192 protein-coding genes and 2 pseudogenes are annotated in these 230,686 nt (G+C 64.7%); 94 read left to right on the forward strand and 100 right to left on the reverse strand.

Features of this window, described 5'->3' with window-relative positions; all coding sequences use genetic code 11:
* Nucleotides 1-167 precede the first annotated feature (167 nt).
* Nucleotides 168-368: a ParD-like family protein gene (locus AC07R1_RS05250; RefSeq protein WP_011061386.1), complete on the forward strand. Its 201-nt coding sequence runs from the start codon at nt 168-170 to the stop codon at nt 366-368.
* On the forward strand, nt 365-1,129 hold the full coding sequence (gene map / locus AC07R1_RS05255; protein WP_011061387.1) for a type I methionyl aminopeptidase: 765 nt from the start codon (nt 365-367) through the stop codon (nt 1,127-1,129). The genes AC07R1_RS05250 and map overlap by 4 nt, the downstream gene beginning before the upstream one ends.
* 6 nt (nt 1,130-1,135) lie before the next feature.
* On the opposite strand, the gene AC07R1_RS05260 is transcribed toward map, so the two are convergent.
* Nucleotides 1,136-2,722 carry a RimK family alpha-L-glutamate ligase gene (locus tag AC07R1_RS05260; RefSeq protein WP_015635682.1) on the reverse strand — a complete coding sequence of 529 codons (1,587 nt, stop codon included), beginning with the start codon at nt 2,720-2,722 and terminating at the stop codon, nt 1,136-1,138.
* Nucleotides 2,723-2,815: 93 nt separating this feature from the next.
* On the opposite strand from AC07R1_RS05260, the gene AC07R1_RS05265 reads away from it, so the two are divergent.
* A complete protein-coding gene (locus AC07R1_RS05265) occupies nt 2,816-3,922 on the forward strand; it encodes a GNAT family N-acetyltransferase/peptidase C39 family protein (RefSeq protein ID WP_015635683.1) in 1,107 nt (368 codons plus the stop codon).
* A gap of 71 nt (nt 3,923-3,993) precedes the next feature.
* Here the strand turns inward: AC07R1_RS05265 and AC07R1_RS05270 are convergent, their stop codons facing one another.
* The 3 genes from AC07R1_RS05270 to lpxO form a co-directional block, all read right to left on the reverse strand.
* Complete coding sequence (locus tag AC07R1_RS05270) at nt 3,994-5,145, reverse strand: PQQ-dependent sugar dehydrogenase (RefSeq protein WP_065364102.1); 1,152 nt, start codon at nt 5,143-5,145, stop codon at nt 3,994-3,996.
* Nucleotides 5,146-5,222: 77 nt separating this feature from the next.
* On the reverse strand, nt 5,223-5,591 hold the full coding sequence (locus tag AC07R1_RS05275) for a hypothetical protein (RefSeq protein ID WP_053158643.1): 369 nt from the start codon (nt 5,589-5,591) through the stop codon (nt 5,223-5,225).
* A 222-nt stretch (nt 5,592-5,813) separates the two neighbouring features.
* Complete coding sequence (gene lpxO, locus AC07R1_RS05280; protein WP_011061392.1) at nt 5,814-6,713, reverse strand: lipid A hydroxylase LpxO; 900 nt, start codon at nt 6,711-6,713, stop codon at nt 5,814-5,816.
* Between the two features lie 359 nt (nt 6,714-7,072).
* On the opposite strand from lpxO, the gene AC07R1_RS05285 reads away from it, so the two are divergent.
* The 3 genes from AC07R1_RS05285 (at nt 7,073) to AC07R1_RS05295 (ending at nt 11,162) form a co-directional block, all read left to right on the forward strand.
* Nucleotides 7,073-7,807 (forward strand): alpha/beta fold hydrolase, encoded by a 735-nt coding sequence (locus AC07R1_RS05285; RefSeq protein ID WP_495110234.1) that lies wholly within the window; start codon nt 7,073-7,075, stop codon nt 7,805-7,807.
* A 249-nt stretch (nt 7,808-8,056) separates the two neighbouring features.
* Nucleotides 8,057-9,643 carry an ABC-F family ATPase gene (locus AC07R1_RS05290; protein WP_011061394.1) on the forward strand — a complete coding sequence of 529 codons (1,587 nt, stop codon included), beginning with the start codon at nt 8,057-8,059 and terminating at the stop codon, nt 9,641-9,643.
* A 331-nt stretch (nt 9,644-9,974) separates the two neighbouring features.
* The gene (locus AC07R1_RS05295; protein ID WP_368994738.1) at nt 9,975-11,162 is read left to right on the forward strand and encodes an MFS transporter; all 1,188 of its coding nucleotides are present in this window, start codon (nt 9,975-9,977) and stop codon (nt 11,160-11,162) included.
* 1 nt (nt 11,163) lies between these two features.
* Here AC07R1_RS05295 and AC07R1_RS05300 read toward each other — a convergent pair whose 3' ends face one another.
* Both AC07R1_RS05300 and AC07R1_RS05305 read right to left on the reverse strand, forming a co-directional pair.
* Complete coding sequence (locus AC07R1_RS05300; protein ID WP_236203739.1) at nt 11,164-12,201, reverse strand: alpha/beta hydrolase family protein; 1,038 nt, start codon at nt 12,199-12,201, stop codon at nt 11,164-11,166.
* A 254-nt stretch (nt 12,202-12,455) separates the two neighbouring features.
* Nucleotides 12,456-13,067, reverse strand: coding sequence for an FMN-dependent NADH-azoreductase (locus AC07R1_RS05305; protein WP_011061397.1), 612 nt, complete (start codon nt 13,065-13,067; stop codon nt 12,456-12,458).
* Nucleotides 13,068-13,200: 133 nt separating this feature from the next.
* Here AC07R1_RS05305 and AC07R1_RS05310 point away from each other — a divergent pair, with 133 nt between their 5' ends.
* Entirely contained in the window at nt 13,201-14,109 is a 909-nt protein-coding gene (locus AC07R1_RS05310) for a LysR substrate-binding domain-containing protein (RefSeq protein WP_495110235.1), read from the forward strand.
* 11 nt (nt 14,110-14,120) lie between these two features.
* Nucleotides 14,121-14,465 carry an MmcQ/YjbR family DNA-binding protein gene (locus AC07R1_RS05315; protein ID WP_169891849.1) on the forward strand — a complete coding sequence of 115 codons (345 nt, stop codon included), beginning with the start codon at nt 14,121-14,123 and terminating at the stop codon, nt 14,463-14,465.
* On the opposite strand, the gene AC07R1_RS05320 is transcribed toward AC07R1_RS05315, so the two are convergent.
* Nucleotides 14,462-14,884 carry a DUF1294 domain-containing protein gene (locus tag AC07R1_RS05320; protein WP_262214360.1) on the reverse strand — a complete coding sequence of 141 codons (423 nt, stop codon included), beginning with the start codon at nt 14,882-14,884 and terminating at the stop codon, nt 14,462-14,464. The two genes, AC07R1_RS05315 and AC07R1_RS05320, sit on opposite strands and share 4 nt — an antisense overlap.
* The gene (locus tag AC07R1_RS05325) at nt 14,881-15,711 is read right to left on the reverse strand and encodes an undecaprenyl-diphosphate phosphatase (RefSeq protein ID WP_011061401.1); all 831 of its coding nucleotides are present in this window, start codon (nt 15,709-15,711) and stop codon (nt 14,881-14,883) included. The genes AC07R1_RS05320 and AC07R1_RS05325 overlap by 4 nt, the downstream gene beginning before the upstream one ends.
* 384 nt (nt 15,712-16,095) lie before the next feature.
* Here AC07R1_RS05325 and AC07R1_RS05330 point away from each other — a divergent pair.
* The 10 genes and pseudogenes from AC07R1_RS05330 to fapF all read left to right on the forward strand — a co-directional run.
* A pseudogene (locus AC07R1_RS05330) lies at nt 16,096-16,782 on the forward strand (cache domain-containing protein); the annotation flags it as partial.
* 123 nt (nt 16,783-16,905) lie between these two features.
* Nucleotides 16,906-17,640, forward strand: a complete 735-nt coding sequence (locus tag AC07R1_RS05335) for a methyl-accepting chemotaxis protein (RefSeq protein WP_495110285.1) — start codon at nt 16,906-16,908, stop codon at nt 17,638-17,640.
* A gap of 90 nt (nt 17,641-17,730) precedes the next feature.
* Nucleotides 17,731-18,294 carry a nicotinamide riboside transporter PnuC gene (pnuC, locus tag AC07R1_RS05340; protein ID WP_011061403.1) on the forward strand — a complete coding sequence of 188 codons (564 nt, stop codon included), beginning with the start codon at nt 17,731-17,733 and terminating at the stop codon, nt 18,292-18,294.
* Nucleotides 18,291-18,815 (forward strand): AAA family ATPase, encoded by a 525-nt coding sequence (locus tag AC07R1_RS05345; RefSeq protein ID WP_041752268.1) that lies wholly within the window; start codon nt 18,291-18,293, stop codon nt 18,813-18,815. Before pnuC ends, AC07R1_RS05345 begins: the two co-directional genes overlap by 4 nt.
* 328 nt (nt 18,816-19,143) lie before the next feature.
* Entirely contained in the window at nt 19,144-19,587 is a 444-nt protein-coding gene (gene fapA, locus AC07R1_RS05350; protein WP_183000220.1) for a functional amyloid chaperone FapA, read from the forward strand.
* Between the two features lies 1 nt (nt 19,588).
* Nucleotides 19,589-20,167, forward strand: coding sequence for a fibril amyloid subunit FapB (gene fapB, locus AC07R1_RS05355; RefSeq protein ID WP_047286697.1), 579 nt, complete (start codon nt 19,589-19,591; stop codon nt 20,165-20,167).
* A gap of 63 nt (nt 20,168-20,230) precedes the next feature.
* The gene (gene fapC / locus AC07R1_RS05360; RefSeq protein WP_342402199.1) at nt 20,231-21,223 is read left to right on the forward strand and encodes an amyloid-like fimbrin subunit FapC; all 993 of its coding nucleotides are present in this window, start codon (nt 20,231-20,233) and stop codon (nt 21,221-21,223) included.
* Between the two features lie 63 nt (nt 21,224-21,286).
* The gene (gene fapD / locus AC07R1_RS05365) at nt 21,287-21,967 is read left to right on the forward strand and encodes a fibril amyloid maturation endopeptidase FapD (RefSeq protein ID WP_183000222.1); all 681 of its coding nucleotides are present in this window, start codon (nt 21,287-21,289) and stop codon (nt 21,965-21,967) included.
* A gap of 46 nt (nt 21,968-22,013) precedes the next feature.
* On the forward strand, nt 22,014-22,754 hold the full coding sequence (gene fapE, locus AC07R1_RS05370) for a fibril amyloid subunit FapE (protein ID WP_183000223.1): 741 nt from the start codon (nt 22,014-22,016) through the stop codon (nt 22,752-22,754).
* Nucleotides 22,755-22,801: 47 nt separating this feature from the next.
* Nucleotides 22,802-24,097, forward strand: a complete 1,296-nt coding sequence (fapF, locus tag AC07R1_RS05375) for a fibril amyloid transporter FapF (protein WP_183000224.1) — start codon at nt 22,802-22,804, stop codon at nt 24,095-24,097.
* Between the two features lie 70 nt (nt 24,098-24,167).
* Here fapF and AC07R1_RS05380 read toward each other — a convergent pair whose 3' ends face one another.
* On the reverse strand, nt 24,168-25,493 hold the full coding sequence (locus AC07R1_RS05380; protein WP_053151755.1) for a sigma-54 dependent transcriptional regulator: 1,326 nt from the start codon (nt 25,491-25,493) through the stop codon (nt 24,168-24,170).
* Between the two features lie 353 nt (nt 25,494-25,846).
* On the opposite strand from AC07R1_RS05380, the gene AC07R1_RS05385 reads away from it, so the two are divergent.
* Entirely contained in the window at nt 25,847-26,113 is a 267-nt protein-coding gene (locus AC07R1_RS05385) for a DUF1652 domain-containing protein (protein WP_015635695.1), read from the forward strand.
* A 178-nt stretch (nt 26,114-26,291) separates the two neighbouring features.
* On the opposite strand, the gene AC07R1_RS05390 is transcribed toward AC07R1_RS05385, so the two are convergent.
* The 4 genes from AC07R1_RS05390 to paaY form a co-directional block, all read right to left on the reverse strand.
* Entirely contained in the window at nt 26,292-28,439 is a 2,148-nt protein-coding gene (locus AC07R1_RS05390; RefSeq protein ID WP_011061413.1) for a phosphocholine-specific phospholipase C, read from the reverse strand.
* Nucleotides 28,440-28,770: 331 nt separating this feature from the next.
* The gene (locus tag AC07R1_RS05395; protein WP_011061414.1) at nt 28,771-29,781 is read right to left on the reverse strand and encodes a poly(ethylene terephthalate) hydrolase family protein; all 1,011 of its coding nucleotides are present in this window, start codon (nt 29,779-29,781) and stop codon (nt 28,771-28,773) included.
* A 280-nt stretch (nt 29,782-30,061) separates the two neighbouring features.
* Nucleotides 30,062-30,985 carry a phenylacetic acid degradation operon negative regulatory protein PaaX gene (paaX, locus tag AC07R1_RS05400; RefSeq protein WP_011061415.1) on the reverse strand — a complete coding sequence of 308 codons (924 nt, stop codon included), beginning with the start codon at nt 30,983-30,985 and terminating at the stop codon, nt 30,062-30,064.
* Nucleotides 30,986-31,049: 64 nt separating this feature from the next.
* Nucleotides 31,050-31,643 (reverse strand): phenylacetic acid degradation protein PaaY, encoded by a 594-nt coding sequence (gene paaY, locus AC07R1_RS05405; RefSeq protein ID WP_011061416.1) that lies wholly within the window; start codon nt 31,641-31,643, stop codon nt 31,050-31,052.
* A gap of 426 nt (nt 31,644-32,069) precedes the next feature.
* Between paaY and paaG the strand changes: the two genes are divergently transcribed.
* The 12 genes from paaG to nhaB all read left to right on the forward strand — a co-directional run bounded on the left by paaG (nt 32,070) and on the right by nhaB (nt 44,758).
* Nucleotides 32,070-32,861: a 2-(1,2-epoxy-1,2-dihydrophenyl)acetyl-CoA isomerase PaaG gene (gene paaG / locus AC07R1_RS05410; RefSeq protein ID WP_011061417.1), complete on the forward strand. Its 792-nt coding sequence runs from the start codon at nt 32,070-32,072 to the stop codon at nt 32,859-32,861.
* 27 nt (nt 32,862-32,888) lie between these two features.
* Complete coding sequence (gene paaI, locus AC07R1_RS05415) at nt 32,889-33,338, forward strand: hydroxyphenylacetyl-CoA thioesterase PaaI (protein WP_011061418.1); 450 nt, start codon at nt 32,889-32,891, stop codon at nt 33,336-33,338.
* Nucleotides 33,339-33,557: 219 nt separating this feature from the next.
* A complete protein-coding gene (paaK, locus tag AC07R1_RS05420; RefSeq protein ID WP_011061419.1) occupies nt 33,558-34,880 on the forward strand; it encodes a phenylacetate--CoA ligase PaaK in 1,323 nt (440 codons plus the stop codon).
* A gap of 176 nt (nt 34,881-35,056) precedes the next feature.
* Nucleotides 35,057-36,046 (forward strand): 1,2-phenylacetyl-CoA epoxidase subunit PaaA, encoded by a 990-nt coding sequence (paaA, locus tag AC07R1_RS05425; protein WP_495110236.1) that lies wholly within the window; start codon nt 35,057-35,059, stop codon nt 36,044-36,046.
* A 69-nt stretch (nt 36,047-36,115) separates the two neighbouring features.
* The gene (paaB, locus tag AC07R1_RS05430; RefSeq protein WP_011061421.1) at nt 36,116-36,397 is read left to right on the forward strand and encodes a 1,2-phenylacetyl-CoA epoxidase subunit PaaB; all 282 of its coding nucleotides are present in this window, start codon (nt 36,116-36,118) and stop codon (nt 36,395-36,397) included.
* Between the two features lie 8 nt (nt 36,398-36,405).
* The gene (paaC, locus tag AC07R1_RS05435) at nt 36,406-37,167 is read left to right on the forward strand and encodes a 1,2-phenylacetyl-CoA epoxidase subunit PaaC (RefSeq protein ID WP_011061422.1); all 762 of its coding nucleotides are present in this window, start codon (nt 36,406-36,408) and stop codon (nt 37,165-37,167) included.
* Nucleotides 37,154-37,684 (forward strand): 1,2-phenylacetyl-CoA epoxidase subunit PaaD, encoded by a 531-nt coding sequence (gene paaD / locus AC07R1_RS05440; RefSeq protein WP_011061423.1) that lies wholly within the window; start codon nt 37,154-37,156, stop codon nt 37,682-37,684. Before paaC ends, paaD begins: the two co-directional genes overlap by 14 nt.
* 29 nt (nt 37,685-37,713) lie before the next feature.
* Entirely contained in the window at nt 37,714-38,790 is a 1,077-nt protein-coding gene (paaE, locus tag AC07R1_RS05445) for a 1,2-phenylacetyl-CoA epoxidase subunit PaaE (RefSeq protein ID WP_103290159.1), read from the forward strand.
* A 110-nt stretch (nt 38,791-38,900) separates the two neighbouring features.
* Complete coding sequence (locus AC07R1_RS05450) at nt 38,901-39,209, forward strand: DUF485 domain-containing protein (protein WP_072441763.1); 309 nt, start codon at nt 38,901-38,903, stop codon at nt 39,207-39,209.
* Entirely contained in the window at nt 39,206-40,852 is a 1,647-nt protein-coding gene (locus tag AC07R1_RS05455; RefSeq protein WP_495110237.1) for a cation acetate symporter, read from the forward strand. The genes AC07R1_RS05450 and AC07R1_RS05455 overlap by 4 nt, the downstream gene beginning before the upstream one ends.
* Before the next feature lie 60 nt (nt 40,853-40,912).
* Nucleotides 40,913-42,967 (forward strand): phenylacetic acid degradation bifunctional protein PaaZ, encoded by a 2,055-nt coding sequence (gene paaZ, locus AC07R1_RS05460; RefSeq protein ID WP_495110238.1) that lies wholly within the window; start codon nt 40,913-40,915, stop codon nt 42,965-42,967.
* Nucleotides 42,968-43,255: 288 nt separating this feature from the next.
* Nucleotides 43,256-44,758 carry a sodium/proton antiporter NhaB gene (gene nhaB, locus AC07R1_RS05465; RefSeq protein WP_065364118.1) on the forward strand — a complete coding sequence of 501 codons (1,503 nt, stop codon included), beginning with the start codon at nt 43,256-43,258 and terminating at the stop codon, nt 44,756-44,758.
* Nucleotides 44,759-44,919: 161 nt separating this feature from the next.
* On the opposite strand, the gene AC07R1_RS05470 is transcribed toward nhaB, so the two are convergent.
* The 3 genes from AC07R1_RS05470 to gnd are packed head-to-tail and all read right to left on the reverse strand — an operon-like array spanning nt 44,920 to nt 48,232.
* Nucleotides 44,920-45,756, reverse strand: coding sequence for a Cof-type HAD-IIB family hydrolase (locus AC07R1_RS05470; RefSeq protein ID WP_495110239.1), 837 nt, complete (start codon nt 45,754-45,756; stop codon nt 44,920-44,922).
* On the reverse strand, nt 45,738-47,255 hold the full coding sequence (zwf, locus tag AC07R1_RS05475; protein WP_495110240.1) for a glucose-6-phosphate dehydrogenase: 1,518 nt from the start codon (nt 47,253-47,255) through the stop codon (nt 45,738-45,740). The genes AC07R1_RS05470 and zwf overlap by 19 nt, the downstream gene beginning before the upstream one ends.
* Nucleotides 47,252-48,232, reverse strand: a complete 981-nt coding sequence (gnd, locus tag AC07R1_RS05480; protein ID WP_015635708.1) for a phosphogluconate dehydrogenase (NAD(+)-dependent, decarboxylating) — start codon at nt 48,230-48,232, stop codon at nt 47,252-47,254. Before gnd ends, zwf begins: the two co-directional genes overlap by 4 nt.
* A 408-nt stretch (nt 48,233-48,640) precedes the next feature.
* On the opposite strand from gnd, the gene AC07R1_RS05485 reads away from it, so the two are divergent.
* The 5 genes from AC07R1_RS05485 (at nt 48,641) to AC07R1_RS05505 (ending at nt 53,737) form a co-directional block, all read left to right on the forward strand.
* Nucleotides 48,641-48,817 carry a DUF6026 family protein gene (locus tag AC07R1_RS05485; protein WP_015635709.1) on the forward strand — a complete coding sequence of 59 codons (177 nt, stop codon included), beginning with the start codon at nt 48,641-48,643 and terminating at the stop codon, nt 48,815-48,817.
* 246 nt (nt 48,818-49,063) lie between these two features.
* Nucleotides 49,064-50,806, forward strand: a complete 1,743-nt coding sequence (locus tag AC07R1_RS05490) for a phosphoethanolamine transferase CptA (protein WP_495110241.1) — start codon at nt 49,064-49,066, stop codon at nt 50,804-50,806.
* 292 nt (nt 50,807-51,098) lie between these two features.
* Nucleotides 51,099-51,323, forward strand: a complete 225-nt coding sequence (locus AC07R1_RS05495; RefSeq protein WP_015635710.1) for a hypothetical protein — start codon at nt 51,099-51,101, stop codon at nt 51,321-51,323.
* Nucleotides 51,324-51,641: 318 nt separating this feature from the next.
* The gene (locus tag AC07R1_RS05500) at nt 51,642-52,316 is read left to right on the forward strand and encodes a heavy metal response regulator transcription factor (RefSeq protein ID WP_011061434.1); all 675 of its coding nucleotides are present in this window, start codon (nt 51,642-51,644) and stop codon (nt 52,314-52,316) included.
* Nucleotides 52,313-53,737 (forward strand): heavy metal sensor histidine kinase, encoded by a 1,425-nt coding sequence (locus tag AC07R1_RS05505; protein WP_077934169.1) that lies wholly within the window; start codon nt 52,313-52,315, stop codon nt 53,735-53,737. Before AC07R1_RS05500 ends, AC07R1_RS05505 begins: the two co-directional genes overlap by 4 nt.
* Here the strand turns inward: AC07R1_RS05505 and chrA are convergent.
* The 8 genes and pseudogenes from chrA to AC07R1_RS05545 form a co-directional block, all read right to left on the reverse strand.
* Complete coding sequence (gene chrA, locus AC07R1_RS05510) at nt 53,734-54,921, reverse strand: chromate efflux transporter (protein ID WP_495110242.1); 1,188 nt, start codon at nt 54,919-54,921, stop codon at nt 53,734-53,736. The genes AC07R1_RS05505 and chrA overlap by 4 nt on opposite strands.
* A complete protein-coding gene (locus AC07R1_RS05515) occupies nt 54,921-55,412 on the reverse strand; it encodes a GNAT family N-acetyltransferase (protein WP_065364722.1) in 492 nt (163 codons plus the stop codon). Before AC07R1_RS05515 ends, chrA begins: the two co-directional genes overlap by 1 nt.
* 158 nt (nt 55,413-55,570) lie before the next feature.
* Entirely contained in the window at nt 55,571-56,698 is a 1,128-nt protein-coding gene (gene zapE, locus AC07R1_RS05520) for a cell division protein ZapE (RefSeq protein WP_220222697.1), read from the reverse strand.
* A 176-nt stretch (nt 56,699-56,874) separates the two neighbouring features.
* A complete protein-coding gene (locus AC07R1_RS05525; protein WP_011061439.1) occupies nt 56,875-57,204 on the reverse strand; it encodes a nuclear transport factor 2 family protein in 330 nt (109 codons plus the stop codon).
* Nucleotides 57,205-57,256: 52 nt separating this feature from the next.
* Nucleotides 57,257-57,973: a helix-turn-helix transcriptional regulator gene (locus AC07R1_RS05530; protein ID WP_015635716.1), complete on the reverse strand. Its 717-nt coding sequence runs from the start codon at nt 57,971-57,973 to the stop codon at nt 57,257-57,259.
* A gap of 250 nt (nt 57,974-58,223) precedes the next feature.
* The gene (locus AC07R1_RS05535; RefSeq protein ID WP_015635717.1) at nt 58,224-60,701 is read right to left on the reverse strand and encodes a TonB-dependent receptor; all 2,478 of its coding nucleotides are present in this window, start codon (nt 60,699-60,701) and stop codon (nt 58,224-58,226) included.
* Between the two features lie 122 nt (nt 60,702-60,823).
* Nucleotides 60,824-61,783, reverse strand: a complete 960-nt coding sequence (locus AC07R1_RS05540) for a FecR family protein (protein ID WP_401018491.1) — start codon at nt 61,781-61,783, stop codon at nt 60,824-60,826.
* Nucleotides 61,784-61,790: 7 nt separating this feature from the next.
* Nucleotides 61,791-62,288: pseudogene (locus AC07R1_RS05545) on the reverse strand (RNA polymerase sigma factor); the annotation flags it as partial.
* A gap of 258 nt (nt 62,289-62,546) precedes the next feature.
* On the opposite strand from AC07R1_RS05545, the gene AC07R1_RS05550 reads away from it, so the two are divergent.
* Both AC07R1_RS05550 and AC07R1_RS05555 read left to right on the forward strand, forming a co-directional pair.
* Nucleotides 62,547-63,986, forward strand: coding sequence for a nucleobase:cation symporter-2 family protein (locus AC07R1_RS05550; RefSeq protein WP_011061444.1), 1,440 nt, complete (start codon nt 62,547-62,549; stop codon nt 63,984-63,986).
* 168 nt (nt 63,987-64,154) lie between these two features.
* Nucleotides 64,155-64,616 carry an LEA/WHy family protein gene (locus AC07R1_RS05555; protein WP_495110243.1) on the forward strand — a complete coding sequence of 154 codons (462 nt, stop codon included), beginning with the start codon at nt 64,155-64,157 and terminating at the stop codon, nt 64,614-64,616.
* Here AC07R1_RS05555 and glsB read toward each other — a convergent pair whose 3' ends face one another.
* From glsB to AC07R1_RS05595, 8 genes are all read right to left on the reverse strand, one after another.
* On the reverse strand, nt 64,617-65,525 hold the full coding sequence (glsB, locus tag AC07R1_RS05560) for a glutaminase B (protein WP_011061446.1): 909 nt from the start codon (nt 65,523-65,525) through the stop codon (nt 64,617-64,619).
* A 141-nt stretch (nt 65,526-65,666) separates the two neighbouring features.
* Nucleotides 65,667-67,457 (reverse strand): dipeptide ABC transporter ATP-binding protein, encoded by a 1,791-nt coding sequence (locus AC07R1_RS05565; protein ID WP_495110244.1) that lies wholly within the window; start codon nt 67,455-67,457, stop codon nt 65,667-65,669.
* Nucleotides 67,454-68,299, reverse strand: coding sequence for an ABC transporter permease (locus AC07R1_RS05570; RefSeq protein WP_169891568.1), 846 nt, complete (start codon nt 68,297-68,299; stop codon nt 67,454-67,456). Before AC07R1_RS05570 ends, AC07R1_RS05565 begins: the two co-directional genes overlap by 4 nt.
* Nucleotides 68,300-68,322: 23 nt before the next feature.
* Nucleotides 68,323-69,384, reverse strand: coding sequence for an ABC transporter permease (locus AC07R1_RS05575; RefSeq protein ID WP_495110245.1), 1,062 nt, complete (start codon nt 69,382-69,384; stop codon nt 68,323-68,325).
* A complete protein-coding gene (locus AC07R1_RS05580) occupies nt 69,377-70,948 on the reverse strand; it encodes an ABC transporter substrate-binding protein (RefSeq protein ID WP_495110246.1) in 1,572 nt (523 codons plus the stop codon). The genes AC07R1_RS05575 and AC07R1_RS05580 overlap by 8 nt, the downstream gene beginning before the upstream one ends.
* A gap of 10 nt (nt 70,949-70,958) precedes the next feature.
* Complete coding sequence (locus tag AC07R1_RS05585) at nt 70,959-72,158, reverse strand: LLM class flavin-dependent oxidoreductase (protein ID WP_065364129.1); 1,200 nt, start codon at nt 72,156-72,158, stop codon at nt 70,959-70,961.
* Nucleotides 72,159-72,345: 187 nt separating this feature from the next.
* Nucleotides 72,346-73,077: a class II aldolase/adducin family protein gene (locus AC07R1_RS05590; RefSeq protein ID WP_041118341.1), complete on the reverse strand. Its 732-nt coding sequence runs from the start codon at nt 73,075-73,077 to the stop codon at nt 72,346-72,348.
* Between the two features lie 15 nt (nt 73,078-73,092).
* Entirely contained in the window at nt 73,093-74,148 is a 1,056-nt protein-coding gene (locus AC07R1_RS05595) for an ABC transporter substrate-binding protein (RefSeq protein ID WP_019094953.1), read from the reverse strand.
* 572 nt (nt 74,149-74,720) lie between these two features.
* Between AC07R1_RS05595 and AC07R1_RS05600 the strand changes: the two genes are divergently transcribed.
* The 11 genes from AC07R1_RS05600 to AC07R1_RS05650 all read left to right on the forward strand — a co-directional run bounded on the left by AC07R1_RS05600 (nt 74,721) and on the right by AC07R1_RS05650 (nt 91,649).
* Complete coding sequence (locus AC07R1_RS05600; protein ID WP_011061455.1) at nt 74,721-75,968, forward strand: acyl-CoA dehydrogenase family protein; 1,248 nt, start codon at nt 74,721-74,723, stop codon at nt 75,966-75,968.
* A gap of 241 nt (nt 75,969-76,209) precedes the next feature.
* The gene (locus AC07R1_RS05605) at nt 76,210-77,991 is read left to right on the forward strand and encodes an ABC transporter ATP-binding protein (RefSeq protein WP_495110247.1); all 1,782 of its coding nucleotides are present in this window, start codon (nt 76,210-76,212) and stop codon (nt 77,989-77,991) included.
* Nucleotides 77,984-79,891: an ABC transporter ATP-binding protein gene (locus tag AC07R1_RS05610; RefSeq protein WP_123473434.1), complete on the forward strand. Its 1,908-nt coding sequence runs from the start codon at nt 77,984-77,986 to the stop codon at nt 79,889-79,891. The genes AC07R1_RS05605 and AC07R1_RS05610 overlap by 8 nt, the downstream gene beginning before the upstream one ends.
* A gap of 271 nt (nt 79,892-80,162) precedes the next feature.
* On the forward strand, nt 80,163-81,320 hold the full coding sequence (locus AC07R1_RS05615) for an LLM class flavin-dependent oxidoreductase (protein ID WP_041118346.1): 1,158 nt from the start codon (nt 80,163-80,165) through the stop codon (nt 81,318-81,320).
* A 19-nt stretch (nt 81,321-81,339) separates the two neighbouring features.
* On the forward strand, nt 81,340-82,392 hold the full coding sequence (locus tag AC07R1_RS05620; protein ID WP_495110248.1) for an ABC transporter substrate-binding protein: 1,053 nt from the start codon (nt 81,340-81,342) through the stop codon (nt 82,390-82,392).
* A 37-nt stretch (nt 82,393-82,429) separates the two neighbouring features.
* Entirely contained in the window at nt 82,430-83,488 is a 1,059-nt protein-coding gene (locus AC07R1_RS05625; protein ID WP_011061460.1) for an ABC transporter substrate-binding protein, read from the forward strand.
* 397 nt (nt 83,489-83,885) lie between these two features.
* Nucleotides 83,886-86,156 (forward strand): TonB-dependent receptor, encoded by a 2,271-nt coding sequence (locus AC07R1_RS05630; RefSeq protein WP_404672656.1) that lies wholly within the window; start codon nt 83,886-83,888, stop codon nt 86,154-86,156.
* Nucleotides 86,157-86,346: 190 nt separating this feature from the next.
* Nucleotides 86,347-88,818: a TonB-dependent receptor plug domain-containing protein gene (locus AC07R1_RS05635; protein ID WP_072441736.1), complete on the forward strand. Its 2,472-nt coding sequence runs from the start codon at nt 86,347-86,349 to the stop codon at nt 88,816-88,818.
* A 484-nt stretch (nt 88,819-89,302) separates the two neighbouring features.
* The gene (locus AC07R1_RS05640) at nt 89,303-90,070 is read left to right on the forward strand and encodes an ABC transporter permease (protein WP_019094960.1); all 768 of its coding nucleotides are present in this window, start codon (nt 89,303-89,305) and stop codon (nt 90,068-90,070) included.
* Between the two features lie 10 nt (nt 90,071-90,080).
* Nucleotides 90,081-90,842 (forward strand): ABC transporter permease, encoded by a 762-nt coding sequence (locus AC07R1_RS05645; RefSeq protein ID WP_015635737.1) that lies wholly within the window; start codon nt 90,081-90,083, stop codon nt 90,840-90,842.
* Between the two features lie 9 nt (nt 90,843-90,851).
* On the forward strand, nt 90,852-91,649 hold the full coding sequence (locus tag AC07R1_RS05650; RefSeq protein WP_445495360.1) for an ABC transporter ATP-binding protein: 798 nt from the start codon (nt 90,852-90,854) through the stop codon (nt 91,647-91,649).
* A 186-nt stretch (nt 91,650-91,835) separates the two neighbouring features.
* Here AC07R1_RS05650 and AC07R1_RS05655 read toward each other — a convergent pair whose 3' ends face one another.
* From AC07R1_RS05655 to AC07R1_RS05675, 5 genes are read right to left on the reverse strand one after another with little or no spacing between them, the layout of a single operon-like run.
* Nucleotides 91,836-92,600, reverse strand: coding sequence for an ABC transporter permease (locus AC07R1_RS05655; protein WP_011061467.1), 765 nt, complete (start codon nt 92,598-92,600; stop codon nt 91,836-91,838).
* Entirely contained in the window at nt 92,600-93,799 is a 1,200-nt protein-coding gene (locus AC07R1_RS05660; RefSeq protein ID WP_053158720.1) for an ABC transporter substrate-binding protein, read from the reverse strand. Before AC07R1_RS05660 ends, AC07R1_RS05655 begins: the two co-directional genes overlap by 1 nt.
* Entirely contained in the window at nt 93,765-94,604 is an 840-nt protein-coding gene (locus AC07R1_RS05665; RefSeq protein WP_011061469.1) for an ABC transporter ATP-binding protein, read from the reverse strand. The genes AC07R1_RS05660 and AC07R1_RS05665 overlap by 35 nt, the downstream gene beginning before the upstream one ends.
* The gene (locus AC07R1_RS05670) at nt 94,601-95,671 is read right to left on the reverse strand and encodes an acyl-CoA dehydrogenase family protein (RefSeq protein WP_011061470.1); all 1,071 of its coding nucleotides are present in this window, start codon (nt 95,669-95,671) and stop codon (nt 94,601-94,603) included. The genes AC07R1_RS05665 and AC07R1_RS05670 overlap by 4 nt, the downstream gene beginning before the upstream one ends.
* Before the next feature lie 49 nt (nt 95,672-95,720).
* Entirely contained in the window at nt 95,721-96,281 is a 561-nt protein-coding gene (locus AC07R1_RS05675; RefSeq protein WP_015635738.1) for a carboxymuconolactone decarboxylase family protein, read from the reverse strand.
* Nucleotides 96,282-96,385: 104 nt separating this feature from the next.
* Here AC07R1_RS05675 and AC07R1_RS05680 point away from each other — a divergent pair, with 104 nt between their 5' ends.
* Nucleotides 96,386-97,297, forward strand: a complete 912-nt coding sequence (locus AC07R1_RS05680; RefSeq protein WP_011061472.1) for an AraC family transcriptional regulator — start codon at nt 96,386-96,388, stop codon at nt 97,295-97,297.
* An 18-nt stretch (nt 97,298-97,315) separates the two neighbouring features.
* Here the strand turns inward: AC07R1_RS05680 and AC07R1_RS05685 are convergent, their stop codons facing one another.
* The 5 genes from AC07R1_RS05685 to AC07R1_RS05705 all read right to left on the reverse strand — a co-directional run bounded on the left by AC07R1_RS05685 (nt 97,316) and on the right by AC07R1_RS05705 (nt 101,090).
* Complete coding sequence (locus AC07R1_RS05685; protein ID WP_169891845.1) at nt 97,316-97,918, reverse strand: methionine ABC transporter permease; 603 nt, start codon at nt 97,916-97,918, stop codon at nt 97,316-97,318.
* Between the two features lie 65 nt (nt 97,919-97,983).
* Nucleotides 97,984-98,961, reverse strand: a complete 978-nt coding sequence (locus AC07R1_RS05690) for a methionine ABC transporter ATP-binding protein (RefSeq protein WP_011061473.1) — start codon at nt 98,959-98,961, stop codon at nt 97,984-97,986.
* Nucleotides 98,958-99,767, reverse strand: coding sequence for a MetQ/NlpA family ABC transporter substrate-binding protein (locus AC07R1_RS05695; protein WP_011061474.1), 810 nt, complete (start codon nt 99,765-99,767; stop codon nt 98,958-98,960). The genes AC07R1_RS05690 and AC07R1_RS05695 overlap by 4 nt, the downstream gene beginning before the upstream one ends.
* Before the next feature lie 28 nt (nt 99,768-99,795).
* Complete coding sequence (locus tag AC07R1_RS05700; RefSeq protein WP_011061475.1) at nt 99,796-100,833, reverse strand: isopenicillin N synthase family dioxygenase; 1,038 nt, start codon at nt 100,831-100,833, stop codon at nt 99,796-99,798.
* A 41-nt stretch (nt 100,834-100,874) separates the two neighbouring features.
* The gene (locus tag AC07R1_RS05705) at nt 100,875-101,090 is read right to left on the reverse strand and encodes a TOBE domain-containing protein (protein ID WP_011061476.1); all 216 of its coding nucleotides are present in this window, start codon (nt 101,088-101,090) and stop codon (nt 100,875-100,877) included.
* A 222-nt stretch (nt 101,091-101,312) separates the two neighbouring features.
* Between AC07R1_RS05705 and AC07R1_RS05710 the strand changes: the two genes are divergently transcribed.
* The 6 genes from AC07R1_RS05710 to AC07R1_RS05735 all read left to right on the forward strand — a co-directional run bounded on the left by AC07R1_RS05710 (nt 101,313) and on the right by AC07R1_RS05735 (nt 110,798).
* A complete protein-coding gene (locus AC07R1_RS05710) occupies nt 101,313-102,134 on the forward strand; it encodes an aldo/keto reductase (protein WP_011061477.1) in 822 nt (273 codons plus the stop codon).
* A gap of 201 nt (nt 102,135-102,335) precedes the next feature.
* Complete coding sequence (locus tag AC07R1_RS05715; protein WP_495110249.1) at nt 102,336-105,173, forward strand: ATP-binding protein; 2,838 nt, start codon at nt 102,336-102,338, stop codon at nt 105,171-105,173.
* On the forward strand, nt 105,160-106,350 hold the full coding sequence (pvrR, locus tag AC07R1_RS05720) for a response regulator cyclic di-GMP phosphodiesterase PvrR (protein ID WP_011061479.1): 1,191 nt from the start codon (nt 105,160-105,162) through the stop codon (nt 106,348-106,350). Before AC07R1_RS05715 ends, pvrR begins: the two co-directional genes overlap by 14 nt.
* Before the next feature lie 106 nt (nt 106,351-106,456).
* Nucleotides 106,457-109,642, forward strand: a complete 3,186-nt coding sequence (locus AC07R1_RS05725) for a hybrid sensor histidine kinase/response regulator (protein WP_495110250.1) — start codon at nt 106,457-106,459, stop codon at nt 109,640-109,642.
* Between the two features lie 74 nt (nt 109,643-109,716).
* Nucleotides 109,717-110,364: a response regulator gene (locus tag AC07R1_RS05730; protein ID WP_065364724.1), complete on the forward strand. Its 648-nt coding sequence runs from the start codon at nt 109,717-109,719 to the stop codon at nt 110,362-110,364.
* Nucleotides 110,365-110,390: 26 nt separating this feature from the next.
* Nucleotides 110,391-110,798 carry a TIGR03067 domain-containing protein gene (locus tag AC07R1_RS05735; RefSeq protein ID WP_015635749.1) on the forward strand — a complete coding sequence of 136 codons (408 nt, stop codon included), beginning with the start codon at nt 110,391-110,393 and terminating at the stop codon, nt 110,796-110,798.
* A 24-nt stretch (nt 110,799-110,822) separates the two neighbouring features.
* Here AC07R1_RS05735 and AC07R1_RS05740 read toward each other — a convergent pair whose 3' ends face one another.
* Together AC07R1_RS05740 and AC07R1_RS05745 are read right to left on the reverse strand one after the other, a co-directional pair.
* Nucleotides 110,823-113,099, reverse strand: a complete 2,277-nt coding sequence (locus AC07R1_RS05740) for an ATP-dependent DNA helicase (protein ID WP_495110251.1) — start codon at nt 113,097-113,099, stop codon at nt 110,823-110,825.
* Entirely contained in the window at nt 113,096-114,742 is a 1,647-nt protein-coding gene (locus AC07R1_RS05745; RefSeq protein ID WP_495110252.1) for a VRR-NUC domain-containing protein, read from the reverse strand. Before AC07R1_RS05745 ends, AC07R1_RS05740 begins: the two co-directional genes overlap by 4 nt.
* A gap of 206 nt (nt 114,743-114,948) precedes the next feature.
* On the opposite strand from AC07R1_RS05745, the gene AC07R1_RS05750 reads away from it, so the two are divergent.
* A complete protein-coding gene (locus AC07R1_RS05750; protein ID WP_011061484.1) occupies nt 114,949-115,173 on the forward strand; it encodes a YgdI/YgdR family lipoprotein in 225 nt (74 codons plus the stop codon).
* Between the two features lie 16 nt (nt 115,174-115,189).
* Here the strand turns inward: AC07R1_RS05750 and AC07R1_RS05755 are convergent, their stop codons facing one another.
* From AC07R1_RS05755 to AC07R1_RS05810, 12 genes are all read right to left on the reverse strand, one after another.
* Complete coding sequence (locus AC07R1_RS05755) at nt 115,190-115,570, reverse strand: hypothetical protein (RefSeq protein ID WP_019095821.1); 381 nt, start codon at nt 115,568-115,570, stop codon at nt 115,190-115,192.
* A gap of 160 nt (nt 115,571-115,730) precedes the next feature.
* Nucleotides 115,731-117,584 carry a polyurethane esterase A gene (gene pueA / locus AC07R1_RS05760; protein ID WP_495110253.1) on the reverse strand — a complete coding sequence of 618 codons (1,854 nt, stop codon included), beginning with the start codon at nt 117,582-117,584 and terminating at the stop codon, nt 115,731-115,733.
* A gap of 113 nt (nt 117,585-117,697) precedes the next feature.
* Nucleotides 117,698-120,814, reverse strand: a complete 3,117-nt coding sequence (locus AC07R1_RS05765) for an autotransporter domain-containing protein (RefSeq protein ID WP_495110254.1) — start codon at nt 120,812-120,814, stop codon at nt 117,698-117,700.
* 65 nt (nt 120,815-120,879) lie between these two features.
* Nucleotides 120,880-123,858, reverse strand: a complete 2,979-nt coding sequence (gene eprS, locus AC07R1_RS05770) for an autotransporter serine peptidase EprS (protein WP_495110255.1) — start codon at nt 123,856-123,858, stop codon at nt 120,880-120,882.
* A 193-nt stretch (nt 123,859-124,051) separates the two neighbouring features.
* The gene (gene pueB, locus AC07R1_RS05775; RefSeq protein ID WP_072441716.1) at nt 124,052-125,737 is read right to left on the reverse strand and encodes a polyurethane esterase B; all 1,686 of its coding nucleotides are present in this window, start codon (nt 125,735-125,737) and stop codon (nt 124,052-124,054) included.
* A 49-nt stretch (nt 125,738-125,786) separates the two neighbouring features.
* Complete coding sequence (locus AC07R1_RS05780; protein WP_495110256.1) at nt 125,787-127,136, reverse strand: TolC family outer membrane protein; 1,350 nt, start codon at nt 127,134-127,136, stop codon at nt 125,787-125,789.
* Nucleotides 127,137-127,150: 14 nt separating this feature from the next.
* Nucleotides 127,151-128,467: an HlyD family type I secretion periplasmic adaptor subunit gene (locus AC07R1_RS05785; protein ID WP_370059505.1), complete on the reverse strand. Its 1,317-nt coding sequence runs from the start codon at nt 128,465-128,467 to the stop codon at nt 127,151-127,153.
* A gap of 14 nt (nt 128,468-128,481) precedes the next feature.
* Nucleotides 128,482-130,263, reverse strand: coding sequence for a type I secretion system permease/ATPase (locus AC07R1_RS05790; RefSeq protein ID WP_011061492.1), 1,782 nt, complete (start codon nt 130,261-130,263; stop codon nt 128,482-128,484).
* 209 nt (nt 130,264-130,472) lie between these two features.
* A complete protein-coding gene (locus tag AC07R1_RS05795; RefSeq protein ID WP_011061493.1) occupies nt 130,473-130,859 on the reverse strand; it encodes an AprI/Inh family metalloprotease inhibitor in 387 nt (128 codons plus the stop codon).
* Between the two features lie 93 nt (nt 130,860-130,952).
* The gene (locus AC07R1_RS05800; protein ID WP_011061494.1) at nt 130,953-132,401 is read right to left on the reverse strand and encodes a serralysin family metalloprotease; all 1,449 of its coding nucleotides are present in this window, start codon (nt 132,399-132,401) and stop codon (nt 130,953-130,955) included.
* A 299-nt stretch (nt 132,402-132,700) separates the two neighbouring features.
* Entirely contained in the window at nt 132,701-133,801 is a 1,101-nt protein-coding gene (locus AC07R1_RS05805) for a DmpA family aminopeptidase (protein ID WP_495110257.1), read from the reverse strand.
* 9 nt (nt 133,802-133,810) lie between these two features.
* Complete coding sequence (locus tag AC07R1_RS05810) at nt 133,811-135,175, reverse strand: APC family permease (RefSeq protein WP_011061496.1); 1,365 nt, start codon at nt 135,173-135,175, stop codon at nt 133,811-133,813.
* 204 nt (nt 135,176-135,379) lie between these two features.
* Here AC07R1_RS05810 and AC07R1_RS05815 point away from each other — a divergent pair, with 204 nt between their 5' ends.
* Nucleotides 135,380-136,183, forward strand: a complete 804-nt coding sequence (locus AC07R1_RS05815) for a helix-turn-helix transcriptional regulator (RefSeq protein ID WP_015635760.1) — start codon at nt 135,380-135,382, stop codon at nt 136,181-136,183.
* Between the two features lie 380 nt (nt 136,184-136,563).
* On the opposite strand, the gene feaR is transcribed toward AC07R1_RS05815, so the two are convergent.
* The 4 genes from feaR to AC07R1_RS05835 form a co-directional block, all read right to left on the reverse strand.
* A complete protein-coding gene (feaR, locus tag AC07R1_RS05820) occupies nt 136,564-137,502 on the reverse strand; it encodes a transcriptional regulator FeaR (RefSeq protein WP_019095317.1) in 939 nt (312 codons plus the stop codon).
* Nucleotides 137,503-137,651: 149 nt separating this feature from the next.
* Complete coding sequence (locus AC07R1_RS05825) at nt 137,652-138,245, reverse strand: DUF3156 family protein (protein WP_401400216.1); 594 nt, start codon at nt 138,243-138,245, stop codon at nt 137,652-137,654.
* The gene (locus tag AC07R1_RS05830) at nt 138,211-139,731 is read right to left on the reverse strand and encodes an APC family permease (RefSeq protein ID WP_015635763.1); all 1,521 of its coding nucleotides are present in this window, start codon (nt 139,729-139,731) and stop codon (nt 138,211-138,213) included. The genes AC07R1_RS05825 and AC07R1_RS05830 overlap by 35 nt, the downstream gene beginning before the upstream one ends.
* 251 nt (nt 139,732-139,982) lie before the next feature.
* Entirely contained in the window at nt 139,983-141,470 is a 1,488-nt protein-coding gene (locus AC07R1_RS05835; protein ID WP_320334946.1) for an aldehyde dehydrogenase family protein, read from the reverse strand.
* A 284-nt stretch (nt 141,471-141,754) separates the two neighbouring features.
* On the opposite strand from AC07R1_RS05835, the gene AC07R1_RS05840 reads away from it, so the two are divergent.
* The 5 genes from AC07R1_RS05840 (at nt 141,755) to AC07R1_RS05860 (ending at nt 147,061) form a co-directional block, all read left to right on the forward strand.
* Nucleotides 141,755-143,089, forward strand: a complete 1,335-nt coding sequence (locus AC07R1_RS05840) for an aspartate aminotransferase family protein (protein ID WP_019095320.1) — start codon at nt 141,755-141,757, stop codon at nt 143,087-143,089.
* A 175-nt stretch (nt 143,090-143,264) separates the two neighbouring features.
* On the forward strand, nt 143,265-143,939 hold the full coding sequence (locus AC07R1_RS05845; protein WP_011061504.1) for a helix-turn-helix transcriptional regulator: 675 nt from the start codon (nt 143,265-143,267) through the stop codon (nt 143,937-143,939).
* A gap of 87 nt (nt 143,940-144,026) precedes the next feature.
* Nucleotides 144,027-144,842 carry a molybdenum cofactor biosynthesis F family protein gene (locus AC07R1_RS05850; RefSeq protein WP_053151844.1) on the forward strand — a complete coding sequence of 272 codons (816 nt, stop codon included), beginning with the start codon at nt 144,027-144,029 and terminating at the stop codon, nt 144,840-144,842.
* Between the two features lie 78 nt (nt 144,843-144,920).
* A complete protein-coding gene (locus AC07R1_RS05855; protein WP_495110258.1) occupies nt 144,921-146,303 on the forward strand; it encodes an aspartate aminotransferase family protein in 1,383 nt (460 codons plus the stop codon).
* Nucleotides 146,300-147,061 (forward strand): SDR family oxidoreductase, encoded by a 762-nt coding sequence (locus tag AC07R1_RS05860; RefSeq protein ID WP_019095324.1) that lies wholly within the window; start codon nt 146,300-146,302, stop codon nt 147,059-147,061. Before AC07R1_RS05855 ends, AC07R1_RS05860 begins: the two co-directional genes overlap by 4 nt.
* A 163-nt stretch (nt 147,062-147,224) precedes the next feature.
* Here the strand turns inward: AC07R1_RS05860 and AC07R1_RS05865 are convergent, their stop codons facing one another.
* The 4 genes from AC07R1_RS05865 to AC07R1_RS05880 are packed head-to-tail and all read right to left on the reverse strand — an operon-like array spanning nt 147,225 to nt 151,036.
* Nucleotides 147,225-148,316, reverse strand: a complete 1,092-nt coding sequence (locus tag AC07R1_RS05865) for a polyamine ABC transporter substrate-binding protein (RefSeq protein ID WP_011061508.1) — start codon at nt 148,314-148,316, stop codon at nt 147,225-147,227.
* Between the two features lie 47 nt (nt 148,317-148,363).
* Entirely contained in the window at nt 148,364-148,705 is a 342-nt protein-coding gene (locus tag AC07R1_RS05870; RefSeq protein ID WP_019095326.1) for a cupin domain-containing protein, read from the reverse strand.
* Nucleotides 148,706-148,762: 57 nt separating this feature from the next.
* On the reverse strand, nt 148,763-150,169 hold the full coding sequence (locus tag AC07R1_RS05875) for an NAD(P)/FAD-dependent oxidoreductase (RefSeq protein ID WP_015635771.1): 1,407 nt from the start codon (nt 150,167-150,169) through the stop codon (nt 148,763-148,765).
* A 51-nt stretch (nt 150,170-150,220) separates the two neighbouring features.
* Nucleotides 150,221-151,036 carry a helix-turn-helix domain-containing protein gene (locus tag AC07R1_RS05880; RefSeq protein ID WP_011061511.1) on the reverse strand — a complete coding sequence of 272 codons (816 nt, stop codon included), beginning with the start codon at nt 151,034-151,036 and terminating at the stop codon, nt 150,221-150,223.
* A gap of 277 nt (nt 151,037-151,313) precedes the next feature.
* On the opposite strand from AC07R1_RS05880, the gene AC07R1_RS05885 reads away from it, so the two are divergent.
* Complete coding sequence (locus AC07R1_RS05885) at nt 151,314-151,583, forward strand: DUF1652 domain-containing protein (RefSeq protein ID WP_011061512.1); 270 nt, start codon at nt 151,314-151,316, stop codon at nt 151,581-151,583.
* A gap of 45 nt (nt 151,584-151,628) precedes the next feature.
* Here AC07R1_RS05885 and AC07R1_RS05890 read toward each other — a convergent pair whose 3' ends face one another.
* The gene (locus tag AC07R1_RS05890; RefSeq protein WP_495110259.1) at nt 151,629-154,094 is read right to left on the reverse strand and encodes a UvrD-helicase domain-containing protein; all 2,466 of its coding nucleotides are present in this window, start codon (nt 154,092-154,094) and stop codon (nt 151,629-151,631) included.
* Nucleotides 154,095-154,369: 275 nt separating this feature from the next.
* Here AC07R1_RS05890 and AC07R1_RS05895 point away from each other — a divergent pair, with 275 nt between their 5' ends.
* Nucleotides 154,370-155,065: a pirin family protein gene (locus tag AC07R1_RS05895; protein ID WP_011061514.1), complete on the forward strand. Its 696-nt coding sequence runs from the start codon at nt 154,370-154,372 to the stop codon at nt 155,063-155,065.
* 74 nt (nt 155,066-155,139) lie between these two features.
* Here the strand turns inward: AC07R1_RS05895 and pgm are convergent, their stop codons facing one another.
* Nucleotides 155,140-156,786, reverse strand: coding sequence for a phosphoglucomutase (alpha-D-glucose-1,6-bisphosphate-dependent) (pgm, locus tag AC07R1_RS05900; RefSeq protein ID WP_495110260.1), 1,647 nt, complete (start codon nt 156,784-156,786; stop codon nt 155,140-155,142).
* Between the two features lie 211 nt (nt 156,787-156,997).
* Nucleotides 156,998-158,020 (reverse strand): zinc-dependent alcohol dehydrogenase family protein, encoded by a 1,023-nt coding sequence (locus AC07R1_RS05905; protein WP_072441700.1) that lies wholly within the window; start codon nt 158,018-158,020, stop codon nt 156,998-157,000.
* Between the two features lie 269 nt (nt 158,021-158,289).
* Between AC07R1_RS05905 and AC07R1_RS05910 the strand changes: the two genes are divergently transcribed.
* Entirely contained in the window at nt 158,290-159,204 is a 915-nt protein-coding gene (locus tag AC07R1_RS05910) for a LysR family transcriptional regulator (RefSeq protein WP_011061517.1), read from the forward strand.
* Nucleotides 159,205-159,370: 166 nt separating this feature from the next.
* Here AC07R1_RS05910 and AC07R1_RS05915 read toward each other — a convergent pair whose 3' ends face one another.
* Nucleotides 159,371-160,441: an SDR family oxidoreductase gene (locus AC07R1_RS05915; protein WP_258610809.1), complete on the reverse strand. Its 1,071-nt coding sequence runs from the start codon at nt 160,439-160,441 to the stop codon at nt 159,371-159,373.
* Nucleotides 160,442-160,515: 74 nt separating this feature from the next.
* On the opposite strand from AC07R1_RS05915, the gene AC07R1_RS05920 reads away from it, so the two are divergent.
* The 8 genes from AC07R1_RS05920 to AC07R1_RS05955 all read left to right on the forward strand — a co-directional run bounded on the left by AC07R1_RS05920 (nt 160,516) and on the right by AC07R1_RS05955 (nt 172,923).
* Nucleotides 160,516-160,905 carry a MerR family transcriptional regulator gene (locus AC07R1_RS05920; RefSeq protein ID WP_019095332.1) on the forward strand — a complete coding sequence of 130 codons (390 nt, stop codon included), beginning with the start codon at nt 160,516-160,518 and terminating at the stop codon, nt 160,903-160,905.
* A gap of 282 nt (nt 160,906-161,187) precedes the next feature.
* A complete protein-coding gene (gene mexE / locus AC07R1_RS05925) occupies nt 161,188-162,435 on the forward strand; it encodes a multidrug efflux RND transporter periplasmic adaptor subunit MexE (RefSeq protein ID WP_011061523.1) in 1,248 nt (415 codons plus the stop codon).
* A gap of 15 nt (nt 162,436-162,450) precedes the next feature.
* Nucleotides 162,451-165,630, forward strand: coding sequence for an efflux RND transporter permease subunit (locus AC07R1_RS05930; protein ID WP_011061524.1), 3,180 nt, complete (start codon nt 162,451-162,453; stop codon nt 165,628-165,630).
* Entirely contained in the window at nt 165,627-167,048 is a 1,422-nt protein-coding gene (locus AC07R1_RS05935; protein ID WP_495110261.1) for an efflux transporter outer membrane subunit, read from the forward strand. The genes AC07R1_RS05930 and AC07R1_RS05935 overlap by 4 nt, the downstream gene beginning before the upstream one ends.
* 309 nt (nt 167,049-167,357) lie before the next feature.
* Entirely contained in the window at nt 167,358-168,257 is a 900-nt protein-coding gene (locus AC07R1_RS05940; protein ID WP_123473602.1) for a bestrophin family protein, read from the forward strand.
* A gap of 74 nt (nt 168,258-168,331) precedes the next feature.
* Nucleotides 168,332-169,387 carry a tetratricopeptide repeat protein gene (locus AC07R1_RS05945; protein WP_011061527.1) on the forward strand — a complete coding sequence of 352 codons (1,056 nt, stop codon included), beginning with the start codon at nt 168,332-168,334 and terminating at the stop codon, nt 169,385-169,387.
* A gap of 366 nt (nt 169,388-169,753) precedes the next feature.
* The gene (locus AC07R1_RS05950) at nt 169,754-171,256 is read left to right on the forward strand and encodes an ATPase domain-containing protein (RefSeq protein ID WP_145711957.1); all 1,503 of its coding nucleotides are present in this window, start codon (nt 169,754-169,756) and stop codon (nt 171,254-171,256) included.
* Nucleotides 171,253-172,923 carry an ATP-binding protein gene (locus tag AC07R1_RS05955; protein ID WP_492617434.1) on the forward strand — a complete coding sequence of 557 codons (1,671 nt, stop codon included), beginning with the start codon at nt 171,253-171,255 and terminating at the stop codon, nt 172,921-172,923. Before AC07R1_RS05950 ends, AC07R1_RS05955 begins: the two co-directional genes overlap by 4 nt.
* 10 nt (nt 172,924-172,933) lie before the next feature.
* Here the strand turns inward: AC07R1_RS05955 and AC07R1_RS05960 are convergent, their stop codons facing one another.
* The 5 genes from AC07R1_RS05960 to AC07R1_RS05980 form a co-directional block, all read right to left on the reverse strand.
* Nucleotides 172,934-173,311 carry a response regulator gene (locus AC07R1_RS05960; RefSeq protein ID WP_011061530.1) on the reverse strand — a complete coding sequence of 126 codons (378 nt, stop codon included), beginning with the start codon at nt 173,309-173,311 and terminating at the stop codon, nt 172,934-172,936.
* A 100-nt stretch (nt 173,312-173,411) separates the two neighbouring features.
* Complete coding sequence (locus AC07R1_RS05965; RefSeq protein WP_169891509.1) at nt 173,412-174,593, reverse strand: hybrid sensor histidine kinase/response regulator; 1,182 nt, start codon at nt 174,591-174,593, stop codon at nt 173,412-173,414.
* The gene (locus AC07R1_RS05970) at nt 174,583-175,191 is read right to left on the reverse strand and encodes a chemotaxis protein CheB (protein ID WP_011061532.1); all 609 of its coding nucleotides are present in this window, start codon (nt 175,189-175,191) and stop codon (nt 174,583-174,585) included. The genes AC07R1_RS05965 and AC07R1_RS05970 overlap by 11 nt, the downstream gene beginning before the upstream one ends.
* Entirely contained in the window at nt 175,188-176,003 is an 816-nt protein-coding gene (locus AC07R1_RS05975; RefSeq protein ID WP_011061533.1) for a CheR family methyltransferase, read from the reverse strand. Before AC07R1_RS05975 ends, AC07R1_RS05970 begins: the two co-directional genes overlap by 4 nt.
* A complete protein-coding gene (locus AC07R1_RS05980) occupies nt 176,003-179,497 on the reverse strand; it encodes a response regulator (RefSeq protein ID WP_123482878.1) in 3,495 nt (1,164 codons plus the stop codon). Before AC07R1_RS05980 ends, AC07R1_RS05975 begins: the two co-directional genes overlap by 1 nt.
* A 256-nt stretch (nt 179,498-179,753) precedes the next feature.
* On the opposite strand from AC07R1_RS05980, the gene AC07R1_RS05985 reads away from it, so the two are divergent.
* The 8 genes from AC07R1_RS05985 to AC07R1_RS06020 all read left to right on the forward strand — a co-directional run bounded on the left by AC07R1_RS05985 (nt 179,754) and on the right by AC07R1_RS06020 (nt 188,774).
* On the forward strand, nt 179,754-180,113 hold the full coding sequence (locus tag AC07R1_RS05985) for a response regulator (protein WP_011061535.1): 360 nt from the start codon (nt 179,754-179,756) through the stop codon (nt 180,111-180,113).
* An 83-nt stretch (nt 180,114-180,196) separates the two neighbouring features.
* A complete protein-coding gene (locus AC07R1_RS05990; RefSeq protein ID WP_495110262.1) occupies nt 180,197-181,495 on the forward strand; it encodes a glycosyltransferase in 1,299 nt (432 codons plus the stop codon).
* Nucleotides 181,496-181,738: 243 nt separating this feature from the next.
* Nucleotides 181,739-182,644 carry an AraC family transcriptional regulator gene (locus AC07R1_RS05995; protein ID WP_011061537.1) on the forward strand — a complete coding sequence of 302 codons (906 nt, stop codon included), beginning with the start codon at nt 181,739-181,741 and terminating at the stop codon, nt 182,642-182,644.
* Between the two features lie 279 nt (nt 182,645-182,923).
* Nucleotides 182,924-183,772, forward strand: a complete 849-nt coding sequence (gene efeU, locus AC07R1_RS06000) for an iron uptake transporter permease EfeU (RefSeq protein WP_161466291.1) — start codon at nt 182,924-182,926, stop codon at nt 183,770-183,772.
* An 8-nt stretch (nt 183,773-183,780) separates the two neighbouring features.
* On the forward strand, nt 183,781-184,980 hold the full coding sequence (gene efeO, locus AC07R1_RS06005) for an iron uptake system protein EfeO (protein ID WP_019095342.1): 1,200 nt from the start codon (nt 183,781-183,783) through the stop codon (nt 184,978-184,980).
* A gap of 15 nt (nt 184,981-184,995) precedes the next feature.
* The gene (gene efeB / locus AC07R1_RS06010; RefSeq protein WP_495110263.1) at nt 184,996-186,306 is read left to right on the forward strand and encodes an iron uptake transporter deferrochelatase/peroxidase subunit; all 1,311 of its coding nucleotides are present in this window, start codon (nt 184,996-184,998) and stop codon (nt 186,304-186,306) included.
* A 35-nt stretch (nt 186,307-186,341) separates the two neighbouring features.
* Entirely contained in the window at nt 186,342-187,166 is an 825-nt protein-coding gene (efeO, locus tag AC07R1_RS06015) for an iron uptake system protein EfeO (protein WP_011061541.1), read from the forward strand.
* Nucleotides 187,167-187,568: 402 nt separating this feature from the next.
* On the forward strand, nt 187,569-188,774 hold the full coding sequence (locus AC07R1_RS06020) for an MFS transporter (RefSeq protein ID WP_011061542.1): 1,206 nt from the start codon (nt 187,569-187,571) through the stop codon (nt 188,772-188,774).
* A gap of 209 nt (nt 188,775-188,983) precedes the next feature.
* Here AC07R1_RS06020 and pssA read toward each other — a convergent pair whose 3' ends face one another.
* Nucleotides 188,984-190,327, reverse strand: a complete 1,344-nt coding sequence (gene pssA / locus AC07R1_RS06025) for a CDP-diacylglycerol--serine O-phosphatidyltransferase (protein WP_015635793.1) — start codon at nt 190,325-190,327, stop codon at nt 188,984-188,986.
* 274 nt (nt 190,328-190,601) lie between these two features.
* On the opposite strand from pssA, the gene AC07R1_RS06030 reads away from it, so the two are divergent.
* Together AC07R1_RS06030 and AC07R1_RS06035 are read left to right on the forward strand one after the other, a co-directional pair.
* Complete coding sequence (locus AC07R1_RS06030) at nt 190,602-191,165, forward strand: TetR/AcrR family transcriptional regulator (protein ID WP_053151874.1); 564 nt, start codon at nt 190,602-190,604, stop codon at nt 191,163-191,165.
* A gap of 58 nt (nt 191,166-191,223) precedes the next feature.
* On the forward strand, nt 191,224-191,703 hold the full coding sequence (locus AC07R1_RS06035; RefSeq protein ID WP_011061545.1) for a nuclear transport factor 2 family protein: 480 nt from the start codon (nt 191,224-191,226) through the stop codon (nt 191,701-191,703).
* A gap of 205 nt (nt 191,704-191,908) precedes the next feature.
* Here the strand turns inward: AC07R1_RS06035 and sfnG are convergent, their stop codons facing one another.
* Entirely contained in the window at nt 191,909-193,003 is a 1,095-nt protein-coding gene (gene sfnG / locus AC07R1_RS06040) for a dimethylsulfone monooxygenase SfnG (RefSeq protein WP_495110264.1), read from the reverse strand.
* A 334-nt stretch (nt 193,004-193,337) separates the two neighbouring features.
* On the opposite strand from sfnG, the gene AC07R1_RS06045 reads away from it, so the two are divergent.
* Together AC07R1_RS06045 and AC07R1_RS06050 are read left to right on the forward strand one after the other, a co-directional pair.
* A complete protein-coding gene (locus AC07R1_RS06045) occupies nt 193,338-194,573 on the forward strand; it encodes an acyl-CoA dehydrogenase family protein (RefSeq protein WP_011061547.1) in 1,236 nt (411 codons plus the stop codon).
* 288 nt (nt 194,574-194,861) lie between these two features.
* A complete protein-coding gene (locus AC07R1_RS06050) occupies nt 194,862-195,641 on the forward strand; it encodes a TSUP family transporter (RefSeq protein ID WP_011061548.1) in 780 nt (259 codons plus the stop codon).
* On the opposite strand, the gene nudC is transcribed toward AC07R1_RS06050, so the two are convergent.
* The 5 genes from nudC to AC07R1_RS06075 all read right to left on the reverse strand — a co-directional run bounded on the left by nudC (nt 195,609) and on the right by AC07R1_RS06075 (nt 200,536).
* Nucleotides 195,609-196,439, reverse strand: a complete 831-nt coding sequence (gene nudC / locus AC07R1_RS06055; protein ID WP_495110265.1) for an NAD(+) diphosphatase — start codon at nt 196,437-196,439, stop codon at nt 195,609-195,611. The two genes, AC07R1_RS06050 and nudC, sit on opposite strands and share 33 nt — an antisense overlap.
* A 6-nt stretch (nt 196,440-196,445) precedes the next feature.
* Nucleotides 196,446-197,258 carry a crotonase/enoyl-CoA hydratase family protein gene (locus tag AC07R1_RS06060; protein WP_015635797.1) on the reverse strand — a complete coding sequence of 271 codons (813 nt, stop codon included), beginning with the start codon at nt 197,256-197,258 and terminating at the stop codon, nt 196,446-196,448.
* Between the two features lie 214 nt (nt 197,259-197,472).
* The gene (locus tag AC07R1_RS06065) at nt 197,473-198,249 is read right to left on the reverse strand and encodes a class I SAM-dependent methyltransferase (protein ID WP_495110266.1); all 777 of its coding nucleotides are present in this window, start codon (nt 198,247-198,249) and stop codon (nt 197,473-197,475) included.
* A 276-nt stretch (nt 198,250-198,525) separates the two neighbouring features.
* Nucleotides 198,526-199,830 carry an ATP-binding protein gene (locus AC07R1_RS06070; RefSeq protein WP_011061551.1) on the reverse strand — a complete coding sequence of 435 codons (1,305 nt, stop codon included), beginning with the start codon at nt 199,828-199,830 and terminating at the stop codon, nt 198,526-198,528.
* A gap of 4 nt (nt 199,831-199,834) precedes the next feature.
* Nucleotides 199,835-200,536, reverse strand: a complete 702-nt coding sequence (locus AC07R1_RS06075) for a response regulator (RefSeq protein ID WP_011061552.1) — start codon at nt 200,534-200,536, stop codon at nt 199,835-199,837.
* Between the two features lie 202 nt (nt 200,537-200,738).
* On the opposite strand from AC07R1_RS06075, the gene AC07R1_RS06080 reads away from it, so the two are divergent.
* Both AC07R1_RS06080 and AC07R1_RS06085 read left to right on the forward strand, forming a co-directional pair.
* Nucleotides 200,739-201,893 (forward strand): efflux RND transporter periplasmic adaptor subunit, encoded by a 1,155-nt coding sequence (locus tag AC07R1_RS06080; RefSeq protein WP_011061553.1) that lies wholly within the window; start codon nt 200,739-200,741, stop codon nt 201,891-201,893.
* A 9-nt stretch (nt 201,894-201,902) separates the two neighbouring features.
* Complete coding sequence (locus tag AC07R1_RS06085; protein WP_495110267.1) at nt 201,903-205,001, forward strand: multidrug efflux RND transporter permease subunit; 3,099 nt, start codon at nt 201,903-201,905, stop codon at nt 204,999-205,001.
* A gap of 59 nt (nt 205,002-205,060) precedes the next feature.
* Here the strand turns inward: AC07R1_RS06085 and AC07R1_RS06090 are convergent, their stop codons facing one another.
* From AC07R1_RS06090 to AC07R1_RS06125, 8 genes are all read right to left on the reverse strand, one after another.
* The gene (locus AC07R1_RS06090) at nt 205,061-205,321 is read right to left on the reverse strand and encodes a hypothetical protein (protein ID WP_495110268.1); all 261 of its coding nucleotides are present in this window, start codon (nt 205,319-205,321) and stop codon (nt 205,061-205,063) included.
* On the reverse strand, nt 205,318-205,497 hold the full coding sequence (locus AC07R1_RS06095; protein WP_041118455.1) for a hypothetical protein: 180 nt from the start codon (nt 205,495-205,497) through the stop codon (nt 205,318-205,320). The genes AC07R1_RS06090 and AC07R1_RS06095 overlap by 4 nt, the downstream gene beginning before the upstream one ends.
* Nucleotides 205,498-205,609: 112 nt before the next feature.
* Nucleotides 205,610-205,735, reverse strand: coding sequence for a hypothetical protein (locus tag AC07R1_RS06100; protein ID WP_015635802.1), 126 nt, complete (start codon nt 205,733-205,735; stop codon nt 205,610-205,612).
* Nucleotides 205,736-205,931: 196 nt separating this feature from the next.
* Nucleotides 205,932-206,111 carry a hypothetical protein gene (locus tag AC07R1_RS06105; RefSeq protein WP_342402257.1) on the reverse strand — a complete coding sequence of 60 codons (180 nt, stop codon included), beginning with the start codon at nt 206,109-206,111 and terminating at the stop codon, nt 205,932-205,934.
* A gap of 155 nt (nt 206,112-206,266) precedes the next feature.
* Complete coding sequence (locus AC07R1_RS06110) at nt 206,267-207,445, reverse strand: lactonase family protein (protein ID WP_019094608.1); 1,179 nt, start codon at nt 207,443-207,445, stop codon at nt 206,267-206,269.
* The gene (locus AC07R1_RS06115) at nt 207,432-207,725 is read right to left on the reverse strand and encodes a DUF5629 family protein (RefSeq protein WP_015635805.1); all 294 of its coding nucleotides are present in this window, start codon (nt 207,723-207,725) and stop codon (nt 207,432-207,434) included. The genes AC07R1_RS06110 and AC07R1_RS06115 overlap by 14 nt, the downstream gene beginning before the upstream one ends.
* Before the next feature lie 214 nt (nt 207,726-207,939).
* Nucleotides 207,940-210,315, reverse strand: coding sequence for an efflux RND transporter permease subunit (locus AC07R1_RS06120; protein WP_495110269.1), 2,376 nt, complete (start codon nt 210,313-210,315; stop codon nt 207,940-207,942).
* A 32-nt stretch (nt 210,316-210,347) separates the two neighbouring features.
* Complete coding sequence (locus AC07R1_RS06125; RefSeq protein WP_065364170.1) at nt 210,348-211,397, reverse strand: WD40/YVTN/BNR-like repeat-containing protein; 1,050 nt, start codon at nt 211,395-211,397, stop codon at nt 210,348-210,350.
* A 346-nt stretch (nt 211,398-211,743) separates the two neighbouring features.
* Between AC07R1_RS06125 and AC07R1_RS06130 the strand changes: the two genes are divergently transcribed.
* Nucleotides 211,744-213,405 (forward strand): SulP family inorganic anion transporter, encoded by a 1,662-nt coding sequence (locus AC07R1_RS06130; protein WP_207239261.1) that lies wholly within the window; start codon nt 211,744-211,746, stop codon nt 213,403-213,405.
* 152 nt (nt 213,406-213,557) lie between these two features.
* Here the strand turns inward: AC07R1_RS06130 and pepN are convergent, their stop codons facing one another.
* The 6 genes from pepN to AC07R1_RS06160 are packed head-to-tail and all read right to left on the reverse strand — an operon-like array spanning nt 213,558 to nt 220,055.
* Nucleotides 213,558-216,215, reverse strand: a complete 2,658-nt coding sequence (pepN, locus tag AC07R1_RS06135) for an aminopeptidase N (protein WP_495110270.1) — start codon at nt 216,213-216,215, stop codon at nt 213,558-213,560.
* Between the two features lie 12 nt (nt 216,216-216,227).
* Complete coding sequence (locus AC07R1_RS06140; RefSeq protein WP_019092921.1) at nt 216,228-217,058, reverse strand: DUF2797 domain-containing protein; 831 nt, start codon at nt 217,056-217,058, stop codon at nt 216,228-216,230.
* Nucleotides 217,055-217,315, reverse strand: coding sequence for a YeaC family protein (locus AC07R1_RS06145; RefSeq protein WP_011061566.1), 261 nt, complete (start codon nt 217,313-217,315; stop codon nt 217,055-217,057). The genes AC07R1_RS06140 and AC07R1_RS06145 overlap by 4 nt, the downstream gene beginning before the upstream one ends.
* Before the next feature lie 15 nt (nt 217,316-217,330).
* Nucleotides 217,331-218,197, reverse strand: a complete 867-nt coding sequence (locus AC07R1_RS06150) for a rhomboid family intramembrane serine protease (RefSeq protein WP_041118467.1) — start codon at nt 218,195-218,197, stop codon at nt 217,331-217,333.
* Entirely contained in the window at nt 218,194-219,168 is a 975-nt protein-coding gene (locus AC07R1_RS06155) for a metallophosphoesterase (RefSeq protein ID WP_169891843.1), read from the reverse strand. Before AC07R1_RS06155 ends, AC07R1_RS06150 begins: the two co-directional genes overlap by 4 nt.
* Nucleotides 219,165-220,055: an NAD(+) kinase gene (locus AC07R1_RS06160; protein WP_007920913.1), complete on the reverse strand. Its 891-nt coding sequence runs from the start codon at nt 220,053-220,055 to the stop codon at nt 219,165-219,167. Before AC07R1_RS06160 ends, AC07R1_RS06155 begins: the two co-directional genes overlap by 4 nt.
* A 162-nt stretch (nt 220,056-220,217) precedes the next feature.
* Between AC07R1_RS06160 and AC07R1_RS06165 the strand changes: the two genes are divergently transcribed.
* A complete protein-coding gene (locus AC07R1_RS06165; RefSeq protein ID WP_015635810.1) occupies nt 220,218-221,171 on the forward strand; it encodes a DUF1853 family protein in 954 nt (317 codons plus the stop codon).
* Between the two features lie 58 nt (nt 221,172-221,229).
* On the opposite strand, the gene AC07R1_RS06170 is transcribed toward AC07R1_RS06165, so the two are convergent.
* The gene (locus AC07R1_RS06170) at nt 221,230-222,516 is read right to left on the reverse strand and encodes an arsenic transporter (RefSeq protein ID WP_072441676.1); all 1,287 of its coding nucleotides are present in this window, start codon (nt 222,514-222,516) and stop codon (nt 221,230-221,232) included.
* Between the two features lie 116 nt (nt 222,517-222,632).
* Entirely contained in the window at nt 222,633-223,190 is a 558-nt protein-coding gene (locus tag AC07R1_RS06175; protein ID WP_011061571.1) for an NADPH-dependent FMN reductase, read from the reverse strand.
* Nucleotides 223,191-223,418: 228 nt separating this feature from the next.
* On the opposite strand from AC07R1_RS06175, the gene AC07R1_RS06180 reads away from it, so the two are divergent.
* Both AC07R1_RS06180 and AC07R1_RS06185 read left to right on the forward strand, forming a co-directional pair.
* The gene (locus AC07R1_RS06180; RefSeq protein WP_011061572.1) at nt 223,419-223,655 is read left to right on the forward strand and encodes a hypothetical protein; all 237 of its coding nucleotides are present in this window, start codon (nt 223,419-223,421) and stop codon (nt 223,653-223,655) included.
* A 93-nt stretch (nt 223,656-223,748) separates the two neighbouring features.
* Nucleotides 223,749-224,642 carry a LysR family transcriptional regulator gene (locus tag AC07R1_RS06185; protein ID WP_495110271.1) on the forward strand — a complete coding sequence of 298 codons (894 nt, stop codon included), beginning with the start codon at nt 223,749-223,751 and terminating at the stop codon, nt 224,640-224,642.
* Here the strand turns inward: AC07R1_RS06185 and AC07R1_RS06190 are convergent.
* From AC07R1_RS06190 to dnaQ, 3 genes are all read right to left on the reverse strand, one after another.
* Entirely contained in the window at nt 224,639-225,226 is a 588-nt protein-coding gene (locus tag AC07R1_RS06190; RefSeq protein WP_015635812.1) for a GNAT family N-acetyltransferase, read from the reverse strand. The genes AC07R1_RS06185 and AC07R1_RS06190 overlap by 4 nt on opposite strands.
* 14 nt (nt 225,227-225,240) lie before the next feature.
* Nucleotides 225,241-227,496 (reverse strand): Orn/Lys/Arg family decarboxylase, encoded by a 2,256-nt coding sequence (locus tag AC07R1_RS06195; RefSeq protein ID WP_495110272.1) that lies wholly within the window; start codon nt 227,494-227,496, stop codon nt 225,241-225,243.
* Between the two features lie 299 nt (nt 227,497-227,795).
* Nucleotides 227,796-228,545, reverse strand: a complete 750-nt coding sequence (dnaQ, locus tag AC07R1_RS06200; RefSeq protein ID WP_015635815.1) for a DNA polymerase III subunit epsilon — start codon at nt 228,543-228,545, stop codon at nt 227,796-227,798.
* A gap of 196 nt (nt 228,546-228,741) precedes the next feature.
* On the opposite strand from dnaQ, the gene AC07R1_RS06205 reads away from it, so the two are divergent.
* Both AC07R1_RS06205 and AC07R1_RS06210 read left to right on the forward strand, forming a co-directional pair.
* Complete coding sequence (locus AC07R1_RS06205) at nt 228,742-229,065, forward strand: DUF2388 domain-containing protein (RefSeq protein ID WP_495110273.1); 324 nt, start codon at nt 228,742-228,744, stop codon at nt 229,063-229,065.
* Between the two features lie 146 nt (nt 229,066-229,211).
* Nucleotides 229,212-230,162, forward strand: a complete 951-nt coding sequence (locus tag AC07R1_RS06210) for a glycerophosphodiester phosphodiesterase family protein (protein WP_495110274.1) — start codon at nt 229,212-229,214, stop codon at nt 230,160-230,162.
* A 16-nt stretch (nt 230,163-230,178) separates the two neighbouring features.
* On the opposite strand, the gene rnhA is transcribed toward AC07R1_RS06210, so the two are convergent.
* A complete protein-coding gene (rnhA, locus tag AC07R1_RS06215; RefSeq protein ID WP_019092917.1) occupies nt 230,179-230,631 on the reverse strand; it encodes a ribonuclease HI in 453 nt (150 codons plus the stop codon).
* Nucleotides 230,632-230,686: the final 55 nt, after the last annotated feature.

Consider the following 230,686-nt stretch of genomic DNA (forward strand, 5'->3'; position numbering starts at 1 on the left):
CGATATGCAGGGAAAGTCATGGGCTGGAAATTACTCGCGCCAGCAGGGTCCGGTCAACGCTTTTTTCCCGGCCTCCTTGAACGGCGACGTCTGTCATTGGGCACCGTGGCTTGAAGCTCAATATACGAAACATATATGATTCGTATATTTCCTCAAGGGAGGCCCCCATGGGCATCGTCAAGATCTCCGATGAACTGCACGAGCAGATCCGCGTGGCCAGCGCCGCCATGGACCGCTCGATCAATGCCCAGGCCGAGTTCTGGATGAAGATCGGCCTGCTGGCCGAACTCAACCCTCACCTGGCCTACAACGACCTGATCAACAAGCTGTTGCTGAACAAGCCCGACCTGCTCAGGGGGCGCGCATGACCCAGGCCCTGATCAAGACCCCGGAACAACTGGCGCTGATGCGCGAAGCCGGGCGGCTGCTGGCCCAGGTGTTCACCTATCTCGACGGTTTTGTCGCCCCCGGCCTTTCCACCCTGGAGCTGGACGCCGCGGTGGAACACCTGATCCGCCATGAACTCAAGGCGCGCCCGGCCAGCAAGGGCCAGTACAACTACCCCTACTGCATCAACACCTCGATCAACGAGGTGGTGTGCCACGGCATGCCCCACCCCAAGGCCGTGCTCAAGGACGGTGACATCATCAATATCGACATCACCCTGGAGAAGAACGGCTACATCGCCGACTCCAGCAAGATGTACCTGATCGGCACCGTCGGGCCCAAGGCCCGGCGCCTGGTGGACACCACCTTCGAGGCCATGTGGGCGGCGATCAAGGTGGTGCGCCCCGGCGCCCGGCTGGGCGATATCGGCCATGCCATCCAGGCCCATGCCGAAGCCAAGGGCTACAGCGTGGTCCGTGAATACTGCGGCCATGGCATCGGCCGGCAGATGCACGAAGAGCCGCAAATCCTCCACTTCGGTCGTCCCGGTACCGGCCTGGAGCTGCGCGAGGGCATGGTCTTCACCATCGAGCCGATGCTCAACCAGGGCAGCGCCCGGGTCCGCGGGCTCAAGGATGGCTGGACCGTGGTCACCCGCGACAACGGCCTCTCGGCCCAGTGGGAACACACGGTGGCGGTGACCCGGGACGGCTTCGAGGTGCTGACCCTGCAACCGCAATGAAGGCCCCTACCAGGCCTGGCCGCGCCGCTTGAGCTCCAGGCGGCGGACAAACTCCTCCAGCACCAGGGCATAGAGATCGTCCTGCAGGTAGGCATCCTCGATGCCGGCGTCGAGGTTGGGGTTGTCGTTGACCTCGATCACCACCACCTTGTCGCCGGACTGCTTGAGATCGACGCCGTACAGGCCGTCGCCGATCAGGTTGGCGGTCTTCACCGCCAGATCCACCACCGCCCGGGGCGCTTCGTGGATCGCCAGGGTGCGGCACTCGCCGTTGATGTCCTGGCCCTTGGCCTTGTGGTTGTAGATCTGCCAATGGCCCTTGGACATGAAGTACTGGCAGGCAAAGATCGGTTTGCGGTTGAGCACGCCGATGCGCCAGTCGTACTCGGTGTAGAAGAACTCCTGGGCCAGCAGCAGTACCGAGTGCTCGAACAGCTCGGCGGTGGCTTCCATCAAGGCCTGCTGGCTCTCGACCTTGATCACTCCGCGGGAAAAACAGCCGTCGGGGATCTTCAGCACCAGGGGAAAACCCAGGCGCTCGCCGACCCGTTCGAAATCCTGCGGTCGCTCCTTGTAGAGAATCTCGGTGGCGGGCATGCCCAGTTGATGGCCCTTGAGCAGGTCGCTGAGGTAGACCTTGTTGGTGCAGCGCAGGATCGACGCCGGGTCGTCCATCACCACCAGCCCTTCGCTCTCGGCCTTCTTGGCAAAACGATAGGTGTGGTTGTCGACGCTGGTGGTCTCGCGGATCAGCAGCGCGTCATATTCGGCCAGCCGCGAATAGTCCTTCTTCTCGATCAGTTCCACATCGATGCCCAGGCCCTTGCCCACGCGAATGAAACTCTCCAGCGCCCGAGGGTTGGAAGGCGGCAGCAGTTCCTGGGGATCATGGAGAATGGCCAAGTCATAACGGGCCACTTGCCGGGAGCGCGGAACCCGCCAGACCTTGCGGCTGAAACTGTCCAGGGAGTTGGCGAACTGATCTTCCTGATCTTCGCGCAACTTATGCAGCGCCCCCGACTTGACGCCTTCGATGTGCCAACTGTTAGTTCGCTTGAAATCAACTAACAGGATCGGACAAGGGAAGAGTTCAAACAATTGCCGAGCCAATTCCTGCAAGGGCTCTATATGAGTTCGACCGAAGTACAGGGTCAGCGTAAAGCCTTCGGTATCGCGGTAAAGATGATTGCTCAGGGCCTTTTCCAGGCTCTTGTCGAGATCATCCAGGGCCAACCCGTAAAGCGCCTTGCGGGTCAGTTCGCTGATGGTGCGTACCGAGGGAATCACCCGGTGGCCGCGGGCTTCAGCCAATAGCGAGCAATAGTAGCCATGCCCCAGGTACTTGTAGCTGCGGCACAGGTTGATCACCTGGACGCGCTTGCCGGGCGCGCTTTCGCGACTGTGCTCGAGGTACTCCTGGGCCGTGAGGATGTCGTCGCTGGGAAAGTACGAGGCCCAGTCTTCCTTGCGTTCGACAATAATGATTACCTGGCTTGAGGTTTTGTCCAGCCGGGCAATATTAGTTGAGGAAGTGATTGTCGCCGGCAAACTTTGCCCGGATACTTCTCGCCAATGACCTTGTACCGCTGACATAAAGTTCGCTCTCGCTGAAGAACCTGACCCTTTCTATTAAGCACGAACTTTTTTTGAAGTCTCGTTTCATTACGCAACTTTTACGGCGGTCATATGGATCTTGTCTTTCGCACTGCAACCCTTGAGGACTTGCCGGCGCTGGTGGCGCTGGAAGAACAATGTTTCACCAGCGACCGGCTGACCCCGCGCAGCTTCCAGTGGATGATCAGCCGCGCCCATGGGCAGCTGCTGGTGGCCGAACAGCAGGCGCAGGTGCTGGGGTATGCCCTGGTGCTGTTTCATCGCGGCACCTCCCTGGCGCGCCTGTATTCCCTGGCCATCGCCGAAAGCGCCCGGGGCCTGGGGCTGGGCAAGCGCCTGCTGCAACGCATGGAGGCCTGTGCCCTGGCCCATGATTGCGCCTACCTGCGCCTGGAGGTACGCACCGACAACCCTGCGGCCATCGCCTTGTACGAGCGCAACGGCTACCGACGTTTCGCCCTGGTCCCCGACTATTACCAGGACCACGCCGACGCCCTGCGCCTGGAAAAACGCATTCTCCAGCACCGCGAGACCCGCAGCATCCGCGTGCCCTATTACCAACAGACCACCGACTTCACCTGCGGCCCCGCCTGCCTGCTGATGGCCATGGGCGCCCTGCAACCTTCACGGCCCCTGGAGCGTCGGGAGGAACTGCAGATCTGGCGTGAAGCCACCACCGTCTTCATGACCTCGGGCCATGGTGGCTGCAGCCCCCAGGGCCTGGCCCTGGCGGCCTGGCGCCGCGGTTTTGCCGTGCGCTTGCAGGTCAACAGCAGCGGGCCGCTGTTTCTCAACGGCGTGCGCGACGAACATAAAAAGGACGTCATGCGCCTGGTCCACGATGAGTTCTGCAAGGAACTGGATGCCAGCGAAGTGCAGCAGGTGCTCGGCGGGCCGCTGGACCTGCCCGGCCTGTTGCGTGAAGGCGGCCAGCCCCTGGTGCTGATCAGCAGCTATCGCCTGACCCGCTCCAAGGCGCCGCACTGGGTGATAGTCACCGACTGCGACCAGGACTTCGTCTACCTCCACGACCCGGATGTCGACCACAGCCAGCACCGCCAGCCCCTGGACTGCCAGCACCTGCCGGTGAGTCACGGCGAGTTCGCCAAGATGTGCAGCTTCGGCAGCAGCAAACTGCGCGCCGCGGTGATCCTCTTCCCCGCGCGCGCCCACCCGTAGGAGCCGGCTTGCCGGCGAAAAGGCCCGCAGCCTTGCGCGGCCCCTGCCAGCGCCTGCAAGGGAGCCCGGGGCTATTGCAGGCCGACTTTGTACAGCGTGCCCTGGTCCTCGTCGGTGAGGATGTAGAGGTAGCCGTCCGGGCCCTGGCGCACATCACGAATACGCGCCTTGAGCCCGCCCAGCAGGCGTTCCTCGTGCTCGACCCGATCACCGTTGAACTGCAGCCGGATCAGCTCCTGGCTGGCCAGGGCGCCAATGAACACGTTGTGCTGCCAGGGCTTGAAGCGGTCGCTGTCATAGAAGGCCATGCCGCTGATGCCGGGGGACTTCTCCCACACATGGTGCGGCGCCACGGTGCCGGGCGCGGTCTGGCCCACGGCCTCGGGGATCGGCTGGCCGGAATAGTTGATGCCGTGGGTCGCCAGAGGCCAGCCGTAGTTCTTGCCGCGCTCGATGATATTGATCTCGTCGCCACCCTTGGGCCCGTGTTCGTTCTCCCAGAGGGTGCCGCTCCAGGGGTTGAGCGCCGCCCCCTGGGGGTTGCGGTGGCCGTAGCTCCAGATCTCCGGGCGCACCCCGGCCTGGCCGACGAAAGGGTTGTCATCCGGCACCCGACCATCCGGGTACAGGCGCACGATCTTGCCCTGGAGCTTGTCCAGGTCCTGGGCGGTGGGCCGGTCGTTGTTTTCACCCAGGGTCACGAACAGGTAGCCGTCGCGGTCGAACACCAGCCGCGAACCGAAGTGATTGCCCGTGGACAGCTTGGGTTCCTGCCGGAAGATCACCTGGAAATCCTTGAGCCCGCTCAGGTCATCGCTCAAACGGCCACGGCCCACGGCGGTGCCGGCAGTCCCGCCCGCGCCGCCACCTTCGGCATAGGACAGATACACCATGCGGTCCTGCTTGAAGTCCGGCGACAGCGCCACATCCAGCAAGCCGCCCTGGCCCTTGGCCCAGACCTTGGGCACCCCGCTCAGGGGCGCCGAAAGCTTGCCGTCCGCGCCGACCAGCCGCAGGTTGCCCGGGCGCTCGGTCACCAGAATGCCCTGGCGGTCCGGCAGGAATGCCAGGGCCCAGGGATGGTCAAGGCCGGCAGCCACCGGAGTCAGGTTCAGCGTGCCCTGTTCACTGGGAAAAGCCTGGGGTGTGGCGGCCATGGCGGGCACGGCACTGCCCAGCAAGACGCTGGAGCACAAGGTGGCGATAAGGGTTTTACGCAACATGCTCGCTTCCTTTTGTCGATCGAGAAAATCCTCGGTAGCAGGTTTCGCACCTGCCGCCGGGGTGGCAGGACAGTGCTTCAGCGCCGGTTGCCGGGATCGCTGTCGCGGGGGCTTTGCACCCGGGGATCAGGGTTGGGTCGCTGCACCCCGCCACGCGGGTAGCCATTGCCGATGCCACCGTTCTCAAGGGTTGGCGGGCGACCGGTCGGAGCGGTGCTGGGGCCGCGCACGGGCGGGCTGCTGGGCTGGGTGCCCTGCATGCTGTTGGGGTTGGCGCGACGGATGGGGTTGCTGTAGGGGTCGTTGTTGCCGCTGCTGGGCAGGTTCTGCGCCAATTGCAGAGGGTGTTGATGGGTGGGAGGTGCTTCAGGGGCGCCAGCCCAGGCGGCGCCGCTGGTCCAGACCAGCGCGATGAGTGCGGCAAACCCGCGAGCCAGACCGTTCATGAAAAGCCTCCTGAGGAGCGACAAGGTATCGAATTCGATTCCACGCTACGCCCAGGGTTCGGCTTTGTTAACTAAATAATCCTTCAGAACATGTAACACCCGGTATCCACGGTGCCTTCATCTGCAAGCGCTGGCTGGCCTGCGAACGGGCCCTTTGGCCATGCCTCTGGCTCAAGGATACGTTCGCCGGCAAGCCCGCTCCTACACCGCGGGGGTGCAACGTCAGATATAGATGAACAGCAACAGCAGTGCAGCGAAGATCGCCCACTTTTCCAGGTAGTAGCGCGTGCGGTTGCGCTTTTTCAGTTCTTTGCCCCGCAGGCGGATCTTGTACAGCTTGTTGAAGGCACGGTTCAGGCCACCCGTCTTGTCACCGGCATCGTTGGGCGCGCCGGCGGCGGACATCACGGTACGGCTGAACCAGCCATTGAACGCAGCGGCCCAGCGGTACTTCATCGGCCGCTCGACATCGCAGAACAGAATGATGCGGTTCTGCTCGGTGGTGTTTTCCGCGTAGTGAATGTAGGTCTCGTCGAACATCACCGCTTCGCCGTCGCGCCAGTGATAACGCTCACCGTCGACCTCGATGAAGCAGCCTTCGTTGTTCGGCGTGGAAAGACCCAAGTGGTAGCGATAGGAACCGGCATAAGGGTCGCGGTGACGAACCAGGCGCGAACCAGGCGGCAGCTCGGCGAACATCGCAGCCTTGATCGAACCGATACTCTGCACCAGCTCGGTGGTGCGTGGGCACAGCTTCATCGCCGAAGGGTGGCTGTCGCCGTACCACTTCAGGTAGAAGCGTTTCCAGCCGGTCTTGAAGAAGGAGTTGAAACCCACATCGTTGTACTGGTCCGAGCGCTTGATCTCGCCGGCCTGCAGCAGGCTCTGGCCTTCGGCACGGATCTCTTCCCAGTGTTCCTGCAGCTTGTTCATCTCCGGGAAGTCGGCCGGGTCCAGGTACGGCCGGTTGGGGTACTTGGAGAATAGATAGAGGAAGCAGTTGATGGGCGCCAGGAAGGTCGAGTGATCACTGAGCTGGCGGCCCAGTTTATGGCGCACGCGCCCCCGCAGGTGTACGTACGCAATGGATAAAACGTATACAGCGGCAATGATGAGTTTCACGGAAATCGTCACACGTCAGAAGAGAACATGCTGCGCCTCTGAAAGCCCGGAAGGCCAAAGGCAAATTGCAGCGTCTGAGTTGAAAAAAGCGTAACCGGCGACACTCTTCGTCGCAGGTTCGACCCTCGGCATCTGGCCGTCGGCTGGCATTTTAGCCACAGTTTGTAACCAATGGTTAACTCATATTTGTTAAAAGCTGCGCTCCTTTCGTTGAAAGATGCGGGTATTGCGCCGGCTGTTGATTCAGCTCAACAAAAGCCGCTCGGTGCCGGTAGCGACCCGCAAGGGACTGTGTTGCCGGGCCTTGCCGAGGTATCCTGCGCGCCGCTGCCCTCTCCTCTTCGGCAAGGATTCCCGACTTGATCGACCCCAATCTCCCGCCAACCCTGGTGCTGCTGCCGGGCATGGATGGCACCGGCACCCTGTTCGAACCGCTGCTCCAGGCCTTGGACCAGCATTGGCCGGTACAGGTCTTGCATTATCCCGGCGATCAGCCCCTGGGCTACCCGGCCCTAGTGGAGCGGGTGATGGCGCAATTGCCGGCGAACCGGCGATTCATCCTGTTGGGCGAGTCCTTTTCCGGCCCGGTGGCGGTGAGCGTGGCCGCCCGCAATCCCGAAGGGCTGATGGGCCTGGTGCTGTGCAGCAGCTTTGTACGCAATCCGCGCCCGCGCCTTGCGCCTTTGCAGCCCCTGCTCAAGGTACTGCCGGTGCAGCGCCTGCCGTTCTGGCCCATGGATGCCCTGCTGCTGGGCGGTTTTTCCACCCCGGCACTGCGTCAGGCACTGGCGGCGGCGATCGCCCAGGTGGCGCCGCAGGTACTGCAGGCCCGGTTGCAGGCGGTGATCGCCGTGGATGTACGCCAGGCCCTGGCTGCCAGCCGGGTGCCGCTGCTGTACCTGCGGGCCCGCCAGGATCGCTTGGTGCCCCCATCGGCTTCGGCCATGGTCCGGCAACTGCGCAGCGACGCCCGGCTGGTGGAGATCGAGGCGCCCCACTGCCTGCTCCAGGCCGCGCCGGCCGCGGCAGCGGCGCAATTGCAGCACTTCCTGAACGACCTGCTGGAAGCGGCTGCCATGCCCGGCAGGGGTTGAGCATCGGCTGCCCGCGCTAAAATCCCTGCCCCTGTGTCATACAACTGCTCGTTTACATATGCGACAATGCGCGCAAATTTCAACATGCACCCCGCACTCTTCGCTCAGCAACCTGGCCTCTTGGCCGGAATGTTGCGCTCGACGTACGCCCGCTGGCTCAGTTCCACACCCATGCCGGTCCGACCTGGAAGGCTCCAGATCGCGCCCTGTGGATTTAAGGTCGGCGCTAAAACATTGGTAGGTAAGTAATTGATCTCCACAGCTAACATCACCATGCAGTTCGGCGCCAAGCCGCTGTTCGAGAACGTTTCGGTCAAGTTCAACGGCGGCAACCGCTACGGTCTGATCGGCGCCAACGGTTGCGGCAAGTCGACCTTCATGAAAATCCTCGGTGGCGACCTCGAGCCGTCCGGCGGCCAGGTCATGCTGGAACCGAACGTGCGCCTGGGCAAGCTGCGCCAGGACCAGTTCGCCTACGAAGAATTCACCGTGATCGACACCGTGATCATGGGCCACGAGGAGCTGTGGAAGGTCAAGGCCGAGCGCGATCGCATCTACTCGCTGCCGGAAATGACCGAAGAAGACGGCATGGCCGTGGCCGAGCTGGAAACCGAATTCGCCGAGATGGACGGCTACACCGCCGAGTCCCGCGCCGGTGAGCTGCTGCTGGGCCTGGGCATTCCCCTGGAACAGCATTTCGGCCCGATGACCGAAGTCGCGCCAGGCTGGAAACTGCGAGTTCTGCTGGCCCAGGCGCTGTTCTCCGATCCGGAAGTGCTGCTGCTGGACGAACCGACCAACCACCTGGACATCAACACCATCCGCTGGCTGGAAAACATCCTCACGGCGCGTAACAGCACCATGATCATCATTTCCCACGACCGGCACTTCCTCAACAGTGTCTGCACCCACATGGCCGACCTGGACTACGGCGAGCTGCGCCTGTTCCCGGGCAACTACGACGAATACATGATCGCCGCGACCCAGTCCCGCGAGCAGCTGCTGTCGGACAACGCCAAGAAGAAAGCCCAGATCGCCGAACTGCAGACCTTCGTCAGCCGCTTCTCGGCCAACGCCTCGAAAGCCAAGCAGGCCACGTCCCGGGCCAAGCAGATCGACAAGATCCAGCTGGCCGAAGTCAAGCCGTCGAGCCGCGTCAGCCCGTTCATCCGCTTCGAACAGACCAAGAAACTGCACCGCCAGGCGGTGACCCTGGAGCGCATGTCCAAGGGTTTCGACGGCAAGACCCTGTTCCAGAACTTCAGCTTCACCGTCGAGGCCGGCGAGCGCGTAGCGATCATCGGCCCCAACGGCATCGGCAAGACCACTCTGCTGCGCACCCTGGTGGGCGAGCTGACCCCGGACGCCGGCACAGTGAAGTGGACCGAAAGCGCGGAGCTGGGCTACTACGCCCAGGACCACGCCCATGACTTCGAAGACGACGTCAGCCTGTTCGACTGGATGGGCCAGTGGACCCAGGGCGAACAGATGATCCGCGGCACCCTGGGCCGGATGCTGTTCTCCAACGACGAGATCCTCAAGTCGGTGAAGGTGATTTCCGGTGGTGAGCAAGGCCGCATGCTGTTCGGCAAGCTGATCCTGCAAAAGCCCAACGTGCTGGTGATGGACGAACCGACCAACCACCTGGACATGGAATCCATCGAGGCGCTGAACCTGGCCCTGGAGAACTACCCGGGCACCCTGATCTTCGTCAGCCACGACCGTGAGTTCGTATCGTCCCTGGCCACCCGCATCATCGAGTTGAGCCCAAGCGGCGTGACCGACTTCAGCGGCACCTACGACGACTACCTGCGCAGCCAGGGCGTGATGTTCTAAAGACAGCGGCAAGCGGTAAGCGACAACAAAAAAGCCCCGTCCAGTGTGACGGGGCTTTTTTGTATGCCCCCTCGCTCGCAGGTGCCGGCTTGCCGACGAAAAGGCCCGCCAGCCTTGCATCGCCCAGCGGGCGCCTTCGCTGGCAAGCCAGTTCCGGCACGAACCCACAGGCCTCTGTAGGAGCCGGCTTGCCGGCGAACAGGCCCGCAAGACTTGCACCGCTCCTGCCAGCACCTACCGGGTGCGGGGAATAGATAGTTAGCCTGCTTTCTTTTATGTTCACGGCACGCGATGATGCAGGCCTCTAACCGCCGCCCGCGAACGAGCCTTCATGCCCGAGCCACAAACGCCCGCTCAAAGCTCCATGGCGATCACCCTGCAGATCGTCTCCATCGTCTTCTATACCTTTATCGCCTTCCTTTGCATCGGCCTGCCGATCGCGGTGTTGCCAGGTTATGTCCACGAACAGCTGGGCTTCAGCGCGGTGGTCGCCGGGCTGACCATTGGCGCGCAATACCTGGCCACCCTGCTCAGCCGGCCCATGGCCGGGCGCATGTCGGACACCGTGGGCACCAAGCGTTCGATCATCTACGGCTTGCTGGGGATTCTGCTCAGCGGGGTGCTGACCCTGGTTTCGGTGCTGCTCGTCCAGTGGCCGCTGCTGAGCCTTGCCGTGCTGCTGGGCGGGCGCCTGCTGCTGGGGGTGGCCCAGGGCCTGATCGGGGTCGGCACCATCAGTTGGTGCATGGGCCAGGTCGGCGCGGAGCACACCGCGCGGTCTATCTCCTGGAATGGCATTGCCTCCTACGGCGCTATCGCCATTGGTGCACCGTTGGGGGTGGTGATGGTCCAGCAATACGGTTTCGCCAGCCTCGGCATCGCCTTGTCGAGCCTGGCGATCCTGGCGTTGCTGCTGATCCGCAACAAACCCTCGGTGCCGGTGATTCGCGGTGAGCGCCTGCCGTTCTGGGCCGTGTTCGGGCGCATTGCGCCCTTTGGCGCCAGCCTGAGCCTGGCCTCCATCGGCTACGGCACCCTGACCACCTTCATCACCTTGTTCTACCTCAGCCGCGGCTGGACCGGCGCGGCCTATTGCCTGACGGTGTTCGGCGTGTGCTTTATCTTTTCGCGGCTGCTGTTCATCTCCTGCATCAGCCGTTTCGGCGGCTTTCGTTCGGCCATCGCCTGCATGTGCGTCGAAACCCTGGGCCTGGCCCTGCTGTGGCTGGCGCCCTCCACCGGCTGGGCCCTGGTGGGGGCCGGGTTGACCGGCTTCGGCCTGTCGCTGGTGTACCCGGCCCTGGGAGTGGAGGCCATCAAGCAAGTGCCCAACAGCAGCCGTGGCGCAGGTTTGAGCGCCTATGCGGTGTTTTTTGACCTGGCACTGGCCATCGCCGGGCCGTTGATGGGCGCGGTGGCGTTGAACCTGGGGTATTCGTGGATTTTCTTCTGCGCCGCCCTGCTCTCGCTGACCGGCCTGGGCCTGACCCTGATGCTCAAGCGCCGGGCCGGCGCCTGAGTCATTGATCGGCGGTCTGCATCCCGGCCCGGCTTGGCCGGCCCAGGGTATGGGCGAAGAAGTTGCCGGCTTCGAGAATCAGGTTGCGGTGGATGTCTTCACGGTCGACGCCGTCGGCATCGGTGCACAGCGCCGGCATCGCGGCCATCTGCTGTGCGGAACAAGGCGCCATGAACACGAAATGCCCGGCGCCGGCCAGCAGCTTGAAGTCCGGGGCCACCGGCAGTTTGCGCGCCAGGGCCGCGGCGTTCTTGTCCAGCGCCACCAACTGATCGCCATCACCACTGTAGAGCAGCACCGGCACATGCACCCCGGCCAGGGTCTGGCGGCCGAACTTGAGACTCAGGGGGGCCAGCAGCATCAAGGCATGCACCCGGGGGTCGGCCACCGGTTGCAGGTCGTCGCGGTCGACGATCAGTTCGCCCTGGGTGTTGCAGGCATCCCGGTCATTGGGGCGCTCCTGGCAGTAGCGCCGCAAGCGGTCCAGGTCCGGCGTGGCGCCGGAGAGAATCAACGCAGTCTCGCCACCGGCGGAATAGCCGATCACCCCCACCTGGTCGGCATTGACGAAGGGCGACAGCATCGGGTCGCCGAGGGTTGCGGTGATGGCTTCGGAAATCTGGATCGGCCGTCCGTACAGATTGCTCAGGGTACCCAGACGGCTGTGGTCCTTGGAGTTGTCGCCGGGGTGAATCACCGCCACCACGACAAAGCCCTTGCGTGCCAGAGAGGTGGCCAGGTCATGCAGGGCCAGAGGGGTGCCGGTGTTACCGTGGGACAGCATCAGCATCGGGAAGCGGCCGATGGCGATCTTGGCATCCCGCGAAGCCGCGATCTGATAGCCCTCAAGCTGGCTGCCGTGCTCGATACCGGTGGATGGGTAGAAGGCGATGGCGCGCATCGGTTGCCGGTCCAGGGGGTCGAGAAAACTCATCTCGTGAAAGCCCACGCTCCAGTGCGGATGCGGCCCAGGGGCGGCCTGCACCGAAAACAGGCTGCTGAGCAGGCAGATCAGTAACATTGCACAAAGACGTTTCATCGCACGCCCACCTTTGCCGCCGGATCGAGAAAGCCGTTCTCCCCTGCCATCCCTTGCCGCCAAGGCCTTGCAGCTGTACCACGCCGTAGCCAGGGATGCACAAGCCGGGAGCCTTGCTCCGTGTCTTGCATAACCCGGGCCAGAAACCCTGAACACCACAATAAAAAAACTCCGCACCCTGCCCACTTCATGCGGTGAGCAGAATACAGAGTTTAGTGGCCCTTGCCGTGCAGCAAAGGCTCTTTACACAAGCCTTACGCGGCAGCGAAGAGTTGCTGGCTGATCTGCGCCTGGGCGTCGCTCATGGCTTTGCTGCGTACTTCCTCGCCGTAGGCCAGGCCATGGGCGCGAACGAATTCGACATCGGTGATGCCGAAGAAGCCGAACAGCACTTTCAGGTAGTCCTCGTGAGCCACCCCAGTGGCCTGGCCCACGTGCAGGCCGCCGGAAGTGGAGACCACAATCACTTTCTTGCCGCCGCACAGGCCTTGCGGGCCGGCTTCGGTGTAGCGAAAGGTCTCGCCAGCCACGGCGATGCGGTCGATCCAGGCCTTGAGTTGGGTGGGAATGGTGAAGTTGTACATCGGCGCGGCGACTACCACGGTATCGGCAGCCTTGAATTCGGCCAGGGCCTGAGCGCTGAGCTGGGCCTCATGCTTCTGCGCGGCGTCACGCAGCTCCGCGGCGGTACCGGCAGCCACCAGGGTGGCGGCGGAGAAGTGGCTGATGGCGTCATTGGCCAGGTCGCGGTAGGTCACCACGGTGGCCGGATGAGCGGCTTTCCAGGCCTCGACCACACTGTGGCTGAGCTGACGGGAGGCCGAGTTGTCACCAAGAATGCTGGAATCGATATGCAAGAGTTTCATCTGGGATCTCCAAGTGAGGACCGCCACTGGGCGATCGGATGTGGGCAATCCTACAGATGAAACCAATAGCTGATTAGCTGGCATAAATGCGATAGTTCGTCCCATCAGCAGGACAATCGAGCGAAAAATCATCATGCAAGACCTCAACGACCTCTATTACTTCGCCAAGGTGGTGGAAGCCGGTGGCTTCGCCGCCGCCGGACGCCTGCTGGGCATTCCCAAATCGCGGCTGTCACGGCGTATCGCCGAGCTTGAAGAACGCCTCAACGCCCGGCTGCTGCAACGCACCACCCGGCAACTGAGCCTGACTGCCGTGGGCGAGCGTTACCTGCGGCACTGCCAGGCCATGCTGCTGGAAGCGGAGATGGCCGACGAAGCCGTGGCCAGCATGGCCAGCGAACCCCGGGGGCGCCTGCGGGTGTCGAGCCCGGTGGGCCTGGCCCACGAACTGCTGACACCGCTGGTCAGCAGCTTTCTGGAGAAGTACCCCCAGGTGCAGCTGGAAATGCTCCTGCTCAACCGCCGTGTCGACCTGATCAACGAGGGTGTGGACATCGCCCTGCGGGTGCGCGAGCTGGGCGACGAAGACCCGCTGCTGGTGACCCGGCGCCTGCGCCGGGCCCAGACGGCGATCGTGGCGACCCCAGACTTCCTCCGGCAGTACCCGGTGGAGCATCCGGAAGACCTGCGGCGCGTGCCGATTCTCGGCGCCCTGGAGGCCGACCGCCTGGTGCACCTGCGCCTGCTGGACCAGCAAGGCCAGGCCTGCGACCTGGCCCTGGAGGCACGCCTGGGCATCGACGACTTCATCGTGCGCCGTGCCTGTGCCCTCGCTGGCCAGGGCTGCACTGTGCTGCCCATGCTGTATTGCGAGGAGGAACTGGCCAGCGGCCAGTTGGTGCAGATGCTGCCGCAATGGTCATTGCCCGGCGGCTGGCTGCAGGCCGTGTATCCTCACCGCCGGGGTGTGATGCCGGCCGTGCGCGCCTGGATCGAGCACCTGAGTGAATCCTTCGAACGCTGCGGAGAACGACTGCTGTGAAAGCCCGAACCTTGAATGAAGAGCAAGTGGCGCAATTCTGCCTGGGCCTGCCGGGTGCGCGGGAAGACTACAAGTGGGGCGGTGTGCGGGTGTTCTCGATTGCCGGCAACAAGATGTTCGCCGTGCAGCACCTGCGGGGCGACTCGCTGGCCTTCAAGGTCGATCAGGAGCTGTTTCTCGGCCATGTCGACCGCCCGGGCATTGCGCCGGCGCCCTACCTGGCCCGGGCGCACTGGATCATCATGAACACCCCCTACCCCCTGGGCGCCTCGGAGCTCGAGGCGCTGCTGCAGCGCTCTCACCAGTTGGTGGTGAGCAAGCTGCCCAAGCGGGTTCAGGTGGGTTTGCTGCTCTAGAACAGGCTCAGCAGGCTGCTGTCCAGGAACAGCCGGTCGATCCAGAACACCTGGTGCAAGGCCACGATCAGCCAGAACACCAACTGGTAGGAGACCTTGCGGGTCTTGTGGCGCAACAGCTGCTGGGCCAGCAAGGCCCCGGGCCAGCCACCGGCCAGTTCCAGGGCATGCAGGACGTTCTCCGGGGTACGCCGGCCCTCGGCCTGGGCCCGGCGCTTGTCGTGCCAGTAGACCAGGAAGGCCAGCAGGCTGACCGCGCCATAGGCGATCAGGGGAATGAGCGAAATCCCCTTCCACCACAGCGACAGCGAACCGAACAGCGGCAACCCGCACAGCAGTACGAACGCCAGCAGCTTGGCCCGGGGATGCTGGAGCCGCGCAGCACTGGCCGAGGACGCCGGGCGCCGGGCCGTACTCATGGCTTGGCCGCCGTCCAGTCGACCCAGCCGAACTGCCAGGTCGCCAGGATCAACAGGCCGAAGGCAATGCGATACCAGGCGAAGGCCGCGTAGCTGTGGCTGGCGATGAACTTCAGCAGGCCCTTGACCGCGATCATGGCGAAGACAAAGGCGGTGACGAAGCCGATGGCGAACACCGGGAAGTCATCGGGCTGGAACAGATGGCGGTATTTGTAGCCGGAATACACTGCGGCGCCGACCATGGTGGGCATGGCCAGGAAGAACGAAAACTCGGTGGCGGTCTTGCGCGACAGGCCGAACAGCAGACCGCCGATGATGGTGGAGCCCGAGCGCGAGGTGCCCGGGATCATCGCCAGGCACTGGGCGCAGCCGACCTTGAGCGCGTCCTTCCAGGTGATGTCGTCCACTGTCTCGGCATGCACCTGGTGCTGCCGGCGCTCGGCCCACAGCATGATGAGGCCGCCGACCACCAGGGCCGTGGCCACGGTAATGGGGTTGAACAGGTAGGCATGGATCAGGTCGGCGAAGATCACCCCCAGCACCACCGCCGGCAGGAAGGCGATCAACAGGTTGATCGTGAAGCGCTGGGCCTTGGGCTGGGTCGGCAGGCCGATCACCACATCGAGGATCTTGCGGCGAAATTCCCAGACAACCGCAAGGATCGCCCCCAACTGGATAATGATGTTGAAGGCCATCGCCCGCTCGCCGCCAAAGTCGAGCAAGTCGGCCACAATGATCTGGTGTCCGGTGCTGCTGATGGGTAAAAACTCGGTCAGGCCTTCGACAATCCCGAGTATCAATGCCTGTGCGGCGGTCCAAAGATCCATCAATTCCCCCATGAGGCGATGCTCGTGGCATGCCTCTTTTTAATTGGTCAAAGCATTTGCTGCGTCGAGCGTAGCCGAGAAATCGGCGCTCGTAAGATCAACACAAGCCCATGAAAATTATGTGAAAAGTTCAGAAAGGTTCAGGTTTTCGGCAAAGGCGCCGAAATCCTAACAGACAGGCGCAAAACACGCCGCGATGTTATTGGACTTCCGTAGGGTTGGCGCTGGAAGGCCAGCGTGCTTGGATGCTCCGGGCCTTTTATGACAAGAACAAGAATCTGGAGTGACCGGATGATGAATAGCTTACGCAAGATGTCCATCAGTCAGCGCCTGTGGCTGATCCTGATCGTGGCGGTGCTGACCCTGGTGACCCTGGGCGTGATGATGCTCAAGCAGATTCATGGGGACCTGTACCTGGCCAAGGCGCAGAAGACCCAGCACGTGGTGCAGACCGCCGCCGGCGTACTGAATTACTACCAGGGCCTGGAAGCCGCCGGCAGCCTGACCCGCGAGCAGGCGCAGAAGCAGGCGCTGCAGGTGATTCGCGGGCTGCGCTACAACCAGAATGACTACTTCTGGATCAACGACCTGACGCCGGTGATGATCATGCACCCGGCCAACCCCAAGCTCGACGGGCAGAACCTGGCCGCGGTCAAGGACCCGGACGGTTTCGAGGTGTTCAACGAGATGGTGACCCTGGCCAAGGCCAAGGGCGGCGGCATGGTGGACTACCGCTGGCCCAAGCCCGGCGCCGAGCAACCGGTCCAGAAGACCTCCTACATCCAGCTGTTCCAGCCCTGGGGCTGGATCATCGGCTCCGGAGTCTATATCGACGACCTGCAGGACGAGTTCTACGCCCAGGTACTGCGCGCCTCCTCCATCGGCCTGGTGATTGCCCTGCTGATGGCCGCCCTGGTGGTGCTGATCGTGCGCAGCATTGTCAGCCCGCTGCGCGAAACGGTGCACGCCATGGCCAACATCGCCAGCGGCGAAAGCGACCTGACCCGCAGCCTCGACACCCACGGCCAGGACGAGGTCACCGAACTGGCCCGGCACTTCAACGGCTTTACCGCCAAGTTGCGCGGTGTGGTGATGCAACTGCAATCCAGCGCCGCAGCCCTGGAACAGTCCTCCAGCGAACTGGGTAGCAACGCCAACGACGCCCAGGAGCGCAGCCAGCAGCAATCCCAGCAGATGGAACAGGTGGCGGCCGCCATCAGCCAGGTCACCAGCGCAGTCCAGGATGTGGCGCGCAACGCCGAGCATGCCGCCACCGAGGTGCGCGAGGCCGAGGCCCAGGCCCAGCAGGGCCAGGTCAACATCGACGGCAGCTTGCAGCAGATCGACCAGCTTTCGGTGACCATCGACCAGGCGGTGGAAGTGATCCGCACCCTGGCGGCGGAAAGCACCCAGATCGGCACGGTGCTGGAGGTGATCCGCTCGATTGCCGAACAGACCAACCTGCTGGCCCTGAACGCTGCCATCGAGGCGGCCCGGGCTGGGGAGCAAGGGCGCGGCTTTGCCGTGGTGGCCGACGAAGTGCGCCTGCTGGCCCAGCGTACCCAGCAGTCCACCGCGGAAATCCAGGACATGATCGAGCGCCTGCAAAACCACTCCGAAGCGGCGGTCAAGGTCATCGGCGATAGCAGCCGGGCCTCGCAACTGACCATCGAGCAGGCCGGGCTGGCCGGCGCCAGCCTCAACGCCATCGGCCAGGCACTGCGCAACCTCAACGGCCTGAACGCGACGATTGCCAGCGCCACCCTGGAACAGGCCCATGTGGTGGAAGACATCAACCACAACGTCGGCCAGGCAGCCGGCCTGTCCCAGGGCACGGCCCTGGCGGCCCAGCACTCCAGCGCCGCCAGCCGCCACCTCAAGGAGCTGTCGGAGCAGCTCAACGGCCTGTTGCGCCAGTTCCGCGTCTGACCCCTCGCTGAACCCAAGGCCCCGGACTGACGCCCGGGGCCGACTCTGGGTACAATCGCCCCCCCTCCTCCATTTCCCCAAGGAACCGCCATGTCCGGGCTTGAACTGTTTGCCGCCGCCCTCGGCGTGATCGCCGTCTGGCTGACGGTCAAACAGAACCCCTGGTGCTGGCCCATCGGCCTGGTCATGGTGCTGCTGTACAGCTGGATCTTCTACGAGGTCAAGCTCTATTCCGACATGCTCCTGCAGGTGGTCTACGCGGTGCTGCAGCTCTATGGCTGGTGGCAGTGGACCCGGGGCGGCGAACAGCACCAGGGGCGGCCAGTCAGCCAGTTGCAGTCCAGCGGCCTGCTACAGGGGCTGGCCCTGGGCGCAATGGGCAGCCTGCTGCTGGGGGCTGCCATGGCCCACTGGACCGACGCCGCGCAGCCCTGGCTGGACGCCGCCTTGACCGCCTTCAGCCTGGTGGCGCAGTGGTGGATGGCGCAGAAGCGCGTGCAATGCTGGCCGCTGTGGATTGCCGTGGATGTGATTTTCGTCGGGCTGTTCGTCTACAAGGAGCTCTACCTGACGGCGGCGCTGTATGCCCTGTTCACCCTGCTGGCCGTCCAGGGCTGGCGAGCCTGGCGCGCCGACCCGGCCCTGCAGTCGTGAAGGTCCTGGTACTGACCGGCCCCGAATCCAGCGGCAAGAGCTGGCTGGCGAGCGAGCTGCAAGCCCACTTCGGTGGCATCCAGGTGGGCGAATACGTGCGCCACTTCATCGAGCAGCAGGGCCGCGACACCTGCCTGGCGGACATTCCCGAGATCGCCCGGGGCCAGCTCGCCTGGGAAGATCAGGCCCGCGCCCAGCAACCTGGACTGCTGATTCTCGATACCCACCTGTTAAGCAACCAACTCTGGAGCCAGACCCTGTTCGGCGACTGCCCGCCGTGGCTGGAACCCCAACTGCTGGCCCGCCACTACGACCTGCACCTGCTGCTGTCGCCGGAAGATGTGGCCTGGAGCGACGACGGCCAGCGCTGCCAGCCACAACTGGCAGAACGCCTGGCCTTCTTCGAGGCTACCCGCCATTGGCTGGAGCAACACCGCCAGCCGTACCGCATCATTGGCGGCGACTGGCAAGCCCGCCGGCAACAGGCCTTCGAGCAGGTCCGGCAACTGCTGCAAGCGTGATCGGTACAGTGCCGCAGGGCCACAAGTGTCCATCCCTGAAACACCTGCCTGGCCATCAGGCCGCCATTTTCCGCGGTGGCGCCCACGGCCGGGCAAACTGTTAAGCCCCTGATACACCCCCGCAGCAACCCCTGTTCCAGAGCGTTGCCCCGGTTATGGCCAATGGCCGTCGGGGGTAGGTGTCTCATCCCTGAAACAGTCCCGAAAGCCGACGCCCCGCAGCGTTCGCAAGCCGTTGAATCTTAAAAAGAAACAAAAAGCGGCACGGCTTCTGCTCTCTTCCTCCCAACGCCGGCTAGGGCCAGCACTGAGAAGAAGGAATACCGCCGTGGGGACGCTGAATAAAAGTTTCACCCGCCTACTGCTGATCGGCTGCGCCGTCAGCGCGGTGTACAGCCTTCCGGTGATGGCTGCGGGGAATGGCGAAATCGTTCTTGAACGCCAGGTGCACCCCACGCCCATTGGTCGTGCCCTGAATCGCGACCCCAACCCCACCACGGTCAACGCCAATCCTTCCGCTCTAGTCACCGGGACGCTCGATAACGAAATGAGCGACAGCGAATTCGCCGGGATCAACAGCGGTTCGCTGGTCCGCGGTGCAGTGATGCCCAACGGCACTGGCGTCGCCGGCCTCAACGTCGTGACCAATCCCGATGGCCTGCCAGGCATGACCACCGGCCACGGTGGCGGCTCGGGCGCGTCGATCTCCAACTCCATCAATCGCTCCATCAGTTCCGGCATGGCGCCCTTGAACAACATCGGAGGCCGTTGAGATGAAGCATTCATTGCTCTTTCTTGGCCTGCTCGCATGCACGTCGGCCATGGCCGATAACGCCAGCCAGGTCCAGGACACAGCAACACTGGTCAATTCCGGCTCCAGCTATAACGGCAACCTCAACATCAACCAGGCCGCAGGCGATCAACAGCAGCAAACCAACGTACGGGCCATCGCCATCGGCACCAACGCCAAGGCCAGTACCAGCGTGACCCAGAAACTCACCACGCCCGCCGACCGCTCGGTCAATGCCAGCAGCACGATCGGCGGCAACTCGTTCAGCAATGGCAGCGGCGCACTGGGCGTGAACCAGTCGTCCGGGGCCAACAACCAGATGGTCAATGCCCTGCGGATCAGCATCAGTGCCAACCCGCAAAGCATCGACGACAGCGCCCTGTCGCAGCAGAACGTGGCGCTGTTACCAAGCTCGGGAGCATCCGACGCTCAACAAGGCAGCCGCCAGGTCGTTACCAGCGACCAGGCCTTCACCGGCAGCCGTGGAGTGATTCAGGTGAACCAGAGTGCCGGGGTGGGGAACCGAATGGCTAACACCCTGAGCATCCGGGTCGCAGATTGACCCCTCGTAGTGCAATTAGAAAGTACCAACACTTAACCAACTAATAAGCACCGGAGAAACACCATGAAACCTACAATGGCTCTCAAACCACTGGTTTTCGCACTGGCCGCCGTCATGGCAATGGCTGCTCAGGCAGGTGGTAACGATCATGGTAACAACGGCGGTCATGGCAACGGCCATGGCGATCACGATCAAGGTCCGGACCTCAGCACTCTGCTGCAAATCACCGCTGGAGCCGGTGCCGCAGTCATCGATGTGCAGAACAGCAACACCAACGTAGTGAAAAACCAGGGCACCAACAACAACGCCAAGGCCGACAACTCCCTGAACAACTCCAACGGCAACATGGGTGCCAACGTCGCCGCCGGCGACGGCAACCAACAAGACAATGCCGCTGCCCTGGCAACCGCTGACGAAAGCTTCATCTTCGGCAGTGCCGTGGCCGCTTCCAGCGCCACCCAGGTCAACAACAACAACTACGTGAAAAACTCCTCGACTCAGAACAACGCCGTGCTCAACAACTCCGGCAACAACGGTTCCGGCAACATCGGCATGAACGTCACTTCCGGCGACTTCAACCAACAGAAAAACAACCTGGCCATTGCCGTATCCGGTGGCCGCGTAGCCACTGCCGCTGCTTCAGCCAACCAGCAGTCGACCAATCTGGTCGTGGATAACAAAGGTGTCCAGGCCTACAAAAAAGACACCCTCTCTGGCGGCTTCGTTGCCTCCGGCACCTACAAAGGCACCGGCAGCGGCAAAATCGAAGGTGGCGACGATCATGGCAGCGGCCATGGCTATGGCGACAACAAAGGCCACGGCAACGACGATCAGAAACTCACCTTCAAAGAACAAGGCACTATCGAACTGGCTGGCTACTGGACCCAGCAAGTGCTGACCAAAGACGGCTGGAAAAACCCAGTGGTCAACAACGCCAGCATGACCAACTCGATGAACGGCTTCTCCGGCAACGGCGGCGCCAACGTCTCGGCCGGTGTGGGCAACCAACAAAGCAACTCGCTGTCCATCGCCGCTGGCTGCAAAGCCTGCATGTAGTCGCGATCGTAACGAAAGCCCCGGAAACGGGGCTTTTCCACAGTCCTGCCAGGCGTAACGATCATGCGTACTGCGATCATCCTTCTACTGCTGAGCCTTTGCGGCCCCGTGCACGCAGCACAGATGGCAGTCGCCGGGCTTCCCGGTGGCGGCCTGATCTTCAAGAAAGTGCAGAGTGTGCGTGAGCGCAGATTCAGCGACATCGTCGAACAAAAGACCGACTTCAGCTGCGGCGCCGCCGCCCTGGCGACCATTCTGCGCCAGGCCTACTGGCTGGACGTCGATGAGGAACAGGTCATCAAGGGCATGTTGATGAACTCGGACCAGAAGCTGGTCCAGACCCAGGGTTTCTCGATGCTCGACATGAAACGCTACGCGGAAAGCATCGGCATGCGCGCCAGGGGCTACCGGATTCCTCCGGAAAAGCTCGAGGCGGTGACCATTCCGGTGGTCGTACTGATGGAAATTCGCGGCTACAAGCACTTCGTGGTGATGCAGCGGGCCCAGAAAGACTGGGTCTACATCGGTGATCCGGTGCTAGGCCACAAGCGCTACACCCATGAGGACTTCGTCAAGGGGTGGAATGGCATCGTCTTCGCCATCATCGGCCCCGGCTACGACAAGGCCAATGCCTTGCTTGACCCACCTGCCCCGCTGACCGCGAAAAACAAGCTCGACAACTTCTACCCGGTCAAAGACGCGGAACTGATGGATTTCGGTTTCATCCAAAGCGACTTCTTCTAGAAGCCTCCACACGATAAAGGGGAGCAGGACGCTCCGGGAGCAGCAGATGAAGACTCCATACTGGCTGGCTGTCGCCTGCCTGGCAGCAGCTCTTCCAGCCCATGCTGGTTTCAAACCCATAGAAGTTCAGGACCAGGAATTATCACAGATGCGGGGCCGTTATGTGATGCCAGGACGGATCATCAGCTTCGGCATCGTCATGAGCAGTACCTGGCGTAATGCCAGCGGTGACCTGATCGGCGCCACCAGTACCCTGCAGATCCAGCAGTCCACGGTCACGCCACAGTTCTACGTCACCACCATCAACCAGAGCGGCAACGGAAGCTCCCCTTCACAAGGTACGGGCAACGTGATCGGCGGTGCCGGGCTCGGTACCGGCCAGGGCGTGACCCAGGTCGTTCGGGCCGCAGGCGACGGCAACAGCGCCTATAACAACGTCAGTATCAATGTCAGCGAAGCCAACCAGGCACCCGGCCTGAGCAACAGCCCCGGCCAGGCCCTGCTGAGTGGCCAGACCATCACCGGAAGCAATGCTGCAGGCAGTGTGGCGGTATCGGCGGTCAATGGCGGAATCCAGATGGCTATTCTGGCCAATGGCAATCAGGGCAACACCTTGCAGCAAGTGGCACAGGGCAATGTCATGCAAAACACCCGACTGCTGGGCAACAGCAACCTGGTCAACAACCTGACCCAGCTCAACGTAGTACTGAAAAACAACGGCCCCAGCAGCGGTGCGCTGGACTGCAACCTGACTACGCTCAATGGACTACGCAGTTTGAAATTCTGAACTACGCTCCTTTCGACCATTGGGGTTCACAAGGGACGGTTTATTTCATGTATCGATCGGTTTCACTGCGCGCTGTGGTTTGTTTAAGCACTCTATTTCCGATGGCATTGCAAGCCGCGCCTGACGCGGACGTAGAGACCTTGAAACGGGAACTCCTGGAACTGAAGCAACGTTACGAAGTGCAGCAGAAGGCTCTCGCGGTTCTGGAACAGCGGGTTCGCCAGGTCGAGGACCAGCCCGTGGCACCACCGCCCAAGCGCCTGGCGAAGTCGCCGGCCGACTTGAAAGGCAACCAGCAGGTCGCCGGTAGAGGGGCCGCTACAGCGTCCGGGGGCGCTGCAGGTGGTGCGAGCTATGGCCAGTCACTCAAGGATGATTCGACGCCGGCACAAAGTGTGACCAACCTCTATGACGAAGCCAGCGGTTTCTTTGGCGGCGGCAAGTTCAGCGTGGAAACAGGCATCACTTACGCCCGCTACGACACTCGCCAACTGACCCTCAACGGGTTCCTGGCCCTGGATTCGATCCTGCTGGGCAATGTCAACCTGGATCGGATCAAGTCCGATACCTGGACCCTGGACCTGACGGCCCGCTACAACCTCAATAACCGCTGGCAATTCGATATAAACGCACCAGTGATCTACCGCGAGTCAACTTATCAGTCAGGGGGCGGCAATGGCGGCAGCGCCCAGGCAACCGTCGAAGAATCAGTCACTCGTGACCCTACGCTGGGTGATGTGAACTTTGGAGTTGCCTACAAGTTCCTGGACGAATCGGACAGCCTGCCTGATGCGGTGGTCAGCCTGCGAGTCAAGGCTCCCACGGGCAAGGACCCGTTCGGTATCAAGTTCGTCCAGTCCCCCAAGAGCAACAGCCTGGTGGTGCCTGAAAGCCTGCCAACCGGTAATGGCGTCTGGTCGATCACCCCCGGCATCTCCCTGGTCAAGACTTTCGACCCGGCAGTGTTGTTCGGCAGCCTGTCCTACACCCACAACCTGGAAGAGTCGTTCGGCGATATCAGCTCCAATGCCGGCGAGAAAGTCCCCGGCAAGGTGCAACTGGGTGACAGTTTCCAGGTCGGCGCCGGTGTAGCCTTTGCCCTGAACGAAAAGATGAGTATGGCCTTCTCGGTGTCTGATCAGATTCAACGCAAGAGCAAGCTCAAGTACAGCGGTCAGGACTGGCAATCGGTGACATCCAGCGATGCCAACGCAGCCTATTTCAACGTCGGCATGACCATCGCCGCCACCGACCACCTGACCATCGTGCCCAACCTGTCCCTGGGCATGACCCAGGACGCACCGGACTTCACCTTCAGCCTGAAATTCCCCTACTACTTCTGACCCACCGGCAAAAACGCCAAGGCCCGCTGCGATTCCCCAATCGCAGCGGGCCTTGGCGTTTCTCCCCGCCCTAGCGGATCTGGTGCTTGTGCAGCAAACGGTAGAAGGTCGGGCGCGAGATCCCCAGGACCCGCGCCGCCACGCTGAGGTTGTCGCTGTGCCGGTTCAACACGTCGCACAGGGCCTGGCGCTCGGCGCGGTGCTTGTAGTCTTCGAGGGTGCCCATGGGCAGGTCCTGGGCCTGCAGGCTGAGCAGGCCCAGGTCGCTGGCCTGGATCTGCCGCCCCTCGGCCAGCACCAGGCCGCGCCGCACCCGGTTGGCCAGTTCGCGGACATTGCCCGGCCAATCATGCTTGCCCATGGCCACCAGGGCATCCTCGCTGAAACTGCGGGGCCGGCGCCCGGTTTCCTGGCTATAGAAGTGGGCAAAATGGCTGGCCAGCATGCCCAGGTCGCCATGGCGCTCGCGCAACGGCGCGGTGATCACTTGCAGCACATTCAGGCGGTAGTAGAGGTCCTCACGGAAGCGCCCGCTGGTAATGGCCGCTTCCAGGTCGACGTGGGTGGCCGCCAGAACCCGAACATCCACCGGAATCGGCTGGCTGCCCCCTACCCGTTCGATGTGCTTTTCCTGCAGGAAGCGCAGCAGATTGGCCTGCAGCTCCAGCGGCAGGTCGCCGATCTCGTCAAGAAACAAGGTGCCGCCATGGGCCGCCTCGATGCGCCCGACCTTGCGTTGATGGGCGCCGGTAAAGGCGCCCTTCTCGTGCCCGAACAGTTCGGACTGGATCAGGTGTTCGGGAATCGCCCCGCAATTGATGGCGACAAAGGGCTTGTCGTGGCGCTGGGACTGACGATGCAGGGTACGCGCCACCAGCTCCTTGCCGGTGCCGCTTTCGCCTCGGATCAGCACGGGCGACTCGGTGGGCGCCAGCTTGCCCAGCAGCTTGCGCAAGTCGCGGATCGGCCGGCTATCGCCCAGCAACTCATGCTCGGGCTGGTCCACATGGATCGAGCCCTGGCCCCGCAGGCGCGCCATGCCGAACGCCCGGCCGAGGGTCACCTGGACCCGCGACACGTCGAACGGCAGGGTGTGGAAGTCGAAAAACCACTCGCAGACGAAATCCCCGACCTTCTGCAGGCGCAGCACTTCCTGGCTCAATACTGCGATCCACTCGGTGCCGCTGCGGCTGATCAGGTCCTTGACCGCCTCCGGGCGCTCCAGGTGAAAAGGCTGCAGGCGCAGCAGGCCGACATCGCAGGAGCGTTCGCGGGCGGACTCCAGGTCACAGCTGTCGACATCCCAGCCAATGGTGCGCAAACCGGGTAACAGGCGATGGCAATCGTCACAGGGATCGACCACCAGCAAACGGCGCTGCACAGGGGCTTCGAGCATGACTGTTCCTTGGCGCCAGGGTATGGAAAAGTTATTAGAAACAGTGATTTGGAAAACCTGGCTGTAACATTAGCAAGAACTTGACGGTGGAATGTATCAATTGCTTATAGCGCTGATTACCAAAGGAACTAACGTGGGACTCCAAGCTGTTCACGAGCGACTGATTGTCGCAGTTGTTTTATCCAGCCCCCGCAACTAAGGGCCCGGCCACAAGGCCTATGCACGAAAGTTGTAAAAACTTGTTTTTCAGTGTGACCCGAGTGCTACCTCGGTGCATCAGTACAAATGACCAGCCGAACGGTAAGCCCAACCGACGGCACATCATTTGATTGGGCACACAGAGAGAAGACCCCATGAACGCCCCGCTCCGTATCAACGAAGCACTTTTGATCGCCGACCGCGCATTCCAGCCTTTTCAATGCGTGGCCTGGGCTCCACAGGACGGTAATGGCGAACTCAGCCTGACCGTCATCGACCGCACCAGCACCCGTATTGGCCACACCCAGATTCCCAGCAGTGCCTACTCCGATCCAGCCCAGCTGGAAGACCTGCTCAAACAGGCCCGCGCCGAACTGAGCCAGGACGGTTATACCTTGCAGTCCTGGGCCATGCCCAAGTAAGCGATGCTGTTAACGGATCACCCGAAGGGGTGATCCGTTATTTAAAGCAAACAACTAAGCACCCTATCTATCCTGCCCTCCTCTACAACTTCTACCTTCCGGGTATTAGTTGCTCTTGTCGTTATCCAGCCCGGCTTCCGGTTTCACTTCGAAAGCGCCCTCATTTTTGCCAAGGTCTTCATGCCCGGCCCATCAAGGGGTCGCTGATGCTGTGTGCTCCGGTTTCCAAGCGCCCGGCGATCCGGCGCAGCCAGCCGCCGTCGCTGCGCAGCGTCAGGTCGTACCAGCCGCCACTGCCCTCGCAGGCAAACACCTGGCGCACCTCGCCCCGGGCCGGTACCGCCAAGGTCCATGGGCCCTGCTGGGTGTAGGGGCAGCGATCGATACTGATGACCACCCCGTGTTCCCCCGGATTGCTCAGGGTCAGTTGCAACTGGCTGTTGCTGGTGGTCACCAGCAGTTCGGGCTGCAGGGTTTTCAGGTCGCCGTGGAAACTGCGGTGAAACCCGTTGGGGCCCAGGACCCAGAGCTGATAGCGCTCCACCACCGGCCAGCTGTCCTGCAGGGCCTTGCCGGCTTCCACGGTATAACGGCGGGGAATCTCGCTCAGGTGCAGGCCATCGTAGACATGCAATACCGCCCCTTGCTCCCCAGTGTTCTGCAGGCTCAGCGACAAGGTGCGAGCCTTGGGATCGGCCTGGCTGTCCACATGCAGCCGATAGGGCAAGGCCCGGGAAGGCCGGGCCAGGCGCTGCTGCTGCGGCGCCAGTTGCTGGCCGGCCGAGGGCAGCGGTACCGGCAGCAGTTTCTCCTGGCGCTGGCGCAGGCTGTCGGCGGCCTGGCGGGTGGTGGTCTGCAGCGCGGGAAGGGTTTCGTGGTTGGGGTCGGCAAAGTTGAACGCCGAGGTCAGGTCGCCGCAGACTGCCCGCCGCCAGGCGCTGATGTTCGGCTCTCGCACGCCAAAGCGTTTCTCGAGAAATTGCAGCACCGAGGTATGGTCGAACACTTGCGAGTTGACCCAGCCACCACGGCTCCAGGGCGACAGCACCAGCATCGGCACTCGCGGCCCCGGCCCGTATACGCCGCCATCGGGCAAGGGTTGCTGGGTCGAGCCCGCCGGGGCCGGGTGGGTGAACAGTTCGCTGTCGAAACCCAGGGTGGACTTGCCGGCAAAGCTGCCGTCCTTGCGCCGCGAAGGCGCCGAGGGCGACGGCATATGGTCGAAGAAGCCGTCGTTTTCATCGTAGGTCACCAGCAGTACCGTCTTGCTCCAGACCTCGGGGTTGCTGGTCAAGGCCAGGAGAATTTCTTGGGTGAACCAGCCGCCCTGCACCGGGCTCGAAGGCCCGGGATGCTCGGAATAGGCTGCCGGCGCGACAATCCAGCTGACCTGGGGCAGCTTGCCGGCCTGCACGTCGTTGCGAAACCCGCCAATGATGGTCTCCAGGTTGCTGCCGCTGCTGGCCGGCAGGGTGTTGCCATTGCCCTTGTACAGCGGCGCCACGGCGTTGAGCCCGTCGCTGTAGGGCACGAAGGCATTGAAATCCTTCGGCGGCTGGGCCGGGTTGCCGACCTGCACGCTGGCGGCCCGGTACTGCCGGAACCCCGCCAGCGGGTTGTCGCCGAAGTTGTCCGGCAGGTGCTGGTACACCTTCCAGCTCACGCCCTGCTCTTCCAGGCGCTCGGGGTAGGTCTTCCAGCTGTAGCCGACATTCACCGGCCCCGGGCCGTCCCATTCGTTGACCACCGCCGCCACCTTGGCTGCGCTCGCGCCATTGCTGCCAGTCCAGAGGAACAGCCGGTTGGGGTTGGTGCCGGCGTGCACCGAACAGTGGTAGGCGTCACACAGGGTGAAGGTGTTGGCCAGGGCGAACTGGAAAGGCAGTTCCTGCTCGCGGTAGTAGCCCATGGAGGTATTGGTCTTATAGGTCGGCCAGGCGCTGATACGCCCCTCGCCCCAGGCCGAGTGGGCGTCCGCCCAGGAATGCGGGGTGCCGCTGACGCGCTGGGCGTTGCCCTTGCTGCTGTCCAGGTGATAAGGCATCACCAGCCGGCCCTTGCCCTGTTGCTCCCACACTTCCCGTTGACCGGTCTGGGGGATGGTGAAGCGGTCACTGAAGCCGCGTACCCCGGGAAAGGTGCCGAAGTAGTGGTCGAACGAACGGTTTTCCTGCATCAGGATCACCACGTGCTCGACGTCCTTGATGGTCCCGGTCCGGTTGTTCGCCGGTATCGCCAGGGCCTGGCGGATGGATGCCGGCAATGAGGAAAAGAAAGTACCGATGGCGGCCGCTTGCAAGAGCTTCCTGCGTGTAAGACTGGGCATGGGTTATTGAGTCCTTATGGTTGCAGCGCGATATATAACGCTGCCCCCAAGGTATTGGGCGCAAATAACAATGCAGTGACATTGCCATTGCAGTTGGTTCATGAAGCGTACAACTACCCGCCACTGCCCTACCTTGCCAGTTCGGCAATAACGCATTGCCAGGTAACGCAGGAAGAATATTTCATGAATAAAACACCCGAGTTCAAGAAACGCCCGGTACATTTCGCCGGCGCCTTAACTTTGCGCTGGCGAAATGCACTATTGAATGGGCCAGAAAACAGGCTTCGCACACTCCCTGGGCTGTATCCGTTTTACCGGAGAAAGCACAGTGCTATTGAAGGCTATCGGCTACTTCATTGCGCTGGACCCGCAGCGGGTTGAATAGCAGGCGAATGAACTGCGGATCTCGGGCCAGTTTGTAATCTTCACCGACAAAGTATTCTTTGGCGGCCGGGTCATTCTTGCCGATATATAAGATCCAGGCCGTGGTAATACCGGCAAACTCATCTTCCCTGACGCTTCTGACCGGGCTGAAATGGGTGGCGTTATGGGCGGTTGCGCTCCAGCCCGGCACGGCCTTGATCAGCCCGCCCTGCCACAGCCTTGGCCAGGCCCAGGCCGGGACCACTACGTCCGCTGCGCCGGTGAGCACCAGGGTCGGTGTCTTCACCGTGGAGCCAAGGCCGATCGGCCCGGGTTCGATCGGCAGCGAGCCGATATAACGCAACTGCGGGTCGATGCCCTTCAAGGTCTCTGGCAAGAGGCTTGCCGATAGAATCGATGCGCCTCCTCCTGCCGAATGCCCCGCCACAATGGTGCGCGACAGGTCGACCTTGCCGAACAGTGGCGAGGTCGGGTCCTGGTTGAGCTTGCTCAGTTCCAGGGCGCCGAGCACATGCATGGTGGGGGCGGTGTTGATGAAGTCCGAGGAGATGATCACGATGAAGCCGTAGCTCGCCCACAGCCGCAGCAGATCTGTGTACTGCCCCTGGTTGGAAAGAATGCCGCCGACGAAGTTGACCACTGGCAACTTGTCCAATTGCTTGATATTGGACGGGTAATAGACACTGGTGGAGATCGGATTGGAGAATCCGTAAGGAAAGGACTGATTGCATTGCAGGCTGTTATCCAACAGCATGATCCGCGCCAATACCCCCAATAACCCACGGCAATCACTTAGAACAGCATTGGTGCTGACTGCATAGGGCCCCGGAGACTTGGCATATTGATCATTGGCCAGCCCAAATGCCGGAACCAGTTGCGAAGCAATAGCCAACTTGCCCCAAATAACCAACATCATGGCCAGGCCGAACTTTGTAGCCAGGTTGCGAATCCACTTCATCGATAATTCCTTTATCTGTCTGCTTTCCCTGCAGGACCGAATACCTGTACCTGGCCATGCTCCCTATATTGCAAATATCTTCAAACTTGCAGTGCACGTCACTCAACTGCAATAGCGCTGAAACATTCTCTGCTTAGTTGCATTGAATGCGTTCGCGACCCTAGATCAGGACAAATTCGCAGGTCAATGACTATTTAACATCCGGGCCGTGATAAACCCGGGCTGCAACGCCCGGGGCCTCTCCTCGGGCATCACAGCTGGCACCCCGTGGATGGGCGGGCTAGACCAGCCCGCCAAAACGCCGGTAGTAGCTTTCGCCGACATCCGGCAACGGGCCATCGGCGTTCTCCAGGGCAGTGGCCAGCCATTCTTCGGCTCGGGCCTGGATCAGGCGATAGATGTTGCGACACAACTGGCGCGCCGCGCGGCCTTCCCAATCCCCGGGCAGAAGTTCGTCGGGCAGTTGCGGATCGCGCAGCAGCAGCTTGCGGTACTCATGAATCAGCAGCAGCCGGGCCAGGAAGCAATCCTGGGGCTGCAACTGCTCCTGCTCGCGCAGGGCCTGCCAGAGCGGGCGGAACAGCTGGATGAACTCGCTGTAGTGGGCTGCCAGTTCATCGATGTTCCAGCTTTCCCGCACTTGCAGGCGCAGGGCCCTGGAACCCAGGACATCCTGGGGCGTGGTCTCGAAGACGATGGTGTCTTCCTGGGCACCAAGCTCCGCCAGGGTGGCGTTGATATCGGCCCGATCACTGCGCGGGCAGGCCAGCAGTACCGGCGACATGGCGCCGAACCCCTGCCATTCCAGCTCTTCGCGCACCTGCTTGCGCAACTCGACAGACAGTTGCGAGAGCATCACCAGGCACCAGGCGCCGTCCCAGGCCGGCACTCCGGCGCTGTACACGCGCTTGAAGGCTTTGTCGAAGCGCCGGCGCCCGGTCAGGGTCAGGCTGTAGTAACTGCGCCGGCCGACCTTTTCAGCGCTCAGCCAGCCCTCTTTGCTCAGGCGGAAGATCGAGGTGCGGATCAAGCGCTCGTTGATCCCCATGGGCTCCAGCAACTGAATCAGGCTGCCCAGCCACACCGTGCCGCCGTGGGGCTCGATGGCATCGCCGTACAGGGTGATGATCAGCGAACTGGCGCGGATCGGAGTCTGCTCCTGGAAACGTTTGATCAGGTGGTTCAGTGGCGCTAGGGACGACATGGATGTACCGGTAAAAAAGGAAGGAATATAGCGGGTTTCAGGCAGCTATAGCGCCCGGGCAGGTTCATGGGCGAGCCTTGGGGCGCAGCGCACTGTTGCCGATTCGCGGGCGTCCGGGCTCTGCCTCCCGCAGCGGCTCGCAAGGCCGCATCTGCTCCAGGCAACGCCTGGCCAGCTGTTGGTATTCGCGGGTCCCCGCCTGCTTCCAGGCCAGCTCCGCATCACTGAGCGGGCGGCTGACCCGGGCCGGCGTACCCATGATCAGCGACTGTGGCGCACACTCGAAGCCGGCCTTGACGAAGGCTGCCGCGGAAACGATGCAACGGGGCGCGATATGCGCGTTGTCCATCACCACCGCATTCATGCCCACCAGGGCGTCGGCGCCAATTCGACAGCCATGCAGGACAGCGCCATGACCTATATGGCCGTTGCGCTCGACCACCGTATCGCTGTCGGGAAAACCATGCATCACACACGTATCCTGCAGGTTTGCCCCCTCCTCCAGAACGATCCGCCCAAAATCGCCCCGCAAGCTGGCCAACGGGCCGACGTAACAATGGGCGCCGACAATCACATCACCAATCAGCACCGCTGAAGGGTGCACATAAGCGCTGGGGTCGACCACCGGGGTCAATCCATCGAGGCTGTAACAGGTCATGGAGAGGTTCCTTGAAGAACACGTCATCTGAAAGCAGGAAATACGATGAACTGCGGATGGCAGTTTGTATCAGATTATTGGCCACGCACAAGACCGGCGCCGCCGCAATCAGCCAGCCTGGCTGCTCCACAAAGACTTGTCAGTCCCGTATTTATCAAAGCCTTAGGCAGCCTGGAGGCTTTTGTCGTGAGCCTGGGGCTACAAAAAAAGCTGGACCGACACTCAAAATCAAGACACATTAAATTCACGTCGCTATTGTTTTTATGTATCGCATTGGCGATATACTCGACGAAAACCGGCCAACCAGCCGACCCGACAATCGAGCCGACCACCGGCCACCCCGAGGACATTCACCATGCCTCAACGCCTTGCCTCCACGCCTGTCGGTGGTGTTCGCCTGATCGCCCAGCACAGAGCGCCCCGCCCATGAACTTCACCACCATCCTGTTCTCCATCAGCGAGGGCGTGGCCCTTCTCAGCCTCAACCGCCCCGAACAGCTCAACAGCTTCAACCCGACGATGCACCGCGAGGTTCAGGCAGCCCTGGACCTGGTGCGCAATGACCCGCAGGTGCGGGTCCTGCTGCTGACCGGGGAAGGCCGGGGCTTCTGTGCCGGGCAGGACCTGGGCGAGCGCACCGTGGCACCCGGCGGCGCCGCGCCGGACCTGGGGGCCTCCATCGAAACCTTCTACAACCCCCTGGTGCGGGCCCTGCGGGACCTGCCGCTGCCGGTGATCTGCGCGGTCAACGGGGTGGCCGCCGGGGCCGGGGCCAACCTGCCCCTGGCCTGCGATCTGGTACTGGCCGCACGCTCGGCAAGCTTTATCCAGGCCTTCTGCAAGCTCGGGCTGGTTCCCGATTCCGGCGGTACCTGGCTGCTGCCGCGCCTGGTGGGCATGGCCCGGGCCAAGGCCCTGGCCCTGCTCGGCAACCGCCTGAGTGCAGAACAGGCCGAGCAGTGGGGCCTGATCTACCAGTGCGTGGATGATGCCCAACTGCGGGACCAGGCCCTGAGCCTGGCCCGGCACCTGGCCACCCAACCCACCTACGGCCTGGGCCTGATCAAGCGCAGCCTCAATGCCAGCCTGCACAACAGCTTCGATGAGCAACTGGACCTGGAGCGCGACCTGCAACGCCTGGCCGGTTGCAGCGAGGACTACCGCGAAGGCGTCAGCGCCTTCATGGAAAAACGCAGCCCCGTGTTCAAGGGCTGCTGACCACGGCGACTCCAAGGAGGCCCCTGCATGACTGAACATGACGCCATGGAACTGGCCCGGCGCTGCGCCCGGACCCTGTTCGAACGTGACCCGGCAAGCAACGCCCTGGGCATGCGCCTGTTGTCGGTGGCGCCCGGTGCGGCGCGCCTGGGCATGAGCGTGCGGGCCGACATGCTGCAGGGCCACGGCACCTGCCACGGCGGCCTGATCTTCACCCTCGCCGATTCGGCCTTCGCCATTGCCTGCAACAGCCATGACCGGGCCACGGTGGCCCTGGGTTGCAGCATCGAGTACATCGCCCCGGCGCAGTTGGGCGACACCCTGACCGCCGACTGCCATGAACAGAACCGCGGCGGCCGCACCGGCCACTACGCGGTGCGCGTGGAAAACCAGCAGGGCCGGCTCATCGCCCTGCTCCAAGGCAAATCCTACCAAGTGCACGGCCCGGTGCTGACACAGGAGACCTCCCATGAATGACCCACTGCTCATCGATGCCGTCCGTATCCTCATTGGCAGCGCCCGGGCCGCTACGCGCTGTGCACCATGTGCATCGGTGTCGACCCGGGCATCGCGCTGATCAGCGAGCGGCTGCAAGCACAGTAAAAAGACTCCCCCGGGGCTCGCCTGCGCCCCGGGGCATGCACTCAGAGCCCGCCCGCCGGCGGGCTACAAGACAACAACAATTCGAGTGACACCATGAACATGCCGATTGCCGGAACCGTGCCCGACGCGCTGCTGGACCCGATGGAAACCGCCAGCATCGACCACCTGCGCCAGCACCAGCTGGAACGCCTGCGCTGGAGCCTGAACCACGCCTACGACAGGGTCCCGCTGTACCGCCAGCGCTTCGACCAGCTCGGGGTGCACCCCCAGGACATCAAGCGCCTGGAAGACCTGGCGCACCTGCCCTTCACGACCAAGGCCGATCTGCGCGACCACTACCCCTATGGCATGTTCGCCGTGCCCATGGACCAGGTGGTACGCCTGCACGCCTCCAGCGGCACCACCGGCAAGCCCACGGTGGTCGGCTACACCCGCAACGACATCGACACCTGGGCGCAGGTGGTGGCGCGCTCGATCCGCGCCGCCGGCGGCCGCCCCGGGGACAAGGTGCATATTTCCTATGGCTACGGCCTGTTCACCGGCGGCCTGGGGGCGCACTACGGCGCCGAACGCCTGGGCTGCACGGTGATCCCCATGTCCGGCGGCCAGACCGAGAAGCAGGTGCAACTGATCAAGGATTTCCAGCCGGACATCATCATGGTCACCCCCTCCTACATGCTCAACATCGCCGACGAGATCGAGCGCCAGGGCCTGGACCCGCACCAGCTGGCGCTGCGTCTGGGAATCTTCGGTGCCGAACCCTGGACCGACGAACTGCGCAGTGCCATCGAACAGCGCCTGGGCATCACTGCCCTGGACATCTACGGGCTGTCGGAAATCATCGGCCCCGGGGTGGCCATGGAATGCGCGCAGACCCGCGACGGCCCTACCCTCTGGGAGGATCACTTCTACCCGGAAATCATCGACCCGATCACCGGCCAGGTACTGGCCGATGGCGAACTGGGCGAGCTGGTGCTCACCTCCCTGACCAAGGAAGCGCTGCCGATGATCCGCTATCGCACCCGCGACCTGACCCGGCTGTTGCCGGGCACGGCGCGGCCCATGCGGCGCATCGACAAGATCACGGGGCGCAGCGACGACATGCTGATCATCCGCGGGGTCAACGTGTTCCCCACCCAGGTCGAAGAACAGGTGCTGAAGGTCGGGCAACTGGCCCCCTGCTACGAGATCCACCTGTACCGCCACGGCAACCTCGACAGCGTTGACATCCACGTCGAGCTCAAGCCTGAGCACCAGCAACTGGGGGACGAGCAGCAGCGGGCCCTCTGCGGCGATCTCAGCCGCCACATAAAGACCCATATCGGTATCAGCTCACGTATCGTTTTGCAGCCGGCATTCAGCATCAAGCGCTCCGAAGGCAAGGCCTGCCGGGTAATCGACAAACGCAACCGCTAATCCATCCTTCCTGGAAGCCCCGCTGATGCGGGGCTTTTTTTGCCTTGGCAAAGGCCCAGGGGCGCAATGCGATACCAAAATCAAACATGACACGCTATTTTATGTTTGAAATTAATTTGCGTATCACATATAAACACTCCCATGCCCAGCCACACCTTCACACCGGGAGACGCCACATGTACGCACAGCTGGTAGAAACGGGGGTCAAGCGCGTCACGCCACTGGCCGAGATGTCCGAACAGGAACGCAGCTTCCAGCAAAGGATCGACGGCGAGATCAAGATCGAAGCCAAGAACTGGATGCCCGAGGCCTACCGCCAGACCCTGATCCGGCAGATCTCCCAGCACGCCCATTCGGAAATCGTCGGCATGCTGCCCGAAGGCAACTGGGTCACCCGTGCCCCGACCTTCAAGCGCAAGCTGCAACTGATGGCCAAGATCCAGGACGAAGCCGGCCACGGCCTGTACCTGTACAGCGCCATGGAAACCCTGGGGGCCGACCGCGACGAAGAAGTGGCCCGGCTGCACAGCGGCAAGGCCAAGTATTCGAGCATCTTCAACTACCCGACCCTGAACTGGGCCGACATGGGCGCCGTGGGCTGGCTGGTGGATGGCGCGGCCATCGTCAACCAGGTGGTGCTGCAACGCACCTCCTACGGCCCCTACTCCCGGGCCATGGTGCGCATCTGCAAGGAAGAGAGCTTCCACCAGCGCCAGGGCTACGAAATCCTCCTGACCATGATGCGCGAGGGCAACCAGGCGCAGCGGGACATGGTCCAGGACGCCATCAACCGTCTCTGGTGGCCGGCCCTGATGATGTTCGGCCCCAGCGACGAACACTCCCCCAATAGTGCCCAGTCCATGGCCTGGAAGATCAAGCGCCAGAGCAACGACGAACTGCGCCAGCGCTTCATCGACCAGACCATCCCGCAACTGGAGCTGCTGGGCTGCACCTGCCCCGACCCGGAGCTGAAGTGGAACGCCGAGCGCGGCCATTACGACTTCGGCGAAATCCAGTGGGAAGAATTCTACGAAGTGCTCAAGGGCAACGGCCCGTGCAACCAGGAACGCCTGGACACCCGCCGCCAGGCCATCGAGGACGGCGCCTGGGTGCGGGCTGCCGCCGTGGCCCACGCCGCCCGGAAGGCCGCCCGCAACGCCGCCTGAGAGCCCGTTCACCCCCGGCCACTGCCCCCAGGGGCAATGGCCCTCCAGCCCTGATGTGGAGTCACTGCAATGTCTGAATGGACCCTCTACGAGGTTTTCGTGCGCAGCAAGCACGGCCTCAACCACAAGCATGTCGGCAGCGTGCACGCCGCCGATGCCCCGATGGCCATGGCCAACGCCCGCGACCTCTACACCCGGCGCAGCGAAGGCGTGAGCCTGTGGGTGGTGCCGTCGGCGCAGATCGTCGCCTCCTCGCCGGACGAAAAGGAGCCGCTGTTCGACCCGGCGGACGACAAGGTCTACCGCCACGCCAGCTTCTACCAGTTGCCCCCCGAAGTCGGACACATGTGAGGCCGGCCATGAACCCTGCAAACGATCTGCTCAACCATCTGCTGCGCCTGGGCGACAGTGCCCTGGTCCAGGGCCAGCGCCTGTGCGAATGGTGCGGCCGGGCCCCGGCCCTGGAAGAAGAACTGGCACTGATGAACGTCGGTCTCGACCTGGTGGGCCAGGCCCGCAACTGGCTGGACTATGCCGCCGAACTGCTGGCGGACGGGCGGGATGCCGACCATCTGGCCTTTCGCCGCGACGAACGCGCCTACCGCAACCTGCTGCTGGTGGAACAACCCAATGGCGACTTCGCGGTGACCATGCTCAAGCAGTTCTTCTACGACGCCTGGCACCTGGAAACCCTCCGTGGCCTGTGCCTGTCCAGCGATCCACGCATCGCCGGGGTCGCCGCCAAGGCGTTCAAGGAAGTCACCTACCACCTGCGTCGCTCCAGCGAATGGGTCGAGCGCCTGGGGGATGGCACCGAGGAAAGCCACCGGCGCATGCTCCAGGCCCTGCCGCGGCTGTGGCGCTTTACCGGGGAACTGATCGCCACCGATCCTGCGGAGAACGCGTTGCACCAGGCCGGGCTGCTGGCAGACCCGGCTCAGGTCGCCACCGCCTGGCAGGACAGGGTCGCCGCGGTGTTCGCCCGGGCCACCCTGCCTGTGCCCGAAGCGCCCAGCCACTTCTACCTGGATGCGCGCAAAGGCCTGCATACCGAACACCTGGGCCTGCTGCTGGCCCAGATGCAATCACTGCCGCGAGCCTATCCCGATGCGGTCTGGTGAGCTGATCGGCAGCGACCTGGGGGCACGCGACCCGTTGCCCGGGGACCTGGACACCGCCTGGGCCACCCTCGACCGGGTCATGGACCCGGAAGTGCCAGTGGTCAGCGTGCTCGACCTGGGCATCGTGCGCCACCTCGACTGGCACCAGGGGCACCTGCAGGTGGCGGTCACCCCGACCTACTCCGGCTGCCCGGCCACCGAGGTGATCGAAAGCGACATCCGCCAGGCCCTGGAGCGCGCCGGCTTCAAGGCCCCCAGGCTGCTGCGCCAGCTGACCCCGGCCTGGACCACCGACTGGATCACCGAGCGCGGGCGCCAGCGCCTGCAGGCCTACGGCATTGCACCGCCCTCGGGCAGCAGCAAGCGCAGCCTGCTGGGAGAAACGCCCCAGGTGCTCTGCCCGCAATGCGGCAGCGCCCACAGCGAGCGCCTCAGCGAGTTCGGCTCCACCGCCTGCAAGGCCCTGTATCGCTGCCGTGATTGCCTGGAACCCTTCGACTACTTCAAGTGCATCTGAGCGGCCCGGCGCCGCAGTGGAGAACCACCATGAGCCAGTTCCACCGCCTGACCATCAAGGACCTGCGCAATGAAACCCGCGACGCGGTGTCCATCGCCTTCGAGGTTCCCCCGCACCTGCAACAGCAGTTCCACTTCACCCAGGGTCAGCACCTGGTGCTGCGCACCGAGCTTGAAGGCGAGGAAGTGCGCCGCTCCTATTCGATCTGCACCGGGGTCAACGACGGTGAACTGCGCATCGCGGTCAAGCGCGTGGCCGGCGGGCGTTTCTCGGCCTTCGCCAATGAACGATTGCAGCCCGGCCACAGCCTGGACGTGATGCCCCCGGCCGGGCGTTTCCATGTGGAGCTGGACCCGGCGCGGCGCGGCCATTACCTGGCGGTGGCGGCCGGCAGCGGCATCACGCCGATCCTGTCGATCATCAAGAGCACCCTGCAAACCGAGCCCCACAGCCGGGTCACCCTGCTCTACGGCAACCGCTCCAGCAACTCGGCGCTGTTTCGCGAACAGCTTGAGGACCTGAAGAACCGCTACCTGCAGCGGCTGAACCTGATGTTCGTGTTCAGCCGCGAACGGCAGGACATCGACCTGTACAACGGGCGCATCGACCAGGACAAGTGCCAGCAGCTGTTTTCCCGCTGGCTCGACGTCCAGCAACTGGAGGCCGCGTTCATCTGCGGCCCCCAGGCCATGACCGAAACCGTGCGCGACAGCCTCAAGGCTGCCGGCATGCCGGCCGAGCGCATCCACTTCGAGCTGTTCCACGCCGGCAGCGACGGGCACAAGCGCCAGGCCCGGGAAACCGCCAGCGCCCTGGATGCCCGGCACAGCCGGGTCACCGTCATCAGCGACGGCCGCGCCCTGGCCTTCGACCTGCCGCGCAACAGCCAGAGCATTCTCGACGCCGGCAACGCCCAGGGCGCCGAACTGCCCTACTCGTGCAAGGCCGGAGTCTGCTCCACCTGCAAATGCAAGGTCATCGAAGGCGAAGTGGAAATGGACAGCAACCACGCCCTGGAAGACTACGAAGTCGCGGCCGGCTACGTCCTCTCCTGCCAATCGTTCCCGCTCAGCGACAAGGTGGTACTGGACTTCGACCAACTCTGACTCCGGCGCTCCCCGCAGCCGCCCGTAGCCGCTGCCGAGCCCCAGCGAAGCTGCGAAAGGCCGTGCAGCGCCTTCACGTGCCACCAACAACAAAAACAAGAGAACGCGCCATGACCCCACAACAGATCGCCCGCATCACCCGCCATCCGGACTTCATCCAGCTGGTGCGGTGCAAGCAGCGCCTCTACTGGTCGCTGACCCTGATCATGCTCCTGGCCTACTACGGCTTCGTACTGCTGGTGGCTTTCCGCCCCGGGCTGCTGGGGCGCTCGTTGGCCGGCGGAGCCACCAGCGTCGGCATGCCGGTGGGCGTGGCTATGATCGGCCTGGCCTTTGCCCTCACCGGCTTCTACGTCTACCGCAGCAACCGCCTGCTGGACCCGCTGAACGACAAGCTCAAGCGCGAGTGCCAGCCATGAAGCGCCTGCTCGCTCTATTCCTGCTGCCCTGCCTGCTGGCCACCGATCTGGCCCTGGCGGCCGACACGCCGGCGCGGCCATTGAACTGGAACGCCATCGGCATGTTCCTGGTGTTTGTCCTGATGACCCTCGGCATCACCCGCTGGGCCGCCCGGCGCACCCGCTCCGCCAGCGACTTCTATACCGCCGGTGGCGGCATGAGCGGCTTGCAGAATGGCCTGGCGATCGCCGGCGACATGATTTCCGCAGCGTCCTTCCTCGGCATCTCGGCAATGATGTTCCTCAATGGCTACGACGGTCTGTTGTACGCCCTGGGGGTGCTGGCCGGCTGGCCGATCATCCTGTTCCTGATCGCCGAACGCCTGCGCAACCTGGGCAAGTACACCTTCGCCGACGTGGTGTCCTATCGCCTGGCCCAGACGCCGGTGCGCCTGACCTCAGCCTTCGGCACCCTGAGCGTGGCGCTGATGTACCTGGTGGCGCAGATGGTCGGCGCCGGCAAGCTGATCGAGCTGCTGTTCGGCATCAGCTACCTCTATGCGGTGATGCTGGTGGGCCTGCTGATGGTCTGCTACGTGACCTTCGGCGGCATGCTGGCCACCACCTGGGTACAGATCATCAAGGCGCTGATGCTGCTCTCGGGCACCAGCTTCATGGCCTTCATGGTGCTCAAGCACTTCGGCTTCAGCAGCGAGGCGCTGTTCGCCCAGGCCAGCGCGGTGCACGCCAAGGGCAGCGCGATCATGGCCCCGGGTGGGTTGCTGTCGAACCCCATCGATGCCATTTCCCTGGGGCTGGGCATGATGTTCGGCACCGCCGGCCTGCCGCACATCCTCATGCGCTTCTTCACCGTCAGCGATGCCCGGGAAGCGCGCAAGAGCGTGTTCTACGCCACCGGTTTCATCGGCTACTTCTACCTGCTGCTGATCATTGTCGGCTTCGGCGCCATCGTCATGGTCGGTACCGAGCCCCAGTACCGCGATGCCGGCGGCGCGATCATCGGCGGCGCCAACATGGTTGCCGTGCACCTGGCCCAGGCGGTGGGCGGCAACCTGTTCCTGGGCTTCATCTCGGCCGTGGCCTTCGCCACCATCCTGGCGGTGGTGGCCGGGCTGGCGCTGTCCGGCGCCTCGGCGGTCTCCCACGACCTGTACGCCTGCGTGCTGCGCAAGGGCCAGGCCAGCACCCGGCAGGAAATGCGCGTCTCGCGGATCGCCACCCTGTGCATCGGGGTGCTGGCGGTGCTGCTGGGGCTGTTGTTCGAATCGCAGAACATTGCCTTTCTCTCGGGACTGGTGCTGGCCATCGCCGCTTCGGTGAATTTCCCGGTGCTGTTTCTTTCCATGTTCTGGAAAGGCCTCACCACTCGCGGCGCGGTGGGCGGCAGCCTGGCTGGCCTGGTCTCGGCGATTGTGCTGCTGATGCTCAGCCCGGCGGTCTGGGTCAATGTGCTGCATCACCCCCAGGCGCTGTTTCCCTATGCCAACCCGGCGCTGTTTTCCATGAGCCTGGCGTTCTTCTGTGCCTGGGCCCTCTCCGTCAGCGACCGCTCGCCCCGGGCCGAACTGGAGCGCGGGCGCTACCTGGCGCAGTTCATCCGTTCCATGACCGGCATTGGCGCATCCGGCGCCACTCATCACTGACCCCATCCATGAGCGCGGGCTGCCGCGCTCGAACCCGGTTCACCCTCTGGAGGAATCCCCATGCCACAGGCTCCTACCCTGCAAAGCTTCATCGCCGGCCGCTGGTTCGGCCAGCATCCGGCCCAGTCACTGCGCAGCGCCATCGATGGGCATGAAGTGGCGCACACCCACGAGGAGGCCCCGGACTTCGCCGAGGCCCTGGCCTTTGGTCGCCATCAGGGCGGCAAGGCCTTGCTGGCCCTGGATTTCCAGCAGCGGGCCCAGCGCCTCAAGGCCCTGGCGCTGTATCTGAGCGAGCGCAAGGAGCAGCTCTATGCCCTGTCCCATCACAGCGGCGCGACGCGGGCCGACAGCTGGATCGATATCGAGGGCGGCAACAGCACCCTGTTCAGCTACGCCGGCCTCGGCGGCCGGGAACTGCCGTCGGGCAACCTGTTGCACGAAGGCCCGGCGCAATCCCTGAGCAAGCTCGGCAGCTTTGCCGGCAGCCACATCCTGGTGCCCCGGGGTGGCGTGGCGGTGCACATCAATGCCTTCAACTTTCCGATCTGGGGCATGCTGGAAAAATTCGCCCCGTGCTTCCTCGCCGGCATGCCCTGCATCGTCAAGCCGGCCAGCGCCACCAGTTACCTGACCGAGGCCGCGGTGCGGCTGATGCATGAATCGGGGCTGCTGCCCGAAGGCAGCCTGCAATTGGTGATAGGCGCTACCGGCGACCTGCTGGACCGCCTGCAAGGCCAGGACCTGGTGACCTTCACCGGCTCCGCCAGCACCGCCGGACGACTGCGGGCCAACCCGAACCTGATCCGTCATTCGGTACCCTTCAATGCCGAGGCCGACTCGCTGAACTGCGCGATCCTGGCCCCGGACGTAAGCCCGGACGACGAGGAATTCGAGCTGTTCATCAAGGAAGTGGCACGGGAAATGACGGTCAAGGCCGGACAGAAATGCACCGCCATCCGCCGTGTCATCGTCCCCGCCAAGCAGCTGGATGCGGTGGCCACGAAATTGCGTGAACGCCTGTCGAAGGTGGTGGTGGGCGACCCGTCGGTGGAAGGCGTGCGCATGGGCGCCCTGGCCTCCCATGAACAACAGCGGGACGTGGCCGAGCGCCTGGAAAGCCTGTTGCACAGCAGCGACCTGCTGTTCGGCGCCCGGGACGGCTTCGAGCCCCGGGGCACAAACGTCAGCCAGGGCGCGTTCTTCGCGCCAACCCTGCTGCTGGCGCGCGATCCCCTGGCCGAGGGTGGCGCCCACGATATCGAGGCCTTTGGCCCGGTCAGCACCCTGATGGCCTACGACGACCTGGACCAGGCGCTGGAACTGGCCTCTCGCGGCAAGGGCAGCCTGGTGGCCAGCCTGGTCACCAAGAGCCCGGCCATTGCCGCCCAGGTCATTCCCCGGGCTGCGGCCTGGCACGGTCGCTTGCTGGTGCTGGACCGCGAGTGCGCCGGCGAATCCACCGGCCACGGCTCGCCGCTGCCGCAACTCAAGCACGGCGGCCCGGGGCGCGCCGGCGGCGGTGAAGAGCTGGGAGGCCTGCGGGCGGTCAAGCATTACCTGCAACGGGCGGCGATCCAGGGCTCGCCAAGCATGCTGGCGGCGGTAACCGGCGAGTACGTGCGCGGTGCCCAGGTGATCGAAACCGAGGTCCACCCCTTCCGCCGGCACTTCCAGGACCTGCGGATCGGCGAATCCCTGCTGACCCACCGGCGCACCGTGACCGAGGCCGACCTGGTGAACTTCGGCTGCCTGTCCGGGGACCACTTCTACATGCATTTCGACGACATTGCCGCCAAGGCGTCGCAGTTCGGCAAGCGCATCGCCCATGGCTATTTCGTGCTGTCGGCGGCGGCCGGGCTGTTCGTTTCCCCGGGCCCCGGCCCGGTGCTGGCCAACTACGGCCTGGACACCCTGCGCTTCATCACCCCGGTGGGCATTGGCGACACCCTGCAGGCGCGCCTGACCTGCAAGCGCAAGATCGACCAGGGCAAGCTCAGCCCCCAGGGCACGCCGCAAGGAGTGGTGGCCTGGGATGTGGAAGTCAGCAACCAGCTGGGCGAGGTGGTGGCCAGCTACGACATCCTGACCCTGGTGGCCAAGCGTACTGAGTGAAGCCGTTGAAGGCTGCGCAAGGCTCAAGGCCCTCTTCGCCGGCAAGCCGGCTCCTACAACAGTTTTGCGCCGCCAGCCCCCCCGTAGGAGCTGGCTTGCCAGCGAAGGCGTGCTTGAGGACTGCGCAAGGCTCGAGGCCCTCTTCGCCGGCAAGCCGGCTCCTACGGAAGGTCGTGCACTGGCGGCCGCTGGGGCGCTGGCGAAGTTTGTCGCAAAAGATTTCATCAATTCTTGATTCTCAATCCGCCATGGGGCAAGTTGCGCGCTTCTCACTACAAGGAGCCGCCAATGTCCGGTTCAATGGCCCAGGCGTTCGCCCACAATTTTCTCGGCCAATCGCCCCGCTGGTACAAGGCAAGCATTGTCGCGTTCCTGTTGCTCAACCCTCTGCTGTTCTTCGCTGTCAGCCCGGCCGCCGCCGGCTGGTGCCTGGTGATCGAATTCATCTTCACCCTGGCCATGGCCCTCAAGTGCTACCCCTTGATGCCCGGCGGCCTGCTGCTGGTGCAGGCACTGGTGCTGGGCATGACCACGCCCCAGGCGCTGTATGACGAGCTGGTGCACAACTTCCCGGTGATCCTGCTGCTGATGTTCATGGTGGCCGGCATCTATTTCATGAAGGAGTTGCTGCTCTACCTGTTCTCCCGGCTGCTGCTGGGGGTGCGCTCCAAGGCGCTGCTGGGCCTGCTGTTCTGCTTTCTCTCGGCCTTCCTCTCGGCCTTTCTCGACGCCCTGACCGTCACCGCGGTGATCATCAGCGCCGCGGTAGGCTTCTATTCGGTGTATCACCGGGTGGCGTCCGGCAATGACCCGCGCCAGGACAGCGCCTTCGTCGACGACCAACAGTTGCCTGCCCTGCATCATGACGACCTGGAGCAGTTCCGCGCCTTCCTGCGCAGCCTGCTGATGCATGGCGCCGTGGGCACCGCCCTGGGCGGCGTGTGCACCCTGGTGGGGGAACCGCAGAACCTGCTGATCGGCCATGAAATGGGCTGGCACTTCGCCGATTTCTTCAGCAAGGTGGCACCGGTTTCGATGCCGGTCCTGGCGGCTGGCCTGGTGACCTGCGTACTGCTGGAGAAACTGCGCTGGTTCGGCTACGGCACCCTGCTGCCGGACAACGTGCGCCAGGTGCTGGCCAACTACGCCGCCGAGGACGATGCCCAGCGCACCTCGCGCCAGCGCGCGGCCCTGCTGGTGCAGGGGCTGGCGGCACTGATCCTGATCGTCGCCCTGGCCCTGCATGTGGCCGAGGTCGGGCTGATCGGCCTGCTGGTGATCGTACTGATCACCGCCTTTACCGGGATCACCGACGAGCACCGCCTGGGCAACGCGTTCAAGGACGCCATGCCTTTCACCGCCCTGCTGGTGGTGTTCTTTGCCGTGGTGGCAGTGATTCACCAGCAGCAGCTGTTCACCCCGTTGATCCAGTGGGTGCTGGCGCTGCCGGCGGACCAGCAGCCGGGCATGCTGTTCATTGCCAATGGCCTGCTCTCGGCCATCAGCGACAATGTGTTCGTGGCCACCATCTACATCACCGAAGTGAAACAGGCCTTCATCTCCGGGCAGATGAGCCGCGAGCACTTCGAAACCCTGGCGATCGCCATCAATACCGGTACCAACCTGCCGAGCGTGGCCACGCCCAACGGCCAGGCGGCCTTCCTGTTCCTGCTGACCTCGGCGATTGCACCGCTGGTACGCCTGTCCTACGGACGGATGGTGTGGATGGCCCTGCCCTACACCGTGGTGATGGGGCTGCTGGGCTGGTACGCGGTGAGCTACTGGTTGTAACCGCCGCTTGGGGCGCCCCGGGACTGCAGGTGGGGCGCAATGGGTGCAGGACTGGGGGCGGGGGGGGGGGGGGGGGGGGGGGGGGGGGGGGGGAACGCCCACCCCCCCCCCCCCCCCCCCCCCCCCCCCCCCCCCCCCCCCCCCCCCCCCCCCCCCCCCCCTCAACGCATGAGGATATAGCGCTCGATGGCTTCGGCGGCGCCGTCTTCCAGGTTGCTGCCGGTGATCACATCAGCCTGGCGCTTGACCTGTTCTTCCGCCTGGCCCATGGCAATCGACAGGCCGGCACGCTGGAACATCGCCGGGTCGTTGCCGCCATCGCCCAGGGCCGCGGTGCGCTCCAGCGGCACCCCCAGGTATTCGGCCAGGGTCATCAGGGCCTGCCCCTTGTCCGCCTGCAAGGCAGTGAGATCGAGGAACCTGGGTTGGGAACGGGACGCCTGGGCCTGCCCTGCAGTGGCGGCCTGCAAGCGGGCCTCCAACTGCACCAGCAAGCGGTGATCGCTGCTGGCGGCGACGATCTTGTCGATGCGCGGCAGGTATTCCTCGAAGCTGTCCACCACCTTGGGGGCGTAACCCAGCGCCTGGCGCTCCAGGGGCATCAGGGCACCGTCCAGGTTGCGCAGCAGCCATTCGTTGTCGGCAAACACCCAGGTCTCGACCTGTGGGCAGGGTTCGAACAGCAGCAAGGCGGTGACCGCCGCTTCCACCGGAACATGGTGGCGAGCCAGGAAACTGCCATCGGGCTTGACGATACTGCCGCCGTTGAAGCCGGCAGTGGGCAGGTCGACGCCCAGGGCCTCGATCTGCTGCAGCATGGCCCGCGGCGGCCGTCCGGTGGCCAGGCTGAAGGCCACCCCGGCCTCGCGCAGCGCACGGACCGCATCCAGGGTGCGGGGGCTGAGGCTGTGGTCGGGGCGCAACAGGGTGCCGTCCATGTCACTGAGGAGGAACTCGATAGGCCGCGCCTGCACGCCACTCACCCCAGGGGTCGCCATACGCGGCCATCCCGGGCCAGCAGTTCATCCCCGGCTGCCGGGCCATCCACGCCCGCCGGGTAGCTCTGCAAGCTGGCGTCCTGTTGCCAGGCATCGAGGAAAGGTTGCACCGCGCGCCAGCCGTTCTCGATGTTGTCGGCGCGCTGGAACAGGGTCTGGTCGCCGATCAGGCAGTCGTAGATCAGGGTTTCGTAGCCGGTGGAGGGCTGCATCTCGAAAAAGTCGCGGTAGGCAAAACCCAGCTCGATGTTGGCCATGTCCAGGCTCGGCCCGGGCTTTTTCGCCAGCAGGTCGAACCACATGCCTTCGTTGGGCTGGATCTGGATCCGCAGGTAGGTCGGCAACAGGCGCTCGACCTCGGTATCGCGGAACTGTGCATAGGGCGCCGGCTTGAAGCAGATGACGATCTCGGTGTCGCGCACACTCATGCGCTTGCCGGTGCGCAGGTAGAACGGCACCCCGACCCAGCGCCAGTTGTCGATCATCACCTTCAGCGCAACGTAGGTTTCGGTGCTGCTGTCCGGCGCCACGTTGGCTTCCTCGCGGTAGCCCGCCAGGGCCTTGCCGGCCACTTCACCGGCGCTGTACTGGCCGCGCACCGAGTTGGCCCGGGCCTCTTCCACGGACCAGGGGCGGATAGCCCCCACCACCTTGGCCTTTTCGCCACGTACCGCATCGGCGCCAAAGGCAGCGGGCGGCTCCATGGCCACCATCGCCAGCAACTGGAACAGATGGTTGGGCACCATGTCCCGCAGGGCACCGGTGTGTTCATAAAAGCTGCCACGGGTTTCCACGCCGACGGTTTCCGCCGCGGTGATCTGCACGTGGTCGATGTAATGGTTGTTCCAGAATGCCTCGAACAGGCTGTTGGAAAAACGGCTGACCAGGATGTTCTGGACCGTTTCCTTGCCCAGGTAATGGTCGATGCGATAGATCTGCTTCTCGCTCATGACCTTGAGCAGGCAGCCGTTGAGGGCTTCGGCGGTCTGCAGGTCGGAGCCGAAGGGTTTTTCGATCACCACCCGGCGAAAAGCCTGCGGCCCCTCCTCCAGCAACCCGGCGCTGCCCAGGCGGCGCACCACTTCACTGAAGAAGCGCGGTGCGGTGGCCAGGTAGAACACCGCGTTGCCGGTGCCGCTGGCGGCAATCCGCGCCGCCAGTTCGGCATAGGTGGAGTCGTCGAGAAAATCGCCCTGGACATAGTTGATGCCCCGGGTCAGGCGGGCCCAGACGGCGGCATCCACCGCCGCCCCCTGGCCTTGCTTGTTGAGCACTTCATCGCGAAGGAAGTCTTCCAGCAGCGTGGCGAACTCGGCGTCGCTCACCGCGTTGTGGTCGACGCCGACAATCCGCAGCCCCTCATCCAGCAAACCGTCGCGGCTGAGGTTGTACAGCGCCGGCATCAGCAGGCGCTTGACCAGATCACCGCGGGCGCCGAACAGGAACAGCGTGGTCGGCGGCGCCGGCAACGCCTTGGACTTCTTTCGCGTGGTGGTCATTTTTTCCCGGTCTCCACATGGCCGCCAAAGCCGAAGCGCATGGCCGACAGCAGCTTGTCACCGTAGGTGCCCTGGCCGCGGGAGCGGTAGCGGGAGAACAGCGAGTTGGACAGTACCGGCACCGGCACCGATTGCTCCATGGCCGCTTCGATGGTCCAGCGCCCTTCGCCACTGTCGGCCACCGAGCCGGAGAAGCCGTCGAGCTTCGGATCGCCCGCCAGGGCATCGGCGGTCAGGTCCAGCAGCCAGGAGGACACCACGCTGCCACGGCGCCAGACTTCGGCGATATCGGCGACATTGAGGTCGAAGCGCTGGTCTTCCGGAAGGCTTTCCGAGGCCTTGGTCTTGAGGATGTCGAAGCCCTCGGCGAAGGCCTGCATCATGCCGTACTCGATGCCGTTGTGGATCATCTTGACGAAGTGCCCGGAGCCGGCCGGGCCGGCGTGGATGTAGCCGCGTTCGGCACGGTCGTCATCGGCGACCCGGTCCTTGGTCCGCGGGATGGTGCCCATGCCGGGCGCCAGGGCGGCGAACAGCGGGTCCAGGCGCAGCACTTCGGCAGCGTCGCCGCCGATCATCATGCAGTAGCCACGCTCCAGGCCCCAGACGCCGCCGGAGGTGCCGACGTCGATGTACTTCAGGCCCTTTTGCGCCAGGTCGCGGGCGCGGCGGATGTCGTCTTTATAGTAGGTGTTGCCACCGTCGATGATCACATCGCCCGGCTCCAGCAACTGGCTGAGGGTGTCGATGGTGTCTTCGGTGGGTGCGCCCGCAGGCAGCATGACCCAGACCGCCCGGGGCTTTTCCAGGCCCGCCACCAGGGCCGGCAGGTCGGCGACGCCCTTGGCGCCTTCAGCGGCCAGGGCGCTGACGAAGTCGGTGTTGCGGTCAAAGACTACGGTCTCGTGCCCATTGAGCATCAGGCGCCGTGCAATGTTGCCGCCCATGCGGCCCAGTCCAATAATCCCCAGTTGCATGTGCTGATGCTCCTACTGCAAAAATTCTGATCAAAAAAAGTTATAGCCCAGAGGGCCGGGGCAAAATCCCGAGGGGCGCAACTATACAAGGCAAGAAGCCCCAAGACAGCGCAATCTTCAGACAGATTCCGAGTTTTTACCCCCGACGGCGCGAATTACCCATCGACCGGCCCCAGCCAATTCCCCTGACGGGCAGCAGAGCAATGAAGATTAGTCCTGTGCCAGCCCCTGAAGTTTCCCTGGCCCTGGGTGGATAACGCTGCAAATCTGCGCGAAGACACAGCGACCGCGAAAAATAAAAAAGTTCCCTTTGCCCGAAAAAGAAATAAAATTGCCGCCGATAGTGCTTTGCGCAAGGGATGCGGCCAGCGAAGCATAGTTGAGACACGCCATTTGCGAGGTGAAGCAATGGGCACAGTACTACCGGCACGACCAGCACAAACCCTGTACGTCACCATTCGTCGTGACGAATTGCGTCAACTCAAAGACGAACGCGATCAACTGCAACGGGAGCTCGCACAATTGCGCCTGCAGTTGCAAAGCCAGGGTCAACCGGCGCCGCTACACCTCTCCTCCGCGAGCTGAGCCTCGCCCCTGAACGCAGGCCCGACCTGCGTTCAGCCCCGCTGCAGGTCCCGGGCCAAGCCGCCTTCCCTCGCCATACCGCCACAGCCCACCCCGTTGCAGACCACAAAATAGCGACGTTCAGCTGACAAAGTTTTCACACTTGCCTGTCGATACTCCCGGCCATTGTGGCCGTCTTGTTACAAGACGGCGCTCATTCGCGACGCCCTTGGCGCGCAATGAATCTGGATCCCTGGGGAGCGCTCAATGGCATTGTTCAAACGCAGTAGTGCATCTGCGAAAGGTTTTGACTGGATGGGGCTGCTCTGGCTGTTCCTGTTCTTCTGGTATTTCTCCGGCATCACCCAACTGCTGATCCAGCTGACCGACACCTCCGGCTTCACCGGTTTCCGCCAGGCGTTCTTCATGAGCGCCATCTGGCTGGCACCGATGCTGCTGTTCCCGGCTCGCACCAAAGTCATGGCCGCCGTGATCGGCGTGGTGCTCTGGGCCTGTTCCATGGCCAGCCTGGGCTACTTCTTCGTCTACCAGCAGGAGTTCTCGCAAAGCGTCATCTTCATCATGTTCGAGTCCAACCCCTCGGAAGCCGGTGAATACCTGACCCAGTACTTTGCCTGGTGGATGCTCCTGGCGTTCCTCGCCCACAGCGCATTCGCCTTCTTCCTCTGGACCCGCCTGCGCCCGGTCTACCTGCCTCTGGGCCAGGCCCTGGTGGCGGCGACGGCTATCCTGGTGGCCATCGTCGGCTACCCGCTGGTCAAGCAGATCTCCCGCGCCGATACCCTGGCCGCCGGCCTGGAGAAATTCGAAACCCGCATCGAGCCCGCCGTGCCCTGGCAGATGGTGATTGCCTATCGCCGCTACCGCGAGCAACTGGACGGCATGCAGGGCATGCTCGCCAGCGCCAGCAAGATCGCCCCCCTGACCAACCTCAAGGACAGCATGGCCAACCAGCCGGCGACCCTGGTACTGGTCATCGGCGAATCCACCAACCGCCAGCGCATGAGCCTGTACGGCTACCCGCGCCAGACCACCCCGGAGCTGGACAAGCTCAAGGATCAGCTGGCGATCTTCAACAACGTCATCACCCCGCGCCCCTACACCATCGAGGCGCTGCAGCAGGTACTGACCTTCGCCGACGAAGAAAACCCCGACCTGTACCTCAAGAGCCCGTCCCTGGTCAGCGTGATGAAGCAGGCCGGCTACAAGACCTACTGGATCACCAACCAGCAGACCATGACCAAGCGCAACACCATGCTCACCACCTTCTCCGAACAGGCGGACGAGCAGGTGTACCTGAACAACAACCGCAACCAGAACGCCCGCCAGTACGACGGCGACGTGCTCGAACCGTTCTCCAAGGCCCTGGCCGACAGCGCACCGCGCAAGTTCATCGTGGTCCACCTGCTGGGCACCCACATGAGCTACCAGTACCGCTATCCGCCCAGCTTCGACAAGTTCAATGATCGCCAGGGCGTACCGGCCGGCGTGCGCGACGACCAGCTGCCCACCTACAACAGCTACGACAACGCCGTGCTGTACAACGACTTCGTGGTCTCGAACCTGATCAAGAACTACGCCAAGACCGACCCCAACGGTTTCCTGCTGTACCTCTCGGACCACGGCGAGGACGTCTTCGACTCCGCCGGCCATGACACCCTGGGGCGCAACGAAGCCCGGCCGACGGCGCCGATGTACACCATTCCGTTCATGGCCTGGGCCTCGCCGAAATGGCGGGAAACCCATGACTGGAGCTTTGCCTCGGACCTCAGCCGCCCCTACATGAGTTCCCAGCTGATTCACACCTGGGCGGACCTGGCGGGCCTGAGTTTCGATGAGCTGGACCACAGCCGCAGCCTGGTGAGCGACAGCTTCAAGCCACGCCCGCTGCTGATCGGCGACCCCTACTCGCGCCAGAGCAAGCCCTTGATCGACTTCAGCCTGATGAAACCCAAGGCTCCGGTCGAAGCCACGGTGGTACAGAAGTAAGCCCCCTGTCACGCCCGCAGGATCCGGCTTGCCGGCAAACAGCCCCGAGAACCCTGGCCGGTTCCCGGGGCTTTTTTTTGCACCAGGCCGCGTCCGCAGGCGGCGCCTTCAAGGAGGTGCCCTTGCCGGCCAGCGCAGCCAAGCGCCGGCAAAGACACATGATGTCGAAATTGTAATCAGCACTTCAGGCTGACGTTAACCCTCGCTTAATACACTTCGGTGAAACTTTCGCCCATCACTTCTTGTGCAGGGACGTAACAAGTACCGAACATTCTTAAGCAGGAAAAACAGCATGAAACTTTCAACTTTGGTATTAAGCGGCCTGATTCTGGTAGGTTCCAGCGCGGCCTTTGCCGAAGGTGGCTCGGAAAATATGCAGCGCTTCTATGACAACTTCCGCGTTAGCCAGCAGCAACTTCATGGCGACAAGACCGAAAACACCGCAAAAGCCGAAAAGCAGAAATCCGAGCCCAACTATTCCGCCTCGGATGCCAAGCAACAACAGCCTGGTGCCTGACCCCCAGTTCCAGCGATACCCCTTCCCGGCAATCTGCTCCTTTGCCAGAAGTGGATGTTTGGCGCCCTTGCGGGCGCCTTTTTCATAGGGGCTGCCCTCCTTCTCTTGCACCCGCATGACAGGCAGATGACAACCCGGTCATCTGCCGCCCGCAGTGCCCCGGCTCAATTAGTATCGCCGCACCATGCCACTCGCCACTGATCGGACAGCCTGGTTAATCAGTTGAATTAGCTGGGTTATTTTATTGACCCTATAGCTACTACAGACTTTAACCTGCGCTCGCTCGACAGCCCCGACAGCTTTGAAGAGGATATTGCAATGCGCATTCTGGTGATTGAGGACGAACCCAAGACGGCCGACTACCTGCATCAGGGCCTGAGTGAAAGTGGCTATGTGGTGGACCGGGCGAACAATGGCGTGGACGGCCTGCACCTGATTCAACAACAGCCCTATGAATTGGTAATCCTGGATATCAACCTGCCCGGCAAAGATGGTTGGCAAGTTCTTGAACAACTGCAGGGAAACTATCCCGCACGGGTCATGATGTTGACTGCTCGCGGGCGCCTGGAAGACAAGGTCAAGGGCCTGGATATGGGCGCCGATGATTATCTGGTCAAACCGTTTCAATTTCCCGAGTTGCTGGCCCGGGTTCGTACCCTGATGCGTCGTAGTGAAGTGATTGTCCAACCGGAAGTTCTGCAAGTTGCCGACCTGCAACTTGACCCGCGCCGTCATCGAGCTTATCGCGGCAGTCGGCGTATCGACCTGACGACCAAGGAATTCACCCTGCTGCATGTATTGATGCGCCACAGCGGAGAAGTACTGACCCGCACCCAGATCATCTCCCTGGTCTGGGACATGAACTTCGACTGCGACACCAATGTGGTGGAAGTCTCCATCAGCCGCTTGCGGGGCAAGATCGACGACGCCAGTGACGTCAAGCTGATCCATACCCTGCGCGGTGTCGGTTATGTCCTGGAAGCACGCCCATGACAGCGCGCCCCGCCGCCGCGGCCAGCAGCCTGTCCATGCGCCTGGGGCTGACCGTCGCCCTGATGGGCGCGGCACTGGTGGTGCTGCTGGCAACCCTGGCCTACCTGGCGTTGAACCATGAGCTGGACAACCTGGCGCGCAAGGGCCTGGACAGCAAGCTGGAGCAGATCCGGCACAGCCTCACCAGCGACCTCAAGAGCAGTGACCTGGCGGCCCGCCCCCATTCCCTGCTGGACCTGGTGATGGGCCACGACAACCTGCAATTGAGCATCCTCGGCAGCGATCCGCTGGCCGAACCCCTGCTGATTGTCGGCGGCATGGCCCAGGAGTCCCTGCCCGAGCCCCTGGGCAATATCGGTGGCGACGGCTATATCGACTGGCGCGACAGCCGCGGCAACCCCTTGCTCAGCGCCCTGCGGCAGATGAGCCTGCGCAACGGCGAGCAGGTCCAGGTGGTACTGACCCTGGACCGCAGCAACGATCAGGCGCTGCTCAGCGCCTACCTGCGTTCCACGGTGATCGCCCTGCCCCTGTTGCTGCTGCTGATCGGTTTCGGCGCCTGGTGGCTGGTGCAACGGGGCCTGCTGCCGCTGCAGCAGTTCAGCCGGGTCGCGGCGCGGGTGACCACCCAGGACCTGACCCACCGCCTGAAGCTGCAGGGCCTGCCCCGGGAGCTGGCGGAGCTGGGCCAGGGCATCAATGTCATGCTGCAACGCCTGGACGGCGGCGTGCAGCGCCTGTCGCAGTTCTCCGACGACCTGGCCCACGAGTTGCGCTCGCCCATCAGCAACCTGATGGGCAAGGCCCAGGTGACCCTGTCCCGGGAACGCCCGCCAGAGGAGTACAAGGCGGTGCTGGAGGCCAGCATCGAAGAGCTGGAGCGGGTCACGCGGATCGTCGCCGACATGCTGTTCCTGGCCCAGGTCAGCCAGCCGGCGTCCCAGGCCCGGTTCGCCCGAGTATCGCTGGGGGAAGAAGCGCGCCGGGTCATCGACCTGTTCGCCCTGAGCGCCGAAGAGAAGCAGCTGCAACTGCAGCCCAGTGGTGATGCCTGGGTGCTGGGGGACCGGCTGATGATCCAGCGGGCCATTTCCAACCTGCTGTCCAACGCCATTCGCCACAGCCCGCCGCGGGGGCAGATCAGCCTGCGGGTGGAGCAGACCATGGAGGCCGTGAGCCTGAGCGTGGGCAACCCCGGCCCGGGCATCGCCGCCAGCCACCTGCCCCATCTGTTCGAGCGCTTCTATCGGGTCGACAGCAGCCGCACCCGGGCCGAAGGCGGCACCGGGCTGGGCCTGGCCATCGTCCGCTCGATCATGAACCTGCACCAGGGGCGCACCGAGGTCAGCAGCATCCCGGAACTCCTGACCGAGTTCCGCCTGGTATTCCCCCGGCTCGACCCGGCGCAGCATGACCTCTAGAGCAGCCAGGCACCGGCCCCGGCCCCCAGCAGCACCAGGGCCCAGGGCGGCACCCGGCCGCTGCGCAACAGCAGCAGCGCCAGCAACACCGCCACCAGTTCCGGCGCGCCGGTCACGCTGCTGGTCCACAGGGGTTGGTACAACGCTGCCGCCAGCAGGCCCACCACCGCGGCATTGACCCCGGCCAGGGCCGCCTGGATGCCCTGGCGGTGGCGCAGCCGCTGCCAGAAGGGCACCACGCCGATCACCAGCAACAGCCCTGGCAGAAAGATCGCCAGCAGGCACACCACCGCCCCACTCCAGCCATCGATGGCCGCGCCGAGAAAGGCCGCGACGCTGAACAGCGGGCCGGGCATCGCCTGGGCGCTGGCGTACCCGGCCAGGAACAGCGGGCTGCCGACCCAGCCGGGCTCCACCACCTGCGCCTGCAACAGCGGCAGCACCACATGGCCGCCGCCGAATACCAGAGCGCCGACCCGGTAGAAACCATCGAACAGGCTCAGCAGGCGCCCCGGCCAGAGCAGCACCAGCCCCGGCAACAGCACCAGCAACAACAGCGCCAGCCCCAGGCAACACGCCCCCAGGCGGCGACTCGGCCCAGAGGGAGGACTCTGGACCTGCACCTGGAACACCGGCCTGATCAGCCAGCGGCCCAGCAGCGCCGCCAGCAGCATCACCAGCAACTGCCCGCCCAGGCCCGGCCAGCGCAGCACCAGCGCCGCGGCCAGCACTGCAATGACGATCTGCAAGGCGCCCCGGCACAGGCTGCGGGCCATGCCCCACAAGGCCTGGGCCACCACCGCCACCGCCACCAGTTGCAAGCCCTTGAGCGCCCCGGCCGGGACCCCGCCCCCCAACCCCAGGGCCAGCAGTGCCAGGGCCAGGGCCGAAGGCAAGGTAAAGCCGGCCCAGGCACACAGGGCCCCGGGCAGGCCACGGCGAGACAATCCCAGGGCGATGCCGACCTGACTGCTGGCAGGTCCGGGAAGAAACTGGCACAGCGCGACCAGCTCGGCATAGGCCGCCTCCCCCAGCCAGCGCCGGCGCTGGACGAATTCCTGGCGAAAGTAGCCCAGGTGCGCCAGCGGCCCGCCAAACGAACTCAGGCCCAGGCGCAGAAACACCAGGAAGATCCGCCAGGGTGTTTCTACCGGGACCGGCGCGCAGGGGCTGGGGGCGTGCATTACAAGGCTTTGCTCCAGAACAGCATGCGCCCGTGAGCCGGGTCGAGCATGGCATTGGCGAAACCGCAGGCGCGATAGGCGGCCTGGGCCTGGGCATTGCCCTCCAGCACTTCCAGGGTGACCTTGCAGCAGCCCCGTTGCCGGGCGATGTCCTCGACCTTCTGCAGCAGGCGCTTGCTCAGGCCCTGGCCGCGGTAGCTGTCCAGCACCACCACGTCATGGATATTCACCAGGGGCCGGCAGGCAAAGGTGGAGAAGCCTTCGAAGCAGTTCACCAGGCCCACCGGCTGCCCGCCGGCAAAGGCCAGCACGCTGAACGCCTGGGGCCGCTTGGCCAGCTCCGCCGGCAACTGCTGGAGCCGGTCTGCGTCCAGGCGCTGGCCGCCGCCCATGGGGTCCTCGGCATAGTGGTTGAGCAACACGCCTATGGCTTCGGCATGCACCGGGTTGCTGTAACTGGCTTGCAACACCACGACATCGGCAACGTCCATGTTCATCCTCGATCAACGTATTGAAAGTGAGCGCTCAGGGCTCAGGCAGCCTCGATTGTAGGCTGGGGGATTTGACCAAACGAAGATTTTTAACCCGCGCACTACAGAATAAATCCTAAGCAGCGGCCGGGATCCATGGCAGCCGGAAGGGTTTCCCTTCAGGCCGCGGGCCCACCGGCAAAACGCTGCAACTGCATTTCCTGCAGGCGGCTGAGGGTGCGGCGGAAAGCGAACTCCAGGTAGCCCTCGGTGTACAGCTGTTCCATGGGCACCCGGGCTTCCAGGTACAGCGGCACCTTGCGGTCGTAGCACTCGTCCACCAGGGCGATGAAACGCCGCACCGCGTCGTCATGTACCGACAGCTGCGGCAACTCACGATCCCCGGCCACCACCCGCTCGGCACCATCCTCGGTGCCCCGGGCAATGCGTGCGGGGCGCTGGCAAGCGCTGAGGTTGGGCACATCGCTCAGGAGAATGGCCTGGAAGCGGTCGCACAGGGCCATGAAGTCCATGGCGGAAAACGGCTGTTCGCACAGTTCGACGAAGCTGCACCAGACCACCGTCCCGCACGCCTTGACCACCTGCAACGGGCGATAGCCGAGCAACAGCGGCTCGCTGCTCGCCGGCTGCCCGGCACTCAAGCGCTCGAACACCGGCCCCAGGGCGCTCGGCTGCCCCTCGGCGCCAAGCCAGTAGCGTTGCTCGGCGGTGCCCGGGTGCAGGCGGTGATCCTGCTCGCCGTCCACCGCCACCACCTGCATGTGCTGGCGGATGGCGCTGATCGCCGGAACGAAGCGCTCGCGGTTGAAGCCATCGGCATACAGCTGCTCCGGGGGCTGGTTGGAGGTGCAGACCAGCACCACGCCCTGGTCGAACATCACCTGGAACAGGCGCCCGAGGATGATCGCGTCACCGATGTCATTGACGAACAGCTCATCGAAACACAGCACCCGCACCTCTTCGGCCAGCTCCCGGGCCAGGGCCTGCAAGGGGTCGGCAATACCGCTCAGTTGGAACGAACGCTGGTGCACCCAGCCCATGAAATGATGAAAGTGCTGGCGCCGCGCCGGGACCCGCAGGCTCTGGTAGAACTGGTCCATCAGCCAGGTCTTGCCCCGCCCAACCGCCCCCCACAGATAGACCCCGGGCACCGCCGTGCGCCCTTGATGCAGGGCTTCATGGCATTGCTGCAAGGCCTGCACCGCCCGCGCCTGCGCCGCGTCGGCGACAAAGCCCTGCTGCTCCAGGGCGTATTGGTAGGCGCTCATGGGGGAATCGAATGGCATGGGGCTCGGGCCTCCTGGCAAAGAGCCGCAGTATGCCAGCATGAGCCGCTCCAGGCCGACCTGTAGCCGCTGCCGAGCCCGCGAAGCTGGGAAAAGGACCGCAGGGCCTTGCCTGGCGGTCTCCAGCAAAACCTTGGGCATGCTCAGGTTTTTCGCCGCCTGCGCCAGCGGCTACATCAGCGGGAAATATCCAGGCGTTCGATCCGCCCTTGGGCGTCCAGGCGGAAGGTATGGCGCAGGGCCTGGGGGCTGCCGGGGAAGTCACCGCACACCCGGCTGTCGAGCAGCACTTTGCCGGTGCGCTGCTGGACTCCGAGGATTTCCAGGCGGCACGCGCCTTTGCCCATCCAGCGGGCGATCTGCTGGGGCCCCACGCAGTGCTCGCGTTCATCGAAGACCTGGGCGCGGTCGGCGAAGATCGACGCCACCACTGCGCTGTCGCCGCTGTTGATGGCCGTGACATAAGCGGCGATGGCCGGGGCCAGGGAAGGGTCTGTGGCCGACATGACAAAAGCTCCTTGCTGTTGAATAAGCGGGCCATGCTAAAGCCCCCGCGTGTCATTTCCTGTCAGCAGTGAAACGGCCCTGCTCATCGCTGTGCATGCGTTTGCGCCAGGCTCGCAGCCAGTCGCTGCGCCGCCCCGGATACCGCTCGCCCTGTTCCTGGGCGGCGGCAATGCGGTCGGTGCGGAAGGTGCGGTAATCCTCGCGCAATTCACACCAGGCCACGATCACCCGGGCCTCGTTGAGAAAGCCCAGGGCCAGGGGCCAGACCCGGCGCTGGCTGGGGTTCTGGTTGACGTCGGCATAGTCGATCAGCAGCTTGGCCTGAAGGCGGATCGCCTGGCGGAACACATTGAGCGACACCGGGTTGTCGGGGAAGCCGTAGCCCGCCGGGCCGGGCAACAGGGTCGGATTGCGCAGTGCGTCCTGGGCCGCGGGGGCCAGCACCGCAGCGATCTTGGCCATGGCATCGGCGGCGGCCTTGCTCAGTTCCTCGTCGCCGCGCTGGTCGACGTAGCGCAGGCCCAGCACCACGGCCTCGGTCTCGTCGGCATTGAGCATCAACGGCGGCAGGAACAGCCCGCTGCGCAGCACGTAGCCTATCCCGGCCTCACCGTAGATCGGCGCGCCCAGGGCGGTCAGCTCGGCGATATCGCGGTACAGGGTGCGCTCGGAAACCTCCAGCTCCGAGGCCAGGGTCGCGGCGGTCACCGGACGGCTTTTGCCCCGCAGCATCTGCAGCAGGGTGAGTAAACGACTGGCTCGCGACACGCAGGTGCACTCCGGAAAAAACACCGGCGCAGATTACCAGAGCCTCCTGACAGTTTCTGTCAGGAGGATGGGGGTTGGCGGGACATTGCCAGGCATGATTCTGCCGGGGTCCTGTAGCCGCTGGCGCAGGCGGTGAAGGCACTGCGTCGCAGGGTTCGGCTGGGAGTTGCCAAGCAAGGCCCTGCGGGCCTTTGCGCAGCCTCGCTGGGGCTCGGCAGCGGCTACAGGGGCCGCAAGAGCCCCCGGGGCATCAGTAGGCCATGGTCCAGGTCAGGGTGTAGGTGCGGCCACGGCCCTGGTAGTCGTAAAGGTAGTCCGGGCCGTAGGTCGGCGAGTAGAACAGCTTGGCGCGCTGGCCCCAGACGGTGCTGTACTGCTTGTCCAGCAGGTTCTGGATGCCGCCGCTGAAGGTGCCGAACTCGGTGTCGTGGCTGCCCAGCAGGTCGAAGGTGGTGTAGCCGTCGATGGTGTTGGGCGCATCCACGCTGTGGGTGGCGTCGATCTGCTTGACCGCGTCGTCCTTGAGGGTGAAGGCGTGGTTGCCCTGCAGGCGCACGCTGCTGCTGTCGTCCTTCCAGCCGACGAAGGCGGTGAGTTTCGACAGCGAGGCATAACGGGCGTCGCGCTTGCTCCAGCCGCCGTTCTTGTTCTCCTCCTCGGAGCGCACGGCATGCAGGGTGCCGCCCAGCTCCCAGCCGTTCTGGAAGTGCCGGGTCAGGGCGCTTTCAAAACCGTAGTCGCGGCTTTTCTGGTCCTTGACGTCGATGGTCAGGGTGGCCTGGTCGGTGGTGATCACCTTGTCCGACCAGATGTAGTACAGCGCCGCCTGGGCATCCCAGTCGCTATCGGAGAAGCGCCAGCCGGTCTCCACCTGGCGGCTCTTGATCCCGGCCAGGGGGTTGTCGTCCACGCTCAGGCCCGGCTTGCCGTAGAACTTGGCCGGGTCCGGCAGATCGAAGCCCTCGCCGTAGTTGACCCACAGCTGGTGGCCGTTCTTGAAGTCGTAGATGGTGCCCAGGTTGTAGAGGTTGACCGCATAGTCGTTGCTGCCGCCGGGTACGTTCTTGAACTGGCCCACGTCCACGTCCATCTGCTGGCGCCGGTAGCCGCCGGATACCGTCAGGTTGTCGGTGGCGTGCCAGTCCAGCTGGGCATAGCCGGACAGGCCATCGACCCGGTAGCTGGGATAGCGCGGCGCCTTGCTCTGGGTCACCAGGTCGAGACCGCCGCTGCCCGAGGAGATGCCCTGGTCGAAGGTGCTCTGCTGGGCATTGAAACGCTCGCGGTCCAGGTCCACGCCGTAGGTCAGCTTGAACGCCTCGAACTCCTTGGCGAACAGCGCCTTGAGGCTGGTGACTTCGAAATTCTGCTGGGATGCGGCGAAGTACACACCCTTGGAGCCTGCGGGGCTGCCGCTGTTGTAGTAGGGGAACGGGAAGAAGTTGTCGTCTTCCTTGCGGTACGAGGCCTGCAGGTAGAAATCCTGGCCCAGCACGTCGCTGTGGTGGTAGTTGGCGTTGAGCAGCAGGCGCTTGGTACGCGGTTCCAGGTCGGTGGAATAGCCGCCGCGCAGCTCGGCGTCTTCCAGGTTGGACGGCGCCTTGTACTTGAGGTTGGGGAAGTAGATCCCGGTGCTGCCATGGTTGCCGGAGTCGTAGTACTGGGCCAGCAGGTCCAGGCTCTGCTCTTCGTTGAACTGCAGGGCCAGGCTGCCCATCAGGTCCAGGGTACGGTTGTACTGCAGGTCGGTCTGGGTGTTGTCGATGAAGATCTGCTTGCCGGCACCGTCATAGAACGCCTGGTTCTGCTCCCCCGCCACCGCCAGCCGGCCGCTGATGGCTTCGTTGCCGCCGCTCACCGACTGGGCGATGCGGGTCGTCAGGTCGTCACTGTTGTTGAAGCCGCTGCTGGCCCCCAGCTGGGTCTCGAAGCGCGCCGGGCCCGGTTCGCCTTTCTTGGTGACGATATTGATGATGCCGCCGGTGGCGCCGCCGCCGTAGATGGCGCTGGCCCCGGACAGCACTTCGACCCGCTCGACGTTGAACGGCGAGATGCTGTCGAACTGTCGGGACAGGCCCCGGGAACTGTTCTGGCTGACCCCGTCGATCATCACCAGCACGTTGCGCCCGCGCATGTTCTGGCCGTAGTTGGTGCGCCCTTCCGGGGCCAGGTCGAGGCCCGGTACCAGCTTGCCGATGGCTTCCTTGAGGCTGACCCCGGTGCTCAACTGCTCGCGCAGCTGGCTCTGCTCCACCACCCACACGGTGCCGGGAATCTCGCTGATGGCGGCGCTGGTGCGTGACGCCACGGTGACCTGGGTCGGCTTGAGGTTGAGGCTGGCGGCCGGCACGCCAGCCCGACGCAGGATCACCGTGTGCCCGTCGCTGAACGACCAGCTCATGCCACTGCCGGCCAGCAGGCTTTGCAGGGCCTGGGCCACCGTGACCTCACCGTTGAGGGCGGTGGATTGCAGGCCCTCGACATCGCTGGTGGTGTACAGCAGGCGCAGGTCGGCCTGATCGGCGAAGCGGGTCAGCGCCTGGTCCAGGGGCTGGGCCGGCAGGTTCAACGAGACCCGGCGCTCCTGGGCGCTGCCGGCCTGGCTGACCGTGGCGGCCTCCTGGGCCTGGGCCAGGACCGGGCTCAAGGCCCCGGCGAACAGGGCCTGGGCCAGTAATGTGCGGCGCATGATGTGGTGACCGCGCCCCAGTGTCGACAGCTTGAACATTGCTTTCACGTGTTCCTTCCCAGCCGGTTGAAATGACGTCAATGAGAATGATTGTCTTCTCAGTCTCACTACGACGATTTCCCCCAGGGGAACTTGCAGTGCCCAGGCAAAAAAAATTCGACTCAGTGCAGGACCGCCAGCCATGGCAGGTAGGTGACGTGCAGCGGGTAGCGCTGCTGCAGGGCCTTGAGCGAGCCTTGCGGATCATGCAGGTCGAACACACCGCTGATGGCCAGGGCCGCCAACTGACCGTCGGAAATCAGGATGCGCCCGTGCTGGTAGCGCTCCAGTTCACCTATCACCTCACCCAGCGGGCGGCCGTTGAAGATCAGCTTGCCGCGCTGCCAGGCGGTCAGGCTGGCGGCGTCCACGGTCTGCTGGGCCAGCAGCGGCTGGCCGGGCTGGTATTGCAGGCGCTGGTCGGCCTGGAGCAGCACTGGTGCGTGGTCACCGCTGAACTGCACCTGCCCTTCGCGCACCACCACCGTCAGTTGGTGGCCGTCGCGGCGCACGCTGAAGGCACTGGCAGCGCTTTGCAGTTGCTGGGCCTGGGCCTGGACCACGAAGGGCCGCTGCGGGTCGGCCAGCGGTTCGAACAGCGCTTCGCCGCTGCGCAGGATCACCCGGCGCTCATCCGTCGAGTAGGCCACCGACAGCGCACTGGCGCTGTTGAGGGTGACCCGCGAGCCGTCCGCCAGGGTGATGCTCTGTTGCTGGCCGACCCCGGTGTGGTAGTCCGAGGTCAAGGCCGGCCACTGCTGCCAGCCCAGGCCAGCCCCCAGCGCCAGCAGCAGCGAAGCGGCCAGCGCCGGCCAGAAGCGCCGTGGCCGGCGCACCATGGCGGGCGGCGCCTGGTGTTGCCGCGCGGTCTCGGTCTGCCCCAGGTCACCCCACAGTTGCTGGGCCTCGGCGGCCGCTGCGGCATGGGCCGGGCTGCGCTGGCGCCATTGCTGGAAGGCCATGCGCTGGGCCGGCGTGGCGTTGCCGGAGTGCAGCAGCACCAGCCAGTCGATGGCGGCGTCTTCGAGGCTTTCGGGGTGGTCGGTCATGGCATCGGCGGCAGGCAAGAAGGAATCATTCATGGTGGACTTTCAGCCAGTCGCGGCAATGGCGCAGGGCCTGGCCGATGTATTTTGCCACCATGCTTTCGGAAACGCCCAGGCGCAATGCGATTTGTGCCTGGGTCAGGCCTTCCAGGCGATTGAGCAGCAAGGCCTGGCGGGCGTTGTCCGAGAGTTGCGCCAGGGCCTCGTCGAGCACCGCCAGGCGCTCCTTGGCCAGCAGCACGGCTTCCGGTGCCGGGGCCGGGTCCACCGCTTCGGCGTGCTCCTGGCCGTCGGCGAGGTTGGCCGCCAGGCGCTGCTCGCGGCGCAGGGTGTCGATGGCCAGGTTGCCGGCCACACGGAAAATGAAACCGCGATCGTTGTGCACCTCCACCGTCTGCGGATCGACCTTGAGCAACTTGAGGTAGGTCTCCTGGGCCACATCCGCCGCCCGTTGGCGATCGCTCATGCGCCGGGTGAGAAACTTCAGCAGGTCGTCGTAATGCTCTTGAAAGCTGCGCAGCAGGCTGGGGGTCGGCAGCATCGGGGGGCGGTCCGCAGATCGGGGAGGCGGATTATTCCATAAAGGCAAATGAGAAACAGTATCTTTCGTATCCTTTCCAACTTGGCTTTTTCCGCCTGTTTGCCCTTCTGGCTGCGGCGCCTTTCTGGCATCCTGCGCCTCCTTTTTTCTGACCGGGTGCGCACGTCTTGTCCATGACATGGCGTTGCGGCCCAAGTCCCGTCCACTTTCCGACGTGTGCCCCCGTAGTTTTCACACGTCACTGGCAGGCCTTTTCCCATGACCGCACCCGACCGCTCCCCTCCCCGCTACAAGTCAGACCTGATCTATGGCCTCAACGACCGTCCGCATTTCAGCGCGGCGATCTTCGCCGCCCTGCAGCATGTGCTGGCCAGTTTCGTCGGCATCATCAGCCCGACCCTGATCTTCGGCGGGGTCCTGGGGCTGGAAAGCGAGCTGCCGTACCTGATCAGCATGGCGCTGTTCGTCTCTGGCCTGGGCACCTTCGTCCAGGCCCGGCGCCTGGGGCCCATCGGTTCCGGCCTGCTGTGCGTGCAAGGCACCAGCTTTTCCTTTATCAGCGTGCTGCTCAGTGCCGGCTTCATGGTCAAGGGCCGGGGCGGCGACACCAACGAAATCCTCTCCACCATCTTCGGCATCTGCTTTGTCGCAGCCTTTATCGAGATGTTCCTCAGCCAGTTCATCGGCAAGTTGCGCAAGCTGATCACCCCGGTGGTGACCGGCACCATCATCACCCTGATGGGCCTGTCGCTGATCAAGGTGGCGGTCACCGACATGGCCGGCGGCTACGGTGCCAGCGACCTGGGCGCGGCGAGCAACCTGGGGCTGGCGGCGCTGGTGCTGCTGACCATCGTGGTGCTCAACCGCTTCAACCACCCGATGCTGCGCCTGGGCTCCATCGTCATCGGCCTGACCCTGGGTTTCGTGGTGGCCTGGATGCTCGGCCGGGTGGACATGGCGGCCATGCCCGAGGTGCCCCTGGTGAGCGTGCCGGTGCCGTTCAAGTACGGCTTCTCCTTCGACCTGATCGCCTTCATTCCCCTGGCGGTGATCTTCCTGATTTCCCCCCTGGAAGCGGCCGGCGACCTGACGGCCAACTCGATGATTTCCCAGCAGCCGGTGAAAGGCCCGCTGTACATCAAGCGCATCAAGTCCGGGCTGCTGGCGGACGGTTTCAACTCGGCGGTGGCAGCGGTGTTCAACAGCCTGCCGATGGTCACCTTTGCCCAGAACAACGGGGTCATCCAACTGACCGGCGTGGCCAGCCGCTACGTGGCCTACTTCATTGCCGGGCTGCTGGTGCTGCTGGGCCTGTTCCCGGTGATCGGCGCGGTGCTGCAACTGATGCCCAAGCCGGTACTGGGCGGCGCCACCCTGATCATGTTCGGTACCGTGGCCGTGGCCGGGATCAAGATCCTCGCCGAGGCCGGGCTGCACCGGCGCAACGTGCTGATCGTGGCCATCTCCCTGGGCATGGGCCTGGGCGTGGCGGCGGTGCCGGAAGTGCTGCGCGAGCTGCCCAAGGCGCTGCACAACATCTTCGAGTCGCCGATTACCGTGGGCGCCTTCTGCGCGATCTTCCTGAACATCTTCCTGCCGGAGGAATTCCTTGAGCTGGAAGAAGACGAGTTCGATCCGGAAGCGGCGACCCTCAAGGTCATGCAAGACCCGGACATGAGCGGCAAAGCGAACTCCTGAGGCTCGCAGGCGTCTATGCTGCGAGCGCTGGTGATGGGCCCTCGGCCGTGGAAGGCTGGCCGGGGGTTTGCCAGGCAAGGCCCTGCGGGCCTTGTCGCAGCCTCGCAGGCTCGGCAGCGGCTACAAGGTGCCGGCCAGCCATTCATTTCCATTGCCGACAGGTATTCCATGCGTAGATTGATCGCCTTGACCCTGGTACTGCTCAGCCTGAGCGCTTGTGCGCTGTTGCCCAATCGCGATCCACTGGCGATCAATGTGGTGGGCATCGAGCCACTGCCGAGCCAGGATCTGGAAATGCTTTTCGCGGTGAAACTGCGTCTGCAGAACCCCAACGAAAGCCCCATCGACTACAACGGCGTGGCCTTGGACCTGGAGGTCAACGGCCGCCCCCTGGCCTCCGGGGTCAGCGACCAGCAAGGGCATATCGGCCGCTACTCGGAAGACATCCTGGTGATCCCAGTCAGCGTCTCGGCCTTCTCGGTGCTGCGCCAGACCCTGGGCCTGAGCCAGACCCAGAGCCTGGACAACCTGCCCTACGTGCTGCGCGGCAAGCTCGCCGGCGGGCTGTTCGGCACCCAGCGCTTCATCGATCGCGGGCAGCTCAGCCTGAGCAACCCCGGCGCCTGGTAACTAGAACACCGACCAGCCGATACGCTGGCTGAGCAGTTCCAGGGCCGCCATGCCCACCAGCGAGTTGCCGGCGCTGTTGAGCTCCGGCGACCAGACGCAGACCGTGAACTGCCCCGGCACCACCGCCACAATTCCCCCGCCCACCCCGCTCTTGCCCGGCAGGCCGACCCGATAGGCAAAGTTGCCGGCCTCGTCGTACAGGCCGCTGGTGGCCATGATCGAGTTGACCTGCTGGGTCTGGCGCCGGGTGAGAATCTGCTCCCCGCTGTGCTTGCAGAAGCCGTCGTTGGCCAGGAAACAGAAGGCCCGGGCCAGATCCACGCAGCTCATGCGCAAGGCGCAGTGGCTGAAGTAACTGCGCAGCACCGCCTCCACATCATTGTGAAAGTTGCCGAAGGACTGCATCAGGTAGGCCATGGCCGCGTTGCGGGCGCGGTGCTGGTACTCCGACTCGGCCACCCGACCGTCCACCATCACCTGCAGGTTGCCCGACAGGCGCCGGACAAAGTCGCGCATGGACAAGGCAGGCGCGGCAAAGCGCGACTGGTTGATGTCGCAGATCACCAGGGCCCCGGCATTGATGAAGGGGTTGCGCGGCCGGCCACGCTCGAATTCCAGTTGCACCAGGGAATTGAACGGCTGCCCCGAGGGCTCGTGGCCCAGGCGCTCCCAGATCGCCTCGCCGGAATGACCGATGGCCTGCACCAGGCTGAAGACCTTGGAAATGCTCTGCACCGAGAACGGCGTATCGGCGTCACCGGCGCTGAACACCTGGCCGTCGTTGCCATACACGGCAATGCCCAACTGATTGGCCGGCACATCCGCCAGGGCCGGAATGTAATTGGCCACCTGGCCTTGGCCGATCAGGGGGCGGACTTCATCGAGAATCTGGTTCAACAGGTCTTGCATGTTCTGGCTCATTACCGATACGACTGCGGGGCTATGGCAGCTAGACGCACGCCAGGGCCGGCGCAGCACAGTCCACCGGCAAATGCCCCCCCTGTAGGAGCTGGCTTGCCAGCGAAGGCGGTGCAAGGGTTTCTGAAAATGTCACCCAAGCCGTGGCGAATTCTCCAGCAGGGTCCGGGTGTAGATGTGCTCGGGTCGGTCCAGCACGGCGTCCACTGCGCCCTGCTCCACCACCCGTCCCTGCTTGAGCACCAGCACCCGGTCGGCAATGGCCCGTACCACGCCCAGGTCATGGGTGACGAACAGCAGGGCCAGGCCTTCGTCTTGCAACTGGCGCAGGAGCGCGAGGATCGAGGCCTGTACCGAGACGTCCAGGGCCGAGGTGACTTCATCGCAGATCAGCAGCTTGGGTTCGCACACCAGGGCCCGGGCAATCGCCACCCGCTGTCGTTCGCCCCCGGACAGGCTGTGGGGATAGTGGTCCGCCAGGGCCGGCGACAGCGACACCCGTTGCAGCACCGCATGGACCCGCGCCCTGGCCTCGGCCCCCTGGATGCCGAAAAAGTGCTCCAGGGGTGCGCTCAGGGTCTGGTACAGAGTGTGCCGCGGGTTCAGCGCCCGGTAGGGGTTCTGGAAAATGTACTGGATCTGGTGCCGCAGCCCTTTGCTCCGCTGCCGGGCCGACAGGCTCAGAGGCTGGCCGGCATACCGCACCCGGCCTTCGGCGTGCTCGCCAAGCCCGGCCAGGGCCCGGGCCAGGCTGGTCTTGCCGGAGCCGGACTCGCCCACCAGCGCCAGGCACTCCCCCGCCACCACTTGCAAGCTGACGTCGAACAGCACCTGTCGGTCATAGGCCAGGTTCAGGCCCTGGACCTCCAGCAGCGGCCGTCGTTCGCTGCCGGACACAGCCGCTTGCACCGCCACCACGGGCACCGGCATGGGCAACGCCTGCCGATAAGGGTCGATACAGGCCACCTGGACATCAGCTGCAAGCCCTTGCAGCAACGGCTCGCCCGCTGTGCATTGGGCACCCCGGCGCGGGCACCGGGGCGCGAAGGCACACCCCGCCGGCCGCTGCCCCGGCGCCGGGGCCTGCCCAGGTATCGCCAGCAGGGGCCGGCGCTGGCCGACATCGGGAATCGCCGCCAGCAGGCCCCGGGTATAGGGGTGGGCCGGCTGGCGAAACAGCGCCTCGCGGGAGGCACTTTCGACGATCCGCCCGGCGTACATCACCAGCACCCGGTCCACCAGGTCCTTGATCACGGCCAGGTCGTGGGACACATAGATCGCCGCCACACCCAGGCTTTTGCACAGGTGGCGCAAGGTGCCGAGGATGTGCGCCTGGGTGGTCACATCCAGGGCCGTGGTGGGCTCATCGAGCACGATCAGCCGGGGCCGCAGGACAAAGGCCAGGGCCAGCATCACCCGCTGCTGCTGGCCGCCGGACAGCTGATGGGGAAAGCGCCGCAGGAACTCGCGATCCGCCGGCAAGCCCACATCCTTGAGGGTGTCGCGGATCCGCTGCTGCCGCCCGTGGCGGTCCAGGTGCGATGGATGCACCGCCAGGGTTTCCTCCAGCAGGTCGGCAATGCGCAGCGCCGGGTTCAGGGCGGTGGCCGGGTCCTGGGCCACATAGCCGATCAGGCCGCCCCGGGCCCGGCGCAGGTCCTGCGCCGAGAGGTCCAGCAACGACTGCCCGGCCACCTCGACCCGCCCTTCGACAATCCGCGCGCCCCGCCGGGCATGGGCCAGCAGGGCCGTGGCCAGGGTGGTCTTGCCCGAGCCCGACTCCCCCACCAGGCCAAGAATTTCCCCCGCGGCCAGGCTGAAGCCGACCCCGGACAACACCTCCACGCCAGCCGCCAGCTCCACCCGCAACCCCTCAACCTGCAGCACCCGGGCCTCTCGGGTCACTTCCACCACGGCGTTCATGGGCCTTTCTCCCCGATCCGCGCCTGACTGCGGCCGATGCCCTCGGCGAGGATGTTGGTGCCGTAGGCGAACACCCCGATCAGCAGCGCCGGGGCCAGCACCGCCCAGGGCTGGACCAGCAGCCCGGCCTGGTTCTCGTTGATCATCAGCCCCCAGTCGGCGGCCGGCGGCGCCACCCCATAGCCGAGGAAGCTCAGCCCCGACAGCATGCCCACGCCCCAGGTCAGCATGTTGCCGAAGTGCACCAGCAGCGGCGTGAGGATGTTCGGCAGGATTTCCCCAGAGAGGATCCGCCAGCGCGAATAGCCCATCATCTGCGCCGCCTCGACGAACTCCTGCCCCGCCACCGCCACCGCGCTGCCCCGGGCCAGGCGCACCACCCCGGGGGTGAAGGCGATGGCCACGGTGAGCACGATCAACCAGGGCGCGCGCCCCAGCATCGAAACGATCAACAGCACCAGGATCAGGTCGGGAAAGGCCAGGGACACATCTGCCAACCAACTGATCAACGTGTCCAGCCGGCGCCGCGAAAGGCCGGCCAGCAACCCCAGGGCGCCGCCCACCAGCAGGGCGATGGAGGCCGCCGCCAGGGACATCCACAACACCGACAGGCCCCCGCTGAGCAACCGCGAAAGCACGTCGTGGCCAAGAAAGTCATGGCCGAGCCAGGCGCCGGCAGCGGGCGCGCCGTATACCGGGCCCAGCATGTCGGTGCTGCCATGGGGCGCCAGCCAGGGCCCGAACAGCGCCAGCAGTACCACCAGCAAGGTGATGAATGCGCCCTTGCGGGTTTGCGGTTCGCCCAGCCACAGGCGCCAGCGGGAAATGCGTAAGTCGTTCATGGATAGGTCCTCATGCCGCAGGTTCAGGGAGCCTTGGGCGCCGAGCGGCGCCACCAGGGCTGGAGGCCTCGTCGGTTGCGGCGGATCAGGCCGGCCCGCCGCGCCGTACGCAACTTGGGGGTCAGCAGCACCGTGGCCAGGTCTGCCAACAGGTTGATCAGCACCACCCCCAGGGTGATCACCAGCACGATGGCCTGGATCATCGGCAGATCGCGCATCTGGATCGCCGAGTTGAGGGCGGTGCCGATCCCCGGATAGCTGAACACCACTTCCGCCAGCAGGGCCCCGCCGATCAGGGTGCGCAGGGTCAGGGCCAGCCCCTGCACCGCCGGCACCAGGGCATTGGCCAGGGTGTGGCGCCAGACGATGCGCCACTCAGGGATGCCCCGCAGCCTCGCGGCGATCACATAGTCCGATTCCAGGGCCTCGATCATTGCCGCGCGCACCATGCGCGTCAGGTAGGGCAAGGCCGACAGGCTCAAGGCCAGCACCGGCAGTACCAGGAATTGCAGCTGGCGCCACAGTGCCAACTGGGGGTCGAGGATCGACACCGCCGGCAGCAGGTCCATGTGGGGCATGGAAAACAGCAGCACCAGGCCAATGGCCAGAAGAAAACCCGGGGTAGCCTTGAGGAAGATCAGCAACGACAGGCTCAAGCGGTCCAGGCGGCTATCACGACGCAGGGCCAGGGTCACCCCCAGCAGCACCGCCGCGGGCACCACCAACGCGATGACCCCGGCCAGCAACGCCAGGGTGTAGCCCAGGCGCGCGAAGAGGACGTCGGCCACAGGCGCGCTGGAATCCAGGGACTGCCCCAGATCGCCTTCCAGGGTCTGGCCCAGCCAGTGCAGATACTGCTCCAGCAGGGGCCGGTCCAGCCCCAGTTGCCGTTGCAGGGTGAGGATGCTTTCCAGGGGCGCGTCGGGGCCAAGGATCACTCGCGCCGGGTCCGAGGGCAGCGCCTGGGTGGCGATGAACACCACCAGGCTGATGACCCAGGCCGTGAGCAGGCCGTAGCCCAGGCGGCCGACGAACCAGGACAGCCAGGCCGGGGTACGGGGCGTGTTGCGGCAGGTGTCAGGCATGGTTCAACCACATTTCGTCAAAGCGCCAGGAGGCGAAGGTCGTCTGTTCCGGCACCAGCCCGCCAACCCGCACCGAGGCCGCGTCCAGCACATCGTTGAAGCCCCAAATCAGCAGCCCGCCGCGCTGGTGCTGGATGGCCTGGGCTTCGTGCACCCATTGCCGGCGCAGTTGCAGATCGGGCTGGGCCAGGGCCTGCTGGTACAGCTGGGTGAATCGCGGGTCGTGAAAGTTGCTGCGGTTGTAGATGGCCTGGGGGGCGTCGTTGTGCAGCGCCGAGGCAAGAAAGCCCCGGGCCGGCGTGGCCCCGGGCGACAGCAGCCACTGTTCGCGCTGGGGGCCGTTGAACACCGAAGCGTCAACCTGGGTCACCTTGACCTCGACCCCGGCCCTCTTCGCCTGCTGGGCGAACACCAGCGCCGCGTTCACCCCCGGGCCCGGGGTGGTGGTCAGCTCCACCCGCAGGTCGCTCTGCCCGGCCTGACGCAACAGCGAACGGGCCTGTTCCAGGTCATGGGGCCGCTGGGCAATGCCGTGGTTGTAGGTGGGGTCGTGGGGCGAATACAGGTCATTGGCGACTCGGCCGAAACCATTGAGCCCACGGTCCACCAGCTCCTGGCGGTCGGCCAGCAGGCGGAATGCCTGGCGCACCCGCACATCCTGGAACGGCGCCTTGGCCAGATTGAGGTTGAAGCCGGTGAAAGAAGTACTCGGCGAGGCGTAGAAGCGCAGCCGCGGATCGGCCTTGAGCAGCGCGCTGTGCTCGGCCTGTACGCCGCTGGCCACGTCGATCTGCCCGGCCCGCAGCGCCGCCGCCCGCGACACCTGGTCCTTGAACTCGATGATTTCCAGTTCGTCGGCGTAGGGCTGGCCGGGCTTGTAGTAGTTCTCGAAACGGCTGTACAGCGAACGCTGGCCGGGAATGAAGCGCTTGAGCCGGTAGGGGCCAGCGCCCACCGGGTTGGTCTGCGGGTGGTAATCGGTGGGCACTATGGCACCGAAGCTGATCAGGGTTTCGTCCAGGGGAAAGAAGCTCTGGCCCTGTTTGAAGCGGATTTCGATGGTGCGCTGATCGAGCTTGCGCAGGGCCTGGCGATCGATGGCCCCCACCAGCCCGGCAAAGGGCGAAGCCAGTTGCGGGTCGGTCAGGCGCAGGATGGAAAACAGCATGTCGTCGGCGCCGATGCTCTTGCCGTGGTGGAACTCCAGCCCCGGCTTGATGCGGATGGTCCAGACGCTGGCGTCGGCATTGGGCTCGGCGAACTCCGCCAGGGCCAGCCGGGTACTGACGTCCGGGTTCCATTCCCATAACTTGCTGTACAGCGCCCAGCCGCGAATGATCCCGCCGCCCACCGGTTTGTGGGCGTCGAGATTGCCGGACTGGTCGCCATCGATGATCCCCACCCGCAGGCGCCCGCCGCGCACCGGGGTGCCGGGCAGCAGCGGCGCGGCACCGGGCGCCGCACCGTTGTCACAGCCGCTGAGCAGGCTGCTGCCCAGCAACAGGCCGCCACCGGCGGCCAGGGAATGGCCGAGGAATACCCGGCGGGAAAATGCCTCGCTCATGGCTCGCTCCTCAGGCCTGCTCGGTGGCCTTGGCCGGTTGCCTGGCCACCAGCGTGGCGCCCAGGCGCGGCACCTCGAAACCGTGGTCCAGGTCCAGCAGCGGGAACAGCAGGTCCGCCACCCGGTGGGCCTCGTCGATCAGCGGAAAGCCCGAAAGAATGAAGGCCGAGGTGCCCTGCTCTTCGTATTCGCGAATACGCTCGGCCACTTGCCGCGCGCTGCCCACCAGGTAGGTGCCGGCGGCGGGCCCGAGAATGTTGAAACCGAACAGGCTCGGGCCGAGCCAGACATTGGGGTAGATCTCCAGGTCCCGGGCCTTGGGCAGGCGGCCGGCGCGGATCGCCTCGACATTGCGCTGGATCTGCGGGTCGTCGCTGTGGAAGCTGTCCAGGGTTTCTCCCGGCGGCAACTGGCGTTCGATGGAAGCCCGGGCGGTCTGCAGCGAGGTGCGCTGCAACAGTTTCTCGGCGTGGGCCCAGGCCTCCTCCTCGGTTTCCCGGACGATGATCTGCAGGCGCGTACCGAAGCTCAGCTCACGGCCGATCTTCGCCGCCTCGGCGGCCACCTTGCGGAATTTCTCGCCGAGTTTCGGCGGCGTGTCGGCAAAGCTCAGGTACACATCCAGCAACTGCACTGAATGGGCCACTCCCGGGCCGGAGGTGCCGGCGCCCCACAGCGGGATGCCGGGGCGTTGCCTCGGCGCGTGCCAGCCGCCCAGGGGATGGCCGGCCGCGGCCGGCGAGCGCGGCGCCAGCTTGACGTAGCGGCCGTCGTAGCCGTCGGTGTCCCCGGCATAGAAGCCCTGGAACGCCCGCCAGTACTCCAGGCTGAAGTCATAGCGCTCATCGTGGGGATAGTGCACCCCCAGGGTGGCCAGCCCGGCGTCACTGCCGTTGACCACGTTGAACAGCAGGCGGCCGTTGGAGAACTGATCGAAGGTCAGCGCCCATTTGGCCAGCACCGCCGGCGACAACTCCCCCGGGTGCTGTGCCACCAAAAAGCGCAAGCGCTGGGTGGCATCGATCAGCGCCGCCGAGACCGCCAGGCTTTCATTGGGGCTCGAACCCAGCAGCGAACCGTAGTAGCCCAGGCGATCGCTGGCCACCGCCAGTTGCTTGAGGTGCTGGAAATCGGTGTTCCAGCGCCCTTCCGGCTCCCAGGGATAGGGGCCGTCGGGGGTGGTGAGGTACCAGAGAATCTTGACTGCCATGTAGCTGTTCCTTGAATGATTGAAGCCTGTACAGCCATCGCTGCCCCGCCCACCGCCCACCCCCACCGCGTAGGAGCCGGCTTGCCGGCGAAGAGGCCCTCAAGCCTTGTATCGCCCTTGCGGGCGCTTTCGCTGGCAAGCCAGCTCCTACAACAGCTCCGATAGCCGCTGCCCGGGGAGCGGCAGGTCAGCTGCGGCGGTCGATGGCGGGCACCAGGCCGAGCTCCGTGGCGCGCTCGTACAGGCCGCTCATCTTCCATTGCTGGGTCAGTACGCCTGGGCCATAAGGGCGGGAGCCACCCAGGGCGTCGGCCAGCAGTTGCAGTTGCGCGCCCTCTTCCAGCAACAGGATGAATTCCGCCGTGGCCCGCAGGCCCTGCTTGCCCCATACCGTGGAGCCGCCGTTGGCTTCGAGAATCGCCAGGTTGAAGGGGTTCTGGGCAATGCTGTCGAGGATGAAGTCCACCTCGGGCTGGCGCCGGTCGATGTACACCGGCAGCTCCCGGGCCAGCTGGTAGCGCTGCACGGGCACATAGTGGAACGGCAGCGTGCGGTGGGTCTGCGCCCAGGCGCCCAGGTACGGCGAATGCACGTGGGACACGGTGGTGATATCGGAGTGTTGCTGGAACAGTTTGGTGTAGCGACCGAGGCCGCCCTTGCCCTGGCCGAGGATCACCTTGCCGGCAAAGTCGGTGACCGTGGCCTGCAACGGTTTGCGGTAGTTCCACGGGCCGCCGTAGTTCACCGAGACCAGCAGTTCCTGGCCCGGTACCCGCTCGATGAAGCCCACGGTGCCGTTGGCGGTGATGGTCTGGGTTTCGCGGAACACGGTGAACGCCTGTTCGGCCTCCAGCAGCACCTGATCGATGAAGGCCTGCAGTTCCTGGGTAATGGGTTGTTCGTTGATCAATACGGTCATGGCAATTCTCCGGGTTCAGGCGCGGCGCTGGGCCAGCAGTTCATGGGCGGCGTGCAAGGGACGTGGGTCGACCCAGTCGGCAATGGCGAAATCCCGTTCCAGGAAGCCATGGCGATAGAGGAAGTTTTTCTGGATATCGAGAAACTCCAGGCGCTGCGGCGACAGGTCCGGCGCCAGGGTGGTGTGGAAATCGCCGCGGTAGGCCTCATTCACCCCGGCACTGCCGGCCCGGGTTTCCTCTTCCAGGATGGCGTTCAGGGCCGGCCGGTTGTGGGCCGCCCAGTCGGCGGCGCGCAGGGTCTGGGCGAGAAAGCGCACCACCAGATCGAAGTGATTGTCCAAGAGGCTCTGGTGCACGGTGATCGGTCGCGGCGTGCCGTTGTTGATGCGGTAGCGCGGCTCAGCGATCAGGTCCAGGTCGATACCCACCACCAGCCCCAGGCGCCGCGCGGCATCGGCGGCGGCAGCCCCCTTGACGTAGACCGCGTCCACCTCGCCGCGCACCAGGTAGTCCAGGCCCGACCACAGGCGCTGCAACCCTTCCTGGGGCGAGGCGGCGCGCTCCTGGTCCTGCAATGCCACTTCCACCAGTTGCACGTCGTCGAAACCCAGGCCCGCCAGGCTCAACGCGCCTTTGTAGCCGTGCAGGCTCATGGCCCGGGCGATGCTACCCGGGCGGTTTTCGCCCCAGGCCGGGAGCGCCAGGCGCTTGCCCTTGAGGTGCTCGGGGCGGCTGATGCCGGAATCCGGGCGCACCAGCAAGGTTTGCCATTCCTCGATCCAGGTCAGGCCGATCAGCCGGCTGGGGGAACCGGCGGCGCGGGCAGCCAGGGCCGGCACGTTGCCGCCCTCGCGAAACAGCCCGGGCAATTGGTGATCGTAATGGTGATGGCCCAGTTGCCGGGCTTCCTGCAGGGTCGCGACCGGCAGGCCGTCGGCGGCAAACTCCTCGCTGAGCCAGCCCAGCTTGTAGGCGATCCCGGAAGCCGTGGGCACCGGGCAGCGGGTGAACCAGATCTGCTCCAGTTCAGGCTGGGCAGCGGACGTGGGCAATGTGGCGGCAAGCGTCATGAACGAGTTCCTGTGCAATGGCGGTTGCCAGGGCTATTGCAGCGCCCGTGCCAACCGGCCCAGGCCCCGGATTACGGGGCCTGGGCCGCTGCCCGCGAAACCGGCACCTCGCCGACTGCTGCCCGACCAGCAGCATTGCGCAGCGACTGCTGCTGTCGGAGCAACGGGCCGACGAGCATTGCTGCTGGAGCAGCAGCAGGCGTTTTAGCACCCATTGCGCACCCGCCCGCCAGCCTTGTCGCACAAGGCCTGCAACGGATTTTCAGCACACTGAAAAGGCCCTGGCGCAGAACTTGCTCAAGCCTCCTCAAACCCAGCCCTTTTTCGTAGGAGCTGGCTTGCCAGCGAAGGCGTCGCCAAGACCGGCGCAAGGTTCAAGAGCCCCTTCGCCGGCAAGCCGGCTCCTACGGATAAGGCCGATACACACGCCCCTGTAGGAGCTGGCTTGCCAGCGAAGGCATTGCCAAGACCGGCGCCAGGCTCAAGGGCCCTTTCGCCGGCAAGCCGGCTCCTACGGATCAGGTCGATACACACGCCCCTGGGGGCAGATTTCTTCAGATAGAGGTACCAGCATGAGTAGCGTTCAAGCCCTTCCTGTCACTCCGGTCCGTGTCCTGGGCAGCGAGGCCGAAGCCATCGCCGTGGCCCGGGAAATCGCCACGGAAATCGCCGCCATCGCCGCCGACAGCCAGGCCAACGGCCAGTTGCCGAGGCGCCAGGCGCAGTTGCTGTCCGACAGCGGCCTGACCGCCATCGGTGTACCCAAGGCCTTCGGTGGCCTGGGGGCCTCGGTGGCCACCATCGTCGAAACGGTGCGCCTGATCTCGGTGGCCGATGGCGGTGTCGGCCAGTTGCTGCAGATCCACAACGTGATGCTGCGGGGCATCTTCAACGGTTACCCGGATGCCGTGCGCGACCGCGTGGTCAGCGACGTGCTGGCCGGCAAGCGCCTGGGCAATGCCCTGGCGGAGATCGGCGGCAAGAACAAGTTCGCCCTCAAGACCCGTATCGAGCGCCGCGCCGACGGCAAGCTGATCCTTAACGGCAGCAAGTTCTACTCCACCGGTTCCTACCTGGCCGAATGGATTTCCCTGACCGCCGCCAGCGAAGAAGGCGGCGCCGGGGTGCTGCTCAACCGCAACGCCCCGGGCCTGACCCTGGTGGACGACTGGCATGCCTTCGGCCAGCAGAATTCGGTCAGCGGCACGGTGCTGTTCGACAACATCGAACTGGACGAAGACTTTGTCTCGCCGCGCAAGGGCCCGATGAAACGCACCGGCCTGACCTTCCCGCAGATCCTCCATGCAGCCATCGACACCGGGATCGCCGCCGGAGCCCTGGGGGCCGCGGTGGACTACCTCAAGCAGCACGCCCGGCCCTGGGTGGAAAGCGGCGTCGACCACGCCAGCGAAGAGCCGCACATCATCAAGCAGATCGGTGAATACGCCGTGGCCCTGCGTGCTGCCGAATCCTTGCTGCGCGATGCCGCGCGGGTGTTCGACGAACACGAGCAGGACCCGGACAACAAGGAACTGCAGGACCAGCTGATCCTGTCCGTAGCCACCGCCCGGGCCCATTCCGACAGCGCCTCGCTGAAGATCTCCAGCGACATCTTCTCGCTGTTGGGGGCCAGTTCCTCCCTGAGCAAATGGAACCTCGACCGCTTCTGGCGCAATGCCCGGGTGCACACCACCCACGACCCGATCCGCTGGCGCCTGCACCACGTGGGCAACTACTACCTCAACGGCGTCGACCCGGGCGAATACACCGCGATCCTCAACGCCAAGGAGCAACAGGGCGCGACCCGCCCCGCGCCATAACCCCAACCACCGCCATCCCTCGTAGGAGCTGGCTTGCCAGCGAAAGCGTCCTCAAGACCGACACAAGGCTCGGGGGCCTCTTCGCCGGCAAGCCGGCTCCTACCAATAACCATGGCATCACGCACACCGTAGGAGCTGGCTCGCCAGCGAAGGCGTCCTCAAGACCGACACAAGGCTCGAGGGCCTCTTCGCCGGCAAGCCGGCTCCTACGGGGGTGGCCGATTTTTTGAACGAGCCCTGCATGATCGAAAAACACCCTCTTTTGCGCGCGCTGGCGATCTACCGGGAAGTGCCCTGGCGCTTCACCCTGGTGGCGCTGCTCTATGTCGCCGTCAACCTCGGGCTGGTCTGGCAGCAGTGGCTGATCGGCCATGCGGTCAACGATGTCAGCAGCGGGCAGGCGGTAAAGCACCTGGCCGACGGCAGCCTGGATGCCAGCCTGGGCTGGTACTGGCTGTGGCTGCTGCTGGCGGTGGCCCTGGGCCGCGGCCTGTTGCAGTACGCCGCCACGGTGTTGTCCCTGGTGCTCAGCCAGGAACTGCTGACCCGCCTGCGCGAGCGCATCCTGCAGCAGGTCCAGGGCCTGCACCTGGGCTACCACTGGCAGCACGGCATGGGTGAAATGATCACCCGCACCACCCGCGATGCAGACAAGGTCCGCGATGCCCTGATCAGCTTCTGGCGCCAGGTGGTGGAAACGCCCCTGGTGGTGCTGGCCACGGTCGGCCTGCTGGCCTGGTACAGCCCCTGGCTGGCGGTGGTGCCGCTGCTGCTCACCGCCTGCGGACTGTGGATCTTCGTGCGCCAGACCGAGCACCTGGTGAGCCTCGACCGCGCAGTGGGCGCTGCCTACGACCGGGTCAACCAGGACCTCAGCGAGGGCATCGGCGGGGTGCGGGTGATCAAGTCCTTCGCCCTGGAGCACAGCCGCATCCAGGGTTTTGCCGCCCAGGTCGGGCTGTTCGCCGAGCACGCGCGCCGGGCCCTGGCCTATTCCAGTTCGCGTATCCCCCTGCCCCAGGCCGTGGTCGCCCTCAGCCACGTGTGGATCCTGGTCTACGGCGCTCATCAGGTGGCGGCCGGGCAGCTGGGGATCGGCGAGCTGGTCAGCGCCCTGCTGATCGTGACCACCCTGGTGTTTCGCATCGAAGGCATCGGCCGGGTGATGCAGACCTTCGCCGATGCCCGCTCCAGTGCCGAGCGCATCTGGCAGTTGCTGGACGAGCCGCTGCACATCCGCAGTGGCAACGCCCGGCTGCCCCAGGCGCCCCTGGGGTTGCGCCTGGAGGGGGTCAGCGTCAGCGCCCCCGGCGGTGGCCGGAAGATTCTCGATGACTGCTCCCTGAGCCTTGAGCCCGGCGAGGTGGTGGCCCTGGTGGGCGCCACCGGCACCGGCAAGAGCCTGTTGGCCAGCCTCCTGCCGCGCCTCACCGAGGCCGGTGCCGGCCGGGTGCTGCTGGGCTCGGAACTCAGCGGCTGGCAGGACGTGCGCGACCTGGACCTGCAACAGCTGCGGTGCCGGGTGCATGTGGTGCCCCAGGAAAGCTTCCTGTTTTCCGACACCCTGGCGGCCAACCTGCGCCTCACGGCCCCCGACGCCAGCCACCGGCAACTGCGCCAGGGCCTGGCCCTGGCAGCCGCCGAAGACGTACTGGAACGCTTGCCCCAAGGGCTGGACAGCCGCCTCGGCGATCGCGGGGTCACCCTCTCCGGTGGCCAGCGCCAGCGCCTGAGCCTGGCCCGGGCGCTGCTGGGGGAGCCGGACATTCTCTGCCTCGACGACGCCACCAGCGCCCTGGACGCCATCAGCGAACGCCAGGTGCTGGACAACATCCGCCAGTTGCGCCGAGACCAGGGCCGGGCCACCACCTTGCTGGTGATCTCCAGCAAGCTCTCGACCATTCTCCTGGCGGACCGGGTGTTGCTGCTGCAGGACGGGCGAATCCGCGCCAGCGGCCGCCACGCCGAGCTGCTCAAGACCAACGCCCACTACCGCGACCTGCTGGGAGTCGACCATGGCTAATCCAATCGCCGGCAAGGCCCTGAGCGATATCGAAATCGAGGAAATGCTTGCCCGCCAGGCCCTGGACCGCAGCATGCTGTCGCGCCTGCTGCCCCTGCTGCGGCCGATCCGCGGCCCGATCCTGACGGTGATCGGCATCGAGTTGCTGCTGGTGTTCACGGTGTTCCTGCGGCCCTGGTTCGTGCGCGAACTGCTGGACCGCGGGCTGGTCCCGGACCAGGGTCACTGGCTGCTGGACGAGTCCCTGGTGCTGTGGCTGGGCCTGGGGCTGGCGGCCAGCTGGCTGGGGCGCTTCGTCCTGGCCGGGCTGTCGCAGTTCGTCGCCGGCAGCGCGGCGATCCGGGTGCTCAACGACCTGCGGGTCAAGGTCTTTGCCCATATCCAGGCCCTGAGCGTCAGCTACTTCGACCAGACCCGCGCCGGGCGCATCATTTCCCGCGCCGACCGCGACGTCGACAGCCTGGAGCCGCTGCTGATCCAGGGCCCGCCGGAGCTGCTGGGGGCCCTGCTGCGCTGCGGCCTGGCGGCGCTGATGCTGTGGCGCATCGACCCGCGCTTCTTCCTCAGCCTGGCGGCCACGGTGCCGCTGCTGGCGCTGGCGACCTGGGGCTTCAAGCGCATCTCCCAGCGCAACTGGGCCAGGGTCGCGGAGAACCGCAGCCGCTTCACCGCGCACCTGGTGGAAAGCGTCAGCGGCGCGCGCATGCTCCAGCAATGCGGGCAGCAGGAACCCAACCTGCAGCGCTATCGCGGCCTGCTGGATGACTTCAACCAGGCGCTGATCCGCGGCAGCCTGCGCTCCAGCTGGTTCGCCCCATTCACTGCGCTGCTCAGCACCGCCGGCATGGCCGCGCTGCTGCTGGTGGGCGGCTATGGGCTGGCCGATAACCAGATCAGCGTTGGCCAGATGGCGGAAAGCCTGTTCTACGTGTTTCTGTTTCTGGGCCCGTTGCAGGAGCTCTCTGACCTGTTCGAACGCTACGCCACCGGCTCGGCCTCGGCGCAGCGGATCTTTCTGCTGCTGGACACCCGGCCCCAGGTCCTCGACCCGGCCCAGCCCCAGCGCATGCAGCGGGCCCGGGGCGAGGTCGGTTTCGAACAGGTGCGGTTCGCCTACGACCCCAGGAGCAAAAACGCGGTGATCCAGAACCTGGACCTGCAGATCAAGGCCGGCGAAGTGCTGGCGATTGTCGGCCCCTCGGGCCATGGCAAAAGCACCCTGGTGCAGTTGCTGACCCGTTTCTACGACGTTCAGGGTGGCGCCGTGACGCTCGACGGCGTGGACATCCGGCACCTGGCCCAGCACGACCTGCGCCGGGCCGTGGGCGTGGTGCTGCAGGACAATGTGCTGTTCAGCGGCACTATCCTCGACAACCTGCGCCTGGCAGCCCCCGGCGCCGATGATGCAACGCTGATTGCCGCGGCCCGGGAGCTGGGGGCCGACGAGGTGCTGGAACGCCTGCCCCACCAGTACCACAGCGAGGTCGGCCCCCTGGGTGGGCACCTGAGCCATGGCCAGCGGCAACTGGTGTGCCTGGTACGGGCCTACCTGGCCAACCCGGCGGTGCTGGTACTGGACGAAGCCACCTCGGCGGTGGACATCCACACCGAGCGGCGCATCCAGCGCGCCCTGCGCCGGCTGTGCCAGGGGCGCACGGCGATCATCATTGCCCACCGCCTGGCGACCATCCGGGACGCCGACCGGATCGCGGTGATCCGCCACGGCCAACTGGTGGAACAGGGACCGCATCAGCAGTTGATCCGGCAGAGCGGCGCCTATGCGGCGTTGTACCAGGCCTATCTGCGTAGCGCCGACCAACCCGGCGGCGCAAGCCCCGCGGCCCCTTTCGCCGGCAAGCCGGCTCCTACACAAGCACCGCCGGTATCGCGCCAGCTGTAGGCGCTGGCTTGCCAGCGAAGGCGCCCGCAAGGACAGCACAAGGCTCAAGGGCCTGTTCGCCGGCAAGGAGGCGCTGGGTTGTTGCGCGCTCAGCAGCGGTTGCTGCCGGGGTGCTGCTACAGCAGCACCAGGGCCCTGCGCTAGGCCGGCTGAAGCCCCCGAACCCCCGCCATGGTGGGCTGCGACGGCCATGGCATGGCCGTTGCAATTACCCCCTGACAGGCGTCTTCGCACCCGCGCGGCGCAACGGGTTACTGAATCAGGAGCACCCATGAGCACTGAATTTTTCTGGCGCCTGCCGCTGGGCACCGACGGCCCGCAGTTGAGCACCGACAAGCACAATCGCGGCAACCCCCACCCCCGTGCCGGGCATATCGCCCCCGGGCGCCTGGCCAACGGCGAGCCCGACGGTTTCACCTACATCGACTACATCGCCCAGGTGGCCAAGGCCGCCGAGCTGGCGGGCTTCGAAGGCGCCCTGCTGCCTACCGGCCCCGAGCCCTGGGTGGTGGCCGCGGCCCTGGCCCGGGAAACCCGGCGCATCCGCTTTCTGATCGCCTTCCAGGCCACCTGGACCCTGCCGGCCTACGCCGCCCAACAAGCGGCGATCCTGCAGAACCTCAGCCACGGCCGCCTGGACTGGAACATCATCACCGGCGGCAACCCGGTCAGCCAGCGAGCCAATGGCGATTACCTGGACCACGACCGGCGCTACCAGCGCACCGGCGAGTTCCTCGACATCATCCAGGGCCTGTGGCAGAACGAACGCTTCTCCTATGACGGCGATATCTACCAACTGGAGAACGGCGCCCTGCCCCCGGGCCTGCAGCAGGAGCGCAAGCCGGGGGTGTATTTTTCCGGTTTCTCCGATGCGGCCCTGGACGTGGCGGCGCGGCACGCCGACGTCTACCTCAACTGGGCCGAGCCCATCGACCAGCTCAAGCCCCACATCGAGCGAGTTCGCGAGCTGGCGGACAAACAGGGGCGCACGGTGCGCTTCGGCCTGCGGGTCGATCTGTTCGCCCGGGAAACCGAAGAGCAGGCCTGGGCCGACCTGCGCCGTCAGTTCGACAAGCTCGAAGGCAAGGGCAGCCTGATCGCCAAGAACTTCACCAGCGGCTCGGATTCGGTGGGCGCTGCGCGGCAGACCGCCTACCACCAGAACGTCGACCGCTTCGACGACCTGATCCTCGGCCCCAACCTCTGGGCCGGCTTCGCCAAGGCCAAGCCGGGGCCCACCGTGGGCCTGGTGGGCAGCCACCAGAACGTTGCCGAGCGCCTGGCGGAGTACCGCGATGCCGGTTTCTCCACCTTCATCCTGGCGGGCAACCCGCACCTGGAAGAAGCCCTGCGCATCGGCCAGGAAGTCCTGCCCCTGGTGCAGCAACGCCCCGTCGCCCAGGCGACGCCGCTACAGGCCCGCGCCTGAGCCTATAAGGAGCCCGTTCATGTCCCATCCTCTGGATACCCTCTGGTACACCCGCTGCCCGGTCCCCACGGGCCTGGGCATTGCCGTGCAGAAAGGCTGGCTGCAAGACAGCCTCGGCGCCCTCGGCACCCAGGTGCAGTCGCTGCGCGAGTCCAGCGACCAGGCCGTGCGCGAGTCGCACTTCGATCACAGCCTGCGCAACTCGGTGCGCCACGGCGGCAGCATCCCGGCCCTCTGGGCCCGGGCCCAGGGCCGGGAAACCCGGCTGATCGGCCTGTCCTGGGCCGATGAAGTGCAACTGATCCTGACCCGTGCCGACAGCGGCATCCACCGCATCAAGGAGCTCAAGGGCCGACGCTTCGGCCTGCCGGACTGGGCCGGCGCACAGATCGACTTCACCCGCGCCCAGGCCCTGCGCGGCCTGGAAAACGCCCTGGGCCTGGACGGCCTGCAAGTGGGCGACCTGCAACTGGTGAACTACCGCTACGGCGGCACCTTCAGCGACCCCCAGGTGCAGACCCTGGCCGACACCCCGGTCAGCGCCCAGCCCAGCAGCGGACGCAACCTGGAACTGCAGGGCCTGCTGCGAGGCGAAGTCGACGCGATCTTCCTCAAGGGCGCCAGCGCCGCCCGCCATGCCCACGAGTTCGGCCTGCGTACCCTGATCGACACCGGCGCCCACCCCGACCCGCTGATCCGCTGCAACAACGGCACACCGCGCACCCTGACGGTGGACAGTCATCTGCTGGAGCAGCACTTGGACGTCGCCACCGGGATTCTCGGCGCGGTGCTGCGGGCCGAAGACTGGGCCCGCCACCACCCGGAAGACACCCGCCGCTACCTGGCCCGGGAAACCAACAGTAGCGAGTACTGGACCAGCGCTGCCTATGGCGAGGATGCCCACCTGCGCCTGCGCACCGGCCTGGAAGAACAGGCCATCGACGCGCTGCAGGATTTCAGCGCCTTCCTGCGGCGCTGGCGCTTCACCCCGCAGCAGGTGGATGTGCGCCAATGGATCGACCGCCGGCCGCTGGATGCGCTGCTGGCTACCCCTACCGCTCTGGCCGGCTGACCGCGCCAGGTTTCATGGATTCGAACTGAAGACCCTTATGAGCAAATCACTCGATACCCTCTGGTACACCCACAGCCCGGTGCCCACCGGGCTCGGCATCGCGGTACAGTCCGGACGCCTGGCAGAGGCCTTCCTGCCGTTCGGCACCAATATCCAGTCCCTGCGCGAATCCAGCGAACGCGAAGTGCGCGAGGCCCACTACGACCACCACCTGCAGAACTCGGTGCGCCACGGCGGCAACATCCCGGCCATCTGGGCCTACTCCAGCGGCGTGCAGACCCGGGTCCTGGGCTTGTCCTGGAGCGACGAGGTGCAGTTGATCCTGACCACCGCCGAAAGCGGCGTGAAGAGCATCCGCGACTTGAAGAACCGGCGCTTCGGCCTGCCCAAGTGGGCCAACGTGCAGATCGACTTCACCCGGGCCCAGGCCCTGCGCGGCCTGGAGAACGCCCTCAGGCTCGAAGGCCTGGAAGTGGCCGACGTGGAACTGGTGGACTACCCCTACGGCGGCACCTACAGCGATGAGCAGAAGCAGCACCTGTACGGTTCCGAAGTGAGCCTTGGGGTGACCCGCTTCAGCCGGCGCAACAACGAACTGATCGGCCTGCTGCGGGGCGATATCGACGCGATCTTCCTCAAGGGCGCCCACGCCGTGCACCTGGCCAACGAGTTCGGCCTGCAGGTGGTGGTGGACACCGGTTCCCACCCCGACCCGCTGATCCGCTCCAACAACGGCACCCCGCGTACCCTGACCGTGGACACCCACCTGCTGCGCGAGCACTTCGACGCCAGCGTGAAGATCGTCGACACCGTATTGCGCACCGAACAATGGGCCTGGGCCAACCCCGAGGAAACCCGGCGCTTCCTGGCCCGGGAACTGAACACCAGCGAGTACTGGGTGGCGGCCGCCTATGGCGAGGATGCCCACCGACGCCTGCGCACCACCCTGGATGCGCGATCCATCGAGGCCTTGCAGGACTTCACCGATTTCCTGCATCGCTGGCAGTTCATTCCCCGGCGTTTCGACGTGCGCGAGTGGATCGACTTCAGTGTGCTGGAGACGGTCATCGGCTCCACCTCCCGCGTGGCGGTATAACCCCACGAACTGACGGTGGAACCCGTAGGAGCTGGCTTGCCAGCGAAGGCGCCAGCCCAGGCGATGCATGCCTCACGGGCGTCTTCGCCGGCAAGCCGGCTCCTACGGGCTGGGGGGGGCGGTGCTGGCGCAGCAACAGTCAAGCGGGCAATCGGTGCTGCTCCAGCAGCACCAGCCAAGCAACTTCTGCTGAATCCTGCGCAGGATGTTTTAAACCTCTGGCCCGCAACTTTTCACGCCTGCCAAACCCCCCTCTAAAACACTCAAACGAATTTAAATTAAACCTTGTTTTTCAATGAGTTGATCAAACTAACGCTTACCCATAAAACCCACTAAGCCTCTTGGCACGTTCTCTGCTCTAGCCCTCTTAGCGAAACTTTAAATGGGGGAGTTCAACATGCATAAGCTTAATCCGATCACCAAGAGTCTATGGCTGGCACTGGCGCTCACCGGGGGCACATTCAGCCAGGGCCTGCTGGCCGCTGAAACCACAGGCACCGACACCACCGGGAACAGCAGCGAACCCGCCCTGAAGACCGTCACCGTCACCGCCCAGCACCGGGAGGAAACCCTGCAAGAGGTTCCGGTGGCGGTGTCCGCCGTACAGGGCACCAGCCTGGTGACCGACGGGGTGCGCAACATGGGCGACATCACCACCTTCATCCCCAACGCCTCGGCCAAGAACCCCGACGGCGACGGCCGCCCACGCTGGTACATCCGCGGCCTGGGCACGGGCGACACCGGGGCGGCCACGGTGTTCCCGGTGGGCATCTATGCCGATGACGTCTACCTCAACGCGCCCATCGCCGGCGGCGGGCCGCTGTTCGACCTGGAGCGCATCGAGATCCTGCGCGGGCCCCAGGGCACCCTGTACGGCAAGAACACCACTGCCGGTGCGGTCAATGTGATTTCCAAGAAGCCGACCTTCGACACCGACGGCTACGGCACCCTGGGCATCGGCAGCAAGAGCGAGCGCATCCTCAATGGCGCCATCGGCGGTGCCCTGGTGGATGACAGGCTGGCGGCGCGGCTGTCGCTGTATTCGGAAGAACGCGACGGCTTCCAGAAGAACCTCACCGACGACCATACCTACGGCGACGTCGACAAGAAGGCCGTGCGCCTGCAATTCCTGGCCAGGCTCAACCCGGACCTGGACGCCCTGCTGAAGATCCACGCCCGGGAATACAAGGGCGACGGCAGCAACGGCTCGCTGCCGGTGGGCCGTTACTACAACGTCGGCTACCAGCGGCCCGACGGACGCAACATCGCCCTCAACGTCAACGAGGATGCCAAGCTCGATCACGACGGTACGTCCCTGACCCTGAACTGGCACCTGGGGGACTACACCCTGACCTCCATCAGCGCCTACGACTACATTCGCGGGCAGTCCACCAGCGATGCCGACTACACCCCCTACGAAGTCAACGGCGCGGCCATCAGCGACAACCGCTACAACCAGTACTCCCAGGAACTGCGCCTGGCCTCGCCGCAGCAGGAAACCCTGCGCTGGCTGGCAGGGGTGCACTACTTCCATGAGGACCTGGACAGCTCGGCCAAGCGCCTCATCACCCCGGGCCCCACGCCCAACGGCACCGGCTCCAACCAGACCGGCGGCGCCACCGACTTTCGCGACCTCAACTACCAGCACACCACCGACAGCTACGCGCTGTTCGGCAACCTGACCTACGACTTCACCGACAACTTCACCGTGACCGGCGGCCTGCGCTGGACCCAGGAAAAGAAAGACATCGACCTGGATCTGACCCAGCTCACCCGCGCCACCGCCAACGGCCCGCTGATCCCCCTGGGCGCCGCCGGCAGCAATGGCAGCCGCGACGAGAGCAAGACCTGGGAAGCCTGGACCTACGATCTGACCCCGGAATACCGGATCAACGACAACGTCCGGGTGTTCTTCCGCTACGCCCACGGTTTCCGTTCCGGGGGCTTCAATACCGGGCTGTCCACCAGCCTGGCGCAGTTGACCACGGTGGACCCGGAGAAACTCGACGCCTACGAGATCGGCCTCAAGTCGGAATGGTTCAACCATCGCCTGACCGCCAACGCCAACGTCTTCTACTACGACTACTCGGACATCCAGGTGAACCTGCTGACGGTCAACAACGGCGTGCTCACCACGGCCCTGACCAATGGCGCCAAGGGCAAGGTCAAGGGCGCGGAACTGGAGCTCGAAGGCCAGCCCACGGACTATCTGCACCTGCGGGCGGCGATCTCGTTCCTGGATACCGAGTACACCGACTTCAAGAACACCAACCCCAACACCGGCGCGGTCACCGGCGACTACAGCGGCAACAGTTTCGTGCGCTCGCCGCGCAACGTGGTGTCCCTGGGGGCCGACTACACCATTCCCCTGGAGATCGGCGGCAAGCTGGTGGCCGGCGGTGACGTGAGTTTCCGCGACAAGGAATACTTCCTCGCCGACCGCCAGAGCAGCGCCGACAAGACCCTGAGCCAGCCCCACTACACCCTGGCCAACACCCGCCTGACCTGGTTCAGCCCGGATGAAAAGCTCAGCGTCACCGGCTTCGTCAACAACCTCACCGACCGTCGCTACCAGGTCCATGGCCGGCCCAACGGCACCCTGGGGCAATACGTCATCACCTACGGCGACCCGCGCACCGTGGGCCTGAGCGTCACCAGCCGCTTCTGACGCCCGCGGCAGGCCACCCGAACCCTGATTTCCGGGCCGCCGGTATCGCCCACCACCGCACCCACCCTGTAGGAGCCGGCTTGCCGGCGAAGAGGCCCGCAAGCCTTGCGCCGTCCATGACGACGCCTTCGCTGGCAAGCCAGCGCCTACAGGGGCGATTGGGGTCATTCATTTCACAAGGAATCCAAAGATGTTCCATCGCAATCCGTTGGCCGGCGCCGTGGCGCTGGTCGTCGGCAGCCTTGCCGTGCCCGCGTTCGCTGCCCAGACCTCAAGCAATGCCCCCGGCGCCAGCGCCGATCACCTGGACACGGTGGTGGTGCTGGGCACCCGGCGCAGTGATGTAACGGCCCTGGAAAGCGCCGCACCGGTGGACGTGCTGTCCGCCCAGCAGTTGCAGCAGACCGGGGCCAGCGACCTGTCCGGCGCCCTCACCGCCCTCTCGCCTTCGTTCAGCTACCCGCAGTCGCCCCAGGGCGCCTTCGCCGGCTCCATCGCCCAGGGTGCTTCCCTGCGCGGCCTGGCGTCAGACCAGGTGCTGGTGCTGGTCAATGGCAAGCGCCGCCACACCAGCGCCAACGTCACCCGCCAGAGCCTGGTCAACGGCCGCGGCGCCGCCGCGGTGGACCTGAGCCTGATCCCCCTGAGCGCCATCGAGCGAGTGGAGATCCTGCGCGACGGCGCCGCCGCCCAGTACGGCTCCGACGCCATCGCCGGGGTGATCAATATCGTGCTCAAGGAAAAGGACGACGGCGGCAACCTCGGCTATCGCTTCGGCGGCTACGACAAGGGCGATGGCCTGCAACGCAAGCTCAGCGGCTGGAAGGGCTTGAGCCTGCCCAACGACGGCTTTTTGACCCTGAGCTTCGATGCCGGCAGCCAGGACCCGGCCAGTGACACCAACCCCGACAACCGGATCTTCTACCCCGGCTCCACCAGCACCCAGACGCCGCGGGAGCAGAACAACCGCTACCGCACCTGGCGCTGGGGCTCGGGCAATGTCTCGGACCAGTACAACTTCGCCGCCAACAGCGAGTTCGGCCTGGGCGAGGGGCTGACCGCCTACGGTTTTGCCACCTACTCCCACAAGAACACCGACGCCGAAGGCTTCTTCGACCCGCCCACCACCTTGCGCAACAACTACGGCAGCGACGCCCTGCAACGCTACCCCGACGGCCGCCTGCCGATCACCCGCTACTCGCTGGAGGACTATGCCCTGACCGGTGGCCTGCGCTACGAGGACGAACGCCTGGGCAAGTTCGACCTGGCGCTGAACCACGGTGACAACAGCCTGAAATCCGCCGACCGCAACGCCATCAACCCCAGCTGGGGCGAGGCCAGCCCGGCGAAGATCTACACCGGCAAGCGCGAGGCCGACCAGACCAACCTGACCCTGGACTGGGTGCGGGACTTCCCCACCGACCTGCTGTTCAAGCCCCTGACCCTGTCGGCGGGCCTGGCCTGGCGCCAGGAGAACTACGAACTGAGCGCCGGCGAAGCGGCGGGCTGGCAGAACGGGCCGCTGTTCAATACCGTGGACCCGGTCACCGGGCGGCGCATTCCCGGCTACTACTCGGGCATTACCCAGGTCGACGCCGCATCCCTTGAGCGCAAGGTCTGGGGCGCCTATATCGACGTCGAAGGCCAGATCACCGAGAAATTCCAGGCCGGGGTCGCGGTGCGCACCGAGCACTACTCGGATTTTGGCGACACCACCAACGGCAAGCTGTCGCTGCGTTACGACTTCACCCCGCAGCTCGCCGCCCGGGCCACCGCCAGCACCGGCTACCGGGCGCCGTCCCTGGTGCAGAGCGGGTTGTCCTCGTTCAGCGTGCAAGTGGTGGAGCAACCGCCGGGCAGCGGCAACTACGTCGAGGTGCAGCAACGCACCCTGCGCGCCGACAGCCCGGAAGCCAAGCTGCTGGGGGGCAAGGCGCTGAAGCCCGAGGAGTCCACCAACTACTCTCTGGGCCTGGTCTGGCGACCGCTGGCCAACGCCTCGGTGACCCTGGATGCGTACCGGATCAACATCGACAACCGCATCACCCTGTCCGACCAGTTGCCGGCCTCGGTGGTCACGCCGATCTTTGCCGGCACCCCTTACGCCAACATCCAGAGCGCGGCGTTCTACACCAACGTCGCCGACACCCGCACCGATGGCGTCGAGCTGACCGGCAACTACCAGCTGGACCTGCAGCAATGGGGGCGCCTGAACCTGTCCAGCGGCTACAGCCAGAACAACACCAGGATCACCGCCCTGCGGGACGTGGGCAACATCGCCGGTTCGCAGATCGTCGGCCGCACCACCCAGGGCCTGATCGAGGACGGCACCCCGAAGAACAAGCTGACCCTGAGCGCCAACTGGCTGTACGACAGCTGGGGCCTGACCCTGGCGCAGCGCCGGTACGGGCAATGGAAGAGCCTCAACGCCAGCAACCCGACCCTGGACCAGACCTTCAGCGCGCAATGGGTCACTGACCTGGACATCAGCTACCACTTCGACAAGGCGCTGAAGCTGTCGGTGGGCGCCATCAACCTGTTCGACACCCACCCGGACAAGGCATCCGGGGCACAGTTGTATGGCGTGCCGAAATACTCCATCACCAGCCCCGAGGGCGCCCAGGGCGCGTTCTACTACACCAGCCTCAGCTACGACTTCTGAGGCCGGACTGCTGCCGGGGTGTTGCCCTGGCAGCAGTGGCTGCTGCCCAGGCATCAGTTTCGCTGGCACGCCAGCGCCCACAACCCACCCACACGCCGCTGCTCCCGTAGAAGCCGGCTTGCCGTCGAACAGGCCCGCAAGCCCTGCATCGCCCCGGCCGACGCCTTCGCTGGCAAGCCAGCTCCTACAGCCGTCAGATACATCCCGCAGGCCCGCCCGCCCCGTAGGAGCCGGCTTGCCGGCGAACAGGCCCGTAAGCCCTGCATCGCCCCGACCGACGCCTTCGCTGGCAAGCCAGCTCCTACAGCCGCCAGATGCATCCCGCAGGCCCGCCCGCCCCGTAGGAGCCGGCTTGCCGGCGAACAGGCCCTTAAGCCTTGCACCGCCCCGGCCGACGCTTTCGCTGGCAAGCCAGCTCCTACGAGCGCGCGATGGCACAGGTCTTGCGATAGGCATCGGGTACTTCGCCGATATAAGAACCGCCATGGCTCATTCCTTGCGCTGCACGCTCACCTCCCTGACCTGGCTGGTCTCGCCCCTGGCCCTGTTGCTGCTCTGGACCCTGGTGGCCCAGGCCGGGATCTTCCCGCGCAACCTGCTGGTACCGCCGGCCCAGGTGCTGCACACCTTCGAAACCCTGCTGGCCAGCGGCGAGTTGCTGGAGCATTTGCACAACAGCCTGTCGCGCCTGGGCCTGGGCTTTGCCCTGGGGGCCCTTGGCGGCCTGGTGTTCGGGGTGCTGATGGCCCTGTCCAAGACCGTCGAGGCGTACTGCGCGCCGCTGTTCCATACCCTGCGGCAGATCCCCAGCATCGCCCTGATCCCGATGTTCGTGCTGCTGTTGGGCATCGATGAAACCTTCAAGATCGTCATCGTCGCCAAGACTGCGTTCTTCCCCGTGGCCCTGGCCGCCAGCGAGGGGGTCAAGGCCATTCCCCGCAGTTACTTCGAGGTGGCCGACGTCTACCGCCTGCGCTGGCCGACCCTGGTGCGCCAGATCGCCCTGCCCGCCGCGGCGCCACCGATCATCACCGGCCTGCGCATCGGCCTGACCCGCTGCTGGGTGGTGCTGGTGGCCACCGAGCTGCTGGCCGCCGACAGCGGCCTGGGGCAGATGATCGAGATGGCCCGGCAGATGCTGCGCATCGATGTGGTGATGGTGGGGATAGTGGTCACCGGCGTGATCGGCTTTGCCCTGGACTTCTCCTTCCGCCGCCTGGAACAGCGCGTGCTGCGCTGGCAAACCCGCTAGGAGCCCTTGCATGACGACTCTACTGGCCAAGTTTCGCGGCCTGCTGCTGCCCCTGCTGCTGATCGGCGGCTGGGAATACCTGTCCCGCCAGGACGCCGCCGGGGCCTACGCCTTCGTGCCGCTCTCCACCATCGCCAGCGCCTTGCTGGAACTGCTGGGCAACGGCGAGTTGCCGGTCAACCTGCTGGCCAGCCTGGGCCGGGCCAGCGGCGGCCTGCTGCTGGGCACCCTGGCCGGGGTCATGCTGGGAGCCCTGATGGCCCTCTCGACCCTGGCCAACCGCCTGATCGGCCCGCTGTTCCATTCGATCCGCCAGGTGCCGATGCTCGGCTGGATTCCGCTGATTGCCATGTGGTTCGGCAACGGTGAGTTTTCCAAGATGCTGATCGTCAGCCTCGCGGCCTTCTACCCCATGGTGCTCAACACCTACCAGGGCTTTTGCCAGGTGGAACGGCGCTACCGCGAGGTCGGCCAGGTGCTGGTGCTAAACCCGGCGCAGCGGCTGCGGCACATCCTGCTGCCGGCGGCCCTGCCGAGCATTGCCACCGGCCTGTTGCAGGCCCTGGCCTTTGCCTGGGTGACGGCGGTGGGCAGCGAGCTGTTCCTGTCCTCCGGGGCCGGCCTGGGCAACCTGATGATGAACGCCGAAGCCGGCTCACGCATGGAAGTGATAGTGCTCTGCGTGCTGTGCATCGGCCTGTGCGGCTACCTGATGACATTGCTGCTGACCCTTCTGAGCCGCCGCCTGCTGCGCTGGCGCCCTACCCGTTAAGGCCTCCCCATGAATGCGATCGCCCAATACGCCCCGCTCCCCACTCATCTCCACGCCCTGACCGGGGCCCTGCAGCTGCGCGGCCTGAACAAGAGCTACCGGATCCAGGGCCAGGCCCTGCCGGTGCTGCAAGGCATCGACCTGGACGTCCAGCCCGGAGAGTTCGTCAGCATTGTCGGTGCCAGCGGCTGCGGCAAATCCACCCTGCTGCGGCTGATCGTCGGCCTGGAGGGTGACTATCAGGGGCAGATGCTGCTGGACGGCAAGCCAGTGACCGGCACCAGCCTGGAGCGGGGCATCGTGTTCCAGGACCATCGGCTGTTTCCCTGGATGACCCTGGCCCAGAACATCGCCCTGGCACTGAAGAACCACCCCTTGTCCGAAGCCGAGAAACAGCGCCGGGTGGCCGAGCACATCGCCCTGGTCAACCTGCAAGGCTTCGAGCAGGCCTACCCCCATCAGCTCTCCGGCGGCATGGCCCAGCGCGGCGCCATTGCCCGGGCGCTGATCAACCAGCCCAAGGTGCTGTTGCTGGACGAACCCCTGGGGGCGCTGGATGCCCTGACCCGGGTGCGCCTGCAGCACGAACTGCAACGTATCTGGGTGCAGCAGCGCTGCACGGTGATCATGGTCACCCATGACATTGAAGAAGCCCTGTACCTGGGGGACCGGGTAATCGTGATGGACGCGCATCCGGGGCGGATCAAGCATGAGATCCGCGTCGACCTGCCCCATCCCCGGGACCGCTCTTCACCCGTGTTGCAAGGCTACAAAGAGCAGTTGCTGGAGGAACTGGTGGGGCATTGATCGTCCAGGCACCCCGGCGCTGCGCCGGCTCCTACGCAGGTAGCGCCGCGATTACGCCGGGGCCGTAGGAGCTGGCTTGCCAGCGAAGGCGCCCGCAGGGGCGGTGCAAGGCTTGAGGGCCTATTCGCCGGCAAGCCGGCTCCTACGGGGGCTCCACCGGTGTCGCGCCGGGCCCACCGGCGGGCCTCAGGCGTGGGACCAGCGGCGATGCAGGCCACGGGCCAGGGCGTCGAGGGCAAAACCCAGCACGCCGATCAGCAGCACCATGGCCATCAGTTCCGAATAGGCCAGGCGGTCCCGGGTGTCGAGGATGAAGTAGCCCAGGCCGGCGCTGACCCCGAGCATTTCGCAGGGCACCAGGACGATCCACAAGATGCCGATGGACAGCCGTACCCCGGTCAGCACATGCCCCAGCACCCCGGGCAGGATCACCTTGCGCAGGGTCTCCCAGCGGGTGGCGCTGAGGCTGCGGCTCAGTTGCAGCCAGCGCGGGTCCAGCTGGCGCACGCCGGCCGCGGTGTTGAGCAGGATCGGCCACAGCGCGGCGAACGCCAGGAGGAAGTAGATCGGCTGGTCCCCTACCCCCATCAGCATCACCACCACCGGCATCCAGGACAGCGGCGAGATCATCCGCAGAAACTGGAACGCCGGGGTGGTGGCTGCCTCCAGGTGCCGGTAGCTGCCCACCAGCAGGCCCAGGGGCACGCCGATCAGCAAGGCCAGGAGCAAACCCACCAGGATCCGCTTGAGGCTCACCAGCACATGCTCGTACAGCTCGCCACGCCCCAGCAGTTCCAGCAGGCTGGCGAAGGTCGCCTCGGGGGAGAAACGCGCCGCCAGGCCGTTGCCATCGCCCAGCAGGTGCACCCCCAGCCACCAGCCCAGCAGCAGGCTCGACAGCCCGGCAAGCCCCAGGAGCCAATGGCTCAGGGAAGAAGGTTGCTTGCCCATCAAAGACCGAACTCCTCGCTGCGCTCGAAGCTGTCCGCCAGGCCGAAGGCCTTCAGCCCGCCCACCGAGGCGATGGCGTTGCGCACGAAGCGATCGTCCACCAGGTCCTTGGCGGTGTGTGCCGGGTCAAGGCTGGCCAGAAAGCCCTTGTCGCCCTCGATCAGGGTGTCCTTGAGGCGCTTGACCAACTCTTCGGTGTAGCTGGGGAACGGATACGGCTGGAAGTCGATGCGCTGCTCGTCCCAGTGGCTGTGCTGGATCGCGCCGCTGGCCAGGTAGGCCTCGCGGTCGGCCGCCGCCGGCGCCAGCACCCGGTTGAGCACCTGGGGCGCATGGGGCGTGTAGCGGTTGGCGCCATCCTTGGACAGCAGTTGCGCGGCCTCGGCGCGGTGGTCGCGGGTCCACAGCTGGGCCTTGACGATGGCGTTGACCACCTTCTGCGACCATTCGGGACGGTTGTCCAGGTCATGCTCGTGCATGAACACCACGCAGCAGGCGTGGTTGCGCCACACGTCCCCGGTAAAGCGCTGCACCCGGCCCACCTTGAGTTCCTCGGCCAGGGCATTGAACGGCTCGGCGACGATGTAGCCGGCAATCCGCTTGCTGGCCAGGGCTGGCGGCATGTCCGAAGGCGGCAGCACCACCAGGTTGACCTCGTTGGCCCCCAGGGCGCTGCCGGCGGCCTTGCTCACCGGCACCAGGCCGTTGTCGCGAAACAGTTGCTGCACCACCACGTTATGGATCGAATACCAGAACGGGATCGCCACCGACTGCCCCGCCAGTTGCTTGACCTCGGTAATGCCCGGGGCCACGGTCAGGCCGGAACCGCCGACGTGGTTCCAGGCCACCACCTTGGCCGGCACCCGGCTGCCGTAGCGGGCCCAGACGGTCATCGGCGACAGCAGGTGAATCACGTTGACCTGCCCGGAAATGAACGCCTCGATCACCTGGGCCCAACTGCGCAGCAGCACCGGACGCTCGGCCTTGATGCCCTCGGCCTCGAACAGGCCGTTGTTGTGGGCCACCAGCAAGGGCGTGGCGTCGGTGATCGGCAGGTAGCCGATGCGCACCGGCGCGTCCGGTTCCTGGGCGGCGCGGGCCTGCAGGCTGTTGAGCAGCGGCAAGGCGCCGCCGGCAGTCAGCAGCGCACTGAGCTTGAGAAAGTCACGACGGGTATGAGTGAAGTCGTCCAGGCACATGGTCAATCTCCGACGGTGCAGGCAAAGGGGAAGTGTGGGGGTTGCGGCTCGCCCGCCGAAGGGTCTTGAGAATCTCGATGCGCAGCGCGCCCAGTTCCTCGATCCGCTCGGCGCGCGGCGCCGGCAGCTCGATGTGCCACTGGCCGAGGGTGCGCGCCGGGCTGTTACCCAGTAGCAGCACCCGATCGGACAGCAGCAGGGCTTCGTCGATGTCGTGGGTGATCAGCAGCGCCGCGGTGCGGTGCTGGCCGATCACCTTGAGCAGCAGTTGCTGCATGTCGGCGCGGGTCACCTCGTCCAGCGCGCCGAAGGGTTCATCCAGCAGCAGCACCTGGGGCTGGCGCGCCAGGCAGCGGGCCAGTGCGGTGCGCTGGGCCATGCCGCCGGACAGTTGGGCCGGATAGCGCTGGCGGGCGTGTTCCAGGCCCACTGCGGCAATCGCCTGGTCGATGCGCTCCTTGCGCTGGCGCGGGCTCAGGTGCGGCTGGCGGGCAAAATCCAGGCCGAAGGCGACGTTGTGCTCCAGGTTCAGCCAGGGCAGCAGGCTGGGGTCCTGGAATGCCACCGCGACCCGCGGATGAGGGCCGTCGAGGGGCTCGCCCAACAGGCTGACCTGCCCGGCGTGGGGCTTCTGCAGGCCGGCCAGGACCCGCAGCAGGCTGGACTTGCCGACCCCGCTGGGGCCGAGAATGGACACCACCTCGCCGGCCTGCAGGTGCAGGTCGAAATCCTCCAGCACCGTGTGCCAGCCTTGCGCCGCGGGGTAGCCGAGGCTGATCGCCTGTGCGTTCAACAGGCCGCTCATGCTGCCGCATTCCGCGCCTGGCGTTGCAGTTCGGCGCGCAGTTGCACCAGGCTCGGGGTGACGATGGGCACGAAGGCCGACTCGCGCCAGCGCCGGGCAAAGCCGCTGCCGAACTCGCTGAGGTAGGCCTTGCCGCCGCTGGCCTGCAGCTCCAGTTGCACGGCGTTGGCGGTGGCTTCCGCCAGGGCGATGCGCACCCGGAACAGCGCCCCGGGCTGGCTCAGGAAGCGCCCGTCGAGCAGGCCGCTCTTGAGTTCGCCGACGGTCTGTTCCAGGTGCTGGCGTTGTTCCAGCAAGGGTTCGTGGAGGATCGAACGGGCGCCCTCGACGTGCTTTTCCACCTCGCTCAGGGCCCGGCGCGCCAGGCCGATGGCCAGGGCGCATTGCAGGCCGAGAAAGGCCGGGCGCACCGCCGGCAGGAACACTCGGGCATCCTCGTGCAGCAGCCAGTCACGGGCCACCGCCACCTGGTTCAGTTCCAGGGCAGCGGTGTTGCTCGATTGCAGGGCCATCAGTTGCAGGTCATCGGAGCGCTGCAACCCGGGCAAGGCATCCGGGATCGCCAGGATGAACGGCGCGCCGCCCTCCTCGCGCTCGATGGCCGCCGCCACCACGAACCCGCTCTTGCGCAGGTTGGTGACCCAGTGCAAACGACCGTTGAGGCTCCAGCCCTGCTCCTGTTCCCGGGCCCGGACCTGCAAGGCCTCGATCCCCGAGAGAAACTTCATGGCATTGGACAGCCCGGTGGCACCGGCCAGCTCGCCGCTGAGCAACGAGGGCAGCAGGCGCTGGCGCAAACCGGCATTGGGGCTGTGCAGCAGGTATTCGATAAAGGCTCGCTGGCCCCAGCAGACAAAGGCCGCCGCCAGGGAATGGCTGGCCACGCTGGCCATGACTTCCAGAGCATCGGTCAGGTCGCCGCCGCTGCCGCCCTGAGCCGGGTCGATACCGACCCGCAGTACCTCGGCGCCCGCCAGCCGGGCGAGGACCTGCTGCGGGTCGCACTGGCCCTGGTCGAGTGCCTGGGCCTGGGCATCCAGCCATTCACTCAATTGCGCATCGAGCATGTGGTTTTCTCCTTGAAAGGGGGCGCCGCGCAACCGCCGGCGCCCTGGATCATTGACCTTGCACTGACCAGCGATACTTGGCCAGCTCGGGGTTCAGTTCAGTGCCGGCGAACACGTTGGCGAAGTTGCACAGGGTGGCCAGGCTGATGCCCAGGATCACTTCCAGGGCATTGCCTTCGCTGTATCCTGCCGCCTTGAACTGGGCATAGCCGGCGTCGCTGACCTTGCCCCGGGTGGCGATCACTTCCCGGGCAAATGCCGCCAGGGCTTCCAGCCGGGCTTCGGGCAAGGTGCTCTGCTCGCGCAGGGCGCTGACCACCGGGTCCGCAAGTTTGGCCTTGTTCAGGGCCACCGAGGTATGACCTGCGACACAGAAATCGCAGCCATGGGTGGTGGCGGCCACCAATTGCACCACTTCACGCTCCGCCAGGCTCAACTCGGCCTTGCCGTTGAGGGCGGACACCGTGACGTAGGTTTCCAGGGCCGCCGGGGCATTGGCCAGGATGCCCAGCAGATTGGGGATAAAGCCCGAGTTCTTCAGCGCGTTCTCAAGAAAGGGCCGAGCGGCTTCTGGAGCCGTGTGCAAGGTGTGTAGAGTGACGCGGGACATGGAGTGGACTCCTGCTGTGTAGGTGTGCGTCAAGTCTGTTGGTTATAAGAATTCCGATCCATATTCTAAAGTAGCGATTACTTGCTTCTGAGTGTTTCCCTTAGATGATTTCGTCAAGCCCACTGGTTGATTGGTTATTAGAAGGCCTGGAACTCGATGCCAGCCTGTTTCACGTCGGACGCTACTGCGGAGGCTGGCACGCCAGCACCCAGGGCCTGGCCCGGGCCAGCTTCCACCTGATCGTCCAGGGCCATTGCTGGCTGCATATCGACGGCGCGCCCCAGGCCCTGCGCCTGGATGCCGGGGACGCGGTATTCCTGCTGCAGGACCTGGGCTACCGGCTGTCCAGTGCCCAGCAGGCTGAAGCGGCGCAGCAACTGCCGCGCACGCCCATGGTGCCCCTGGAGCCGGGAGCCCAGGACGGTGTGGGGCTGGTCTGCGGCTTTTTCCATTTCAAGCCCGGGCTGTCCTCGCTGATCATCGACAGCCTGCCGGGCTGGCTCATCCTGAGGGCCGGCGACCCGTCCCTGAGCGCAGCCCGGGCGCTGTTCCAGCTGATTCTCGAAGAATGCCAGCGCACCCCGGCGCCCTCCTCGGCGCTGCTGGAACGCCTGAGCCATCTGCTGTTTTTGTATGTGCTGCGCCAACAGGTCAACGCCAACCAGGACCTCGGCGGCCTGGTGGCCCTGGCCCGCCACCCGGGGTTTGCGCCGCTGCTGGAGCAGTTGATCCAGCGCCCCGGCGAAGCCTGGCCCCTGGAAAGCATGGCGGCCCTGACCGGGCTTTCGCGCTCGGCGTTCTTCAAGCGGTTCAATGAACTGGCCGGGCAATCCCCGGGGCAGGTACTGCTGGCCCTGCGCATGCGCCACGCCTGCCAGTTGCTCAAGGCCAACCAGACAGTGGAGCAAGTGGGCGCCGCCGTGGGCTATCAGTCGATCGCCGCCTTCACCCGGGCCTTCACCAAGGCCGTGGGCCTGCAGCCCGGGGCCTATCGCAAGCAGCACGAAGGGCGCTGAAACGCGCCCCGAATGTACTCAGCGGCGATGGGCCAGGGCCCGCACCAGGCGGTCGCCGCAGCTCTGTACCCCCTGTACCAGCAGCACCAGGACCAGCACCGTGGCCACCATGATCTGGTTGTTGAACCGCTGATAGCCGTAGCGGATCGCCAGGTCCCCCAGGCCGCCACCGCCGATGACGCCGGCCATGGAGGAAAAACCGATCAGCATCACCAGGGTCAGGGTCAGCCCTGCCAGCAGGGCCGGCAAGGCTTCCGGCAGCAGCGCCTTGAAGATCACATGGCCGATGTGCCCGCCCATGGCCAGGATCGCCTCGACCCGACCGCGGTCCACTTCATCCAGGGCGTTCTCGACGATCCGCGCAAAAAACGGAAAGGCTCCGATGGTGATGGGCACCACCGCGGCAGTGCTGCCCAGGGTGGTACCCACCACCAGCCGGGTCAGGGGGATCAGCGCAATCAGCAGTACCACGAAGGGCAGCGAGCGCCCCAGATTGACCAGCCCGCCCAACAGCCGGTTGAGCCTTGGCATGGGGTACAGGCCGCCCTTGCGGCTGATGAACAGCAGCACCCCCAGGGGCAGGCCGATCAACAGGGTGAACAGCGAGGCCAGCAGCACCATGTACAGGGTTTCACCCGTGGCGGTCAGCAGCAGCTGCGCCAGTTCCTGCCAATCGAGGCTGCGGTTCACAGGCGTTCACTCCGAATTCCTCGCTGGGCCAGGGCCGTCAGCAGTTGTTGGAATTTGCCGGCGTCGGCGGGGGCGGCAGCGATGCGCAGGCGCCCTACCCGCCGGCCGCCTACCGCTTCGACACCACCGGCCAGGACCTTGAGCTCCAGCGCCTGCTGGCGGCTCAGTTGCTCCAGCAGCGGCGCCGCGCGCTGGTTGTCGAAAAAGGTCAGTTCGGCCTGGGGCTGGCTGCCGTTGAACGGCAGGTTGTAGCCCGGCAACAGCGCCCGGCCCAGGGCCGACTGCGGGTTGCCCAGCAGCTCGGCCACCGCCCCGCTCTCCATCAGCCGGCCGCCCGCCAGGGACGCGGCGTGGCTGCAAATGGCCTTGACCACTTCCAGCTCGTGGGTGATCAGCACAATGGTCAGCCCCAGCTCGCGGTTGATCTGCGCCAGCAATTGCAGGATCGACGCCGTGGTTTCCGGGTCCAGGGCGCTGGTGGCCTCATCCGACAGCAGGTAACGCGGCCCGGCGGCCAGGGCCCGGGCGATGCCCACCCGCTGCTTCTGGCCACCGGACAGTTGCGAAGGATAGGCCTGGGCCTTGTCGCCAAGACCCACCAGTTCCAGCAGTTCCAGAACCCGCGCGCGGCGCTGGCTTTTGCCCAGGCCGGCAATTTCCAGAGGCACCGCGACGTTGTCCTCAACCGTGCGCGAATGCAGCAGGTTGAAGCCCTGGAAGATCATGCCGATGCCCTGGCGCTGCCGGCGCAGCTCGCTCGCGGACAAGGCGCCAAGGTCCTGGCCGTCCATCAGGATGCGCCCGCTGCTGGGCCGTTCCAGCAGGTTCAGGCAGCGCAACAGGGTCGACTTGCCGGCGCCGCTGCGCCCGAGAATGCCGTACACCGCCCTGTCGGGAACCGTCAGCGAAACCCGATCCAGTGCCGCGGGCTGGCCTTCGCCGTAGACCTTGCAAAGCTGCTGGACCTCGATCATGGCTGGCGGTCCGTGACGGGAATCACCGAGCCCGAGTAGGTGCGGGTAATGAACGCCGCTACTTCCGGCGAGTTGAGGTCCTTGGCCAACTGACGGATGCGCGGGTCATCCTGCAGCTTGGGGGTGGTCACCAGGATGTTGGCGTAGGGATTGTGCTCGGCCTTTTCCAGGCCCAGGGCATCCTTGGCCGGCACCAGCCCGGCCTCCAGGGCGTAGTTGCCATTGATCACCGCCAGGTCCACGTCGTCCAGGGCCCGGGGGATCTGCGGCGATTCGATCTCCAGGATCTTCAGCTGTTTCGGGTTGTCGGCGATGTCCCTGGGGGTCGCCTGATCCCGGGCCGGGTCGGTGAAACCGGGCTTGAGGCGGATCAACTGGTAGCTCTGCAACAGGTACAGCGCGCGGCTGAGGTTGGTGACATTGTTGGGCACCGCGACGCTGGCGCCCTGGGGCAACTGCTCGAAGCGCTGGTGACGCTTGGAATAGATCCCCAGGGGCTCGATGTGCACGCTGGCAGCCACGGCGAAGGGCTGGCCCAGGGCCTGTTCCTGAGACTTGAGGTATGGCAGGTGCTGGAAGTAGTTGGCGTCCACATCGCCGTGGGCCAGCAGTTCGTTGGAGTTCACGCCATTGGGAATCTCGATGATCTTGAGCTGCAATTGCGGGTCGAGTTTTTGTACGTAGGCGAGGATCTCGGCATGGGGCACCGGGTCGGCGGCTACCCGCAACGGCTGCGCCGCAGTGGTCGGCAGGGCCGCCCCCAGGCTGGCCAGCAACGCCAGGGTCAAGACGGTGTTCTTCAGCATGGCAGTGTCCTTGAGCAGCGGATGAAGGTCAGGCACTCAGTGCCTTGGGCACCAGGGCATCGGGGTAGAAACGCCGGGCCACGTCCGGATGCGAACGCAGGCGGCCCTTGAGGTAGTTCCAGCCCACTTCGCGAAACAGCGGGTTGTCGGGGTCGCTGGCCGGGCCCCGGGCTTCGCGCAACAAGGCTTCGGGCAAGGGATACAGCGGCACCCGGGCATCGAGTTGGGCACCGAGGAAAAACGCGATGGACAGCCGCTGGCGATCCGCGGGCGGCGACTGCACCCGGTGCACGGTAGCGCGCAGATAGCCGTGGGTGGCCAGTTCCAGCAGCTCGCCGATGTTCACCACCAGGGTGTTGTCCCGGGGCGGCGCGTCGATCCAGCGGCCCTCCTCCACTTCCACCTGCAGGCCGGCCTGCTGGTCCTGCAGCAGAAAGCTGAGGAACCCGGAATCCTTGTGGGCCCCCACGCCCTGGTTGCTCTGCCCCGGCGCGCGGCCAGGGTAGCGGATCAGCTTGATGTGCTCGTTGGGCCGTTCGCCGTACAGCCCATCGAAGGCCTGTTCCGGCAGTGACAATGCCTGGGCAAAGCCGCGCAACAGGCGCAGGGACATGGCGGTCATTGCCTGCTGCCACTCCAGCAGCACGGGCTTGAACGCCGGCAGTTGCGCCGGCCATTGGTTGGGGCCCTGCAAGCGGGTCCAGGGCGGGCTGTGGGGATCCAGGGGCAAGGCCTGGCGCTCGGCCCCCAGGTCGAACTGTTCCCGCAGGTCCGGCTGGCCCCGGGTGATCTCCGAAGCCGCCTGGTTATAGCCGCGAAAGTGCGGCGAGTGGATCATGCCCACGGCCGCCTTGTCGGCCTCGGGCAAGGCAAAGAACGCCCGCGCCTGGTCCTGCACCCGGCGCAGCAGGCCGCTGTCGACTCCGTGCCCGGTCAGGTAGAAAAAACCCACGTCCCGCGCCGCCTGGCGCAAGCCGTCGAGAAAGATCCGACGCTGCTCCGGGTGGCCCTGCAATTGGCTCAGGTCCAGGACCGGCAGCGCGGTGATATCCAGCGAGTGCGGCATGCTTCACTCCCCTGTGAATGGACGATGTCCGCAGGTGCGGCTCAGAGCTTGGCGATGGAGACTTCGGTGGACTTGACGAAGGCGATCACTTCGCTGCCGACCTTGAGTTCCAGGTCGCGCACCGAGCGGGTGGTGATCACCGAAGTGACAATGCCCGAGGCGGTCTGCACGTCGATTTCCGAAACCACCTGGCCTTCGTGGATCTCCTTGATCACGCCCTTGAACTGGTTGCGTACGTTGATCGCTTGAATGGTCATGCTGAAAAGTCCTTTGCTGGCACCGGGCTCAGGAGTTGAGCGGCTGGGGCTAAACATGCGCCTTTGACAAAAGCCTTAAAAGGAATAAATAATTAGATAGTTATTTCTTTTGGGAATATAAAAGACCCAGCCTCCCGCCCTCGCGCAGCCTTGACCCTGCCCGCCGGCTTTGCTTCCCTGTGCCCTGCACTGATCACTCTCGACAGATACCAGGAGGTAAGCATGCGCACGTTGATGCTGGCAGACACGCAGGTTCCGGTGATTGGCCAGGGCACTTGGCGGATGGGCGAGGACCGCCACCTGCGGGATCAGGAAGTCGCTGCCCTGCGCACCGGCATCGACCTGGGCCTGACCCTGATCGACACCGCGGAGATGTACGGCGAAGGCGGCGCCGAGGAAGTGGTCGGCCAGGCCATTGCCGGGCGCCGCGACCAGGTGTTCCTGGTGAGCAAGGTCTACCCCCACAACGCCAGTCGCAAAGGCCTGCCCCTGGCCTGCGAGCGCAGCTTGAAACGCCTGGGCAGCGACTTCATCGACCTGTACCTGCTGCACTGGCGCGGCCAGTATCCCTTGGCGGAAACCGTGGACGCCCTGGAGCGCCTGCGCGAAGCCGGCAAGATCCGCCGCTGGGGAGTCTCCAACTTCGATGTGGCCGACCTGGACGAACTCGACTCCCCGGCCTGCGCTACCAACCAGGTGCTGTACAACCTGGAGTCCCGGGGTATCGAGTTCGACCTGCTGCCCGCCTGCCAGCAACGGCGGATGCCGCTCATGGCCTATTGCCCGATCGGCCAGGGTGGCGCCTTGCTGGCCGAACCGGTGCTGCTGCAGGTCGCCCAGCGCCATGGGGTCACCGCGGCCCAGGTGGCCCTGGCCTGGCTGCTGCGCCAGGACGGCGTGCTGGTGATTCCCAAGGCGGTGCGCCCGGCACACATCCGTCAGAATGCCCAGGCCGGCCAATTGCAATTGCCCGACGAGGACCTGCAGGCCCTGGATCAGGTGTTTGCTCCGCCACGGCGCAAGCAGCGCCTGGAAATGGTCTAGGCACAACACCGACGCAACGAGCATTTTTCAAACCGCGAAGGCTGCACGATAGTCATTGAAAAATGAACAGACGAGGAAAGTTGCGAGGTTCGACGGATAAGGAAGTGCCTGAACACTGTAAGTGCCACAAACCTACTGTGTACCGGGCGATTTAAGAATTGTCTGATCCCTGCTTGGCATGCCCCCAATTACAGTTGGCGCATGAGATTAAAAAGCTACCTGCATCAGATCAATCCCCTATTTTCCAGTCCTGAAGCAGCCCGCCGGCTGCTTCGTGTCGTGGCGCTGATTTTTCTGATCGGCCTGTTCGGCGCGGTCTACAACTTTCTTCGCTCCAGCCTGCACAACGAACTCTCACAACGGCAAAGCTACATGAGCAGCGCCATTGCCGAGGCCCAGGCATTCTTCACCAGCCGCTCGGCCCTGTTGGAAAGCCTGAGCCTGGCGGCGGTCTACGACCCTGGGGAACATATCAGCCCCCCAGGCGCCAGCGGTGCCTCCCAAGAAGAGACGTACCTGCAACTGGGTGGACCGCAGGGCAACCAGTGGGGGATCTGGCTGACCCTGCGCATGCGCAACTACCTGCAAAACAAGCAACTGAACCTGCTCTACATTCCCGGCACCCGCGATCTGCAGGTGCAACGCCTGTTCAGCACCCGGCCACAGACCAGCGATCTGCCCGGCGGGTTGCTGGACAAGCTGATCGCTCTGAAGCCCGAGCAGATCCCTGTCGGCGAAGAACTTTGGCTGATGGACAACTCCGCGGCGGGCGCCCATCTGTACATCTTCACTCGCCTTGACGAACGCTTCGCCCACTCCGGCTGGCTTGGACTGGAGATGGACGGCAAGAGCGTCTCCGCCGCCCTCAGCGACCAGAGCGCCGGGGATTTCATGATGTTCAATTCCCAGGGCGGGCTGATTTTCAGCAGTGCGCCCAGTGCCCGACTGAGCGCCGACGTACGCCACGTCCAGGGCGGCAGTTTCTTCGGCTTTCTCGGCGGCCGCTGGTGGCCCGACCATCTGGTGATCCGCAAGCAGCTGGGGGCTACCGACTGGCAGCTGGTGTACTCCTTCGACCTGCAGAACCTGCTCAAGAGCCTCTGGCCGCAGTTGCTGGCGGCGCTGCTCATCAGCCTGACCGGCATGGCTCTGATCGGCCTGCTGACCCACTGGGTCGAAGTGCGCCTGATCGCCCCCGCCCTGCACCGGATCCAGGCCCTGGTCGAAAGCGAGGCCTTCAGCCGCGACGTGATCCAGATCGCCCCGGTGGCACTCTGTGTATTGCGCCGCAGCGATGGCCGGGTGGTGCTGGAAAACACCCTGTCCCAGCAATGGCTGGGCAACGGCAGCGAACGCGACCAGCTGTGTTCCGGGTGGATCGAGCAGGCCTTCGACCCGGCCCGCCCCAACAGCTCGGACTACTTTGAAACCGCCGACGGGCGCCATCTGTACCTCAGCTCCGCCCCCACTCGCTACAACGGTGAGGACGTGCTGTTCTGCGCCTTCAGCGATATCAGCGCTCGCAAGCAGATCGAGGCGGCGCTGGAAGAAGCCAAGCGCCTGGCCGATACCGCCAATGAAGCCAAGACCCTGTTCCTGGCCACCATGAGCCACGAGATCCGCACGCCACTGTATGGCGTGCTCGGCACCCTGGAGCTGCTGTCGCGGACCCAGCTGGACAACCAGCAGAAGGATTACCTGCAAGCCATAGAAGGCTCTTCCGGTACGCTGCTGCAGTTGATCTGCGACGTGCTCGACGTGTCCAAGATCGAAGCCGGGCAACTGGCCCTGGAGCTCAGCGAATTCTCCTCCCTGGATCTGGTGCACGAGATCATCCAGGGCTACGCGGCGGCCGCCCAGGCCAAGGGCCTGCAGTTCTATGCCTGTGTCGACCCGCAGTTGCCGGAGATCCTGCTCGGCGATGTCACCCGGATCCGCCAGATCCTCAGCAACCTGCTGAACAACGCGGTCAAGTTCACCGATACCGGGCGCATTGTCCTGCGGGTCCGCACCGAAAGCCGCGATGGCGAGCGCAGCAACATCCTCTGGCAGGTTTCCGACACCGGCCGGGGCATTGCCCAGGACGACCAGACACTGATCTTCGAGCCCTTCTACCAGACCGAAGGCAACACCAACGTGATCGCCGGCACCGGCCTGGGCTTGCCGATCTGCCAGCGCCTGACCCAATTGATGAACGGCAATATCCGCATGGTCAGCGAGCTCGGCCTGGGCAGCAGCTTCACCCTGACTCTGCCGCTGGAGGCCTCTGCCGTGCAGGGCGACACCCCGCTGATCAGCCCATTGCTGCCGGAGATGGTCTATGTCGTGTCCCCGGTGCGTGAACTGGCCGAATCGGTGGCGGGCTGGCTGCGCCGCTGGGGTGCCCGGGCCCAGTTCAGCCTGCCGACCCCGTCCGACCGGGCCCGGGGCAACGTACTGATCGAACTACACCCCGGCAGCGTGGAGCAGCGCCTGGAACCCGACTGGCAGGGCCCCCTGGTGCTCGCCAGCGGCGATGGCCATAACGAACCGCGGATCGACGGCGGCAGTTGGCAGATCAACACCAACAACCTGCGGGCGATCCACCAGGCCGTCAGCCAGGCCCAGGGGGTCTGGGTGGCCCAGAGCGAGGATCACTCCGATCACCGCGAGCTGAAAAAGCTCAGCCTGCATGTCCTGGTGGCCGAAGACAACGTGATCAACCAGTTGATCCTCAAGGATCAACTGGAAGAACTGGGGTGCAGCGTGGAGCTGGCCTCGAACGGTGAAGAGGCCCTCTGCATCTGGAAGGCCGGTCGTTTCAACGTTGTGCTGACCGATGTGAACATGCCGAAGCTCAACGGTTATGAACTGGCCCAGGAGCTTCGGCGTCAAGGCTGTTCGATCCCCATCATCGGGGCAACGGCCAATGCAATGCGCGGAGAAGAAGAGCTCTGTCTTGCAGCCGGGATGAACCACTGCCTGGTGAAGCCCTTTGCATTAAGAGCGTTGTTCAACTATCTGGCGCCCTATGAAAGAGCCCCCCATGAAGTCCTGTAGCATTTTGATCGTCGAAGATCAGCCGTTTCAGTACATGTACCTGCAACACTTGTTCAACGAGCTGGGGCCCTACCAGCTGGAGGTGGCAAGCAGCGGCAAAGAAGCGCTGGAACGCCTCAAGCAGCGGCACTTCGACCTGGTACTGACAGACCTGCTGATGCCCGGCATGGATGGCGTGCAGTTCATCCAGAGCCTGGCCACCCATCGCGTGCGCCCGGCCCTGGCCATCATGAGTGCGTCATCCCGGCGCATGCTGATGGGCGCCAGCCTGGTGGCCCGCAACCTGGGGCTGAAGGTCATCGGGTTGATTTCCAAACCCGTGAACCTGGCTGCACTGCGTGCACTCACCGCTCAGTTGCCAGGGCTCGCCAATGACAGCAGCCCCCCACAGATCGGGGTCGAATGCAGCCCAGAGACCCTGCGTGAAGCCCTGCGCAACGGGCAGATCCAGGCCTGGTTCCAACCCAAGAAAGCCTTGAACAACGGTCGCATCGTCGCCGCCGAAGCCCTGGTGCGCTGGATCCACCCACAACACGGCATGCTCCTGCCTTGCGACTTCCTGCCGGCACTCACCGTGGCCCGCCTCGAAGAAGAACTGCTGTGGCTGATCCTGGAGCAGGCCCTTGAGGCCCAGGTGCACTGGCGCGAAGACGGCTATGACATCCCGGTGTCCATCAACCTGCCGACCCACCTGCTCAACAGCGCCGACCTGGCCGACCGCCTGTACGACTTCGTGATCCAGCACAACGGTGTGCCGGCCAGGATCTGCTTCGAACTCATGGAGTGTTCGACCCCGGAGCACATCAGCAACTTCTACGCCGGAGCCTGCCGCCTGCGCATCAAGGGCTTCGGCCTGTCCCAGGACGACTTCGGCAAGGGCTACAGCTCCTACATGAACCTGGTATCGACACCCTTCACCGAATTGAAGATCGACCGGGGGCTGGTCCAGGGCTGTCACAACAATGAAGAAATAGCCCAGGCCCTGACCTGCATCATCGCCCTGGGCCGGCAACTGGGCCTGACGGTCGTCGCCGAAGGCGTGGAAAGCGCCCACGAACTGGCTCTGTTGCGCAAGATCGACTGCACCCAGGTGCAGGGCTTCCTGATTTCCCATGCGGTCTCCTCGCAACAGTTTCAGCAACTGCTGGCCCAAGACGGGCCGGCCACGGTGTATTAGCCGATGAACCCATTGCCTGCCCACGCAACAGTCACTCATCGCTGACGGTCCTGCCCCAGAGATAGGAATCTCGGCAGGGCCCTTATATGTGTTTGGGAAATCAGTGATGAAAGAAAGCAGCACCTTGCTGCAGAACCTGGCTCGCAGCTTGCCCCGATTGAACATGGGCATACTGCTGGGCCTGGCGCTGCTGCTGTTCACCACCCTGTACTGGACCCTCGAGCGTCTGTTCGATGAACAGAACAGCAACGTGCGCTTACATTTCGCCCAACTGATGGAGAACATCCAGGAGCAGGAACTGTTTCTCAAACGCCTGGCCGCACGCCATTCGATCGACGCCTTGAGCCTCGATGCCCCTCATCACCTGACCCTGCAAGCCTTCCCGCCCACCGCAGGCCAGCAATCCCCCTTCGCAACGCCCTTCAGCCTGAGCTTGTACCCCCAACAGCCGGCGGCCGGCGAGCTGCCCAGGGTGTTCGCCCTGGAGCTACAACTGTCGAGCTTCTACAGCGCCTTCTGGTCAGGCTCGCAGCATGTCGCTCCGCGAACCTTTGTGTTCAACACCTTCGGCCATTTCGACATCAGCCACCCCGGGGGAAACACCGCGCCCGACACCAAGGTGGCAGACCAGGTGCTGCACCAGCAGCTCGTGAAGAGCGACGGCTTTGCCGACCACCAGATCCATTGGCAACAGTACAGGCCGCCCGCGTCGGAAGCTCTACCGACCAGGTTCCTGGCGTACACCAACCTGCATGAGCCGGCTGCACTGCTGGATGTCCAGGGAGGCAACGACTGGAGCGTGGTCGCGTCACTGCTGAGCCTGGATGACCTCGATTACCTCGAGCACACCAGACACTGGTCGATCTACGACGACTTCACCCTCATCGAGCCTTCCGGCACCGCCCTCACCGGCGACCCGGCGCCTGCCGACGTGGTGGGTGAAGGCCTCAACTTCGGCCTACAGGGGATGATCGTCAAGGTGACCAGCCAGACTCCGCAGTTGTGGACCGGGCTCTATGCCATCAGCTACAGGAACTACCTCGACTACGCGCTGTGGGCCATGCTGAGCCTGCTGGCCCTCGGGGTAGGCAGCATCGCCTGCGGCTGGGCCGCCAGCCGCTGGTACCGCAACAAGGTGGTGGTCCCGGCACAACGGGCGCAGCAATGCCTCAATGAAAGCGAAGACTTCAACCGTGTGGTCATCGACACCGTTCCCTCGGGGCTATGCGTGGTGAGCCGCGACAACCTCCAGGTTATCCTGCAGAACCGTCAGGCCGAGCAATGGCAAGGCACGGCGCAACTGCTGTCTCGGCTGGCCCAGGACCGCAGCCTGATCGACGGCGGCGAAACCAGCCTCGACATCGACGGGCGCTACCTGCAGGTAGAGTTCGTCTCGACCCGCTACCAACGCCAGGATGTGCTGGTGTGTGCCTTCAACGATGTCACCCGGCATGTGGAAGATGCCAAGGCGCTGGACCGGGCCAGGCGCTCGGCGGACGCCGCCAATACCGCCAAGACCCTGTTCCTGGCCACCATGAGCCATGAAATCCGCACCCCGTTGTACGGCGTGCTCGGCACCCTGGAACTGCTAGGCCTGACCCACCTGGACAGCCGCCAGAGCGACTACCTGCAGACCATCCAGCGCTCCTCCAGCACCCTGTTCCAGTTGATCAGCGACGTGCTCGACGTCTCCAGGATCGAGGCCGGACAAATGAGCATCGATCCGCTGGAGTTCTGCCCGCTGGACATGCTGGAGGATGTCTTGCACGCCCACGCTGGCTCTGCCCAGCGGCGCGGCCTGCTGCTCTATGCCTGCATCGACCCCAACCTGCCGGACCTGTTGCTGGGGGACGCCGCGCGAATCAGCCAGATTCTCAACAACCTGCTGAGCAATGCGATCAAGTTCACCGACAGCGGCCGGGTGGTGTTGCGGGTCCGGGTGCTGGAGTTGCGGGACCAGCAAGCCCGTATCGAATGGCAGGTCACCGATACCGGGATCGGCATTTCAGCCCAGCAGCAACCCCAGCTGTTCGTCCCCTTCTTCCAGGTACGCGACGCCTCCAACGAAGCCGGGGCCGGCCTCGGGCTGGCGATCTGCGAGCGCCTGTGCCAGATGATGGGTGGGCAGATGCAGGTGACCAGCGAGCCGGGGCTGGGCAGTAGTTTCTCTCTGCGCCTGACGCTGCGCTGCCTGCCAGGAGGGCTGCCGCCATTGCTGCCATGGCCCGAAGGTGCGCCGGTGTATGTCCGGGCTCCGGTGCCGGAGTTGCTGAAAAACACCTGTGACTGGCTCGACCGCCTGGGAGTGCCGGCCTATCCGGCCCCCCCTGGCTGGAGCGACGAGCCGCAGACTGGCGTGCTCATCGACATGCTGCCCCGGGATGGCCTGGCCTCCTGGCCTGGCCCATGCGTCAGTGCCGTCTCCGGGGGCGGTAGTGGCCGTCTGCCGCAGGCCACCTCCTGGCAGGTCGACGCCCACGATATTCGCGCCATCGCCCAGGCCGCGGTGCTAGCCCACCAGGGCCTGCCCCTGTGCCAGGCACAGACACAGCAGAGAACCGGCCGCATGGGCCAACTGAACCTGCGCATCCTGGTGGCCAAACATAGCCCGATCAACCAGGCAATCATCAAGGAACAACTACAGGCCCTGGGCTGCCAGGTGACCCTGTCGGCCAATGGCAAGCAGGCCCTGGAACACTGGCAGCCACAGCGCTTCGACATCGTGATCACCGACGTCAATATGCCACTCATGAACGGCTACGAGTTGGCCCGGGAGCTGCGTCGCCGCGACCCGCAACTGCCGATCATCGGTGTCACCGCCAATGCATTGCGCGAGGAAGGCATCCGCTGCCTCGCCGCCGGCATGAACACCTGGATAGTCAAACCCATGAACCTGCAGACCCTGCGGGGGCATCTGTCAAAGTTGTGCCCCACCAGCACCGCGACCGCACCACCCACCATTCCGCCGGCCGCACCGTCCCGGCCTCCCCCCGACACAGCGCAAGGCGACCGGATTCAAGTCACCGAGAAAATGCGCCCGCTGTTTCTCAGTACCATGCACGAGGATCTGCGGCGGCTGGCCGAGGCGCTGGACAGCGGCGCCGGCAAGACTGCCGCCGCACGACTGCACAGCATCGCCGGTGCCATGGGGGCGGTGCAGGCAGCCCCACTGGCCAAGGCGTGCGCCGAACTGGAGTGCCGATTGCTGGAAGGTGCTCTGACTGCGGATTTGCAAGCCCAGGCCAGGCAACTGATGCAACGCTTGTCCAGACTCCTGTTGCCCCTTGAATAATGGCCTGCTGGGTTTAATGTACCGACGTTCCCTAGCTCCTTTACTAAATTGCGTATTGCACGGGTGTGTTTGCCATGGAAAAACTGAAAGTAGTCATCGCTGACGATCACCCTATCGTGTTGCTCGGTGTGCGTGAGCTGATGGAGCGTGATGAGCGCTTCGAGATCGTCGGCGAAACCCTGTCTTCCCAAGGCCTGATCCAGAAGCTGGAAAGCTGCCAGGTGGATGTGGTCATCACCGACTACAACATGCCCGGGGACTCGCCCTACGGTGATGGCCTGAAGCTGGTGGAATACCTCAAGCGCAACTTCCCGCACGTGCAGATCCTGATCCTGACCATGATTTCCAATCAGTTGATCCTCACCCGCCTGCGGGAGCTGGGTGTGGTCGGGGTGATCCAGAAGAGCCAGTTGCACGAGGAAATCCAGGTCGCCCTCAAGGCCATTGCCCAGAAAGCCGTGTATCGCAGCCTGGAGCCGGCCCCCAATTCGGTGCTGGAATCCAATGTCGCCATCGACGAGCGCATCTCCACCCTGTCGCCCAAGGAATTCGAGATTCTGCGCCTGTTCGTTTCCGGCAAGAGTGTCAGCGAGATCGCCCGCAGCCAGAACCGCAGCGCCAAGACCATCAGCGCGCAGAAGATCTCCGCCATGCGTAAACTGGAGGTGCAGAGCGACCAGGACCTCCTGACCTACTGCATTGGCCGCAATATATTCAACTGATTCCCAGCCCAAGGAACTGCCTGAAAATGGATTTGATTTCACCCGAAGCCGCCGACCTGCTGGAGCTGCAACGCTTGCAAGGGGCCTGGGAACAGATCGCGATGGAAGACAGCGGCGTGCTCAACCCACCGGACGAACACAGCGCCCCCGGCGCCCTGACCTTTATCGAAGGGCAGGATTTTCGCGTGGTGACCCCGGCCGGTGAACTGCTGCTGGCCGGCACCTTTACCCTCGACAGCAGCACCCATCCCAAGTCGATCACCTGGACCGACTCCATGGGCGCAGACGCCGGCCAGGCGCTGCCGGCCAGCTACCAGCTGAGCGACGATGAGTTCGTATTCATCGCCGCCGATGCCGGCCAACCCCGGCCAAGCCATTTCCGCACGGGCCCGGGCCAGACCCTGCGCCGCTTTGTCCGCGCTCGCCAGGCCTGAACCGGCGCAACCCTCCTGCCCGGCCTAGCCGCCAGCCGGCGGCGCGTCCAGGGCCCACCAGCTCGGCAGCAGCTGGCGGACCCTGGGTTCGGCAAAGCGATCATCGATCAGCACCAGCACCCCACGGTCGGACTGGCCACGGATCACCCGTCCTGCCGCCTGCACCACTTTCTGCAGGCCCGGGTACAGGTAGGTGTAGTCATAGCCGGAGCCGAACAGCACCGCCATGCGCTGTTTCATCTGCTCGTTCAGCGGGTTGAGCTGGGGCAGGCCGAGAGTGGCGACAAAGGCCCCGATGAGTTTCGACCCCGGCAGGTCGATGCCCTCGCCGAAAGCACCGCCGAGTACGGCGAAACCGATACCCTGCCCCTCTGGGCGAAACTGCTGGAGAAAGTCCTGGCGCGAAGCCTCGTCCATGCCTCGGGACTGGCACCAGAGCACAATGTCCGGGTGCTCGCGCGCCAGTAACCCGGCCACCTGTTGCAGGTAGTCGAAGCTGCTGAAGAACGCCAGGTAGTTGCCCGGGCGCGCCGCGAACTGCCGGGCCATCAGCTCGACAATCGGCGCCAGGGAAGCCTGCCGGTGGGCATAGCGGGTAGAAATGCGGCTGACAATCTGCACCTCCAGCTGCCCGGCGTCGAACGGCGATTCCACATCCAGCCACACGGTGTTGTCCGGCAGCCCCAGCAGGTCAGCGTAGTAACCTCGGGGATTGAGGGTGGCGGAGAACAGCACCGTACTGCGGGCCGCCGCCAACCGTGGCCCCAGCAGCGCCGCCGGTACCACATTGCGCAGGTTCAGGCGCGACAGGCTGCGCTTGGCGCCCAGGGCGCGCTTGCTGATGTCGAAGATGAACTGCTGCTCATCGAACAGCTCCGCCACCCGGGCAAACTGCAGCAGTTCGAAATACAGGCCCTGCAAACCGCTGTCCAGGCCCCGGGGCTGTTCGTTGAAATAGTCCCCCAGGGCCGCTACGCACAGGGCCAGGGCCTTGAGCAGCGCGGCAGGTAGCTGTGCATAGGCCTGATACTCGGCCACCTGCTCCTTGTGCAAGGCATTCCACTCGCGATTGAGCCGCTGCAACGGGCTCTTCAAGGCCTGGGGCGCGCTGCTGCGCACGCTCGCCAATTGCTGCTGGTCCAGGCTCGCGCTGTACATGCCACGCCCGCGCTCCACCAGGTTGTGGGCCTCGTCCACCAGCACCGCCACCTGCCACTGGTTGGCCTGGGCCAGGCCGAAGAGCAAGGCGCTGAAGTCGAAGTAGTAGTTGTAGTCGGCCACCACCAGGTCACTCCAGCGAGCCATTTCCTGGCTCAGGTAGTAGGGGCAGACCTGATGCTCCAGGGCCACCTCGCGCAGCGCCTGACGATCCAGCAATGGCACCTGGCTGGCGGCCTGGCGTGCCGCCGGCAGGCGGTCGTAAAAGCCCTTGGCCAGCGGGCAGGACTCGCCGTGACAGGCCTTGTCCAGGTGTTCGCAGGCCTTGTCCCGGGCCACCAGCTCCAGCACCCGCAACGCCAGCCCCGGCACCCCGGAGAACAGCACCCGGGCGGCATCCAGGGCCAGTTGCCGGCCCGGGGTCTTGGCGGTGAGAAACAGCAGTGTGTCCAGCTGCTGCGCAGCCATGGCCTTGAGCATGGGAAAGATCGTGCCCAGGGTCTTGCCGATGCCGGTGGGGGCCTGGGCCAGCAGGCAGCGCCCGGTGCTCACCGCCTTGTACACCGACTCGGCGAGCGGGCGCTGGCCGCGACGAAACTCGGCGTGGGGAAAGCGCAGGTCGCGGGTGGCCTGGTCCCGGGTCGCGCGATGGTGCATTTGCTGTTGCGCCCAGTGCAGGAACAGCGCGCACTGGCGATTGAAGAACTCTTCCAGCGCCTCGGCGCTGTGCTCTTGCACCAGCGCGGTTTCGCCTTCGCTGAGCACATCGAAATACACCAGCGAGACACGGATGCTCGGCAGTTGCAGGCTCTGGCACAGCAGCCAGCCATAGACCTTGGCCTGGGCCCAGTGCAATTGCCGATGGTTGTCGGGCATGCGCTCAAGGTCGCCACGGTAGGTCTTGATCTCCTCCAGCAGGTTCTGCGCCGGGTCGTAGCCGTCCGCCCTGCCCTTGACCAGCAGCTCGGCGTATCGCCCCTCCAGGGCCACTTCACTCTGGTAGCCGGGGTTGCGTCGCGAAGCCACGGTACGGTGCCCGGCAATGCCCTCCAGCGCCGTGGGCGATGGGGTGAAGCGCAGGTCCAGATCGCCGGCCTTGGCGCTGAATTCGCACAGGGCGCGCACCGCGATGCGATAACTCACGCGCTGGGGTCCTGCCACTGCACGTAGCACACCGCCACCGGCATCCGGTGTTCCTGGCAGAAATCCAGCCAGCGCAGCTGGTTGTCCTGCAAGCGATCCCCCGGGCCCTTGACCTCGATCATCCGGTAGCGCTTCTGCTCGGGCCAGAACTGGATCAGATCCGGCATGCCGGCGCGGTTGGCCTTGATGTCCAGCAGCAGGCGCTGGAACCAGTGTTTCAGGTGCTCGGCGGGCAGGCAGTCGAGGGCCTGGTCGAGCAACTCTTCGCTCAGCGCGCCCCAGAACACGAAGGGCGACTGCAACCCCCACTTGGCCACGAAGCGCTGGCGGATGCTCTGCCGGTAACGGCCATCGTCGAGTTCTGCCAGGCAGGCCTGGAACAGTTCGCTGCGCCGCTGATGGAAGTCTTCGCTGAACAGGTCCACCGGCCCGCGCTGGAACGGGTGGAAAAACGCACCGGGCAAGGGGGCAAAGATCGCCGGCCAGCACAGCAGGCCGAACAGCGAATTGATCAGGCTGTTCTCCACGTAGTGCACCGGCGCCTGGGGCTGGTGCAGATGGGCCTGGACATGCAGTTCCACCGCCAGGCCGTCGGCGTCACGCGCCAGGCACAGGTCCAGGCGCTGCACCTCGCGGTTGGCCGCCCGGGGCGCCGGCGGCCCGCCCAGTTTGCGCCGCAGCCGGGGCATGATCCGCAGCAGATGCTGGGCCTCGGCGGCGCTCTCGGGCGCGGCAGCGGCCTGCTCGGCCAGCGCCAGGGCGGCCTGGTATTCGGCGCTGCGCTCCAGCACCCGGATCAATCGCGATCGCGCGCCCGGGTAGGCGCACTCCTGGTAGATCTGCCGGGCCAGCGCCCACTGCGCCAGGCGCTCGCACTGCTGGCCGAGCTGAAACAGCAGCTTGGCCCGGCGTTTTTCCAGCCAGGGGTTGAGGGTCTGGAAGCGGGCAATGTGCGCCAGCACCTCGGGCAATTCGGCGCCGGCCTCGAATGCTTCCTGGCACTCATGCAGATAGAGGAAGCCGTCCACGTCTTCGCGGCTGCGCAGGCCACGGGCATCGGCACTGATCTCGACCTTCTCGTAGCTGTAGATGCCCAGGTCCGCGAGGACGAATTCCGACCAGTCCTGATACAGGTTGCCAAAGAACATCAGGCGCAGGCGATCGCACAGCGGCATCAGCGTCAGGCTCAGGAGCCGGTCTGGCAGCGCCGGGCACCACTGGGCGAATGCCTGGGGCGCCAGGCCCTGCTGGGTTAGCTCTTGCAGCCACTGGTCTTTCCTGGCCTTGGCCGCAAGCCCGTTGAAGCACTGCAGGATCTCGGCCTTTTGCAGCAGGCCGAACAGCTCTTCCAGACAGAGCGGCGCCTGCTCATCGACCCAGCCCAGCGCCAGCAACGGCTCCAGAGCCACGGCGCTGTCGCCGATCTCCGGGTAGCTGAGCTTGCTCAGGCGAAAGTGCCGGCCCTTGCGCATCACCATGCGCACCAGCAAGGCCTGGGAAGGCTCGGCCAGTTGCGCGAAATCAAGGATGAAGCGCTGTTCATCGGCGCTCAGCACATCGGCATAGCGCAGCTGCAGCCACTTCAATACCTGGCGGAAGTTGTGCAGGTAATAGAGGGGGTTTTCGAGGGGATTGGAAGTCACTGAACGCAAGCGCCACGGCTGATCGGATACTGGTTATGCATACAGATAACAGCCGGCGACCGGGTCTGGCAAACACTATTGGATAAATGGCACAGCGAAGTTTTTTACAATTCCCTGGCGAACTTTCGTCGTCTTCACTACACCAAGGGCCCATGGCTATAGTGTCCGGCGCCAATGCGCGTGCGCATCATTGATGAGAGGTCTGTATGAAAGTGAAGAACCTGGGATTGTTTCTGGCCGCTTGCGGCGCCATGGCCTTGGCCGGTTGCGCCTCGCCCACTGTGGTGACCCTGCAGAACGGCACCCAATACCTGACCCGGGACCAGCCCAAGACCAAGACCGCCGACGGCTTCTATGAATTCCAGGACATTTCCGGCAAGACCATCCGGGTCAAGGCGGACGATGTGGCCACCGTCCGCCAGGAAAAATGATCCGCTGCGGTTGAAGTCAGTGCGACCAGGGAAAGGGCCCCTGCCCTGGCTCGCAGAAAATCCCCAGGGGCTTGCCGCGCCTGGACAATTCGTTACGCACCTGCTGGCAACGCTCGCGCTCCCGGGCCTCGGCGTTGTCGATGCTGATGTTGCCGGTGGTATCCGGCCTCTTGTCGTCCCCCAGACGTACCTGGGCCCAGGGTTGTTCGGGTTGCACATGGAAGCGGCTCGGGGCCGGCTCCTCCTTCACTTCAGGCGCCGGCTGGCCGGCCGGCAACTGGTCCGGGGTCACCCCATAGCGCTTCAAAATCGAGCTGTGAGGCAATTCCTCGGCGGATGCCATGGCCACCCACAGGGCCAGCACCACACCGCTCGCATACCTCTTGCTGTTACTCACCGTCAAAACTCTCCTGTCATTGCCGTAGCGTGAATGCCTGTACTAACGAGCTGACACGTTTCAGCTTTACCGCTATTGGAGTCGCAAATCGACTGGCAGGTCACTTTCCCCCGGCAATGAACGGTGCGAGGCCCATTGCAGGCCTCGCGCCGCGCCGGCATCAGGCGAGAACGATGCCGGAACCGTTGAGGTGCTCCAGGCTGACCCCCACCAGGGTCACCGAGTCCTGGCCGAAGGTCAGCACCGTGTCGTTACCACTGCTGCTGGCATGAGCCCGATAGTCCTGGTCCGGCAGCACGCCGCTCACCCCCATGAACACCAGCTTGTCGCCACCCTGGTAGCCGAGGATGCGGTCCTGGCCGAAATGCCCGGTGAACAGAAAGGTATTGTTGCCGCCTCCGGCTTCCATCAGGTCGTTGCCGGCACCGCCAACGAACACGTCATTGCCCTGGCCGCCGATCAGGTGGTCGTTGCCGTCCAGGCCGAACAGCCAGTCGCCGCCGGCATGGGCCTTGAGCACGTTGTCGCCCGCATCGCCCCTGACCGACGAGGCGTACTGGGTAAGCTGCCCGCCGGCCTTGAGGCCCTGGTCGGTGACCTGGTGGATCACATCGTCCTTGAACAGGCCCCAGAGAAAGCCCGGCTCCTTGCTCTGGATCGCGCCAATGTCGCGGGTCATGCTGATACCGCCATTGGCGTCACGCAGGTACAGGGTCCCGGCGCCGTCGCTGGCAAAGCTGTAGTTCTTGACCGACTGCTGCAGGTCCAGGGTGTTGCTGCCCTGGCCGCCGAGGATGATGTTGTAGCCGCCGCTGTCGCGGAACGTATCGTTGCCGGCCCGGCCTTCCAGGTAGTCGTTGCCGCTGCCGCCCTGGATCAGGTCGTTGCCGTCGCTGCCGATGATGAAGGTGCTGCCCTTGTGGGTCTCGGCATTGCGGTTGAGGTCCTGGACCCAGGTACTGGCCCGGGCCGGGTCCGACAGGTTGGCTACCACGATGGTGGAGTCCTTGCTGGTGAAGTCGTAGAACTTCGACTCCAGCACCCGGGACAGGCCGTCGCCGTAGCCGGTGGGCAGGTGGGAGAGCCAGGTGGGAATGTTGAGGATCGAGAACGGCAGCACATTCCACTGGGTCGAGGCGTAATGGTCGTTGAAGTTGACGATGTTGTTGGTCGCCGAGTCCTGGTGGGCGTCATGCACCCCGAGGGACGACAGGTTGAAGGTTGAGCCGTCCAGGGCGCGGAACACCGGGTCGTTCTCGTAGCCGATGTTCAGCACCTTGTCGCTGGCGCTCTGGGTCGGCGAGGCGTAGGCGATGTAGTTGGAGTCCTTGTAGAACCCCGACCAGCGTTCGCTGCTCAGGTCCGCCAGGCTGTTGACCCCCAGCCCGCCCAGGCTGTGGCCGCTGACCAGGACATCCTTGCCCGACAGGCCATTGGCCTGGGCGAAGGCGGCGACATCTCCCAGCAACTTGCCGAACGCCTCGCCGGCATAGTTCTTCGCATAGTCCTTGGGGCCCAGGGCCGCCAGCAGGTCGTTGATCACATCACCGATGGTGTCACTGATCACCGATTCCCGTGGCCCGCTGGTGCCGCGAAAGGCAATGCCGATGGACTCCAGGTGGCCCTGGGCATCGTACTTGCCGAGGATTTCCACCTGGGCCGTGCCGTAGCCGGCCTTCTCGCCAAAGAAGGTTCCCCGGCCATCGACCTTGCCGTCGTAGCCCAGTTGCTGGGCGCTGATGGTGGACCAGCCGGCCTGGTGCAGGGCATCCAGCGCGGCCTTCTCGGAGTCGGGGTTCCAGGGAATGCCGGGGATTACCCCCTGGGAATTGCCGCTGCCGATCAGCGCCGTGACCAGGGTCGCCGGCAGGCCCAGGCCGAAGCCGTTGTGCTGGTAGCCCTCGGCAAAGCCGTTGTCGATGTTGTGGTAGGAGTACAGGGTGATCGCCAGCGCATCGGAAAACAGCGCCTTGGAGTCACTTGCAGTGAAGTTCTTGTAGTCAAACACACCCATGGTATTGCCTCTTCTGTTGTTGGAATTGTCAGAGCAAACGCATGCCGCCCAAGCCCCATGGCGGGACTCGGGCAACTCGGTGAAGGGCCGGGGGACTGCTGGCTACCCGGCCTTCAGAACTGCCAGTCCAGGGTCAAGCCGACCCCGTGACTCTTGTCCCGGGGCCCCAGCAACCCGTTGTAATCCAGGTTGACCCGAGTCCCTCGGCCCACGGCCATGCCGGCCCGGGCGCCAATGACCGCGGCGTCGCGATCCAGGGACAGGCTCTGCACCTTGAAGCCCTGCCCGCCCTCGACGAACCCCAGGTTCATCGTGGCGTCGGTGGGGCTCAGGTGGTGCTGCCAACCCAGGGTAGCCGACAGCTCCAGGCTTCGGGTCGAGCTCAGTTGCAGGCGTTGGCCAGCGCGCAGGCCCAGGGTCGTGAGCCAGGCCTCGCGGTGGTCAGCCGCGCCCCTCAAGGCCGCGTCGCCGCCCTTCTCCTTGAAGCTGTCGCTGGCCACATTGACATAAGCCAGGTTAGCGAAGGGTTCAAGCGCCAGGGGTTGCAGGTCCAGGCTCCAGGCGGCCTCGGTAAACAGCTGGGCGCTCTGGGCGTCACGCTTGGTCTTGAGCCGCTCGGATTCCCCGGCAAACTGCAACTCGCGCTTGACGTCGATGCGGTGCCAGCTGTAGGAACCGCCCACACTCAGGCGCACGGCATCCAGTTGCTGGCCGACATAGGCCCCCAGGTGGTAGCTGTCGACCCTGGCCGAGGAATGGGTACCGTCGCCCATGTTCAGGGAACTGTCGCTGTAGCCACCGAACAGCCCCAGGCGCCGGCCCTCGCCCACTTCACCATCCACCCCGGCCAGCAAGCCGCCGATGGAGGTGTTGTAGCCGGCCTGGGAATGCCCGCCATCGGCCTTGCCCCAGGCGCCCAGGACCTTGAACCAGGCGCCTTCATCAAGGCTCTGGGTGCCGTTGCCGGCAGCCCCGGCGTCCTGGCGCAGGCGCTCGCCCATGGTGTCGCGCAGGTGACGGCCCTGGTTGATCAGGACACTGGCCACCGCCGGGTGGATCTCCCCGGACAATTGCTGGAAGGCCTGCTGGGCACTGGCGGCAGTCGGCGCCAGCAGCAGGCTTTCGAACAGCGGGCTGCCGGCCCCCAGTTGCTCGGCGGCAGCCGCCACCGACACCTGGTTGTCGGTCAGGCCGACACTGGCGAACGAGCGCGCACTGCGCTGCACCGCCAACTGCACACCAGTGGCCGAGTAGTCCAGGCTGCCGGCAAGAAACAGGTAGCTGGGCAACACCGTGCCGAAGCTGCCCTGGACCCCGCCCGCCGCATCGAGGATGTCGAACTGGCGCCCCAGCACGCTGCCGCTGCCAGTGCTCGAAGGCTCCAGGACCATGGCCAGGTTGGCCCCGGCAATGGTCACTTGGCCGCTGCTGACGATCCGGTCGCTGGCGGTCGGCGACACCTCCACGGCGTAGGTCGAGCCCGGCCGGAAGGTCACGTCGCCGGCCACGTTCAGGGTGCCAATGGAGTTGCCCGGGGCCACCGTGGCCCCGGCGTTGGCCGTCAGCCCGCCGATCCGGCCATTGCCGCCGAGGGTTGCGCCCTGGTTCACCGTCACCGCCGACGTCAGGCTGCCGTTGACCGCCAGGCGGCCCTGGTTGACCAGGGTCGGGCCGGCGTAGCTGTTGTTGCCGCTGAGCACCAGGGTGCCGATGCCCTCCTTGGTCAGGCCGCCATGGCCGCTGATGTCGTTGCTCCAGATGTCGAAGCCGCAGTTGAACTGGGTACAGCGCCGCTGGGTGGGCTTGCCGGCGTCCAGCAGCGCTCCCACCCCCGGCAGGTTGGCTACCCACTGGGACGAGCCATAGGCGCCATCGATCCGCAGTTCCTGGGGGATGTCCTGCTCGGTGACCAGCATGCCCGGGCCGCGAATGCCCTTTTGCAGGTCGATCATGCCCCAGCCATACAGCTCGTCGATGCCCGGGGCGCCCATGTCCCGGGCGGTGGTGCGCAGCACCCCGGCGATCTGCGCCGCATCCATATAGGGAAAGCGCTCCATCAGTACCGCTGCCGCACCGGCGGCATGGGGCGCGGCCATCGAGGTGCCGTTCTTGTTGGCGTAGCCAACCGTCATGTCTTCCAGGCTGGTGCCGCCGATCACGGCGCTGTAGATCCGTGTACCCGGGGCCGAGACACAGAAGCTCGCGGTGTAGCCGCAGCGTGAGGAAAAGGTACTGATGGTGTAAGGCTCTGCGCTGCTGGTGTCCGGGTTCTGCTGCAAGGCCGCCACTGTCAGCCACTGCGGGGCGATCTCCGGGACGAAATAGCCCAGCCCGGCGATGGCGTCCGGGTTGTTCAGGTTGTAGTCGTTGCCGGCGGCGAAGATGGTCAGCACGCCACTGCGGGCCGCATTGATGGCACCGTCATAGGCACCGCCTTGCAAGGTGCCGAGCAAGGGCCGGATCTGGCTGAACTGGGCCTGGGCGTCACTCAGGCCGAAGTGCGGGAACGCCGGATCGCGCCCGCCCTTGGCGAATGCGTCGGTGATGCCGATGCCCCAGCTGTTGTTGATGATCCGCGCGCCACTGGCTACCAGGCCGTCCCAGCCGGCCTTGTACACCGCCCCATCGTTGCCCAGGATGATGCCGTCCTCGGGGCCGGGGTCGCCGTTCTCGGCACTGATGATCTGGGCGTCGAAGGCCACCCCATGCATGGCGCCGCCATCGCGGCTGCCGGCGGCGATACCGCCCACGTGAGTGCCGTGGGAACCGAGCTTGCCGTCCGAGCCCACCGAGGGCGTGCCGTCATAACGGAAGGCGTCTCCAGCCTTTACCGGAATGTAGGGATCGGTGTACTGGCGGATGCCGCTGGTCACCAGGGTGATGACCTTGTCGCTGCCGGCGAACTCGGGGTGCTGGGCATACACCGGCTGGTCGAAGATCCCCAGCTTGATGCCCTGGCCGGTGTAGCCGGCAGCATAGGCACTGTCGGCATGTATCGCCCCCAGGCCCCAGTCGGCCTTGAATTCGGCGCTGCGCCAACTGGCGGCGTCGCCAAGCTTGCCGGTTTCCACATAGGGCGCCGCCTGGGCACCAGTGGCCAGGGCCAGGCAACCGGCCAGGGCGCTGGCCAGCGGGCTGTACGCCCAGGGTAGCTGCCGGCAGCGAGGCCATCCGGAGCGGGTATTGCGAAGATGCGGTTGTCCAGGTTGAAACTGCTTCACTACGACCATCCTTAGTTGTATGGGCAATCGACCGGCGCGACGACGCTCTGCGCCGGGGTATGGCGACCGGCGCTTCAGAAGCGCCAGTCGAGGTTCAGCCCCACGTTGTGGAACTGTTCGGCATTGCCCAGCTGGCCCTGGTAATCCAGGCTCAGGTCCAGCTGGGCGGTGACTCCAAGGCGCGCCTGAAGCCCCAGCAGCGCCGCATCCCGGGACGCGCTTGCGCTGTCCACGGCAAAGCTCGGGCCGCCGCTGGCGAATGCCAGGTGCTGGCTGGAAGTGTCATGCCCCAGGCGGTGCTGCCAGGCCAGGCTGCTGGACAGCTCCAGGGGCTGGCCGCGGCTCAGGCTGAGCCGCTTCAGGCCCCGGGCCCCCAGGCTGCCCAGCAGGGCCTCGGCGCTGTCGTCCCCGGCGCGCAGGGCCGCGGCGTCGCCCTTCTCGTGGAAGGCCTCACGCTGCAGGTGCAGGTAGGCCAGGTTGGCGAAGGGCTCCAACGTCAGGGCCGGTAGCTGCAGCCGATACGCCGCCTCGCTGAACAGCTGGCTGCTGCGGCCGTCGATCCGGGCCTTCTGCTTGGCGCTGGCTTCGGCGTATTGCAGGTCGCGGCGCACCTGGGCGCTATGCCAGCTGTGGCTGGCCCCCAGGCTCAGGCGCAGGTCGCCCAGGTCGCGCCCGGCATAGGCGCCCAGGTGGTAGCTGTCGATCTGCGCGCTGGAGTGGCTGGCGCCGCCCATGCGCAGCGAGGTGTCGCTGTAGCCGGCGGCCAGGCCGACCCGCGTGTCCGCGTCCAGGTCGCGGTCCAGCCCCAGCAGCACCCCACCGCCCTTGCTCTGGTAGGAACTGTGGCCCGAGTCGCCGTCAGTGCGCGCCTGCCCACCCAGGCCCTTGATCCAGAAACTCGCCTCGCCCTCCCCGGCATTTGGCCCCGGGCGCTGCAAGCGCTGGCCAAAGGCCTCGCGCAGGTCGCGGCCCTGATTGAGCAGGGTCTGCTCCAGGGCCGGGTAGATCTCCCCGGACAACTGTTGCAACGCCCCTTGAGCCGAAGCCGGCGAGGCCGACAGCAGCAGGCTTTCGTAGACCGGGTCGGCCGTGCCCAACTGCTCCACCGCCGTGGCCACCGCGCGCTGGTTGGGGCTGGCGGCGACGCTGGCAAAGGTCGCGGCGCTGCGCACCAGGCCCAGTTGCACGCCGCTGGCGGAGTAATCGACCACCGCGCCGAGAAACAGGTAGTTGGGTTGCACCAGGGCGAACTGGCCATCGATACCGCCCGCGGCCTGCAAGATGTCGAACTGGCGCCCGACCAGCCCCCGGACCTGCCCGGCGCTGAGCAGGTTGGCGTTGTGTTCCAGGCTCAGGCTGAGCTGGGCGCCCTCCAGATGCGCCCGGCCGCCGGCGACGATACGGTCGCTGGCGGTCGGCGACAGCTCCACGGCGTAGGTCGAACCTGGCTGGAAACTCACATCGCCGGCCACATTCAGGGTGCCGATGGAGTTACCCGGGGCCACGCGCGCGCCGCGGGTCGCGGTCAGCGCCGCGACCTGCCCGCTGCCACCCAGGCTCGCGCCACTGTTGACCGTGACCGCGGATGCCAGGCTGCCATTGACCACCAGCAGCCCGCCATCGACCGTGGTCGGCCCGCGATAGCTGCTGTCACCGCTGAGCAACAGCCAGCCGGCCCCGGACTTGACCAGGCTGCCCTGGTACAGGCGCTGCGCGGCCGCCGCATCCCGGGCCATGCCGACCGCGTAGTCGGTCAGTTCCTGCTGGCTGGCCTGGGCCCCCGGGCCCTGCTCCCAGCCACGATCCTTGAGGGTCTGTTGCCAGGCCTGGTGCTCGGCGGCATCCTCCGCCTGGCGCTGGGCCAGGGCCTGGTCGGAGATGCCGTTGCTCCACACATCGCCCTGCCCGGCCTCCAGGTTGACCTTGAATTCCCCCAGCAACTGTCCGGGCCCGTGCAATGCCCGGCCCAGGTCCGGCACGCCCCAGCCCACCAGGCTGCCAGGGGCCTGGGTCAGCGAGCCATCGAGCTGGCGGGCGGTGGTCAGCAGCACCTGCAGGGCCTGCTGGTTGTCCAGATAGGGGTAGCGCTCCATCACCAGGGCCAGGGCCCCGGTGGCATGGGGCGCGGCCATCGAAGTGCCGTTGTAGGTGGCGTAGCCGCCCCCGGGCACAGTGCTGGTGATGGCCGCGCCGGGCGTGGCCAGGCACCAGTACTTGGCGATCCCGCACTGGTTGTATTTCTGCTGGTTGTTCTTGTCCAGGCCCGAGACCGCCAGCCAGTGCCCTTCCAGCTCCGGCTGAAAATACGGCAGTGCCGATCGCACGCTGGCATTGGCATAGCCGCTGTTGCCGGCGCTGAAGACGTTGATCACCCCCTGGCGCGAGACCTGCGCCGCCGCGTCGAGCCAGGTGTCCTGGCCGAAGTGCTGGGCATAGGCGGCGTGCAGGCCCTGGAGGGTCTGGTAGCTGACGTCCTTGGGCTGGCTGCCCCAGCTGTTGTTGATGACCCGCACCCCGGCGTCGGCCAGGGCACCGTACACCGCCTGGAAATAGCGCGGGTCGGGGCCCGGGCCGAAGAGCATGCTGTCGTTGCCGTTGGTGTTGCCGACGTAGACCTGGGCATTGAAGGCCACCCCGTGCATGCCGTTGCCGTCGCGGGCGGCGCCCATGGTGCCGGTGACGTGAGTGCCGTGGGTGTCGTTGTTGGCGTTGAGCACCCCGGACACCTGGAACCCGCTGCCGTCCTGGTAGCTGCCGCTGGCGATCACCGGGTGAAAGCGCAGGGACGAGGCTTCGGCATGGGCCGCATCGAAGCCCGAATCCAGGGCACCGATCTTGACCCCGCTACCGGTAAGGCCGGCGGCGTAGGCCTGGTTCGCCTGCATCCGGTCCAGGCCCCAGTCCTGCAGGTATTCGGCGGAGCGCCAGCTGGCGGCATCACCGGGGCGACCGGTTTCCTGGTAGGCCGCCTGGGCCCCACCGGGCAGGTTCGCGGCAAACGCCAGGAACACCCCGGCCGCCAGCACATTGAGCTGATGAACATTCACATCCATGTTGATGACTTCTCTTGTTGTTGTTCTGGGATCGACTTTCCGTAACCGATCAGCAACCACGGCTTACTTCATGGGACTGGCTCCTTGAGGGTTCGCGCCCTACGCCCAGGGGCGCCTGCTGCGGGCAAAGCTGTCGCCGCCGCAGCCCTTTTCAGGGGGCTGCGGGGCCTCTAGCGCTGGATATCGGTGAGGGTCAGGCGAAGACCAGGCCCGAGCCCGAAAGGCTGTCCATGCCGACCCCCACCAGGGTCACCGAGAACTCGCCGACACTGAGCAGGGTGTCGTTGCCGTTCTGCGACAAATGCTGGCTGTAGTCGTAATGGGCGTCGACCCCGGGCACGCCCATGAACACCAGCTTGTCGGTGTTCTGGTAGCCGTGGATCAGGTCGAAGCCGAAGTTGCCGCTGAACAGGAAGGTATTGCCCCCGCCACCGCTGGAGTGCATGACGTCGTTGCCGGTGCCGCCGACGAAGGTCACGTTGGCCTTGTCGCTGCTCAGCAGGTCATCACCGCCATGGCCGAACAGCCAGTCGCCATCGACGCTGGCTACCAGCGCATTGCCGTAGGCATCGCCGTTGAGGGAATGGTTGTAGGCGGTCCACTGGTTGCCGTTCTGCAAGCCGTCGGCGGTGACGCTGTGGCTCACGTCCTTGCCGAACAGTTGCCACCAGCTTCCGGTCTCGTGGCTGACCAGGGCGCCGACGTCCCGGGTCATGCTGATGCCGCCGTAGGCATCACGGATATACAGGGTGCCGTCGCCGTCATTGGCGATGGAAAAGTTCTTCAGCGGCTGCTGCAGTTCCAGCACGTTATGGCCCTGCCCGCCATGGATGATGTTGTAACCGCCGTCATCGCGAAAGCGATCATCGCCGGCCCCGCCATCCAGGTAGTCGTTGCCCTTGCCGCCGTGCAGCAGGTCGTTGCTCTGGGTGCCGATGATGAAGGTGCTGCCGGTGTGTTTTTCCGCGTACAGGTTGAGGTCCTTGACCCAGACCTGATCGCGCTTGCCCTCGGACAAGTTGGAAATAACCACGGTGGAGTCACGGCTGGTCAGGTCATAGAAATCCGAGTTGATCAGGCGGTTGAGGCCGCCGGCGTAGTCCACCGCGCTGTGGGCCGACCAGGACTGCGGATTGAGGATGCTCTGGGGAATCAACTTGCCCAGGAACGATGAATAGTGATCGGTGAAGCTGACGATGTTGTTGGTCGCCGACTCCTGGGGCTTGTCGTGGGTGCCCAGGGACGAGGCGTTGAAATGAGTGCCGTCCAGGGCGCGGAACACCGGGTCGTTTTCATAGCCGATGTTCAGCACCTGCGAGCTGTTGGCGCTCTGGGTCGGCGAGGCGAAGGCCACGTAGCTGGCGTCCTGGTAGAAGCCGCCCCAGTGATCGCTGCTCATGGCCGCCAGGCTGTTGACCCCAAGGCCGCCCAGGCTGTGGCCGGTGACCAGCACATCGCTGCCGCTCAGGCCCTGGGCCGCAGCGAAGGCCGCGACCTTGCCCAGCAGGTTGTCGAAGGCCAGGCGGCTGTAGTTGTCGGCAAAGCCGGAAACGAAGGCCGCCTGCAGGTCGTTGATACCGTCCTTGAGGCTGTCGGTGCCGCGAAAGCTGATGCCGATGGACAGCAGTTGCCCGGCCGCGTCGTATTTGCCCAGCACCTCGACCTGGGCGTCGCTGACAATCGCCTGCTCGCCGGAAATCGTGCCCTGGGCGCTGATGTTGCCCTGGTAGCCCAGCTGGCTGGCGCTGATGGGGCGCCAGGCGGTGCCAGGCAGCGCCTCGCCGGTGGGTGTGGAGGCGTACAGCGCCAGAGTGATGGCTTCGCTGTAGAGGGCCTTGCCGTCACCGCCAAGGGCGGTCTTGTAATCGAAGATACTCATGCTCGTTCCTCTTTTTTATTGTCCCTGAGCCTGCGGTCGGCAAGGCCTCCTAAGGCTGCCCGCGCTGGCCGAAAGCCTCGTCGACCCTGGCCAGATCCTCTTCCCGCAGAGTGCCTGCGTAGTAGTGCAGCTTGGTCCAGGCCATCAAGTAGTCATAGCGCGCCTGGGCCAGGTCGCGGCGGGTGGTGTAGAGCTGCTGTTCGGCGTTCAGTGCATCGAGGTTGACCCGTTCGCCCCCCAGGATGCTCTGCTTGGTCGAGACCACCAGGGCCTCGGCCGAAGTCAGGGCTTTCTGGTAGGCCCGCAACTTGCTCACCCCCGATAGACAGGCACTGAATTGGCGGCGGAGTTCAATCAGGGTTTCCCGGGTCTTGCCGTCCAGTTCGTACTCGGCCTGTTCCATGGAGCGGCTGGCCTGGCGGGTCGAGGCCGAGACCCCGCCCCCGGCATACAACGGCACGCTGACTTCGATACCGATGGTGTTGGTGTCGTAGCGCTGGTTGTAGGTGTTGCCGCTTTCCGATTCGTTCTGGCGCAGGGTGGCGTAGGCGCTGAGCTTGGGCAGGTGCCCGGCGCGGTTGCGTTCCACCTCGTAGCGCGCGACCTCGACCCGCTGGCGCTGGGAAGCCAGCACCGGGTTGTTGCTCAGGGCCATCTCGTGCCAGGTATCGTAGTTGGCCGGGGTCAGGGAGAAGGACTGGAAGTCTTCCTGCAAGGGGTCCAGATCCCGCACATCGAGGTTCGGCTCGCCGGTCAGGGCCGCCAGCTCGCGCAAGGCCGCGTCCTGCTCGTCCCGGGCTTCGATCTCTTCGGCGGTGGCCAATTCGTAGCGCGACTCGGCTTCGAGGATGTCGGTGCGGGTGCCCTCGCCCTGCTGGAACATGTGCCGGTTCTGCTGGAACTGCTGCTCGAAGGCCTTTTTCTTGGCCAGGGCGATGTCGATCTGGTCCTGGGCGAACAGCGCCTTGGTGTAGTAGCTCAGCACCCGCACCAGCAACTCCTGGCTCTTGCCGCGAAAGTTCTCGTCGGCAAACAGCGCCTGGGCCACGCCCTTGCGGTAATTGGCGTAGGCCTCGTAGTCGATCAGCGGCTGCTGCAGGGTCAGGGAAGAACCGTAGCTGTCGTAGTTGCGTTTTTCGGTAATGGTGCCGCGCACCGTATCCAGGTAGCTGACCTTGGAGTTGTTATGGCCCTTGTTGTAGCTGTAGCCGACCTTGGGCAGCAGCCCGGCACGGCCGATGGCGCGGTTTTCAAGGCCGGCGTCGCGTTCCTTGATGGCGCCGAGGAACACCGGATCGTTGCGCAGGGCCTGTTCGTAGATCTGGAACGGGCCCACCGCCTGGGCCGTCTGGCAGGCCAACAGCGCCAGAGCCGCCGCGAGAATGGAAAGCTTACTCATACGACGCGACATCCTTATTCTTCGGTCAGTGCAGAACCTGCCCGGTCGAGCAGTGGCTTGAACAGGTAATTGAGCAGGGAACGCTCGCCAGTGCGCACGAACATTTCCGCCGGCATGCCGGGCTTGATCACCAGGCCGTTGAGCTTCTCCATGGCCTGGTCGCTGACACTGCTGCGCAGCACGTAGTAGGGCATGCCGGTTTTCTCGTCGAGCATCTGGTCGGCGGAAATCAGGCTGACTTCGCCCGGCACCCGTGGCGTGCGGCTCTGGTTGAAGGCGGTGAACAGGATGTCCACCGGCAAGTGGGTGCCGACCTTGTCCACCAGGTTCACCGGCAGCCGCCCTTCCACCTCCAAGTGAGTGCCCTGGGGCACGATTTCCAGCAGGGTCTCGCCCTGGCGCACCACCGCGCCCTCGGTGTGCACCCCGAGGTTGACCGCGATGCCGTCGGCGGTGGCGATGATCTCGCTGTGCTGCAGGTCGAAACCGGCAGAGGTCAGTTGCTGCTCCAGGGTCTGGGTCTTGAGCTGGGCTTCGGCCAACTGGCTGCGCACCTCTTTCTGGTACTCCTCGCTGTGCTGTTGCAGCTTGAGCCGGGATTCGAGGATGCCCTGCTCCACTCGCCCGCTTTCCCCGGTGTTCTGCGCCAGTTCCTGCTGCACCTGGGACAGTTGGCGCTGATATTCCAGCAGGCGATTGCGCGGGATGTAGCCGTTGTCCGCCAAAGGTTGCAGGTTGCTCAGTTGCTGGCGCAGGGATTCGGCCTGGCTACCGAGGTCGGTGCGGGCCCGGCGCATGCCGGCCAGTTGCGCGGTGGCGCCTTCGATATTGGCACGGATGCCCGCCTGCTCCCGGGAGAATGCCTCGCGCCGGCTGCTGAACAACTGGCGCTGGCCCTCCAGCACCAGGGCCAGGCGCGGATCGTCGCTGTCGCTCAGGGGCGCGGGGAAATCCACCTGCTTGAGGTTGTCGCGCTCGCTGCGCCAGCGCGCCAGGCTGGCCATGGCCATGCGGTACTGGGCTTGCAGCGATTGCACGTCCGCCGCCACCTGGGTCTGGTCCAGGCGAAACAGCGGCTGGCCCTGCTTCACGCTTTCGCCCTCGCGCACCAGGATCCGGCTGACCACCCCGCTGCTCATGGACTGCACCGCCTTGCGCTTGCCGGACACCACCACCGTGCCTTGCACCGGAATGCCCTGGTCCAGGGGCGCCAGCGCCGCCCAGACGAAGAAACTGCCCGCCCCCACCAGGGCCAGGATCCAGCCCATGCGGGCGAAAAAGCCCGCGTCACGCTCGACCCGTTCCGGCGCGTAACCCTCTTCGATCATCATGTTGCTGTCCTTGCTCATGCGCCTGAATTCCGTGTCGGAGCCTGGTATTGCCGGCTCATGCTGAGGCCGCCGGGCGCCGCTGCAACGGGCTTGGGCGCCTCCTGGGCCTGGGCTTGCTGGCCGCCGGCCAGGGCCTTGAGCACTTCCTGGCTCGGGCCGAAGGCCTGCAAGCGGCCTTCGTTGAGTACCAGCAGTTTGTCGGCCAGGGCCAGCACCGAGGAACGGTGGGTCACCAGCACCACGCTGGTGCCCCGGGCCTTGAGCTGGGCAATGGCCGCCGCCAGGGCACTTTCGCCCACGGTATCGAGGTTGGAATTGGGTTCGTCCAGCACCACCAGGCTCGGGCTGCCATACAGCGCCCGGGCCAGGGCCACCCGCTGCTTCTGGCCACCGGACAGGCCGCTGCCGTCATCGCCGAGCACGGTGTCGTAGCCCTGGGGCAGGCGCAGGATCAGCTCATGCACCCCGGCCATCTGCGCGGCCTGGACCACCTGCTCCGGGTCGGCCTGGCGAAAGCGTGCGATGTTCTCGGCGATGCTGCCGGTAAACAGCTCGATATCCTGGGGCAGATAGCCGATGTAGGGCCCCAGTTCGTCGCGGTTCCAGCGATGGATATCGGCCCCGTCCAGGCGCACGGTGCCGCCCAGGGTCGGCCATACGCCCACCAGTACCCGGGCCAGGGTCGACTTGCCGGAACCGGAAGCCCCCAGCACGCCAAGCACTTCGCCGGCATTGATGCTGAAGTTCACCTGTTGCAGGGTCGCCATCCGCCGTCCGGGTGGGCCGGCGCTGACCTGCTCGAAGCTCACCTGGCCCTTGGGCGCCGGCAAGGACATCGCCGTATCACTGGGCGGGAACTCGCGCAGCAGTGCATCCAGGCGGCCGTAGGCCAGCTTGGCCGAACTCCATTGCTTCCACACCGCGATCAACTGGTCGATGGGGCTCAGCACCCGGCCCATGAGGATCGAACCGGCAATCATCATCCCGGCGGTCATGTCGCCCTTGATCACCAGCAAGGCACCCAGGCCCAGCACCAGGGATTGCAGGCACAGGCGCAAGGTCTTGCTCAGGGAGCTGATCACCGAGCCGGTATCGCTGGCCTGGTTCTGCAGGCCGAGGAAGCGCGAGTGCACGGCGAACCAGCGTTTGCGCAAGGCGCCGAGCATGCCCATGGCCTGGATGGTTTCGGCGTTGTGCAGGTGGCTGGTGGCCAGCTGGGTGGAACGCTGCGAAAAACCGCTGGCCTCGGCCAGGTCCTTCTTGGTCATCGCTTCGTTGAGGTACGCCAGGGCAATCAGCAACAACGCGCCTACAGTGGCGAACACTCCGAGCCAGACGTTGAAGGCGTAGATCACCAGCAGGTAGATGGGGAACCAGGGTGCATCGAAGAAGGCGAACAGTGCCGGCCCGGTGAGGAACTGGCGAATATGGGTCAAATCCCCCAGGGACTGCCCCGCATGGCCCTCGCCCCGGGACAGGTTGCGCTCGAACGCGGCCTGGTAGACCCGCAGGTTGAAGCGGCGCTCCAGCTGGCTGCCGATGCGGATCACGATAAAGCTGCGCAGCACTTCCAGAAGACCGATAAAGACGAAGAAGCCCACCACCATCAATGACAGCATCACCAGGGTGGTTTCATTCTGCGACGACAGTACCCGGTCGTAGACCTGCAACATATAGATGGAAGGCACCAGCATCAGCACGTTAATCAACGCAGTGAAACAACCGACACTGATGAGGATGCCCTTATATTCGCCCAGTGCCTTGAACAGTGGTGCAGGATGATTGTTCTTCACCATTTCTAACATTTTCCCTGAGCTGTTAATCCGCGCCCGCTAGCGTGGAACCAATGTAGCCTACAACTAACAACCCGCACTACTTAGTTGCTGAATCCTGCGGACACGAATAATTCGGACAGCTGTATCCAACAGCAGCCCGAACATGTTCCTGCCGGCCAAGAGAGTGGCGATATAATGGCAGTCGTTTATTAGACGAACACACTCATCGCTTAATTAGCGGCGCGTTGTAACACAATCAGACCGTCGGCTTTCAGGCGGGCTTCGTAGAGGCCCTCTTTCTGGCGACTGAAGAAAATGATTTTCGAGCCTTCGCGGCCGGTAATGGCAATGCCATCGGGCTCCGGGAACCAGCCCACCGCGGCTTCCCCGAGCCATTTCGACAGGCAGTCGGCGCCGTCGCCCAGGGCGGCGTTGTGCAACAGGTCCAGGGTGCAACCTTCAGCGGGTGCGGCTGCCTGTTGCAGCTGCCAGTGTCCAACCAGTTCCGAGGGGTCCGCCAAGCGCAGGCTGCTTGCCATGGTGATTGCTCCATAAAAGATCATCAGTGTCGCCAGCAGCCATCGGGCCGCCCGGCAACAGGAAATATGCAGGGTCATAGGGTGCTCCGTTCGCCCGGTAGACTCGCTCAGGCCAGGGCCCAAAGCAAGAACGCAGAGCCGCTCGACTGCGCGGCCCTGTGCTCATTTCACTCAGGCGACGATGTCGCTGACCGCTGCCTGGCCCACGGTGCTGACCAGGAAGTCCGCCACGCCATGCCCGGAGAAGTCCACGGACAAGGTGCTCACGCCCCCGGAGGTGGTGAGGATCGCGTCACCCGCCGCGCCGGTGAAGGCGTTGACGAAGTGCAGGCCGGCGCCCTTGGTGATCCCGGTCAGATCGATCTTGTCCAGGCCGCTGACAAAATCCATGATCTGGTCGGCCGCACCCGGCTTGGAGTCGGTGCTGGCGGCGAACACGAAGGTGTCCGAGCCCGAGCCGCCCCACAGCTGATCTGCACCGCCGGCGCCGTAGATGATGTCGTTGCCGGCACCACCCTTGAGCACGTTGGCGGCGTTGTTGCCGATCAACAGGTCGTTGCCCGAACCGCCGATGGCGTTCTCCACGGTCACGCCCTGAGCGATGGAAACGTTACCCACCATGCCGCCAACGTCGGAGAACGAGGCTTCATTGAGGTTGATCTTCTGGTTCTGGGTGAAACCGGAGAAGTCCAGGGTATCGTTGCCGCCACCGTCCCACACCGAGAACACCAGCTTGTCGGAAGACGAGCTGGCGCTGTAGAAATCACGCCCGGTGTTGGAGTTGAAGCCGTAGGTGGTATCGCCGGCACGGGTGCTGTAGTTGGCACCGTAGAGTTTCTGGATAGCCGCGATATCGTCCATCAGCGGGCCGGACGAATAGGCTTCGACCCCGCCCTTACTGAAGTTCTGGCTGGTATTGCTTTCACTCCAGTAGCTCATGACGCTGTAGCCACGGGTGTCCTGGCCGTAGCTGGCGTCCTTGTAGCTGGGGTTGCCTTCGCCGGCGTTGTAGTCGCCAGGGTGAGCCAGGCCCAGGGTGTGACCGATCTCATGGGTCAGGGTCTGACGGCCATAGTTGTTCAGGTCGGGGTTCTTGTTCTGGGTGTAGCTGCTGTTGATCAGGTACCACGAGGTGCCGTCGTAGCCGGCGCCGGTACCTGGCAGGTAGGCAAATGCCGCCGCGCCATCCTGGCCACCGCTGTAGTTGCCGAAGGTCATGTGGGCGTCGCCACCCGAGGCTTTCTCGGTAAACACGACGTTGGCCACGTCCGCCCAGGACTGCATGGCCAGGACTGCCTGGGCCTTCTGCTGGGCGCTGAACTGGCTGAACCCGGAGATGCCATGCTTGTACATGGTGCTCGAGGAAGCCGAGGTCAGGAAGGTATAGGTCAGATCGATCTTGCCGTTACCGTTCAGGTCCTTGTAGGCAGCGCCGTCACGCAGCAGTTGCGTGGCGGCCTGGTCGACCGAGAACGAAGGTTTGCCATTGACCGTGAGATTGCCGCCACGATCGTATTGGTGGCTGAAGCTATTGATCTGGTTATACGCCGAACTTGCTGCGGCCAAAGGCACCAGTTGTTGTTCGGCAGATGCAATAGCGTTCTCTGTTACTTTCGACATAAACACACTTCCTTGTAATCAATGGAACAGTTTTTGTCAGATAGCGACAATCCCTGGCGAGATCGTCCTATCACTCGCCCTAAGCAGGCGCAAGAAAACTGACACAATTTGAAATCAGGCGTCCACTACTTTTTTGACGTCAAATCTCACTGTTCCAGCGAACTCCAGCAAACAATGACTGTACAGTCGAAAGATTCTTTTCCAACTGATTAACGGCAGTCATTGTCCGACAATCTACAATTTAATTATTAAATATCCATATAAACAGTTATGTCGACCGCGTCGCACTTCTTAGTCCGTTAACTTCTGTTCCAACCAGTTAGTTCCAATGTTTCCAGCAACACTTGCGCACTCAGGGCCGGCACTTGCACGCCGTCGGCGCTGGTCATGGGCACCCCCGCCAGCAGGGCGTTGATGATGGCTTCCTCCACCGCTTCGGCGGCTGCGCTGAACAAGGGCGAGATGTGATCGTTGTTGAGCATCGCCAGCGGTGTGCTGAAACCCAGGCCCTTGCGCCCGTAGTCCGCCGTCGGCAAGTCCCGGTTTCCCGTGGCAAAGGCCAGGAAGATATCGCCGCTGGAATCCTCGGTGCCTCCGCCGGTGCGGGCGATGCCGATGGATGCGCGCTGGGCCAGGCGCTGGCACTGGTGCGGCAACAGCGGCGCATCGGTGGCCAGTATCACCACGATCGAGCCCATGCCCGGGGTCCCGCGCTCGGCAAACGGCGAAGGGATATGCCCCAGCCGGCGCCCCACTGGATAGCCATCGACCCGCAGTTCCTCGCGCTTGCCGTGGTTGGCCTGGACCAGGGCACCGACGGTGTAGCCGCCCTGCTCGGCCGTCAGCCGCCGCGACGCCGTACCGATGCCGCCCTTGAACTCATGGCAGATCATCCCGGTGCCGCCGCCGACCGCGCCCTCGGCCACCGGTCCGGACTCGGCGCAGGCCATGGCTTCGCGCACCTGCTGCACACCCACATGCTGGCCCCAGATGTCATTCAACAGGCCGTCGTAGGTTTCCATCACCACTGGCATGCACCAGTACACCGCCGGGTCTTGCAATGCCTCGCGCTCCAGGGCGATCAAGGCATCGCGCACCACGCCCACACTGTGGGTGTTGGTGATCGCCAGCGGCGTGGTCAGGGTGCCGGCCTCGCGAATCCACTCCAGGCCCGTGGCATCGCCATTGCCGTTGAGCACATGGCAACCGGCAAAGCACGGCTGCTGGCGGGCGTGCCCGGCCCGGGGCTGGACCAGGGTAACCCCAGTGCGCACCTGCTTGCCGTCCACACTGGCATTCAAGGTGCTGTGGCCGACCCGCACCCCGGGAACATCGGTGATCGCATTGAACGGGCCTGGCGTCCCCAGGCCCAGGCGGATGCCCAATTGACGTGCTCGCATAACCACTCCTTACAGTTTCTGAAACGCCGGGCTGTACCGGCCGTTGGTGCCATAGAGAATCACCGACAGCGCCAGCAGCCCGATGATGACCATGATGTCCCGCAGGGACGCTTCGAGGAACAGATTGACCAGCAGGTAACCCGCGCCGAGCACCGCCAGCAAGGCCGGCAGCGGCCACAGCGGCATGCGGTAGGGGTGCTCGCGGTCGCGCAGCAGTACCCGGCTCATCAGCGCGCTGAGGGCGACGATCAGGTACACCAGCATGATCAGCAGCACGCTGAAGGACGTCAGGTCCGCCAGGTTCGAGCTGAAGCTCAGCACCGCCGAGGGAATGGCCAGGAACAGGGTCGCCAGCCAGGGTGAATCCCAGCGCGGGTGAATGCGGGTGAACAGGCGATTGATAGTGGGCGTCCACAGCGCATCGCGGCCACTGCTGAACACCACCCGACCGATCTGGATGACGATGGCGACAATGGCATTGAACACCGAAAGGAAAATCCCGCCGCTGACCACCCGGGCCAGGGTCTCGTTGCCATGGCTGGTGAGCAGGTAACCGATGGGGTCGGGGCTGGCGAGCATCGCGCTCAAGGATGGCGCGCCGATCAGCAGCGCGGTGAGCGGCACCAGTTCGATGATCACCACCAGCACCAGGGACCACAGCACCGCCTTGTGCACCCCGCGGCCCTTGCATTTCATGTCTTCGGCCAGCAGCACCGCCGGGCCGTAGCCGTTGTAGGAAAACAGGCCGATGCCCACCGCGCCGATCACCAGTGCCCAGGGCGCCAGTTGCAAGGCGCCGTGATCGACGATCTGCGGTTGCAGCAGAATGCTCACCGGCTGCGAGGCATTGCCGAAGCCGAGCCAGACGATCACCAGCAAGGCCGCCACTTCCAGCAGCAGGCACGTGCCGGTGATCCAGGCATTGAGCTTGATATTGAGGATGCCCAGCAGGTAACTGCAGACCACGATCACCAGGGCCACGGTCTGGGAATCGAAGTTCGTGCCCAGGGCATTGTTCAGGTAGGTGGCGGCACCAGTGGCCAGCACCGGCGGAATGAACAGCAGCATCACCAGCACCGTGAGGAAGGTGGCATAACCGGCCATGCCGCCGAACACTCGCTTGGCGTATACATACTCGCCGCCGGCGCTGTTGTGGGCACGGCCCAGCTCGGCGTAGCAAAAGGCGAACATCAGGGCCAGCAACCCGGCCATGACGAAGGCCAGGAACACCCCGCTACCGGCCTGATGGATGGCGAAGGGGGCGATCACGAACACTGAACTGGCGGGGGTCACACCGGACACGGTGATGGCCACCACATCGAACACACTCAAGGTAGGTTTCAGCGCACCGTCGGGCGCAGAGGGAGAGCTCATATCGTTATCCTCGTGTTTATTGTTGGTCTGAGGCAGAAACGAAATTCATCGGGCGGGTGCGTTCTGGGGCGCACTTGCCGGGAGCTACTCTAGGCAGATGCAGACCATCACCCAATTCCCCTATTGGAGTACTCCCCTTGACGACGGCGGTTAAATCGACGAAACCGGGCCACGACATTTCAGCGGATCAACGGAGCAACGCCTTTGAGTAACCTGTTCAGGGAAGTGGGCCTGCATGCCGGCCTGGGCCGCACCCTCACATTGATCGGCAATCCACGCTTCTGGAAACAGCTGATCCTGCTGCTGCACCAGGCTACGCCGTTCGACAACGCCCTGGCGATCTTCTACCCGCTGGACGGCCCGCCCCGGGCCCTGGAGGAATATGACGCCGAACCCAGCAGCAAGCCGGCGTCCATGCTCACCTACCTCAACGGCCTGTACCTGCTGGACCCCTTCTTCCAGGCCTGTCGCGAAGGCTACCCCAGCGGCCTGTACCGCCTGGAAGAAGTGGCCCCGGACCATTTTCGCCAGAGCGAATACTTTCTCAGCTACTTCCACGACAACGTCCTGGAAGACGAAGTGCAGTTGATTCTGCAACTGCCCGAGGCTGGCACCCTGTCGCTTTCCCTGGGCAGCCAGCGCGTCTTCAGCCACGACGAGATCGGCCTGCTCACCACCTTTTCAGCCTGGGTACTGCCGCTGATGGAGCAGCACTGGCAACACAGCCAGGCCCGCCCCCAAGGCCCTGCGCCCCAGGAAATGGCCAGCCAGATCCGCGACGCCCTGAGCCATTTCGGCAGCGCCGTACTTTCGGAGCGGGAGCTGGAGATAGCCCGCCTGATCCTCCGGGGATTTTCTTCAAAGGCCATGGCGGAACGGCTGAAGATCTCGCCGGACACCATCAAGGTCCACCGCCGCCACCTCTACGCCAAGCTGGATATCTCCAGCCAGCCGGAGCTGTTCTCGCTGTTTATCCAATCCCTGGGGCACGACCTGGAAAATCCGTGATTGCCGGTCTGCCAGCAGCCATCCGCCGCCCGTCATCCGCTATCTGCTATCTGCTATCTGCTATCTGCTATCTGCTATCTGCTATCGGTAGGAGCTGGCTTGCCAGCGAAGGCGCACTCAAGAGCGGCGCATGCCTTGCGGCGTTCTTCGCCGGCAAGCCGGCTCCTACAGACGAAGGCGCACTCAAGAGCGGCGCATGCCTTGCGGCCCTCTTCGCCGGCAAGCCGGCTCCTACAGACGAAGGCGCACTCAAGAGCGGCGCATGCCTTGCGGCCTTCTTCGCCGGCAAGCCGGCTCCTACAGGCGAAGGCGCACTCAAGAGCGGCGCATGCCTTGCGGTGCGGCCGCCGGCAACGACGGCGGCCGCAAGGGCCATGCCGTCAGGCGTTCAGGGACCGGGCGCGGAAATCCCGGGGCGATTGTTCGAAATGCTTCTTGAAGGTGCGGCTGAAATGCGCCGAATCGGTGAAGCCCCATTTGAAGGCAATGTCGGTGATGGATTCGTTGCGCAGGTGCGGATTGCTCAGGTCCGCGGCGCTGCGCTTGAGCCGCGAGCGCTGGATGAAGCGGCAAACGCTGTCCCCCTGCTCCTCGAACAGCCGGTACAGCTGGCGCACCGAGATATTCAGCTGGCCGGCCAGTGATACAGGAGTCAGGCCCGGCTCATTGAGGGACTGGCTGATCAACTGCCGCGCCTGATCACGCAGGCATCCGCCATGCAGGCCCTCGTCAAAGCCATCCAGGCTGTTGACGGTCTGGCGCAAGGTCGGACCGAGCAAGGCAATCAGGGCTTCCTGCAAGGCCTGCCCTTCCTGCTGGGCCGCACAACCCTGCAATTCGCCGGCGCAGATCTGCTCCACCAGCAAACGCATCAGGCGCCCGCTGGCGCAATTTTGCGACAGCTTGCCGAACTTGCGCTGCTGGGCCGGCAGGTGACGGTAGACCTCCTCCCGGCACAGATGGAACGAAGCATGCTCGATCAGGCCATGGGGCACGATCTCGCAGGCTCCGGCGGAGTCCAGCAGCGCCATGTCCCCCGGGGCCAGTTCGACACTTTCGCCGCCCTGGCTCAAGCGCGCATGGCCGCTGCGCTGGATGATGAGGAAGCAATGGCGATCGTCCTCATGATCGACCTTGGTGCTCTGGCGGGAGATCAGCCCGGCGTTGGTGCGGATCTGCGCCACCTCCAGCCCGGCGTAATCCTGCATGCCCACTTCACCAATGAACAAGGCGGGATTGCGCGCCGGACGGGCATCGAATCGACCGCAGACGCCCTGCAGGGCGCCCACCCAGGAACTGAAACTATGCGAAGCAAGCACTGTGCACCTCCAGAAGCCGGTTCCAACCGCCTTTGTTGTTATGGCGATATCATTAACATGTTATCTATTTGCCAGGCAAGGCGCCTGACAGCATGGATAGTCTGTTATGGCTTAAGCAGGCTGTATGCCAGCGCTTACGGTTATGTCCCTCAGAAATCTCGCAGTAGCTTGTACAACTCAGTGAAGCTGCCCAGTAGCGCCACCCGCTGTTCAGCGCTCAAGCGGATATAGCGGCGGAACCCGGGCAGGCGGTTGACCACTTCGCTGGCGCCGAAATGCTCCAGGTGCACCTGCCAGCCCTGGGCATCGCGCCGCAATTCCAGGTGTTTGAAATCCAGGGACAACAGGTACTCCAGCAAGCGCTGGTCACTGCACAGGCGCTGCAGCAGCGGCGCCCATTCAGCGTCCTCCCCCGTGAGCAGCCGAGCTGCGACACCCTGGCGGCGGATCGCGCCAGTGTGACGTAGACGGATCCGCGCCTGCCGGGCCGTGTCGCAAGGCACCGGCAGGCGCCACTCACAGGCCACGATGTGCATCAGGAACTGCGCCTGGGCGCGCTCTTGCACCTCGAACCTCAAACCGTTTTGCGGGCAATGAAAACCGCCCTGCACCTGGCTCCGTGGAGTGAAATCGAGCCCCGCCAGATCCCGACGCAACTGCCCCAGGGTCAGCCCCGGGCGATAGCCCGATGGCGCGCGGTTCCACAGTTCAAAGAGGTTTTGCCGCCAGCTTGAAAGATTCATCAGGCGCGCTCTCCCGTAGGTTATGGGCGGTATCCGGGTTCAGGCCCAGCGCCTGTTCCAGCACCTCCTCCACCGGCACCGGGCGAAACGGATTGACCTTCTGCACCAGCAGGGTCCAGACCAGCGCATAGATCGCGGTCAGGCCCAGCATGCTGCCGAAAGGCACATAGATGTCCCGCGGATTCATGCCCGGCGGCGTGATGAACCACATGCCCAGCAGGATGCCCACCGAAGACAGGATCTGCGGCAGCGGAAACCACGGCGACTTGTAGGCCCGGGGCAGGTCCGGCCGGCGAATGCGCAGCATCACCACTGACAGGGTGACCAGCAGATAGGCAGTGCTCCAGGCACAGACCGCCGCCAGCACCAGGTGCATGATGCTGTCGGTGCTGCCCCCCAGCCACCAGGCATGCAGGCAGGGAATCAGCACGGCTACGGCAATGCACAGCAACGGCGTCTTGAAGCGCGGGTGCAGGTAAGTGAAGACCTTCGGCAACGCCCCATCCAGAGCCATGCCGTAAAGGATCCGCGGCAAACCGGCCATCAGCGTGTTGATGGTGGCGGCGCCGGCGAACAGCAGGCCGATGCCCAGCCAGATACGGCCGAAGGGCCCCATGATCTGCTCGGCAAAATGCGGAATGGCCATGGGCGTATCCAGCAGGTGCACGCTGCCATCCTCGCTCAGGGCGATGTTTTCCACCTGGCGCTTCATCGCCGCGCCATAGATGAACATGCACACCGCTACCCCCACCAGCCCCAGGGCCATGGCCCGGGGAATGGTCTTGGCGGCCTTGCGCACATCCGGCGTCAGGGGCGTGACGAATTCACAGCCGACGAACATGAACATGGCCATGCCCACCAGAGACAGGATGGTCGGCAGGTCGGTACCCACCATCGAGGCGCCGAACCAGCCATCGAGCTGCACCGCCGGTGCCTTGAGCACCCCGAGCACGCCAAAGATGATCAGGGTGGTCCACATGCCGAAGGTCAGGATCACCTCGGCACGGCTGAAGGCGGTGATGCCCACGGCGTTCAGCGCACCGAAGAACAGCACCAGCCCCACCCCCACCAGCCAGGCACTGCCGCTCTGCTCCAGCAGGGTGTTGAGGGACTCGAAGTTAACCAGGGCCATGACTCCACTGAGAATGGTCTCCGCGGTACCGGCGAACACGTGCACGATCAGGTAGGCGGACAAGGTCCCGGTGATGGCGAAAAAACGCCCCAGGCCACAGGCCAGGTAGTCATAGACCGAACCGTTGGTGGGCAGCAGGCAGGCCGCTTCGGCGAAGGTGGTGGATTGCGCCAGCATCATCACCAGGGCGATCACCATCGCCATGGCAAAGGCGCCGCCGCCGATACCAAAGCCCGTGGTGGCCGTGAGGATCACCGGGCTGGCCATGATCAAGCCCACGGCACTGGCCAGGGCCGTGGGAAAGCCGACTACACCTTGATCCAGGTGGCGACTGAGTCTGTCGTTGAGCGACATGGTGGTAAACCTCGAAAGCATGGGTTGATGATTGTTGTTCTAGGCATTTCAAGGGCACGCCTGATGGCGGAGTGCTTGGCTGTCTGACGCAGCTGTCTTCATGTTCACACCCTGTAGGAGCTGGCTCGCCACGAAGGCGTCGGCAAGATCACCGCCCAATCCGGGGGCCTCTTCGTCGGCCAGCCGGCTCCTACACTAAACCGGTTGGCCCTGCCCCCGCAGGGGCCGGCTGGCCGGCGAAGGCGTTCGGCTCAATAAGCGATGCACACCGACTTGTTCTCGGTGTAGGCCTCTATGGCCGCATGGCCCATCTCGCGACCGATGCCCGACTGCTTGTAGCCACCGAAGGGCATCGACGGGTCCAGCATGTTGTGGGTGTTGACCCAGACAGTGCCGGCCTTGATCTGCGGAATCAGCTGCATGACCCGCCCCAGGTCGTTGGACCAGATGCTCGCCCCCAGCCCGTACTGGTTGTCATTGGCCAGGCCCACCACTTCGTCCAGGGTGTCGAACGGCGTGGCCACCACCACCGGGCCGAAGATCTCCTCGCGCACCAGTTGCTGGTCGGCGTGCACATCGGCCACCACCGTCGGGCGCACATAGAAGCCCCGCTCGCCATGGGCGACACCGCCACAGAGCAGCCGGGCGCCCTCTTCGACTCCGCGCCGGACCATCTGTAGCACGCGTTTTTGCTGCTTGGCGGAAATCAGCGGATTGATCTGTGCCTGCTCGTCCAGCCCCGGCCCGATGCTCAGGGACCCGGCAATGGCCACCAGGCGCTCCAGCACCTCGTTATAGATACGGCGCTGGATGTACAGCCGCGAACCCGCCGTGCACACCTGCCCCTGGTTGAAGAAGATCGCCCCGGCGGCGCCGGCGGCGGCGGTCTGCGGGTCGCAGTCGTCAAGCACGATCACCGGCGATTTGCCGCCCAGCTCCAGGGAAAAACGGGTCATGTTGTCCACCGCGGCATGGCCGATCAGCTTGCCCACCTGGGTCGAGCCGGTGAACGCCAGCTTGTCGATTCCCGAATGGGCGGCCAGGGCCGCGCCGGCCTGGGCGCCACTGCCGGTGACCACGTTGACCACCCCGGGGGCGATCCCCGCTTCCAGGCACAACTGGCCCAGGCGCAACGCGGTCAGCGGGGTTTCGTCCGCCGGCTTGAGCACCACGGTGCAGCCACAGGCCAGGGCCGGAACGATTTTCCAGATGGCCATCAGCAGCGGGAAGTTCCACGGCACTATGGCCCCCACCACGCCCACCGGCTCCGGCACGGTGTAGGCCCGGTACTGCGCCCCGGGCACTGCGGCGATGGAGACATCCAGGCTCTTGCCCTCGATCTTGGTGGCCCAGCCGGCCATGTAGCGGGTGAACTCCGCGGCCGCTCCCACCTCCAGGGCCCGGGCCAGGTGGATCGACTGGCCGTTGTTGAGGGTTTCCAGTTGCGCCAGTTCCTCGCCATTGGCTTCCAGCAGGTCCGCCAGCTTCAGCAGCAGGCGCTCGCGGTCGGCGGGGCGCTGCGCCTTCCAGCTACCCTCGAAGGCCCGACGTGCGGCGTTCACCGCCAGGTCGATATCGGCCTGGGCGGCTGCCGCGACCTCGGCCAATTGTTCGCCACTGGCGGGGTTGTACACCGCCATCCGCGCACCGCTGAGGGCCGGCTGGCTGTGACCGTCGATCAGCAGGCCATGCTGACTGTCTATGAATGCAGCGACACGTGGGTCGATGGCAACGCTCATCTTGAATCCTCGCAGGTAGACCTAGTTCGAGATGGACTTTGAGCGCAAAGGCGCACGCCGTCTTGACCCTGGCTGCCGCGAAACTTGGCCCTGGCTGCCAGCCCCGCCAGGGCCTTCGCTGGCAAGCCAGCCCCCGCAGGTGCGCGCCATTGGCCGGCGAACAGGCGCGCAAACCCGCCACTGGCAGCCTGGGTCAAGTGCCCTGGCACACAGAGGCAAGCCAGGGGCGCATAAATGACGCACTAATATCTCCACGCTGTCCGTGCGTTATCAGGAGACTCAACGTGAGCGAACCAAGCCGTTTCTGGCACCCCATGCTGCACCCCAACGAAATGAAGCAACGCGAGCCGATCCGCATCGTCCGTGGCGACGGCTGCTATGTGTATGACGACAAGGGCCACCAGCTGGTGGATGGCGTTGCCGGGTTGTGGAACGTCAACGTCGGCCACAACCGCAAGGAAGTGAAGGCGGCGATCACCGCGCAACTTGATGAACTGGAATACTTCCAGCTGTTCGACGGGGTCAGCCATCCCCGGGCCGAAGAACTGTCGCGGGTGGTGATGAACCTGCTGGAACCCGAGGACATGCGCCGGGTGGCCTTCAGCTCCGGCGGCTCGGACGCCATCGAAAGCGCTTTGAAGCTGGCCCGCCAGTACTGGAAGCTCGAAGGCCAGGCCGACCGCACCAAGTTCATTTCCCTGCGCCAGGGCTACCACGGCACCCACTTCGGCGGCGCCTCGGTCAACGGCAACACGGTGTTCCGCCGCAACTACGAGCCGCTGCTGCCGGGCTGCTACCACATCGATACCCCCTGGCTGTACCGCAACCCCTACAGCCAGGACCCGGAAGAGCTGGGCAAGATCTGCGCCGACCTGCTGGAGCGGGAAATCCAGTTCCAGAGCCCGGACACCGTCGCCGCCTTCATTGCCGAGCCGATCCAGGGCGCTGGCGGCGTGATAGTGCCACCGGCCAACTACTGGCCGCTGATCCGCGAAGTCTGCGACAAGTACGGCGTATTGCTGATCGCCGACGAAGTGGTCACCGGCTTCGGTCGCAGCGGTTCGATGTTCGGCAGCCGCCTGTGGGGCGTCAAGCCCGACATCATGTGCCTGGCCAAGGGCATCACCTCGGGCTACATCCCCCTGGGCGCCACGGTGGTCAACCGGCGCATCGAGGAAGCCTTCGAGAAGAACGCCAACTTCACCGGGGCCATCATGCATGGCTACACCTACTCCGGGCACCCGGTAGCCTGCGCCGCCGCCCTGGCGTGCCTGGACATCGTGGTCAAGGAGGACCTGCCGGCCAACGCCGCGAAAATGGGTGACTACATGCTCGACAAGCTGCAGCCCTTCGTCGAGCGCTTCGACACCGTCGGCGAAGTGCGCGGCAAGGGCCTGATGCTGGCCCTGGACCTGGTGGCGGACAAGACCACCCGCGAACCCATCGACCCCATGAGCGGCTACGCCAATCAGGTGGCACAGATCGCCCGGGACAACGGGGTCATGGTGCGCCCGGTGGGCACCAAGATCATTCTCTCGCCGCCCCTGGTGATCCAGCAGGCACAGGCCGATGCCATAGTCGACGCCCTGGCCGAAGGCTTGAGCAAGGCCCGCCGCTAACCCCGGCCGCAGGCTGCGATCGAGGCAATCACGATCGCAGCCTGCGGCGCTGGAGGCTTGCCAGGCACGCCCAGCAGGGTTTCACTGTGGCAGTCCGGGGTCCGGACAGGATCAATCCACGTCCTTGCGCCCCTTTCACCGAGCCACTGCCCCAGGTGCAGCCAGGAGCCATCCGATGAACGCACCCGCCTCCCTGCCCGGCCCCCATGAACTGGGCCACCGCTGCATCGCCGCTTTCACCCGGGTAGTACCCGCCAGCCTCTGCGCCTTCTACCGCATCGATGCCCAACTGCAGGCTCGGGATTTTTCGCTGTACCGCATGCCGGAGCAGATGCACCAGGCCTACCTGCAGCACTTTCGCCACTACGACCCCCTGCAACCTCGTCACTGCGCCGCGGCGGGGCGCCCGGTGCTGTCTCTGCACATGGGCATGGCCCACCAGGGCCATCACGAGAGCGAGGTTTATCAGGGGTTCCTGCAGCGCCATGGGGTACTGGATGTGGTGGAAATCCTGGCCTGCGATGGCGAACGGCCGGTCGCCGGCCTGTCGCTGCTGCGCGACGTCGGGCTGGGGCACTTCAGCGTGGAGGAACTGGGCACCCTGCATGCCTTGCAAGGCCTGCTGGAGATTGCCGCCCTGGCGCCCTGGTCCCAGGTCGATGAGCGCCTGTCGGGCCTGACACCCCGGGAGCGGGAAATCGCCTGGCTGCTGCGCGACGGCGCAGACAACAAGACCATCGCCCGGCGCCTGGACCTGGGCCTGCCCACGGTCAAGACCCACTTGATCAACCTGTTCCGCAAGGTCGGCGCCAGTAACCGTACGGAGCTGGTCAGGGCGCTGTTCCTGTAAAGCCCGGGCACTTCAACCATAAGGTTGATGGGCAACCCGGGGCTGGCGGCCGAACATGCAGCTCTCCTTGCTGACAAGAGCCTTGCCATGAACCCGCAACCTGAATGGATCACCGTCGGAGCCCTCGCCGACGGCTTTGCCGAAGACAATCACATCCTCCCGGCGGTCGACGACCTGGCCGGTCGCCGCCTGACCCTGCACTTCGACAACCACTGGCAGATCGAACACCATTTCGCCGCCCACACCCTGCGCTGGAACAACGTCGGGGAAGCGGCCGGCGCCGAGTTGCCCTATCGCGCAACCTGCCTGCGCCCCGGCATCTACCTGGTGGACTTCCTCAAGCACGAACAGGGGCAGATCCACTCGGTGAGCCTGGTCCTGGACCTTGAGCAGCAATGCTTCAGCGCCGTCATCGGGCAGATGCCCAGCCAGGCCGAATCCAGCGTCGACCTGTTCAGCCGGGCCCTGGCCGGTGGCGAGCTGACCTCGGTCAAGGCCCAGTTTCTCCACGGCGCCATCGACACGCCGGTCACCGCCAGCACGCCACGCCATGAACCCACCGATGAACTGGTGGGCCTGCGCAACCGGTACATCTACAGCGCCAGCGAGGCCTACGAGCACATCTACCTGAATGCCAACTTCTACAGCTGGCAATGCCTGCGGGGCGTCGAACAGGGGCTGGCGGATACCGACCGCTGCCACTACTACAAGATCGCCGAGCAGCTGTACCTGTTCGTCTGGCGAGAAAAGATCGTCCCGACCCTGGGCCTGGTGCTGATCGACCTCAAGGCCGGTCGCAGCGACGGCAAGATCTTCGGCTACCAGGGTGCCGACTTCAGCAGCGCCGCCAACTTTCCGGTGGGAGCCCTGGCAGAGGTGCTCAACCGTACCCGGCACCGCTGATACCCGCCCCCTGGCTCCAGGCTGCCGGCCCAGGCCGGCACCTGGGCCAGCCAGCCCTCTTCCTCACAGGACACTGCCATGACTCTGGGCCTCGATCTGCAACGCGTCGCCAGTTGCTACCAGACCGAACTGCAACTGTTTGCCGAGAAACACCCGCGCTCCGGCGCTTTCTACCAGGAAAACCTCCAGCATTGGCTGTACGGCGCGCCCTTGCACTGGATGCAGCAATGGCCCGGCTCCTACCCGATCATGGTGGCCGACGCCCAGGGCGCGACCCTCACCGATTGCGACGGTCATCACTACGTGGACTTTGCCCTGGGTGACACCGGAGCGATGTTCGGCCACGCCCAACCGGCGGTCGCCGCTGCCATCGCCGAACAGGCACTGCATGGTTCGACCCTGATGCTGCCCACGGCCGACAGCCTGTGGGTCGGCAAGGAACTGACCCGGCGCTTTGGCCTGCCCTACTGGCAGGTCACCACCTCGGCCACCGACGCCAACCGTTTTGTCCTGCGCCTGTGCCGGATGATCACCGGGCGGCAGAAGGTCCTGGTGTTCAACTGCAACTACCACGGCAGCGTCGACGAGTCCCAGGTGGAGTTCGACGCCCAGGGCCAGATGATCCCGCGGGACGGCGTGCACGCCAACGGCCTGCAGCACCAGGCCACCACGCGGCTGGTGGAGTTCAACGACCTGCCGGCCCTGGAAGCGGCCCTGGCCCATGGCGACGTGGCCGCGGTACTCACCGAACCCTTCATGACCAACGTCGGCATGGTGCCGCCAGCCCCGGGCTTTCATGATGGCCTGCGGGAGCTGACCCGGCGCTACGAGGTGCCGCTGATCATCGACGAGACCCATACCCTGTCCTGCGGCCCCGGCGGCTATTGCGGCGAGCACAGGTTGCAGCCGGATTTCTTCGTTCTCGGCAAATCCATCGCCGGTGGCATTCCCACGGCGGTCTGGGGCGCCAGCCAGGCCATGGCCGAACGGATCTGGCAGGTGCTGCCGCATTTCCAGCCGGGCCAGGCGATCAACCATTTCGGCTTCGGCGGCACTCTGGCCGGCAACGCCCTACAGATGGCGGCCATGCGCGCCACCTTCAGCGAAGTGATGAACGAGGCCAGCTACGCCCATATGTTCCATCTCGCCGAGCGCCTGCGGGCCGGGGTCGAAGCCATCATCCACAAGCACCGCCTGCCCTGGCACGTGACCCGCATCGGTGCCCGGGTCGAATACCTGTTCATGCAGCAGCCTCCGCGCAACGGCGGCGAGGCCCATCATGCCCGCCATGGGCTGATCGAAGCCTATCTGCACCTGTACCTGCTCAATCGCGGGGTGTTGCTGACGCCGTTCCACAACATGGCGCTGCTGTGCCCGACCGCCAGCGAGGCGCAGGTCGACCTGCACAACCGCCTGCTGGACCAGTGCCTGGCCCAGGTTCTGCCAGGAGCCGGCTCATGAGCCAGGATCTGCGTGGGCGCATCGCCCTGGTCACCGGTTCCGGCCAGGGCATCGGCCGGGCCATCGCCCAACTGTTCGCCGCCCAGGGGGCCAGGGTCATGCTGGCGACCCGCAGCGCGGCATCAGGCGATGAAACCCTGCGGCTGATTCGCCAAGCCGGCGGCACCGCCGAACTGCTGCCTGTGGACCTGGGCACCCGCAATGCCGCCGAACAGGCAGTGGCGGCAACCCTGGAGGCCTTCGGCGGCCTCGACCTGCTGCTGCACAATGCCGCGATCTTTCCGATGCAGAAGCTGGCCGAACTGGAGGATGAAACCCTGGACAGCACCCTGGCGGTGAACCTGAAAAGCTGCTTCTGGCTGACCCGGGCCGCCTTGCCGGCGTTGCGCCGGTCCCAGCAGCCGAGGATCGTCATCACCTCCTCGGTCACCGGCCCGCGCACGGCGATTCCCGGGCTCGCCCACTACGCGGCCTCCAAGGCCGGGGTCAATGGTTTTATCCGCGCTGCCGCGCTGGAGCTGGCGGAATATGCAATCACGGTCAACGGCGTGGAGCCCGGGCTGATTGCCACCCAGGCCATGGACAATCTCGGCGACGCTTCGACCCTGGCTTCGAGCATTCCCCTGAAGCGCCTGGGCAGTGCCGAGGATATTGCCTGGGCCATGCTGTTCCTGGCGTCACGGCAAGCGGGCTATATCACCGGCCAGACCCTGGTGGTGGATGGCGGCGCCCTGCTCCCGGAAAACACCCAGCTATAGAAACTGCCGCCCTCCACACCGGCACCTAAGAGGCGGACCGGCTGGCGCCCTCCATGGAGAACGACGGGCGTAGGAGCTGGCCTGCCAGCGAAGGCGACCCCGAGTACAACACAGGGCTTGAGGCCCTCTTCGCCGGCAAGCCGGCTCCTACAAAGGGGTCAGGTCAGCTGCCGCTGCGGATCTTGTTCCACAGGCGGGTGCGGATGCGGTCGATGTCCAGCGGCATGGCCTCCAGGGCAAACAGCTTGTCCATCATTTCCGGGCTCGGATAGACCTTGGTGTCGTTCTTGATGGCCGGGTCGATCAGGCTGTCGGCCTGCAGGTTGCCATTGGCGTAGTGCACGTAGTTGCTCACGCCGGCCATCACTTCGGGGCGCAGCAGGTAGTTCATGAAGGCATAGCCGGCCTGCTCATCCGGGGCATCCACTGGCATGGCCACCATGTCGAACCAGATCGGCGAGCCTTCCTTGGGAATCGAGTAGCCGATCTCCACCCCGTTCTTCGCCTCCCTGGCACGGCTTTCCGCTTGCAGGATGTCGCCGGAGAATCCCACCGCCACGCAGATATTGCCGTTGGCCAGGTCGCTGGTGTACTTCGACGAGTGGAAGTAGCTGACATAAGGCCGGACCTTCATCAGCAACGCCTCGGCCTGCTTGTAGTCAGCCGGGTTCTTGCTGTGGTGCGCCAGCCCGAGGTAATTGAGAGCGGTAGGGATCAGTTCCGGGCCGTTGTCGAGGATCGCCACCCCGCACTTCTGCAGCTTCTGCATGTACTCGGGCTTGAAGATCAGGTCCCAGGAATCCAGTGGGGCATCGTTGCCCAGAACTTCCTTGATCTTGGCCACGTTGTAGCCAATGCCGGTGCTTCCCCATAGGTAGGGGAAGCCGTGCTGGTTGCCCGGGTCGTTGACCTCCAGGGCCTTGAGCAGCACCGGGTTGAGGTTCTTCCAGTTGGGCAGCTGGCTCTTGTCGAGCTTCTTCAGTGCCCCGCCCTGAATCTGCCGGGCCATGAAGTGGTTGGAAGGAAACACCACGTCATACCCGGATTTTCCGGTCATCAACTTGCCGTCCAGGGTCTCGTTGCTGTCATAGACGTCGTAGGTGAAACCAATCCCGGTTTCCTTCTGGAAGGCCTTGGTGGTGTCCGGGGCGATGTAGTCCGACCAGTTGTAGATCTTCACCGTATCGGCCTGGGCCAGAGACGTGGCCAGGAACAACGGGCTGAGCAATAGCAACGCGCAAGTCTTGCGGATCATGAGTCGATACCTGTGGCTGGTTTTGTTGTTGGCAGGCAATCAAGGGATCAGAAAATCAAGACGTAGGTCTTGCGCACCGTTTCCTGGATATCCCAGATCCCGGTGCTGTTGGCCGGCAACATCAGTGCATCGCCGGCTTCTATGTGCAGGGTTTCGCCGTTGTCCGGGGTGAAGGTGCAACGGCCCTGGATGAAGTGGCAGAACTCCTGGGCGACGATCTGCCGCCGCCAGCGCCCCGGGGTGCATTCCCAGATGCCGGTCTCGACCCCGTCGTTGCGTTCGACGGCGGTCACCGAGGTCACGGCCACCGGAGTGCCCAGGGGCACCGCCACTGGTGCCGATTCGGCCAGGGTGGCGGTGGCGGTTTGCTTGAATTGGGTGATGCTCATGGTTCTACCTTTCGACGGGAAATTCGAACGGACAGCGTTCGGTACATAGAGGCCGGCTCAGTGCATGAAACCTTCCATGAAGCCGGCGATCCGGCTGGCCATCCTGCGCCGCCATGGAGCCGAGGCCGGGTTGGCCAGGGTCTGGTCCTCGTGGACGAAGCTGCGAATGATCGCGTTGTAGCCCAGCCAGCGGCACGGCTCCGGCTCCCAGGCCCGCAGGGCCTCCAGGCCGCACTCGGGCATGACCCAGGGTTGGTGTACCAGAGGGCTGTCGCGTTCCAGGATCAGGTCCGCCAGGGTCCGGCCGCCGAGGTTGCTGGCACCCACGCCCTCGCCGCCATAGCCGCCGGACAGGGCGATGCCCTTGCGCCGGTCGCAGAGCATGTGCGGCTTGAAGTGCCGGGACATGCCCAGGTTGCCGCCCCAGGAATGGCTGATGCGCACGTTCTTGAGTTGCGGGAACAGCTCGCCGAACAGGTAGCGGCGCAGTTCCACTTCGTCACGGGTCAGGTCGAAGTCATGGCGCAGCTTGCTGGCGAACTGATAGCCGCCCCGGGCACCGAACACCAGCCGGTTGTCCATGGAGCGCTGGCCATAAGTCACCTGTCGGCTGCTTTCGCTGAAGGCCTGGCCCTGGCTCAGGCCGATCTCTTCCCAGACGGACTCCGCCAGCGGCTCGGTGGCCACCAGCAGGCTTTGCACCGGCAACTGGTAGCGGCCCAGGGGCGGCAAGGTGACCGAATAGCCTTCCACTGCCGGCACTATCCAACGGCTGCGCACCGAAGCCTGGGCCGTCTGCAGGCTGCCGGACTGCCAATGGGTCACCGGGCTGTTTTCATAGAGGGTCACCCCCAGGCGCTCAACCGCCCGGGCCAGGCCGCGCACCAGCTTGGCAGGCTGGATGGTGGCGCAATGCGGGGCATAGATACCGCCATAGGGCTTGGCCAGGCGGATCTGCTGGGCCAGTTGCTCGGGGTTGAGCCAGCGGTAGTCGTCCTGGTTCAGGCCCTGGGCATAGAGCTTGTCCAGATAGTGGCGCAGGCTGGTTTCCTGCTCCGGGTAGCGGGCGGCGCAATACAGCACCCCGCCCTTGCGGTAATCGCAGTCGATGCCCTCACGTTCGATGACATTGGCCACTTCATCAGGGATGCCGTGCAACAGGTCGAAGGAGGCCCGGCGCTGCTGCGGCGACAGAGCGGCCAGCAGCCGGTCCTCTCCCAGCAGGTTGCCCATCAGCCAGCCGCCATTGCGGCCCGAGGCACCAAAACCGGCGGTTTGCGCTTCGATCACCGCAATATTCAACTGCGGCGCCTGGCGCTTGAGGTAATAGGCGGTCCACAGCCCGGTATAGCCGGCGCCGATGATCGCCACGTCCAGGTCCAGGTCTTGCGCAAGCTGCGGCCGCGGCAATAGCGGCTCGTCGAGCTGGTCCATCCACAAACTGATACTGCGCCACGCTGGCATGCAAGCACTCCGCAACCCGAATTTCGAATGCGGCGATCCTAGTGCCTGGCCTCAGGGGCTGTCTTGCGCGCGTGCACGCAAAGAAATTTGCTTGGCGTAGGCCTTGGGCGACTGGCCGGTGTGCTGGCGAAAACAGCTGTAGAAGGCCGACAGCGAGTTGAACCCTGCGGCAAACGCCAGCTCGTCGATGCGCAGCGGCGGCGTGGCCTGGTCCAGCGCTGCCAGCAGATGCTGCAGGCGCGCCTGGTTGACGTAGCGGTAGAAGCTCTGCCCCAGCACCTGGTTGAGCAGGTAGGAAATCTGGTTGCGGCTGTAACCGCATTCCCGGGACACCCGCTGCAGGTCCAGCTCGGGGTCCAGGTACGGCTGCTGGCGCTGGAAATACTGCTGCAGGTCCTCGGCCATGAAACTCAACTGGCGCGGCGACAGCCCCAGCCGGCTGGCCGCCGGGCGCAGTCTGGCGGAGGACTTGCTCGGTGCCGGCTCCCGGACCAGTGAGGCGTACTCGTTGACCCGCCAGATCAGCCCGTCGCGCACGGTGATCGCTTCACTGGAGCGAAATGACACCAGGCCCTGGCCGCCGCGCAGGGTCACCTGGTACTGGATAAACGCGGTGTTGCCATCCAGGCGGATGCGATCGCTGTGCTCCAGGGCCTCGTCGGGAGCCCGGGGCATGCTGGCCCGCACGTATTCGCGCAGTTCCTCCAGGCCCAGGGTACGGTTCTGGAAAAAGTCGTTGTACTGGATGTCCGGGTGGTACAGCGCCATTACTCCATCCAGGTCCCGGTGCTTCCAGCACAGGTGGTAGCGCATCACGGTTTCACCGGTGGCCTGGGTGTGCAGCGGCCCGTCATCGGGGGCAGACATAGGTTTCTCGAACAGGAAAAGGCGCAGCTTGCCGAACTTCGCCAAGGGCTTCAACGACCGGCCGCCGGCCAGATACGGCAGCCGCCGGGGGGTGCCTGGGAGATGACATGACTTGCATCAATAATCCGGGAGTGAACCGCCGGACGGTGGGCAAAAAAACTGCGAACCGTCACAAGCCAATGCTATTTTTAAAACCTCAACCGATCGGGTCATTGACGATCCGGTCGTTCCTACCGCGAGCACAAGGAAGCGCTCAATGAATCAAGGTGGGCCACCGATGAACAGAGTCTGGGCCAGTAAAGTCACCTTTCCCAACGCCTGCCAGCTGATGCGCTGGCATTTTCATCCCATGGGTTTCGAAGCCAGCATGGATGCGCCCGGCAGCATGATCGCCCGGCTCTTCGATCGCGCCAGCGGCGAAACCATGATCGCCATCGCCGGCATTCCCTGTGCCACGGTGATGAGCGCTGCGGATGTCGAACGAATAATCGAGGCGGTGGAAGATGAGCTGGAGGCCTTTTCCCCGTCCCTGGCACTCAAGGCCTGAAGCCCCGCTGCCTCACCCGAAGCCCGCCTCGCCAGCGGGCTTTTTTCATGTCGCCTGGCGCAAGTCCTGGAAGTACGGCTTGTCTCGCGGTACCCGGTCCGAAGCCTTGGGCGCATTGCCCGAGGGGCCTTCCTGGCGGTCCACATACCAGTAGCAATGCTTGGCGGCCCGGGTGATGCCCACATAGGCCAGCCGCAGGATCTCGTCCTTCTGTGCGCTGTCGTAGGGCTCGGCATCGCCGTCCTTGCCCAACCCGGCCATGCGATAGACCTGGTTCTTGTACGGCGAGCTGCTCAGGTGCTGGCAGTCGCCCAGCAGGAATACCGCATCCGCCTGCAGTCCCTTGGCGCTGTGATAGGTCAGCTGTTTCAGGCGCCGCGACCCTGGAGGCAGACTAGAATCAACATTAACTATTTGTGAAATAGCGTTTTCAATCAGTAACTTATCACTACTTTTTCGAAACAACATCAAGATCGAATCACCCTGCTCATAGTGCTCAGCCAGACGCTGGGCCAGGCCCTGATCATCGCGATCGAGCACCTGCACCGGCCACAGCTCTGTAGCTTCGCCGCTGGCCTTGGCCTTCTTTCCGGCAATGGCCGGCGCCGCGCGGACAATATGCTCCGCGGCATCGATCACATGCTGATGGCTGCGGTAGTTCTCGCTGAGCATGACCCGGGTGGTGCCCGGGGACGGGAACTCCTTGTTGAACTCGATGAAGTACTTGGGCGAGCTGCCCCGCCAGCCGTAGATCGACTGCCAGTCGTCACCGACACAGAGCAGCGAGGAATGCTGGGCGGCGCGCCCGATGTGCAAGGCGGCGCCTCGGCTGCGGATCGCCGCAAGGCTGGCCCTGATCCAGGAAACGATCTGCGGCGAAACATCCTGGAACTCGTCGATCATCAAGTGTGACATCGGGCGCAGGCAGGCATCGCTGAGCAGCTTGAAGTTCTCCGGCGAGCGCTCGCTGAACAGGGCGAACATGCGGTTGTAGCTCATGATGGGCGGCGACTGATCCAGCAGATGGTCCTCCAGCGCTCGCCAGAACAGGCTGAGGGCCTCGAAGAAAAACCGGTCCGGATCGTCCTGCGCAAAACTCATGCCCGCGACGGCATCGCCCACTTCCAAGCCCAGGTTCTCGATAAAGCCTGCGGCGGCGACAAAGCAATCGAGCAGCGGCGCCGACGCCAGCTCACCCTTGACCTTGTAATCGAAACCCGGACCGCCATTGACCTGGGCCGAAAAGGCGCCGGCAGAACGCTTTGAAGCTTCGTAACTATCAAGCCAAATCAATGGCTTACGACAAAAAGCTTGAAACAGGGTGCGCTTTACAGCCCACTCCGCCCGCACCGCCAGCTTGGCCCCGGGCCGGGTCAGCTGCGGGCTCTCGCGCGGGTCGAAACCCAGCACCACCCAGGCGTCCAGCTCCGCACAATAGCCATGGCTGTGAAAGGTCGCACCGTTGATTTCGAACCGCTGGCGCTGCGGCTCGATGCCCTTGATCGGCCAGGCGCCCGCGCGAAACCACAGGTCCTCCACGGTGTCGCAGAGCTCTTCATCGCGCTTGGCCGCCAGTTCGGTCACCGCCATGCGCTTTTGCACGTCCGGGTGATCGCGCTCCAGTTCCTTGAGCTGCAGGGCGTGGCGCACCAACGGCTGCAACGCCAGGCGAAAGCGCGGGTCATCGCGGTACAGTGCCTGGTAGCAGGCATTCAGGTGCCGGCGCTGGGCGTCGTTGATGCGCAGATCGAATGGGTTGCTGTCCACCTCGTCTTCGCCGCCCTGGAGCCGATCGCTGAGGCTCTCGAAGGCCTGCAGGCGCTCGAAGCCCGGCAGGCTGCGGACCATGGGCAGAATCCGCGAGTGGAAGGTCCGCACCAGCTCCCGGGCTTCCCTGGCGCCCAGTTGCCGCCCCCACAGGGCAAAGACTTGCGTGAGCTTGGTGATGAAGTCCTTGCGCGACTCCCGGGTGAAGGTCACCACGGTCATGGCGTCCAGTTCGAAGCCCAGATAGTGATGCAACAGCAGCAGGCGCAGCACCAGCGAGGTTGACTTGCCGGCGCCGGCCCCGGCGATCACCGCGGTGGCGGGTGTGTCGCTGAAAATCATCTTCCACTGCGCGGCGCTGGGTTGCGCCGCGGCGGGCAGCAGGCGGGCGACATCGGCCTTGAAGCGCTTTTTCAGCTCGGGGCTCAACGGCAGGCGCCAGTCATCGAACAGCCGGTCATCCACCCCGGGCGGGCGGTGCTCGGTGTTGCGGCTGTCGCGGATCAACAGCACCTGGCGGCCTTCCTCCAGCCCCTCGAGCCGGCCTTCCTGGTAGCCGTATTCCACTCCGGCAGTGTGGCCACTGCGAAAGCCATCGGCCTGACCATGCAGCCAGGAAGCCCGATGCTGGGCCCGCAGGCGGTTCAGGCCATGGCCGAAGAAGCGCGCCGCGAGGCGTTTCAACAAGGGCATCTGGGCCAGGGGCAAAAGCTCGGGGGGCAGATCGGGGGTGTGTTGCGACACGCGGACTCCAGGGTGTGAGGCTGAGCAGTAATCTTCGGCGGATTGTTCCACGGTATCCAGCCAATTGCTTGCAGGTCATTAACTTAAGCGATGAACCGAAGGTTTAACACCAACTTTGCGACAAAATAATCATCTAATTTTACGATTGGATTACGGCATTTTTTGCGCTTTTTATCGATCTATACCTAATGGAAGATGCTCGCCATCAACCAACGGTTATCGTTTTCTGGCCCGGGTACAACGTGCCATGACGAGCCCTTAATGAGGAGAAGATCATGCTTGAACTCAGACCTTTCAGCTCCCTGGGCGGCGCGCACCACGGCTGGCTGGATGCCCACCACCATTTTTCCTTCGCCGAGTACCATGACCCCAAGCGCATGCACTGGGGCAACCTGCGGGTCTGGAACGATGATGTGATCGCCCCTGGCACCGGCTTCCCCCAGCACCCGCACCGGGACATGGAAATCATCACCTACGTTCGCGAAGGGGCCATCAGCCACCAGGACAACCTGGGCAACAAGGGCCGCACCGAAGCCGGTGATGTGCAGGTGATGAGCGCCGGCACCGGGATCGCCCACAGCGAGTACAACCTGGAAGCCACGCCAACCAAGATCTTCCAGATCTGGATCATCCCCAACCAGGCAGGCTCCGCGCCTTCCTGGGGTGCCAAGCCTTTTCCCAAGGGCCAGCGTGAAGGTTTCGTGACCCTGGCCAGTGGCAAGGCTGGCGATGAGGAAAGCCTGCGGATTCGCGCCGATGCGCGGCTGGTGGCGGCCAACCTGAAGGCCGGGGAAACGGCCGAGTATCACCTGGACGACGGGCGCCGGGCTTACCTGGTTCCGGCGACCGGCGCGATTGAAGTCAACGGCTTGCGCGCCGAAGCTCGAGACGGCGTCGCGGTTGAGAATGAGCCGGTGCTGCGGGTGACGGCGTTGCAGGACAGCGAGATCGTGCTGGTGGATCTGGCGTGAAATACAGCGGCCAATAAAAAGGGGCGACCGTGATGGTCGCCCCTTTTTTTTGCCTGACGGGCCCGGAGCGCCGGTCAGTTGCCGCTGATGGCGGTGTCCACCAGGGTCTGGGCTTCCTGCACCAGCTGCTTGAGGTGGTCGTCGCCGATGAAGCTTTCAGCGTAGATCTTGTAGATGTCTTCAGTACCCGACGGGCGTGCGGCGAACCAGCCGTTCTCCGTCATGACTTTCAGGCCGCCAATGGCCTGGTCGTTGCCCGGTGCATGGCTGAGGATCTGCTGGATCGGCTCGCCGGCCAGTTGGGTCGAAGTCACCTGCTGTGGCGACAGCTTGCTGAGCAGGGCCTTCTGCTGCGGGTTGGCCTTGGCATCGACGCGGACCGAGAACGGCTCACCCAGCTCGTCGCACAGGGCGCGGTAGGCCTGGCTCGGATCGCGACCGGTACGCGCGGTCATTTCCGCCGCCAGCAGGGACGGGATCAGGCCGTCCTTGTCGGTGCTCCAGACGCCACCGTCGCGGCGCAGGAAAGAGGCACCGGCGCTTTCTTCGCCGCCAAAGCCCAGTGAGCCGTCGAACAGGCCATCGGCAAACCACTTGAAGCCCACCGGCACTTCATACAGACGGCGGCCCAGGCGTGCAGCGACCCGGTCGATCAGGCCGCTGCTGACCACGGTCTTGCCCACCGCGGCATCAGCGCGCCATTGCGGGCGATTCTGGAACAGGTAATCGATGGACACCGCCAGGTAGTTGTTCGGCGCCAGCAGGCCGCCGCTCGGGGTGACGATGCCGTGGCGATCGTGATCGGGGTCGCAGGCGAAGGCCACGTCGAAGCGTTCCTTGAGGCCGATCAGGCCCTGCATGGCGTAGCTGGAGGACGGGTCCATGCGGATCTGCCCGTCCCAATCCACCGACATGAAGCGGAAAGTGGCGTCCACTTGCTTGTTAACCACCTCCAGGTCCAGGCGGTAGTGCTCGGCGATCGCCGACCAGTAGCGCACCCCTGCTCCGCCCAGCGGATCCACGCCCAGGCGCAGCTTGGCGTTGCGGATGGCGTCCAGGTCGATGACGTTGATCAGGTCGGCGACGTAGGTGTTGAGGTAATCGTGGCGATGGGTGGTGTCGGCCTTCAGCGCCTGTTCGTAACTGATGCGCTTGACCCCGGCCAGCTTGGCTGCCAGCAGTTCATTGGCCTTGGCTTCGATCCACTTGGTGATGTGGGTGTCGGCCGGGCCGCCGTTGGTGGGGTTGTACTTGTAGCCGCCGCTTTGTGGCGGGTTATGGGACGGGGTGATGACGATGCCGTCCGCCAGGCCCGATGTACGCCCACGGTTGTAGCAGAGGATGGCGTGGGACACCGCTGGGGTCGGGGTGTACTCGTCGCCGGCAGCAATCATCACGGTCACGCCATTGGCCGCCAGCACTTCCAGGGCGCTGGCCCCGGCCGGGGTCGACAGGGCATGGGTGTCGATGCCGACAAACAGCGGGCCGTCGATGCCCTGGGATTCGCGGTACAGGCAAATGGCCTGGCTGATGGCCAGCACATGCCATTCGTTGAAACTCAGATCGAACGAGCTGCCACGGTGCCCGGAGGTGCCGAAGGCCACACGCTGGGTAGACACCGATGCATCAGGCTGACCGGTGTAATAAGCCGTAACCAGTCGCGGGATGTCGACCAACAATTCAGGCGGTGCCGGTTTGCCCGCAAAAGGACTGAGAGTCATGCAAAACCTCTGGAAAAGGATGGTTCGGAAATGGGCCGCAGTTTACTGGCAGTTTGACCGCAGCGCGATGGAATCTATCCCGGCGCCCCGGCCCTTTTATGCAGCAGCCGGCTTGCCGGCAAAATGACTCCCAGGGGAAAAACTAAAAAGCCGGCGCAAGGGCCGGCAAATCGAGGCAATAAAAAACGCCAGGCTTTGCCTGGCGTTGGGATCAGACCGATTCGACCTGAAGCGCGACCCGTTCGCGGCATGGGCATTCATCCATGTAGCGGTGCGCCTCGACAAACTCGTTGAACGCGAATACCCGGGTCTTCAGGGGGAGCAGCACCCGGTCCGCGGTGAGCTGGTTGATGTCGCGCAACGCACGCTGCAGCGCGACCTGATCCTGGACAATTCCCAACTCCGGCTTGCCAGTGAAGTTGCCGATGCAATGGACGAAGAACTGGATGTTCTTCTGGAACGCCGCGCAGGCCGGGAACGGCGTCTGGTTGCCGCCTTGCAGGCCATAGAGCACCAGGCTGCCACGGGGCGCCAGGACATCGCCGAGCATGGACATCTGCGGGCCGCCCAAGCCGTCGAACACCACGTCGACACCGCGGTTGTCGGTGAGCTTGTTGATCTGCATCAGCAGGTCCTGTTCCTCGGTGACAATCACCTTCTCGGCACCCAGGGACAGCAGGTATTCACGCTCTTCAGCGGTCTTGGTCGCGGCAATCACCCGCACACCCAGGGCCTTGCCCAACTGGACAAAGGACGGCCCGGCGCAATGGCTGGCGTCGGTGACCAGGGCAAACTGCCCCGGCTTGACCCGCGCCAGGTCGGCGTAGGCGAAATAGGCGATCAGCAGCGGCGTGTAATGAACAGCAGCCTCGATCGGGCTGAGAACATCGGGATAACGGGTCAGGGCCGAACGCGGCAGGACGATCAGCTCGCCATACACCGGGTAATCGTTGGGGCTTTCGGCGGGAAAACTCGCCACCTTGTCACCTACCGCCAGGTCGTCGACGCCCTCGCCCACGGCCGTGACCACACCGGCCATTTCGTGCCCGAGGCCCGAGGGCAGGCGCGCATGGGACGACGCCAGGTTCTGCCGCCAGAGCACGTCATACCAGCTGATACCGATGGCTTCGACTCGTACCTGCACTTCGCCTGGCGCAGGCAACGAGGCCGCATGCTCTTCGCATTTGAGCACCTCGGCCGGTCCAAACTTGTGAAAACGAATCGTGCGGGACATCGCAAACCTCGTCAAATTAACCTCTAATGCCGCGAACTTTATCCGGGCTTTGCAAGCAAGACTATCAGTGCCTATTAATAGTCGACATGCCTGGCATTGATTTCGTGCCCTTGAAAATCGGGGCGTACAGCGTGCTCGAACCTTGCCCGGCTACAAACAAACAACATTTAGCCGATGCAGAGTACCAGCCTTTCCCCGTAAGATTCACGCCGGCCATTGTTCCGATATGGTCGCTCCCGTCAAGCTCGCTGACTCTGCCAGGACTCCAGATGAATCGTAATGACCTGCGTCGTGTCGACCTGAATCTGTTGATCGTATTCGAAACACTGATGCACGAACGCAGTGTGACCCGCGCCGCCGAGAAGCTGTTCCTCGGCCAGCCGGCCATCAGTGCAGCCCTGTCGCGCCTGCGCAACCTGTTCGACGATCCGCTGTTCGTGCGTACCGGGCGCAGCATGGAGCCCTCGGCCCGGGCAGTGGAAATCTTCGCCCTGCTCTCGCCGGCCCTGGATTCGATCTCCACCGCCGTCAGCCGCGCCGCCGAATTCGACCCGGCCACCAGCACCGCCGTATTCCGTATCGGTCTTTCCGACGACGTGGAATTCGCCCTGCTGCCGATGCTGCTCAAACGCCTGCGCGCCGAAGCCCCGGGCATCGTGCTGGTGGTACGCCGCGCCAACTACCTGCTGATGCCCGCGCTGCTGGCCTCCGGCGAAATCTCCATCGGCGTCAGCTACACCGCCGACCTGCCGGCCAACGCCAAGCGCAAGGTCCTGCGCCGCAGCCTGCCCAAACTGCTGCGGGCCGACACCGTGCCCGGCCCCCTGACCCTGGACGACTTCTGCGCCCGCCCCCACGCCCTGGTGTCGTTCGCCGGGGACCTGAGCGGGTTCATCGATGAGGAGCTGGAGAAGCTCGGACGCAAGCGCCACGTCGTGCTCGCCGTACCGCAATTCAACGGCCTGAGCACCCTGCTGGCCGGCACCGACATCCTTGCCACCGTGCCCGACTACACCGCCGACGCCCTCACCGCCGCCGGCGGCGTACGCGCCGAAGACCCGCCGCTGCCAGTACGCAGCTTCGAACTGCACATGGCCTGGCGCGGTTCACAGGACAACGACCCGGGCGAGCGCTGGTTGCGTTCAAGAATTCAGATGTTCTTTGGCGATCCGGACAGTCTTTGATCAAGTGCCACAGGCATCCATAGATTCTTCTGAAAAGAGTCCTTTAGCGACTAATTCGGTCTGTAGCTTTCCGTCAGGTTCCGCTGGCTTGCGAAGTATTCGGGGGCATAAGTGGGGGCAAACCCTGGCTGCTTGAAAGGGATGCCCCCAAGGAAGAAGTCAGCGGCTAGCCCTTGGCTATGAAACATGCGTTGACGAACGTTGCCGTGTGCCGCAAGGCCTGACGGATATCCGGCTTGGCTAGCCCATGCCTGTTGGCAAATTGCTCGACGGCCGCGGTATCAAATCGAGTGGTCTGGATAAAGTCCAAGGCTTCGGGTTTTGTATTCATGAACCGCGCCACGAGAGGAATGCTCAGCAGCCACTTCAGCAATCGGAGCGAGATGTGATGCCTGGGAGGCTTTAAGCCCAAAGGTTGCGCCACCTGGACCAGGAGTTCTCGCAAATTGGGAGTTTGCGCATCCAGCGCCAGCAGCTCCTCACCCGCCATGGCGGGATCAAAAGCACAAGCCGCCACCAGCTCAACCAGGTAATCCACGGTAACCAGTGGCAGCCAGTGCTGGGCGGTACCGGGCACTGCCGTCAGTTTTCCCAGCACAAGGTTGCGGATCAGCTCCACCAGTGGCTGGCCGTCAAGGATATGCCCCGTGCGGCTGTGGCCACAAACCGTCGCGGGGTGGACAACGGTGATCTCCCCGCCCCTGGCGGACATGAGCTCCAAGGTCGCGAAATGCGCCTCCAGCTTGCTCGCCTCGTAACCACCGACATGGCGGTAGACGGCAGGCCAGTTCGTCCGCCGCGGATAACGAGGATCGATGCCGATGCGTTGCAGATTCTCATGGTTTTTCAGCATGTAGCCGCCGATCATCACTAACCGGCTGTTTTGCTCAGCCGCCAACAGCGCCACCCGCTTCGCCCCTTCGACATTCACCGCACGAGACTGCTCCAATGACAGCCCCCAGGCGAAGTGTGCGCCCAGGTGGAATACGACTCTGGCGTGCCTTAGCACTTCCCGGTCAGCAGGACTCAGCCCTAGGTTATCCCGCTCCAGATCGCCGGCCACGGCAAATACCCGGCTTGCGTCTCCTCCCAAATTGACGACTTGCTCCCGCAATTCAGCCAGTCGCTCTGGGCGACGCATCAACACCCCGACGGTGTGGCCTTTTGCGCTCAGGCATGCCAGCAAATGTTGACCGATGAAGCCGGTACCCCCGGTGACAAAGCACTCCACGCTCATTTCCCTGTTCCTTGTTCAAGGTAAGGAACCAAACGTAAACTATCAACCCAACTCTATGGTCAAGTGGTGTTTTCATGAAAATTGGCGAAATCGAGGCCCGTAGCGGCGCCAGCCGCCATACGCTGCGTTACTACGAGCAAATCGGCCTGATCTCACCGCAGCGGCGAACTAACAACTACCGCGTTTACACAGCACAAACGCTGCAGGACCTGGACTTTATCCAGCGCGCGCAAAGCATGGGCTTTTCCCTGGGGGAGATAGGCGAGATTCTGGAGGCGCAGCGCAACCAGATGATCGATTGTGCGGACGGCGCCAAGCTCATTGAAAGAAAAATGGCAGAGATCGAACAGAAAATCGCCAACCTCCAAAGCATTTATCGGTACCTGGATCAAGAGCGTGCAAACCTCGAAGCCAGTGCCGCCAGGCAACTTGAGCTTCAGCAACTCAACAGCTCTTCCATCTGATTGGAAATGCACTACGAACTGAGCTGGCAGACCATGGACCTCGACGCACGGGGCTACGATGGCCGGCAAGCCGGCTCCTGCGACAACAGCCAATGTTGCGTCAGCCGCAATAACTAATTGCACGCCAGGGAATTGATAGCAGCCTAACGAAAGGTGCATGCTAGAGGGCTTGCTTGGCGCTTATATCATTCCGAATGATAGTTACCTTCGCTTCATTCGATTCGTGAGATACAACCCTGCCGAGCATCATCCGCCCATCTCAAATACAGTGGCGGATGCACCATGGACCAGTCAGTCAAACTCCTACGTTTTCCACTCGCCGTTCTCGCCGTGCTGGTGATGAGCGCGTGCGGCAAAGCCCCTGAGACCGCCTCCGCCCCGCCCGCTGCCAAAGTCAGCGTGGCCAAGGTGCTGGAACAGCCGGTCAACGAATGGGATGAATTCACCGGGCGCCTGGAAGCCCCGGAAACCGTGGAGATCCGGCCTCGGGTCTCGGGCCAGATCGATCAGGTGGCCTTCACCGAAGGCGCCCTGGTGAAGAAAGGCGATCTGCTGTTCCAGATCGACCCACGGCCTTTCCAGGCTGAAGTACGCCGCCTCGAAGCCCAGCTGCAACAGGCTCGGGCCACCGCGACCCGCAGTGCCAACGAAGCCCAGCGCGGCCAGCGCCTGCTGACCAGCAACGCGATTTCCGCCGAGCTGGCCGACACCCGCACCAGCGCCGCCCAGGAAGCCCGGGCCGGGGTCGATGCGATCCAGGCCCAGTTGGACGTGGCCAAGCTCAACCTGAGTTTCACCCGGGTGGTGGCGCCCATCAGTGGCCGGGTCAGCCGCGCGCAGATCACCGCCGGCAACCTGGTGACCGCCGATGTCACCCCGCTCACCAGCCTGGTCTCCACCGACAAGGTCTACGCCTACTTCGACGCCGACGAGCGCGTGTACCTCAAGTACACCCAGCTCGCCCGCCAGGGCCAGCGCGGCCAGACCACCCCGGTGTACCTGGGCCTGTCCAATGAAGAAGGCCACCCGCACCTGGGGCAGATGAACTTCGTCGACAACCAGGTCAACCCCAAGACCGGCACCATCCGTGGCCGCGCGGTGTTCGACAACAGCGACGGCAGCTACACCCCGGGCCTCTATGCGCGCCTGAAACTGGTGGGCAGTGGCACCTACTCGGCGATGCTGATCAACGACGAAGCCGTGGGCACCGACCTGGGCAAGAAGTTCGTGCTGGTGATGGACGCCGACAACAAGCCGGCCTACCGCGCCGTGGAACTGGGGCCGAAGATCGAAGGCCTGCGCATCGTGCGCAACGGTCTGAGCAAGGACGACACCATCATCGTCAAGGGCTTGCAGCGGGCACGTCCCGGCGCACCGGTCACGCCTGAAGTGATCCCCATGGCCAGCAAGGAAACCCTCGCCGCCCTGGCCCAACAACGCCAAGCACTGGAAGCCAGCAACCTGCCGCAGGTCACCCCTGCCAAGGCGGCTCCGGCTGTGAAACTCGCCGCTGCGACACCGCGCGGTTAAGGGACGACTCTCAAGATGAATTTTTCCCAGTTCTTCATTTCAAGGCCGATCTTCGCCGCGGTGCTGTCGCTGCTGATCCTGATCGCCGGCGCCATCTCGCTGTTCCAGTTGCCCATCAGCGAATACCCGGAAGTGGTGCCGCCCACCGTGGTGGTGCGCGCCAACTTCCCGGGGGCCAACCCGAAAGTCATCGGTGAAACCGTGGCCGCGCCCCTGGAACAGGCGATCACCGGGGTCGAGAACATGCTCTACATGTCCTCGCAATCCACCGCTGACGGCAAGATCACCCTGACCATCACCTTCGCCCTGGGCACCGACCTGGACAACGCCCAGGTGCAGGTACAGAACCGCGTGACCCGCACCCAGCCCAAGCTGCCCGAAGAAGTGACGCGCATCGGTATCACCGTGGACAAGGCCTCTCCGGACCTGACCATGGTGGTCCACCTGACCTCGCCGGACAAACGCTACGACATGCTCTACCTGTCCAACTACGCCCTGCTCAACATCAAGGACGAGCTGGCGCGCCTGGGCGGCGTGGGGGATGTGCAGTTGTTCGGCATGGGCGACTACTCGCTGCGGGTCTGGCTGGATCCGAACAAGACCGCTTCGCGCAACCTGACCGCCACCGACGTGGTCACCGCCATTCGTGAGCAGAACCGTCAGGTCGCCGCCGGTGCCCTGGGCGCGCCGCCTGCGCCCACCGCCACCAGCTTCCAGCTGTCGGTCAACACCCAGGGCCGCCTGGTCACCGAGGAAGAGTTCGAGAACATCATCATCCGCTCCGGTGAGGACGGTGAGATCACCCGCCTGAAGGACATCGCCCGCATCGAGCTGGGGTCGAGCCAGTACGCTTTGCGTTCCCTGCTCAACAACCAGCCGGCGGTGGCGATCCCGATCTTCCAGCGCCCGGGCTCCAACGCCATCGAGATCTCCAACGAAGTGCGGGCCAAGATGGCCGAACTCAAGCAGAGCTTCCCGCAGGGCATGGACTTCAGCATCGTCTACGACCCGACCATCTTCGTCCGCGGCTCCATCGAAGCGGTGGTGCACACCCTGTTCGAAGCCCTGATCCTGGTAGTGCTGGTGGTGATCCTGTTCCTGCAGACCTGGCGTGCCTCGATCATCCCGCTGGTGGCCGTACCGGTGTCGCTGATCGGCACCTTCGCGGTGATGCACCTGTTCGGTTTCTCGCTCAATGCCCTGTCGCTGTTCGGCCTGGTGCTGGCCATCGGCATCGTGGTGGACGACGCCATCGTGGTGGTGGAGAACGTCGAACGTAACATCGGCCTGGGCCTGAACCCGGTGGAAGCCACCAAGCGTGCCATGCGTGAAGTGACCGGCCCGATCATCGCCACCGCCCTGGTGCTGTGTGCGGTGTTCGTACCGGCGGCCTTCATCAGTGGCCTGACCGGGCAGTTCTACAAGCAGTTCGCCCTGACCATTGCCATCTCCACGGTGATCTCGGCCTTCAACTCCCTGACCTTGTCGCCGGCCCTGGCCGCGGTACTGCTCAAGGAACACCATGCGCCCAAGGACCGCTTCTCGAAGATCCTCGACAAGCTGCTGGGGGGCTGGCTGTTCAAACCCTTCAACCGCTTCTTCGATCGTGCCAGCCATGGTTACGTCGGCACCGTGCGCCGGGTCATCCGTGGCAGCGGCATCGCCCTGTTCCTCTATGCCGGCCTGATGGTGCTGACCTGGTTCGGCTTCGCCCACACCCCGACCGGTTTCGTCCCGGCCCAGGACAAGCAGTACCTGGTGGCCTTCGCCCAACTGCCGGACGCCGCCAGCCTGGACCGCACCGAAGACGTGATCAAGCGCATGTCCGACATCGCCCTGAAGCAGCCCGGCGTGGAAAGCGCGGTGGCCTTCCCTGGCCTTTCGATCAACGGTTTCACCAACAGCCCGAACAACGGCATCGTCTTCGTCACCTTGAAGCCCTTCGATGAGCGCAAGGACCCGAGCATGTCCGCCGGTGCCATCGCCGGTGCCCTGAACGGCAAGTACGCGGATATCCAGGACGCCTACATGGCGATCTTCCCACCGCCGCCGGTACAGGGCCTGGGAACCATCGGCGGCTTCCGCCTGCAGGTGGAGGACCGCAGCGGCCTGGGCTACGACGAGCTGTACAAGGAAGTGCAGAACGTCATCACCAAGAGCCGCAGCGTGCCGGAACTGGCCGGGCTGTTCACCAGCTACCAGGTCAACGTGCCCCAGGTGGATGCTGCCATCGACCGGGAAAAGGCCAAGACCCACGGCGTGGCGATTTCCGACATCTTCGACACCCTGCAGATCTACCTGGGTTCGCTGTATGCCAACGACTTCAACCGCTTTGGCCGCACCTACCAGGTCAACGTCCAGGCCGAGCAGCAGTTCCGTCTCGAGCCCGAGCAGATCGGCCAGCTGAAAGTGCGCAACAACAAGGGCGAGATGATCCCCCTGGCGACCTTCATCAAGGTCAGCGACACCGCAGGTCCCGACCGCGTGATGCACTACAACGGCTTCGTCACCGCGGAAATCAACGGCGCAGCGGCCCCGGGCTACAGCTCCGGGCAAGCGGAAGCGGCGATCGAGAAACTGCTCAAGGAAGAACTGCCCAACGGCATGACCTACGAATGGACCGAGCTGACCTACCAGCAGATCCTGGCCGGTAACACCGCGCTGTTCGTCTTCCCGCTCTGCGTGCTGCTGGCCTTCCTGGTGCTGGCCGCTCAGTACGAAAGCTGGAGCCTGCCACTGGCGGTGATCCTGATCGTGCCCATGACCCTGCTGTCGGCCATTACCGGGGTGATCGTCTCCGGGGGCGACAACAACATCTTCACCCAGATCGGCCTGATCGTTCTGGTGGGCCTGGCCTGCAAGAACGCGATCCTGATCGTCGAGTTCGCCAAGGACAAGCAAGAGGAAGGCCTCGACCCGCTGGCCGCGGTGCTGGAAGCCTGCCGCCTGCGTCTGCGGCCGATCCTGATGACCTCCTTCGCCTTCATCATGGGCGTGGTGCCCCTGGTGATCTCCAGCGGCGCCGGTGCGGAAATGCGTCATGCCATGGGTGTCGCGGTGTTCTCCGGGATGCTCGGGGTGACCTTCTTCGGCCTGCTGCTGACTCCGGTGTTCTATGTACTGATCCGCAACTACGTGGAGCGCAGCGAGGCGCGCAAAGCCGCCCGTGCTCTGCAACTGGAGGCGCAACAATGAGTTCCAAAGTCTTCCTGCCGAGCCTGCTGGTGCTGGCCCTGAGTGCCTGCGCCGTCGGTCCGGACTACCAGAGCCCAACCACCGAGGCGGCGCACATCAGCGCCGCCACCGATGGCGCTGCGGGCCAGAAGAACTTCGACCGCGCACGCTTCGAAGGCATCTGGTGGCAGCAGTTCGATGACCCGACTCTCAACCAGCTGGTGAGCAAATCGTTGCAGGGCAACCGTGAACTGCGGGTGGCCTTCGCCCGCCTGCGGGCCGCCCGGGCGATTCGCGATGACGCCAGCAATGACGCCATGCCCACCATCACCAGCCGCGCCAGCAGCGACCTGGCCAAGGGGCAGATCCCCGGCCAGACCACCAAGCGAGTGAACAGCGAGCGCTACGACCTGGGCCTGGACATGGCCTGGGAGCTGGACCTGTTCGGCCGCATCCAGCGCAACCTGGAAGCCACCGACGCCGACCAGCAGGCCGCCGAGGCCGACCTCTACCAACTGCAGGTGACCATGATCGCCGAGCTGGTGGACGCCTACGGCCAGTTGCGCGGCGCACAGCTGCGGGAAAAGATCGCCCTGGCCAACCTGGACAACCAGCAGGAGTCGCGCAAGATCACCGAAAGCCTGCGCGAAGCCGGGGTCGGCGACCAGCTCGATGTGGTCCGCGCCGACGCCCGCCTGGCTTCGGTGGAAGCCAGCGTGCCGCAGTTGCAGGCCGAGCAGACCCGCCAGCGCAACCGCATCGCCACCCTGCTGGGTGAACGCCCGGACAAGCTCAGCGTCGACCTGTCGCCGGCGCAGCTGCCGGCCATTGCCAAGGCCCTGCCGATTGGCGACCCGGGCGAGCTGCTGCAACGCCGGCCGGACATTCTCAGCGCCGAACGCAAGCTGGCAGCGGCCACCGCGCGCATCGGCGTGGCCAAGGCCGACCTGTTCCCACGGGTCAGCCTCAGCGGCTTCCTCGGCTTCACTGCCGGGCGCGGTTCGCAGATCGGCTCCTCGGCGGCCAATGCCTGGGCCCTGGGCCCGAGCATCACCTGGGCGGCCTTCGACCTGGGCAGTGTGCGAGCCCGCCTGCGCGGCGCCAACGCCAATGCCGACGGCGCCCTGGCCAGCTACGAGCAGCAGGTGCTGCTGGCCCTGGAAGAATCGGAAAACGCCTTCAGCGACTACGGCAAGCGCCAGCAACGGCTGATCTCCCTGATTCGCCAGAGCGAATCCAGCCGCGCCGCCGCGGACCTGGCCGAGATCCGCTACCGCGAAGGCACCGTGGACTTCCTGGTGCTGCTCGATGCCCAGCGTGAACGCCTGGCCGCCGAAGACTCCCAGGCCCAGGCCGAAGTCGACCTGTACCGCGGCATCGTCGCCATCTACAAGGCCCTGGGTGGTGGCTGGCAACCGGAGACGGTAGCCAGCAAGTAAGGATTTGCAACGAGCTCCTTTGGTTGGCCGCAACCAACCAATGTTTGGCCCCGTGGATCATTCGGTCGCGGGGCTTTTTTTTGCCCGGCTCAAGGGCCTCTTCGCCGGCAAGCCGGCTCCTACAAGAGCCCGCGCAACGCATGGCCCCGGTAGGAGCTGGCTTGCCAGCGAAGGCGCCCGCCAGAACACCGCCCACCCCAAGCCCGTTGATAGAGGCCGTCGATCATGCGGTTGGCCATTGCGATTGGACAGCCCCACAGCGCGCTCCTACTCTTCACTCGCCGCGTAATCGCCCTGGCCTCCGCCCCCATGATTGTCCGCCCCAAGCCGAACCTGATCGGCATCCTCTTCGCCCTCAAGGGCTCGATTGCCAAGCGCATTGCCCTGCGCTGCGTACTGGTCACACTGCTGGCCTCGGTGATCGTGCTGGTGGAAACCCTGCAACCGAGCTATTTCTCCAAGGTCAACGCCACGCCCTTCACCCTGCTGGGGCTGTCGCTGTCGATCTTCATGAGCTTTCGCAACAACGCCTGCTACGACCGCTGGTGGGAAGGCCGCAAGCAATTGGGGCAGTTGATCATCGAGGTGCGTTCGCTGATCCGTGAAAGCCTGATCATCGACGGCCACCCCGAGCGCGAGGGCATGCTGCGCGACCTGTGCGGCTTTGCCCACAGCCTGATCGCCCGCCTGCGCCATGAAGACGAGGCCGCCGCCCTGCGCCCCTGGGCCCAGGCCAGCCTCGACCCCGGCCACCCGAACCTCACCGACGCGCAGTTGCAACGCATCGGCCAGCGCTGCTCGCGGTGGGCCCAGCAGGGGCTCATCAGCGAATGGCGCTACACCCAGCTGGAAACCCGGCTGGTCAGCCTGAGCCTGGTGCAGGCCGCCTGCGAGCGGATCCAGAACACCCCGCTGCCCTTCCCCTACACCCTGCTGCTGCACCGCACCATCTACCTGTTCTGCATCCTCCTGCCGTTCGCCATGGCCGAGCCCCTGGGCTGGCTGACGCCGATCTTCACCGCCATTGTCAGCTACACCTTCCTGGGCCTGGACGAGATCGGCGACGACCTCGAAGACCCTTTCGGCTATGACGACAACGACCTGCCGTGCAGCGCTCTATTGCGCGGCCTGGAGCGCGAAGTCCTGGCGGCGCTGGGGCAAACCGAGCTGCCGCCGCTGCTGGAGCCGCAGGAGTACGTGCTGACCTGAACCGGGGTTTGACTCAAGCCGGTTCCTGACCGAAGCTTGCGCCTTCCAAAAGTCGCCAGCTTCCGGATTCCTGCATGTCCCAGCCCCGCCGCTACCTGCTGATCAGCCTGCTTACCGTCGTCGTCCTGGCCCTGGCCTGGAGCTTTCTGCGCAGCAGCCCGCCGCAGGTTCCCGAGGCCATCAAGCATGGCTACAGCGCGGCACTGGAAAAAGCCCGCAACGGCCAGCCTGGCGCGGCGCGCGTACTCTACCAGCAGTTGGGCCGGCCCGACCTCGACGACCAGCAGCGCATCCGCCTGCTGGCAGTGCTGGCCAACTACCCCAGCCCCCAGGCATTGAAACTGGCGGACGCCGACCTCTATCACCCTTCTGCCGAGGTGCGCAAAGCGGCGATCAAGAGCGTGCTCGGCCTGGTGCCCAGCGGCCAGCGCAGCCTGCTGCTGGGGCCGTTGCTGGACGATCACGAACAGAGCGTGCGCTTCGCCGCGGTGGACGCCCTGCTGGGCCTGAGCCCCGACGACCAGGGCCTGTACTTCGGCCCGTTGCAGCAGGTGATCGACGAATACACCCAAGTGCTCAAGACCCGCGGCGACAACGTCGAGGCCCAGTACCAGCTGGCTCGCCTGTACCTGCACAATGCCGACCTGATCAAGGCCCAGCAGACCCTGGAACAGGCCCTGCGCCTGGCCCCGGACAACCTGCAGGCAGTGGTGCTGCAGATCGAAGTGCTGGACAAGCAGGGCCAGAGCGATGCCGCCCGCCAATTGCTGGCCAAGCAGTTGCAGGCACAGCAGGATTCGGCCTACCTGCAACATGCCCTGGGGCTCTGGCTGCTGCACCATGGCCAGGGCGAGTTCGCCCTGCTCGGCTTGTCCCGGGCGGTGGAACTGGAGCCTAACAACGCCGCCTACCGCTACGACCTGGCCACCACCCTGCACAGCGAACAGGAGCTGGAAGCGGCGCAGAAGCAACTGGAGGAAATCGTCCAGCGCCAGCCCTACAACCGCAAGGCGCGGGTGCTGCTGATCAGCTACTGGAAGGAAAGCGGCCAGTTGCAGAACGTCCAGGTCCTGCTGGCCCAGCTGGAACAGCAGAACCCCGACGACCCGGCCCTGCAGCAGGGCCTGTAGCCGCCCCCCGGGCCTTGCCTCGCGATCCCCAGCCAAACCTTTGGCGCCCTTGAGCCCCCCGCGCCTGCTGCGTCGGAATGCCGCCCAAGCCGTTCGCAGCCTGCGCCAGCGGCTACAAGAGCCAGCACAAAACCTGTAGCCGCTGCCGAGCCTGCGAGGCTGCGAAAAGGCCCGAGGGCCTTGCCTGGCAATCCCCAGCCGAACCTTTGGCACCCTTGCCCCCCCTGCGCCTGCTGTGCTCAGCAGCGGCTCCACGGCGACAAAAGGTTGAACCGTGCCAGCGGCAGGCGGTCAAGTGATTTATCAGCGATATCAAGGTGCTCGACGCCGTCGCCGATCACTTGGACCTATTTGCGAGGGCATTGTTTGTCGACCTCATCTGCGTTGCTCAGCGAAAAAGCCGCCACCGGCATCGAAGGCCTGGACGATATCCTCTCCGGCGGATTGTCACGTAGCCATGTGTTCCTGCTGGAAGGCGAACCCGGTACAGGCAAGACCACCGTGGCCTTGCATTTTCTGCGGGCCGGCGCCGCCGCCGGCGAGCGCTGCCTGTACATCACCCTCTCGGAAACCGAGCGCGAGTTGCGCCAGGGCGCGCAATCCCACGGCTGGCAACTGGATGAGAACATCCACATCTTCGAGCTGATCCCGCCGGAAAGCCTGCTCAACGCCGAGCACCAGCAGAGCCTGCTGTACTCCTCGGACCTGGAGCTGGGGGAAGCCACGCGGCAGATCTTCGAAGTGGTGGAGCGGGTCAAGCCGACCCGGGTGGTGCTCGACAGCCTTTCGGAAATCCGCCTGCTGGCGCAAAGCTCCCTGCGCTACCGGCGGCAGATCCTGGCGATCAAGCACTACTTCGTGCGCTATGACGCTACGGTCCTGCTGCTTGACGACCTGACCACCGAATCCCTGGACAAGACCGTGCACAGCGTGGCCCATGGGGTGATCCGCCTGGAAGAACTGACCCCCAGCTACGGCGCCGAACGCCGGCGCATCCGGGTGGTGAAATACCGCGGCCAGAAGTACCGCGGCGGCTTCCATGACTTCACCATCATGGGCGACGGGGTCCAGGTGTTTCCGCGCCTGGTGGCCGCCGAGCACCGCGGTCAATACCAGCGCCTGACCCTGACCAGCGGCATCACCGAGATGGACGCGCTGCTGGGGGGCGGCATCGAGACCGGCTCCAGCACCCTGATCCTCGGCCCCGCCGGCACCGGCAAATCGCTGATCTCGATGATCTTCGCCGCGGCCGCCGTAGCCAGGGGAGAGAAAGCCGCGCTGTTCATCTTCGACGAGGAACTGGGGCTGCTGTTCGAGCGCATGCGCAACATGGGCATCGACCTCAAGGCGCTGCAGGCCAGCGGTAACCTGATCATCGAACAGGTGGACGCCGCCGAGCTCTCGCCGGGGGAGCTGTCCCACCGGGTGCGACGCTGCGTCGACCAGGAGCGGATCAAGACCGTGGTGATCGACAGCATCAACGGCTACCAGGCAGCGATGCCCGAGGAAAATGCCCTGGTGCTGCACATGCACGAATTGCTGCTGTACCTCAACCGCCAGGGCGCCGCCACTTTCATGACCGTGGCCCAGCATGGCCTGGTGGGCGACATGCAGGCCCCGGTGGACATCACCTACCTGGCCGACACCGTGATCCTGCTGCGTTACTTCGAGGCCCTGGGCAAGGTGCGCCGGGCCATTTCCATCATCAAGAAACGCACCGGCAGCCACGAGTCGACCATTCGTGAATACCGCATCAGCGCTCGTGGCCTGACCATAGGCGAGCCCCTGGAAGCCTTCCAGGGCGTGCTGCGGGGCGTACCCACTTACCTGGGCGAGAGCAAACCCCTGCTCAGGGATGAGGGCCAATGAGCCCCGACCTGGACTTTTCCGAACGGGCTCTGGTGCTCACGCCCCACGGGCGTGACAGCCAACTGGCGCAGATGATGCTCAAGGAGGCCGGCTTCAGCAGCCTGATCACCCCGCACCTGCCCGCCCTGTGCGAGCAGCTGGAGCACGGCGCCGGGCTGGTGATCATCGCCGCCGAAGCCTTGCGCGGGGTCGACCTGGAGCCCCTGCTGCGCCACCTGGAACAGCAACCGGCGTGGTCGGACCTGCCCATCGTGCTGCTGACCCAGCACGGCGGCCCCGAGCAGAACCCGGCATCGCGCTTCAGCGAGCCCCTGGGCAACGTCAGCTTTCTGGAACGGCCCTTCCACCCGGCGACCCTGATCAGCCTGGTCAGCGCCGCCCTGCGGGGCAGGCGCCGGCAGTACGACGCCCGCGACCGGCTGATCGACCTGAGCCAGAGCGAACTGCGCCTGCAACGCACCCTGGAGACCCTGGAACAGCAGGTGGAAGAACGCACCGCACAACTGCGGCACAACGAAGAAGCCCTGCGCCAGTCACAGAAGATGGAAGCCGTGGGGCAACTCACCGGCGGCATCGCCCACGACTTCAACAACATGCTCACCGGCATCATCGGCAGCCTGGAGCTGTTGCGCCGGCGCCTGGCCCGGGGCCGCACCGAGGACCTGGACAGCCTGATCGACCTGGGGGTGACCTCGGCCAACCGCGCCGCCGGCCTGACCCACCGCCTGCTGGCCTTCTCCCGGCGCCAGTCGCTGGACTCCAAGCCGGTGGAGATGAACGCCCTGGTGACCTCCATGGGCGAGCTGCTGCAACGCAGCCTCAGCGAAAGCATCGAGCTGGACATGCGCCTGGACCCGCAGCTATGGGTGGCCGAAGCCGACCCCAACCAACTGGAAAGCGCCCTGCTCAACCTGGTGCTCAACGCCCGGGACGCCATGCCCAACGGCGGCCGGCTGCTGGTGGAAACCCTCAACCAGCGCCTAGCCCCGGACTTCGCCCAGGCCCACGACAACCTCAAGCCGGGGGACTACGTGCTGCTGCGAGTCAGCGACAACGGCTGCGGCATGCCCGAGGCGATCATCAACCGCGTGTTCGATCCGTTCTTCACCACCAAGCCCATCGGCCAGGGCACAGGGCTGGGGCTGTCGATGATCTACGGCTTCAGCAAGCAGTCCCGCGGCCATGTGACCCTCAACAGCACCCTGGGCCGGGGTACCGAGGTCAGCCTGTACCTGCCGCGTTTTGTCGGCGACCTGGAGCAGGCCGAACACCCTCTGGTGCAACAACCGCCCCATGCGCAGAACGGTGAAACCGTGCTGATCGTCGAGGACGACCCGGCGGTGCGGGTGCTGGTCTGTGCGGTGCTCAGCGAACTGGGCTACGCCTTTGTCGAAGCCGGCGATGCCCGCAGCGCCATGCCGATCCTCGACTCGGCGCAGCGCATCGACCTGCTGATCAGCGATGTCGGGCTGCCGGGCATGAATGGCCGGCAACTGGCGGAAATCGGGCGGCAGATCCGCCCGGAGCTCAAGGTCCTGTTCATCACCGGCTACGCCGAGCACGCGGCGGCCCGTGGTGGCTTTCTCGAACCCGGCATGCAACTGATCACCAAGCCGTTCACCTTCGACCTGCTGACCGCCAAGGTGCGGGAAATGATCCGCGACTGATAGCCGGGCTTCAGGCCAGCAATTGCTGGATCTGTTCCTGCAGGCTGTTGAGGTCGAAGGGCTTGGCCAGGATCGGCGCCTTGCGGGTGATGGGGCTGCCGCATTCGAGGATTTCGTTGGGGTAGCCGCTGATGAAAATCACCTTCAGATCCGGACGCAGCTTCACGGCGGGCTCGGCGATCATCACCCCGGTGATCCCGCCCGGCAGGCGGTAATCGGTGATCATCACGTCCAGGTGCGGCTTGCTGGCGAGAATCTCGAACGCCTGCTCGCCATTCTCGGCCTGCAGCACCCGGTATCCCAGGCCCGACAGGTAGTCGGCCAGAAGCATCAGGATCACTGGTTCATCTTCGACGATCAGTACGACGTCTTGTGCATCTTCACTCATGGAAAACCTTTGCTCGGTCAATTGCTGCTGTTACGACCATTGGGTCACGCAGAGGTTGCGTGCGCGTTACGCTTTTAATGATTCACCGGCCAACGGGCCTCTACAGGGGCAGGCTGACGCGAAACAGCGCGCCCTCGCCGATCCGGCTCTCGACACTGATGGCACCACCATGGGCGGTGACGATCTGCTCGGAAATGAACAGCCCCAGGCCCAGCCCCGCCGCCACGTGGTTGGCACTGACCCGTTCGAACTGCTGAAAAATGCGCTTCTGGTTGTCTTCGCTGATACCGATGCCGTGGTCACGCACCTCGACCCGAGCCTCGCCGTCCTGGGCATAGACCCGCACTTCGATCGGGCTCTTGGCGCCGTAGCGCAGGGCGTTGGTCAGCAGGTTGGAAACCACCTGTTCGATGCGGAACTCGTCCCAGTTGCCCTCCAGGGGCTGCTCGGCCTGCAGGCTCAGGGACGACTGCGCCGCTTCCACCTGAGGTGCGAAGTTTTCCACCAGCCCGCGCACCAGCTGCGCCAGATCGAACCGCGAGGGGCGGATCGACAGCTTGCCGGTACGGATGCGCGAGATGTCCAGCATGTCCTCGATCAGGCGGATCAGGCTTTTGATCTGGCGCTCGTCGCGGTCGACCATGGCGTGCATCTTGTCCAGGCTGAAGGCCGCGGCGTTCTCCCGGGCCAGGTGCATCTTGCGCAGCTGGGTCTCGAGAATCAGGCCATTGAGCGGCGTGCGCACTTCGTGGGCGACGATGGACATGAAGTCATCGCGCATGCGCACCGCCTGCTCCAGCTCGTTCTGGGTGGCCTGGAGCTTCTGGAGCAGCGCTTCCTGCTCGCGCCGGCTCTGCTCCAGGGCCTCGACCTGCTGCTTCATGGCCTTGCTCTGGCGGTACAGGTCGACGAATACGTTGACCTTGCTCTTCACCGCGTGGATGTCCAGGGGCTTGTGCAGAAAGTCCACCGCCCCGCTCTCGTAGCCCTTGAAGGCGTAGTTGAGCTCGCGCCCGGCGGCGCTGACGAAGACGATGGGAATGTTCTTGGTCTTCTCGGTGCCGCGCATCATCTCGGCCAGCTCGAAGCCGTTCATGCCGGGCATCTGCACATCGAGGATAGCCATGGCGAACTCATGCTGGAGCAGCAGCGACAAGGCTTCGTCAGCCGACAGCGCCTTGTACACCGTACGGTCCTCGCGCTTGATCAGCGCCTCCAGGGCCAGCAGGTTCTCCGGCAGATCGTCGACGATCAGCAGCTTGGCTTGAATATTACTTAACATGGGTTCCTTCCAGCTCGGCAAGCAGACGGCTGATGCCGCGCAAAGGGAGAATGTAGTCCGGTTGATGCAGGGCCAGGGCGGCGTCCGGCATGGTCGAGACATGGGCCTCATTGGGGTCCTGGACGATGGTCAGGCCACCCTGGCGCTTGACCTCGGCCAGGCCGCGGGCGCCATCCTGGTTGGCCCCGGTCAGGAGCACAGCGGCCAGGTTCCGGCCATAGGCATCGGCGGCGGACTCGAACAGGTAGTCGATGGCCGGGCGTGAGTGGTGCAGGCGTTCTTCCTGGCTCAGGGACAGGCTGCGGTCCTGCTCCACCGACAGGTGATAGCCGGGCGCGGCGAAGTACAGGGTGCCAGGCACGATCTGCTCCTTGTCGTCGGCTTCCTTCACCGCCAGCGCCAGACGCCGGTCGAAGACTTCGGCCAGCTGGCTGCGGCGCTCGTCAGGCAGGTGCAGGACCACGATCACCGGCAGGCGGAAACCCTGGGCGAAACCGCTGAACAGCTTCAGCAAGGCTTCGACCCCACCCGCAGAGGCCCCTACCACGATCGCCTCGATCTGCGGCCAGAAACCCTGGCTGACAATCTCCTGGCTCATGTCTTGCGATAGATCCGTTCTTGTTTGACCAAGGGCTCGAAGTGCTTGCCATAGGCGGAGAAGTCCAGGGTTTCCTTGCTGCCCAGCACCAGGAAACCACGATGGCAGAGGGACTCGTGAAACAGTCCGAAGGCACGATCCTGCAATTTTTTATTGAAATAAATCAATACGTTACGACAAGAAATTAATTGAGTTTCAGAAAATACACTGTCGGTCGCCAGGCTGTGATCGGCGAAGGTCACGTTCTCGCGCAGGCTCTTGTCGAAGATCGCGTAGTCGTAGGCCGCGGTGTAGTAGTCGGCAAAGGAGCGCTGGCCGCCGGCCTGCTGGTAGTTGTGGGTGTAGGCCCGCACGTTCTCCAGGGAAAAGATGCCTTGCTTGGCCTTCTCCAGGGAGCTGGGGTTGATGTCGGTGGCATAGATGATGGTGCGCTCCAGCAGCCCCTCTTCGCGCAGCAGGATGGCCATCGAGTAGACCTCCTCCCCGGTGCTGCAGCCGGCGATCCAGATCTTGATCGAAGGATAGGTCTTGAGCAGCGGCACCACTTCCTGGCGGATCGCCAGAAAGTGCGACGGGTCGCGAAACATCTCGCTCACCGGAATGGTCAGGAACTGCAGCAACTGCATGAACGCGGTCGGGTCGTGCAGCACCCGCTCCTGCAACGCAGAAATGGTCTTGCATTCGAACTGGCGCAAAGCGTGGTTGACCCGGCGCTTGATCGAGGCACCTGAGTAGTCGCGGAAGTCGTAGCTGTACTTGAGGTAAATAGCTTCGATCAGCAAACGCAGTTCGATCTCGGTATTACGCTCCACTAAATTCTTTCCATCTTGGGTAGCCACACACGGATAAGGGAAAACAGCCGGTCCAGGTCAATGGGCTTGGCCAGGTAATCGTTGGAGCCGGCCTGCAGGCAGCGCTCCTGGTCATCCTTCATGGCCTTGGCGGTGACCGCGATGATCGGCAGCTTGCGCCAGCGCGGGTCCTTGCGGATCTGCACCGTGGCTTCGAAACCGTCCATCTCCGGCATCATCACGTCCATCAGCACCAGGTCGATATCCTCGACCTCATTGAGCCTGGCAATGGCTTCATGGCCGTTACGGCCGATCACCACTACCGCGCCCTTGTGTTCCAGGGCGCTGGTCAGGGCAAAGATGTTGCGCACGTCATCATCCACCAGGAGGATCTTGCGGCCCTCGAAGACCTTGTCGCGGCTGCGGGCGGTCTTGAGCATCTTCTGCCGTTCATGGGACAGCTGGGATTCGACTTTGTGCAGAAAAAGCGTCACTTCATCCAGCAGGCGCTCCGGCGAGCGCGCGCCCTTGATGATGATCGAGCGCGAATACTTGCGCAGCTCGGCCTCTTCATCCCGGGTCAGGTTGCGCCCGGTGTAGACGATCACCGGCGGGAAGGAGCAGATATCCTCGGTGGACATGCGCTTGAGCAGGTCGTTGCCGAGCATGTCCGGCAGCTTGAGGTCGATGACCATGCAGTCGTAGACGTTCTCGCGCAGCAGGTCCAGGGCATCCTGGGCCAGGCCCACGGCGGTGATCTCGATGTCATCGTCGCCGATCAACCGGGCAATGCTGTCGCGTTGCAGGTCGTCGTCCTCCACCAGCAGCACGCGCTTGACCTTCTGCGTCAGCTTGGCTTCCAGGCGGGCGAAGACATCCTTGAGCTCCTCGCGGGTGGTGGGCTTGACCGCATAACCCACGGCGCCCATGTGCATGGCCGCTTCCACCCGGTCTTCCACCGAAATCACGTGCACCGGGATGTGCCGGGTCTGGGCGTTCTCCTTGAGGCGCTGCAACACGGTCAGGCCGGAGTGGTCCGGCAGGCGCATGTCCAGCAGGATGGCGTCCGGGATGAACTGGGCAGCCAGGCTGTAACCTTCGTCGGCGCCGTGGGCCACCAGGCAGTGGTAACCCAGCTCGTGGGCCAGGTCGAAGAGGATGTGGGCAAAGTTCGCCTCGTCTTCCACCACCAGGATGCAACGACTGCTGAATGGCGCCTTGTCGCGGTCATCGGCGAAGCGCGGAATGTCCGCCCCCGGGGCTTCGGCCACCGGCTGCGGCAGGCTGGCAGGCTGAGGCGCGGCCACGGGCGCGACTGGGGCCGGCGGCGCCACCAGCGGCTCGGCGGCCTCCTGGTACTGCTCCGGCAGCACCAGGGTGAAGATACTGCCGCGGCCGGGTTCGCTGCTGACGCTGATGGAGCCGCCGAGCAGGGTCGCCAGATCCCGGGAGATCGACAGCCCCAGGCCGGTGCCGCCATAACGCCGGTTGGTGGTGCCGTCGGCCTGGCGGAAGGCCTCGAAGATGCTTTGCTGCTGATCCTGGGCAATGCCGATCCCCGAATCCTGCACGGCAAAGGCGATACCGGCCCCCGGCTGAGCGGACACCGTGAGGCTCACCTGGCCCTTCTCGGTGAACTTGACCGCATTGGACAGCAGGTTCTTGAGAATCTGCTCGACCCGCTGGCGGTCGGTGAACAGCATCTGCGGCGCTCCCGGTTGCAGCTCCACCTTGAATTCCAGGCCCTTGTCCTGGGTCAATGGCTGGAACAGGCTGCGCAGCCCGTCCACCAGGCGCGGCACGCTGGCGTTCTCCGGGCGCACTTCGAGCTTGCCGGCCTCGACCTTGGAGATGTCGAGGATGTCGTTGATCAGGTTCAGCAGGTCATTGCCCGCGGAATAGATCGACTCGGCGAACTTGACCTGCTCGGGGCTGAGGTTTTCCTGGGGGTTTTCCGCCAGCAGCTTGGCCAGGATCAGCGAACTGTTGAGCGGCGTGCGCAGCTCGTGGGACATGTTGGCAAGGAACTCGGACTTGTACTTGCTGGAGCGCTGCAACTCTTCGGCGCGCTCCTCGAGCTGGGTCTGAGCCTCGTTGAGCTCGTTGTTCTTGCGGTCCATGGCGTCGCGCTGATCGGCCAGGATCTGCGCCTGCTCCGCCAGTTGCTCGTTGGTCTGCTCCAGCTCCACCTGCTGGGTTTCCAGGTGCACCTGGGATTCCTTGAGGATCCGCGACTGCTCTTCCAGCTCCTCGTTGGCGGTCTTGAGCTCTTCTTGCTGCACTTGCAGCTCTTCGTTGAGCTGCTGGGTTTCGGCCAGCACTTCCTGCAGGCGCTGGCGATAACGCGCGGCCTCGATGGAGGTGCCGATATTGCCGGCAATCAGTTCCAGCAGCTCGACGTCGCGCTCGCTCAAGGCCCGCAGGAAGCCCAGCTCGATCACCCCGTTGACCCGGTCGTCGTCACGGGTCGGCACCACCAGCACGCTGCGCGGCGAACCATCGCCCAGGCCGGAGCTGACCTTGAAGTAATCGGCGGGCACCTCGTCCAGACGGATCAGGCGCTTGTGCTGCGCGGCCTGCCCCACCAGCCCTTCGTCACTGTACAGCGACTGTTCCTGGGCTTCCTGTTCCCGGGAGAAGCCATAGGACGCCACGCGCCTGAGGCCCCCGTGCTCCTCGCGCACATAGAGCGCCGCCACCGGTGTGCCCAGGTACTGGGCGCAGAATTGCAGGATGTTGCGCCCCAGCAGGTTCAGGCTCAGCTGGCCGAGCATCTGCTCGGCCAGTTCGGTCTGGCCGTTGCGCAGCCAGGCCTGCTGTTCCAGGCGCCGGGCGCTCTTTTCCTGGGCTTCGAGGTTGTCGCTGTAGCTCTTGGACAGTGCCAGCAGGTCACGACGGCCGATGTAGGCCAGCAGCGCGCTGATGCCCACCACGAACAGCAGGTACAGCACCACGCTGAAAATGGTGGTGCGCGTAACGTTCTCGTTACGCTCCAGGCGCAACTGCTGCTCCATGGCCACCGCGTCGTCGTATTCCTTGCGGATCTCGTCAGTCAGGCGCTTGCCACGCCCGGCCTGCACCGCCCCGCGGTAATCACCGCTCTGGCGGCGCAGGTCGATCATGCCCTGGGCAAAGTTGTTCCACTCCACCTGCAGGGCTTCCAGGCGCTTGAGCCGGTCCACCTGCTGCGGGTTGTCCGCCACCAGCTCCTGCAAGCTGCGCAGTTCGCTGACGATGCGCGGCTTGGCCACTTCGTAGGGGTCCAGAAAGTGCTCGTCGCCAGTGATCAGGAAGCCGCGCATGCCGGTTTCCAGGTCGATGGTCAGGCGCGCCGACTCGTTGAGGTTGTTGATCACTCGATCAGTGTGCTGCACCCACTGGATGACCGAGAGCAGGTAGGTGATCAGGGACACGAAAAAAATCGCGCTGAGTACACCGACACCCAGCGGCAGGCTGATGTTGCGGGTCAGCAGCTTGCGGAAACTCTGTTCATCAACCGAGGACGGACGAATCATTTGATGGGCCTTGGCGCTGGTGAAAAAAAACGAAGTTTGCCCCACATTCAGCCAGGACAGCTATTTTTTATAACCAAGGTAGCGCTCGCTTGCGATTTGTCCTGCCGTGGGACAAAGGAAGCGGTTATTCTTGCCGACGCTTGTACAAGGGGAATTTTTTGTACAGCTTCGGGAACTTGTGGCAAGCCGGCACTTACTGATGCACAGGGCTGCCTGCCGCACTGCCCCGCCGAATTCATTTCTTGAGAGTGTCCCTATGCCCGCCAGCGCCTCCACCATCCTAGTCGTCGAAGACGATGCCATCGTGCGCATGCTGATTGTCGATGTCCTTGAAGAACTGGAGTTCAGCGTGCTGGAGGCCGACGGCAGCGAAGCGGCCCTGAGCCTGCTGGAGGACGCCGGGCAACATATCGACCTGCTGATGACCGATGTCGGCCTGCCCGGGATGAACGGCCGCGAGCTGGCGGAGCGTGCCCGCACCCTGCGGCCGCAGTTGCCGGTGCTGTTCGCCAGTGGTTACGCCGAGTCCATCGAGGTGCCGGCCGGCATGTCGGTCATCGGCAAGCCGTTCTCCATCGACCAGCTGCGCGACAAGGTGCGCAGCATTCTCGGCTGAGGCCAGGCAGCCTGCTCGGGCGCTGGCGCGCTGTGGTTTAATGGCGGCCTTTTTTACCCCCCGCCTGCCAGGAATGCCCGCTCATGAGTCCCACCGCCGCAACCAAAGTCCTGATCATTGGTTACGTCTGGCCCGAACCCCGCTCCTCCGCCGCCGGCGGGCACATGATGCAGATCCTCCAGAGCTTCCTCGACCAGGGCTGGGAGCTGATCTTCAGCAGCCCGGCCAACGAGGGCGAACACAAGGAAGACCTGACGGCCCTGGGCATTCGTGAATGCCCGATCGAACTCAACAACGCCAGCTTTGACCGCTTCGTCGCCGAGCTGGCACCGGACATCGTGCTGTTCGACCAGTTCATGATGGAGGAACAGTTCGGCTGGCGGGTGGAGCAGCATTGCCCGAATGCCCTGCGGGTGCTGGAGACCTCCGACCTGCAATGCCTGCGCCATGCCCGGCACCAGCGCCTCAAGGATGTTCTCAAGGAGGGCACCGAGGAAGACGACTTCAGCCCGCTGTTCGCCCAGGCGCCGGAGCAGGAATTCCAGCACATGGCCGTCACCGACCTGGCCAAGCGCGAGATCGCCGCCATCTATCGCTGCGACCTGAGCCTGATGATCTCCGAGGTGGAAATCGAGCTGCTGGTGCAGCAGTTCCACTTGCCGCCGGCCCTGCTGCACTGGTGCCCGCTGATGCTCGAGCAACTGCCGCAGGGCTTTGCTCCCTTCGAGCAGCGGGCGCACTTGCTGAGCATCGGCAACTTTCGCCATGCGCCGAACTGGGACGCCGTGCTGTGGATGAAGAACCGCGTATGGCCGCTGATCCGCCAGCAATTGCCCGGCGCGCAATTGCACCTGTACGGCGCCTACACCCCGCCCAAGGCCGCGGCGCTGCACAACCCGGCCCAGGGCTTTCACATCATGAACTGGGCCGAGGATGCGCTGCAGGTGATGAGTGCAGCGCGGATCTGCCTGGCGCCCCTGCGTTTCGGCGCCGGGATCAAGGGCAAGCTGCTCGATGCCATGCTTTGCGGCACGCCCAGCGTCACCACCCCGGTGGGCAGCGAATCCATGTCCCAGGACGGCCTGCCATGGCCGGGGGCGGTGGCTGAATCCGCCAGTGGCCTGGCGGCGGCCGCGGTGCGCCTCTATCAGGACCGGCAGCTGTGGGAGCAGGCCCAGGCGGATGGCCGGCGGTTGCTCGAAGCGCGCTACCGCCAACAAGTCCACGGCCCGGCGCTGATCCAGCGCCTGCAACACTGCCGCCAGCACCTGGAGCAACTGCGCCGGGACAACTTCACTGGCGCCATGCTGCGTCACCACCATCACAAGAGCACCCAGTACATGGCGCAGTGGATCGAAGCGAAAAACCGCCCGGCCTCCTGACCCTTCTTCGCTGACGCACTGCCGGCGGTGCGCTTGCCGGCGAACAGGCCCTGGGATTTGCGCCGAACGTGAGGCCGCCTTCGCTGGCAAGCCAGCTCCTGCAGCTGGCGTGATGTCGGCGGTGTTCTTGTAGGAGCCGGCTTGCCGGCGAACAGGGCGCCAACCCTGAGAACGCCTTCTCTGGTGCGCGAGCGGGCCACGAGGCATTATCAGCCGGGCCTACAACAAGAACAGGCCCGCGCCATGAGCCGACCCGGCAAGATCACCGACCCCTCCTATGAGTTGATGGACGACCACAACGGCCTGTCCATCATCTATCGCCAGCACGGCTTCCCCTGCCCTCTGGTGCGCTGGCATTTCCACAAGGAATACGAGCTGCACCTGATAGTCGCCAGCTCCGGCAAGGTGTTCATCGGCGACTACATCGGCAACTTCTACCCGCAGACGCTGTTTCTCACCGGCCCCAACCTGCCCCACAACTGGATCAGCCAGGTGGCCGAGGACGAAGTGGTGGCCAAGCGCGACATGCTGGTGAACTTCACCGATGAGCTGTTCGACAGTGGCAGCCAGGTGTTCGCCGAGCTGAAGAACCTCAGCCCGCTGCTGGAGCGGGCGCAGTACGGCATCGAGTTCCGCTGCCCGCAAACCATCGCCCAGGCCCTGCCACTGATGCAGCGCATCGCCGACTCCAGCGGCATCACCCGCCTTGGCCACTTCCTCATCCTCATGGAGCTGCTGGCGGCCTGCGACGACTACCAGTTGCTGTCCGGCGCCACCAGCGTGCAACTGGCGGACGAACACAGCGTCGACCGCACCAACCGCGCGGTGGACTACATCTTTGCCCACTACGCCCGGGAGTTGCCCCTGGAGGAAGTGGCCGACTACCTGGGCATGAAGCCCAGCTATTTTTCCCGGGTGTTCAAGCAGGCCACGGGGCGCTGCTTCGTCGAGTTCGTCAACCGGCTGCGCATCAGCAAGTCCTGTGAACTGCTGGCCGACGGCGACAAACCGGTGACCGACGTGTGCTTCGAGTCGGGCTTCAACAACATTTCCAACTTCAACCGGCGCTTCCAGCAGCTCAAGGGCATGACCCCCTCCCACTACCGCCGCCTGGCGGTGCAACGCCTGACCGAACAGAACCTCGGCTGAGTACCCACGCCCGGCGCAGGTCTCAAGGGCCTCTTCGCCGGCAAGCCGGCTCCTACAAGAGCCCCCAATATCACGCCAGCTGTAGGAGCTGGCTTGCCAGCGAAGGCGCCCCCACGCCCGGCGCAGGGAACAATCGCCCCCCAGAGCCAACAAACCGGTCCAGGCTTGGTAAACGAGACCCGTTCAGCTTCCGTTCAGCAGTTGTCAATAATCTTCATTTGGCAATGAGTATCATTATGTTACAAATTACCCCCTAGCCTATTTGCCCACCGGTGCTGAATGCTCGTTCCATTTCTGATCATGTTGCGCGAAGGGATTGAAGCCGCGCTTATCGTTGGCATCATCGCCAGCTACCTGAAACAGACTGGCCGTGGCCAGTGGATGCCCGCCGTGTGGATCGGGGTTTTCCTCGCCGCGGCCCTGGCCCTGCTGGTGGGCGGCGGCCTGGAACTGATGAGCGCCGAATTCCCGCAGAAGCAGCAGGAACTCTTCGAAGGCATCGTCGGCCTGGTGGCCGTGGGCATCCTCAGTTCCATGGTGTTCTGGATGCGCAAGGTGGCGCGTTCGATCAAGCATTCCCTGCATGTCTCCCTGGACCACGCCCTGGCCGGCTCCAAGCACCAGGTCACGGCGCTGATCGCCATGGTGTTCTTCGCCGTGGCCCGCGAAGGCCTGGAAACCGTGTTCTTCCTGCTGGCGGTGTTCCAGCAGAGCGAAGGCCCGGGCGCGCCCATAGGCGCCCTGCTGGGCCTGATCTCAGCGATCATCGTCGGCTTCCTGATCTACACCGGCAGCATGCGCCTGAACCTTGGCGCCTTCTTTCGCTGGACCGGGCTGTTCATCCTGGTGGTGGCCGCCGGCATCCTCGCCAATTCGGTGCAGGCCCTGCATGAAGCCGGGGTCTGGAACCACCTGCAGACCGTACTCTTCGACTTCAGCGCCAGCCTGCCCATGGATGGCCCGGTGGGTTCGGTACTGGCCGGCATGTTCGGCTACCAGGACGCCCCCACCATCAGCACCCTCGGCGCCTATGTGCTGTACCTGGCCGTGACCCTGGTGCTGTTCTTCCTGCCCGGCGGCGCCCCAGCCAAGGCGCCCGGCTCAACGTCTTCCGCTTCCAGTCAGTAAGGCTCCCCATGACCCAGCAAGCCTCTCCCCAGGCCTCGCCTCCCCGCGCTCTGCGCTGGGCGGTTGCCGGTTCGGTGATCGTCATGATCGCCGCCGGCGGGCTGTTCTACTACGCATCGCAACTGGCCGCCAGCAAGCGCCAGGCCCACCAGGGCGAGATCACCGTGACCATCCACCCCAAGAGTTGTGAACCCAACGCGCTGACAGTCCCGGCCGGGCGCGCCAGCTTCCGCATCGTCAACCGTTCGGATCGCGCCGTGGAATGGGAAATTCTCGACGGCGTGCTGGTGGTGGAGGAACGGGAAAACATCGCCCCGGGCCTGAGCCAGGTGATCAACGCCAACCTGCAGCCAGGGGACTACGCCATCACCTGCGGGCTTTTGAGCAACCCCCGCGGCACCCTGCACGTGACCCCGACCGCCGAGTCCGACGCCCAGGCCAAGGCGCGGCCGTCGATGGTGGCCTTTATCGGCCCGCTGTCGGAGTTCCGGGTCTACCTCAGCACCCAGGGCAGTGTCCTGGTCAAGGCAGTGAACGCCTTGCAGCAGGCCATAGACGCCGGCGACCTGAAACAGGCCCAGGCGCTTTACCTGCCGGCCCGCGCAGCCTATCAGCGCCTGGCCCCGGCGGCTCAGCGCCTGGCCGAGCTGGACAACACCATCAACGCCCGTGCCGATTATTTCGAACAGCGCGAACAGGATCCGGGCTTCAGCGGTTTCCACCGCCTGGAATACGGCCTGTTCCAGAAAAATGACCTGGCAGGCCTGGCTCCCGTAGCTCAGCGCCTGTCCAGCGACGTGGTCAGCCTCAAGGAACAGTTGCTGGCCCAGACCCTGCCACCGGAGCAATTGGTGAGCATCGTCGCGCGCAACATGCGCAGCCTGGCCGACCTGCGGGCCAGCAGCGGTGAAGAGGAACGCTACAGCCACAGCGACCTCAACGGCTTTGCCGCCAACCTGGAAACCACGCGCAAGGTCATCGACCTGCTACGGCCGCTGCTGGCCAAGTCCGCGGCCCAATTGCTGCCCCAGGTGGACAGCGCCGCCGATGCCCTGGCCACTCGCCTGGCCAGCCTGCGCGACGGCTTCGGCTATGTGGCCTACGACCAGGTCGACGCCCGGCAGCGCAAAGAGATCGCCGACAAAGCCAAGGCCCTGGCCGACGCCCTCGACGCTATTGATCCCGCACTTGGCCTTTCCGGCCTGTAACAAGACGAGTTTTCAATGAACGATTCAGATCAGCCCAATCCGTCTTTTTCCGCCCAGCGTCGGCGCGTGCTGCTGGGCATGGGCGCCGCCGGCGTGGCCCTGGCCGGCAGCAGCCTGAGTTGCCCGGCCATGGCCGCCGCGCCCGCCCAGGTCACCGAAGCCCCCAGCAGCGACAAGACCCAGGACCGCCACGACTTCCATGGCCAGCATCAGAGCGGCATCGTCACCCCGCGCCCGGCCGCGGGCATGCTGGTGTCCTTCGATGTGCTGGCCAGCGACCGCGACGACCTGGAACGGCTGTTTCGCACCCTCGACCAACGCATTGCCTTTCTCATGCGCGGTGGCCCGGTGGCCCAGGTGGACCCGAAGCTGCCGCCCCTGGATTCCGGCATCCTCGGCCCGGTAGTGCCCCCGGACAACCTGACCATCACCGTCTCGGTGGGCGAATCGCTGTTCGACGAGCGCTTCGGCCTGGAGGCGGCCAAACCCAAGCGCCTGATCCGCATGGTGGGCTTCCCCAACGATGCCCTGGAGCCCGCCTGCTGCCACGGCGACCTGAGCCTGCAGTTCTGCTCCAACACCGCCGACACCAACATCCACGCCCTGCGCGACATCGTGAAGAACCTGCCCGACCTGCTGCTGGTGCGCTGGAAACAGGAAGGCAGCGTACCGCCCCAGGCCCCGGCCAAGCCCGGCGAGCCGGCGCAGAGTGCGCGCAATTTCCTGGGCTTTCGCGATGGCTCGGCCAACCCCGACTCCAACGACCCGAAGGCCATGCAGCAGATCGTCTGGGTCCAGCCCGGCAGTGACGAACCGGCCTGGGCAGCCCATGGCAGCTACCAGGCAGTGCGGATCATCCGCAACTTCGTCGAACGCTGGGACCGCACCCCGCTGCAGGAGCAGGAAAGCATCATCGGCCGGATCAAGACCAGTGGCGCGCCCATGGACGGCCAGAAGGAAAGCCAGGTGCCCGACTACGCCCGGGACCCCCATGGCAAGGTCACCAAGCTCGACGCCCACATCCGCCTGGCCAACCCGCGCACCGCCCAGAGCCAGCAGAACCTGATCCTGCGCCGGCCGTTCAACTACTCCAACGGGGTCAACAAGAACGGCCAGCTGGACATGGGCCTGCTGTTCATCTGCTACCAGGCCGACCTGGAGAAAGGCTTCATCGCCGTACAGACCCGTCTGAACGGCGAACCCCTGGAGGAGTACCTCAAGCCCACTGGTGGCGGTTACTTCTTCACCTTGCCGGGGGTCACCGGCGAAGAGGATTTCATCGGGCGTTCGCTGCTCGATGCCACCCGACCTAAAAGCACTGCCTGACACCCATGACACAACAACCCCCACGGAAAAGTCCCATGAAAAAGTCGCCTCTCGCTGTGTTGCTGACCCTTGGCTTGCTCCACGCGCCGCTTTCGGCGTTCGCCGCAACTGCGCCCCTGGAGCTGGTGGGGCCGATCTCCGACTACAAGATCTACGTCACCGAGCAGCTCGACGAACTGGCCAGTCACACCCAGCAGTTCACCGATGCGGTGAAAAAGGGCGACCTGGCCGCCGCCAAGAAGCTCTACGCGCCGACCCGGGTCTACTACGAGTCGATCGAACCGATCGCCGAGCTCTTCAGTGACCTGGACGCGTCCATCGACTCCCGGGTCGACGACCACGAGAAAGGCGTCAAGGCCGAAGACTTCACCGGATTCCACCGCCTGGAATACTCGCTGTTCTCGGAAAACAGCACCGAAGGCCTGGGCGAGCTGGCCGACGGCCTGAACAAGGACGTCAAGGACCTGCAGACCCGCGTCGCCGGCCTGACCTTCCCGCCGGAAAAAGTCGTGGGTGGCGCCGCCGCGCTGCTGGAAGAAGTGGCCGCAACCAAGATCTCCGGTGAAGAAGACCGCTACAGCCATACCGACCTCTACGACTTCCAGGGCAACATCGACGGGGCGAAGAAAATCGTCGACCTGTTCCGTCCGCAGATCGAGAAGCAGGACAAGGCCTTTGTCGCCAAGGTGGACAAGAACTTCGCCACGGTGAACAAGATCCTGGCCAAGTACAAAACCCCTGACGGCGGCTTCATGACCTACGACAAGGTCAAGGAAAACGACCGCAAGGCCCTGGTAGGCCCGGTCAATACCCTGGCCGAAGACCTCTCCACCCTGCGCGGCAAACTGGGCCTGAACTGAGCCCGGAACCCAACACGCCATCCTCCCTGTAGGAGCTGGCTTGCCAGCGAAAGCGGCTCAGGGCACAGCACCCGCCTCAAGGCCCCTTCGCCGGCAAGCCGGCTCCTACACAGGCAGAACAGCTCCCCGCCCCCCCGTAGGAGCTGGCTTGCCAGCGAAAGCGGCCCAGGGCACAACGCCCGGCTCAAGGCCCTCTTCGCCGGCAAGCCGGCTCCTACACAGGCAGAACAGCACCCCGCTACCCCCGTAGGAGCTGGCTTGCCAGCGAAAGCGGCCCTGGGCACAACGCCCGCCTCAAGGCTCTCTTCGCCGGCAACATCATCACGAATGCAGATAAGCCTGGGCTGTGACACGTTATCCCGTTAACGTTCACGGCCCATCGACTTTCATGGAAGACCCTTCATGCCTCGCTCCACAGCCGCCAGCGCGCCGCTGACCGTCAGACCCTTCTCGCTGGTTCCACTGATGGCCGCCTATATGGCCTGCACCATGTCGATGATGGCCTTCGTCTCGCTGATCGGCCCGATCTCCCGGGCCCTGCACCTGGAAACCTGGCACGCCGGCGCGGCCGTCACCGTTTCCGGGGTGATCTGGATGCTCCTGGCACGCCCCTGGGGCCAGGCCAGCGACCGCTTCGGCCGGCGCCGGGTGCTGCTGCTGGGCACCGCCGGCTTCACCCTCGCCTACTGGGCCTTGTGCCTGTTCATCGACCTGTCGCTGCAGTCGCTGCCCAGCGTCGCCATGGCCTTTCTCGGCCTGATGCTCGGCCGCGGCTTGATCGGCGCCTTCTACGCGGCGATCCCGGTGGGCGGCTTCGCCCTGATCGCCGATAACGTCGAGCCTCAGCACCGCGCCCGTGCCATGGCCACCCTGGGCGCCGCCAACGCCGTGGGCCTGGTGCTGGGCCCGGCGGTGGCCGCGCTGCTGGCGCGCTACAGCCTGAGCCTGCCGTTCTACGCCATGGCGGTGCTGCCGTTGCTGGCATTCCTGGTGCTGCGCTACCAACTGCCGCGCCAGGAACTGCACCTGGCCCAGGCCCCGACCCGGGTACGCCTGGGCGACCCGCGACTGCGCCGGCCCATGGTGGTGGCCTTTGTCGCCATGCTCTGTGTGTCGGTGGCCCAGATCACCGTCAGCTTCTATGCCCTGGACCGGCTGCACATGAGCCCCGCCGATGCCGCCCAGACGGCCGGGGTGGCCCTGGCCATGGTCGGCGTGGCGCTGATCTGCGCGCAGTTGGTGGTGCGCAAGCTGGAATGGCCGCCGCTGCGGATGATCCGCTACGGCGCCCTGCTGTCCGCGCTGGGTTATGCCGGCAGCATGCTGGTGGACAGCGCCTGGGGCTTGTGGCTGGCGTTCTTTGTATCGGCGGCAGGCATGGGTGGGGTGTTTCCGTCGTTCTCGGCCCTGGCGGCGAATGCCGTAGAGGCCTCGGAACAGGGCGCGACTGCCGGCAGCATCGGCGCCGCCCAGGGCCTGGGCGTGGTCATCGGGCCCATGGCCGGCAGCCTGATCTACGCCATCGAACCGCGCCTGCCCTACCTGCTGGCGGCGGTGCTGCTGGTACTGATCGCGATCTGGCCCGCCCCGCAGCCCAAAGACCTGTAGCTGCTGCAGGCTGCGAACGGCTGCAAATCAGACGCCGCTCTTGAGGTTGCTGAAGGCCCTGCGGAGCTTTGCGCAGCCTCGCAGGCTTGGCAGCGGCTACAGGTACTGCGCTGCTTTTGTAGCCGCTGCCGCAGGCTGCGAACGGCTGCGAAGCAGACGCCGCTCTTGAGATTGCTGAAGGTCCTGTGGACCTCGGCAGCGGCTACGGGTTAAAGCATGCGGTAGAGCAAGCGCTCGATGCGCACGCGGCTGACCCGGCGCAGGAACTTGCCCACGGCCTCGGGGTAGTCCACCAGGCTGTCCAGGTACTGAAAGTGCTCGATACGGCGGGTGTGGCGATAGATCTCGGCCTGTTCGGCGTTACGCGCCTGCAGCAGCTCGCCCTTGGGGTCGTCCAGCAACAGGGCGTTTTCCAGGTCCAGGCGGAAGGCCCGCGGGTTGAGGTTGTTGCCGGTGAGCAAGGTATAGCGCTCATCGACCCACATGCCCTTGAGGTGGTAGGTGTTGTCGCCGTCACGCCACAGGTGCAGGTTCAACTGGCCGTTGTCGATCACTTTCTGATGCCGCTTGGCAAAACGCCGCAGGCTGATTTCATACAGATAAGGCAGCGCGGCGATCACCTTGAACGGCTCGCTGGGCGGGATATAGAAGTCGTTGGCGGTCTTGTCGCCGACGATGATGTCGATCTTCACCCCGCGCTCCAGAGCCCGGTTGATCTCCCGGGTCACCGGCAGCGGCAGGTTGAAATACGGGGTGCAGATGGTCAGCTGGCGCTGGGCGCCGGCAATCAGCTCGCAGATCACCCGGTTCAACGGGTTGCCCTTGCCCACCCCGAGCAACGGGCTGACCGACAGCCCGCTCTTGTCCAGGCCACCGGCAGTGGTGTCGTAGGTGGCGTGCTTGAGGCGGCTGCGCAGATCGCCGATGTCGTTGCGCAGGCTGCGGGTGGTGGGCAGGTTCGGCAGGTCCAGGCGGTGCACTGCCCGCGACTCCACCAGGCCGTGCTGCACCAGGTGGTGCATGGAGTCGGCCAGGGCCTGGTTGTGCAGCAGGTGGTAACGGTCGAAGCGGTACTTGTCGAACTTGTGCAGGTACACGTTGTTCAGGCTGGCGCCGCTGTAGAGCACGCAGTCGTCGATGACGAAACCCTTGAGGTGCAGCACCCCGAACAGCTCGCGGGTCTGAACCGGCACGCCGTAGATCGGCACTTCGCTGGCGTGAGTGCGGGTCATTTGCTGGTACCAGGCCGAGTTGCCCGGCTGCTTGCCGGCACCGATCAGGCCGCGCTGGGCCCGCAACCAGTCAACCACGACCACCACTTCCAGCTCGGGGCGGGCGGCCTTGGCGGCGTGCAGGGCATCGAGGATTTCCTGGCCGGCTTCATCCTGTTGCAGGTACAGCGCGACGATATAGATGCGCCGGCGTGCCTGGGCAATCTGCTCCAGCAGCGTGCGGCGAAACTGCGCGGCGCCGGTCAGCGTGGTGAAAGCCTCGGCGGCCAGTGGGAAGCTGCGCAGCTTGGGCAGCAGGGAACGTTTGAAAAGCGACGGCATTAGGGCTCGCAGTGGCTCAAATCCAAAGAGCGCAAGAGCTTACACCATGGACCGGCCGGAGTCCCCTGCCTGGCATGTATTACGCCCTCCCTCAGCAAAGCACCCGCCCGCTGTGCGCAGGAGCCGGCTTGCCGGCGAATGGGCCCCCAGCCCTGCGCAAGGCGCAATGACACCTTCGCTGGCAAGCCAGCTCCTACAAAGGGTAATGGCCAGTTTCGAAGAAAAATCAAAAATGCCATTGACCAAGGAGAACGATCGTTCTACTGTTCGCCACATGAACGAAATCATGCACTCTGAAACCCGAGACATCATCCTCGATGTCACCGAGAAACTGATCTACCAGAACGGCATTGCCGCCACCGGCATGGATCTTCTGGTGAAGACCGCCGGCGTCTCGCGCAAGAGCGTCTACCGCTATTTCACCAACAAGGACGAGCTGGTGGTGGCCGCCCTGGAGCGTCGCGATCAGCGCTGGATGCACTGGTTCTGCAGCGCGGTGAACCAGGCCGCGACCCCGGCCTTGCGCCTGTTGGCGCTGTTCGACGTGCTCAAGGACTGGTTCGCAACCCCCGGTTTTCGCGGCTGCGCCTTTATCAACACCAGTGGCGAAACCGGCGACCCGCAAGACCCGGTGCGCCAAGTAGCAAAACGGCACAAGCAGAACCTGCTCGACTACGTGACCGAGCTTTGCCAGGAACATGGCGTGCAACATCCTGAGGAACTGGCAGCGCAACTGCTGATCCTGATCGATGGCGCCATTACCGTTGCCCTTGTGATGGGCAATCACAGTGCTGCTGATAATGCGCAATGCATGGCGCGAAAGTTATTGGACCTCTGATTGTTTTAAACAAGAGCAGCCTCTTTGTTTGAACAGCAACTTTCATTGGAGACAGATCATGTCGTCTAACGCTCAAGTGCGCCCGCCCCTTCCGCCTTTCACTCGCGAGTCGGCGATTGAAAAGATCCGCCTGGCCGAAGATGGCTGGAACTCCCGGGACCCGGAGCGGGTATCCCTGGCCTATACCCTGGATACCCAATGGCGCAACCGCGCCGAGTTCGCCCACAACCGCGAAGAGGCCAAGGCGTTCCTGACCCGCAAATGGGCCAAGGAACTGGATTACCGCCTGATCAAGGAACTGTGGGCCTTTACCGACAACCGTATTGCCGTGCGCTACGCCTACGAATGGCACGACGACTCGGGCAACTGGTTCCGTTCCTACGGCAACGAAAACTGGGAGTTTGACGAACAGGGTTTGATGGCCCGGCGCTTTGCCTGCATCAACGACATGCCGATCAAGGCCCAGGAGCGCAAGTTCCACTGGCCCCTGGGCCGCCGGCCCGACGATCACCCGGGCCTGAGCGAACTGGGCCTGTAATCACCACCGCCTCTGCCCTTGTAGGAGCTGGCTTGCCAGCGAAAGCGCCCTCTAGCCCGGCACAAGGCTCCGAGGCCCGTTCGCCGGCAAGCCGGCTCCTACGAAAAAACACACCTCCTCTGCCCCCGTAGGAGCTGGCTTGCCAGCGAAAGCGCCCTCAAGCCCGGCACAAGGCTGCGAGGCCCGTTCGCCGGCAAGGGGCGGTTCAGGCGGCGGCTTCCTGTTCCTTGGACCGCGCCCGGGCCTCCAGCTCGCGTACCAGGGGCAGCACGCGCTGGCCGAAATACTCCACCTCTTCCTGGAAATGCAGGAACCCGGCCAGTACCAGGTCCACACCCACCGCCTTCAACTCCACGATGCGCAGGGCAATCTGCTGTGGCGTGCCGATCAGGTTGGTCTTGAACCCGTCGTTGTACTGCACCAGGTCCTCGAAACTCGACTTGGCCCAGTTGCCCTCGCCTTCGGGGGACGCCTTGCCGGCCTGCCGGGCGGCGTCACCGAAGGCATTCACCGCCTCCGGGTCGGCCTGATCGATGATTTGCTGCAACACCGCCCGCGCCTCCTCCTCGGTGTCCCGGGCGATCACGAAGGCGTTCACTCCGATCTTCACCGAGTGCTGGTTGGCCGCGGCCTTGGCGCGGATGTCATCGACCTGGGCCTTGATCCCCTCGACACTGTTGCCGTTGGTGAAGTACCAGTCCGAAACCCGGGCCGCCATGTCCCGGGCAGCCCGCGAGCTGCCGCCCTGGAAGATCTCCGGCTGGCCCAGGGGCTTGGGCTTGAGGCTGTAGTGGTCGAAGCGATAGAAATCGCCCCTGAAGGTGAAGGCATCCTGGCTCCAGACCCCGCGCAGGCAGCGAATGAATTCCTCGGACCGGCGATAGCGCTCGTCGTGCTCCAGCCAATGCTCGCCAATGGCCTGGAACTCACCCTTGAACCAACCGCTGACGATGTTCACCGCAATACGGCCATTGGTCAGTTGGTCGATGGTCGCCAGTTGCTTGGCCGCCAGGGCCGGCTGCCAGGGCCCGGGCAGGATCGCCGCAATCACCTTGAGCTTGTCGGTGGCCGCCAGCAGTGCGTGGCTGAAGGCCACCGACTCGTGCTGGTACTCGGCGCCATAGCCGGCGGTGAAGCGGATCTGGGTCAGGGCGTATTCGAAGCCGGCCTGCTCGGCGATCTGCGCCAGCTTGCGGTTGTAGTCGATGCCCCAATGGGTGCGTTGCTCGATCTTGCTGACCACCAGCCCACCGCTGACGTTGGGCACCCAGTAGGCAAATTTCACGACTTGCTGACTCATGGTTCGGTCCTCGGGACTTGGGAAAGTACCCCGGAGCAGAGCAGCAAGCGTGCCAGGGCCTGGAAGCCCTCGGCGCGTAGGCCGCCAGACGCCGTGTGGAGCCTCAAGCACGCCCTCTCCCGGGCAATGGCTGAGGCTCGCTGCCTGCGGCGGCGCGGGGCCGGCCAACCCTGGAAACGGGCTGTTTTGTTGATGAACTGTTGGCGGAGCAACAGTTGCAGGCGCTCTGCCGGAGCCCTTGCCCCGGCAAACCGGCGTTTGCGGCTTCGGCATGGTGTGTGCAATCGGCCTGGACCCTGCAGCGCTTTTTTCTGCCGAACCCAGGAGCTACACCATGACTGAACACCAGGTAATCAATCCGCTGTCCGTGGGGGTCGACTACGAGACCCTGGCCGCAGGCTTTCGCCCGATCTTCCAGCGCATCGCCAGTGGCGCGGTGGAACGGGAACAGCAACGCAAACTGCCCTACGAGCCCATCCAGTGGCTCAAGGAATCCGGATTCGGCGCGGTACGGGTGCCGCTGGAATATGGCGGTGGCGGCGCTTCCCTGCCCCAGCTGTTCCAGCTGCTGATCGAGCTGGCCGAGGCCGACGCCAACGTGCCCCAGGCCCTGCGCGGGCACTTTGCCTTTGTCGAGGATCGGCTCAATGCCACGCCCGGACCGGGCCGGGACCTGTGGTTCAAGCGCTTTGTCGAAGGCGATATCGTCGGCTGCGCCTGGACCGAAATCGGCGCCGTGGACATCGGCCAGGTCATCACCAAAGTCTCTCCGGATGGCGAAAAATGGCGCCTCAACGGCGAAAAGTTCTACAGCACCGGGAGCATTTTCTCTGACTGGATCGATGTCTATGCCCAGCGCACGGACACCGGCGGCGACGTGATTGCCGCGGTGCGCACCCGCCAGCCGGGCATCGAGCAGAGCGACGATTGGGACGGCTTCGGCCAGCGCACCACCGGCAGCGGCACCTCGCGCTTCCAGGACGCTGAAGTGGACGCCGAGAACATCATCGACTTCGCAACCCGCTTCAAATACCAGACCGCTTTCTACCAGCTGGTGCTGCTGGCGACCCTGGCCGGCATCGGCCGCGCGGCGCTACGTGATGTGGCCCACGAAGTGCGGGTGCGCAAGCGCATCTATAGCCACGGCAACGCGCCCCAGGCCAGCGCCGATGCCCAGGTGCAGCAGGTGGTGGGCGAGATCGCGGCCCTGGTGTATGCCGCCGAAGCCGCCGCCCTGCGTGCTGCAGCCCCTGCGCAACAGGCCTACCTGGCGCGCTTTGCCGGGGATCCGGCCCAGGAGCGCGCGGCCAATGTGGCGGCGGAAATCGAATCGGCCACGGCCCAGGTGGTGGTCACCGAACTGGTCCAGCGCGCCACCAGCGAGCTGTTCAATGCCCTGGGGGCTTCGGACATTCGCCAGGGCAAGGCCCTGGACCGGCACTGGCGCAATGCGCGCACCGTGTCTTCGCACAACCCGGTGATCTACAAGGCGCGGATCGTCGGCGACTGGAAGATCAACGGCAGCGAGCCACCCTTTGTCTGGCAGATTGGCAACGGCCCCCAGCGCTGACCTCAGGCACAGCCCCCCGTAGGAGCTGGCCTGCCAGCGAAGGCGTCATCCAGGCGAACGCTCGGCCCAGCGGCCTCTTCGCCGCCAAGCCGGCTCCTGCAGCGAAATCTCGGCGCACCGCCCCGTAGGAGCTGGCTTGCCAGCGAAGGCGTTATCCAGGCGGGCGCTCGGTTCAGGGAGAGGCATCCGACCAAGGTCGAGGCGGTCGCGCGGCGGGCTGGGTTGCAGGTAATATGGCGGACTTTCGCGCAGCCCCCTTTGCGCTTCTCGCCGAAATAAGCCGACCCCATGCCCTTCGAACTCAGCGTAGACCTGACCACCCTCGCCATTCTCGCCCTCGTGGCCTTCATCGCCGGTTTCATCGACGCCATTGCCGGCGGCGGCGGCCTGCTCACCACCCCGGCCCTGCTCACCGCCGGCCTGCCGCCGCACCTGGTGCTGGGCACCAACAAACTCAGCTCGACCTTCGGCTCGGCCACCGCCAGTTTCACCTTCTATCGGCGCAAGCTGTTCCACCCCAGGCAGTGGACCCACGCCATTGTCGGCACCCTGGTGGGCGCCCTGACCGGGGCCATCGTCGCTCACTACCTGCCGGCGGAATGGCTGAACAAGATGCTGCCGGTGATCGTCTTCGCCTGCGGCCTGTACCTGCTGTTCGGCGGCACGCCCAAGGCGCCACTGGACAGCGACGCACCGATCAAGAAGAAGTGGCAATCGAGCCAGGGCTTCAGCCTGGGCTTCTATGACGGCGTGGCCGGCCCCGGCACCGGGGCGTTCTGGACCGTGAGCAGCCTGCTGCTCTACCCCATCGACCTGGTCAAGGCCAGCGGCGTGGCCCGCAGCATGAACTTCGTCAGCAACATCGCGGCGCTGTCGGTGTTCGTGTTTTCCGGGCAGGTGGACTGGATCATCGGCCTGTGCATGGGCCTGTCGGTGATGGTCGGGGCCTTCTTCGGCGCACGCACCGCCATCAGCGGTGGTGCCAAGTTCATTCGCCCGGTGTTCATCACCGTGGTCCTCGGGCTGACCGTGCGCCTAGCCTGGCAGCACTGGTTCAGCGTGGCCTAGGCGGCGCGCCACATAGAGATCGATCAGGTAGCGGGCAATCGAGCGCGAGGCCGGCAACGGCGGTAGCGCATGGACGCTGAACCACTGGGCGTCCTCGATCTCGTCTTCCTGGGGAATGATCTCGCCGCCGGCGTATTCGGCGTGAAAGCCCAGCATCATCGAATGGGGGAACGGCCAGCATTGGCTGCCCACGTACTGGATGTTCCTGACTTCGATGCTCACCTCTTCGCGCACCTCGCGAATCAGGCAGTCCTCCGCCGACTCGCCCGGCTCGGCAAAGCCTGCCAGGGTGCTGTAGACCCCGGTGACGAAGCGCGGCGAACGAGCCAGGAGGATTTCGTCACCGCGGGTGATCAGCACGATCATGCTCGGTGAAATGCGCGGGTAGCTGCGCAGGTCGCAAGGCTGGCAATACATCGCCCGCTCCCCCGGCACCTGGGCCATGGGCCGCCCGCAACTGCCGCAGTACCGGTGTTCCCGGGCCCAGGTGCCGATCTGCGCGGCATAGCCCAGGACCTTGTACAGGGTGTGATCGCCCTCCAGCATGAAGGCCCGCAGGCCTTTCCAGCCGCAGCCCGGCACTTCGGTGCGGGCGCTCAGTTCCAGCAGGTACACCGGCTCGCCATCGAGATGGCCGATGCCGTGTTCCGCCAGCAGCGGCAGGTCCTGGCCCTTGAGCCAGTGCCGGGGGAACAGCGCGCCGTTGTCGTCGTAGAGAAAGCCGTCCGGGCCGCGGGCCACGGCCCAGCCGCCGGGAAGGTCGGTGTCGAGTACTGCGGTGGTCCAGCGTTCAATCATCGTCAATCAATCCAGAAATTCGGGTTTCTGTTTGCTCATGTGGGCGGCGATGGCCACGCGCAAGTCGTTGGACTGCAACATGGCAGCGTTCCAGGTGGCGACATATTCCAGGCCGTCATCAATACGGTGGTCACGCATGTAGCTGAGCATTTCCTTGGTGCCGCTGACCGCGATCGGCGACTTGGCGGCGATCTCCCGGGCAATTCCCATGACCCCGTCCAGCAGGCTTGCGGCATCGCTGTAGGTCCGGTTGACCAGGCCAATGCTGCGTGCTTCCTCGGCACCGAAGGTGCGCCCAGTGTAGGCCAGCTCGCGCAGGATGCCGTCGCCGATGATACGTGGCAAACGTTGCAGTGTGCCGACATCCGCAGCCATGCCGATATCGATTTCCTTGATCGAGAATTGCGCATCGTCCGCGGCGTAACGCATGTCGCAGGCGCTGATCAGGTCGATGGCGCCCCCCAGGCAATAGCCCTGGATCGCCGCCAGCACCGGCTTGCGGCAGTTGTCCACGGCGTTGAACGAGGCTTGCAGCTGGAAGATCTTGCGCCGCAGCAGGCGCGCGTTGCGGCCCACATCCTTGCCCAGTTCGTTGGCCACCCCGGCCAGCATCATCAGGTCGATGCCCGAAGAAAAATGCTTGCCGGCACCGCTGAGCACCACCACGCGCACTGCGTCGGTGTCGTCGATCCAGCGGAAGATCTCGACGATCTCGCTCCAGAACGCGGCGTTCATGGCGTTGATCTTTTCCGGGCGGTTGATCTGCACATGGGCGATATTGTCAGCGAGTTCGACGCGAAAGGCTTGGTATTCGGACATGGCAGTGATCCTTTACTGGGCAGAAAATGAGGGCCGAACTATAGCAAGTGGCGGCGGCGGGCCGTAAGGCAGCGCATCGGCCAAAAGCGGGACTGGCCACCGCCCCTGCAGGAACCGGCTTGCCGACGTAGAGGCCCCTGAGCCGAGCCCCGTCCGGATAACGCTTTCGCTGGCAAGCCAGCGCCTACATGGGGGCGATGTGGGGGTGATGAGCTCAGCCTTGCCTGATGCAATAGAAGGCGGCGGTCGTGTAAGGCACGGTGACCTGGGCCTTGCCCCGCAGCTGCGGCTCGCTGTCGATCAGGGCGGCGATCTGCCGGTCCACGGCCTCGCGCTCGGCCTGGGGCAAGGCGGCGATGAAGCTGGTGGAGCGCACACGGTTGAAGATCACGTCCTCCGGCGTGCCGCTGTGGCCCTGGGTGAAATGCTGTTCCTGCAGGGGCCCGAAACCCGGGTGGGGAAAGGCCTGGCGCCAGGCACCGGTGTAATAGCGCGGGGTATCGGCCTGCCAGGCATTGACGATGGCGTCCAGGCGCGCCACCCAGGGCGCCCGGGCATCCCGCAGGTTCCACACCAGGGCCAGCTTGCCACCGGGCTTGAGCACGCGATGGATTTCCTCCAGTGCCGCGCGGTGGGCAAACCAGTGAAAGGCCTGGGCACAGACCAGCACATCCACCGAGGCATCCTTGAGCGGCAGCGCCTCGGCGCTGCCCTCCAGTACCTGGGCCTCGGGCTGGGCCGCCGCCAGCCTGGCGCGCATTTGCTCGACTGGCTCCACCGCGATCACCTGGGCCCCGGTGGCCAGCAAGCGGCCGGTGAACTTGCCGGTGCCGGCGCCCAGGTCCACCACCACCCTGCCCGGCCCGAGGCCCAGCGTCTCCCGCAGCCAGGGCTCAAGGGCTGGCGGATAGTCCGGCCGGCCCCGCACATAGGTATCGGCGGCCTGTTGGTAGCCGTCGGCCGCAGCATGATGAATCGCCTGATCGTTCATGGATGAACCTCCTCATTGCGGGTGAGTACGAACAGGATAAACCGTGCCCGACAACAGACAGCATGAAACTCCTGTCAGTTGCACCCCCGCTGCAGGAGCAGGCTGTAGGAGCTGGCTTGCCAGCGAAGGCGTTATCCGCAGGGGCGCTCGGCTCAGGGGCCTCTTCGCCGGCAAGCCGGCTCCTCCAACGAATCCGCGCCGCACCGCCTGGTAGGCGGCCTTGAGACTAGCGCTGAGCTCTGCGGCCCTTTCACCGCCAAGCCGGCTCCTACGGATTCAGGCCCTGGGCGGGGGCGGCAGGCTCAGGCGAAAACGCGCGCCGCCCAGGGGCGAGGCTTCCACGGTCAGGGTGCCGTCCTGGGCTTCCAGGGCCCGGCGGCTGATCGCCAGGCCCAGGCCGAAGCCGCCGGTGGCGCGGTCGCGGCTGCGGTCCAGGCGGTAGAACGGCTCGAACACCCGCTCGCGCTCGTCGTCGGGAATGCCGATGCCGTCATCGTCGACCCAGATCTCGCAGCCGTCGTCGCTGACCAGCACCCCCACCTGGATGCGCTTCTCGCAATAACGGGTGGCATTGCGCAGCAGGTTCTGCAAGGCCCGGGCGGTCAGCCGCGGGTCCAGGGTGAAACGTTCCAGGGCACCGTGCAGCAGGACGTCGATGACGATATCCGACTCCAGCTCATCGTCGACACTGCCCAGGATGCTGTCGATGAACTCGTCCAGGGACACCTCGATCTGCTCCGGCAGGCACGCCGGGTTCTGCAGGCGGCTGTAGGACAGCAGCTCCAGTACCAGTTCATCCAATTCGCGAATGTGCGCCACCAGCCCTTGCAGGCGCTCGCGGCTGGCCGCCGGCAAATCGTCGGAGAGCGCCAGGGCCAGGCCGAAATCCAGCCGGGTCAGGGGCGTGCGCAGTTCGTGGGACACCGCGTTGAGCAGGTCACGCTGCTGGTTCAGGAGTTTTTCGATATCCCCGGCCATGGTGTCGAAGACATTGGCCAGGCTGCCGATGTTGGAACTGGCGGGCAGCTGGGTCCGCTCGCCCAGATGGCCCTTGCCGAAGCGTTCGGCGGTGCGCTTGAGGCGCTCCAGGTCACGCCAGTGCGGGCGCACCCAGAGCAACAGGCAGGCCAGCAGCACGGCGACGATCAGGACATTGATGCTCCAGTACAGCAGGTTGACGTCCAGCGGGTCCGGCGGCACCACCAGCTTCACCGCCAGTTGTTCATCCAGCGGCGACACCGCCAGGGTGCGCCAGCCCCAATCGCCCAGGCGCACCACTTTCTCGCCGCGTTGCAGGCGCTCGCGCTCGTAATCGCTGAAATCCGGGTCGTCGATGCGCACCAGGGCCACCTGCAGCGGGTGGAACTCCTCGTCCATCTCCTTGACCAGGGTCGGCCACTGCTGCGCCGGCAAGGCGCGGAACTGCTTGACGATCAGGCTCTGCAGGCCCCGGGACTGGTCCAGGTTGTAGTCCAGGAAACGCTCGTGGAAAACCTTGATCACCAGGTCCGGGATCAGGTAGATCGCGGCGCTGAAGGCAATGATGGTGATCAGGTACAGACGGACCAGGATGCGCAGCATGGAATCAGCATTCCCACTCGGAACGGCTGAACAGGTAACCCTTGCCCCACACGGTCTTGATCTTGCGCGCCTCGCCGGCGTGATCGTCGAACTTGCGCCGCAGCTTGGAGATCGCCACGTCCACCGAACGATCGGTGCCGTTGAACTCGATGCCCCGCAGGCGCTGCAGGATCTGGTCGCGGCTCAGCACTTCACCGGCATGCCGGGCCAGCACCACCAGCAGGTTGTACTCGCCGCTGGACAGCTCCACCAACTGCTCGCGCCAGGTCACGGTGCGCTCCGACAGGTCGATGCACAGGTTGCCCATGAGGATCTGGTCGCTGGCGCTCTGCGGCTCGCTGAGGCTGCTGCGGCGCAACAAAGTACGGACCCGGGCCAGTAGCACTCGCGGTTCGCAAGGTTTTGTCACATAGTCGTCGGCGCCCATTTCCAGACCCAGCACCTGATCATGGCTATCATCCCGCGCGGTCAGCATCAGGATCGGCAGGGTCGCCGAGTCGGCGCGCAACAGGCGGCAGACTTGCAGGCCATCCAGGCCCGGCAGCATCAGGTCGAGGATCACCAGGTCCGGGGGGCTGGCCTTGGCCCGCTCCCGCACCTGGTCACCACGGCTGATCACGCTGACCTGATAGCCATTGCGTTCCAGGTAGCTGGCGATCAGTTCGGACAGCGCGGTGTCGTCTTCGACAAGAAGAATATTGGGCATGGAGAGCGATCTTTATTGAAGAAATACAGAATACCGGCGTTCTTTATAAGGTACCGGGCAAAACCAGCAAGGCGCCAAGGATATACAACCCTGGCCGCACCGGTGCGCAGGCTTCACACTTTTTCACACAGCACCTACACAGCTTCACAGCGGGCCTTGACCCATGCCCTTAGCATGCCGAGGTCATTATTGGGGTATCAGCATGTCGAATAAACTCTTTGCGCCATTCTGCCTGGTCGTTCTGGCAGCGGCGCTGAGCGCGTGTGGCAAGACCGAAGGCGAGCAGACGCCGCCACCGGCCAAGGTACGGATCGAAACCGTACAGAGCCAGGCCCTGTCCATCACCAGCGAACTGAGCGGGCGCATCGCCGCGCCACGGATCGCCGAAGTCCGCGCCCGGGTGGCCGGGGTGGTGCTGCAACGGACCTTCCGCGAAGGCTCCGACGTCAAGCAGGGCGAGGTCTTGTTCCGCATCGACCCGGCCCCGTTCAAGGCTGACCTGGACAGCGCCCAGGCCAGCCTGCGCAAGGCCGAGGCCACCGCCTTCCAGGCGCAGCTGCAGGAGCAGCGCTATTCCAAGCTGGTCGCCGACCAGGCCATCAGCGGCCAGGAATACGACAATGCCCGGGCTGCGGCACGCCAGGCCAGCGCCGACGTCGCCGCCAACCAGGCCGCGGTGCAGCGGGCCAAGCTCAACCTCGGCTATGCCACCGTCACCGCGCCGATTTCCGGCCGGGTCGGCCGCGCCCTGGTCACCGAAGGCGCCCTGGTGGGCCAGAACGAGACCACGCCGCTGGCGCTGATCCAGCAACTGGACCCGATCCACGCCGACCTGACCCAGTCCACCCGTGAACTCAACGACCTGCGCCGGGCCTTCCGCGCCGGCCAGTTGCAGCAGGTGGGCAAGGACCAGGCCAAGGCGACCCTGATCCAGGACGACGGCAGCCTCTACCCGCTGCCGGGCAAGCTGTTGTTCGCCGATATCAGCGTTGACCCGAGTACCGGGCAGATCATCCTGCGCAGCGAGTTCCCCAACCCGGACCTCGACCTGCTGCCCGGCAGTTTCGTGCGCGTGCGCCTGGAACAGGCGGTCAACCAGCAAGGCATCAGCGTGCCGCAGCGGGCCATCCAGCGCGACAGCGCCGGCATCGCCCAGGTGCTGCTGGTGGATGCGCAAAACAACGTGGTGCAGCACCCGGTGCAACTGGGTGGAGTGCAGAACGATCGCTGGATTGTCACCGAGGGCCTCAAGCCCGGTGACCGGGTGATTGTCGAAGGCCTGCAACACGCCCGCCCCGGCGAGCCGGTGGAAATCGACGCCAGCCCCCTTGCGCACGTCCAGAACCCTGGCCAGTAGGTAGTACACATGCCGCAATTCTTTATTGACCGCCCGGTATTCGCCTGGGTGGTCGCCTTCTTCATCCTGTTGGCCGGTGCCCTGGCGATCCCCCAACTGCCGGTGGCGCAATACCCCACCGTGGCCCCGCCGCAGATCGAGATCTACGCCGCCTACCCGGGCGCCTCGGCACAGACCCTGGACGAATCGGTGGTCAGCCTGATCGAGCAGGAGCTCAATGGTGCCGACCACCTGCTGTACTTCTCGTCCCAGAGCAGCCTCGGCAGCGCCACCATCACCGCCACCTTCCAGCCGGGTACCAACCCGGAACTGGCCCAGGTGGACGTGCAGAACCGTCTCAAGGCAGTGGAACCGCGCCTGCCCCAGGCGGTGACCCAGCAGGGCCTGCAGGTGGAGAAAGTCTCCGCCGGCTTCCTCTTGCTGATCACCCTGACCTCCAGTGACGGCCGCCTGAACGATGTCGCCCTCAGTGACTACCTGGCGCGCAACGTGATGAACGAGATCCGCCGCCTCGATGGCGTCGGCAAGGCCCAGTTGTATGGTGCCGAGCGGGCCATGCGGATCTGGCTCGACCCGCAGAAACTGATCGGTTTCAACCTGACCCCGGCCGACGTCAACGCCGCGGTGGCGGCGCAGAACGCCCAGGTTCCGGCCGGCAGCATCGGCGACCTGCCCAACCCCGCCAGCCAGGAAATCACCGCGACCATCCTGGTCAAGGGCCAGCTGTCCAGCCCTGAAGAGTTTGCCGATATCGTCCTGCGGGCCAACCCCGACGGCTCCACGGTACGCATCGGCGATGTGGCCCGGGTGGAAGTCGGCAGCCAGGAATACCAGTACGGCACCCGCCTGAACGGCAAGCCGTCCACCGCGGTGGGCGTGCAGTTGTCCCCCGGGGCCAACGCGTTGAATACCGCGACCTTGATCCGCGCCAAGATGGACGAGCTGTCGCGCTATTTCCCGGCCGGCGTGGAATACAAGATCCCCTACGACACTTCGCCCTTCGTCAAGGTCTCGATCACCAAGGTGCTCTACACCCTGGCCGAAGCCATGGTGCTGGTGTTCCTGGTGATGTTCCTGTTCCTGCAGAACATCCGCTACACCCTGATCCCCACCCTGGTGGTGCCCGTGGCCCTGATGGGCACCTTCGCCACCATGCTGGCCCTGGGGTTCTCGATCAACGTGCTGACCATGTTCGGCATGGTGCTGGCCATCGGCATCCTGGTGGACGATGCCATCGTGGTGGTGGAGAACGTCGAGCGGATCATGGCCTCCGAAGGCCTGTCGCCCAAGGAAGCCACGCGCAAGGCGATGCAGCAGATCACCGGGGCCATCATCGGCATCACCCTGGTGCTGGTGGCGGTGTTCATCCCCATGGCCTTCATGCCCGGCTCGGTGGGGGTGATCTACCAGCAGTTCTCGCTGTCCATGGCCACCTCGATCCTGTTCTCGGCGTTCCTCGCCCTGACCCTGACCCCGGCCCTGTGCGCCACCCTGCTCAAGCCCATCGCGGCGGGCGAACACCATGAACGCACGGGGTTCTTCGGCTGGTTCAACCGGCGCTTCGAACGCCTGAGCGACAGCTATCAGGGCGGCGTGACCTATGCCCTCAAGCGTACCGGCCGCTACCTGCTGATCTACCTGGCGCTGCTGGCGATCATGGCGCTGCTGTTCAGCCGCCTGCCCTCCTCCTTCCTGCCAGTGGAGGACCAGGGCTACACCATCACCGACATCCAGCTGCCACCTGGCGCCAGCCAGAACCGCACGATCAAGGTGGTGGAGCAGATCGAAGCGCACAACGCCAGCGAACCGGGAGTCGGCGACAGCACCATCATTCTCGGCTTCAGCTTCTCGGGTAACGGGCAGAACGCCGCGCTGGCCTTCACCACGCTCAAGGACTGGTCGCAACGGGGCAGCGAGGATTCGGCGATGTCCATCGCCGACCGTGCCAACGCCGCCCTCGGCGCGATCAAGGATGCCGTGGTGTACGCCGTGCTGCCGCCGCCGATCGATGGCCTGGGCACCTCCAGCGGCTTCGAGTTCCGCCTGCAGGACCGTGGCGGCGTCGGCCACGCGGCCCTGATGCAGGCCCGGGACGAGCTGCTCAAGGCCACGGAAAAGAGCCCGATCCTGGCCAACGTCCGGGAAAGTGCCCTGGCCGAAGCGCCGCAGGTGCAACTGGAGGTCGACCGCAAGCAGGCCAACGCCCTGGGCGTGTCCTTTGCCGATATCGGCAGCCTGCTGTCCACCGCCCTGGGGTCGTCCTACGTCAACGACTTCCCCAACCAGGGGCGGATGCAGCGGGTGGTGATCCAGGCCGAAGGCGACCAGCGCAGCCAGGTCGAAGACTTGCTGCGCCTGAACGTGCGCAACAGCGCCGGCAAGATGGTGCCGCTGTCGGCCTTCGTCCGCGCCAGCTGGAGCCTGGGCCCGGCTCAACTGACCCGCTACAACGGCTACCCGGCCATTGCCGTCTCCGGCGAGCCGGCCCCTGGCCACAGTACCGGTGAAGCCATGCAGGAAATCGAACGGCTGGTGGCGCAGTTGCCCACCGGGCTGGGCCTGGAATGGACCGGCCTGTCACTCCAGGAACGGCTGTCCGGCAGCCAGGCGCCGATGCTGCTGGGCCTGTCGCTGCTGATCGTGTTCCTGTGCCTGGCGGCGCTCTACGAGAGCTGGTCGATTCCCACCTCGGTGCTGCTGGTGGTGCCCCTGGGGGTACTGGGCGCAGTGCTGGCGGTGAGCCTGCGCGGCATGCCCAACGACGTGTTCTTCAAGGTCGGCCTGATCACCATCATCGGCCTGTCAGCGAAGAACGCGATCCTGATCATCGAGTTCGCCAAGAGCCTGTACGACGAAGGCCATGATCTGATCGATGCCACGGTGCAGGCTGCACGCCTGCGCCTGCGCCCCATCGTCATGACCTCGCTGGCGTTCATCCTCGGCGTGGTGCCCCTGGCCATCGCCACCGGCGCCAGCTCCGCCAGCCAGCAGGCGATCGGTACCGGGGTGATCGGCGGCATGATCACCGCAACCCTGGCAGTGATCTTCGTGCCGGTGTTCTTCGTGGTGGTGATGAAACTGGTGAAACGCGGTTCGTTCAAGGACTGACATCGCTGCATGGGGTCCCGGTTCCGGGGCCCCTTCTTCTCTTGCCCCCTCTTCTCGTCTCAGGCCGCCATGGACGGGCATACCCGTGCCTGTGGGCAATCCAGGGCGAAAGGCCCGGGAAAGGCCGCAGCGGATTTGCCCGGTGGATTGCCCGCCAGCAGCGCCGGAGCCTTGGCCGCCTGGCTGTGATAGGCGATCTGGTGATTGCATTCGATGGCCCGCGCCAATGCTCCGGCCGAACCCTGGCCCAGCCCCAGCAGGCTGGTGCCATTGGTGAAGAACGCGAGGAAGGCGGTGATCATCAGACGGCGCCCTTTCATGGCCGTCTCCCCGCTTCGGCATGGAGTACCGGGCCCTGGCCGCTTGCCGCGCCGGAATCAATCAACGCAGCGCTCGGCAGGCCCGCAGCCAGGCTGGCCCAGAGCATCAGAAGCAGATAAAGCCCCAGCGCCAGGTAGGCGCCGTGCTTGGCGGAACTGAGGATCGAACGGGCCATGGTGATCTCCTGAGGCGTTTTCGTGCCCAGAGGATCTATCAATCAAACGCCAGTAAAAAGACGTTTATATCCATAGCCATCATCAATTTTCTTGATGCTTTAAACTCGCGTCTCAGTCCTGCAACAGGCTGGTCAGACGCTCGCGGGAAGTCTCCGGCTCGCCTTCGACAGGCTGGGCAGAGGACAGGATGGGGGTGGAGTAGAGCAACAGCAGAACCACGGTCAGACGCATCACCATGCTATCGATCCTTGCTCGGGAAAGAGTCAATAATTCAGCGTCAAATTTAAACACATGGCTATATGACACTACCAAGCAAAATTTGCCTGGCGGGAAGAATAAGTCGCAAACAGGTGATGCAGGAGCGACATCACTGCTTCAGTGACTTCGCTCCTGCATACCTTGGGTTTGCTGCTTGCGGGGTGATCCGGAGCGCTCATTGCTGGGCTTTGTGATCCAGGGCGGCGTAGAAGTTGGCGCTTTGTTGCAGGTACTTCTGGGTGTAGGTGTTGGTGCTGGATTTCTTCTGGCTGATTTCCACGTTGGCGCTGGCAGGCAGTGCCACGGTGGCGGAAATGGCGGAGGCTGCGATCACGGAGAAGAGATTGAAGTTCATGGCGGTAACCCTCGTATTCAGTTGGCTTGCTCGCCCGTGTGGGCCGTGAAGCAAACTTACTCCCGAGGGTTGGCGGGAAAAAATTCTTTGCGGCAGTAGCCATTATCAGCGTCGTTAATAGAAGGAGTCAGGCCCCGGACGCCGGGGCCTGCGGTCTATTGACGCACCAGGAATTTGATATCGCTGGGGGAATCGAACGGCAGTTTCTGCACGGTCTTGCCCAGGAAACCGGTCTTGGCGTCGCGCTCGATCACCACGATCTCGTTGCTTTTCTGGTTGCCGATCAGCACATAGCGGTTGCTCGGGTCGAGGCTGAACTCCCGTGGGTGATCGCCTTCCACCGAACGCCGCTGGATTTCCTTGAGCTGGCCATTGGCCGGGTCGATGGCAAACACCAGCAACTGGTTGGCGGTGCCCCGGTTGCTGACATACAGGTACTGGCCGTCCTTGGAAGCATGCAAGGCCGCGGCGGCCTTTTTCTCCTTGGAGCCGTTGGCCGCCAGGTCGAGCATCTGACGCTGAGTCAGCTTGCCGTCCTGGTAGTCGAACACCGCCAGTTGAGCGCTCATTTCCATGGTCAGGTAGGCATGCTTGCCATCGGCGCTGAACAGCAGGTGCCGCGGGCCGCTGCCCGGCGGCAGCTGGACGAAGGCCGGGTCGGCCGGGCTCAGCGGGTGTTCCGCATTGGCCTTGGGGTCATAGCGATAGACGAAGATCTTGTCCGCACCCAGGTCGTTGGCGAACAGGAACTTGCCGTCCGGGGACGGCACCGACGAATGCACGTGGGCCGATTGTTGGCGCTCGGGGTCGACCCGGCTGGCCGGATGACTGGTGAGCTGCACCACCGGCGACAGATGACCGTCATCGCTGACCGGCACCACCGCCAGGCTGCCGCCCGGATCCACATCCACCGAATAGTTGCTGACGAACAGGTAGTTGCCGTCGGCACTCAGGCTGGAATGGGTGGGCTCGTTACCCTGGCTCTGCACCTGGTTGATCAGGCTCAGTTGATGGGTTTTCGGCGCAAGGCTGTAGCTGCTGACACGACCGATGGGGTCGGCCTGCCCCGGGCTGTTCTCATTCACCGCGAAGACGAACTTGAGGTCCTTGGACAAGGTCAGCCAGGACGGGTTGGAGCTCTTCACCACCTGCAGCGGCTTGGGGTCGATCTGCCCGGTGCGCTCATTGAATTGCAGGCGGTACAGACCCTGGCTCTGGCCCTGGGTATAGGACCCCACCAGCAGCTCATGGGTTTCGGTGGCCGGCGCGGCCTGGACCGCCATGGCACCGACACTGCCGGCCATCAGCAGGGGCCAGAAATTACGCATCTTCATGTTCACCTTCCTCTTCGTCGCGGGCACTGAACGCGCTCATGCACACCAGGCGGTGCTCACCGGAGTCGCCTGCCAGGGTCCAGCTCTGCAAGTCCTGGTCGAAGGTCGCGGCCTGGACCTGGGCCAGGGTAAAGCTCCAGCGCTTGGCCGCGCGGCCGTCCATGCACTCGATCAGCAGGCGCTGCTCGTCGAGGGTGAAATCGAAAGCGTGCAGGCCGTCGATTTCCAGCATGTCGCAGGCTTCAAGGGCGCAGAGCAAGGTGTCGGTAGCAGCGGTCATAGCGATCAGTCATCAGATGGAAAGGCGCAATGATAGCTGATTGGCGCTGCCGGGTTGGGCCAGCATTGCGCCGCGCAAGCGACTGCCCCGGACACATCCTCCGACAGGCACTGCCGGGGCCGCCCGGTTCTTCAGCACCACCCGCTTTCCCCTCGGAACACCAGGCATGAAAAAGCCGCACCCGAGGGTGCGGCTGAGTACTCATGCAACGGGATCAGTGGGCGAACAGCGAGTTGCCCTTCTGCCCCGCCAGCTTCTCCGGATTGATCAGGAACCGCGCCAGGGCCGGCAGCAGCCACAGGGCACCGAACATGTTCCACAGCAGCATGAAGGTCAGCATCAGGCCCATGTCGGCCTGGAACTTGATGACCGAGAAGATCCAGGTGCACACGCCGATGGCCAGGCACAGGCCGGTGAACAGCACGGCCTTGCCGGTGGAGCGCAGGGTCTGGTAGTAGGCCTCCTGCAGCGGCAGGCCGGCCCGCAGGAAGCTCTCCAGGCGGCTGTAGATATAGATGCCGTAGTCCACGCCGATGCCCACCCCCAGCGCCACCACCGGCAGGGTCGCCACCTTGACCCCGATGCCCATGAAGGCCATCAGCGCGTTGCCCAGCACCGACGTCAGCACCAGTGGCAGGACGATGCACAGGGTCGCCGCCCAGGAGCGGAAGGTGATCATGCACATGCCGGCCACGCAGATGTAGACCAGGATCAGGATGGTCAGCTCGGACTCCTTGATCACCTCGTTGGTCGCGGCCTCGATCCCGGCGTTGCCGGCAGCGAGAATGAACTCCAGGCCGTCCTTGTTGTGCTGCGTGGCGAACTCCTGCACCGCATGTACCGCACGGTCCAGGGTCGCGGCCTTGTGGTCGTTGAGGAACACCAGCACCGGCGCCAGGGAGCAGTTGTTGTTGTACAGACCGTCGGCCCGGGCAATGGAGTTGTTCAGTACGTCAGGGTTGCGCGACAGGGTTTCCCACTTCAGGTTGCCCTCGTTCATGCCCTTGATCATCTGCTTGGAGACGGTCACCAGGGAAATCGCCGACTGCACGCCCTCGGTGTTCTGCATCTTCCACATCAATTCGTCGATGGGCGCCATGGCCTCATAGCGCGAGCAGCCTTCGGCCGCGGTCTTGACCATCACCACCAGCACGTCGGAGCTGGTGGAGTAATTGCTGATGATGAAGTTGTTGTCCTTGTTGTAGCGCGAGTCGGGACGCAGCTCCGGCGCGCCCTGGTCGAGGTCGCCGATCTTCAGGTTCTGGCTGTACCAGAGGCCGCCGGCAAAGGCCACCAGGGCCAGGGCGATGGAAATCGGCGCGACTTTGGGGCTGGCGAAGTTAGACAGCAGGCGCCAGAACGGATGCTCGCGGGAAGCGTCCTTCTTGCTGCGCTCGATGGCGCGCTTGCTGATGCCGACGTAGGAAATCGCCACCGGCAGCAGGATCAGGTTGGTGAACACGATCACCGCCACACCGATGGAGGCACCGATGGCCAGCTCGCGGATCACCCCGATATCGATGATCAGCAAGGTGATGAAGCCCACGGCGTCGGCGAGGATCGCGATCATACCCGGCAGGAACAGTTGGCGGAAGGTACGCCGCGCCGCGGTCAGGGCATTGTCGGCATCACTGGACTGCAAGGCGATGCCGTTGATCTTCTGCACCCCGTGGGAAATGCCGATGGCGAAGATCAGGAACGGCACCAGCATCGAATACGGGTCCAGGCCGAAGCCGAAGGCGTGCATCAGGCCCAGTTGCCAGACCACCGCCACCAGGGTGGTGATCAACACCGCGATGGTGCTGCGGATGCACCAGGTGAACCAGTACAGCAGCACCAGGGTGATGATGAAGGCCACGCCGAAGAACATCACCACCATGATCAGGCCGTCGATCAGGTCGCCGACCTTCTTGGCGAAGCCGACGATGTGGATCTTCACATTGGGGTTCTGCGCCTCGAATTTGTCGCGGATCTTCTCTTCCAGCTGGTGGGAGAATTTCTGGTAGTCCAGGGCCAGCAGCTTGCCCTGGTCCTGCGGGTCCGGGTAGGACTCCAGCAGCGGGATATCGACGATGCTGGACTTGAAGTCGTTGGCCACCAGGCGCCCGACCTGGCCGGACTTGAGCACGTTGTTGCGCAGCTGTTCGAGGCTGTCGGCCGAACCGTTGTAGCTCTGGGGAATCACCTCGCCGCCGGCGAAGCCCTCTTCGGTCACTTCGGTCCAGCGCACGCTGGGGCTCCACAGCGACTTGAGCCCGGAGCGATCGACACCGGAGATGTAGAACACCTCGTCGTTGATCTGCCGCAGGGTTTCCATGTAGTCCTTGGTGAAGATGTCGCCGTCGCGGGCCTCCACCGAGATGCGCACGGTGTTGCCCAGGTTCGCCAGGTCGTTGCGGTGCTCCATCATCCGCTCGATGAACGGGTGCTTGAGCGGGATCATCTTCTCGAAGCTGGTGGACGGCCGGATCAGGGTCGCCTGCCAGAACAGGAAAGCGCTGACCAGCAAGCAGATGAAGATCACTGCCGGGCGGTTATTGAAAATCAGGCGCTCAAGAAAGTTCGCCTTGTCCTGGTGATGACTGCTCATGGAATTCCCCACCTTCTTATTATGTGCCCGGCTTATTGGCCGAGTTCAGCGCCCGTTGCTGCAGAAACCCGTACACCGCCCTGCCCGGCCAGGATCAGGTCGCCGTTGCCGGCAGCGGTGACCGCCGACAGCGAGATGCGGTCCGCACGGTTGAATACGCTGAAGGTCTGGCCGTGGTCGGTGCTGCGGATCACGCTGCCGCCGTTGCCGACGATCACCAGCGTGCCATCGTCCAGCAGGGTCGCCCCCGACAGGCCGAACTCCAGGGCGCCACGGGCGGCGTTCAACTCCACCTGTTCCCAGGTGCTGCCGAAATCCGTGGAGCGGTAGAGATTGCCGCGCAGGCCATAGACCAGCAGAGTGGCCGGCTGGCCGGTGCCGATCACGCCGAACAACGAGCCTTCATAAGGGCCTTCGAGGCGCTCCCAGGTCTGCCCGTCATCGGCGGAGCGGAACATGCTGCCCTGCTCGCCGACAATGAACAGCCCGGAATCCTTGACCTGGGCAATGGCGTTGAGGTGGAACTGGTCCTCGTTGTCGAGGCGGTCGCTGACGTCCTCCCAATGCTGGCCGCCATCGCTGGTTTCCAGCAGGGCCCCGTAGGCGCCCACGGCGTAGCCGGTCTGGGTGTCCTTGAACCATACATCGAGCAAGGGTGCCTCGCGCTTGAGGTCCTGGAACTGCCGGGTCCAGGTGGCACCGCCGTCGCTGCTGGCCAGGACCTGGGCATCGTGGCCCACCGCCCAGCCGCGCTTGTCATCGACGAAGTACACCGCCGTCAGCAGTTGCCGGGTCGGCACCTTGGCCTGGACCCAGGTCTGGCCCTGATCGTCGGAATAGAGAATGTGCCCGCGATCGCCCACCGCCACCAGGCGCTTGCCGGCGTGGACCACATCGAGCATCAGGCTTTTCGCCGCCTTGGGCGATTCGATGGAATAGACAGAATCCGCTGCAGTGGCAGCGGCCAGGACCGGTGTCGACAGCGTCACGACACCCAACAGCGAGAGCGCTGTAGCCAACAGTGCGAACGTGCGCAGCGCCGGCGGGCGGCCAACAACCACACCCATGACAGGCTCACTCATAGACCATTCCCCCATTATTATTGTCAGGTCATTCAACCTCTCAGGGCGCCTTGAGGGGGCTGCGCAGGCCTGGGCGATCATGACGATCGTCCTGGAAACTGCAATCTAGAGCCCCTTCGGCTGCGGGCTATCCTATCGGGCTTTGGAAAGGTCTGACAATCGACGCCACGTTATCTTTTGTTAACCATCAGCCCCTGCCGAAACCCTGCATGATCGGCCATTCGCAAGACTGATGGATGTGTCTAGGCCGCGTCTGCGCGACAGTGGGACAAAGCCTGATCCAGGACAGGGGCCGACACTCTCCGGCCGGGGCTATGATGAGCCGGACAGACTTCAGGACAGAGCCATGATTGCCATACGCGAGGCGTGGAAAGCCGGATTGCTGGGACGTGCGCACTGGGGCCGCAACCTGGTGTCCGGGGTGATTGTCGCAGTGGTGGCGCTGCCCCTGGCCATGGCCTTCGCCATCGCCTCCGGGGTCAAGCCCGAACAGGGCATCTACACCGCCATCGTCGGCGGCCTGCTGGTGTCGCTGTTCGGCGGCAGCCGGGTGCAGATCGCCGGGCCCACCGGGGCCTTTATCGTGATCCTTGCCGGGGTCACCGCCCAATACGGGGTCGGCGGCCTGCAACTGGCGACCCTGATGGCCGGGTTGATCCTGTTCCTGCTGGGCATCAGCCGCCTGGGCGCCCTGATCAAGTTCATCCCGGACCCGGTGATCCTGGGCTTCACCGCCGGTATCGGGGTAATCATCTGGGTCAGCCAGTGGAAGGATTTCTTCGGCCTGCCCGCGGTCGGCGGCGAGCACTTTCATCAGAAACTCTGGCACCTGCTGCAAGCCCTGCCCCAACTGCACCTGACCACCACCCTGCTGGCCCTGCTGAGCCTGGCGCTGCTGCTATGGGTGCCGCGCATCCCCCAGCTCAAGCGTTTGCCGGCCCCCCTGCTGGCCATGACCCTGGCCACGGCCTTGCAGTCGCTGTTCCAGTTCCAGGGCGTGGCCACCATTGGCAGTGCCTTCGGTGGCATTCCCCAGGGCTTGCCGGCGTTGCAGTTTCCAGAGGTCAGCCTGCCGCAGGTCCTGGACCTGATCGGCCCGGCCTTCGCCATCGCCATGCTCGGGGCCATCGAATCGTTGCTGTCGGCGGTGGTGGCCGATGGCATGGCTGGCACCCGCCATGACTCCAACCAGGAACTGATGGGCCAGGGCATCGCCAACCTGGTCACCCCGCTGTTCGGCGGTTTCGCCGCCACCGGCGCCATTGCCCGTACCGCCACCAATATCCGCAACGGCGGCAGCAGCCCGCTGGCGGGTATCGTCCATGCCCTGGTGCTGCTGCTGATCATCCTGTTCCTGGCGCCGCTGGCAGCGAACATTCCGCTGTGCGCCCTGGCGGCGATCCTGTTCGTGGTGGCCTACAACATGAGCGAGCTGCACCACTTCAAGCGCATGCTGCAACGGGCCCCCCGTGCCGATGTGGCGATCCTGCTGTGCACCTTTGTGCTGACCGTGTTCAGCGACCTGGTGATCGCGGTGAACATCGGCGTGGTCCTGGCCATGCTGCATTTTCTGCGGCGCATGGCCTCCTCGGTGGAAGTGCAACAAGTGGTGGAACAGGATCTGCAGCAGGAACTGCACCGCAGTGGCCAGCAGCACCTGCCACCGGGCGTGCTGATCTACACCATCGAAGGGCCGTTGTTCTTTGGCGCCGCGGAGACCTTCGAACGGGCCCTGGCCCAGACCCACAGCGACCCGCAGGTGCTGATCATCCGCCTCAAGCATGTGCCGTTCATGGACATTACCGGGCTGCAGACCCTGGAAGAAGTGATAGGCCAGCTGCACAAGCGCGCGATTGTGGTGAAGCTGTGCGAAGCCAACCTCAAGGTGCACGGCAAGCTGGAGCGGGTCGGCATCCTGCACGCCATCGGCGCGCAGAACTATCACCGCGACTTGAGCGAAGCGCTACAGAGCCAAATCCCCCCTGCCTCCCCACCACCGCTCGCGTAGGAGCTGGCTTGCCAGCGAAGGCAATGCCGAGGGCCGTACAAGCCTTGAGGGCCTCTTCGCCGGCAAGCCGGCTCCTACGGGGGGGTATGCGGTGGCTTGGGTCCGTAGGAGCTGGCTTGCCAGCGAAGGCGATGCCGGGGGCGATACAAGCCTCAGGCGAGGCTTTTGCTCACCACCTCGAACACATCGCTGGACAGCTCGCCGGAGGCGCGGATGCGCTCCAGTTCGCCTTTCATCAGTGCCTGGCGGGCACTGTCGTATTTGCGCCAGCGGGTCAGCGGCGCCAGTTGCCGCGAGGCAATCTGCGGGTTGAAGCCGTTGAGCTGGATCACCAGGTCCGCCAGGAAGCGATAGCCCGAACCATCGGCGGCGTGGAAGTTGATCAGGTTCTGCCCGGCAAACGCCCCCACCAGCGCCCGCACCTTGTTCGGGTTCTTGATGTTGAACGCCGGGTGCTGCATCAGTGCCTTGACCCGCTCCAGGCCACCGGGCAACGGGCTGCCGGCCTGCACGCTGAACCACTGGTCCATGACCAGGGCGTTGTCCTTGAAGTTCTCGGCGAATACTTCTAGGGCCTTGGCCTTCTCGGCCTCGAACGGCGAGTTGACCAGCACTGCCAGGGCGGTCAGGCGCTCGGTCATGTTGTCGGCGCTGTCGAACTGTTCGATGGCCGCAGCCAGTACCTCGGGCTTGTGGGTCAGCATCAGGTACGACAGGGCGATGTTCTGCAGCGCGCGACGGGCAAAATGCTCGGACTCGGCCACATAGGCGGTGGCCTTGGACACCTGCCGATTGGCCTGATAGCGCTTCCACAGGGCATCGAACAGACTGTCAGCCAGTTGCTGACGGGCAAACTCGCGAGCCGCGTGGATCGCCTCGACATCCGCCACTTCGCTGATCTCGGTGAGGTAGGCCTCGCCCGGCAGGGACAGCATTTCGGCGACCATGGCCTGATCCAGGCTGTCATCGGCGAGCACAGTGCCCAGGGCAGCCACCAGACGTTCGTCCATCACCAGCGCCCGGCCCTGTTGGTGCTGGGCGATCAGTTCCTGCAACACCTGCACCGACAATTGCTGGCCGGCGTCCCAGCGGTTGAAACCGTCGCTGTCGTGCTGCATGAGGAACATCAGCTGGTCACGGTTGTAGGGGAAGCTCAGCTTCACCGGAGCCGAGAACCCCCGCAGCAGCGAGGGCAGCGGATGTTCGGCGATGTCGACGAAGGTAAAGGTCTGCTCCGCCTCGGTCACCGACAACACGCGGGACGAGCCCTGGGCGGCGGCTTCACCCGCCAGGCGCAAGGCCATGTCGGCACCGGTGCTATCGAGCAGGCCCAGGGCCACCGGAATCACGAACGGCAGTTTCTCGACCTTGTCCGGGGTTTGCGGGCAGCTCTGGCGGAAGGTCAGGCTGTAGGTTTTCGCCGCTGCGTCGTAGGTCTCGCTGACCGCCAGCCGCGGCGTACCGGCCTGGCTGTACCAGCGCTTGAACTGGGTCAGATCGACGCCGTTGGCGTCTTCCATGGCCTTGACGAAGTCGTCGCAGGTCACGGCCTGGCCGTCATGGCGCTCAAAGTACAGGTCGCTGCCCTTGCGGAAGCCTTCGGCGCCGAGCAAGGTGTGGATCATGCCGACAACTTCCGAACCCTTTTCGTACACGGTCAGGGTGTAGAAGTTGGAGATCTCGATAAAGCTTTCCGGACGCACGGCGTGGGCCATGGGGCCGGCGTCTTCGGCGAACTGGTGGGTCCGCAGGTACGCCACGTCCTGGATGCGCTTGACCGTGGCCGAGTTCATGTCCGCGGAGAAACCGGCGTCGCGGAACACTGTGAAACCTTCCTTGAGCGACAGCTGGAACCAGTCGCGGCAGGTCACCCGGTTGCCCGACCAGTTATGGAAGTATTCGTGGGCAACGATGGCCTCGACCCGCTGGTGCGCGGCGTCGGTGGCGGTTTCGGCACGGGCCAGCACGGCGCTGGAGTTGAAGATGTTCAGGCCCTTGTTTTCCATGGCGCCCATGTTGAAGTCGTTGACCGCGACGATCATGAAGATGTCCAGGTCGTACTCGCGGCCATAGGTCTCTTCGTCCCAGCGCATGGACTTCTTGAGGCTGTTCATCGCGTGCTGGCACTTGTCGATGTTTTCCGGCTCGACATAGATGCGCAGCGCCACGTCGCGACCGCTCTGGGTGCGGAAGCTGTCTTCCACGCACCACAGGTCACCGGCCACCAGGGCGAACAGGTAGGCTGGTTTCATGAACGGGTCTTCCCAGGTCGCCCAGTGCCGGCCGTCTTCTCCCGGGCCGCTGGCGATCGGGTTGCCGTTGGACAGCAGCACCGGGTAGCTGTGCTGCTCGGCGACCACGGTGGTGGTGAACTTGCTCATCACGTCCGGGCGGTCGAGGTAATAGGTGATCTTGCGAAAGCCCTCGGCCTCGCACTGGGTGCAGAACATGCCACTGGACTTGTACAGGCCTTCCAGGGCGGTGTTGCTTTCCGGGTGGATCTTCACGCTGGTGTCCAGGGTGAAGCTGGCGCTGGTCGGGTGCAGGGTCAGGTGGCTGTCGTCCAGCTGGTAGTCGCTGGCACTCAGCGGCTGATCGGCGAGGCTCACCGACAGCAGTTCCAGCTGCTGGCCGTCCAGCACCAGGGGCGGCAGGCCGGCGCCCCGGGCCGGGTTGCGACGCATCACCAGCTGCGCATGGACCAGGCTGTGGTCCTCGAACAACTCGAAGGTCAGGTGGGTCTCGTCGATCAGGTACTCGGGGGCCTGATAGTCCTTCAGGTAGATCATCTTCGGTTGGTCGGTGCGCATGGCGAATTCCTTCTACTGATGCACGGCGAGCTGGTACGCCGTGTATTTGCGAATGTTGATCACGCCGGTGTCGAAGATCAGGTACTGGCCCTTGATCCCCAGCAACGTACCTTCGGCGATCGGATTCTTGTCCAGGTTGAAGCTGACGATCTTGGTCGGGTACTCCACGACCGGATAGCGGATTTCCAGAGGCTCGATGTCGGTCACCGGCTGGATCGCCTGCAGGCCGAAACGCTCCTGCAGGGCCAACAGGCCCTCGGCGCAGGCGGCGAACAGCTGCTCGCGCACTGCCACCAGGTCCACCGCCTGGGCATCACCCTTGAGCAAGGCGCGCCAGTTGGTCTTGTCGGCCACCTGGGAACGGAACAGGTCTTCGACGAAGCCCGATTGCTGGCGGGTCGCCACGCGCATGATCGGCAGCGCCTGGCTGGCGCCCTGGTCGAGCCAGCGGGTCGGCAGTTGGGTGGCGCGGGTGATGCCGACCTTGATCCCCGACGAGTTGGCCAGGTAGACCACGTGGTCGGTCATGCAGAACTGCTCGCCCCATGACGGATCGCGGCAAGTACCGGCGTCGTAGTGGCAGCGTTCCGGGCTCATGATGCAGATATCGCACTGGGCCAGCTTGGTCATGCACGGGTAGCAGTAGCCCTGGCTGAAGCTGGTCTTGGTCTTGCGCCCGCAATGGCTGCAATGGATCGCACCCAGGTATTCCAGGCGCACTGTGGTGCCGATCAAGGGGTTGACCGGTACCTCGCTGTCGCCCAGGCGAAAAGCGTATTCAACGTTCGACCCGTCAAGGCGCGCCGACATTTTACTGATGGAACCGCGGCCAATCTCGATCAATGGATGGCATCCGACTTGAACAGGATGTTCGGCACCGGCGCCGACTTCGAGGCGCATTCCTGCGGGCCCATGTAGCCGGTACGTTGATCCTCGGGCAGATTCTGCATTTCCCAGGCGATCATCGCCTGCAGGGACAGTTCACGCTGTTCGGCGGTGAGCTTGCGGCCATCGGACCATTTGCCGATCTCTACCGCCAGTTTCAGGCTCTGGTAGATCTCGGGGGTGATGTTTTCGATCATTTCAACAAAGGACGACATACAAGACTCCAGCGTTTAAAGGGCCCGTCGGCGGCTGTACAAGCCGCCCAACAGGCCGGTGAGGCATCCGATAAGCAACCCGCCAACGTGGGCGGCGTTGGCGATTTCACCGAAACCGATCATAGAGACCAGCCCGGACAGGCACAGCAGCAGCCACACCAGCATCATCACCAGAACGCCCCGGGGCAGGCGGTAGATGGGGTTGGGGGCCAGCAATTGGTAGATCCAGCAATGCCCGAGCAGGCCGTAGAGCACCCCGGACAGGCCGCCGAACAGGGTCGGCCCGCTGAAGTAGTACTGCGCGTAATTCGACACCAGGCTGAACAGCAGGGTCAGGCCCAGCAGGTTGATGCCGCCCTGGCGCATTTCGATGCGCCGCCCCAGCTCCCAGTACCACATGCCGTTCATGGCGATATGCAGGAAGCCGAAGTGGATCAGCATCGGCGTCACCAGGCGCCACCACTGCCCCGCTGCCAGGCTGTCGGCCAGGGAGCTGAACTGGATGTAGTCGCCAACCACGCGGAACTCGAGGAAGGTGAACCAGCTCAGGGTCTGCAGGTTGTCGCCGAGCAAGGTGATACCGCATACCGCCAGGCTCAAGAGCAGGATCAGCGCGGTGACCGGGCTGCTGCGCAGTTGCTGGACGAAGCCGGGGCGCGCCGGGGCACTGGCCTGGGGAATGTCCAGTTGCTGATCGGGGTCGCCCTGGGGAAAGCGCTGGTACAGGCCACGCACGTCCTCGCTGATGGATTCCGGCACCCAGAGCACCTGCTCCCCCGCCTCCTCGCTGACCCGGTGAGGCACCTGCATGCGTTGCAGCAGCTTGACGAAGCCGCTCAGGTCCGTCGCCAGGGGCAGGCGCAATACCGCTACCGCACTCATCGCACTACCTCGGGCCGTTCAACGTCGACCCAGACAAATTTATTCGGATCCAGGCGGGTTTCCTGGTCCAGCCGATACGCGGCGAGCTTGCCGTAGAGCACCGCGCTGTAGTCCAGGCACGCCAGGTTGGGACGGATCGGCGCCGGCTTGCCGCTGCGCCAGTAGTGCCCGACGAACAGCATCGGCTCCTCGGCGCCATAACGCAGCAGGCTGTTCTTCTCGGCCGGGGACAACGGCGTGCGGGCCACAGGCTCGGGCAAGGCGTCGGGCTGGAACACGATGTCGCCGTAGGTCTGCGGGTCGTCTTCCCAGAACTTGGTACGGAAGAAGGCGCGGGTCAGGCCGTCGCCGCTGGTCATGGTCAGGCCATGGGGCAGGCGCATGTCGGTGCCCCGCAGCAAACGGTCGAAGGCGGTACAGGCAAAGCTGTCGGGAACGGCCGCGGACTGCAGGAACTCGCGGTCGATGCAGCCGTTGGGGTACTGCTGGCGCAGCGGCGCGATCAGGCCCGCATCCCAGCAGGCGTGCACCACGCGAAAGCGCCCGGCGTCGACGAACAGCGGCAACTCATAGAACCACTGCAGGAAATCGTGCCAGTCACCCGGGTGCTGTTCGAACTGGGTCAGGGTCTCGTGGATCAGCCGGGCATGGCGCGGGGTGTGCTCGCGCACGAACTGCTTGCCGCTGCCTTCGGCCGCCGGAGTGCTCCAGCCCAGGGCATTGAACTCGTGGTTGCCCATGATGCACAGGGCCTGACCGGCCTCGACCATGTCGTGGACGATGTGCAGGGACTCACGGATACGCGGGCCGCGGTCGATGATATCGCCGAGGAACACCGCCATGCGCGACGGGTGCCGCCAGACGCCGGCCTGCTTGTGATAACCGAGCCGATCCAGCAAGTGCTCCAGGGTCAGGGCGCAACCGTGCACGTCACCGATCAGGTCGTAGCTACGCGCGGGATCGAGCATCAGTCGCCTCCACCGCCCAGCCGGCTGCCCCAGCCGAGTTTGGTCCGGCAGACCTCGTAGTAGTTGTGGTCCAGCGGGTGGATCAGGCGCAGTTTCTGCGCCTTCTTGCTGACCGTGATGGTGTCGCCCGGGGCACAGGTGAAATGGTTCTGCCCGTCACAGGAAACTTGCGGATAGATCTGCATATCTTTGGACACGACGATTTTCAGCTCGCTGTTGCCATCGACCACGATCGGTCTTCCCGACAAGGTATGGGGGTACATCGGCACAATCACAATGGCATCCAGCTTGGGATGCATGATCGGCCCGCCGGCGGACAGGGCGTAGGCCGTGGAACCGGTGGGCGTGGCGACGATCAGGCCGTCGGCCTTCTGGCTGCAGACGAACTGGCCGTCGATGTAGATCTCGAACTCGATCATCCGCGTCGACTTGCCCGGGTGCAGCACCACATCGTTCAGCGCATCGCCCTGGCCGATGGCCTCGGCATGGCGGCGCACCTCGGCCTGCAGCAGGAAGCGGTTCTCTACCAGGTAGTGGCCGTCCAGCACCTCGGCGACCTTGACCTCCAGCTCGTCGGGGCGGATGTCAGTGAGAAAGCCCAGGCTGCCGCGGTTGATCCCCAGCACCGGGATGTTGTGCCGCGCCAGGGCCCGGGCGGCGCCCAGCAGGCTGCCGTCGCCACCGACCACGATGACCATGTCGCAGACCTCGCCCAGCAACTTGCGCGAGGAAGTCTGCAGGCCGTGGCCGGGCAGCACTTCGGCGATGGTGTCCTCAAGGATCACGTGCAGGTGCCGCGCCAGCAGAAACTTTTTCAGTCGGCGAACTGTGTCCAGCACCTGGGAACTGCCCAGGCGACCGATAATGCCGATATTGCGAAATTGCTCCATGGGGCTCCTGCGGGGTTCGGGTACGGGCGAAACGGAGGATTATGGGCGAAACCCGGCGTTAGACAAAATCCTTTCAGCCACACGGGCTTAGCCAGCCCTGCCGCAACTGCGAGTGGCACGCATTTATCGCGATCGGCCCGGGTTTGCGTCTATGCTCGCAAGATGCTCCTGTTCCCTGATCTGCTCGGCCTTCCCCGCCAGTTGCGTCAACCTGAAGTCCGCGACCTCGCCTGGGTCATCCTCGCGCCGCCGATGCTCAGCCACACGCCCTGGCCACAGCGCCACCCGCTCGCCGGCAGCGACTGGGTCCAGGCGCCGCAACTGCTGGCCCACTGGCTGCGCTGCCAGGACCTGGACAGCCGCGCCCTGCGCCAGTGGCTGGCCGAGGGCCCGACCCGGCGCCTGGGCCTGTATTACGAACGCCTCTGGCAATTTGCCGTCCGCCACGCCCCCGGGGTCGAGCTGCTGGCGGCCAACCTGCCAATCCGCCGCGGCGGCCACACCCTGGGCGAACTGGACATGCTGCTGCGCGACCGTGACGGCGTGCACCACCTGGAACTGGCGATCAAGCTGTACCTGGGCCCCCAGGCCGGCAATGGCCAGGACAGCGCCCAATGGCTGGGCCCCGGCTGCCATGACCGCCTGGACCGCAAGCTGGCGCACCTGGATGGGCACCAACTGCCGATTTCCGCCCGGGACGAAAGCCGCGAAGCCCTGGCGGCACTGGATATCCACCAGTTCAGCGCGCACCTGTGGCTGGGGGGCTACCTGCTGTACCCCTGGCCGGGTCGCGCCGAACCGCCCCAGGGCGCCCACCCGCAACACCTGTGCGGGCGCTGGCTGCATCAGCGCGACTGGCCGGCATTTTTCGCCCAGAGCGCCCCGGGGCGCTGGCAGCCCCTGCCCCGCCACGCCTGGCTGGCGCCGGCCCACTACCCGGCCGAGCAGGCCTGGACCGCCACGCAACTGCAGCAATGGCTGGCGGAACTTGCCCCTCAGGCCCCGGCGCAGTTGCTGGTACGCCTGGAGCAAACCCCTGAAGGCGGCTGGGAAGAAGCCGAACGCCTGTTCCTGGTGGCCGATCTCTGGCCCCACGTCCCCCCGCAGCCCTCCTGACAATCTGCCGCAGGAGCGGACTTGCCGGCGAAGACGCCCCTATGCGGCAAGCCGGCGCCTACATCAGAGACAGGCGCAGCGCCAGGGCCGCCAGGGTCGCCAGCAACACCGGCAGCGTCAGCACGATGCCGACCCGGAAGTAGTACCCCCAGCCAATATGAATACCCTTGCGCTCCAGTACATGCAGCCAGAGCAGGGTCGCCAGGCTGCCGATGGGGGTGATCTTCGGCCCCAGGTCGCTGCCGATGACGTTGGCGTAGATCATCGCGTCCTTGACCACACCCGTGGCCTGGCTGGCATCGATGGACAAGGCGCCGATCAGCACTGTCGGCAGATTGTTCATCAGCGATGACAAGCCCGCCGTGAGCAACCCGGTGCCCAGGGCCGCGCCCCAGATCCCGCCGCCGGCAAAGGCATCCAGCCAGCCGGCCAGGTACGCCGTGAGCCCGGCATTGCGCAGGCCGTACACCACCAGGTACATGCCCAGGGAAAAAATCACGATCTGCCAGGGCGCTTCCCTGAGCACCTTGCGCGTGGAGATCCGGTGCCCGCGGGCGGCAATCGCCAGCAGCAGCGCCGCGCACACCGCGGAAATAGCGCTGATGGGAATGCCCAGCGGCTCCAGGGCAAAACAGCCCAGCAGCAGGATCAGCAACACCCACCAGCCGGCCATGAAGGTCGCCCGGTCATGGATGGCGCTGGCGGGCTCGGCCAGTTGCCGGGGGTCGTAATCCAGCGGGATATCGCGGCGGAAGAACCACAGCAGCACCACCAGGGTGGCGGCCACGCTCACCAGGTTGACCGGCAGCATCACCAGCGCATAACGGTTGAAGCCAATCTTGAAGAAGTCCGCGGAGACGATGTTCACCAGGTTCGAAACCACCAGCGGCAGGCTCGCGGTGTCGGCAATGAACCCCGCGCCCATGACGAAGGCCAGGGTCGTGGCCGGTGAAAAGCGCAAGGCCAGGAGCATGGAAATGACGATGGGGGTCAGGATCAGCGCGGCGCCGTCATTGGCGAACAGCGCCGAGACCAGCGCCCCCAGCAATACCATGAAGGCAAACAGCCGCCTGCCCCGCCCTCGCCCCCAGCGCGCCACATGCAGCGCGGCCCAGGCAAAGAACCCGGCCTCGTCCAGCAGCAGGCTGATGATGATCAGCGCGACAAAGGTACCGGTGGCATTCCAGATGATCTGCCAGACCACCGGGATATCCGCCCATTGCACCACCCCGAACAACAGCGCCAGGGCCGCCCCGAACACGGCGCTCCAGCCAACGCCCAGGCCCTTGGGCTGCCAGATCACCAAGGTAATGGTCAGCAGGAAAATCGATACGGCAATCAACATGAGAGTGGGTCTTGAGTATGCAGGAGCCGGCTTGCCGGCGAAGGTGCCCCACGGGACTCAAGGGCCTCTTCGCCGGCAAGCCGCCTCCTGCGACAGCAGGGAATGATGGTGGGGAATCAGGCCTTGCGTTGCTGCTCGACCCACTGCCCGTAGGCGTTGATGAAGCCCTGCAGGAACGGCCGGGTTGCTTCGGACAGTTTGCCGGCCTCGTCGAATGCCGAGCCGGCGCCACCCAGGTAGGCCTCGGGCTGCTGCATGCAGGGCACATTGAGGAACACCAGGGACTGGCGCAGGTGGTGGTTGGCGCCAAAACCGCCAATGGCCCCCGGAGAAACGCTGATCACCGCCCCCGGCTTGCCGCTCCAGGCACTTTTACCGTAGGGCCGCGAGCCGACGTCGATGGCATTTTTCAGCGCCGCCGGTACCGAGCGGTTGTATTCCGGGGTAACGAACAGCACCGCGTCGGCGCCGCTGATCTGTTCGCGAAAACGGGTGTAGGCCGCCGGTGGCGTGGCATCGATGTCTTCGTTGTAGAGCGGCAGGTCACCGATCTCGACGATGTCCAGCTGGAGGCTGGCAGGCGCCAGCTCGGCCAGGGCCAGGGCGACCTTGCGGTTCAGGGACTGTTTTCTCAGGCTGCCGACCAGTACTGCGACCTTGTAGACATTGCTCATGGGAGTTTCCAACCGTTGGCGTAAAGAAGGTGTTAGTTATAGATGACCCGAGGTGATATCTGCTACCCCACCCCGATAATTCCCAAGCCATGGCCTGTTGCCAGCGAGCCCGCGATAAAGGGGCTGGCACCGGTAGCGGATTATTTTTTTCCCGGGGTAAAACTTCCCCTGGGGACACCGGGTCTACACCACCGAATTTGCGTGTTTTATCTCCAGAGGCTCTAAAGAATGGCAGCAGTACTTGTCGGACAATTCCATGCAAGAGATGCCGAGGGACGGGTGTACTCAGTGCACGAATTCCAGGAATCCATGCCCCCGGAGGACGGCGCGGCCGGATCGGAGCCCGTGACCACCTACCGCCTGGCCATCGGCGACCGGGTCAAGAAACTCGATGACAACCAGTTCCTGCTGGTGCAGTCGGATGTAACCATCGTGCGCGAGCCCGAGACCTATGTAGCTCAGTGATTCTTCGCGAGCATCATCGCCAGCTGTTGTGTCGCCACACTTGGGTTAGGATTCGTTGCTTGACCCCTCGACGGCTGGAGATGGACTTCAAGCATGCGTTTACGTCATATCGAAGTGATTCAGGCGCTCCTGCAAACCGCTCACCTGGGCACTGCCGCCGAACTGCTGCAACTTTCGGTGGCCGAGGTCGAGGCCCTGCTGCGCGACGCCGAGAGCCAATTGGGCTTCATGCTGTTCGCCAGTGTTCGCGGCCGTTTGCAGGCCACCCGTGAAGCCCGGGAGCTGCAGGGAGCCATCACCCGGGTGTATGACGCTTTCGAGCCCGTGCAGCGCCTGGCCGACAGCCTGAGGTTCCACCAGGCGCCACCGCTGCGCCTCGTCGGCACCCCGCCGCTGGTTCAGCAACTGCTACCCCAGTGCATCGCCGCCCTGCGCCGGCGCTTCGCCGACACCCCTTGCAGCCTGCTCGGCCAAAGCACCCGGGACATGGTCCGCAGCCTGCTGCTGCGTGACTGCGATCTGGGCCTGAGCCTGCACGACCCGCAGCACCCGGACATCCACAGCCAGGCCCTGGCCCAGGGCAAGCTGTTTCTCCTGGCGCCCCACGGCTGGCTGCAACCCAAGCAGAAATACGTCGCCCTGCAGGATCTGGCCGGCCAGGCGATGGTCGGCCTGGAGGGCCAGGACCCGCTGAGCGTGATGCTTGCCAGCAAATTGCAGAACCTGCGCCCCAGCCCGGTGATCCAGACCCGGGTGCAGACCTATCAGATGATGCGCAGCCTGGTGGAAGCTGGCGAAGGTCTGGCCATCGTCGACCCCTTCACCGCCGTCGGCGCCCGCAGCGCCGGGCTCGATGTGTGCCCGCTGTCGCCCCCCATCAGCGTCACGCTGTACGCCTTGCGGCGCCACGGCAGCGACAGCTCGCCGCTGACCACTGCCCTGCTGGAGCTGCTCACGGAACAGGCCGAGGCCCTGCTGGCAGGTTAAAGCGCCGGCCCCTCCAGCTCATTGGCGAACAGCCGGTACCAGAAGATCGCCACCTCGGCGGTCTGCGGGTCGATACCGCGGTAACGCAGGTGGTCCACGCCCCCTACCACATAGCCGCATTGCTCGTAGAGGCGGCAGGCCCCCAGGTTGTTGTTCTGGGTTTCCAGCATCATCCCCGGCAGTTTTTTCCTGCGGCTCCAGAACTGCGCCACATCCAGCAGCGCCCTGGCTACCCCGTGGCGCCGCGCCGGCGCATGCACCGCCAGCTCATCGATATGGGCGTAACCGTTCCAGTTGGTGCTGACCACCACATGGCCCACCGGCTGGTCGTCCAGATAGGCCATGAAGATCTCGCTGTCCGCGGCATTGCGGTAGCTGCTGAACTCCTCCGGGTCGATGCCATAGCATTTGCGATAGGGCACGATCCGTCGCAGGGCCCAGTCCGCCACCGGCACTTCGCGTTCGGCCACGGCATAGGCGCTGACCTCGAAGCTGAAGTCGCTGCCCCAGATATAAGCGGCAAAGCCCTCATCGGCGACTCGCACCGCCAGGCCCGGATAACGGGGATTCACAACAGGTTGCATGGCCGGGAAACTCCTCATGCCTTGATGCAATCGACGGTGTACTGGCGCCCGTCGCCCAGATCGTCATGCTGCAGCCCGTGCACATCGGCGACAAACCCCGGGAAGCTGCTGTCAAAGGCCCGGGCGAAGGCCAGGTAATCGATGATCGAACGGGTGGAATCGGTGAAACGCTCGCCCGGCATGATCAGCGGAATGCCCGGCGGATAGGGCACCAGCATCACCGCAGCGATACGCCCCTGCAACTGATCGATGGAAACCGCCTCGACCTCGCCCCGCACCAGATGGTCATAGGCATCGGCAGGCTTCATGGCCACCTCCGGCAGCACCGTGTACATGCGCTTGAGGTGCTTGGCCGTGGCGTTGCTGCGGTAGCAGGCGTGCAACTGGTCGCACAGGTCCTGCAGGCCCATGCCCTGGTAGCGCTGCGGGTCCTGCCCGGCCACGCTGGGCAGGCAGCTGGCCAGGCTGACATTGGCGTCGTAGTTGCGCTTGAACTCCAGCAGTTCGGTGAGCAGCGTGCTCCACTTGCCCTTGGTGATGCCCATGGAGAACAGCACCAGGAACGAATAGAGCCCGGTCTTTTCCACCACCAGCCCGCGCTCCCAGAGAAACTTGCTGACCACCGCCGCCGGGATCCCGTGCTCGCTCAGGGCGCCGCCCGCGGTCAGGCCGGGCATGACCAGGGTCACCTTGATCGGGTCCAGCAGCACATAGTCATCGGTGACCCCGGCAAAACCGTGCCACTCGCCTTCAGGTTCCAGCAGCCAGTCCTCGGTGCGCACCTGGTCGATGCCCTCGACCCGCTCCGGTTGCCACACCGAGAACCACCAGTCATCGGCGGCGATGTTCTGCCGCAGGTTGGCCAGGGCCCGGCGAAAGCTAAGGGCCTCGTCGAACATTTCCTGCAGCAGCGAGCGCCCTGCCGGCCCTTCCATCATCGCCGAAGCCACGTCCAGCGAGGCGATGATGCTGTACTGCGGCGAGGTGGAGATATGCATCATGAAGGCTTCGTTGAAGCGGTCGCGGTCCAGTTGCCGGGCGCCGCCATCCTGCACGTGAATCATCGAGGCCTGGCTGAAGGCCGCCAGCAGCTTGTGGGTGGAATGGGTGGTGAACACCAGCGGGCTGTCGGCGCTGCGGGACGTGCCCATGCCGTAGCGCCCGGCGAAGAACTCATGAAAGGCCGCATAGGCGTACCAGGCTTCGTCGAAGTGCAGCACCTCGACACTGTTGCCCAGGCTCTGCTTGATCAGCTCGGCGTTGTAGCACAGGCCGTCATAAGTGGAGTTGGTGACCACCGCCAGCTTGACCCTGGGCGGCCGGCCGCGGGTCAGCGGGCTGGCATCGATCTTGGCCTGGATCGACTCGGCGCTGAACTCGCTCAGGGGAATCGGCCCGATGATCCCCAGTTCGTTGCGCTCCGGGCACAGGTACAGGGGAATGGCCCCGGTCATGATGATCGAGTGCAGCACCGACTTGTGGCAGTTGCGGTCCACCAGCACCAGGTCATCGCGACCGACCATGGAATGCCAGACGATCTTGTTGGCGGTGGAGGTGCCATTGATCACGAAAAAGGTGTGATCGGCGCGGAAGTTGCGCGCGGCACGGGCCTCGGCTTCCGCCAGCGGGCCGGTGTGATCCAGCAGCGACCCCAGCTCCGGGACCGACACCGACAGGTCCGAACGCAAGGTGTTCTCGCCAAAGAACTGGTGAAACGCCTGCCCCACCGGGCTCTTGCGATAGGCCACGCCACCGCCGTGCCCCGGGGTGTGCCAGGAATAGTTGGAGTCGGCGGTGTGCTGTACCAGGGCCTTGAAGAACGGTGGCAGCAAGCCATCCAGGTAGCCCCGCGCGGCCCGGGCCACTTGCCGGGCCAGGAACGGCACCGTGTCCTCGAACAGGTAGAGAATGCCCCGCAGCTGGTTGAGTTCGCTCATGGCGTCGGCGGGGGCGTTTTCCAGGGTCACCTGCTCGCCCAGGGCAAAGATCGGCAGCAGCGGCGCACGTACCCGCGCCAGGCGGATCAGTTCCACCATGTTCTGCAACAGGTGCTTGTTTTCCCCGGCCCCTTCGGCGGCGATCAACATGCAGGCCAGGCCGTGATGGGTCGAAGCCACCAGCCGCCCTTCGACATAGTCCACCGCAGAAAAGATGCTGAACCCGTCCTTTTCCAGTTCCCGGGCGATCCCCCTGACCCGGTCCCCCGCGACCGTATCGGCCTTGATGTCGCGATGCACGATCAGGATCGGAAACTGCAGGTCTTTATACATGGGGCTCAGTGTCCTGAAACGGCGGGCAGGCCCCGCCAATCAACTCAGGGTAGAAGCTGCGCGCGCTTCGTGTCACCCCAGGCATGGGCTGGGTGTAACAAAACGTCGCTCTGGAACAATTGCCGGTCCATTCCCAGCCACGCCCCAACCACGCCTGTAGCCGCTGCTGAGCCTGCGAAGCTGCGAAAAGGACCGAAGGGCCTTGCCTGGCGATCTCCCGCCAGGCCCCTGCGGCCCTCAATATCGCGGCGCCTCCTACGGCGCCGTTCGCCGCCTGCGGCAGCGGCCACAGCAAAGGCTTACTGCTGGGTTTCGAGCAACTGGGTCCAGAGCGCCGGGGCACCGGCGGACTTGGCGATGATTTCCAGGCGCACCTGGTGCTCGGCCAGTTCGGCCTCGCTGGCCTGGATGATCCGCCCGCGCGGGCGATCGGCCGGCAAGCGGCGGATTTCCGAAGCCTGGCCGGCCCCCTCGCCAGAGCCGTTGCCGTCCGAGGCATTGCCGGCCAGCGACAGGCTGGTCTGGCCACCGGTCATGGTCAAGTAGACGTCGGCCAGGATCTCCGAGTCGAGCAAGGCGCCGTGCAGTTCACGGCCGGAGTTGTCGACGCCGTAGCGTTTGCACAGGGCGTCGAGGCTGTTGCGCTGCCCCGGGTGCCGCTCGCGGGCCATCATCAGGGTGTCGAGGATGGTGCAGTGCTGGGTGATGTCGGCCCGTTCGTGCTGGCCCATCAAGGCGAATTCGTTGTTGATGAAGCCAACGTCGAACGCCGCGTTGTGGATGATCAGCTGCGCGCCCTGGATGAAGTCGAAGAACTCGTCGGCGACTTCGGCGAAACGCGGCTTGCCCACCAGGAATTCGTTGGTGATGCCGTGGACGCCGATGGCGCCCTCATCGCTCTCGCGATCCGGTTGCAGGTAAACGTGGAAGTGCCGGCCGGTCAGGCGCCGACCGATCAACTCGACGCAACCGATTTCAATGATCCGGTGGCCGTCGGTCACCGGCATGCCGGTGGTTTCGGTATCGAGTACAACAGATCTGTTGGCCATCAGGGGTCAGTTCTCAACGGTGGAAGTGTTTCAAAGCGCGGGATTTTAGCACGCTCTGACGGCAGGACACCCATGGCGGATTCATCAACCCCCAGCCTGCGCAGTTTTTAACAATCCTTAGCAAAGCTGCTGCAGTTCGCTGCAACGCAAAGCGCTAGGGTGCCCGACGATATTTTCCGCCGGACCCAGCCCTGCCATGACCCCCAGCAAAACCCGACTGGCCTGCGTGCTCTGCGCCTGCCTGTGCGCCGACCTCGTCCAGGCCAGCGCCCTGGTGATCAGCACCGACATCAGCATGAGCCTGACCCTGAGCTCAACCGAGGGCAGCTCCAAAGCCAGCAGCTCATTCAAGGACGACAAACTTGTGCTCGCCGCCCGGAGCGATGCCGCGGCCTTCGTGGCCAGCGCCGGCGAGATCCGTGGCGCCCGGTTGGAAGCCGCCCTGATGCACATTCGCCAGGTGCTCGGCGCCCCGCCCTGTAGCGACCTGCAACTGGCCAGCGCCATGCTTGCGCTCTGAGCCCCCAGGCGCATCCGCAGCTAATTCATCGCGCGCCCCAGCCGTTTCTTTATGCGAACAAGGCTATTGCGTTACCGTGCGGCCTCACCCAGGCGCGCGGGTGCTGATACCCGGCGTTGCACTCACCCCACAGGAACCGCCCTCCCATGCTCAAGACTCGACAGATGCTCCCACTGCTGCTGGCCTTGGCCTGCATCAGTGGCTGCTCTTCCCTTGCGCACACCGACAGCGACAGCCAACAACGGCCGCTGATCGCTGCCCATCGCGGCGGCGCCGCGGACTTTCCCGAGAACACCCTGCTGGCCATCGACAACGCCCTGCGCAATAACGTCGACATGCTCTGGCTGACGGTGCAACTCAGCCGCGATGGCGTACCGGTGCTGTACCGACCGGCCGACCTGAGCACCAATACCCAGGCCACAGGCGCAGTCAACCAGCACACCCTGGCGCAGTTGCAGGCACTCAATGCCGGGTGGAATTTCAAGCAGACAGCAGCCGATGGCCAGGTGAGCTTTCCCTATCGCGCCCAGCCGGTGAGCCTGCCGTCGTTGCGTCAGGCGCTGATGGCGATCCCCGAGTCGATGCCGGTGATTCTCGACATGAAGGCCCTGCCGGCTGCCCCCCAGGCCCAGGCCGTCGCCCGCTTGCTGGAACAGCTGCACGCCTGGAACCGGGTGCTGATCTACTCCACCGATGCCGGCTACCAGCAGGCTTTCGCGCCCTATCCCCAGGCCCGGCTGTTCGAATCCAGGGACAGTACCCGGGACCGGCTGGCCAGCGGCGCCCTCGCCCACCACTGCAACGCACCACCTGCACCCGGCAGTTGGGTGGCTTTCGAGTACCGGCGCCCGGTGCAACTGGTCGAGTCCTTTACCCTGGGCGAGGCGCGCTCCCAGGTCGATGCCCGGCTGTGGACGCCCGCTGCGGTGGATTGCTTTCAGTCACGGGGCAAGGTGCGGATGCTGGCGATCGGCATCAATACGGCCGAGGACTACCAGGCGGCCACTTGCCTGAAGATGGATGCGGTGCTGGTGGATTCGCCCCGTGCGATGGGGGAAATGAAGCAGCGGCTCGAACGGCCGCTGCCTTGTCGCTGATTGGCCGCTCAGGGCATCAGGACTGCTTGTAGCCGCGGACCTCGTCGACACCGCGGTTGGCCAACTGGTCGGCCCGCTCGTTGCCGTGATGGCCGGTGTGGCCGCGCACCCATTTCCAGGTGACGTTGTGGCGGTTGACCTGTTCGTCGAGCTGCTGCCACAGGTCGGCATTCTTCACCGGCTCCTTGGCGGCGGTCTTCCAGCCGCGCTTCTTCCAGTTGGCCATCCACTCGTTGATGCCCTTCATCACATACTGCGAGTCGGTGACCAATTGCACATCGCACTGGCGCTTGAGCTCTTCCAGGCCGCGGATCGCCGCCATCAGCTCCATACGGTTGTTGGTGGTGTTGGCTTCGCCGCCCCAGAGCTCCTTTTCGACGCCCTTGCACACCAGCAGCGCGCCCCAGCCACCGGGGCCGGGATTGCCCTTGCAGGCACCGTCGGTAAAGATTTCTACGCTATCGCTCATCCACGCCTTCCATCAGAAAATTGCCATTGGCCCGCCGACCGCGATCGACCGGGCC

The organism is Pseudomonas sp. GW821-FHT07F01 (genome assembly GCF_059418825.1).

Coding starts and splice junctions, on each gene's coding strand:
- AC07R1_RS05250 (WP_011061386.1), top strand. CDS start 168: ATGGGCATCGTCAAGATCTCCGATGAACTGCACGAGCAGATCCGCGTG.
- map (WP_011061387.1), top strand. CDS start 365: ATGACCCAGGCCCTGATCAAGACCCCGGAACAACTGGCGCTGATGCGC.
- AC07R1_RS05260 (WP_015635682.1), bottom strand. CDS start 2,722: ATGTCAGCGGTACAAGGTCATTGGCGAGAAGTATCCGGGCAAAGTTTG.
- AC07R1_RS05265 (WP_015635683.1), top strand. CDS start 2,816: ATGGATCTTGTCTTTCGCACTGCAACCCTTGAGGACTTGCCGGCGCTG.
- AC07R1_RS05270 (WP_065364102.1), bottom strand. CDS start 5,145: ATGTTGCGTAAAACCCTTATCGCCACCTTGTGCTCCAGCGTCTTGCTG.
- AC07R1_RS05275 (WP_053158643.1), bottom strand. CDS start 5,591: ATGAACGGTCTGGCTCGCGGGTTTGCCGCACTCATCGCGCTGGTCTGG.
- AC07R1_RS05295 (WP_368994738.1), top strand. CDS start 9,975: ATGCCCGAGCCACAAACGCCCGCTCAAAGCTCCATGGCGATCACCCTG.
- AC07R1_RS05300 (WP_236203739.1), bottom strand. CDS start 12,201: ATGAAACGTCTTTGTGCAATGTTACTGATCTGCCTGCTCAGCAGCCTG.
- AC07R1_RS05305 (WP_011061397.1), bottom strand. CDS start 13,067: ATGAAACTCTTGCATATCGATTCCAGCATTCTTGGTGACAACTCGGCC.
- AC07R1_RS05310 (WP_495110235.1), top strand. CDS start 13,201: ATGCAAGACCTCAACGACCTCTATTACTTCGCCAAGGTGGTGGAAGCC.
- AC07R1_RS05320 (WP_262214360.1), bottom strand. CDS start 14,884: ATGAGTACGGCCCGGCGCCCGGCGTCCTCGGCCAGTGCTGCGCGGCTC.
- AC07R1_RS05325 (WP_011061401.1), bottom strand. CDS start 15,711: ATGGATCTTTGGACCGCCGCACAGGCATTGATACTCGGGATTGTCGAA.
- AC07R1_RS05335 (WP_495110285.1), top strand. CDS start 16,906: ATGGAACAGGTGGCGGCCGCCATCAGCCAGGTCACCAGCGCAGTCCAG.
- pnuC (WP_011061403.1), top strand. CDS start 17,731: ATGTCCGGGCTTGAACTGTTTGCCGCCGCCCTCGGCGTGATCGCCGTC.
- fapB (WP_047286697.1), top strand. CDS start 19,589: ATGAAGCATTCATTGCTCTTTCTTGGCCTGCTCGCATGCACGTCGGCC.
- fapC (WP_342402199.1), top strand. CDS start 20,231: ATGAAACCTACAATGGCTCTCAAACCACTGGTTTTCGCACTGGCCGCC.
- fapD (WP_183000222.1), top strand. CDS start 21,287: ATGCGTACTGCGATCATCCTTCTACTGCTGAGCCTTTGCGGCCCCGTG.
- fapE (WP_183000223.1), top strand. CDS start 22,014: ATGAAGACTCCATACTGGCTGGCTGTCGCCTGCCTGGCAGCAGCTCTT.
- fapF (WP_183000224.1), top strand. CDS start 22,802: ATGTATCGATCGGTTTCACTGCGCGCTGTGGTTTGTTTAAGCACTCTA.
- AC07R1_RS05380 (WP_053151755.1), bottom strand. CDS start 25,493: ATGCTCGAAGCCCCTGTGCAGCGCCGTTTGCTGGTGGTCGATCCCTGT.
- AC07R1_RS05385 (WP_015635695.1), top strand. CDS start 25,847: ATGAACGCCCCGCTCCGTATCAACGAAGCACTTTTGATCGCCGACCGC.
- AC07R1_RS05390 (WP_011061413.1), bottom strand. CDS start 28,439: ATGCCCAGTCTTACACGCAGGAAGCTCTTGCAAGCGGCCGCCATCGGT.
- AC07R1_RS05395 (WP_011061414.1), bottom strand. CDS start 29,781: ATGAAGTGGATTCGCAACCTGGCTACAAAGTTCGGCCTGGCCATGATG.
- paaX (WP_011061415.1), bottom strand. CDS start 30,985: ATGTCGTCCCTAGCGCCACTGAACCACCTGATCAAACGTTTCCAGGAG.
- paaY (WP_011061416.1), bottom strand. CDS start 31,643: ATGACCTGTTACAGCCTCGATGGATTGACCCCGGTGGTCGACCCCAGC.
- paaG (WP_011061417.1), top strand. CDS start 32,070: ATGAACTTCACCACCATCCTGTTCTCCATCAGCGAGGGCGTGGCCCTT.
- paaI (WP_011061418.1), top strand. CDS start 32,889: ATGACTGAACATGACGCCATGGAACTGGCCCGGCGCTGCGCCCGGACC.
- paaK (WP_011061419.1), top strand. CDS start 33,558: ATGAACATGCCGATTGCCGGAACCGTGCCCGACGCGCTGCTGGACCCG.
- paaA (WP_495110236.1), top strand. CDS start 35,057: ATGTACGCACAGCTGGTAGAAACGGGGGTCAAGCGCGTCACGCCACTG.
- paaB (WP_011061421.1), top strand. CDS start 36,116: ATGTCTGAATGGACCCTCTACGAGGTTTTCGTGCGCAGCAAGCACGGC.
- paaC (WP_011061422.1), top strand. CDS start 36,406: ATGAACCCTGCAAACGATCTGCTCAACCATCTGCTGCGCCTGGGCGAC.
- paaD (WP_011061423.1), top strand. CDS start 37,154: ATGCGGTCTGGTGAGCTGATCGGCAGCGACCTGGGGGCACGCGACCCG.
- paaE (WP_103290159.1), top strand. CDS start 37,714: ATGAGCCAGTTCCACCGCCTGACCATCAAGGACCTGCGCAATGAAACC.
- AC07R1_RS05450 (WP_072441763.1), top strand. CDS start 38,901: ATGACCCCACAACAGATCGCCCGCATCACCCGCCATCCGGACTTCATC.
- AC07R1_RS05455 (WP_495110237.1), top strand. CDS start 39,206: ATGAAGCGCCTGCTCGCTCTATTCCTGCTGCCCTGCCTGCTGGCCACC.
- paaZ (WP_495110238.1), top strand. CDS start 40,913: ATGCCACAGGCTCCTACCCTGCAAAGCTTCATCGCCGGCCGCTGGTTC.
- nhaB (WP_065364118.1), top strand. CDS start 43,256: ATGTCCGGTTCAATGGCCCAGGCGTTCGCCCACAATTTTCTCGGCCAA.
- AC07R1_RS05470 (WP_495110239.1), bottom strand. CDS start 45,756: ATGGCGACCCCTGGGGTGAGTGGCGTGCAGGCGCGGCCTATCGAGTTC.
- zwf (WP_495110240.1), bottom strand. CDS start 47,255: ATGACCACCACGCGAAAGAAGTCCAAGGCGTTGCCGGCGCCGCCGACC.
- gnd (WP_015635708.1), bottom strand. CDS start 48,232: ATGCAACTGGGGATTATTGGACTGGGCCGCATGGGCGGCAACATTGCA.
- AC07R1_RS05485 (WP_015635709.1), top strand. CDS start 48,641: ATGGGCACAGTACTACCGGCACGACCAGCACAAACCCTGTACGTCACC.
- AC07R1_RS05490 (WP_495110241.1), top strand. CDS start 49,064: ATGGCATTGTTCAAACGCAGTAGTGCATCTGCGAAAGGTTTTGACTGG.
- AC07R1_RS05495 (WP_015635710.1), top strand. CDS start 51,099: ATGAAACTTTCAACTTTGGTATTAAGCGGCCTGATTCTGGTAGGTTCC.
- AC07R1_RS05500 (WP_011061434.1), top strand. CDS start 51,642: ATGCGCATTCTGGTGATTGAGGACGAACCCAAGACGGCCGACTACCTG.
- AC07R1_RS05505 (WP_077934169.1), top strand. CDS start 52,313: ATGACAGCGCGCCCCGCCGCCGCGGCCAGCAGCCTGTCCATGCGCCTG.
- chrA (WP_495110242.1), bottom strand. CDS start 54,921: ATGCACGCCCCCAGCCCCTGCGCGCCGGTCCCGGTAGAAACACCCTGG.
- AC07R1_RS05515 (WP_065364722.1), bottom strand. CDS start 55,412: ATGGACGTTGCCGATGTCGTGGTGTTGCAAGCCAGTTACAGCAACCCG.
- zapE (WP_220222697.1), bottom strand. CDS start 56,698: ATGCCATTCGATTCCCCCATGAGCGCCTACCAATACGCCCTGGAGCAG.
- AC07R1_RS05525 (WP_011061439.1), bottom strand. CDS start 57,204: ATGTCGGCCACAGACCCTTCCCTGGCCCCGGCCATCGCCGCTTATGTC.
- AC07R1_RS05535 (WP_015635717.1), bottom strand. CDS start 60,701: ATGTTCAAGCTGTCGACACTGGGGCGCGGTCACCACATCATGCGCCGC.
- AC07R1_RS05540 (WP_401018491.1), bottom strand. CDS start 61,783: ATGAATGATTCCTTCTTGCCTGCCGCCGATGCCATGACCGACCACCCC.
- AC07R1_RS05550 (WP_011061444.1), top strand. CDS start 62,547: ATGACCGCACCCGACCGCTCCCCTCCCCGCTACAAGTCAGACCTGATC.
- AC07R1_RS05555 (WP_495110243.1), top strand. CDS start 64,155: ATGCGTAGATTGATCGCCTTGACCCTGGTACTGCTCAGCCTGAGCGCT.
- glsB (WP_011061446.1), bottom strand. CDS start 65,525: ATGCAAGACCTGTTGAACCAGATTCTCGATGAAGTCCGCCCCCTGATC.
- AC07R1_RS05565 (WP_495110244.1), bottom strand. CDS start 67,457: ATGAACGCCGTGGTGGAAGTGACCCGAGAGGCCCGGGTGCTGCAGGTT.
- AC07R1_RS05570 (WP_169891568.1), bottom strand. CDS start 68,299: ATGAACGACTTACGCATTTCCCGCTGGCGCCTGTGGCTGGGCGAACCG.
- AC07R1_RS05575 (WP_495110245.1), bottom strand. CDS start 69,384: ATGCCTGACACCTGCCGCAACACGCCCCGTACCCCGGCCTGGCTGTCC.
- AC07R1_RS05580 (WP_495110246.1), bottom strand. CDS start 70,948: ATGAGCGAGGCATTTTCCCGCCGGGTATTCCTCGGCCATTCCCTGGCC.
- AC07R1_RS05585 (WP_065364129.1), bottom strand. CDS start 72,158: ATGGCAGTCAAGATTCTCTGGTACCTCACCACCCCCGACGGCCCCTAT.
- AC07R1_RS05590 (WP_041118341.1), bottom strand. CDS start 73,077: ATGACCGTATTGATCAACGAACAACCCATTACCCAGGAACTGCAGGCC.
- AC07R1_RS05595 (WP_019094953.1), bottom strand. CDS start 74,148: ATGACGCTTGCCGCCACATTGCCCACGTCCGCTGCCCAGCCTGAACTG.
- AC07R1_RS05600 (WP_011061455.1), top strand. CDS start 74,721: ATGAGTAGCGTTCAAGCCCTTCCTGTCACTCCGGTCCGTGTCCTGGGC.
- AC07R1_RS05605 (WP_495110247.1), top strand. CDS start 76,210: ATGATCGAAAAACACCCTCTTTTGCGCGCGCTGGCGATCTACCGGGAA.
- AC07R1_RS05610 (WP_123473434.1), top strand. CDS start 77,984: ATGGCTAATCCAATCGCCGGCAAGGCCCTGAGCGATATCGAAATCGAG.
- AC07R1_RS05615 (WP_041118346.1), top strand. CDS start 80,163: ATGAGCACTGAATTTTTCTGGCGCCTGCCGCTGGGCACCGACGGCCCG.
- AC07R1_RS05620 (WP_495110248.1), top strand. CDS start 81,340: ATGTCCCATCCTCTGGATACCCTCTGGTACACCCGCTGCCCGGTCCCC.
- AC07R1_RS05625 (WP_011061460.1), top strand. CDS start 82,430: ATGAGCAAATCACTCGATACCCTCTGGTACACCCACAGCCCGGTGCCC.
- AC07R1_RS05630 (WP_404672656.1), top strand. CDS start 83,886: ATGCATAAGCTTAATCCGATCACCAAGAGTCTATGGCTGGCACTGGCG.
- AC07R1_RS05635 (WP_072441736.1), top strand. CDS start 86,347: ATGTTCCATCGCAATCCGTTGGCCGGCGCCGTGGCGCTGGTCGTCGGC.
- AC07R1_RS05640 (WP_019094960.1), top strand. CDS start 89,303: ATGGCTCATTCCTTGCGCTGCACGCTCACCTCCCTGACCTGGCTGGTC.
- AC07R1_RS05645 (WP_015635737.1), top strand. CDS start 90,081: ATGACGACTCTACTGGCCAAGTTTCGCGGCCTGCTGCTGCCCCTGCTG.
- AC07R1_RS05650 (WP_445495360.1), top strand. CDS start 90,852: ATGAATGCGATCGCCCAATACGCCCCGCTCCCCACTCATCTCCACGCC.
- AC07R1_RS05655 (WP_011061467.1), bottom strand. CDS start 92,600: ATGGGCAAGCAACCTTCTTCCCTGAGCCATTGGCTCCTGGGGCTTGCC.
- AC07R1_RS05660 (WP_053158720.1), bottom strand. CDS start 93,799: ATGTGCCTGGACGACTTCACTCATACCCGTCGTGACTTTCTCAAGCTC.
- AC07R1_RS05665 (WP_011061469.1), bottom strand. CDS start 94,604: ATGAGCGGCCTGTTGAACGCACAGGCGATCAGCCTCGGCTACCCCGCG.
- AC07R1_RS05670 (WP_011061470.1), bottom strand. CDS start 95,671: ATGCTCGATGCGCAATTGAGTGAATGGCTGGATGCCCAGGCCCAGGCA.
- AC07R1_RS05675 (WP_015635738.1), bottom strand. CDS start 96,281: ATGTCCCGCGTCACTCTACACACCTTGCACACGGCTCCAGAAGCCGCT.
- AC07R1_RS05680 (WP_011061472.1), top strand. CDS start 96,386: ATGATTTCGTCAAGCCCACTGGTTGATTGGTTATTAGAAGGCCTGGAA.
- AC07R1_RS05685 (WP_169891845.1), bottom strand. CDS start 97,918: ATGGTGCTGCTGGCCTCGCTGTTCACCCTGTTGATCGGCCTGCCCCTG.
- AC07R1_RS05690 (WP_011061473.1), bottom strand. CDS start 98,961: ATGATCGAGGTCCAGCAGCTTTGCAAGGTCTACGGCGAAGGCCAGCCC.
- AC07R1_RS05695 (WP_011061474.1), bottom strand. CDS start 99,767: ATGCTGAAGAACACCGTCTTGACCCTGGCGTTGCTGGCCAGCCTGGGG.
- AC07R1_RS05700 (WP_011061475.1), bottom strand. CDS start 100,833: ATGCCGCACTCGCTGGATATCACCGCGCTGCCGGTCCTGGACCTGAGC.
- AC07R1_RS05705 (WP_011061476.1), bottom strand. CDS start 101,090: ATGACCATTCAAGCGATCAACGTACGCAACCAGTTCAAGGGCGTGATC.
- AC07R1_RS05710 (WP_011061477.1), top strand. CDS start 101,313: ATGCGCACGTTGATGCTGGCAGACACGCAGGTTCCGGTGATTGGCCAG.
- AC07R1_RS05715 (WP_495110249.1), top strand. CDS start 102,336: ATGAGATTAAAAAGCTACCTGCATCAGATCAATCCCCTATTTTCCAGT.
- pvrR (WP_011061479.1), top strand. CDS start 105,160: ATGAAGTCCTGTAGCATTTTGATCGTCGAAGATCAGCCGTTTCAGTAC.
- AC07R1_RS05725 (WP_495110250.1), top strand. CDS start 106,457: ATGAAAGAAAGCAGCACCTTGCTGCAGAACCTGGCTCGCAGCTTGCCC.
- AC07R1_RS05730 (WP_065364724.1), top strand. CDS start 109,717: ATGGAAAAACTGAAAGTAGTCATCGCTGACGATCACCCTATCGTGTTG.
- AC07R1_RS05735 (WP_015635749.1), top strand. CDS start 110,391: ATGGATTTGATTTCACCCGAAGCCGCCGACCTGCTGGAGCTGCAACGC.
- AC07R1_RS05750 (WP_011061484.1), top strand. CDS start 114,949: ATGAAAGTGAAGAACCTGGGATTGTTTCTGGCCGCTTGCGGCGCCATG.
- pueA (WP_495110253.1), bottom strand. CDS start 117,584: ATGGGTGTGTTTGACTACAAGAACTTCACTGCAAGTGACTCCAAGGCG.
- AC07R1_RS05765 (WP_495110254.1), bottom strand. CDS start 120,814: ATGGTCGTAGTGAAGCAGTTTCAACCTGGACAACCGCATCTTCGCAAT.
- eprS (WP_495110255.1), bottom strand. CDS start 123,858: ATGGATGTGAATGTTCATCAGCTCAATGTGCTGGCGGCCGGGGTGTTC.
- pueB (WP_072441716.1), bottom strand. CDS start 125,737: ATGAGTATCTTCGATTACAAGACCGCCCTTGGCGGTGACGGCAAGGCC.
- AC07R1_RS05780 (WP_495110256.1), bottom strand. CDS start 127,136: ATGAGTAAGCTTTCCATTCTCGCGGCGGCTCTGGCGCTGTTGGCCTGC.
- AC07R1_RS05785 (WP_370059505.1), bottom strand. CDS start 128,467: ATGATGATCGAAGAGGGTTACGCGCCGGAACGGGTCGAGCGTGACGCG.
- AC07R1_RS05790 (WP_011061492.1), bottom strand. CDS start 130,263: ATGGTGAAGAACAATCATCCTGCACCACTGTTCAAGGCACTGGGCGAA.
- AC07R1_RS05795 (WP_011061493.1), bottom strand. CDS start 130,859: ATGACCCTGCATATTTCCTGTTGCCGGGCGGCCCGATGGCTGCTGGCG.
- AC07R1_RS05800 (WP_011061494.1), bottom strand. CDS start 132,401: ATGTCGAAAGTAACAGAGAACGCTATTGCATCTGCCGAACAACAACTG.
- AC07R1_RS05805 (WP_495110257.1), bottom strand. CDS start 133,801: ATGCGAGCACGTCAATTGGGCATCCGCCTGGGCCTGGGGACGCCAGGC.
- AC07R1_RS05810 (WP_011061496.1), bottom strand. CDS start 135,175: ATGAGCTCTCCCTCTGCGCCCGACGGTGCGCTGAAACCTACCTTGAGT.
- AC07R1_RS05825 (WP_401400216.1), bottom strand. CDS start 138,245: ATGAATCTTTCAAGCTGGCGGCAAAACCTCTTTGAACTGTGGAACCGC.
- AC07R1_RS05830 (WP_015635763.1), bottom strand. CDS start 139,731: ATGTCGCTCAACGACAGACTCAGTCGCCACCTGGATCAAGGTGTAGTC.
- AC07R1_RS05835 (WP_320334946.1), bottom strand. CDS start 141,470: ATGAGCGTTGCCATCGACCCACGTGTCGCTGCATTCATAGACAGTCAG.
- AC07R1_RS05845 (WP_011061504.1), top strand. CDS start 143,265: ATGAACGCACCCGCCTCCCTGCCCGGCCCCCATGAACTGGGCCACCGC.
- AC07R1_RS05850 (WP_053151844.1), top strand. CDS start 144,027: ATGAACCCGCAACCTGAATGGATCACCGTCGGAGCCCTCGCCGACGGC.
- AC07R1_RS05855 (WP_495110258.1), top strand. CDS start 144,921: ATGACTCTGGGCCTCGATCTGCAACGCGTCGCCAGTTGCTACCAGACC.
- AC07R1_RS05860 (WP_019095324.1), top strand. CDS start 146,300: ATGAGCCAGGATCTGCGTGGGCGCATCGCCCTGGTCACCGGTTCCGGC.
- AC07R1_RS05865 (WP_011061508.1), bottom strand. CDS start 148,316: ATGATCCGCAAGACTTGCGCGTTGCTATTGCTCAGCCCGTTGTTCCTG.
- AC07R1_RS05870 (WP_019095326.1), bottom strand. CDS start 148,705: ATGAGCATCACCCAATTCAAGCAAACCGCCACCGCCACCCTGGCCGAA.
- AC07R1_RS05875 (WP_015635771.1), bottom strand. CDS start 150,169: ATGCCAGCGTGGCGCAGTATCAGTTTGTGGATGGACCAGCTCGACGAG.
- AC07R1_RS05880 (WP_011061511.1), bottom strand. CDS start 151,036: ATGTCTGCCCCCGATGACGGGCCGCTGCACACCCAGGCCACCGGTGAA.
- AC07R1_RS05885 (WP_011061512.1), top strand. CDS start 151,314: ATGAACAGAGTCTGGGCCAGTAAAGTCACCTTTCCCAACGCCTGCCAG.
- AC07R1_RS05895 (WP_011061514.1), top strand. CDS start 154,370: ATGCTTGAACTCAGACCTTTCAGCTCCCTGGGCGGCGCGCACCACGGC.
- pgm (WP_495110260.1), bottom strand. CDS start 156,786: ATGACTCTCAGTCCTTTTGCGGGCAAACCGGCACCGCCTGAATTGTTG.
- AC07R1_RS05905 (WP_072441700.1), bottom strand. CDS start 158,020: ATGTCCCGCACGATTCGTTTTCACAAGTTTGGACCGGCCGAGGTGCTC.
- AC07R1_RS05910 (WP_011061517.1), top strand. CDS start 158,290: ATGAATCGTAATGACCTGCGTCGTGTCGACCTGAATCTGTTGATCGTA.
- AC07R1_RS05915 (WP_258610809.1), bottom strand. CDS start 160,441: ATGAGCGTGGAGTGCTTTGTCACCGGGGGTACCGGCTTCATCGGTCAA.
- AC07R1_RS05920 (WP_019095332.1), top strand. CDS start 160,516: ATGAAAATTGGCGAAATCGAGGCCCGTAGCGGCGCCAGCCGCCATACG.
- mexE (WP_011061523.1), top strand. CDS start 161,188: ATGGACCAGTCAGTCAAACTCCTACGTTTTCCACTCGCCGTTCTCGCC.
- AC07R1_RS05930 (WP_011061524.1), top strand. CDS start 162,451: ATGAATTTTTCCCAGTTCTTCATTTCAAGGCCGATCTTCGCCGCGGTG.
- AC07R1_RS05935 (WP_495110261.1), top strand. CDS start 165,627: ATGAGTTCCAAAGTCTTCCTGCCGAGCCTGCTGGTGCTGGCCCTGAGT.
- AC07R1_RS05940 (WP_123473602.1), top strand. CDS start 167,358: ATGATTGTCCGCCCCAAGCCGAACCTGATCGGCATCCTCTTCGCCCTC.
- AC07R1_RS05945 (WP_011061527.1), top strand. CDS start 168,332: ATGTCCCAGCCCCGCCGCTACCTGCTGATCAGCCTGCTTACCGTCGTC.
- AC07R1_RS05955 (WP_492617434.1), top strand. CDS start 171,253: ATGAGCCCCGACCTGGACTTTTCCGAACGGGCTCTGGTGCTCACGCCC.
- AC07R1_RS05960 (WP_011061530.1), bottom strand. CDS start 173,311: ATGAGTGAAGATGCACAAGACGTCGTACTGATCGTCGAAGATGAACCA.
- AC07R1_RS05965 (WP_169891509.1), bottom strand. CDS start 174,593: ATGTTAAGTAATATTCAAGCCAAGCTGCTGATCGTCGACGATCTGCCG.
- AC07R1_RS05970 (WP_011061532.1), bottom strand. CDS start 175,191: ATGAGCCAGGAGATTGTCAGCCAGGGTTTCTGGCCGCAGATCGAGGCG.
- AC07R1_RS05980 (WP_123482878.1), bottom strand. CDS start 179,497: ATGATTCGTCCGTCCTCGGTTGATGAACAGAGTTTCCGCAAGCTGCTG.
- AC07R1_RS05985 (WP_011061535.1), top strand. CDS start 179,754: ATGCCCGCCAGCGCCTCCACCATCCTAGTCGTCGAAGACGATGCCATC.
- AC07R1_RS05990 (WP_495110262.1), top strand. CDS start 180,197: ATGAGTCCCACCGCCGCAACCAAAGTCCTGATCATTGGTTACGTCTGG.
- AC07R1_RS05995 (WP_011061537.1), top strand. CDS start 181,739: ATGAGCCGACCCGGCAAGATCACCGACCCCTCCTATGAGTTGATGGAC.
- efeU (WP_161466291.1), top strand. CDS start 182,924: ATGCTCGTTCCATTTCTGATCATGTTGCGCGAAGGGATTGAAGCCGCG.
- efeO (WP_019095342.1), top strand. CDS start 183,781: ATGACCCAGCAAGCCTCTCCCCAGGCCTCGCCTCCCCGCGCTCTGCGC.
- efeB (WP_495110263.1), top strand. CDS start 184,996: ATGAACGATTCAGATCAGCCCAATCCGTCTTTTTCCGCCCAGCGTCGG.
- efeO (WP_011061541.1), top strand. CDS start 186,342: ATGAAAAAGTCGCCTCTCGCTGTGTTGCTGACCCTTGGCTTGCTCCAC.
- AC07R1_RS06020 (WP_011061542.1), top strand. CDS start 187,569: ATGCCTCGCTCCACAGCCGCCAGCGCGCCGCTGACCGTCAGACCCTTC.
- pssA (WP_015635793.1), bottom strand. CDS start 190,327: ATGCCGTCGCTTTTCAAACGTTCCCTGCTGCCCAAGCTGCGCAGCTTC.
- AC07R1_RS06030 (WP_053151874.1), top strand. CDS start 190,602: ATGAACGAAATCATGCACTCTGAAACCCGAGACATCATCCTCGATGTC.
- AC07R1_RS06035 (WP_011061545.1), top strand. CDS start 191,224: ATGTCGTCTAACGCTCAAGTGCGCCCGCCCCTTCCGCCTTTCACTCGC.
- sfnG (WP_495110264.1), bottom strand. CDS start 193,003: ATGAGTCAGCAAGTCGTGAAATTTGCCTACTGGGTGCCCAACGTCAGC.
- AC07R1_RS06045 (WP_011061547.1), top strand. CDS start 193,338: ATGACTGAACACCAGGTAATCAATCCGCTGTCCGTGGGGGTCGACTAC.
- AC07R1_RS06050 (WP_011061548.1), top strand. CDS start 194,862: ATGCCCTTCGAACTCAGCGTAGACCTGACCACCCTCGCCATTCTCGCC.
- nudC (WP_495110265.1), bottom strand. CDS start 196,439: ATGATTGAACGCTGGACCACCGCAGTACTCGACACCGACCTTCCCGGC.
- AC07R1_RS06060 (WP_015635797.1), bottom strand. CDS start 197,258: ATGTCCGAATACCAAGCCTTTCGCGTCGAACTCGCTGACAATATCGCC.
- AC07R1_RS06065 (WP_495110266.1), bottom strand. CDS start 198,249: ATGAACGATCAGGCGATTCATCATGCTGCGGCCGACGGCTACCAACAG.
- AC07R1_RS06070 (WP_011061551.1), bottom strand. CDS start 199,830: ATGCTGCGCATCCTGGTCCGTCTGTACCTGATCACCATCATTGCCTTC.
- AC07R1_RS06075 (WP_011061552.1), bottom strand. CDS start 200,536: ATGCCCAATATTCTTCTTGTCGAAGACGACACCGCGCTGTCCGAACTG.
- AC07R1_RS06080 (WP_011061553.1), top strand. CDS start 200,739: ATGTCGAATAAACTCTTTGCGCCATTCTGCCTGGTCGTTCTGGCAGCG.
- AC07R1_RS06085 (WP_495110267.1), top strand. CDS start 201,903: ATGCCGCAATTCTTTATTGACCGCCCGGTATTCGCCTGGGTGGTCGCC.
- AC07R1_RS06090 (WP_495110268.1), bottom strand. CDS start 205,321: ATGAAAGGGCGCCGTCTGATGATCACCGCCTTCCTCGCGTTCTTCACC.
- AC07R1_RS06095 (WP_041118455.1), bottom strand. CDS start 205,497: ATGGCCCGTTCGATCCTCAGTTCCGCCAAGCACGGCGCCTACCTGGCG.
- AC07R1_RS06100 (WP_015635802.1), bottom strand. CDS start 205,735: ATGGTGATGCGTCTGACCGTGGTTCTGCTGTTGCTCTACTCCACCCCC.
- AC07R1_RS06105 (WP_342402257.1), bottom strand. CDS start 206,111: ATGAACTTCAATCTCTTCTCCGTGATCGCAGCCTCCGCCATTTCCGCC.
- AC07R1_RS06110 (WP_019094608.1), bottom strand. CDS start 207,445: ATGAAGATGCGTAATTTCTGGCCCCTGCTGATGGCCGGCAGTGTCGGT.
- AC07R1_RS06115 (WP_015635805.1), bottom strand. CDS start 207,725: ATGACCGCTGCTACCGACACCTTGCTCTGCGCCCTTGAAGCCTGCGAC.
- AC07R1_RS06120 (WP_495110269.1), bottom strand. CDS start 210,315: ATGAGCAGTCATCACCAGGACAAGGCGAACTTTCTTGAGCGCCTGATT.
- AC07R1_RS06125 (WP_065364170.1), bottom strand. CDS start 211,397: ATGAGTGAGCCTGTCATGGGTGTGGTTGTTGGCCGCCCGCCGGCGCTG.
- AC07R1_RS06130 (WP_207239261.1), top strand. CDS start 211,744: ATGATTGCCATACGCGAGGCGTGGAAAGCCGGATTGCTGGGACGTGCG.
- pepN (WP_495110270.1), bottom strand. CDS start 216,215: ATGCGCACCGACCAACCGAAGATGATCTACCTGAAGGACTATCAGGCC.
- AC07R1_RS06145 (WP_011061566.1), bottom strand. CDS start 217,315: ATGTCGTCCTTTGTTGAAATGATCGAAAACATCACCCCCGAGATCTAC.
- AC07R1_RS06150 (WP_041118467.1), bottom strand. CDS start 218,197: ATGAGTGCGGTAGCGGTATTGCGCCTGCCCCTGGCGACGGACCTGAGC.
- AC07R1_RS06160 (WP_007920913.1), bottom strand. CDS start 220,055: ATGGAGCAATTTCGCAATATCGGCATTATCGGTCGCCTGGGCAGTTCC.
- AC07R1_RS06165 (WP_015635810.1), top strand. CDS start 220,218: ATGCTCCTGTTCCCTGATCTGCTCGGCCTTCCCCGCCAGTTGCGTCAA.
- AC07R1_RS06170 (WP_072441676.1), bottom strand. CDS start 222,516: ATGTTGATTGCCGTATCGATTTTCCTGCTGACCATTACCTTGGTGATC.
- AC07R1_RS06175 (WP_011061571.1), bottom strand. CDS start 223,190: ATGAGCAATGTCTACAAGGTCGCAGTACTGGTCGGCAGCCTGAGAAAA.
- AC07R1_RS06180 (WP_011061572.1), top strand. CDS start 223,419: ATGGCAGCAGTACTTGTCGGACAATTCCATGCAAGAGATGCCGAGGGA.
- AC07R1_RS06185 (WP_495110271.1), top strand. CDS start 223,749: ATGCGTTTACGTCATATCGAAGTGATTCAGGCGCTCCTGCAAACCGCT.
- AC07R1_RS06190 (WP_015635812.1), bottom strand. CDS start 225,226: ATGCAACCTGTTGTGAATCCCCGTTATCCGGGCCTGGCGGTGCGAGTC.
- AC07R1_RS06195 (WP_495110272.1), bottom strand. CDS start 227,496: ATGTATAAAGACCTGCAGTTTCCGATCCTGATCGTGCATCGCGACATC.
- dnaQ (WP_015635815.1), bottom strand. CDS start 228,545: ATGGCCAACAGATCTGTTGTACTCGATACCGAAACCACCGGCATGCCG.
- AC07R1_RS06205 (WP_495110273.1), top strand. CDS start 228,742: ATGACCCCCAGCAAAACCCGACTGGCCTGCGTGCTCTGCGCCTGCCTG.
- AC07R1_RS06210 (WP_495110274.1), top strand. CDS start 229,212: ATGCTCAAGACTCGACAGATGCTCCCACTGCTGCTGGCCTTGGCCTGC.
- rnhA (WP_019092917.1), bottom strand. CDS start 230,631: ATGAGCGATAGCGTAGAAATCTTTACCGACGGTGCCTGCAAGGGCAAT.